The sequence below is a fragment of the Pseudomonas rustica genome (genome assembly GCF_018336155.1).
Taxonomy (GTDB): Bacteria; Pseudomonadota; Gammaproteobacteria; order Pseudomonadales; family Pseudomonadaceae; genus Aquipseudomonas; species Aquipseudomonas rustica.
The window spans coordinates 57,672-288,357 of sequence record NZ_JAGYHF010000005.1; the positions used below are offsets into that span (position 1 = coordinate 57,672).

The following is a 230,686-nucleotide window of genomic DNA, read 5'->3' on the forward strand; positions in this document are numbered from 1 at the left end:
AAGCTGCTGGATCTGCTGACCCCCGGTAACGCCAATGCCAGTGAGCAATTGAAGGATCACATCAATAAGGTCGGGCTGGGCAATCCGAATGTGCAGGCAACGGTAGACGGCGACAAAGTCACCGTGACCGGTGAGGTAGCGAGCCAGGAAGAGAAAGAAAAAATCCTGCTGGCTGTTGGCAACATTGCCGGTGTTGGCAGTGTTGATGATCAGATCACCGTGAGCGGCCCGGTTGTGACGGCTGCGCAGTTTGTTGTGGTCAAGTCGGGCGACACCCTCAGCGCGATTTCACTGCGCGTGTACGGTGATGCCAACAAGTATCAAAAGATTTTCGATGCCAACAAACCGATGCTCAAGGATGTGAACAAAATCTATCCGGGTCAGACACTGCGTATTCCTGAGTAATCCGCAAACCCTGTAGGAGCTGCCGCAGGCCGCGATCTTTTGATCTTGTTTTTTAACAAATCAAAGTCAAAAGATCGCAGCCTGCGGCAGCTCCTACAGTGGGGTCACAGGCCTGAGATGAGGTCGCGGTAGTCTTCGACTGCCGCGAATTCGGCCGTGTCCTTCGGGCCTTTGCGGCTGTCGGGTTGTTTGACTGCCAGCAAGTGCGCCACCCCAAAATCCCGCGCACTGCGCAGAATCGGCAAGGTGTCGTCGATGAACAGACTGCGTGCCGGATCAAAACCGATATCTGCCTGCAACGCGTCCCAGAACTGCGGGTTTTCCTTGGGGAAACCGTAATCATGCGAGCTGATCAGCCGCTCGAAGTACGGCGCCAGTTCAATCCGTTCCAGCTTCAGCGACAATGAGTCACGGTGGGCGTTGGTGATCATGATCACCCGTTTACCGGCGCGTTTTATTGCTTCCAGAAAAGTATCCGCATCAGGACGCAAAGCGATCAGGTGCGCGGTTTCCTGTTTCAACTCACGCACTGACAGCTTCAGTTCGCTGCTCCAGAAATCCAGGCAATACCACTGCAACTGACCGGCATGGCGTTCGAACAGTGGCTGCAATTCCATCTCGGCCATTGCGCGGCTGACCCCGTGCAGTTCGGCGTAGCGCTGGGGCAGGTGTTCCAGCCAGAAATGGTTGTCGAAGTGCAGATCCAGCAGCGTGCCGTCCATGTCCAGCAGGACGGTATCGATGTCGGACCAGGGTAAAGAGGGCATGGCAACGTCTCGAAACGGTAGAAAGATATCCGACGTAAACAATCGGGAAAGCCGCGTTATAGTAGCGCGTTCACGCCAAGGAGCTTTGCATGCGCCAGAAACCTACCGTACTCGCCCGCGAGATCGTCGCCACCAGTCGTCTGTTTTGCGTCGAAGAACTCAAGCTGCGTTTTTCCAATGGCGTGGAGCGCACCTACGAGCGGCTGGTCGGCAAGGGCGCCGGCTATGGCGCGGTAATGATCGTGGCAATGCTCGATGCCGAGCACGCGGTGCTGATCGAGGAATACTGCGGCGGAACTGACGAGTACGAATTGTCGCTGCCCAAAGGTTTGATCGAGCCGGGCGAAGACGTACTGGCGGCGGCTGAACGTGAGCTCAAGGAAGAAGCCGGGTTTGGCGCGCGGCAACTGGAACATCTGACCGAGCTGTCGCTGTCGCCCGGTTACATGAGCCAGAAGATTCAGGTGGTGCTGGCCACCGATCTCTACGAAGAGCGGCTGGAGGGCGACGAGCCCGAGCCGATGCGGGTCGACAAGGTCAATCTGCGTGATCTGTCGGCGCTGGCGCAAAATCCGCAATTCTCCGAAGGCCGCGCATTGGCGGCGCTGTATCTGACCCGTGACTTGCTGACGCAGCGTGGGTTCTTTCAGTCGTGAGTGACCTGTCGATGAATTTCCCCCATCCGTTGATGGCGCCAGTGGTTGAACTGGCATTGCAGGCCGGCGAAGCGATTTTGCCGTTCTGGCGCGCAGGCGTTGAAGTCACCGCCAAGGCCGATGATTCACCGGTGACGGCGGCGGATCTGGCGGCGCACCATTTGATTCTGGCCGGGCTGACCGCGCTGGATCCGAGTATTCCGGTGCTGTCTGAAGAAGACGCGAACATTCCTCAAAACGTACGTGCCGGATGGACGCGCTGGTGGTTGGTGGATCCGCTGGATGGCACCAAAGAATTTATCAGCGGCAGTGAAGAATTTACCGTGAACATTGCGCTGATCGAGAACGGTCGGGTGGTGTTTGGCGTGGTGTCGATGCCGACCAATGGTCGCTTTTACGTCGGTGGCGCGGGGCTTGGCGCGTGGCGTTGCGACAAGGGCGGCGCACCGGTTTCGATTCAGGTGCGGGATGTGCCCGAGCCGGGTGAAGCGTTTACGGTGGTGGCAAGTCGTCGGCATTCCAGTCCTGAGCAGGAGCGTTTGCTGGCGGGCTTGAGCGCCAGCCTCGGTGAACTGCAGTTGGCGAACATCGGCAGCTCGCTGAAGTTTTGCCTGCTGGCGGAAGGGGCTGCCGATTGCTATCCGCGACTGGCGCCGACTTCGCAGTGGGACACGGCGGCGGCGCAGGGTGTGCTGGAAGGGGCGGGGGGCGAGGTACTGGATTTACGCGGTGAGGCGTTTTGTTATCCGGCGCGGGAATCGCTGTTGAACGAATTCTTTTTAGCGCTGCCGGCGAAGGCTGCATGGCGGGCGAGGTTGTTGGAGTTGGCGCGGGGTTAAGTGAGCTGATCCAGAATCCCCCTCACCCCAACCCTCTCCCCCAGGAGAGGGAGCCGATCTTTATGCAGTTCAAACCTGAGTTCGACTCGATATCTCAGGTCGACGGATTCCGCTACAACGCCTCGGTCAGTCCCCTCTCCTTCAGGAGAGGGAGCTGATATTTATGCAGTTCAAAACCTGAGTTCGACTCGATATCTCAGGTCGATGCAAATCGAGAGAACAACCCGGTCAGTCCCCTCTCCCCCCGGGAGAGGGTTAGGGTGAGGGGCTTTTGATCGTCAGCGGTGCAACACGTATTGCCCACTAAACGTCACCGCATCGACTTCACTCCCGACATTGACGATCCGCGTCTGCAACACCAACCGCGCCCGCCCATACCGCTGATACATCGCCAAAAACTTCTTCCACGCCCGCTCATCAGGCGTCGGGCAAATCACCGTGGCATCCCCCGTCACCGGCAGCGGATAACTGATCTGCCCTTCCTGAATCACGATGTGCCCATCGGTGATCCCTTCTTCTTTCAAACGTAAATGCAACCAGCCCCAGCCGGCCAGCACCGCGCCGCAGTAGAGACTGCCGCCGAACATGGTGCTCTTGTGGTTGACGTTGGGATCGAGCGGCAAATACAAGCTCAATTGCTGCTCGCGCCAGTCGAGCACCCGCAGGCCCATGTCGCGGGTCAGCGGAATGTCGTGATGAAGCACCGACTCCAGATAACGACTGTCTGTGCTCATTCGTTTTCATCCCCGTGACTGCTGTCGCCGAAGTTCAGACCGTGCTTGCGCAGTTTGTCGTGCAAGGTCTTGCGCGGAACGCCCAGTGCTTCGGCGAGGCTGCGCACCGAGCTGTGCGAGCGCGCCAGTTCGGCAGCAATCAGCGATTTTTCGAAGTGTTCCACTTGTTCGCTTAGCCCGCCTTCGACAACTGCAACAGTCACACCGTCGACACCTTCAACAGCACTGTTATCCAGCGCCAGTTCCAGACCGAGGGCAAAGCGTTCTGCGGCGTTCTGCAATTCGCGCACGTTGCCAGGCCAGGTGTGGCGCAGCAGCAAGGCGCGCTGCGCCGGTTGCAGTTCGTGAGGTGGCAAACCGTGGCGGGCACTGGCTTCGTCGGCGTAATGCTGGAACAGCATCAGCGCATCTTCGCCACGTTCGCGCAGCGGCGGAATGCGCAGCGGCGCGACGTTGAGGCGGTAGTACAAGTCGGCGCGGAAACGCCCCTGATCAGCGGCCTGACGCAAGTCTTCCTTGGTCGCGGCGATGACGCGGATGTCCAGCGGGATCAACTGATTGCCACCGAGTCGCTCGACCACACGCTCCTGGAGCATGCGCAGCAATTTCACCTGCACGTCCATGCTCATGCTTTCGATTTCATCGAGAAACAGCGTGCCACCATTGGCGAATTCGAACTTGCCGATTCGGCGTTTCTGCGCGCCAGTGAAGGCGCCCGGTTCGTGGCCGAACAGTTCGCTTTCGACCACGGACTCGGCCAATGCGCCGGCGTTGATCGCCACAAACGGCCCGTTGCGTCGGCTCGACAGATCATGCAGCGCGCGGGCGACGACCTCTTTGCCAGCGCCAGTTTCACCGAGGATCAGCACGTCAGCCTTGGTCGCCGCCAGTGCGCCAATTTGCTCACGCAGGCGCAGCATCGGCGCCGATTGGCCGACCAGTCGCGCGCTCAATTCATTGCGATCACTGAGGGCCAGACGCAGGCTGCGGTTATCCAGCACCAGTCGGCGCAGGGCCAGCGCGCGGCGCACGCTGTCGAGCAGCGCATCACTGGCGAAGGGTTTTTCGAGAAAGTCATAAGCGCCGGCGCGCATCGCTTGCACCGCCAGCGGCACATCGCCGTGGCCGGTGATCAGCAGCACTGGCAATTCCGGATCCTGAGCGTGCAGTTCGCTGAGCAGTTCCAGCCCGTCCATGCCCGGCATGCGAATGTCGCTGACCACCACGCCGGGCCAGTCACGCTCAAGTTGTGCGGCGAGGCCTTTGGCTTCGGACAGCGGTAGGATTTTCAGGCCGGCCAGATCCAGAGTCTGGCCGAGGGCCTGACGCAGGTGCGGATCGTCGTCGATCAACACCACCTGAATGCGATTGTCGATGGTCATGCACTTCGATCCTCGGACGGTTGCAGGCTGACCCCGGGCGCACCGGCGCGCAGCCGCAGGGTGATCAAGGCGCCGCCTTGCTTGTGGTTGGCGAACGACAGTTCACCGCCGAAGGCGCGCATCAGGGTTTCGCAAATGGCCAAACCCAGACCAAGCCCCTGCGTGCGGGTCTTGGTGGTATAGAACGGCTCGCTGGCGCGGCCGAGGGCTTCCATGCAAAAGCCCGGGCCGTTGTCGCGAATGTACAGATTGACGCCCTCGGCGGTGGATTCGGCACTCAGCCACAATTTGCGCGGCGGGCCTTTTTCGGTGAGCGCATCGAGGGCGTTTGCCAGCAGATTGCCGAGCACTTGACGCAGTCGCGTTTCCCCAGCCTCGACCCATAACGTGGCGGCGGGCAAATCACGGATCAGCTCGACTTCCATGCTGCGCCGACGTTTGGCCAGCAGTGCCAGCGCATCGTCCAGTGCCGGTTGCAGGGCGACGCTTTCCGGAGCATGACGATCGCGGCGGGCGAAGGCGCGCAGGTGGGCGATGATCGAAGCCATGCGTCCGGTCAGTTCGCTGATCAATTTGAGGTTGCCGCGCGCGTCGTCGGTGCGCTGATGATCGAGCAGCACTTCGGCGTTTTCCGCGTAGCTGCGGATCGCCGCCAGCGGCTGATTGAGTTCGTGACTGATGCTCGCCGACATCGTCCCCAGCGCCGACAGTTTGCCGGCCTGCACCAGATCGTCCTGGGCGCGCACCAGTTCCTGCTGTGCCTGCTCGCGTTCCAGCACTTCCTGTTTCAGGCGCCGGTTGAGGCCTTCGAGGTCGCTGGTACGTTCGGCAACACGACCTTCGAGTTCGCGGCGCGCCTTGGCTTCGAAAGCGATGCGCTCCAGATAATGACGGCGACGCTGCATCATCAAACCGAGCAGCAACATCACCACCAGCAACGTGGCGCCACCGATGGCTACGACCGTGCGCACCGGGCGATCGATCAACGTGCGTGGCGCGAGAATGCTGACACTCCAGCCGGTTTCGGCGATGTCGTGGGTCTGGATCAGCCAGGCAGTGGGGCTGAGGTTCAGCGGTCGAGGCTCGCGGGTTGGATAAGGCTGGATCGCTGTGATCGCAGAGCGTTCGGCTTCGCTCAACTCGCGGGTCGAGCGGAAACGCCATTCCGGGCGCGAGGTGAGAATGACCACGCCGTTGTGGTCAGTCACCAGCAGTTGTTCCGGGGTTTTGCCCCAAAGACTTTCGGTGTGATCGAGATCGACCTTGATCACCAGCACGCCGATGATTTTTTCGCCGTTGCGCACGGCGGCGGCGAAGAAATAGCCGCGTTTGGCTGACGTGGTACCGAGTCCGAAAAAGCGCCCGAGACGCCCGGCCATCGCTTCACTGAAATACGGACGGAAGGAGAAATTACGGCCGACGAAGCTATCGTGTTTGTCCCAGTTGGAGGCCGCCAGCGTCTGCCCGCCGGTGTCCATAAGGTACATGACCTCGGCGCCGGTTTGCGCGGCGATATTTTTCAGCAGGCGATTGGCGTTGCCTTGGGTGACACTGTCATCTGGCGCGCCGAGTACAGAGCGCAGGGCCGGCAGGTCGCCGAGAATTTGTGGCAACACTTCGTAACGGTGCAGCGTGCCCAGCAGGTTAGCGACGTAGAGGTCGAGGGTCTGGCGATTCTGGCCGGCCAGTTCGCTACGGTAATACCGCTCGGCGAGATGTTCCAGCGGCCACAACAGCGGCGCCAGACACAGCGCCAGCAACGCAAGGCTGCGCCAGCGGGGTCTGCGGGGAAGGGTTGGTTTCATGCCGAATGCGCCTGTGGGGAACAGGCGCATTATGCCTAGGCTCAGGCGAAGACGTCAGCGTCCTTGAGCAACGCGGCAGCCTGATCCTTGGCTGAAAGTTTCGGCGCTTCGTCCAGTTGCCAGTCGATGCCCAGATCCGGGTCATCCCAGCGAATGCTGCGCTCGGCCGACGGCGTGTAGTAGTCGGTGGTCTTGTAGAGGAATTCTGCGAACTCGCTCAGTACTACGAAACCATGGGCGAAACCCTCTGGTACCCACAGTTGACGGTGGTTGTCGGCAGACAGACGCACCGCTACCCACTTGCCAAAATTTGGCGAGCTACGGCGAATGTCCACAGCCACGTCCAGCACTTCACCGACGGTGACGCGAACCAGTTTGCCCTGGGTGTTTTCCAGTTGGTAATGCAGACCCCGAAGTACGCCTTTCTGCGAGCGCGAGTGGTTATCCTGGACAAATTGTGTGTCCAGACCGGTTGCGTCCTGGAACGCCTTCGCATTGAAGCTCTCGTAGAAGAAGCCGCGCTCGTCACCAAAAACCTTGGGTTCGATGATCAGAACACCGGGCAGATCGGTGGTGATGACATTCATGTGAATTTTCCAGTGATGGGTGTGAATGGTCGACATTCTTGCGCAAAGTGCCCGACGGCGCGAGTGCTGGCATGTAAATACTGAGCACGTTGTAACAACTGGAAAGGCTTGCGCATCCTCTGCAGCAATGGCGATATAGGCGCCTAATAAAATTTCAGGGGTTTTTTGCATGCCACTTGCCACGTTGTTTCACCGCGCCAGTTTGCCCAGCCCTCAGGTTTCTGAGGCGCAAGCCCTGCAATGGCTCGCGGAACATTACGGGATCAGTGGCCGGTTAAAAGCCTTGGGCAGCCAGCAGGATCTCAACTTCCGGGTCGACAGTGAGCGCGGCCGGTTTGTGTTGAAAATCTGCCGTGGCGACTATTCGCTGGTGGAGTTGCAAGCCCAGCACGCCGGCCTCAAGTACCTCGCCGAACATTCCGCAGTCAGGGTGCCCAGCGTTATCGTCGCCAACAATGGCCAGGATTTGTTGACCTTGGAATCCGCTGGCGAATCGGTGCACGTGCGCTTGCTCGATTACATCGAAGGCCAGCCGCTGACCGATCTCGACCATTTGGGCAAAGAAGTCGTGGCCGGGTTTGGTCGGCTTTGCGGTGAGATGGATCTGGCGCTGGCAGGCTTTGATCATCCGGGCCTTGAGCGCACGTTGCAGTGGGATGCGCGCCACGCCAGCGCGTTGATCAGCCATTTGCTGCCGGTGATCAAGGATCAGCGTCAGCGCGCATTGATCGCCGACGCTGCCGAACAAGCCGAGCGCCGCTTGCAGCCGCTGCTCGAGAAGCTGCCGGTGCAGGCGATTCACATGGACATCACCGACGACAACGCGGTGTGGCAGCGCGATGCGCAGCGCCATTGGCAATTGCAGGGCGTCATCGATTTCGGCGACCTGGTGCGCACCTGGCGCATCACCGATTTGTCGGTGACCTGCGCTGCATTGCTGCATCACGCCGGCGGCGATCCGTTTGTGATTTTGCCGGCGGTGCAGGCCTATCACGCGGTCAATCCGTTGCAACACGAAGAGTTGCAGGCGCTGTGGCCGTTGATCGTCGCGCGGGCCGCGGTGCTGGTGTTGAGTGGCGAGCAGCAGGTCAGTATTGATCCGGCCAACACCTACAGCCGCGACAACCTCACCCACGAATGGGAAATTTTCCGCGTGGCGACCGCGGTGCCGCTGGCGTTGATGGAAGCGGCGATCTTGACGGCGGTTGGTCATTCCTTACCGGCGATCAATAGCGAAGGTTTTGCGCCGTTGTTGCCGAGCCTGGTCGGGCGCGAATTTGCCTTGATCGATCTTGGCGTCTTGAGCGCGCATTTCGAGGCGGGCAACTGGGAGCAGGAAGGTATCGATCAGCGCCTGCTGACCGAAGCCGCTGCGGCGCATGGTTTGGCGGCGAGCCGTTATGGTCAGTACCGTTTGTCGCGCACGCGCCCTGACAGCGCCGATGAACCAGACACCTTCCCGCTGCACGTCGAATTGCGCGTGCCCATCGGTACCACCGTCGAAGCACCGTTTGCCGGCGTGCTGCATCAAGCGGCGGACGGCGCGTTGCGCCTCGATGGCCCGCAACTCAGCGTACGTCTTTGGGGCGTGACGCCTTCGGTGCACAGCGGCGCGGCGCTGGTCAAAGGTCAGGTGCTGGGCTCGATCAGCGGCCCGTTATTGGTTCAGCTTTGCCGTGGCGCGCAGCTGGAAGCGCCGCTGTTCTGCACGCCAACCCACGCGGCGGCTTGGCAAGCATTGTGTCCGTCGCCAGCCGCGCTGTTGGGGCTGGCCTGCGATGCCGAGCCGGAGCTGGATGGCAAAACCCTGCTTGAACGCCGCGATGCCAGTTTCGCCCGCACGCAAAAACATTATTACGTCGACCCGCCGCGCATCGAACGTGGCTGGCGCAATCACCTGATCGACATGCAGGGCCGCTCCTATCTGGACATGCTCAACAACGTCGCGGTGCTCGGTCACGGTCATCCGCGCATGGCCGCTGTGGCTGCGCGTCAGTGGTCGCTGCTCAATACCAACTCGCGTTTCAACTATGCGGCAGTCGCCGAGTTTTCCGAGCGCTTGCTGAAGCTGGCACCGGAAGGCATGGATCGGGTATTCCTGGTCAACAGCGGCAGTGAGGCCAATGACCTGGCGATCCGTCTGGCATGGGCCTACAGCGGCGGTCGCGACATGATCAGCGTGCTGGAGGCTTATCACGGCTGGACAGTCGGCGCCGACGCGGTGTCGACGTCGATTGCCGACAACCCGAAAGCCCTGGAAAGCCGCCCGGACTGGGTGCATCCGGTGCCTGCGCCAAACATGTATCGCGGTGAGTTCCGTGGCATCGATTCGGCACCGGATTACGTGCGCAGCGTTGAGCATCACCTGGAAAAACTCGCCGAGCAGAAGCGCCAATTGGCCGGGTTTATCTGCGAACCGGTGTACGGCAATGCCGGCGGCATCTCGCTGCCACCGGGTTATCTGAAACAGGTTTATGCCTTGGTGCGCGCGCAGGGCGGGGTGTGCATCGCCGACGAAGTGCAGGTCGGTTATGGGCGTATGGGTAAATTTTTCTGGGGCGTTGAAGAGCAGAGCGTGGTGCCGGACATCATCACCATGGCCAAAGGCATGGGCAACGGCCAGCCACTCGGTGCGGTGATTACTCGCCGGGAGATTGCCGAGGCGCTGGAGGCCGAAGGTTATTTCTTCTCGTCGGCGGGCGGCAGTCCGGTCAGTTGCCAGATCGGCATGGCGGTGCTCGATGTCATGGAAGAAGAAAAACTCTGGGAAAACGCGCAGGTGGTCGGTGGCCACTTCAAGGCACGGCTTGAAGCGTTGATCGATAAACATCCGCTGGTGGGCGCGGTGCACGGTTCCGGGTTCTATCTGGGGCTTGAGCTGATCCGTAACCGCGAGACGCTGGAAGCGGCGACCGAAGAGACCGCGCTGCTGTGTGATCGCCTGCGTGAGCTGGGGATTTTCATGCAGCCGACCGGGGATGATCTGAATATTCTCAAGATCAAACCACCGATGGTGACGTCGCGCCAGAGTGTGGATTTCTTTGTCGACATGCTGGATCGGGTGCTCACCGAAGGTCTGTAAACGCTGCAATTCCCCTGTGGGAGCGGGCTTGTTCGCGAAAGCTTTTGATCAATCAACATTGTTGTTGAATGAGAAACCGCTTTCGCGAGCAAGCCCGCTCCCACATTTGTTTTTAGGGTGTTAGTTCGATTTGTATCGGTATTTAATACGTTGAATTAGACGAAATGCATTTTAGTAGCTTCTAAAGCCGATATTTATCGGCTATAAAGTCGCCATTGCTCCGGCATGGCGTCTCGCTGTCCGGTGCGCGCGTTTTCTTTTCGGTCGAATGGTCGACCGTCAAAGCACTTGCCCGGAGATGATTCATGAGCCGTATCGTTACCGTTGCCGCCACTCAAATGGCCTGTTCGTGGGATCTGGAAGCCAACCTCGAAATCGCTGAAAGGCTGGTACGCGAAGCCGCCGCCAAAGGCGCGCAGATCATCCTGATTCAGGAGCTGTTCGAGGCGCCGTACTTCTGCCAGAAGCCGAACCCGGACTACCTGCAACTGGCGACGACGGTGGAAGAAAACGTCGCGATCAAACATTTCCAGAAAATCGCCAAAGAACTGCAAGTGGTGCTGCCGATCAGCTTCTACGAGCTGGCCGGCCGCGCGCGTTTCAATAGCATCGCGATCATCGACGCCGACGGCAGCAACCTCGGGATTTATCGTAAAAGCCACATCCCGGACGGCCCGGGCTATCACGAGAAGTATTACTTCAACCCAGGCGACACTGGTTTCAAAGTGTGGAATACGCGTTACGCGAAAATCGGCGTGGGCATCTGCTGGGATCAGTGGTTTCCGGAAGCGGCGCGCAGCATGGCGCTGCAAGGTGCGGAAATTCTGTTTTACCCAACCGCGATCGGCAGCGAGCCGCACGACAACACCATCTCGTCGCGCGACCACTGGCAGCGTGTGCAGCAGGGCCATGCCGGCGCTAACTTGATGCCGCTGATCGCCAGCAACCGCATCGGCAACGAAGAACAGGACGGCTACGACATCACGTTCTACGGTTCTTCGTTCATCGCCAACCAGTTCGGCGAAAAAGTGCAGGAGCTGAATAAAACCGAAGAAGGTATTCTTGTGCACACTTTCAACCTCGACGAGCTCGAACACATTCGCAGCGCGTGGGGTTCATTCCGTGACCGCCGTCCGAACCTGTACGGTGCGTTGAAAACCCTCGACGGTTCCCTGGAGTCCTGATCCCGATGACCACATTGAAAAGTACCCCGCGCGCCGACGGCTTTCACATGCCGGCCGAGTGGGCGCCGCAAACGCAGACCTGGATGATCTGGCCCGAGCGCCCGGACAACTGGCGTCTGGGCGGCAAACCGGCGCAAGCCGCACACGCAGCGGTGGCCAAAGCCATCGCGCGTTTCGAACCGGTGACTGTTGCCGTTTCCGCCGGCCAATACGAAAACGCCCGCGCCCGCCTGGACGTGCCGAATATCCGCGTGGTCGAGATGTCCAGCGATGACGCCTGGGTACGCGACAGCGGCCCGACCTTCGTCATCAATAACAACGGCGAAGTACGCGGTGTGAACTGGGACTTCAACGCTTGGGGCGGTTTCGATGGCGGTCTGTATTCGCCGTGGAATCGCGACTCGCAGGTCGGCGGCAAGATCCTCGAGATCGAACGCAGCCCACGCTATCGCACTGAAGGTTTTGTGCTCGAAGGCGGTTCGATTCACGTCGACGGCGAAGGCACGCTGATCACCACCGAAGAATGCCTGCTGAACCGCAATCGCAACCCGCATCTGGGTCGCGAAGAAATCGAAGCGGTGCTCAGCGCCAATCTGGCTGTGGATAAAATCATCTGGCTGCCGGACGGTTTGTTCAACGACGAAACCGACGGCCATGTGGATAACTTCTGCTGCTACGTGCGTCCGGGCGAAGTGCTGCTGGCGTGGACTGATGATCCACAGGATCCGAACTACCCGCGCTGCCAGGCAGCGATGAAAGTTCTGCAAAGCAGCACTGACGCCAAGGGTCGCCCATTCACGGTGCACAAAATGCCGATTCCGGGCCCGCTGTACGCGACCGAAGAAGAGTGCGCCGGTGTCGACCCGGTCGACGGCACGCAGGAGCGTAATCCGTCGGTGCGTCTGGCCGGTTCTTACGTGAACTTCCTGATCGTCAACGGCGGCATCATCGCGCCGAGCTTCGACGACCCGATGGACGCGCCTGCTCTGGAAATCCTGCAGAACCTGTTCCCGCAGCACGAAGTGGTGATGGTGCCGGGCCGCGAACTGTTACTGGGCGGCGGCAATATCCACTGCCTTACCCAACAGCAACCCGCGCCGCACAAAGAGTGAGTTGAGTCGTAACAGCTTGAGTTGATTACCAAATCAGCCGGGCAATGATTAGCTCGCTATGTATGAACAGAGGCCCGCAGCCCGAAAGGACGGCGGGCTTTTTTGTATCCACTTGTCGACAAATGCGAAATATTGGCATAGCTCTTGTATTCCTCCGAGGGCACTAGGGAGGGGGAAAAGAACGTCAATCGTTCTGTCATAAACCTTGGATAACGTAGCCGCTCACGAACGGGGAGAGAGCGCTGAAATGAACGCCGAAGTGAACGTAATCAGCGAGCGGACTTTGCATCCCATGGCCGTTAATGGCGAATCGCTCCACCGCGTTGCGCACTGGTTGAAATCCAATGGAACGCGTCAGATCAGGGTTCCTGATCCGCGCCGGATGATGATCGAGCGCTACCCCGCTGACCTGTTCAGCGAGGCCGAACTGGAAGCGTTGTGGGATGTGCTGGAAGGATAAGAAGAACAACAGGGATGGGTGAAAGCGCTGCCGGGATGGCGGCGCTTTTTTTTGGGAAGTTTAAAGCAGGAAGGAGTGAATCAGCTGCGCTAATACTCCTCAATTTCGAAAGATTGAACTAATTGTCTCTGCCTTTCATGTTTATTTCTCGGGTGGTGTGAGTACATATATTGTCCCGAGATCTGGAAGCCATTCATCCTCGTTTGGATGGCTCGCTTGAGCTTGTATGTAGGTAGGGCCCAGTTGGATGTCCTCAAGCCGTAGAGAAAAGGTTCTATAGTTTGACCCCGGCGGAACTAAATACGCCGCCTCTACCGCATAATCGACACCATTACGTTTCATACGTATGTGGAATCTATCTCCGTCTTCATAGTCATTGCCGAAACCACTTACCGTCACGGGATAGGCACAAATCTCACCATCTACGGGTGAGAACCAACCGCCATATTCATTTTCTTTATTCAACGTTTTTGGCATGAGGTCACCGCTCCAGGACTTTTAGAAACTCGTCTGGTTTCTACTGCGAACAGGGTTCATTCGGCACCTGTAAAATCTGACAGTCCCGACGAGCGGTAGTGCGCTTGAATGTAATTCAGACGCACTCAGAAAACCAATCAGGCTTTATCTCTCGTCCGTCTAGTTGTGAGCCTGAAGGGCTTACGCGCAGTCAGAACGAATAAGTCCCCGTCATCACCACACTTCGCGGCGCCCCCGGCTGGATCTGCGCAGCACTGGTCGCCGACGAGTAATACTCGCGATCAGTAATATTGTTCAACGCCCCACGCAAATCCCAATCCTTCATCCGATAACCCACCAGCGCATCCCAGCGGCCATACCCCGGCAGCACGGTCGTATTGAGGTTATCGGCATAGCGCTGGCCAACCAGCGTCAGTCCCGTTTCGCCATACCAGCCCATCTCCGGTTTCCAGGTCAGGAACAGGCTGCCGTTGTGCTTGGCGACGTTGTTGATGCGTTTGCCTTCCAGGCCATTGTTGTCCTTCTCGATCGTCGCATCCTGCACACCAACGCCGCCACGCACGTACCAGTTACCGGCGATTTTGCCGGTGCCGGTCAGTTCAATCCCGCGTGAACGTTGCACGCCGGTGAGCACGGTCACGGTCGGATCGTTTGGATCTGCGGTGCGGCGGTTGTAGAGCTCAAGGTCGTAGATCGCCAGCGTGGTGCTCAGGCGATCATCGAGCCAGTCGCTCTTCACGCCGATTTCTTTCTGCTTGGTCAGCTCTGGACTCAGATCGTTGGAGTTGCCCGCTGCGCCCGGGGTGATGCCGATCAGCCCGCCGCCCACTGGCGAGAAAGTTTTAGTCCATGAGGCGTAGAACGAGTGATTGTGCAGCGGCGTCCAGACCAGGCCCACGCGCGGGCTGGTGCTGTGGCTGTCGCGATCTTCGCTGATGTTTTTCAACTGGTTCGTCGACTCGATGTCGAAGGTGTCGTAACGCAAACCGGCGAGCACCTGCCATTGATCGTTCAGGCGCAATTGATCCTGCACGTACAGGGCGCGGCTTTCGACTTCGGTGTGAGTGTCGCTGGATACCTGCATGCGCCCGGTGTGGCGCAAATCGCGATTGGGGTTGTACAGATCCAGCGCGGGCACTGGCGAGCTGCCGGGGCCCGTGGTCGCCGCGTTGTACAGCTTCGGGTCGCGGCGTTGACTGCCGATCTCGATCCCGGTCAGCAGACGATGCTCCAGACCAAAGGTATCGAAGCCACCTTCCAGCTCAATGTTGTTGTAAATGTTGCGGGTGGTCAGATCCTGCTGCCAGTGCTGACGCGTGACCTTGTTGGTCGCCGGGACATAACCGGTGAGGTAGGTGTTGTCGAAATCACTGTCGAGTTTGAACACGCCGAGGGTCTGGCGCAGTTGCCAGTTTTCGTTGATTTCGTAAGTGAGCTTCGAGCGCAACGACTGGGTTTTATCGTCGATGAAATCGTGATCGTTGCCATAAGTGGTGTCGCGCCCGACATCGGCCGGACGACCATTAACCCCCGGAATGCCGCGATCCGGCGTGCGGTTGTAGCGGCTGTATTCGTACTGCACCAACCAATTCAGATCCGGGCTCAGTTGCCAGCTCATCGACGGCGCGAACAACTGGCGATTGCCACTGACACCATCACGGAAGCTGTTTTCATCCATGTTGCCCATGTTCAGGCGCAGGCTGATGTTTTCGCTCGGATCGGTGCTGAGGTCGGCGTACAGACTGCGCAAATCTTCGCTGCTGCCTTGGGCTTCAATCGTCGAGCGACGGCCGAATTCCGGCATCTTGCTCACGCGGTTGACGATGCCGCCCTGGCTACCACGGCCATACAACACAGCGGCCGGGCCCTTGAGCACTTCGACGCGTTCGATGTTGTGCATGTCGCGCTTGTACTGGCTGTCGTCGCGGATGCCGTCCAGATAAAAGTCGTTGCTCGCATCGAAACCCCGGATGCGCAGGCTGTCGAAACGCGTGTCGGCGCCGCTGCTGACGTTGGGGATACCGCTCAACGCATCGCCAATGTCGTTGGTGCCGTAGTTCGCCACATTGGCGGTCTTGATTGAATCGATGGCCTGCGGTACGTAGCGCACCGGCGTCGAGGTGCGAGTCGCGGTGTTGCTGACCCTTACGCGCGGATCATCGTCTTCGGCTTCGGCAGCGCTGATCGATGTTTCAGGCAGTGTTGTAGGAGCAGCGTAGGAAAAACCGGCAGACAGCAGGGCAGAAAGGCCAAAGCTGTAGGACGTCAGGCGAAAAGGGGCAGGCATTGAAGAAAACATCCGTAGGATTTTTAGGCTGTAGCGTGTAGGGCGCGGATGATAATGCTTGCTATTTACTTTCGTTAATTATTCCTGAGAAGTTCCGCTGCTGGATTGTTTCGGATTGTGTCTCAGCCCGTACAACCCGCTCGGTCAGCGAAATAAACCAACTCGTGAGGGCAATCATGGACGCGATAAACCGCTGAAAAATCTTCCTCTGCACAACGTCAAAATCACTGGTTGTCACCGATTCCTTGCAACCCGCTATCGCAAAAATTACGTTTCTTAGACGAATTTCGCCTATTTAAAGACGATTCTTGAAATTGACACATTGTTCCGGGCGCGGCTACGATTCGGCCCAACGCCTGTGGCCAACCGCCATGACTCAAAATAATAAGAAGGCCCGCCACGACTTGGTCGTGGGCGGGTCTTTTTGTTTCGGGATGAAAAAAGAGTGCAAAAGCGCCGTTTCAGCCGTTCGACACAGCGCGTTTCAACCCGTAATAAGGAAAATAAAATGTTGAACAAGCGAATCAGCCTGATCGCTCTGGGGATGTTGAGCGCCACACAGGCCATGGCTAACGACCAGGCCGAGTCCAAGGGTTTTCAAGAAGACAGCAGCCTCAAAGTGCTGCTGCGCAACGCTTACATCAATCGTGACTACAAAGACGGTAACGACGACAAATCCGAATGGGGCCAAGCGGCCATCGGTACGTTCTCGTCCGGCTTCACCCAAGGCACCATCGGTGTCGGCGTCGACGCTTTTGGTCTGTACGCACTGAACCTGGAACGCAGCGAAGATCGCAGCGGCGCCGGCGGTATCGACTTCTTCAAGAAGGGCGCCAGCGGCGCTCCGGCCGACGACCTGTCCAAGGGCGGCGCAGCGGTCAAATTCCGTCTGTCCAGCACCACCCTGACGTACGGTGACCAGATGCCGGCCCTGCCGGTGCTGAACTACGACAACTCGCGTCTGCTGCCGGAAAGCTACACCGGTACTTTGATCACTTCCAAAGAGATCAAAGGCCTGGAGCTGAACGCCGGTCGTTTCACCGCCGAATCGCGCAAGAGCGCTGAAGGCCGTGACAGCGGTGGTCTGAAATCGATCAACGTATTGGGCGGTAGCTACCAGTTCACCGAACAGTTCAAGGCGGCGCTGTACGCTTCCGACGTCGAAGACGTGCTGAAGAAGCAATACGTGAACGCCAACTACGTGTTCCCGATCGACAAGGATCAATCGCTGACCCTCGATTTCAACGGCTACCGCACCAAGCTGGACAATTCCTACGTCCGCGAAAGCGGTGCAACCGGCGACGACAACAAGATCTGGAGCCTGGCCGCGACTTTCGTCACCGGCCCGCACTCGTTCACCGTGGCGCACCAGCGTTCCACTGGCGACAGCAACCTGGGCTACGCCTACGGCGGCTATCAGAAAGATCAGGGTCGTGTCGGCGACGGTGGCAACACCATCTACCTGGCCAACTCCTACTGGTCTGACTTCAACGCTGAAGACGAACGCAGCTGGCAGTTGGGCTACGGCCTCGACTTCAGCGCTTTCGGCGTGCCGGGTCTGAGCTACAACGTTGCTTACGTACGTGGCGACAACATCACTACGTCCACCAGCGAAGGCGGCACCGAGCGCGAGATCTTCAACCAGTTCAAGTACGTCGTGCAAAGTGGCCCGGCCAAAGACCTGAGCGTGAAACTGCGCAGCTCGATCCTGCGCGTGTCGCAGAAGTCCAGCGAGTACAACGTCAGCGGCAACGAGCTGCGTGTGTTCGTGGATTACCCGATCAACATCTTCTGATGATCGTTTAAGTGTAAAAACTTGAAAAAAGCCCCGATTCGGTCGGGGTTTTTTTTCGACGGTTTTTCGATGAAAACCAGAAAAAAACCATGTTTTTGTCATGTAAAAGTAGTTTTTAAGTCGCTGCAAACTTCGTTTCAAACAGGGCTTTAAATGCCTGAAATTCTTTCTCATGGACGCAAATTCTCCACCTAATAGATTAGGCCGCTCAACGCAGTGGAGAATTGGGTAATGATCGTTTTGAACAGAGAAGTGGGCGAATCGCTACGGCGCGACAAATTTGTCAACGTCCAGGGTGGTGACTTCAATCTCTACGGTCATTTTGCCGACTTCGTCAGACTGACCAAAAGTTGGGAAAACATGGAGCCTGACAGCTACTACGGTCAGGCCGAAGCCGGCATGCGTTACCGTCGTTACAGCGACTTCGAGTACAACCCGAAAACCCGCGAGCTGACGCAACTTGAGCATCGCGCGTACGTGCAGTCGAAAGAGAACAACGCTTACGTCGGCGGCCTGGTACGACACTTCCAGGACTTCTCCGATGAAGTGATTTCGTCGCCAGTGATGCGCAGCCTGATCGACACCGATTTTGAAGTGTACAAAAGTGTGTTGCCGGAAGAGCTGCACGATGAAATCTGGCAGTGCCAGATCCATCAGATCCGTATCGAGATCAAACCTGGCAAACAACTGGAAATTACTCCGGAAGGGATTCACTGCGACGGTTACCCGTTCAGCGGTGTGCACTTCTGGGGCCGCAACAACGTCGAGGGTGCCGAGAGTCGTCTGTACGACATCCACGAGCATCCACTGGCGTCGACCACTTACAAGGAAATTCTCGACACCACTTACTTCCTCGACCGCGACATGCGCCACTACGTGACGCCTGCGCGCAACACGCACACCCATGCCATGGCATATCGGCAGATTCTGGCGATTTCTTTCTCGCGGCCCGGGACCGCTTTCGACATTGTTCGCTAATCAGATCACCCCAATCGATGGCGTCGAGTGCTCGACGCCTGTGGTGCTGCGACGCGCCACGGCCAAGGATGCGCAGCGCATGGAGCGCTTCTTCCGCCAGTTCGACGAAGTGTCTTTCTGCGAATGGCAGGACGCCAAGTGCCTGCGCGGCGTGCTGATTCAGAAAACCACCACGTCGTATCTCGCCTTCGACGTCGCCGGCGAAATCGTCGGCGCGGTGCTTGGCGGCATGCTCGGCAGTCGCGGCACGATCAATCATCTGGCCGTCAGCCCGCGCTATCGCAGCCAGGGTGTCGGTCAGCGTCTGGTTGAAGCGGCGTCGTCCGACATGAAGCGTGTCGGCGTGTTGCGGATGTTTCTGTTCGTCGACGATGCTAACCTCGCGGGCAAGCGTTTTTGGACTGCCCAGGGTTTTTGCGAGCCCCACGGCGAACGGACATTTGAGAGGGATCTATGAATGAACGGTCCGGCAGTGCGCCGCTGATGGTCACCCATCAGCCATCGCGCACATTTGCCGAAGCCAGCCCGGTCGTCGCCGGCTACTTCACGGTGTCGTTTGTGTTCGGGCTGATGGCCGTCAACGCCGGGTTGCCGATGTGGCTGCCGGTGGCGATGTGCCTGTTCGTCTACGCCGGCGCTTCGCAATTCGCCGCGCTGGCTCTGATCTCCAGCGGCGCGTCGCTGACCACCATTGTGCTGACTACTTTTTTGATCAACGCGCGACACATGTTGATGTCGGTGTACATGGCCAAAGCCCTGCGCGCGCTCGGTTTGAGCCGCATGGAGCGTTGGGCTTACGCCGGCGGCCTGACTGATGAATCCTTCGCCTTCCACAGTGTGAAACTCGGCACCGGCGCGCCGGTTAACGTGCGCTATCTGATCGGCTTCAACCTGTTCTGCCACACCTCGTGGGTGCTCGGCGGATTGCTCGGCGCAGTTTGCGCACAGTACGCGGCACACCTGATCAAATATCAGCTCGACTACGCACTGACGGCGATGATGCTCTACGTGCTGGTGTCGCTGTGCAACACGCGCAACAAACTCATCGCCGCCGCGGCAGCGGTGATCTGCATGGGCGCCCTGAGCCTGGTCGGCAGCTCGCCGTTTAATGTGTTTATCGCCACGTTTGTGGGCTGCGGAGTGGGTGTATGCCTGACCAAACGTTCCTGATTCTGGTCGTTGTGCTGATGATGGCCGTGACCTTTCTGCCACGCGCCTTGCCACTGCAAATCAATACCGAGCACTGGCCGCCGTTTGTTGCGCGGGCGCTGGAATACCTGCCGGTGGCGATCGTCGCTGCGATCAGCCTGACTCCCTTGTTGATCAAGGATCAGCACATACAGCTCGACCGCCCGGAATTCTATGCCGCGATTCCGACGTTGTTATGTGCGTATTTCAGCAAAAACCTCTTTCTCAGTGTGGCGGTTGGGACGGCTGCGTACATTGCGCTCGGCTCGTTCATGTAACGGCAGATCGACGACATCGCTGAGCGCTTGGCGCGACAACTCGGAGTTGTTCACCGCCAGGCGCACTTCGAGGAAGTCCTCGAAACCCGGGAAAATCGTCAGGCCGTTTTTCTGCGCAGCCTCACGCGAGACCATGCCGACCGCGTCCATCTGCGTGATCAACGACAACGTCAGCGTCTCGCTGCATGAATAGACCATGCGCTGACCGTTCTCGTGATTGCCCAGCCCGGCGTCGAGAAAACGCAAAAAGCTGTGGGAATACGGACAATCTTCTGCAGGACGTACCTGAAACTTGTTGCCCAGCAACGTCAGCGGATCGTTCTCCTGCCCGCAATGCGCGCCGACCACCTGCACCTGCACTTCGGGCAAGACAATGCTCGGCAAACCCGGACGCTGCGGGCCGATCAGCACCGCGAGGTCAAAGTCTTCGTTCTTCAACTTGCTGAGATTTTCCATCGACTCGGCGTAGCTGAATTCCATCTGATAATCGGGAAACACCTCGATCAGGCGCCCGATCATTCGCCGGTTGAAGTCAGTCGACAACGTGTTGTTCAACGCCACCTTCAACGTCCGCTGGCCCGGCACCTTCAGCGCCTCGACCTTTTCTTCCATCTGTCGCGTGGCAATCAGCACTTTGTCCATATACGGCGTCAGCTCAGTGCCTTGCGGCGTCAGCGTCAGCCCTTTGTTGGAACGACGAAACAAGCGGAAACCGAACTGCTCTTCGACCTTGTTCAACTGCGCGGCCAACGCCTGCACAGTCAGGCACGAATGCTCGGCTGCGGCCGACAACGAGCCGGTCTGCACGATGCGCATCAGATTGCGTAAGGTTCTGCTATCCATGGGTAATGCCCTCTAAAGTGGGCTGGGTATTGTTGTTTACGAGACTGCCGGTTCGGCGGCCATATGCTGGGTATATTCCTGTACCTGAGCATAGTTGTCGCGGGTTTAGTAGCGAATTGATGTCCCCGCCGATGGCTGGAGGCTGACACAGGATCGGGGTTTTTGGGGGAAGGGGGGTGATGGGGGTCAAAAAAAGTGCCCGGATCGAAAGATCCGGGCACTTTTTTTCGTTTGGAATCTAAGAGCTGTGGCGATTTTTCCCACCTTCGCTCGGCAGCAATCCTTCCCGATACCAGAAGCGTCCGATTGCAAATGAGGATGTGGCTGATTTACCCCACCGCCAAAAACCAGCGAAATATGGACTTGTTACTTTGAGGATTTTGTTAAGGCCGAATCCATTGCAGTTAAGGATATTTCCGCCTAGCCAAGGCGCGACTGGGTGAGTACCAATGAATTTGCCAGGAAAGCGCGCTACTCCCAATCAAACCAATTGGATAGCCCTTGGCTTACCGGACATACGCGATATCGAAGTGAGGTTATTGAATTCGAATGCTCGAGAAATTCCTGGTGCGACAAGTTGGAATTGGCTTGGGAGCAGGTTGCGTTGGGGTTTGGGTTGTCGGAAGGCAAGAGTTACTTCGTGATACAAACGCCTTACGTCGCGGTCACTGTCAGACGCGAATACCTACTACATATCGTCGAAAAAAGGCCCAATGCGCGAGAGCGCTTCACCGAGTTTGCATTGGATACCATTCAGAATCCCTTGGAAATCTGGCAAATTTCCTACGATGACGGTTCGATGCGACTGGCGTTCATCGGTGCGTACGACACGAAATATCAGATGCTTGTGGTGATCCACGCTGACTATGGACACGCTCTCTGGAATTTCATGAACTGCGACAAGAAAGCGTTGAATAAGCATCGCCATGGAATACTGGTGTATCAGCGTTTCCAAACCGCCAAACAAAAAAAGCAGCCTGAAGAGGCTGCTTTTTCTGAAGTAGGTGCTTGATATTGTGCTCCCTCAAGCAGGGGAGAAGAGGTCTCACCCGAGCGCTGATATTCAGGTCATCAACGGGGTTCCTAACGCCGACTATTGCCACCTGAAGGCAGTCGGTTTCGCGCTCTTGGGGCCGATTCTCTGTCAGGCGTATTGGCAAGTCAAACGAAAAATAGGCAGTAGGAGTCCGCATATGAAGCGCTTTATTTGTTTGGTTCATATGTGTACTAATCTTGATGTATCACATAACGAGTTGGTAACGATCTGATGCCTACTTCACCTCCAGCCCTCACTCCAAGCGAACAACTCGACGCCCCCGAAGCTGGCCGCGTCGCGCTGAAGTTCTTCTTCAACCTCATGGAGCGTTGGGGCTGCAGCGCCGAGCAGCAACGCACATTGCTGGGCGGCGTCGGCAACACCACGTTCTATAAATACAAACACCTGCCGAACATACGCCTGCCCAACGACACCCTTGAGCGTATCTCCTACCTGATGGGCATTCACAAGGCGCTGAGCATCATCTTCAGCAACAGCCGCGACCGCGCCTACACGTGGGTCAGCAGCCCAAACACGGCGTCGCCGTTCAATGGGCAAACGGCGCTGGATTACATGCTCGCCGGACGCGTGGTCGACATCGCCGATGTGCGCCGCTACCTCGATGGGGTGCGCGGTTGAAGGTGCCAGAGTTAGTGGATGTGGCGTGGCCGCGAGCCTATCGGATCGTTAACAGCAGCTTCCCGCCGATTGCGCTGTTTGAAGATGTGCTCGATCCCGAAGACCTGGAAATCGCCTACGCGATTGAGGCGCTGACCAATGATCGATTGATAGAGCAGGCCGGCGTTCTCGCCCGAGTGCGTCCCGAAGATCGACTCTCCGGCCCCGGATCGACTCCGGTGATGGCTGCGTTTACTCATATCGGCAAACGTAGCCGTTTCTGCGACGGCACCTTCGGCGTTTACTACGCCGCAAGCAGTCAGGCGGCTGCCATCGCAGAGACCTGTTATCACCAGGAGCGATTTCTGGCAGCGACTCAGGAAGCGGATCTTGAGTTGACCATGCGCACTTACGTCAATCGGGTGGTTAAACCGTTACACGACATTCGTCACGATCATCCCGAATTGCACAATCCGGATCCTGAGGCTTATGGGCCGTCTCAGGTTTTCGCCCGGCAACTGCGCGAAACCGAGTCATGGGGACTGCTCTATAACAGCGTTCGATCGCCGGGCCATGAATGCGTCGCCGCGTTTCGGCCGCCAGCGCTATCGATTCCGAAGCAGGGCAAACATTTACGCTATGTGTGGAGTGTGAGTCAGCAGAAGATTTCGTTTGTGTTTGAAATCAGTCAGGTCTGAAACGCAAAAAGCCCTCGCATCAGCGAGGACTTCACGTGGCTGATTTACATCAACGGCTTGTCCGGCAGCGCATCCATTACTTTCACAACATCATCGATCAGCGCCTTGCTCAATTCCTGCAAATATTGCGAGGCATAGGCGTGATGATCAGCATTGCGCCCGACTGAGGAGTCCGCAGTGAGCAGTCGTGAAATGTGCAGCAAGTGTGAGACGTGGGAAAGGGCGGTGATCACCGGCACACCGCGATTGGCAAAACGAGGAGATCAGCGATGGTCGATGAACTGGAGCAATTCCAGCAGGGCTTACTGGAGTCTGTACGTCAGATGAAGGCCGGTGAGGCCGCGCGCGTTACGTTGATGCCATTCTCTGTGGCGGAGGAACAAAGCGTCGAGGCATCAAGCGATATTGGATCGGAAAGCCTGATTTCCATTGAACCCGCCAGTTCAGGGCAACGAGAAATGCTGCTCATCCGATTACATCTTTTTATGGGTACGCCATAATTATTGCCAGTTCATAATTTGGCATAAAGACGGAAATTTGAGCTGAAGCAGAAACGCTGCCAAAAATATAAACACCCCAGAAACAACAAAGCCCCTGCATTTCTGCAGGGGCTTTGTTTTGTATGGTGCCGGCACCAGGAGTCGAACCCGGGACCTACTGATTACAAGTCAGTTGCTCTACCAACTGAGCTATACCGGCGTGTGGGCGACGATTATAGCGACTGGATAATTTCTGTAAACCCCTGAATTCAGACTATTTTTGCATCTCTGAAAATCAGGCCCTGCGCAGTACATTTCGCAGCGCTTGCACCGTCCGCCCGATGCGACTGTTTGGCCGGGCGAATGGCTGCGCTTCTGCGTGTTCGGCGCGGTGAAGGGCGGTCGCGAGGTGGTGTTGGGCGTCGCGTTCGCCAGGCTCAGACGTTAATTATCGAGGAGCCCATTTTCAGTCTTGGGCGTGGGTGATAAGGCCGCTGAGCTTTGCTTTTTTTCGGCGGTTATGTCGTTTTGATTGGCGGCTTATGCACAACCGAGCACCGTGAAGACGTGCTTAGGCCGGTTTTTGTGGACGCGTTCTCATTTTGCTCGCAAATCCCTGTTTTATTGGTTTTTTCTTTATGTGAACAAAAAATGACCAGAGCTGTTTCAGCACCGAAACAGGCGTGGATATTGGATCCGAGTAAAATCCATCAACAGAGTTATCCACAGGCTGGCGGTGGTTTATTCGCGTTCGGCCAACAACAGGAAATTGCGCGGAGTCAGCGCTGATTCGCAGAAGGTGCCGAGGCGTACGGCGTATCCCTGTTCGGTGAGGAAAAGTGCCCGATCGAGGTTCAGCCAAAGCTCCAGTGGTCGTCGGAATAATCCGCGCAGCAGTTCCAGATTGCGTACTTCGGCCAATCGTTGCCATCCCGCCGCTTCCAGTGCGGCCCAATCTGGCGTGCCGACTGTGGATAACTCTTTGAGATCGGCCAGATCACGACAGTAATCGGCGAACGGTTTGTCCAGCCAAGCGCTGGGCAGGGAGGGCGTTGGCAAGTATTCGTCGACGCCGCGCACTTGCCGTTGCAGCAGGTCGAAAGCAAGGCGTCGGGCCATCGAGGTGTCACGCTGACGTCGGACGCGTGCACCAGCGGTGACGGTTTCACTCATCGGCAGAGCGAGATCTTCCAACGAGAGTTGTAGGAACGATGTTAATCCGGCGTAGGACAAGGCCTCATGTTCGCTTGTGCAAATGCGGTTGTAGCAGCACGGCGCGATCGCCATTTGCTGGCAACCTGCGGCACTGGCCAGTTGCATCAATCGCACATGCAGGTCACCGCAGGCGTGAAGGGCGACGGGCGTGTGATTCGCGCTCAATACAGCAGAGGCGTTCGCCGCCAGTACATCCTGTTCCACATGCAAAGCGTGCAAGTGATGACGCTGACTTAACGCCTGACCGCTGGCGACCAATAAAGGATCGTATTCAACGCAAGTCAGTTGCTGCCCCGCGCCCAACAAGCGTCGCCCCAAATGCCCCTTGCCAGAGCACCAGTCCAGCCAATGCATCGGCTGCGAGGCAAAAGCCAAACGGCTGGTAAACGCCTCGATCTGCTGCCACTTGCGCCCCGGTACATCGACATTCAACCGATGCCCCGCAGCTTCCAGCGCATGTCCCGGCAACTCGCCAACCACGCTCAACTCAGCCGACAACGCCGCCAATGAAGCAAACGGCTCCGGCGCATCAGCAAGATCAGCAGGGTGGTTATGAGCGTTTTCCGCCTCTTCCAGCGACCGTCCGCGTAGCCACGAGGACAATTCCGGGTAGGACGCTTCCCAAGCAAGCGAAAGATGGGTGAACGGTCGAGGTTTCCACAGCGCCTGATGCTCAATCAAAAAAGCATCCAGCGCCGTGAAGCGGGCGAGTAAGTCCTCGCCCGTCAGCACGTAGGAAGAATCAACGCCCTTGGCAGGCATCGACGCGCAGCCAGCGCTCCAGCAGCTTGAAGCCGCGCACCAGCACGTAAGCCATCAGCAGATAGAACACGCCCGCCGCGAAAAAGATTTCCACCGGCAGATAGGTGCGCGCAATGATCGTGCGCGCCATGCCGGTCAGTTCCAGCAAGGTCACGGTACTGGCCAGCGCACTGGCCTTGAGCATCAGGATCACTTCGTTGCTGTAGGCCGGCAGGCCGATGCGCGCCGCGCGCGGAAGGATGATGTAGAACATCGCTTTCGGCTTGGACATGCCCAAGGCCCGCGCCGCTTCGATCTCGCCCGGCGGAATCGCCTGAATCGCCCCGCGCAGAATCTCGGCGATGTACGCCGCCGTGTGCAGGGTCATGGTCACCGTGGCGCACCAGAACGGATCGCGCAGGTACGGCCACAACGCACTTGCACGCACCGCGTCGAACTGCGCCAAACCGTAATAAACCAGAAACAGCTGAACCAAAAGTGGCGTGCCACGGAAAAAGAAGATGTAGGCGTAAGGCAACGAGCGCACGTACCAGAGCTTGGAGGAGCGGGCGATGCCTAGCGGAATCGCCAGCAGCAAACCGGCGATGACAGCGATGGCCACCAGTTCCAGAGTCAGGGTCGCGCCCTGCGCCAGTTTCGGCAGCCACTTGATGATGACTTCCCAGTTCATTTAAGCGCTCCTCGCAAAGCCGCGAGCGGCGCGTTTTTCCAGGAAGTGCATGCCGGTCATCGCCAGCACGGTCAGGCCCAGGTACATGATCGCGGCGACCATATAGAAGGTGAACGGTTGTTTCGACACGGTCACGCCAATTTGCGCGTGACGCATGATTTCTTCCAGGCCGATCACCGAGACCAACGCGGTGTCTTTCATCAGGATCATGAACAGATTGCCCAGACCGGGCAGGGCGATGCGCCACATCTGCGGCATGATCAGACGGGTGAAGATCCGCCATTTCGACAGGCCCAGGGCCTGGCCGGCCTCACGGTGGCCTTTGGGAATGGCGAGGATTGCACCACGGAACACTTCCGTGGCGTAAGCGCCGAAGCACAGGCCGAGGGCGATCACGCCAGCGGCGAAGGCGTTGAGTTGCAGGTCGGGGTTGCCGAAGAACTCACCGAGGGCGCGCATCAGGTTGACCGTACCGAAGTAGATCAACAGTACCCAGAGCAATTCCGGGACGCCACGCACGAGGGTCGAATAAGTGCCGCCAAGCCATTGCAGCGGCTTGTACGGGGAAGTCTTGGCCAAGGCGCCGAGCAGACCGAGCACCAGTCCCAGGCACAGGGCCGTGAGGGCCAGTTGGACGGTCATCAGCGCGCCGGCAGCGAGGGCCGGGCCGAATCCGTAGAGGTCGATAATCATGGAATTCTGTTCAAATTGCGGCAGGCAAAGTCGGGAGCCAGCGCCGTTGCATCACGGCGCCAGTCCCACAGGTCAGGATCAGTAGATGCTGAACGGGAAGTACTTGTCGTTGATCTTCTTGTAGGTACCGTCGGCGACGATTTCCTTCAGGGCAGCGTTCAACTTCTCACGCAGTGGATCGCCTTTACGTACAGCGATGCCGATCTTGTCGCTTTCTACGACCGGGTCACCTTTGAACTCGTAGTTCTTGCCCGCGTCGCTTTTCAGCCAGTCATAGTTGGCGTACTTGTCGGCGAGGATCGCGTCGACACGACCAGAGGTCAGGTCGAGGTAGGCGTTTTCCTGGGTGTCGTAGAGGCTGACTTTGATGTCATCGGCGTAGGTGTCTTCCAGCCAGGTACCGGCCAGGGTTGCACGCTGAGTACCGATGGTCTTGCCCTTGAGCGAGTCCTTGTCGGTTTTGAAGTCGACGTTTTTCGGTGCGATGAACTGCAGCTTGTTCGAGTAGTACGGGTCGGTGAAATCGACCGCGCCTTTGCGCTCTTCGGTGATCGACAGCGAGGAGATCAGGAAGTCGAACTTCTTCGCGTTCAGGGCCGGAATGATGCCGTCCCAGTCGGACGTGACCACGCTGCATTCGACTTTCATCTTCGCGCACAGGGCGTCGCCGATGTCTTTGTCGAAGCCGACCACGTTGCCGCTGGCGTCTTTGTTGTTGAACGGCGGGTAAGCCGCTTCGATGCCCATCTTCAGGGTTTCAGCCATGGCACCGGCGCTGAACGCGAGGGTGACGGCGGCGGCCAGGAAGACCTTTTTATAGTTCTGCATGCATGTTGCTCCGTTAGCGGTTGCTGGACATGAATTGTTTGCAGCGCGCCGAAAGCGGGTTTTCGAACACCTGCTGTGGCGATCCTTGCTCTTCTATAAGGCCTTGGTGAAGGAACACCACTTCGCTGGAGACCTGACGGGCGAAGCCCATTTCGTGGGTCACGAGCAGCATGGTGCGGCCTTCTTCGGCCAATGCGCGGATGACACTAAGTACTTCCTGAACCATTTCCGGGTCAAGCGCCGAGGTGGGCTCGTCGAACAGGATCACCTTCGGTTGCATCGCCAGCGTGCGGGCAATCGCCGCGCGTTGTTGCTGACCGCCGGACAATTGCGCCGGGTACGCGTGGCGCTTGTCGGAGATGCCGACCTTGGCCAGCAGCGCTTCGGCGACTTCGATCGCTTCAGCTTTGCTCTGACCGAGCACGCGACGCGGGGCCTCGATGATGTTGTCGAGGATGCTCATGTGCGGCCACAGATTAAAGTTTTGAAACACAAAACCAATCTCGGAGCGCAGGCGATTGATCTGTTTGCCGTCGGCGGCAACCAGTTCGCCATTCTTGGCAGCCTTGAGCTTGAGTTCTTCACCGGCCACCAGAATCTGGCCCTGGTGCGGGTTTTCGAGCAGGTTGATGCAACGCAGGAACGTGGACTTGCCGGAACCGGAGGAACCGAGGATCGAGATCACATCGCCGTCGCGGGCGGTCAGCGAGATGCCTTTGAGCACCTCAAGCTGTCCGTAGCGTTTGTGCAAGTTGCGGATTTCAAGCGCGGGCGTGGCCTCAGCCATGTGCGTTCCTCATATATGTTGCGCTCCAGCTGTTGGGTGGCCTTCCTGGCGAGGCGGCCAAGCTAGCATAGCGTTTCAATGGCAGCCAACAGCGCTACGAGCGGTTAACGGGTGGCATGTGGCAGGTTGTCGCATCGGCACAGCAGACTGTCGCCCCATCAACAACCGAACGGGTGTTTGATCGTGCAAACCCGTGGGTGTCGCGTAAAAAAAGGCGCGATGTTGCCAGCTTTGGCGGGGTGTTGGAAGCGCTATCCGGCCGAACGTTCCTGATTCGCCCTTTTATTGTGCATCCCACACTTTTTCAGTGTGTTTCTGGTGCGCTGATTCGTCTTGAAAGTGAGTCGCAGGGTAACGTTCTGGCGAATAGCCATTAATCTCAATGAGTTGCGATGAATGTCCGGTCGCACGCAAAGCCGCGATCCAGAAGACTTTGAAACATTTTGGCGCATTTATTGCGTGCAGAATCCGGAACGCCCTGTTGGTTTCTTTTTACGAGAAAGATCACGCCAGACAGGACGGACTGAATCGCTTTCCTCGCAAAGGTAGTTTCGATGAGCAGTACCCCAAGCTCCAATGGCCTCGAACAGGGGCTCAAACCGCGTCATGTGACCATGTTGTCGATCGCCGGTGTGATCGGCGCCGGTCTGTTCGTTGGCTCCGGCCACGCCATCGCTGCTGCCGGCCCTGCTGTGCTGCTGGCTTATGCCGCCGCCGGTACCCTGGTGGTGTTGGTGATGCGCATGCTCGGCGAAATGGCTGTTGCCTCGCCGGACACCGGTTCGTTCTCGACGTACGCCGACCGTGCCATCGGACACTGGGCCGGTTTCACCATCGGCTGGCTGTACTGGTGGTTCTGGGTATTGGTGATTCCACTGGAAGCCAACGCCGCCGCGACCATCCTCCACGCTTGGTTCCCGGGCGTAGGCATTTGGGCTTTCGCGCTGATCATCACCATGCTGCTGACCGTCACCAACCTGTTCAGCGTGAAGAACTACGGTGAATTCGAATTCTGGTTTGCCCTGATCAAAGTGCTGGCGATCATCGGCTTCATCGCCCTCGGTCTTGCAGCGATCTTCGGCTACCTGCCGAACAGCCAGGTCAGCGGTGTGTCGCACCTGTTCGACAGCGGCGGCTTCCTGCCAAACGGCATGGGCGCGGTACTGGGTGCAATCCTGACTACCATGTTCTCCTTCATGGGTACCGAAATCGTGACCATCGCGGCCGCGGAATCGAAGAACCCAGGCAAGCAAATCTCCAAGGCCACCAATTCGGTGATCTGGCGGATCGGCTTGTTCTACCTCGTGTCGATCTTCATCGTTGTGGCCCTGGTACCTTGGAACGATCCTACGCTGGCCAACCTCGGCTCCTACCAGACCGTGCTTGAGCGCATGGGCATTCCTAACGCGAAAATGATCGTCGACATCGTCGTTCTGGTCGCAGTGACCAGCTGCCTGAACTCGGCGCTGTACACCTCGTCGCGCATGCTCTTCTCCCTCGGCAAGCGTGGCGATGCCCCGGCCATGTCGACCCGCACCAACAAAAGCGGCACGCCTTACTGGGCGGTGATGCTGTCCACCGGCGCAGCGTTCCTCTGCACTTTCGCCAACTACGTGGCCCCGGCCGCGGTGTTCGAATTCCTGCTGGCCAGCTCCGGCGCGATCGCACTGTTGGTGTACCTGGTAATCGCCTTCTCGCAACTGCGTATGCGCAAGCAGCGCATGGCACGCGGCGAGAAAATCGTCTTCAGCATGTGGCTGTTCCCGGGCCTGACCTACGCGGTGATCATCTTCATCGTCGCGGCCCTGACGATCATGCTGTTCCAGGAAGCGCATCGCGTGGAAATCCTCGCGACTGGTTTGCTGAGCCTGATGGTGGTGGCTGCCGGTTTGTTGGTGGCACGCCGTCGAAAGCTGGAAAAACGTGGTGCGGTGGTGTTGAACTGATCCGTAACGCGTAATGCAAAACGGCCGCTGTCAGAGATGACTAGCGGCCGTTTTTGTTTTTGAGCGATGTTTATTCGCTCTTGTCTTCCTGTGCTTCCACCGACCTGCCATAAGCATCCAGCGCAATCCCGAAATCGGTGATGAACTGTGGCTCGCTCAGCCAGGCCTGTGCTTCTTCGATCGTTACGCCTTCGGCCCACATGCGGTAGTCGATCAGCATGTCGGCGGCCAGGTGGGTGGCGGCCATGCCTTCGTTGTCGGCGTTTTCCATGTCCAGCAGTTCAGGATGATCAACGATGACGAACGCCAGTTCGCGCAGCAGGGTCAGCAGCATTTCGTTGCGGCTGATGGCTTCGGCGTCGCGCATTTTGCTGAACATCGCCAGGACGTATTCCGGCACCGGCTCGGCGAGGTGGTCGAGGTCTTCGTCCTGCTCCAGCGGCTTGCGGCCGACCATACGGATTTGCTTGGCTTTGGCCTTGGCGCGTTTGGCGCGTTTCTGTTGCTTGTTCAGGGATGCCATGGGAGCTCAGTTCTTCTGTTGGGTGTTTGCGGCGATCGCGTCGGACGCCGCCACATAGTCGGCCTGGAAGGCCGGTGATTCGATCCATGCCAGCGCGCCGGCCTCGTCGGTTTCCTGCGACCACTGGCGATACTCGATCAGCGCGGCGAGGATGAAGTCCATCGCGCCTTCTTCGCCTTCCTGCTCGTAAACCAGTTCCAGCAGCGGGTCTTCGAGGAACGCGGTGCAAAGGGCTTGCTGGCTGATCTTCTCGGCGTCGATCATTTTCTTGAACAGCTCGGTCAGATCCACCGATTCGAAGTCGATGCGGTCGTCGTTCGGATCCAGCTCGACCGGCGCTTCAGCGCGTTTGGTGCGGTTCTGCTTGGCCTTGGCTTTGGCCCGGGTGGCGCGTTTTTGCTGCTTGTTGGCGGAGGCCATGATGTGTTCCGTCGTGCGTTGAGAGGGCTCAGCTGCGCGGGACTTGCCGCCCCGGTGTGTCGGGGGCCAGTGCGCCGGTGTGCAGCCAGGTCAGAGCGATGGGCCATAGTGTGGCTTGGTATGCGCTGCGAAAAAAGGCGAAATGTCCGACTTGTTGTTCGCCTATGTCCTGCGGTTCGATGCGCAGGTGGGTTTTTGAAGCGTTGCTGAAGTAGTCGAGCAGGCGTTCGATGGCCGCAATCGTGCCGTAGGGATCGTCGCTGATGCTGATGGCCAGCGTCTGCGCGCGGACATTGGCGAAGGGCAGGGTGCCGGTTTTTTTCATCAGTGCGCGACCGCTCGGGCGCCCTTCAAGACGCGCGGCAGGCGTGCTCCAGTCGCGTACAACGCCTGTCGGCGTGTCCTCCAGCCAGCCGAGGCGTTTGCCGGGGAAGTAGCCGCAGAGCAGGGTCATCAACGGCATCAGCAGATGCCATTTGCCAAACATGCGCCAGCGATGCTCGGGCGCGTAATCTCGCCAGTAGGCGAACTGCGCGCCGACAGTGACCAACCGTCGGATAACTCGCCCGGACTCGGCCAAGCCCGCCGCGCAACCGCCAAAACTGTGCCCGACCACGTCAATCGGCTGACCGGGAAACTCACGTTGCGCACGCTTGAGCATCGCCTCGAAATCCAGCGCGCCCCAATCAGTCCACGAAGCGTTCAGGCCTTTGATCGAAGCCTGTCGCGATTCGCCGATGCCGCGGTAGTCGTAGGTGATGACGTCGAAGCCATTGGCGAACAGATAGGCGGCGAATCGCGAGTAGTGGCCGCAGCGCACGGAGGTGGCGGCGTTGATGATGACCACCGGGCGCTGGGCATCGGGGGATGTGTGACGCCAGGTGAAACCGCCCAGCACATAGCCGTCGGTAGCCGATTCTTTGAAAGGCTCGCCTTGAGCAGTATTCAAAATCGGCGACCTTGACTGCACATCCTGCGTTGCGGGCATGTCCTGACAGCTCATGACTCTCGACCTTGACGGGTAAGCTGCCAACGATAGTCTCCGCGCCGCCCGGGAACAATCCGTAGGGTTTATTCAGTGGATTGAGTCAGCATGCGTTCTTCGATCAAGGCCTGTTCGCGATTGAGTTCTGCGCGCAACTCTTCTTCACTCGGCAATATCGTTTTGTAGCTGCTGGCGAACAGTTGTTCGTTGCCTTTGAGCATTGAATAGCGCGCCACCGAATCGTTGCTTTCGGCAGACAAAATTATCCCGACTGTCGGCTTGTCGCCCTCGCTGCGCATCAGCTCGTCATACATGCGCACATACATGTCCATCTGCCCGACATCGCGGGCGCTGAGCTTGCCGCGTTTGAGATCGATGATCACAAAGCATTTGAGCAGGTAGTTGTAGAACACCAGATCGATGTACAGATCGACGCCGTCGGTACTGATGCGTTGCTGGCGAGCAACGAAGGAAAAGCCTTTGCCCAGTTCGAGCAGAAAGCCCTGCAGGTGATCGATGAGGGCTTGTTCGAGACTGCTTTCCCTGACCTTGCCGGCTGACGGCAGGCCGAGAAACTCGAGCATGACCGGATCGCGAATGAACTCACGCGGATTGCATTTCATCGCTTCGATGTTGGTGGTGGCTTCTTCGATCACGTCGGCTTTGTCTCGACTCATGAGGAGCCGCTCGTAGTAGAGGGTGAGAATCTGGCGATCGAGGGCGCGGCTTGACCAGTTCAGATTGGCGCACTCGTCCATGTACCAATGCCGCGCTTTTTCATTGTTCACCCCCAGAAGCCGTCGATAGTGGGTCCAGCTCAATTCGTGACGCAGTGCGTCACGAATTGGAAACGCCTGATAAAAGAGGCGCATATAGCGCAGATTTGATGCGTCAAACCCCTTCCCGAACTGCGCCGTCAGATCCTTCGCCAGCAGAGCCAGCAGTTGCTTTCCATAGCCCGCACGCTGGGCGCCCTGTTGCTCAAACTCGACGATATGCCGGCCGATCTGCCAGCAGGTCTGCACTTGAATCGTATCAACCGCTCGCAGCACTTTTTGCCGTGCCTGACGAATCAACTCGCCAAGCTCCCCCAGCAATGAATCGATTTTCGGGTCTTGCGTGTCAGCAGGTTTTAACTGGCTCATCGGGTCTTTCGCTTCATTGTGAACAGACGCAAAAGCATGCCCGGCGTCGCCGTTTGAGTATGTCGGGAGAGACGGTGAAATCCGCAGGAAGAGGCGATTGGTCATGCAGGACACTGCCGGGGAAAAGGACGTTGGCGGGCAGGGTCTGTAGTCCATTTCTTACGAGCGCCAAGTGCTACCGGTATTTACGCCGGGCCCTGCTCGCAGGTTTGCCGATACGCGTCAGTCGATGCCACGCCACCCCTGCGATCAGCAGCAATCCGCCAAAAAATCCTTCAAAAACGATATGAAACCAGTACGCGCCCGGTTGCCCGGCAAGGGTGTAGACCTTGGCCGGCCCGCCGCGAGTGGCGGTGGTGATGGTGTCGTGAATCAAGCCGTCGATGACCGAGTAGCACAGCAGCGCGCCGGTGCTGATCAGAAACACGCTGATCATGATCGCCAGTCCTCTCGACACCAGGCTTTCCCGAGGTGGCGGCGGATGGGGCAGGGGGATGCGAGTGCGTTTCTGGTTCATCGCGGGGATGACCCTCTTCCGTAAGGGCGGATCTCTGAGGATGGGATCGCGGGTTTTCATGGTTGCGGCGTGATGCTGCTCAAAACGAGGCCACTGCCTGCGAGAGCACAACGCGCAATGGGTTGCTTTCAACACTCAGCAGTTTGATGGCCAAGGCGCAGCAAACCACGATCAGCATCGGTTTAATCAGTCGCGGCCCGACTCGAACAGCGGCACGCGCGCCTAACTGAGCGCCGAAAAACGCCGCCAGTGCCATGGCAATTGCGACTGGCCAGATGATCACGCCTTTGGTGATGAACACCGCCAGCGAACCCAGATTGCAGGATGCGTTGGCGAGCTTGGTAAAACTCATGGCGCGCATCATGCCCAAGCCGCACAGAAGGACAAATCCTACGATAAAGAAAGAACCCACGCCCGGCCCGAATATACCGTCGTAAAAGCCCAGGATGGGCGCAACGGTAAATGAAAACAGCAGAATTCCTATTCGCTTGCGTCGATCTTCATTCGCCAGTTTTGGCGACAGCGCAAAATAGATGGCCACCAGAATCAACATGATCGGCACGCAGGCTTCGAGGTAGCGCTTGTCGATTGAGCTGACCAGCAGCGCACCGCTGGCGCCGCCAATGAAGCCACAGATCATCAGATAGCGACCTTCCCGCCATTCGATCAAGCCTTTGCGGGCAAAGGTTGCCGTGGCCGAGATCGTGGCTGATGCCGCCTGAAACTTGTTCGTGGCAATGGCGCTGATCGGATCCACCCCCGCTAGAAATAAAGCCGGCAGGGTGATCAAGCCGCCGCCCCCAGCGATCGCATCAAAAAAACCGGCGCAGAACGCGACGAGCGCGAGCATGCCGATGATGTCCCAAGACATTGTGTTCCCTCGTTGTCAGGTTACTTCCGTGTTGTAAGTCTGGTGTAGAGCGATGCGGTAACTCTTCCTCGCATTGTGCCAAAACCGAAGCGTCGTGTATGTCGTCCATTTCCGCTGTGGCCTACGGAGCATTCAGACAGGTTTGAGAGACTACAGGGATGTGCGACTCCGGGCCTTGTAGGCTTATTCGTCTGATCGCGATCTGATGCTTGTTGGGAGGGGTAGATAGAGGGGGAGGGAAACGTTGTCCGGCGATTCCGTCGATATGAAACCGTGCCTTACCAAATCGCAGACATAAAAAAACCCTGAATCTTGCGATTCAGGGTTTTCGGTATTTGGTGCCCAGAGACGGAATCGAACCGCCGACACGGGGATTTTCAATCCCCTGCTCTACCGACTGAGCTATCTGGGCAACGGGGCGCATTAAAAGGGTTTTTCGGATTTACGTCAACGACTTTTTTAAAATTTCTTAAATTAATTCCGTCGCTTACGATCCGACCCCCGATTTCCGGGGTTTACTCTGCAGGCGGAACGTAGCCTTCGGCTTGAGCGTATTCCTCGCCGGAGAAGTACTTGTCCATTTCGCCCTGAAGATATTTGCGGTCTTCGGCGTTCATCATGTTCAAGCGCTTTTCATTGATCAGCAGGGTCTGGTGTTTCTGCCAGTCGGCCCAAGCCTTGGCCGAGACGTGGTCAAAAATATCCTGACCTTTTGCGCCCGGGAAAGGGGCGCGTTCCAGGGCGGGCAGTTGTTCTTTGTATTTACGGCACATTACGGTGCGGGTCATGGCGACTCTCCTGCATTCAAGACGGCGGCCGCGCGTTCGAGCAAGGTTTTGACCGGGGCGGCGAGGCCCAGGCGCGGCGGGGTGGCGAGGTTATACCAGAGCCAGTCGGCCTCGGCCACGTGATGGGCGGCCTCCTGTACCTGAACCAGCCAGGGTTCGATGGACAGTTGGAAATGGCTGAACGTGTGGACAAGGCTCGGCAGCGCCTGCTGTTCGCCCATGGTCAGTGCGTGCTGGTCGGCGAGGTGTTGCAGGTCGTCGAGGTCGTCGAGTTCCGGCAGGCTCCACAAACCGCCCCACAAACCGCTCGAGGGGCGACGGTAAAGCAGAATCGCACCGTCGCCGTTGGCGAGCATCGGCATCAGCGTGCGCTTCTGCGGGATGGCTTTGCGCGGCTTGGGAATCGGGTAGCGGGTTTCGAGGCCGAGCATGTGCGCTTCACAACCACGCTCCAGCGGACACAGCAGGCAACTCGGCTTGCTGCGCGTGCAGAGCGTGGCGCCGAGATCCATCATCGCCTGGGTGTAGGCGTTGACCCGATCATGCGGCGTAAAGCGCTCAGCGTTGGCCCAGAGCTGTTTGGCCACCTTCGGCTCGCCGGGATAACCCTCTTGCGCAGTAAAGCGCGCCAGCACGCGTTTGACGTTGCCGTCGAGGATCGGCGCGCGCAGGCCCATGCTGATGCTCGCGATGGCGCCAGCAGTGGACAGGCCGATGCCCGGCAAATCCGTAAGCTTTTCGACGTCACGCGGAAACTCGCCACCGTACTGGCTGACGACGATCTTCGCGGTCTTCTGCAAATTGCGCGCGCGGGTGTAGTAACCCAGGCCAGTCCACAAGTGCAGCACCTCGTCTTCCGGCGCTTCTGCCAGCGCTTCGACCGTCGGCAGCGCAGCCATGAAACGGTCGAAGTAATTGAGCACGGTGCTGACCTGAGTCTGCTGCAGCATGATCTCCGACACCCACACCCGATACGGATTGATGTCTTGCTGCCAGGGCAAATCGTGGCGGCCGTGGCGGTCGAACCAATCCAGCACCGCCGTGGAAAACTGCTCCGCTCTCATCGCTTGAACAGCCCCTTCAGTGCGTTTTTCAATTCCGGGCTGACCTTGTCACCGAGTTTTTCATCGATCTTGTCGCTGAGCTTGTCGCCAGCCAGTTTGGTCGCGACCTGACCGAGTCGATCGTTGTCGACGCGGCAGGCTTTCGCGCCCAGCTCCAGCGGGCCACGGCAGCGCAACGGCCACTCGATGCCGACGAATTTTTCGCCGACCTGACAGGCTGGATCCGGCATCGCACTGGTGTCACCTTCGACGATGATGCCGACGCGGTAATCCATGCCGAGCACGCGCAAATCGATGTCGCCGTCACCGTTGACGGTCATGCCGGGGATGCGCACTTTCAGATCAGGGTTGCTGGCGATGCCGTTGCGGAAGGTCAGGTTGCCCTTGAGTTCCTGGAACGGCGTGTCTTTGCCGCGTGGCTCGCCGCTGAGGGTTTTGCGGTTGAGTGTGGCGATGCCTTTGCACAGTTGCTGTTCAAGGTTGGCGTTGAGCAGCACGCCGTTATTGATCACGAAACTGGCGTTGCCATTGAGGCTTTCGATCAGCGCTTGCTGGCTGTTGCCGTTGCCGGTGACGTTACTGGTGAGCGTCACCAGACCTTGCACCGGCGGATTCTTGCCTTGGCTTTCGAGGATTTTATCGACCGGCACGCGATTGAGCTTGGTCTGCAAATTCAGCACGGGCGCGGTTTGGCGGACATCAAGGGTGCCATTGGCGGCGAAGTTGCCGTTGTACAAATCGCCGCTCAGGTTGGTCAGGGTCAGCAGGCCGCCCTGGCCGGTGGCTTTCAGTGCGGCGTTCTGGATCGGCAATTTGTCGAGGGTCAGTTGGCCGAAAGTCAGATCGGCGTCCACATCGAGCTTGGCCAGACGTTCCACCGGCAGCAGGCGATCGGTGCTCCACGCGGTTTTGGTCGGCTTGTCCGGCAGCGGCGTACTGCCGGCGCCGGCCATGGCATCGGCTTCGGTGCTGGCGACTTCGGCCTGACGCACTTGCGTGGCGTTCGCAGCTTTTTCCGATTTCGGCGGCAGGTAGCGGTCGACGTTGAAGGTGTCAGCCTTGAGGATCGCGCGCAGCGATTGCTTGGCGAAATCCTCGACGGCGATGCGGCCGCTGAAACTGCTGTCGTCGACTTTCAGGTTGATGTTGTCGAACGCGACGCTGGTTGGCGTGGCGGCAATGCGGCTGACCAGTTCGACTTTGCTCAGGCTGCCGGCGGCCATCGCCGGAAGTGTCTGGCCGATGCTGTCGACGAATTTCGCCAGATCGAATTGAGCGATGGAGAGGCCGCCAGTGATCTGCGGGGTTTTGTCGAGATCGTTGGCTTTCAGTTCGCCCAAGGCGCGCAATTGGTTGGCGGAGATCTTGATCCCCGTCCATTCGGCGACGTTCGCGGCTTTATCCAGCGAAACCTGGCCTTGAGCCGAGAAGGTCATAGCCTTGCCTTGCAGCGGATCGCCAGTCAGTTCGCCGGACAATTTCATGTCTTCGAACCTGTAGCGTTGCAGCGCGCGCTCGATGCGCAATTCGCCGTTCAGCTCGGTGCGCACCCGCAGCATCGGCTGGTTGGTGCTGAGGAAAGCGGTGGCCTTCAACGGAATATTGGTCGAATCGTGAACCGCGCCGGTGCTCAACTGGATGCTTTCGGCGCTGAACTGCTTGCCGGTCTTCTCGTCGTTGTATTCAACGCGGGCGTTGTTGACGGTCAGGCTGTCGATGTCGAGGCGGATTGGTTGCGGTGGTTTTTCCGGTGTTGCCGGAGTTTCGCTGGCCGGTTGATTGGCTGCGACAGGCGGCGTTGCACCGGCAGGCTGCGGCAGCTTGCCAATGTCTTCCCAGTTGCCATGACCGTCCTTGTCGCGGTTCAGGCGCAGGTTCAGGCCTTCGACGCGCACGTCGCTCATCTGCACTTCACGGCGCAGCAGCGGCAGCACACGCACGGACAGGCCGAGCATCTGCAAGTCGGCAAACGGTTCGGCCGGTTTGATCAGGGTGGCGACGCTGGCCTCGTGCAATTCCAGGCCGAGCCACGGGAACAGGCTCCAGCCGATATCGCCATTGAGCGTCAGCTCGATGTGGGCCTTGTCGCGGGCTATCTGGCGGATCTCGTCTTTATAGTCGTTGGGATCGAAGAGGTGGGTCAGGGCAAAGCCTGCCGCCACGATGATCAGCAACAGCCCGAGAAGTACCAGACCCAGGATTTTGCCGAACGCTTTCATGGGCGAGTCCTTGTAATTAGTCGAATTCGTAATTTAGCCGGGGAGTATAGCGCTGCAAATGCCCGGTTCGGTGTGGCGTCATGTTGCCAGTACCGCTAATGACGCGTGCAACTTAGCCGCGATGGCCAGAGCTTCAGGATGTCCGGCAGGTGCCAGCAGGCGCAGTTCGGCCCCCGCTTGCGACGCCATTTTCCGGACTTGGTTCACCCGTCGTTCAGCAAAAATTGCCCCGTGTAGGAGCTGCGGAACGCTGCGATCTTTTGATGTTTTTCATAAACAGGATCAAAAGATCGCAGCCTTCGGCAGCTCCTACACAGGTGTAGAGATCAGATGACATGAAAAAGGTGATATCAGTTTGGTTTTTCTGTCACCTGCAAATGGTAACCTTCGCCCCGTTCGTCCGTCCCTCTGCGACTTAACGTCGCGCCTTCAAGGAGCTTCACCCAAAAAACGGTCATGCCTGCGTGCATAAGGCCGAGGGTGAACAGTGGCTGGCGAACCATACTAATAATTGGGGGATACACAATGAGCACGAGCATTACGGCGGACGGCCTCAGCGCCGCCCAGCCTGCGTTCCTCTCCAAGGAGCGCATCATCGCCAAGCCCGGTTTCAACCGCTGGCTGGTTCCACCGGCCGCGTTGGCCATCCACTTGTGCATCGGCATGGCCTACGGTTTCTCGGTGTTCTGGTTGCCGCTGTCCAAGGCGCTGGGCGTCACCGCGCCAGTGACTTGCGCGCCGGACATGAGCTTCATCGCACAAGTATTTTCCTCGCAATGCGACTGGCCGATCTCGATGCTCGGCTGGATCTACACGCTGTTCTTCATCTTCCTCGGTTGCTCGGCAGCGATCTGGGGTGGCTGGCTGGAGCACGCAGGGCCGCGTAAGGCTGGCGTGGTGTCGGCACTGTGCTGGTGCGGCGGTCTGCTGATCTCGGCGCTGGGTATTTATACCCACCAGATCTGGCTGATGTGGATTGGCTCGGGCGTGATCGGCGGTATCGGTCTCGGTCTGGGCTACATCTCGCCGGTCTCGACCCTGATCAAGTGGTTCCCGGACAAGCGCGGCATGGCGACCGGCATGGCAATCATGGGCTTCGGTGGCGGCGCGATGGTCGGTGCACCGTTGGCGACGGCGCTGATGAGCCACTTCGGCTCGGCTGAAGGCGTTGGCGTCTGGCAGAGCTTCGTGGCCATGGCCGCGATCTACTTCGTGTTCATGATCGGTGGCGCTCTGTCGTACCGCGTTCCGCCAACAGGCTGGAAACCTGAAGGCTGGACCGCGCCGGCGAAGAAAGCCGCGAACGCGATGATCACCAATCGTCACGTGCACGTGAATGTGGCGTGGAAAACCCCGCAATTCCGTCTGGTCTGGCTGGTGCTGTGCCTGAACGTTTCTGCCGGTATCGGCATCCTCGGCATGGCGTCGCCACTGTTGCAGGAAGTGTTCGGCGGCAAGCTGCTGGGCGTTGATGTGCCGTTTGGTCAGCTCGATGCCGGTCAGTTGGCTTCGATCGCTGCGATCGCTGCGGGCTTCACCGGTTTGCTGAGCCTGTTCAACATCGGTGGTCGTTTCTTCTGGGCTTCGTTCTCGGACTACCTGGGCCGCAAAAACACCTACTTCGTGTTCTTCGCCCTGGGTTTTGCCCTGTACGCGCTGATTCCGAACATGGGCCATTTGGGCAACGTTGCGCTGTTCGTGGCGGCGTTCTGCATCATTCTGTCGATGTACGGCGGTGGTTTTGCCACTGTTCCGGCGTATCTGGCTGACTTGTTCGGTACGCAAATGGTTGGCGCGATCCACGGTCGTCTGCTGACTGCCTGGGCGGCGGCTGGTGTGCTCGGCCCGGTGCTGGTGAACTACCTGCGTGAATATCAGCTGAGCATCGGCGTTGAACGCGCTGCCGCTTACGACATCACTTTGTACATCCTCGCCGGCCTGCTGGTGTTGGGCTTCCTGTGCAACATGCTGGTTCGTCCGGTGGCCGACAAGTACTTCATGACCGACGCTGAACTGGCCGCCGAACAGGCGCTGGGTCACGACAAAGGTGCTGATGCCAGCACGGTTCTGGAGTGGAAAGCCGCGTCGGGCAGCAAGCCGCTGGCGATTGCTGCGTGGTTGGCCGTGGGTATTCCGTTGGCGTGGGGTGTGTGGGTGACCCTGCAGAAAACGGCGGTACTGTTTCACTAAGGTCGCCTGTACCTGATCGTTCCCACGCTCTGCGTGGGAATGCCTCCCGTGACGCTCTGCGTCACATTCGAAGCGGACGCAGAGCGTCCCGGGCTGCACTCCCACGCAGAGCGTGGGAGCGATCATTGCCCTTTATGGCTTGTATGGACATGTCTACCCGCGACAGCCGGGCGTTCTATCCGTCAGCCATATCACCTCTCGTGTTTCTGTTTGCGCCCCGCGTGCCTATAATGGCTGCCTTTTTCGCCCAATGATTTTGCGGAGCTGGTGATGGCCGAACGTAAGGCTTCTGTCGAGCGCGACACTCTGGAAACCCAGATCAAAGCCTCGATCAACCTTGATGGCACCGGAAAGGCCCGATTCGATATCGGTGTTCCTTTTCTTGAGCACATGCTGGATCAGATCGCCCGTCACGGGTTGATCGACCTGGATATTGAATGCAAGGGCGATCTGCATATCGACGACCACCATACGGTGGAAGACGTCGGTATCACCCTCGGCCAGGCATTTGCCAAAGCCATCGGCGATAAAAAAGGCATCCGTCGCTACGGTCATGCTTACGTGCCGCTCGATGAAGCGCTGTCACGTGTGGTGATCGACTTCTCCGGTCGTCCAGGCCTGCAGATGCACGTGCCGTACACCCGCGCCACCGTCGGTGGTTTCGACGTTGACCTGTTCCAGGAATTCTTCCAGGGCTTCGTCAACCATGCGTTGGTCAGCATGCACATCGACAACCTGCGTGGCACCAACACCCACCACCAGATCGAAACCGTGTTCAAGGCTTTCGGCCGCGCGCTGCGCATGGCCGTCGAGCTGGATGAGCGCATGGCCGGGCAAATGCCATCGACCAAAGGCGTTCTGTAATGCAGACGGTTGCAGTTATCGATTACGGCATGGGCAACCTGCACTCGGTGGCCAAAGCCCTCGAGCACGTCGGCGCCGGCAAGGTGCTGATCACCAGCGATGCGGCGGTGATTCGTGAAGCTGACCGCGTGGTGTTCCCCGGTGTTGGCGCGATTCGCGATTGCATGGCGGAGATCCGTCGCCTCGGTTTCGACTCGTTGGTGCGCGAAGTCAGCCAGGATCGTCCGTTCCTCGGCATCTGTGTCGGCATGCAAGCCTTGCTCGACACCAGTGAAGAGAACGATGGCGTTGACTGCATCGGCCTGTTTCCGGGCGCAGTGAAGTTCTTCGGCAAAGACCTGCATGAAGACGGCGAGCATCTGAAAGTCCCGCACATGGGCTGGAACGAAGTGCAGCAGAAGGTCAGCCACCCGCTGTGGCATGACATTCCGGACATGGCGCGTTTCTACTTCGTGCACAGCTACTACATCGCTGCCGCCAATGCGCGGCAAGTGGTTGGTGGCGGCCATTACGGTGTCGATTTCGCTGCGGCGCTGGCCGATGGTTCGCGCTTCGCCGTGCAGTTCCACCCGGAGAAAAGCCATACCCATGGCCTGCAGTTGCTGCAGAACTTCGCGGCGTGGGACGGTCGCTGGTAAATGGCTGCCAAGAAAACCAAACCGCCGATTCTGACCCTCACTCCCGAACAGGAGAACGAGGCCAATCGCAAGATTCAGCGGTTCATGGAAGACCGTTTCGAACTCGATCTGGGATCGTTCGAAGCGGGGGAAATTCTTGAGCTGTTTACCCGCGAAATTGCTCCGCACTATTACAACAGGGCGATTTTCGATGTGCAGACCCACCTCAAAGAGCGGTTTGAAAGCATCGAAAGCGACCTGTGGGCGCTCGAGAAAAACTGATTTCCGAGCCAAGCTGAACATTCAAATTTGAAGGTTTGCCAGATGCTGATTATTCCCGCTATCGATCTTAAAGACGGTGCCTGCGTACGTCTGCGCCAGGGCCGCATGGAAGATTCCACAGTGTTCTCCGATGACCCGGTGAGCATGGCTGCCAAGTGGGTGGAGGGCGGTTGCCGCCGTCTGCATCTGGTCGATCTGAACGGCGCGTTTGAAGGCCAGCCGGTCAACGGCGAAGTGGTTACCGCGATCGCCAAGCGTTACCCGACTCTGCCGATCCAGATCGGTGGCGGCATCCGTTCGCTGGAAACCATCGAGCACTACGTCAAGGCTGGCGTGAGCTACGTGATCATCGGCACCAAAGCCGTGAAAGATCCGGCGTTCGTTGCTGAAGCCTGCCGCGCGTTCCCGGGCAAGATCATCGTTGGTCTGGACGCCAAAGACGGCTTCGTCGCCACTGATGGCTGGGCTGAAATCAGCACCGTGCAGGTCATCGATCTGGCCAAGCAGTTTGAAGCCGATGGCGTCTCTTCGATCGTTTATACCGACATCGCCAAAGACGGCATGATGCAGGGCTGCAACGTACCGTTCACCGCTGCGCTGGCTGCCGCTACCAAGATCCCGGTGATCGCGTCCGGTGGCATCCACAATCTCGGTGACATCAAATCGCTGCTCGACGCCAAGGCGCCGGGCATCATCGGCGCCATCACCGGCCGCGCGATCTACGAAGGCACCCTCGACGTCGCAGAAGCGCAAGCTTTTTGCGATTCGTATAAAGGCTGAGGACTGACCATGGCTCTGGCCAAACGCATCATCCCTTGCCTGGACGTGGACAACGGCCGGGTCGTCAAAGGTGTGAAGTTCGAGAACATCCGCGACGCCGGTGACCCGGTAGAAATCGCCCGTCGCTATGACGAGCAGGGTGCCGACGAGATTACCTTTCTCGACATCACCGCCAGCGTCGATGGTCGCGACACCACGCTGCATACCGTCGAGCGCATGGCCAGCCAGGTTTTCATCCCGCTGACCGTCGGCGGTGGTGTGCGTACCGTGCAGGACATTCGTAATCTGCTGAATGCCGGTGCGGACAAGGTGTCGATCAACACCGCTGCCGTGTTCAATCCGGAATTCGTTGGCGAAGCCGCGCAGCATTTCGGCTCGCAGTGCATCGTCGTTGCCATCGACGCCAAGAAGGTTTCCGGCCCGGGTGAAACCCCGCGCTGGGAGATCTTCACCCACGGCGGGCGCAAGCCAACCGGCCTCGACGCGGTCGAGTGGGCGAAGAAAATGGAAGGCCTCGGTGCCGGCGAAATCCTGCTGACCAGCATGGATCAGGACGGCATGAAAAACGGTTTCGATCTCGGCGTGACCCGCGCGATCAGCGATGCGCTGGGCATTCCCGTGATCGCTTCCGGCGGTGTCGGCAACTTGCAGCACTTGGCTGACGGCATTCTCGAAGGCCACGCCAGCGCTGTGTTGGCGGCGAGTATTTTCCACTTCGGCGAATACACCGTGCAGGAAGCCAAGGCCTACATGGCTAAACGCGGCATCACGATGCGTTAAGCGTCAAAATCGATACAGGCCAGTGGACACCATGGCGCACCCAAGGCACTCTTGGGCACGCCATGGATTTCGGTAGCCCAACATGATCAAACGCCTGCTTCTAGTTCTCGCCAGCGCCTCTCTGTTGCTCATCAACACTGCCCGCGCCGAAACCAGTCCCGACACCGATCTGGTGCTCCTTACCGAAAACTTCCCGCCGTACAACATGGCGAAGAACGGCAAAAATTTCGCCCAAGGCGAAAACATCAACGGCATCGCCACCGACATCGTTCGGGAAATGTTCCAGCGTGCCGGCGTTACTTACAGCCTGACCCTGCGCTTTCCTTGGGAGCGCGTGTACAAACTCGCCCTGGAAAATCCTGGTTACGGCGCCTTCGTGATGGCGCGCCTGCCGGATCGCGAAAAACTCTTCAAATGGGTCGGCCCGATCGGCCCGGATGACTGGATCCTGTTGGCCAAGGCCGACAGCAAGATCACCCTCGAAACCCTTGAGGACGCGCGCAAATACAAGATTGGCGCGTACAAGGGCGATGCGATTGCCGAGACACTGACCAAGCAAGGCTTGAAGCCGGTGGTGGTGTTGCGCGATCAGGACAACGCCAAGAAGCTGGTCAACGGGCAGATTGATTTGTGGGCGACGGGTGATCCGGCGGGGCGCTATCTGGCGCGACAGGATGGGGTGACGGGGCTGAAGACGGTGCTGCGCTTCAACAGCGCTGAGCTGTATCTGGCGCTGAATAAAGATGTGCCGGAAGAAACCGTGAAGAAGCTCCAGGCCGCGCTGGACCAGATGCGCAAGGATGGTGTGGTGGACGAGATTATGGGGCGGTATTTGTAGCGCTTATCAGATCGCTACCCCCTCACCCCAACCCTCTCCCCCAAGGGGGCGAGGGGGAAAGGGAGCTGATCTATGTACTTTCAAAACCTGAGTTCGACTCGGTATTGCAAGTCGGTGCAGCTGTCCCAATCAACTCGGTCAGCTCCCTCTCCCTCCGGGAGAGGGCTGGGGTGAGGGGCTTCTAAAGTCAGCGGTACACGCCATCCTTGCCGTGTGCTGCAGTCGCCTTGTTACTGCGCACACTGATCATCTGCCGGATATCAATCCACTCAATCCCCTGAGCCTTCAGCTTCGGCAATTCCCGCTCCAGCACCGCCAGTGTCTGCGGGTAAGGATGCCCGATCATCACCGCCGAACCCTGCTTTTGCGCCAGGCTGATCGCCGTCTGCAACTGCGTGTAAATTGCCGCTTCCGTGCGCTCATCATCAAGAAACACATCCCGCGAAACGCTCGCCAGATCGATCTTCTGCGCCTGCTGTGCGGCGACGGTTTGCGCACTGGTGCGGCTGTCGACGAAGAACTTGTGCCGGCGCTGCAACTCGCCCATCAACCACGCCATCGCCACTGGTTGCGCAGTCATGCGGCTGCCCATGTGGTTATTGATGCCGGCGGTGTACGGCACCATTTTGAACGCGGCGTTCAGGCGTTTTTCCAGTTCTTCGATAGGCAGATCGGGATGCCAGGCGTAAGGCCCGGTGGCCGGATCCATTGGCATGTGCAGGATGACGATTTTGCCGGCGCGATGAGCCTCGCGGGCAAATTCGGTGGCGTGCGGGGTGTCGGGCATGATCGCCGTGGTCACCGGGCCGGGCAGGGCCAGCACGCGGCGATCCCGGGGCAGGTTTTGCCCCAGGTCATCGATGATCAGACTCAGGTAGGCCTTGTGAGGCTTTGGGCTGACGGGCTCTGCATGAGCAGCACCCGCCAGACAGCACAACAGAACGAAGACGAAACGCAAAGACATCCTCAACGGCCGGACGTAATGCTCAGCCCTTTGAGCAGGCTCAGGGCCTGGGCCAATTGGTAATCGTCATCCTGTGGCATGGCTTTAGGCTTGGCGCCCGAACCGGTTGGTTTGTCGGCGCCGCCGTTGCCGTTGCTCAAGTGACCTTGCAGGTCGGCTTCTTTGAAGTAATCGCCCTCCGCCTCGTTGGTGATCTTCGCTTTGCGCACTTCGATGTCCGGGACGATGCCCTGCGCCTGAATCGAGCGGCCGTTCGGCGTGAAGTACAGCGCGGTGGTGATTTTCAGCGCGCGGTCGTTGTTCAGCGGCAGCACGGTTTGTACCGAGCCCTTGCCGAAACTGGTGGTGCCCATGACCACGGCGCGTTTTTGATCCTGCAAGGCACCGGCGACGATTTCCGACGCCGAGGCGCTACCACCGTTGATCAACACCACCATTGGCACCGCTTCGCTCTCGTCTTTGCCGGTGGCGGAGAAGCGCAGTTCGGAGTTGGCGATGCGGCCCTTGGTGTAAACGATCAGGCCTTTGGTGATGAAGTGGTCGACCACTTCCACCGCTGCCTGCAACACGCCACCCGGGTTGTTACGCAGGTCGAGAATGATGCCGTTGAGCTTCTTGCCGTTGTCCTTGCGCAACTTGGCCAGAGCCTTGGAGACCTCTTCGCCGGTCTTGACCTGGAACTGGGTGATGCGGATGTACGCATAGCCGGTTTCCAGCAGTTGCGCCTTGACGCTCTTCACCTGAATCACTGCGCGCGCCAGGGTTACGTCGAACGGCGTGCCGCCATCGCGCACCAGGGTCAGGGTGATTTTCTGGCCGATCTTGCCGCGCATTTTGTCGACGGCTTCGGTCATGGTCTGGCCGCGAGTCGGCTGGCCGTTGATCTTGACGATGAAGTCACCGGCCTGGATACCGGCCTTCGATGCCGGGGTGTCGTCGATTGGCGAGACGACTTTGATGAAGCCGTCTTCAGCGCCGACTTCGATACCCAGCCCGCCGAACTCTCCGCTGGTGCTTTCCTGCAGTTCGGTAAAGTCCTCTGGGCCGAGGTAGGCCGAGTGCGGATCAAGGTTGCTGAGCATGCCCTTGATCGCGTTTTCCAGCAGGGTCTTGTCGTCCACCGGCTCGACGTAAGCGGCTTTGATCCGATCCATGACCTCGGCAAAGGTGCGCAACTCTTCCAGCGGCAACGGCGCCTTGGAGGTCGCGGCTGTGCCTGCCGGAGCGACGGCCGGAGCCGGTTGAGCGGCGAACGCCAGAGGCGCGCCGATCACCAGGGCGATCGTCAGGGCCAGCGAGGTAAGACGGGACAAATGCAGCATGTCGAACGAACTCCTAATGTAGGTGACTCAACGCCTATCCTTGCGCGCGGCACCATTGCGCCGGATCACTCGGGTGACCCTGCTGACGAATTGCGAAATACAGCGCTGATGTGTCCTGACCGCCACTGTTACCGACAGTGGCAATCGACTCACCGGCTTTGACCACATCACCCGCTGACTTGAGCAGCGTCTGGTTGTGACCGTAAAGACTCAAAAAACCGTTGCCGTGATCGAGGATCACCAGCAGCCCGGCGCCACGCAACCAGTCGGCGAACACCACGCGACCGCCGTGCACGGCATGCACCTGGCTGCCGGCGGCGGCGCTGATCATCACGCCATCCCACTTGGTACGGGCGTCGTCGCCACGGCTTTCACCGAAGCGCGCCAGTAGTCGACCATCAACCGGCCAAGGAAGTTTTCCCCGGGTTGCAGCAAAAGCGCCACCAAAGGTCTCGCCGCTGCTGGAAACCAGCGCGCCGGGCGTCGATTTGGCGGGTTTTCGTGGGGCGTCGGTGTTTTCCGCCTGCGCCTCACGCAAGCGCTTTTTTTCCGCTTCCTGCTGGGCGATCAGCGCTTTCTGCCGCGCTTCTTCTGCCTCACGGGCCTGACGGGCCAGGGTTTCTTCAATGGTTTTAAGGACTTTAGACAGGTCTGCCTGATCCTGCTCGCGTGCGGCGAGTTTCTGATCGCGGGCCTTTACGTCGTCATTGAGCTTGGCGAGCACCTGCTGACGTTCCTTGCGGACTTTTTCCAGTTCGTCGCGCTGGGTGTCGAGGCTGCTTTTCTGCACCAGCAATTGCGCCTGTTGCGCGGCGATGTCCTGTTCGACATTGGCCAGTTGGCGCAGGGTTTCGTTGAAGTTCTTCAACTGCTCCAGGCGGGCCTGGCTCAGGTAATCGTAATAGGTGAGGGTGCGGGCGAATTTCTCGGGATTCTGCTGGTTGAGCAGCAGCTTGAGGTACTCCTGCCGACCGTTCTGATAAGCCGCACGGGCCTGAATGGCGATCAGTCGCTGCTGTTCAGTGCGCGCGCTTTGGAGTTTTTTTTTCTCTGCATCGAGTCGCTGCAGCTCGGATTCGCTTTTCTGCAGTTCTTTCTGCAGCGCATCGACCTGCTTCTGCAGCTTGCCCAGCTCGGTTTCCGTGCCCTTGAGCTCTTTCTGCACGCCGGATTTTTCTTCCTGAACTTTGCCCAGCAGCTTTTTCAGCTCGGCAATGTCCTGACGCGTGGCGTCCAACTGCTGTTGGGTTTGCGCGCGCTCGTCAGCGAAGGCCGGTTGGAGCAGGCATGTCAGAGCAAGGGCGATCAGGACGCGAAGCATAGGGGCGGGCGGCACCAGGGTAAGGGACGGCCTAGTATGCCCGCCCGAGGCTGCAAAAAAAACGCCCAATTGGGGCTGTGTGATAACTGGCCTGAAAAACACTGCAAACCAATGTAGGAGTGAGCCTGCTCGCGATGGCTTACTGACATTCAACAGAGTAGTTGACTGTCAGATGGCTATCGCGAGCAGGCTCACTCCTACAGGGTTTTGCGGTGTTCTGGTGATCTGGATCAAACCAGAATGGAGGTACCGGTCATCTCCGCCGGTTTTTCCAGACCCAGCAGCTTCAGCATGGTCGGTGCCACATCCGCCAGCACGCCGCCTTCACGCACTTTCAGATCACGCTTGCCGACATAAATGAACGGCACTGGCTCGGTGGTGTGCGCGGTGTGCGCCTGGTGGGTTTCTTCATCGGCCATTTTTTCAACGTTGCCGTGGTCAGCCGTGATCAGCGCTTCACCGCCAACCTTTTCCAGTGCTTCAACGATGCGGCCGACGCAAGTATCCAGGCATTCAACCGCTTTCACCGCCGCGTCGAACACACCGCTGTGGCCGACCATGTCGCCGTTGGCGTAGTTGACCACGATCACATCGAAACGCTGGTTTTCGATGGCTTCAACGATGCGGTCGGTGACCTCCGGCGCGCTCATTTCCGGCTGCAAGTCGTAAGTGGCGACTTTCGGCGACGGGATCAGAATGCGCTCTTCGCCCGGGAACGGCTCTTCACGACCACCGGAGAAGAAAAAGGTCACGTGCGCGTATTTCTCGGTTTCAGCGATACGCAGCTGGGTTTTGCCATTCTTCGCCAAGTAATCGCCCAGCACGTTTTCCAGGCTGCCCGCGGCGAATGCCGACGGTGCCGGGATGCTTGCCGCGTATTGGGTCAGCATGACGAACCCGGCCAGTTTTGGCTGGCGTGCGCGCTCGAAATCCTTGAAATCGTCTTCGACGAATACGCGAGTCAACTCGCGGGCGCGGTCGGCGCGAAAGTTCATGAACACCACAGCGTCGCCGTCTTCGACTTTCACCGGCTCACCGATGGTCGTGGCTTTGACGAATTCGTCGCTCTCGCCGCGAGCGTAAGCCGCGTCGAGGCCTTCCTGCGCGGTGGCGGCGTTGAATTCGCTGTTGCCGTCGACGATCAGGTTGTAGGCCTGAGCGACGCGATCCCAGCGGTTGTCACGATCCATTGCGAAGTAACGGCCGATAATGCTGGCGATGCGGCCCTTGCCCAGTGCCTGGAAGGTTGCATCGAGCAATTCGATCGACGAGGCAGCGCTTTTCGGCGGCGTATCGCGGCCATCAAGGAAAGCGTGCAGGTAGATTTTTTCAGCGCCGCGCTTGAAGGCCAGTTCGGCCATGGCGATCAGGTGATCCTGGTGGCTGTGCACGCCGCCATCGGAGAGCAGACCCATGAAGTGCACGGCTTTACCGGCGGCCACGGCCTTATCCACAGCGGCGCAGATGGTCGGGTTCTCGAAGAATTCGCCGTCGCGGATCGACTTGGTTACCCGCGTGAAGTCCTGATACACCACGCGGCCGGCGCCGAGGTTCATGTGGCCGACTTCGGAGTTGCCCATCTGGCCGTCCGGCAGACCGACGTCCATGCCGCTGCCCGAGATCAAGCCGTTTGGCACGGTGGCCCACAGGCGATCAAGGACGGGCTTCTTCGCCGCAAAAACGGCGTTGGATTCGGGGCTTTCGCTGTGACCGAAGCCGTCGAGAATCATCAGGACCAAAGGTTTAGGCGTGGTAGTCATGGAATCCACTCGTGGCTAATAAAGAAGAGGGCGATGGAAAAGGGAGTTGGAGTTTAAAGCTAAGTTCCGACCGCGTCACCGCCGGACGGGGTTTGGCCGACCATAGTGGCTGTGTATACTGGCCGACATTTTAACGCCCTGGAACCTCCTTCGATGGTTGCTCACCTGATTGAATTTGCCACTAACCACTACATTCTTGTCGGTATCTTCGTCGTACTGCTGGCTCTGCTGCTGGCGCACACGATGCAGGGCGGCGGTAAAAGCCTGAGCACCGGCGAACTGACTGCGCTGGTCAATAAAGACGCAGGCGTGGTGGTGGACATCCGTCCGGCCAAGGATTTCGCTGCCGGCCACATCGTTGGCGCGATCAACATTCCCCAGGACAAACTGGCTGCGCGCACCGCCGAGCTGGAAAAGCACAAGGCCAAGACCATCATTCTGGTCGACGCCCTGGGCCAGACCGCCGGCACCCACGCCCGCGAGCTGATGAAATCCGGCTTCACCGCCGCCAAGCTGTCCGGCGGGATCTCCAGCTGGAAAGGCGACAACCTGCCGCTGGTGAAATAAATGAGCGAAGTCATCGTCTACTCCAGCGACTACTGCCCTTATTGCTCCCGAGCCAAGTATCTGCTCGAGAACAAAGGCGTGGCCTTCAAAGAGATCAAGGTCGATGGCAAGCCGCAGGTGCGCGCCGAAATGGCCCAGAAAGCGGGGCGCACGTCCGTTCCGCAGATCTGGATCGGCAGCAAGCACATCGGTGGTTGTGATGATTTATTTGCCCTGGAGCGCGCCGGCAAACTCGACGCGCTGCTCAAGGCCTGAACGGCTGCACCCACGTACAGCACTCCCTAAAAGACCCAAGATCAGAAAGGATCTGAGATGACTGACCAACAGAACACTGCAGCCAGCGAAGAAGAAACCGCACCGCAATTCTCCTTGCAGCGCATCTATGTACGCGACCTGTCCTTCGAAGCCCCGAAAAGCCCGGCGATCTTCCGCCAGCAGTGGGATCCGGCGGTCGGTCTGGATCTGAACACTCGTCAGAAAGCGCTGGAAGGTGATTTCTACGAAGTCGTGCTGACCCTGTCCGTCACCGTGAAAAACGGTGAAGAAGTTGCTTTCATCGCTGAAGTGCAACAGGCCGGTATCTTCCTGATCAAGAACCTCGACGCGGCTTCGATGAGCCACACCCTGGGTGCGTTCTGCCCGAACATCCTGTTCCCGTACGCCCGCGAAACCCTGGACAGCCTGGTCACCCGTGGTTCGTTCCCGGCGCTGATGCTGGCTCCGGTGAACTTCGACGCCCTGTACGCGCAAGAACTTCAGCGCATGCAGGAAAGCGACGAGACGCCAACCGTTCAGTAAACGGTCCGGGCTACAAAGAAAAAAGCGCCGTAACAGGCGCTTTTTTCTTGGCTGATCGTTCCTACGCTCCGCGTGGGAATGCCTCTGGGGACGCTCCGCGTCCAGTGACGCGGAGCGTCACGGGCTGCATTCCCACGCAGAGCGTGGGAACGATCAGGTGTAGTGTTATTTAAAGTCGTTCTGGCGCCAGGCTTCGTACACGGCGACCGCTACGGTGTTGGACAGGTTCAGGCTACGGCAGCCTTCACGCATCGGCAGACGCAGGCGCTGATCGGGCCCAAGGGCGTCGAGCACTTCCGGCGGCAAGCCACGACTTTCCGGGCCGAAGATGAACGCATCACCCGGGACAAACGCCGCATCATGAAACGGCCGCGAGCCCTTGGTTGTGAACGCATACACCCGAGGGTTGCCGATGCTTTCCAGGCAACTGGCGAGGTCGGCATGGCGCTGCAGCGTGGCATATTCGTGGTAGTCGAGACCGGCACGGCGCAAGCGCTTGTCGTCCATCTCGAAGCCCAGCGGTTCGATCAAATGCAGGTGGCAGCCGCTGTTGGCGCACAGCCTGATAACGTTGCCGGTATTCGGCGGAATTTCTGGTTGAAAAAGGATGACGTGAAACATGCACGGCTCCGAAGGTAAAGATGACGCGCATTCTACGCCGCAAGCAGACCGGCGTTCGAAACTATTCCCGCGAGTAATCGGTTCGCTGGCGATTGTCGGCATGATGATCGGCTTGATGATCGGCCGTCTGACCACGCCGGATCCCAGTGTGCTACAGCAAGTCGAAGTGACTGACGGCGGTTTGGTGGTGTGGTTCAACAACGAGCCGAAGCTGCACGGTGAGATCATCGATGGCACCGTGGCCCTGCTGTTTCAGGCCGAGGGCCGGGCGCAGAAAGGTCAGCTCAAGCTCAACGGCAAAGACGTGAACTGGCGGACGCGAGCGAGTGACGGAGGGTTGTTGCTGACGGTGCTGGCGGCGCGGCCGCTGCAGGGAGACTGGGCCGGCAGCAAGGTCGATGACCGCTGGCGGCTGGAGATCCATCTCCGCGAGTAATAAAAGCGGGAATCCCTGACCTGCCTGTATCAGGGTTCCCAAAACGGGGTGGACTTCGCGTATCGCGTCGGTCCGGTATAAAGAGGGAACCCCCGGCCTGCCTGTACCAAGGATCCCAAAAGGGTGGGCGCATCGCGTGGCGATCTGCGCCCGGTGTAAAGAGGGGAATCCCCGGCCTGCCTGTACCAAGGTCCCCGAAACGGGTGGTGAAACGAATCACCTGTAAGAGGTATTGCAGGGCGCGTGCCAGGTTTTAATTTGTTGAAACAAAAAAGCTGAGCAGAAACGCGAAAGCCCCGGGATTCGGGGCTTTCGTGTTTTTTGAAGGCTGAGCTTTTAAGGTTTTGAGGTGGTCTTTCGAAAGACTGGCAGTGCCCGATCAAGGGTCATCGTGCATCCATGCGGTGCACGGTGGCCCTAAAAGCTTCGCGAGCAGGCTCACTCCTACAGGGGAGCGCATTCCAACTGTAGGAGTGAGCCTGCTCGCGATTGGTCTGACGTTCAGCGAAGAACTTGGGGTTTAACCCTCATCCCCCTCATCCTCATCCGCCCCATCAACCTTCATCCCCAATTCCTTGATCTTGCGCGTCAGGGTGTTACGCCCCCAACCCAGCAACACCGCCGCATCACGGCGACGTCCGGCCGTGTGCTTCAACGCGGTCTCGATCATGATCCGTTCAAACGCCGGAACCGCACTGTCGAGCAAACTCGACTGACCACGCGCCAACGCCTGATCGGCCCACTGACGCAGCGCCTGTTCCCAATTGGTCACCGGCGCCGAGTCCTGCGGCAGGTTCAGCAGTTCCGGCGGCAGGTCGCTGATGTGCACTTCGCGTCCGGACGCCATCACCGTGATCCAGCGGCAGGTGTTCTCCAACTGACGCACGTTGCCGCCCCACGGCAGGTTTTTCAGGTATTCCTCGGTCTCGCTTTTCAGCAGCTTCGGCTCGACCGCCAGTTCTTGCGCGGCGCGGCTGAGGAAGTGTTTGGCCAGGGTCGGAATGTCTTCACGACGATCCGACAGGCGCGGGATGTGGATGCGGATCACGTTGAGGCGATGGAACAAGTCCTCACGGAATTTGCCAGCGTGCACCAGGGTTTCCAGATTCTGGTGCGTCGCGGCGATGATGCGCACATCGACCTTGACCGGCACATGGCCGCCAACGCGATAGAACTCGCCATCGGCCAGAACCCGCAGCAAACGGGTTTGCGTATCCGCCGGCATGTCGCCGATTTCATCGAGGAACAGCGTGCCGCCGTCAGCCTGTTCAAAGCGGCCGCGACGCAAATTCGCCGCACCGGTGAAGGCGCCTTTCTCATGGCCGAACAGCTCGGATTCCATCAGATCCTTGGGAATCGCCGCCATGTTCAGCGCGATAAATGGCGAAGCCGCGCGTGGGCTGTGGCGGTGCAGGGCGTGGGCGACCAGTTCTTTACCGGTGCCGGATTCGCCGTTGATCAGCACGGTGATGTTGGAGTGGCTTAAGCGCCCGATGGCGCGAAACACTTCCTGCATCGCTGGCGCTTCGCCGATGATTTCCGGGGTGCGGGTCAGCGCCGGTACGACTTCCAGGCCTTGCTGTTCTTGCGCGTGCTGGTTGGCACGTTTGACCAGCGACACCGCTTCATCAACGTCGAACGGCTTCGGCAGGTACTCGAACGCGCCGCCCTGATACGAGGCGACAGCGCTGTCCAGATCGGAGTGAGCGGTCATGATGATGACCGGCAACCGTGGGTGCTGCTCGCGAATCCGCGCCAACAGATCCAGACCGCTGGCCCCCGGCATACGGATGTCGGAAATGATCACGTCAGGCTGCTGACGGGCCAGCCGACTCATCACGCCATCGGCGCTGTCGAAGCTCTGGGTGGTCATGCCTTCTTGCTGCAAGGCCTTTTCCAGAACCCAACGGATAGAACGGTCGTCATCGACGATCCACACGGTTTCACTACGGCTCATGTCGATGTGGCTCCTTGTTCCAGTGGCAGAAAGATCGAGAAGGTGGTGTGGCCTGGATGGCTATCACACTCGATCAGGCCCTGGTGCTGGCTGATGATGTTCTGGGTAATGGCCAGGCCGAGTCCGGTACCGTCCGGGCGTCCGCTGACCATGGGAAAGAAAATGGTTTCTTGAAGTTCCGCGGGGATCCCCGGGCCGTTGTCGATGATCTCGATCTTGGTCACCAGACGATGGCGGACGTGGCCGATGGTGAACTGGCGCATGGCGCGGGTGCGCAGGCTGATGCGGCCCAGACGCAGCTCGTTCTGGCTGCTGATCGCCTGCATCGCGTTGCGCACGATGTTCAATACCGCCTGAATCATTTGTTCGCGGTCGATCAACACGTCGGGAATGCTTGGGTCGTAATCGCGCACCAAGGTGATGCAGCCCTGACTTTCCGCTTCGACCAGATGGCAGACGCGTTCCAGCACTTCGTGAATGTTGCACATCGCCAGCGACGGCAACTTGTTCGAGCCGAGCATGCGGTCGACCAGATTGCGCAGGCGATCGGCCTCTTCAATGATCACGTTGGTGTAATCGCGCAGGCTTTCTTCGGGCAGTTCGCGGGCGAGCAACTGCGCAGCGCCACGGATGCCGCCCAGCGGATTCTTGATTTCGTGGGCGAGGCCGCGTACCAGCATTTTGCTGGTTTCCTGTTTGGAAATTTGCGCCTCTTCCTTGGTGATCCGCAGCAGGCGATCACGCGGATGCACTTCCAGCAGGAGCATGGTCGCGCCGTTACTGAGGATCGGCGTCACCGCGTAATCCACGGTCAAGGTCTGGCCGGTGAGGGCAGTGAGCATCGCTTCGCGCTTGGTAAACGGGTGCGCCTGCTCTACCGCTTGGCGCAACGAATTCAGCGCTTCGGTGGATTCTGTGAACAGCTCGCTGATGAATTGCCCATGGCTACGCTGCCCGCTGATGGCGAGCAGCATCTCCGCCGCCGGGTTCATGTACTCGAGGCGCAATTCGGCGTCGAGCAGGATGGTGGCGGTGGTCAGGTTGTCGAGCAGCAAACGGTGGATTGCGTCGCTAATGGTCATCGGAGCCTCTTTTGGGGGCGGAGCGTGCGCAACAAGCAAGCGTCGGTATCGGCAAAATGCAAAAAACAAACCAAGGCTCTGAAAAGAAGCGCTTAACCCCTGAAACAGGCGTTTGACGCTCGTTTACGTGGCACTGGGCCAGCTCTCGCGGGTAGTTTCGAACCAAAATGGGTTGGAATGTGAGTACGGTGCAGGCTATTGCACCAATATAGTGCGCAAAGCTGAACGGCGTTAGAAGAAACGCAGGAAGGGGTTTTTCGGCTCGGGCGGTTTGTCTTTCAAGGGGCATTCCGGACGTACGCCGTAGTCGTCGGCGACGCAGGGTTTGACCTGGCGCTTCTGCGCGAGGGAAATGCGCAACATGTGGAAAGGCTGGTTGGCGGTGCGTTCAACGGTGCGGCCCTCCAAATCGAGAATTTCAACCGAGAGATTGTGGCTGCCGCGATCAATGTTGTTCAGCGGGAACACAGGGCTCAGGCCGGGTTCGCCGGTGGCCTGGCCGTCCAGTAATAGGCGATAGCGGTGACCACGTTGCAGACCGGGTTCGCTGGTGACGCTGACGATGATTTCGCCGGCGCTGCTGCGAATCGTCGCATCGGGTTCGGGCACCAGAATGCGCAGCATGTCGTAGTGGAAGGGTGGTTGTTCCGGGGATTTTTTTGCGGTGGTGATCGGTGCGGCAGCGGTTGGATTGGCGGACATGCGATTGCTGGTCGCGATCGGTACGCGCTTGGCGTTGCTGCGCGGTTGATCGGTGTAGACGCGGTTACCTTGCGAATCAATGTAAGTGAACACCTCGGCTGAGGCCTGCAGTGCCACCAGCGCCATCGCGACGATCAGCCACGCGCGGATCATGGTATGTGCACCCGTTGTACGCTGAGGGCGACGGGCGGGCTCTGTTGAATGATCGTCTGACCGTCGATGACCTGCACGGCGAGGCGATGCTCGCCGCGATCGACGTTGACCAATTGCAGGATCGGCACATTGCTTGGCTGGCCGTAGGGTTCGTCATCGAGTACCAGCCTTAATTGATGCGGCGGTTGCAGGCGTGGCTTGATCAGCACGTTGACGGTGAAGGTGCCGTTGTTCGCGCGCAGGGCTTCTTCGGTGGGCAGCCCGGCGAGTTCGAGGATGTCGTAGGCGTTGCGCTGAGGTTCACGGTTGTCGCTGACGGGCGCAGGGGGTGCGCTCGGCGCTTGCGGCTCGACGCGATTGAGCGGCGGCAACTCCACGGGCTGCGCCTGTACGCCGTCCGGCGAGTGATCGCTGTAGACGGTGTTGCCGTTGGCATCGGTGTACTTGTAGATCTGCGCGGCGGCGGGCAGGGCGATCAACAATAGAATGTAGAGAAAGGTGCGACCCATGAAATCGACCGGGATTGAAAGCGATGGGGTGCAGCATAGGTCAGGGTGGGCGAGAGGCCCAAGCTGTTAACAATTGGAATTGAAAAGCAAAGTCAAAAGATCGCAGCCTTCGGCAGCTCCTACAGGGATCGATGTAGGAGCTGCCGAAGGCTGCGATCTTTTGATCTGCAATAAAAAGGCCTCCCGAAGGAGGCCTCTTTTACTCACGCCACGGAACGCGGCGCTACCGGATCAGCAGCTGTAGTACAGCTCATATTCCAGTGGGTGTACGAAGGTACGAACCTTGATTTCTTCTTCCGATTTCAGCGCGATGTAAGCGTCGATGAAGTCGTCGGAGAATACGCCGCCCTTGGTCAGGAACGCGCGGCCCTTGTCCAGCTCTTCCAGGGCTTCTTTCAGGCTGCCGCAAACTTGTGGGATCTCTTTCGCCTCTTCAGGCGGCAGGTCGTACAGGTTTTTGTCAGCAGCGTCGCCAGGGTGGATCTTGTTCTGGATACCGTCCAGACCAGCCATCAGCAGTGCTGCGAAGGCCAGGTACGGGTTGGCAGCCGGATCCGGGAAGCGGGCTTCGATACGGCGGGCTTTCGGGCTCGACACGTAAGGAATACGGATCGAAGCGGAACGGTTGCGAGCCGAGTAGGCCAGCATGACCGGAGCTTCGAAGCCTGGTACCAGACGCTTGTACGAGTTGGTCGCCGGGTTGGTGAAGCCGTTCAGGGCCTTACCGTGTTTGATGATGCCGCCGATGAAGTACAGAGCGGTATCGGACAGGCCGGCATAGCCTTCACCTGCGAAGGTGTTTTTGCCGTCTTTCCAGATCGACATGTGTACGTGCATGCCCGAACCGTTGTCGCCGTACAGTGGCTTCGGCATGAAGGTCGCGGTGCGGCCGTAAGCGTCAGCAACGTTGTGTACAACGTACTTCAGGGTTTGGGTTTCGTCGGCTTTCTTCACCAGGGTGTTGAACTTGACGCCGATTTCGTTCTGGCCGGCAGTCGCCACTTCGTGGTGGTGAACTTCAACGGTCAGGCCCATTTCTTCCAGTGCGTTGCACATGGAGGTACGGATTTCGTGGTCGTGGTCGAACGGTGGAACCGGGAAGTAGCCGCCTTTGACGCCTGGACGGTGACCCTTGTTGCCGCCTTCGATGTCCTGGTCGGACATCCACGAACCTTGCTCGGAGTAGATCTTGAACATCGAGCCGGAGATGTCCGACTTGAATTTCACCGAGTCAAAGATGAAGAATTCTGGCTCTGGACCGGCGAATACGGTGTCACCGATACCGGTGGCTTTCAGGTGTTCTTCGGCGCGCTTGGCGATCGCACGTGGGTCGCGGTCGTAGCCTTGCATGCTCGAAGGTTCGATGATGTCGCACACCAGGATCAGGGTGGCGTCTTCGGTGAACGGGTCGAGAACGGCAGTTTCGTCAACCGGCATCAGGATCATGTCGGAGGCTTCGATGCCTTTCCAGCCAGCGATGGAGGAGCCGTCGAACATTTTGCCGACTTCGAAGAAGTCGTCGTCCAAAGCATCGCGAGCCGGCATGGTCACGTGGTGCTGAGTACCTTTGGTGTCCGTGAAGCGCAGATCAATCCACTTGACGTCATGATCTTTGATGAGTTGAACCGTCTTCGACATATGTCCTCCGGGTGGCTTCGGGCTTGGTAGTGGATGCCCTTAAATGTGGGTGATGCCGGCGCGAATACTCTGCCAAGGCAACCTGCCTCACAAGGGAGCAAATTGCATGCCAGTGCCCCAGCATGGGTTTTTTGCCCCAAATTCACGCTTATTAAGGTGCAAAGCGTCTTAATGCTGCAAATCTCGCCCCCTAATGTAGCGTCCCCAATCGAAAATGACCCGTTTTGGTGCAGACAAAACCTTCTGCACATTAACTGGTTAAACCTTGAGCAATTTCCGCTATAATCCGCGCCCCCCTTTTTCGGCTGGCCGTTCGCGCGCTGTTTTCATGAAACTAATCGTAAAAGTCTTCCCCGAGATCACCATCAAAAGCCGACCTGTCCGGACGAAATTCATCCGCCAGTTGGCCAAGAACATCCGCACCGTGCTCCGCGACCTGGACCCGGCCGTGGTGGTGAACGGTGTGTGGGACAATCTCGAGCTGGAAACCCGCATTACCGACGCCAAAGCCTTGAAAGAGATGGGTGAGCGCCTGACCTGCATGCCGGGCATCGCGCACTTTCTGCAGATCGACGAGTACCCGCTGGGCGACTTCGACGACATCACCGAGAAGTGCAAAGAGCACTACGGCGATGCGCTGGCCGGGAAGATCTTTTCGGTGCGTTGCAAGCGTGCCGGCAAGCACGCGTTCAGCTCGATGGACGTGGAAAAATACGTCGGCAGCAAGCTGCGTCGCGAGTGCGGCGCTGCCGGGATTGACCTGAAATCGCCGGAAATCGAAGTCCGTATCGAAGTTCGCGACAAACGGTTGTTTGTGATTCACAGCCAGCACAACGGCATCGGCGGTTACCCGCTCGGCGCCCTTGAGCAGACGCTGGTATTGATGTCCGGCGGCTTTGACTCGACCGTTGCGGCCTACCAGATCATTCGTCGCGGCCTGATGACCCACTTCTGTTTCTTCAATCTGGGCGGTCGCGCCCATGAATTGGGCGTTATGGAAGTCGCGCATTTCATCTGGAAGAAGTACGGCAGCTCGCAACGCGTGCTATTTGTCAGTGTTCCGTTCGAAGAAGTTCTCGGCGAAATTCTCGGCAAAGTCGATAACAGTCATATGGGCGTCGTATTGAAGCGTATGATGTTGCGCGCGGCGTCCAACATCGCCGACCGCCTGCAGATCGAAGCGCTGGTCACCGGCGAAGCGATTTCCCAGGTGTCGAGCCAGACGTTGCCGAACCTGTCGGTGATCGACTGTGTGACCGACAAGCTTGTCCTGCGCCCGCTGATCGTGGCGCACAAGCAGGACATCATCGACACGGCCAATGAAATCGGCACCGCCGATTTCGCCCGGCACATGCCGGAATACTGCGGGGTCATTTCGGTCAACCCGAAGACCGCCGCCAAACGCGGTCGCGTTGAGCACGAAGAGAAAGAATTCGACATGGCGGTGCTCGAGCGTGCGCTCGAAAACGCCAAACTGGTGCCGATCGATCGCGTGATCGACGAATTGGGCCAGGACGTACAGATTGAAGAAGTCAGCGAAGCACTGGCCGGCCAGATCGTGATCGACATCCGTCACCCGGATGCCGCCGAGGATGAGCCGCTGGAACTCGCTGGCGTAGAAGTACAGACGATGCCGTTCTACGCAGTGAACGCTCGTTTCAAGGAGCTGGATCCGACTCGCCAGTACCTGCTGTATTGCGACAAAGGCGTGATGAGTCGCCTGCATGCTCACCATTTGCTCAGTGAGGGGCATGCCAATGTGCGCGTTTATCGACCGAGCTAAGTGCCCGGGGCTGTTTGCCTGTGGCCTGCGTCACCGGCCCCCCGACACCGCCGTCAAGCTGTAACGGCCATGCCGGACACTACTGCTAATCGCTGCCAAGACTTGTCAGCAAACCGAATCCTCTGATCGAGATACACAAGTGATCGAAAATCTACGTAACATCGCCATCATTGCCCACGTTGACCATGGTAAAACCACCCTGGTAGACAAACTCCTGCGTCAATCCGGCACTCTGGAGCGCAACGAGCTCAACGACGAGCGCGTGATGGACTCCAACGACCAGGAAAAAGAGCGCGGTATTACCATTCTGGCGAAAAACACCGCCATCAACTGGAACGGCTACCACATCAACATCGTGGACACCCCGGGCCACGCCGACTTCGGCGGCGAAGTTGAACGCGTAATGTCGATGGTTGACTCCGTTCTGCTGCTGGTTGACGCTCAAGACGGCCCTATGCCGCAAACCCGTTTCGTGACCAAGAAGGCTTTCGAAGCCGGCCTGCGTCCAATCGTGGTCATCAACAAGGTTGACCGTCCAGGCGCGCGTCCGGACTGGGTTCTGGATCAGATCTTCGACCTGTTCGACAACCTCGGTGCTTCCGAAGAACAACTGGACTTCCAGGTTGTTTACGCCTCGGCCCTGAACGGCATTGCCGGTCTGGATCACACCGACATGGCTGAAGACATGACCCCGCTGTACCAAGCGGTTGTCGATCACGTTCCGGCCCCTAAAGTCGACCGTGAAGGCGCGTTCCAGATGCAGATCTCCGCACTGGACTACAACAGCTTCCTGGGTGTTATCGGCGTTGGCCGTATCGCTCGTGGTCGCGTCAAGCCGAACACCCCGGTTGTGGCTATCGGTGCCGACGGCAAGCGTCGCAACGGTCGTATCCTGAAGCTGATGGGTCACCACGGTCTGCACCGTATCGACGTTGAAGAAGCTGCAGCAGGCGACATCGTTTGCATCAGCGGTATGGAATCGCTGTTCATCTCCGACACCCTGTGCGACCCGCTGACTGTTGAGGCGATGAAGCCTCTGACCGTTGACGAGCCAACCGTTTCGATGACCTTCCAGGTAAACGACTCGCCATTCTGCGGTAAAGAAGGCAAGTTCGTGACCTCCCGTAACATCAAGGATCGTCTGGACAAAGAGCTGCTGTACAACGTTGCACTGCGCGTTGAAGAAGGCGACTCGGCTGACAAGTTCAAGGTTTCCGGCCGTGGTGAGCTGCACCTCTCGGTACTGATCGAAACCATGCGTCGCGAAGGCTTCGAGCTGGCCCTGGGCCGTCCGGAAGTGATCATTCGTGAAGTGAACGGCGTTAAACAAGAACCGTTCGAAAACGTAACCATCGACATCCCTGAAGATTCGCAGGGCAAGGTCATGGAAGAGATGGGTCTGCGTAAAGGCGACCTGACCAACATGGTTCCGGATGGTAAGGGCCGTGTTCGTCTGGAATACAACATCCCTGCTCGCGGTCTGATCGGTTTCCGTAACCAGTTCCTGACCCTGACCAACGGTGCTGGCATCCTGACCTCGATCTTCGATCGTTACGACACCGTCAAGTCGGGCCACATGTCCGGCCGTCAGAACGGCGTTCTGGTTTCGGTTGAAACCGGTAAGGCACTGACCTACTCGCTGGAAACCCTGCAGGCTCGTGGCAAGCTGTTCGTAGAACACGGTCAAGAGATCTACAACGGTCAAATCGTTGGTCAGAACAGCCGTGACAACGACCTGGGCGTTAACCCTACCAAGGGCAAGAAGCTCGACAACATGCGTGCTTCGGGTAAAGACGAAACCATCGCTCTGGTTCCACCAGTGAAGTTCACTCTGGAACAGGCTCTGGAATACATCCAGGAAGACGAGCTGTGCGAAGTTACTCCTAAGTCCATCCGTCTTCGCAAGAAGATCCTGGACGAAAGCGAGCGTACCCGCGCTGCCAAGAAAGCCAAGAACTGAGTCATTAGTTCAGGCTGAATGAAAACGCCCCCGGTCGCGAGACCGGGGGCGTTTTTGTTTGTCCGGGATTTGTGTGGTGTTTTTGCTGGCCTCTTCGCGAGCAAGCCCGCTCCCACAGTGGATCTCTGGTGTACACAAAATGAGTGTTCACTGAAGATCTAGTGTGGGAGCGGGCTTGCTCGCGAAGGCGGCCGATAGCCGCCGAAAATCTCAGGTCAGATCAGAACTTCTCGATCGCGCGGAAATTCTGCTCGCGCACCACTTCCTTCGGCTTGTACGCGCAATACCCCGGCCGTGGCCCGATCTTCGGGTGATTGCGGCAGGTATCCGGACGCTTGTCATAAATGGTGCACAGGCGGCTCTTACGATCCAGGTAGTAGCAATCGTTGTTGCTCATGCGCTGCAGGGTGAAGATGCCGGACTTCTGATTGAAGCGTTCAACCAGGCCTTCCTTCTGTAAACGCTTGGCGATGTTCTTCGGCGGGTCACCGAGTTCGAACTCGTCGACCACACCGATGCGCACCAGATCCTTGATTTTCACCTCAACCGGCAGCGTGCAGCAGCTGGATATGCAAGAACCGCACATCGGGGCTGAATATTTTGCCCACGTATCGAGACGATCGATCTCGGCGGCGGCAATCAGGTTGGGCTTCATCATCGGGAGTTACCAGGCGTGTGTGCATCAGGGCGCGCGATCATACCGGGACTGGTGGATTTTTGAACAACCTTTCGCCAGATTTTTTCTCGATGCAGGCACATTGCCGGACAATTCGGCACGGCCCCTGCATTCATTAGCCCAGCCGCCAGGGTTATGCCGGGCCATCTCACCGTCTCAGGAAATACTGCCGAACCAGAGCCCTCACCGTCGGTCAGACCGTCTAGGCTCAGACAATTCCCGCTCGCTCGAGGTCCCATTGATGACTCAAGAACCACTAGTTCGCGAAGCAGAGGTGGCCGCATTCCGCGATGCCGTCCTGACCAAACTCACCTACGCGGTGGGCAAAGACCCTGATCACGCCTTCGACCATGACTGGTTCGAAGCCATCGCTTTGGCTGCGCGCGATCACATGGTCGAGCACTGGATGGATCACACCCGGCAGATCTACCGCAAAGGCCAGAAGCGGGTGTATTACCTCTCGCTGGAGTTCCTCATCGGCCGTTTGCTCTACGACAGCCTGAGCAACCTTGGCCTGCTCGACGTCGCCCGTGAAGCGTTGACCGAACTCGGTGTCGATCTGGAACGCATTCGCTTGCTGGAGCCCGACGCGGCGCTCGGCAACGGCGGCCTCGGTCGTCTGGCAGCGTGCTTTATGGAAAGCATGTCGACCCTCGGCATCGCCGGCCACGGTTACGGCATTCGTTATGAACACGGTTTGTTCCGTCAGGCTATCGTCGATGGCTGGCAACAGGAGCAGACCGAACACTGGCTGGATTTCGGCAACCCGTGGGAGTTTGAGCGGCCAGAGGTCGTCTACTCCATCGGCTTCGGCGGTAGTGTCGAAACCGTCACCGACGCTTCCGGCAAATCCAAACAAGTCTGGTCGCCGGCAGAAACTGTCCGCGCGATCGCTTACGACACGCCGGTGGTCGGCTGGCGCGGGGCAAGCGTTAATACGCTGCGTCTGTGGCGTGCCCGCGCCATGGAAGATTTGCACCTGGAGCGCTTCAACGCCGGTGACCACTTGGGCGCCGTCGCCGAGGTTGCCCGCGCCGAAAGTATCTCGCGCGTGCTCTACCCGGCAGACAGCACCGAAGCAGGGCAAGAGCTGCGCCTGCGTCAGGAATACTTCTTCGTCGCCGCCTCGTTGCAGGATCTGCTGCGTCGCCATCGCAACATGCACACCTCGGTGCTGACCCTGGGCGATCACGCGGCGATCCAGCTCAACGACACCCACCCTTCGATTGCCGTCGCCGAACTGATGCGACAACTGGTCGACGTCTACGACGTGGCGTGGGACGCGGCGTGGCAAGTGACGGTCGATACGCTGTCGTACACCAACCACACGTTGTTGCCGGAAGCGCTGGAAACCTGGCCGGTGGGCCTGATGGAACGCATGCTGCCACGGCACATGCAGATCATTTACCTGATCAACGCCCAGCACATCGATTCGCTGCGGGCCAAAGGCATTCACGATTTCGACGTGCTCCGCGCCGTGTCGCTGATCGAAGAAGACAACGGTCGCCGCGTGCGCATGGGCAACCTCGCGTTCCTCGGTTCGCACAGCGTCAACGGTGTATCCGGATTGCACACGCAGCTGATGCGTAAAACCGTGTTCGCCGAACTGCACAAGCTCTACCCGGAGCGGATCAACAACAAAACCAACGGCATTACTTTCCGTCGCTGGCTGTATCAGGCCAACTCGGAACTGACTTCGATGCTGGTCGACGCATTGGGCCCGGATCTGCTGGATAACGCGGAAGAGCGCTTGCTCGATCTTGAACCGTTCGCCGAGAAGCCTGCGTTCCGCAAAGCCTTCGCCGAACAGCGCCTGCACAGCAAAAAAGCGCTGGCTTATCTGATTCATGAACGCTTGGGCATTGCCGTCAATCCGGCGGCGATGTTCGACGTGCAGGTCAAACGGATCCACGAATACAAACGCCAGTTGCTCAACCTGCTGCACACCGTAGCGTTGTATCAGGCGATTCGCGCCGAGCCGGAAGTCGACTGGGTGCCACGGGTGAAAATCTTCGCCGGTAAAGCGGCGGCGAGTTATCACCAGGCCAAACTGATCATCAAACTGACCAACGACATTGCGCGGGTGGTGAATAACGATCCGACGGTGCGTGGCCTGCTGAAAGTGGTGTTCCTGCCCAACTACAACGTCAGTCTGGCGGAGAGCATTATTCCGGCGGCGGACTTGTCCGAGCAGATTTCCACTGCCGGTTTCGAGGCGTCGGGTACCAGCAACATGAAGTTCGGCCTCAACGGCGCGCTGACCATCGGCACGCTGGACGGCGCCAACGTGGAAATGTGCGAGCGCATCGGGGCCGAGCACATGTTTATCTTTGGTCTCAGCGCGCAGCAGGTGGAAGCGCGTAAACAGAACCACGAGTTCAGCGCCTTGCCGGACATCGCCGCGTCGCATCGTCTGAACGATGTGCTGCAAGCGATCCGCAGTGGGGTGTTCTCGCCGGACGATACTTCGCGCTACACCGGGTTGATCGACTCGCTGGTGGATTACGACCGCTTCCTGGTCTGCGCCGATTTCGACTCGTACTGGGAAGCGCAGAAACGCGTCGAAGCGCATTGGCACGACAGCAACAACTGGTGGCGCTCGGCGGTGCTCAACACGGCGCGGATGGGCTGGTTCTCGTCAGACCGGACGATTCGTGAGTACGCCACGGAGATCTGGAAAGCACTGGAGTAACTTTGCGCTCGGCTCGATATAATCGCGCGCCAGAAAAGATCGCAGCCTGCGGCAGCTCCTACACAGGTGTTCGCATAACCCTGTAGGAGCTGCCGCAGGCTGCGATCTTTTTGGGTCAGGCTGCGCTAATCTTCCCGGATTGGCCTTCGCGCTTAGGGATATCGACCATGCAATGGATGTTCATGTTGATCGGGCTGGTGCTCGGCTGGCTGCTCGACGAGTCGTTCAGTGATGCGCTGTTGGGCGCGTTGCTGGGGCTGGTGATCGGGCAGACGCTGCGCATCGCGCGGCTTGGCTCGCAAGCGGCAGAGCAACAGCAGCAACTTGAACAGGCGAAGGTCGCGTTGCAGGGCGTCGAGCAGCGGCTGTTTCTGCTGGAAGGCGCGCCGGTTCGTGCCGCACCATCACCGAGTGCAGCACCGGTTGCCGAGCTAGTCGCAGACCCCATCAAAACCGTCGAAGAAGCCCCAGCCCCTGAATTGGTCTGGGAGCTGCCACCCGAACTCGAACCGATTTCCGCCGTCGCCAGCGAAACCAGCCAACCGCTGCCTGCCGATGTCTGGAATCTCGACGCCGTTACTCCCGAACCACAAAAACCCGCCGAACCCCGTGGCCCGAACCTCATCGAGCGCGGCATCAGTGCCGCGCGCAATTGGCTGTTCGGCGGCAACACCGTGCTGCGCGTCGGCGTGGTGTTGTTGTTTTTCGGTCTGGCGTTCCTGCTGCGTTACGCCACCGAAGGCATGGTCGTGCCGATCGAGTTGCGTTACGCCGGTGTCGCAGCCGCCGCGCTGGGCTTGCTCGCGCTGGGCTGGTGGCTACGCAATCGCAACAGTAATTACGCATTGATGCTGCAAGGCACCGGGATCGCGGTGTTGTACCTGACGGTATTTGCGGCGATGCGTCTGCATCCGCTGCTCGATCCTTCTGCCGCGCTGGGCTTGCTGGTCGCGGTCACGGTGTTCTCGGCGATTCTGGCGATCACCCAGGATGCGCTGGGCCTGGCTGCCGCAGCCGCGTTGGGCGGTTTCGCCGCGCCGATCCTGACCTCGACCGGCGCCGGTAACCACGTCGCGCTGTTCAGTTATTTCGCGTTGCTCAACGCCGGCATTCTCGCCATCGCCTGGTTCAAGGCCTGGCGCCTGCTCAACCTGATCGGCTTCGTCGGCACCTTCGGCATCGGTTTCGCCTGGGGCCTGCGTTCGTATGCGCCGGAGCTGTTGTGGAGCACCGAGCCGTTTCTGATTCTGTTCTTCCTGATGTACCTCGGCATCGGCCTGTTGTTTGCCCGACGCAAATTGCTCGACGTGCCCGATGCCCCGGCGGACGGCGACCGTGATGCCTTGCTGCACTGGTCGGCGCGCAAGGGCGACTACGTCGACGGGACGATGCTGTTCGGCCCGCCGATCATTGGTTTCGGATTGCAGTTCGCGTTGGTGCAGCATCTGGAATTCGCCGCCGCGTTCAGCGCGCTGGCGCTCGGCATGATTTACATGGCGCTGGCCAAGGTGTTGATGGGTGGCCGCGCGGCGTTGCTGGGCGAAACCTGTCTGGCGCTCGGGGTGATTTTCGCCAGTCTGGCGATTCCGCTGGGGCTGGATGCTCGCTGGACCTCGGCGGCGTGGGCCGTGGAGGGGGCGGGGATTTTCTGGCTCGGTCTGCGTCAGCATCGACCGTTTGCGCGGGCGTTCGCGTTGCTGCTGCAACTGGGCTCGGCGTTGGCGTTTCTCAGTCAGTTGCGGGTTGGCGAAAGCAGCCTGCTCGACGGTGCTCCGCTCGGCGCGTTGATGCTCGGCAGCGCTTTGCTGTTCAGCTTTTATCAACTGCGCAAGGCCTCGGCGGAGCAGACTTCGCCATGGGAGCGCCAAGGCCTGCCAGTGCTGGCCTGTCTGGGCCTGACCTTCCTCTACCTGCTGGCGCCGCTGTTTTTCTTCACGCAGGGCTCGGCGATCAGTTGGGCGCTGGCCGGGTTGGTGACGTTGTTCGTCGGCCTGCGGATTCAGTCGCGCACGTTCCTGTTCACCGCGTTTGCCGTGCAATTGCTCGGCGGCGCTTTGTTCCTCTTGCGTCTGCAAGGCGCGGGCGAGGATTCAGCGGCGGTGTTCAGCGCCGGTTGGAGCGGTTTGCTCAGTGCTTCGCTGATTGGTCTGGCGTTGATCGCCGGCATGCTGTTGGCGGCTCGCGATGAAATGGTGCGCAGCGATGTACGCCTGCTGCGCGGTTTGTCGGTGGTGTTGCTGGCCGGTCTGGTGCTGATCAATCTGGCGGTGCTGTTCGTGCTGCCGTGGCAGACCGCGAGCGCGGTGTGGGCCGCGAGTGGTTTGTTGATTATCTGGCTGAGCCTGTACCTCAAGCAGCGCGTGAGTTTTGTTTTTGGACTGCTGTTGCAAGTGATCGGTGGCGCGGCGTTTCTGTTCGCTGGCCCCGAACTGCTCGGGCCGCTGTCCAGCGAAGGACTGAAACCGCTGGCCCACGGCGGATTCTGGACGCCGCTGGTGCTGGGGCTGGCCGCGATGATCGGTGCGTGGCGCCTGCAACTGGGCAATCACGCTTCGGCATTCGATGCGTTGAGTTTGCAGCGTTTGTCCGAAGTTTTGCTGGTGTGGGGCGCGGGTTGGTGGGCGCTGGCGTGGGTCAGTGAAGTGCTGCGTTTTGCTACGCCGAATCTGCAAGGCACGTTGCTGCTGTTGGTTGCAGCGGTGAGCGTGGCGTTGTGGACGGTGTTGTCGCTGCGCCTGAAATGGCCGGCGCTGGGTTTGCTTTGCACCTTGCTGATTCCGGCGGCGGGGCTGGTGTTGCTCGCTGCCTGGCATTCGCGTTATCACCCGGCGGCCGATTTCGGTTGGCTGGCGTGGGCAGCGGTGTTCGCCGTGCATTTCTTCAGTCTGCGCCGCTTGGCGCCGATGTTGCCGGCGCGCGCTTTGAGCACCGCGCATGTGCTCGGCTGCTGGCTATTGATCGGCGTGCTGGCGCTGGAATTGCGCTACGGCCTGCTGTTGTTGTCCGAGCAATACAACGCCTGGCGCTGGTTGGGCTGGGCGATTCTGCCGAGCCTGTATTTGCTGATGGCGGCGGCGCCGCGCGCCTGGCCGTGGCCGGTCGCAGCGTTTGCCCGCGAGTACCGCTTTTACGCCGCTGCGCCGTTGGCGGTGCTGATGCTCGCGTGGTTCTGGCTGGCGAATGGCGTCAGCGATGGCAATGCCGAACCGTTGCCGTACGTGCCGCTGCTCAACCCCTTAGAGTTGGGTTTGTTGTTCGCGCTGTTCGGCGTTTATGTGTGGTCGCGCAGTGCGGTTTCGCAGCTGTCGATTCGTCAGGACTACGCCGAATACGCGACGCAATTGATCGCCGGGGTTTCGCTGTTCGCCTTCTGCACGGCGTTGGTCACCCGCGCCGCGCACCATTGGGCGGGGATTCCGTTTGAGCTGGATACGCTGCTCGCTTCGATGCTGGTGCAGGCGGGCTTGTCCATCGTCTGGACGCTGATGGCGCTGGGGCTGATGATCGGCGGGCATCTGCGTCATCGTCGCGAAGTGTGGCTGATCGGCGCGGCGTTGATTGCGCTGGTCGTGGCCAAACTGATTTTTGTCGAATTGAGCAACCGTGGCGGCCTCGCCCGGATCGTCTCGTTTATCGGCGTGGGCGTGTTGCTGCTGGTGGTCGGCTATTTCGCGCCGCTGCCGCCCAAACGCGTCGATGCTGACCCGGCGGCGGACAAACCGGCCCCGGACACCGAAGGAGTTTCATCTTGAGTCGCATGCTGAATCTGGGTTGGTTGGCGTTGGGCGTGGTGATGGCTGCCGGCGCCCAGGAAAAACCGGCGGACTTCGCCACGCAAGTGCCGCTGTCGGTCAGCGGCGACGGGCCGTGGTATCGCCTCGAACTGCCGCTGAATGTGCAATTGCAGGCGCGCCAGACCGATCTCAGTGACCTGCGCGTGTTCAACGCCGCCGGCGAAGCGCAGGCGTACGCCTTGGCGCGCGAATCGGCACAGACCCGCGATGACGGTCAGTTGCACGAGGTGAAGTGGTTCCCGCTGTACAACGCCGCCGATTCGAATGAACACGTGCCGAACGTGCGCGTGCAGTCGACCACCAACGGCACGCTGGTCGAAGTGCAGCCGTCGAGTCAGTTGGAGGCGGGCGAGGAAGTGCTGCGCGGTTGGCTGCTCGATGCCAGCGCGATCAAGGCGCCGTTGCAGCAGTTGATCCTCGACTGGACCAGCGAGCGCGATGGCTTTCAGCGTTTCAGCATCGAAGCCAGTGATGACTTGCAGCACTGGCAGGCGTGGGGCGAGGGGCAGGTCGCGCGCCTGACGTTTTCCGATGAGCGCATCGAGCAGCATGAAGTGACGCTGCCGGGGCAATCCGCGCGCTATTTGCGCCTGTTGTGGGATTCGCCGAGTTCGGCGCCGACCATCACCTCGGCACAGTTGAAAAGCAGCGATCCGCGCAACGTTCCGCTGCCGTTGGTCTGGTCGCAAGCGTTGTCTGGCAGCAGCACCAAGGCTGGCGAGTACAGCTGGCAGTTGCCCATGGGGCTGAACGTCGAGCGCGTGCAGGTCGAGCTGAAACAACCGAACAGTCTGGCGCCGGTGACACTGGCCGGGCGCCGCGAAAGCAGCTTGCCGTGGCAGGAACTGAGCAACGGTTTGCTGTATCGCCTGACGCAGAATGGCCAGGACGTGGTGCAGAACGAATTGCAGCTCTACGGGCAAACCGTGCAGCAGTTGAAGTTGACGGTGGATGAGCGCGGCGGTGGTTTGGGTGAGCAGGCGCCGAGTTTGAAATATGCGGTGCGCGCGACCCAGGTGATTTTCCTTGCGCGCGGCGAGGGGCCGTACAGTCTGGCGGTGGGCAATGCGACGGTGAAAACGGCGAATCTGCCGTTGGCGACGCTGATTCCGGATTTCAAACCGGAGAAGTTGGTGGGGCTGGGTAAGGCTGTGGTTGGGGGGGAAGTGGTGGCGACGCAGACTTCGACGGCCACGACGGCGGCTGTGGCGGAGACCAATTGGAAGAAGATTGGGTTGTGGGCGGTGTTGTTGCTGAGTGTGGTGTTTTTGGGGGCGATGGCGTTTAGTTTGTTGCGTAAACCGCCAACCAGCAACTGAGAATGGCTGGCGCTGCGCGCCATTCGCGAGCAAGCCCGCTCCCACACTGGATTTGTGAACGACGCAGATCCAATGTGGGAGCGGGCTTGCTCGCGAAAGCGGTCTCTCAATCAATACATACCCCAAACCGCTCAGCCTTCGTCGGATTTCGGACTACGCTAAATCCGCTACCTGAACTCTCCACCGACAATCACGTCTCATGCAGGCAATTACACCCCAACGCACGTTACCGGGCGTCTTCGCTCGCTACGGTTTCAGACTCCCTGTAAACTGCGCGGGTTTTTAGCCCCCCATTCCACCGGAGCCGTCCATGTCCCGCGTTACCCTGAGTCGCTATTTGATTGAGCAGACCCGCAGCAATAACACTCCTGCCGATCTGCGTTTCCTGATCGAAGTGGTCGCGCGTGCTTGCAAAGAAATCAGCCACGCCGTGTCCAAAGGCGCCCTGGGTGGTGTTCTGGGCAGCATGGGCACTGAAAACGTCCAAGGCGAAGTGCAGAAGAAACTCGACGTGATCTCCAACGAGATCCTGCTCGAAGCCAACGAATGGGGCGGTCACCTGGCCGGCATGGCGTCCGAAGAAATGGACAATGCCTATCAGATCCCGGGCAAATACCCGAAAGGCGCGTACCTGCTGGTATTCGACCCACTGGACGGCTCGTCGAACATCGACATCAACGCCCCGGTCGGCACCATCTTCTCCGTACTGCGTTGCCCGAACGAATACCTGAGCCAGAACGAGCCGCTGAACGAGAAAGCGTTCCTGCAGCCAGGCACTCAGCAAGTTGCCGCCGGTTACGCAATCTACGGCCCGCAAACCATGCTGGTGCTGACCCTCGGCGACGGCGTTAAAGGCTTCACCCTGGATCGCGAAATGGGCAGCTTCGTGCTGACTCACGAAGACATCACCATTCCTGAATCGACCCAGGAATTCGCCATTAACATGTCCAACCAGCGTCACTGGGAAGCCCCGGTACAACGTTACGTTGGCGAGTTGCTGGCCGGTGAAGAAGGTCCGCTGAAAAAGAACTACAACATGCGTTGGGTCGCGGCGATGGTTGCCGACGTACACCGCATTCTGACCCGTGGCGGTCTGTTCATGTACCCGCGCGACAGCCGTGAGCCATCCAAACCAGGCAAACTGCGTCTGATGTACGAAGCCAACCCGATGTCGTTCCTGGTGGAACAAGCGGGCGGCGCGTCCACCGACGGTCACCAGCGCATCCTCGACATCCAGCCTGAAGGCCTGCACCAGCGCGTAGCGGTGTTCCTCGGCTCGAAAGAAGAAGTCGCACGCGCGACGGCCTACCACAAGGAATAAACCATGACCGCGCCCTGGCAGCCGTTGCTCGATTGGTGGTTCGGACATGCCGAATCCCCGGACGACATTTCGGCTGACAAGGGCAAGTTATGGTTCGGTAAGCGAGACAGCCAAGACCTCGAAGCGCAGACGCGTTTCGGGGTCTTTGTCGATCAGGCCCTGGCTGGCGAATTGACCGAGTGGACGCAACGTCCCGAAGGTTGGCTGGCGCTGGTGTTACTGCTCGATCAACTGCCGCGAATGATCTTTCGCGACACCCCCAAAGCATTTTCCGGTGATCTGCGCGCGCAGAAACTCGTCGCCCAAGGCATTGCCGCGGATTTTGATCGGCAGTTGAAACCGATCCAGCGAGTGTTCATTTATCTGGTGTTCGAACACTGCGAAAACCTCGCGGTGCAGAACGAAGCCGTTTCCAGGTTTATCGAACTGGTGGCTGAACAGCCGGAAGGTGAACGGGCGGTGTTTGCCGATAACCTGGATTATGCCGAACGGCATCAGAAAGTGATCGCGCGGTTTGGCCGGTTTCCGCATCGCAATGCGGTGTTGGGGCGGGAGTCTACGGTGGAGGAGTTGGTGTTTCTTTCCGAACCTGGGTCAAGGTTCTAAGGGCTTGCCCTCACCCTAGCCCTCTCCCGGAGGGAGAGGGGACTGACCGAGGTGTCTGGGCTTGATACATCGACCTGAGATATCGAGTCGAACTCAGGTTTGAACAGCGCGAAGATCTGCTCCCTTTCCCCCTCGCCCCCCCTGGGGGAGAGGGCTGGGGTGAGGGGGTAAAGCCCTTGATCTTAAATGCGGAAACTACCCACCAATTGCTTCAACCGCGCCGCCTGCTGCTCCAGATCCGAGCAAACCCGCAACGTCGCCTGCAGGTTCTCCACACCTTCCTGATTCAGCGTGTTGATCTCGTTGATATCGACATTGATCGACTCGACCACAGCGGTCTGCTCTTCAGTCGCGGTCGCCACCGACTGGTTCATCCCGTCGATCTCACCGATACGCTGAGTCACGCTGCCCAAGCGCTCACCAGCCTGATTGGCGATGCCGACGCTGCTTTCGCTCTCGCGCTGGCTCTCGGTCATGATGCTGACCGCCTGACGTGCGCCGACCTGCAGTTCTTCGATCATCTTCTGCACTTGCTGCGCCGAGTCCTGAGTGCGGTGCGCCAGATTGCGCACTTCATCCGCAACCACGGCGAAACCACGCCCGGCTTCACCGGCACGCGCTGCTTCGATCGCGGCGTTGAGCGCGAGCAAGTTGGTTTGCTGCGAGATGCTGGTGATCACTTCGAGGATCTGGCCGATGTTCACCGTGTTGGCGTTCAGCGTTTCGATGTTGCCGCAGGAGTCGCTGATCTTCGCCGACAGCTGTTGCATGGCCGAAATGGTTTTATCCACCACCTGCTGACCGTCCACCGCGAGGCTGCGCGCATCGCTGGAATGCTGCGAGGCGAGGGCGGCGTTCTGGGCGATTTCCTGCGCGGCGGCGCCGAGCTGATTGATCGCGGCGGCGACGCTGTTGGTGCGGGTGGCTTGCTGATCCGAGTTGTACATCGACGAGTTCGACGCCGCGACCACGCGCAGGGCGACTTCGTTGACCTGGCCGGTGGCCGAGGACACTTCGCGGATCGAGGTGTGGATGCGCTCAACAAAACGGTTGAACGAAGTGCCCAGCGCGCCGAATTCATCGTTGCCGTGGATCACCAGACGTTTGGTCAGATCGCCTTCACCTTCGGCGATGTCATGCATGGCGCGACCCATGGTCAGCAGCGGCTGCATCAACACGCGGATGAGCATGCCGAGCAGGGCGATGATGATCACTACGGCGATGACCATGGCGATCAGTGCCGAGGTGCGGAATTCGCTGAGCATGGCGAACGCGGTTTCTTTATCGAGCACCAGCGCCACGTACCAGTCGGCAGATGGCACACCGTTGACGTGGGTGAAAGAGATCAACTGCGTCTTGCCGTCGAACTCGACTTCCTTCAGGCCCGGAGTGACTTTCGGCGCACCGTTCGGGTAGGCCTCGGCGAGGGTCTTGAGCACCAGTTTGCTGTCCGGGTGAATCAGGATCTTGCCGTCGGCACTGACGATGAACGCGTGACCGTGACCGCCGAAGTTCAGCGAGTTGATGATCGCGCTGACGCTGGTCAGGTCGATGTCGGCACCGGCGACGCCGAGCATCTGGCCCTGACGCTGCACCGGGGTGGCGACGGTGATCACCAGTTTGCCCGAGGAGGCGGCGATGTACGGTTCGGTGACGATAGTCTGCTGCGCGCTGTTCGCCGCTTTATACCAGCCGCGTGCGCGCGGGTCGTAATCCGGCGCGCGGTTGCCGGCCGGCACGGAGAACATCACGCCGTCGGCACCACCGAAGTAGCTGAGCTGGAAATTACCGGTGTAGGCGGGCAGGTCGATGATGCGTTTGAGGCTGGCCGGAGCATTGCCGTCGACTACCACTTGCTGCGACAGCGATTGCAGCAATTGAATGCGACTCTCCAGCCAGGTCTGGATGTTGCTGGTGGTCAGGCTGCCCAGTTCCTGCATCGACGCTTCGGTGCTGGTGCTCAGCGCTTCGCGCTGTCGATAGTCGTTGAAGAAAATGAAACAGGCGAACGCAACGGCCACCACGAGGGCGGCAGCCAACAAAATCTTGTGGCTGAATTTCATGTTTCTGGTCATCGAATGAGCTACCGCGAAGGGGCTGATCAAGAAAGGGCGGCAATTTGCCACACAGGGAGGCTTTGCGCTGCTCTTGTTTCGACCGGGCCGCGCCAAAGATTAGGCCTTTTATGCGAATTGCGACGAAATGCTCAAAAGCGCGACAAAGTGTCTGATTTATCGGCAAAAGCCAGACGAGCGGAGCAATAAATAGGCGCCTCGGGAGGGAACCAGACACCACTTTTCTCTTCTAAGCTTCTGGTTGGCCCCATGCCATCCCCCTTCCGTTCCAGGAGTTACACCATGTCGCTGCGATCTATCGCCCTTTTGTCGTTCTGCGTGCTGTTGGCCGCCTGCGGCAAGATCAATCAGGAAAACTACTCGAAGCTCTCGGCCGGCATGGCCAAGACCGAAGTTGAGACCTTGTTGGGCAAACCGACTGATTGCTCGGGCGCGCTCGGCATGTCCAGTTGCACCTGGGGCGACAAAAACAGCTTTATCAGCGTGCAGTACGCCGGTGACAAAGTGCTGATGTTTTCCGGCCAAGGCCTGAAGTAAACCGGGGCCTCGCGCCCACGGAGAAGAAAAATGAAGCGGTTATTGCTTGTCCTTTTTGCCGGCCTGGTACTGGCCGGCTGCGCCACTTCCGGCGTAGATCCGTTGGCGCCGAAGACCGTCAACAGCGTCAATCTCAAGCGTTACCAAGGGACCTGGTATGAGCTGGCGCGTTTGCCGATGTACTTCCAGCGCGACTGCGCGCAATCCGAAGCGCATTACACCCTCAAGCCTGACGGCAACGTCGCGGTGCTCAATCGCTGCCTGACCCCGCAATGGCAGTGGGAAGAAGTGAAGGGCACGGCTTATCCACAAGTGCCGGGCAAGACCGACAAATTGTGGGTCGAGTTCGATACCTGGTTCTCGCGTCTGATACCGGGTGTGGCGAAAGGCGAATACTGGGTGCTGTACGTCAGCGATGACTACAAGACCGCCATCGTCGGCGACCCGAGTCGCAAGTACATGTGGCTGCTGTCGCGCACGCCGACCGTCAACGGTGTGGTGCGTGAAGAACTGCTGAGCAAGGCGCGTCAGCAGGGCTATGACACCACGCGATTGATCTGGCGAGCGTCGGATCGGCAGATGGCCAAGACCTCGAATTAAGCATCGCCACAGATCAAATGTGGGAGCGGGCTTGCTCGCGAAAGCGGTGTATCAGTCAACATTTCAGTCGACTGATACGACCTCTTCGCGAGCAAGCCCGCTCCCACATTTTTTGTTTTGTGTCAGCCCAAAAGGTCGCGCAAGACTTGGGTGAACGCGCGGGCGCTGTCCTCTTCCCCGGCATGCCGGCCATCACGCACAACCCACTGGCCATTGACCAACACATCGCGCACCTGACGATCCCCTCCGGCAAACAACCAGCGATTCAAAATCCCGTCTCCGTTCGCCGTCGCCAGATAAGGATCGTTGCCATCGAGCACAATCCAGTCCGCCCGTTTGCCAACCTCCAGCGCACCAATCGGCTGCCCCAGCGCTTGCGCGCCGCCATCCAGCGCCGCGTCATACAACGTGCGCCCGACCATCGGCTGATCCGCGCCATACAAACGGTTACGCCGCTGATCACGCAGACGCTGGCCGTATTCCAGCCAACGCAATTCTTCCACCACACTCAGCGAGACATGGCTGTCGGAACCGATGCCCATGCGCCCGCCCTGCGCGAGGAAATCCACCGCCGGGAAAATTCCGTCGCCCAGGTTGGCTTCAGTGGTCAGGCACAGCCCGGCGATGGCGCGACTCTTGGCCATCAGCGTGACCTCTTCCGGATTGGCGTGAGTGGCATGCACCAGACACCAGCGCTGATCAACTTCGGCATTCTCGTACAGCCATTGCAGCGGACGCCGACCGCTCCAGCTCAGGCAGTCGTCGACTTCTTTCTGCTGTTCGGCGATGTGGATATGAATCGGGCATTGCTTGTCGCTGGCCGCCAACACTTCGCTCATCTGCTGCGGCGTCACCGCGCGCAACGAGTGGAAGCACAGCCCCAGCGATTGCGATTTTTGCTGCGCCAGTAACGGCTGCAAACGCGACTGCAGATTCAGGTAATTTTCGGTGCTGTTGATAAAACGGCGCTGGCCATCGTTAGGCGTTTGCCCGCCGAAACCGGAGTGGCTGTAGAGTACCGGGAGCAAGGTCAGACCGATGCCGCTTTCACTCGCCGCCTGACTGATACGCAACGCCAGTTCAGCCGGATCGGCGTACGGCTGACCATTGCTGTCGTGGTGCACATAGTGGAATTCGGCGACCGAGGTGTAACCGGCCTTGAGCATTTCGATGTACAGCTGGCGGGCGATCACACCGAGCTGATCCGGGCTGATTTTTCCGACGAGGCGATACATCAGATCGCGCCACGTCCAGAAACTGTCGTTCGGGTTGCCGGCCACTTCGGCCAGTCCGGCCATCGCACGCTGGAAGGCGTGGGAGTGCAGATTGGGCATCCCCGGCAGCAACGGCCCGCTCAGTCGTTCGGCGCCATCTGCGGTGGAATCGGCCTGGATTTGGGTCAGCAAGCCCTCGGCGCTGACCTCAAGACGTACATTGTTGGCCCATCCGTTAGGCAGCAGCGCGCGTTCGGCAAAGAAGGCGGACATGGTTCAGCACCCCATCGTGTGTTATTTGTATATACATATACAGACGTTTGCCTGCCCGGTAAACTCCGGCAAGCTAGCCACTCTCATCCAATGAACAGGGATCAACCGTGCCGACTCCGCCTCCAGTCTCCCCGTTGGCCGCGAACATGGGCGACAGTCCGGCGCCCTTGTACGCCCGCGTCAAACAGATGATCACCCAGCAAATCGACAGCGGAAACTGGCCGCCGCACTACCGCGTGCCGTCCGAAAGCGAGCTGGTCAATCAACTTGGTTTCAGCCGCATGACCATCAACCGCGCCCTGCGCGAGATGACCGCCGACGGTCTGTTGGTGCGCATGCAAGGCGTCGGCACCTTCGTTGCTGAACCGAAGAGCCAGTCCGCGCTGTTCGAAGTGCACAACATCGCCGACGAAATCGCTTCCCGTGGCCATCGCCACACCTGCCAGGTGATCACCCTCGAAGAAGAGGCCGCCGGTTCCGAACGCGCGCTGGCGCTGGACATGCGCGAAGGGCAGAAGGTTTTCCACTCGCTGATCGTGCATTACGAAAACGACATTCCGGTGCAAATCGAAGACCGTTTCGTCAACGCGCTGGTCGCGCCGGAATACCTCAAGCAGGACTTCACCCTGCAAACGCCTTACGCCTATCTCAACCAGGTCGCGCCGCTGACCGAAGGCGAGCATGTGGTTGAAGCGATTCTGGCCGAGCCGTCCGAATGCAAATTGCTGCAGATTGAAAAGGGTGAGCCTTGCTTGCTGATCCGTCGCCGCACGTGGTCGGGGCGTCAGCCGGTGACGGCGGCGCGATTGATTCACCCGGGTTCTCGTCATCGTCTGGAAGGTCGGTTTCATAAATAGAGAGCATAAATGAGTGAAGTGAAGGTTTTACGCGCGGAAGGCTACCCGCGCATGCCGTGGAAAAACGGCGGCGGCAGCACTGAGGAAATAACCCGTGATGCCGGTGCCGGGCTGGACGGTTTCGGCTGGCGCCTGTCGATTGCCGACATCGCCGAGTCCGGCGGTTTTTCCTCCTTCGCCGGTTACCAACGAGTGATCACCGTGTTGCAAGGTGACGGCATGGTTCTGTGCGTCGATGGCGACGATACGCGGCCGCTGTTACCGCTCGACCCGTTTGCCTTCAGCGGTGAAAGCCAGGTTTCCTGCACGCTGCTCGGCGGTGCGATTCGCGACTTCAACCTGATCTACGCGCCGCAGCGGTACAGCGCGCGGTTGCAGTGGCTGGACGGTGAACAGCGGTTGTTCAGTTCGGCGGGGACGGTGCTGGTGTTCAGTGTCAGTGAGTTGCTGGAAGTGCAGGTTGGTCATTCCGCATCGCAACTCGGTCGACATGATTGCCTGCAACTGGACGGTAACGCCGGACTGGTTGAAGTCACCACCAATGCCGCTTGCTGTGTCATTGAGCTGACGGCGCGCTGATTCAAAAATCTTAAAAGATCGCAGCCTTCGGCAGCTCCTACAGGGTGTACCTCAATCCCACTGTAGGAGCTGCCGAAGGCTGCGATCTTTTGCTTTGGGATGTTCCCAACCCACGCACCAACTTGTTACCGAACGCCCCAGCGTGGCGCAAAACCTCGCTTTCGTAACAATCCCCAACCCCCTCCATCAATACCCTCGAAAATTTTCATCCACGGCAGAACCCTTGATTCAGGCGCCCTCCAGCCGTGTCCGCGTTTTTTCTTGAACAGCCCTCCAACAAGTTGGCCGCTTGATTGCATATGCTTGTATGTACAAGTAAAGACGTATGCGTATGAGTCGTTCGAGACTCTCCGCAGCGTCCACTGATTCGCTTGTCGCGCAGCGAAGCGCACAGGCTGCTTGCCCACTGCCAGGGTTGGTTTGAATTGATCGCTGAGGAGTCTCTTTCGTGACTGATAACAAAATGACTAAGTTTCGCGACGTCGAAATCCGTGCCGCCCGCGGCAACAAGCTGACCGCCAAGAGCTGGCTGACCGAAGCGCCGCTACGCATGCTGATGAACAACCTCGACCCGGAAGTCGCCGAGAACCCGAAAGAGCTAGTGGTTTACGGTGGTATCGGTCGCGCCGCGCGTAACTGGGAGTGCTACGACAAAATCGTCGAAAGCCTGACCAACCTGAACGACGACGAAACCCTGCTGGTGCAATCCGGCAAGCCGGTCGGCGTATTCAAGACCCACAGCAACGCCCCGCGCGTATTGATCGCCAACTCCAACCTTGTCCCGCACTGGGCGAGCTGGGAGCACTTCAACGAACTCGACGCCAAAGGCCTGGCCATGTATGGCCAGATGACCGCCGGCAGCTGGATCTACATCGGCAGCCAGGGCATCGTTCAAGGCACCTACGAAACCTTCGTTGAAGCCGGTCGCCAGCACTACAACGACAACCTCACCGGTAAGTGGGTGTTGACCGCTGGCCTCGGTGGCATGGGCGGCGCGCAACCTCTGGCCGCAACCCTGGCCGGCGCTTGCTCGCTGAACATCGAATGCCAACAAGTGAGCATCGATTTCCGCCTGAAAAGCCGCTACGTCGACGAGCAAGCCAAAGACCTCGACGACGCCCTCGCGCGCATCGACAAATACACCAAAGAAGGCAAAGCGATCTCCATCGCGCTGCTGGGTAACGCCGCAGAAATTCTGCCGGAACTGGTCAAGCGCGGCGTGCGCCCGGACATGGTCACCGACCAGACCAGTGCCCACGACCCGCTCAACGGTTACCTGCCTGCCGGCTGGACTTGGGACGAATACCGCGCCCGCGCCAAGACCGAGCCGGCCGCTGTGATCAAAGCCGCCAAGCAGTCGATGGCCGTGCACGTTAAAGCGATGCTGGAATTCCAGAAACAAGGCATTCCGACCTTCGACTACGGCAACAACATCCGTCAGATGGCACAGGAAGAGGGCGTCGAAAACGCATTCGACTTCCCGGGCTTCGTACCGGCTTACATCCGTCCGCTGTTCTGCCGTGGCATCGGCCCGTTCCGTTGGGCGGCACTGTCGGGCGATCCGCAAGACATCTACAAAACCGACGCCAAGGTCAAAGAGCTGATCCCCGACGACGCGCACCTGCACAACTGGCTGGACATGGCCCGCGAGCGCATCAGCTTCCAGGGTCTGCCGGCACGTATCTGCTGGGTCGGCCTGGGCCTGCGCGCCAAGCTCGGTCTGGCCTTCAACGAGATGGTGCGCAGCGGTGAGCTGTCGGCGCCGATCGTGATCGGTCGCGACCACCTCGACTCTGGCTCGGTGGCTAGCCCTAACCGTGAAACCGAATCGATGCAGGACGGCTCCGACGCCGTGTCCGACTGGCCACTGCTCAACGCTCTGCTGAATACCGCGAGCGGCGCGACCTGGGTTTCCCTGCACCACGGCGGCGGCGTTGGTATGGGTTTCTCGCAGCACTCGGGCATGGTGATTGTTTGCGACGGTACGGACGAGGCGGCCGAGCGCATTGCGCGCGTCCTGCACAACGACCCGGCCACTGGCGTTATGCGTCACGCCGATGCCGGTTACCAGATCGCCATCGACTGCGCCAAGGAACAGGGCCTGAACTTGCCGATGATCACCGGTAAATAAATGCAAAAGCCCTGTAGGAGCTGCCGCAGGCTGCGATCTTTTGATGTTGGTTTTTCAAGATCAAAAGATCGCAGCCTGCGGCAGCTCCTACAGAGAATCTAACAATCCACAGAGGTTGAATCATGGCTGTCAACACCGATCGTGCAAGCAACAAACCGTTGATCGAAAGGCGTTCGATCGACTACATCCCGGAAGCGGAAAGACACGGTCGTCTGTTCAGCCAATTCACCCTGTGGATGGGTGCCAACCTGCAAATCACCGCAATCGTCACCGGGGCCTTGGCCGTGGTGTTGGGCGGTGATGTGTTCTGGTCGCTGATCGGTCTGTTGATCGGTCAATTGCTCGGCGGTGGCGTGATGGCGCTGCATGCCGCGCAAGGGCCGAAACTCGGTTTGCCGCAGATGATCTCCAGCCGCGTGCAGTTCGGCGTGTATGGTGCGGCGATCCCGATCGTGCTGGTGTGCCTGATGTACCTGGGTTTCACCGCGACCGGCACCGTGCTTTCCGGTCAGGCGCTGGGTCAGTTGTTTAATGTCAGCGACAGCGTCGGCATCCTGATTTTCGCCAGCGTGATCGTGGTGGTCACGGTGCTCGGTTATCGGGTGATCCACTGGATCGGCCGTGTCGCCAGTGTGATTGGCGTGATTGCCTTCGTGTTTTTGTTCTGGCGTCTGATGAGCCAGACCGACGTCGGCGCACTCCTGCAAATCCGTCATTTCAGCTGGAGCAGCTTCCTGCTCGCGGTGTCGCTCGCGGCCTCCTGGCAGATCGCGTTCGGCCCTTACGTGGCTGACTATTCCCGTTACCTGCCGAGCAACACCTCGGCGGTGAAAACCTTCTTCGCCGCCGGTGCCGGTTCAGTGGTCGGCGCGCAAGTGGCGATGATCCTCGGCGTGTTCGCGGCGGCTTCGGCCAACGGCCAGTTCGCCGGTCACGAAGTTGCCTACATCGTCGGTCTGGGCGGCACCGGAGCCACCGCTGCGCTGCTGTACTTCAGCATCGCATTCGGCAAGGTGACCATCTCGACGCTGAACTCCTACGGCAGCTTCATGTGCATCGCGACCATCATCAGTGGTTTCAAAGGCCACCTGACGGTTACGCGGATGCAGCGTCTGGTGTTCGTACTGGTGATCGTCGGCGCAGCGACCCTGATCGCGCTGCTCGGCCAGCACTCGTTCCTCGGTGCGTTCAAGTCTTTCATCCTGTTCCTGCTCGCGTTCTTCACTCCGTGGAGTGCGATCAACCTGGTCGACTACTACTGCATCACCCGTGAGCGTTATGACGTGCCGGCGCTGGCCGATCCGAACGGTCGCTACGGTCGCTGGAACCTGCTCGGCATCAGCGTCTACGTGTTCGGTGTGCTGGTGCAGTTGCCGTTCATCTCCACCAAGTTCTACACCGGCCCGCTGGTGGCGGCCCTCGGTGATGTGGATATTTCCTGGATCATCGGTCTGGTGCTGCCGGCCGTCGTCTACTACGTGTGCGCGAAAAAATGGCACAGCGCGGTACCCGATCAACTGATTCTGCCGGTCGAGCAGAACAGCGTTGTACAACCTAAAACAAGCGGGGCCGGTCGCGCTGCGGCGCAGGCCTGATTGGACGTGGACAGGGCTGGATGCCTCTTGACTGCCGTAAGCCAATTCATGATTAGGAGCGTCACAACAATGAAATCGAACAAGACCCTGCTGACCACATTGCTGTCCATGGGCCTGCTGGCCAGTGCCGGTGCGACGCAAGCCGCCGGCTGGTGCGAATCGGGCAAACCGGTGAAGTTTGCCGGCCTGAACTGGGAAAGCGGCATGCTGCTGACCGACGTCCTGCAAGTGGTGCTGGAGAAAGGTTACGACTGCAAGGTCGACAGCCTGCCGGGCAATTCCATCACCATGGAAAACGCCCTGAGCAGCAACGATATTCAAGTGTTCGCCGAAGAGTGGGTCGGCCGCAGCGAGGTCTGGAACAAGGCCGAGAAGGCCGGCAAGGTCGTCGGTGTCGGCGCACCTGTGGTGGGCGCTGTGGAAGGCTGGTACGTGCCGCGCTACGTGATCGAAGGCGACGCCAAGCGCAAGCTGGAACCGAAAGCCCCGGACTTGAAAAACATCGCCGATCTGGGCAAATACGCCGCCGTGTTCAAGGATCAGGAAGAGCCGTCCAAGGGCCGTTTCTACAACTGCCCGGCCGGCTGGACTTGTGAACTCGACAACAGCGAAATGCTGAAAAGCTACGGCCTCGAAAACAGCTACACCAACTTCCGCCCAGGCACTGGCCCGGCGCTGGATGCGGCAGTGCTGTCGAGCTACAAGCGTGGCGAGCCGATCTTGTTCTACTACTGGTCGCCAACCCCGCTGATGGGCCAGGTTGACCTGGTCAAACTCGAAGAAAAACCCGGCGTCGACAAGTCCGTGAGCATCAAGGTCGGCCTGTCCAAGACCTTCCACGACGAAGCCCCGGAACTGGTCGCCGTGCTGGAAAAGGTCAACCTGCCGATCGACCTGCTGAACCAGAACCTGGGCCGCATGGCCAAGGAACGTATCGAGTCGCCAAAACTGGCGAAAATCTTCCTCAAGGAACATCCTGAAGTCTGGCATGCGTGGGTCAGTGACGACGCAGCCAAGAAAATCGACGCGGCGCTGTAGGTCGATACCTCCCGGCTAACCGCGAGGCAGGCCGGGAGATATGCCGTAAACGCTTGATTGAGATTTCTGATTGAGAGCCGCTTATGTTTCCCGAGAGCTTTACCTTTTCCATCGCCGACTGGGTCAACGGTTGGGTCGATTCGCTGGTCACCAACTACGGCGATGTGTTCCGCCACATCTCCGACACCCTGCTGTGGGCCATCGTCAACCTTGAAGGCATGCTGCGCGCAGCGCCGTGGTGGCTGATGCTGGCGATCGTCGGTGTGATCGCCTGGCACGCCACGCGCAAAGTGGTGACCACTGCGGTCATCGTCGGTTTGTTGTTCCTCGTCGGCGCGGTCGGCCTGTGGGACAAACTCATGCAAACACTGGCGCTGATGATGGTCGCGACGATCATTTCGGTGCTGATCGGCATCCCGCTGGGGATCCTTTCTGCGCGCAGCAATCGCCTGCGCTCGGTGCTGATGCCGCTGCTCGACATCATGCAAACCATGCCAAGTTTCGTCTACCTGATTCCGGTGCTGATGCTGTTCGGCCTGGGCAAGGTGCCGGCGATTTTCGCTACCGTTATCTATGCTGCGCCACCGCTGATTCGCCTGACTGATCTGGGCATTCGTCAGGTTGACGGCGAAGTGATGGAAGCGATCAACGCGTTCGGCGCCAACCGCTGGCAGCAACTGTTCGGCGTGCAACTGCCGCTGGCCCTGCCGAGCATCATGGCCGGGATCAACCAGACCACCATGATGGCCCTGTCGATGGTGGTGATCGCCTCGATGATCGGCGCCCGTGGTCTGGGTGAAGATGTGTTGGTGGGGATTCAGACCCTCAACGTCGGACGAGGTCTTGAGGCCGGTCTGGCGATCGTGATTCTCGCAGTGGTCATCGACCGCATTACTCAGGCGTACGGTCGGCCACGGCATGAGGTGAGCAAATGAGCAACGCAACCGTGAGCAAGATCGAAGTCAAAAACGTCTTCAAGATTTTCGGCAACCGCGCCAAGGATGCGCTGGCCATGGTCGGTCAGGGCAAGACCAAGGATCAGGTGTTGAGCGAAACCGGTTGCGTGGTCGGCGTTAACGACCTGTCGCTGAGCATCGGCACCGGCGAGATCTTCGTGATCATGGGCCTCTCGGGTTCGGGCAAGTCGACACTGGTGCGCCACTTCAACCGGCTGATCGACCCAACCAGCGGCGCGATCCTTGTCGACGGCGTCGACATCCTGCAATACGACATGGAAGCCCTGCGCGAATTTCGCCGGCACAAGATCAGCATGGTGTTCCAGAGCTTCGGCCTGCTGCCGCACAAAACCGTACTCGACAACGTCGCCTACGGCTTGAAAGTGCGCGGCGAGAGCAAGCAAATGTGCGCAGAACGCGCGCTGCACTGGATCAACACCGTGGGCCTGAAGGGCTACGAAAACAAATACCCGCACCAGCTCTCCGGCGGCATGCGTCAGCGTGTTGGTCTGGCCCGGGCCTTGGCGGCAGACACCGACATCATCCTGATGGACGAAGCGTTCAGTGCCCTGGACCCGCTGATCCGCGCCGAGATGCAGGATCAGTTGCTGGAGCTGCAGAAGACGTTGCACAAGACCATCGTGTTTATCACCCACGACCTTGATGAGGCGGTGCGCATTGGTAACCGCATTGCGATTCTCAAGGATGGGCGGTTGATTCAGGTCGGCACGCCACGCGAGATTCTGCATTCGCCGGCGGATGAGTACGTTGACCGATTCGTTCAGCGGCGTGCGGCAGTAGTCTGACGCTCGTTCCCACGCTCTGCGTGGGAATGCATCCCGTGACGCTCCGCGTCACACTGCACAGAGCAGAAATCGGGACGCGGAGCGTCCCAGGCGGCATTCCCACGCAGAGCGTGGGAACGATCTAGCTCAAGAGGTTTTAGATGTCCCAGGCTGAAAAAATCGTTATCACCGGCGCTCCTCTGCGTTGGCAGGACGTGGTTGCTGTCGCCCGTCACGGCGCTCAACTGGAGCTGTCGAGCGACACCTGGGCGCGCATCGAAAATGCCCAGGCCATCGTCCAGCGCATCGTCGCCAGCGGCGAGCGGGCCTATGGCGTCAACACCGGTCTGGGCGGTTTGTCCAACGTTTCCCTGAAAGACCAACAACTCAGCCAGCTCTCGCGCAACACTTTGCTCAGCCACGCTTGCGGCGTCGGCCCGGTACTCGCCGACGAGCAGACCCGCGCGATCATCTGTGCCGCCATTCACAACTACAGCCACGGCAAATCCGGCCTGCATCGCCGGGTCGTCGAAGGGCTGCTGGCGCTGCTCAATCGTGGCATCACCCCGCAAGTGCCGTCGCAAGGTTCAGTCGGCTATCTGACGCACATGGCGCACATCGGCATCACGCTGCTCGGCGTCGGCAACGTCAGCTATCGCGGGCAGATTATCTCCGCACAACAAGCGTTGGCCGAAGAAGGTCTGCAACCGGTGCAACTCGGGGCGAAAGACGGTTTGTGCCTGGTCAACGGCACGCCGTGCATGACCGGGCTCAGCTGTCTGGCGATTGCCGATGCCACGCGGCTGGTGCAATGGGCCGACGTCATCGGTGCGATGAGTTTCGAAGCGCAGCGCGGTCAGATCGACGCCTTCGATGCCGAGATCATCGCGCTGAAACCGCATCCGGGCATGCAGCAGGTCGGCATCAATTTGCGCGCGTTGCTCGATGGCAGCGAAGTGATTGCGTCGAGCAAAGGCATTCGTACGCAGGATGCGCTGAGCATTCGTTCTATCCCGCAAGTACACGGCGCGGCGCGTGATCAACTCGACCATGCGATCAAGCAGATCGAAGCCGAACTCAACGGCTGCACCGACAACCCGCTGTTGCTGGGCACGCCGGATAATTTCCGGGTGATGTCGCAAGCCAATCCGCACGGCCAATCGGTAGCGATGGCGGCGGATTTGCTGGCGATTGCCATGGCTGAAATCGGCTCGATCGCCGAGCGTCGCCTCGATCGTCTGGTCAACCCGCACGTCAGCGGTTTGCCGGCATTTCTGGTGGCCAATCCGGGGGTGAACTCGGGGATGATGATCGTCCAATACGTCGCCGCGTCGCTGTGTGCGGAAAACCGCCAATTGGCGCAACCGGCGGTGCTCGACAACTACATCACTTCCGGTTTGCAGGAAGACCATCTGAGCATGGGCACCAACGCCGCGCTGAAGCTGCATCGCGCGCTGGAAAACTGCACGCAGATACTCGCCATCGAATATCTGCTGGCGGCGCAGGCGTTTGAATTCCTCAAGGTACAACGCTTCGGCGCCGGCACTGACCGCGCGTGGCGACTGCTGCGCGAAACGGTTCCGGCCTACGATCAGGATCGCTGGCTGGCGCCGGATATTGCCGCCGCCGCGAGCGTGTTGAAAAAACCGAATCTGCTGCACAACGTTCTATCGAATTTGCATTGAAAAACTACCCTGCCAGCGTGCCAAGGCGCCGGATGCCCACAAGGCTGAAAGCGACGGATAACGGAATGCTCCGGAGCGAATGGCAAGTTAATAACAAACTCTCAAAAGGAGCATTTAAATGACTGCGCTGAACCTGATTCCCGGCCAACTGAGCCTGGCCCAACTGCGTGACGTCTACCAGAACCCGGTCAAGCTGACGCTCGACAACAGCGCCTCGGCGCAGATCGAAGCCAGCGTCGCTTGCGTCGAGCAGATCCTCGCCGAGAACCGCACTGCCTACGGCATCAACACCGGTTTCGGCCTGCTGGCCTCGACGCGCATCGCCAGCGAAGACCTGGAAAACCTGCAGCGCTCGCTGGTGTTGTCCCACGCCGCCGGTGTTGGCGTGCCGATCAGCGATGAGCTGGTGCGTCTGGTCATGGTGCTCAAGGTCAACAGCCTCAGCCGTGGTTTCTCCGGTATTCGCCGCGTGGTGATCGATGCGCTGATCGCGTTGATCAATGCCGAGGTTTATCCGCACATTCCGTTGAAAGGTTCGGTGGGTGCGTCGGGCGATCTGGCGCCGTTGGCGCACATGTCGCTGGTGCTGCTGGGCGAGGGCAAGGCACGCTACAAAGGCGAGTGGATGGAAGCGGTTGAAGCGCTGAAAGTCGCGGGTCTGACGCCGCTGACGTTGGCAGCGAAAGAAGGTCTGGCGCTGCTCAACGGTACTCAGGTTTCCACCGCGTTCGCGCTGCGTGGGTTGTTTGAAGGTGAAGATTTGTTTGCCGGCGCGTTGGCGCTGGGCGGTCTGACGGTTGAAGCGGTTTTGGGTTCGCGTTCGCCGTTCGATGCACGCATTCATGCGGCGCGTGGCCAGAAAGGTCAGATCGATGCGGCTGCGGCTTATCGTGATCTGCTCGGTGAGCGCAGTGAAGTCTCCGATTCGCATCAGAATTGCGAAAAGGTTCAGGATCCGTACTCGCTGCGCTGCCAGCCGCAAGTCATGGGCGCCTGCCTGACCCAGTTCCGTCAGGCCGCTGAAGTGCTGGCGGTTGAGGCCAACGCGGTTTCCGATAACCCGTTGGTGTTTGCCGCTGAAGGCGACGTGATCTCTGGCGGTAACTTCCACGCCGAACCGGTGGCCATGGCCGCTGACAACATGGCATTGGCCATTGCCGAAATCGGCTCGCTGAGCGAACGCCGCATCTCGCTGATGATGGACAAGCACATGTCGCAACTGCCGCCGTTCCTGGTGGCCAATGGCGGCGTGAACTCCGGATTCATGATTGCGCAGGTGACCGCAGCGGCGCTGGCCAGCGAGAACAAAGCGTTGTCGCATCCGCATTCGGTGGACAGTCTGCCGACCTCGGCTAACCAGGAAGACCACGTTTCCATGGCGCCGGCGGCGGGCAAGCGTTTGTGGGAAATGGCCGAAAACACCCGGGGGATTCTCGCGGTGGAATGGCTGGCGGCGGTGCAGGGGCTGGATCTGCGTAACGGTCTGAAGACCTCGGCGAAGCTGGAACAGGCGCGAGCGATTCTGCGTAAGGAAGTGCCGTTTTACGAGAAAGACCGGTTCTTCGCGCCAGATATCAATGCGGCGACTGAGTTGTTGGCTTCGCGCTGCCTGACCGAGCTGGTTCCGGCGAAGCTGCTGCCTAGTTTGTAATTGGATTTTCAGGGGGAGCTTCGTCGTTGCTGAAATCGCCCCCCCTCACCCCAGCCCTCTCCCCCAAGGGGGAGAGGGGGAAGGGAGCCGACCTTCATCGTTTTCAGAACCTGAGTTCGGCTCAGAACTTTCAGGTCGGTGTACCTCGACAGAACAACCCGGTCAGTCCCCTCTCCCTCCGGGAGAGGGCTAGGGTGAGGGGCTTTTAGAGGCCACCCACCAAACCAACCCCAACGGAGGCCAACAGTGAAAACCCTCTGGCAACACTGCCACGTCGCAACCATGGCGCAAGGCGTCTACTCGATCATCGAGGATGCGGCCATCGTGACGTCCGGTGCGCACATCGAGTGGATCGGCCCGCGCAATCAACTGCCGTCCGGCGAATACCCGGCGGTCAATGATCTGCAAGGCGCGTGGGTCACCCCCGGCCTGATCGACTGCCACACCCACACGGTGTTCGGCGGCAACCGCAGCGGCGAATTTGAAAAGCGTCTGCAAGGCGTCAGCTATGCCGAGATCGCGGCGTCCGGCGGCGGCATCGCCAGCACCGTGCGCGCTACGCGTGAAGCGACGGAAGACGAGCTGTTCGCCAGCGCCGCCAAACGCCTGAAAAGCCTGATGCGCGACGGCGTGACCACGGTCGAAATGAAATCCGGCTACGGCCTCGATCTGGTCAACGAACGCAAAATCCTCCGGGTCATCCGTCGCCTCGAAAAACAGCTGCCGATCAGCGTGCGCAGCACTTGTCTGGCCGCCCACGCACTGCCGCCGGAGTACAAGGATCGCGCGGACGATTACATCGATCTGGTCTGCAACGAAATGCTCCCCGCGCTCGCCGCCGAAGGTCTGGTCGATGCCGTGGATGCGTTCTGCGAATACCTGGCCTTCTCGCCGGAGCAGGTCGAGCGCGTGTTTATCGCCGCGCAACAACTCGGTCTGCCGGTGAAGCTGCACGCCGAACAATTGTCCTCGCTGCACGGCTCCAGCCTCGCCGCGCGCTACAAGGCGTTGTCTGCCGATCATCTGGAGTTCATGGACGAGGCCGACGCCATCGCCATGGCCGAAGCCGATACCGTCGCCGTGCTGCTGCCGGGCGCGTTCTACTTTCTGCGCGAAACCCAGTTGCCGCCAATGGACGCCCTGCGCAAGCACAAGGTGAAAATCGCCATTGCCAGCGACCTCAACCCCGGCACTTCGCCGGCGCTGTCGTTGCGGCTGATGCTGAACATGGCCTGCACCTGTTTCCGCATGACCCCGGAAGAGGCCCTGGCCGGTGCGACGATTCATGCCGCGCAAGCACTGGGCATGGCCGACACTCACGGTTCGCTGGAAGTCGGCAAGGTTGCGGATTTCGTCGCCTGGCACATCGATCGTCCGGCGGATCTGGCCTATTGGCTCGGTGGTGATCTGGACAAACGCGTCGTCCGTCACGGCGTCGAATCAAGTCTGTAGGAGAGCGGTTGTGGATAAGGTTCTGAACTTCAAACAAGGTCGCGTGCCGTTGCTGATCAGCATGCCTCACGCTGGCGTGCGCCTGACGCCGGCGGTGGAAGCCGGGTTGATCCCTGACGCGAAAAGCCTGCCGGACACTGACTGGCACATTCCGCAGCTGTACGACTTTGCCGAAGAGCTGGGCGCGAGCACGTTGGCGGCTGAGTATTCACGATTCGTCATCGATCTGAATCGACCGTCCGACGATAAGCCGCTATACGCCGGGGCGACCACCGGGCTGTACCCGGCGACGTTGTTCGATGGCATTCCATTGTTTCGCGAAGGGCACGAGCCGTCGAAGGAGGAACGCGCGACGTATCTGGAGCAGATCTGGACGCCGTATCACCGCACCCTGCAAGAAGAGTTGGCGCGATTGAAGGCCGAGTTCGGCTACGCGTTGCTGTTCGATGCGCACTCGATCCGTTCGATCATCCCGCACCTGTTCGACGGCAAGCTGCCGGACTTCAACCTCGGCACCTTCAACGGCGCCAGTTGTGATCCGCAACTGGCCAGTCAGCTCGAAGCAATCTGCGCCGGCCACAGCCACTACAGCCATGTGCTCAACGGCCGCTTCAAGGGCGGTCACATCACCCGGCATTACGGCACCCCGGCCGAGAACATCCACGCGGTGCAACTGGAGTTGTGCCAGAGCACCTACATGGAAGAGTTCGAACCGTTCCGCTACCGCGCCGACCTGGCCGAGCCGACGCAAGTCGTGCTCAAGGAACTGCTACAAGGCTATCTAGCCTGGGCAAAGTCTCACTACACCGGCTGATCCACCCTTGTAGGAGCTGCCGAAGGCTGCGATCTTTTGATCGTTCCCACGCTCCGCGTGGGAATGCCTCTTGGGACGCTCCGCGTCCAGTGACGCGGAGCGTCACGGGCTGCATTCCCACGCAGAGCGTGGGAACGATCAACGATCAGGCTCCGGAGCATGCTCATTGACGTAAATCGGGTTTATGATGCCCAACGGCAGAATAATAGAAGTCCCCCCAGGGATGACCTCGACCCCTTACGGAGCGCGCAATGCAGACTTTGTTTCCGCAGATCAAACCTCACGCCCGGCACGATCTGGCTGTCGATGACACCCACACGCTGTACGTCGACGAAAGCGGTTCACCCGAGGGTTTGCCGGTTGTGTTCATTCACGGTGGCCCCGGCGCCGGTTGCGACGCGCAGAGCCGGCGCTATTTCGATCCGAATCTGTATCGCATTGTCACTTTCGATCAGCGCGGTTGCGGTCGCTCCACGCCGCACGCCAGTCTGGAAAACAACACCACCTGGGATCTGGTCGCCGACCTTGAGCGCATCCGTAAACACCTGGGCATCGAAAAATGGGTGCTGTTCGGTGGCTCGTGGGGTTCGACGCTGGCGCTGGCCTACGCGCAAACTCACCCGGAACGTGTTCATGGTCTGATCCTGCGTGGGATCTTTCTCTGCCGTCCGCAGGAAATCGAGTGGTTCTATCAGGCCGGTGCCAGCCGTCTGTTCCCCGATTACTGGCAGGACTACATCGCGCCGATCCCGCTGGACGAGCGCGACGATCTGCTCAGCGCTTTCCACAAACGCCTGATCGGCAACGACCAGATTGCGCAGATGCACGCGGCCAAAGCCTGGTCGACGTGGGAAGGGCGCACCGCGACCCTGCGGCCGAACCCGCTGGTGGTCGATCGTTTCTCCGAGCCGCAGCGCGCGCTGTCGATTGCACGGATCGAATGCCACTATTTCACCAACAACGCGTTCCTTGAACCGAACCAGTTGATTCGCGACATGGGCAAGATCGCGCATTTGCCGGGCGTGATCATTCACGGTCGTTATGACGTGATCTGCCCGCTCGACAATGCCTGGGAACTGCATCAAGCCTGGCCGAACAGTGAATTGCAGGTGATCCGCGACGCCGGCCACGCCGCCTCCGAACCGGGCATCACCGATGCACTGGTGCGCGCGGCCGGCAACATGGCGCGACGCCTGCTCGACCTGCCGCCCGAAGAAGCATGAAGGGCCTTTTGCAGCGCGTCAGTAACGCGCGGGTCGAAGTGGCAGGCGAGGTGGTAGGCGCGGTCGATCAAGGTTTGCTGGTGCTGGTGGCGGTCGAACCCGACGACACGCGTGCCAGCGCCGACAAACTTCTGCATAAGCTGCTTAACTATCGGGTATTCAGCGACGCCGAGGGCAAGATGAACTTGTCCCTGGCGGATGTTGGCGGCGGGTTGCTGCTGGTCTCTCAGTTCACCCTCGCAGCCGACACCAGGAGCGGGTTGCGCCCGGGTTTTTCCAGCGCAGCACCTCCGGCCCTGGGCGAGGAATTGTTCGACTATCTATTAGGCAAAGCGAAACAGATGCATGGCACTGTGGCATCAGGTAGATTCGGCGCGGATATGCAGGTGCACCTGGTCAATGATGGCCCGGTAACCTTCCTGTTACAGACCTGAAAGCGCTTGAAACATCTTTTTAAGGGCGTTTCGACTGAAAACAGGCATTTTTCGCGATAAATACTTGGTTACCCCCGATGCTTTGTCATGCGGGCTACTAGATAATCGCGCGCTACGGGGATCAGCGTTCGTTGGTCCGTTTTGACTTAGGTAGAGACTTGTCCGGAGCCGATTGGGGAATCATTTTGCCCCAGCGGAGTCGGAACAATGCTCGCCAACTTGGCAAGAGTGTTCTGGAAGGTCGGTTTTTCACTGCCGAAAACCCTACAGGCACTTCATCTGGCCGTTGGTTTATTGATCTGTTTTCGGCGAGGGTTGCTCGTGATTGTTAGTCCCTGTAATGCAGCAAAATTGTCTGCCAAACGCATGCGAAGTGCTCTGGTAGCGGGCTCGGCGCTCCTGTGCCTGCTCAGCGCCGGTCAGCTTTGGGCGTTCAATCTTGACGATGTATCGGCCAAGGCAAAAGAGCTGGCCGGGCAGAAGTTCGAAGCCCCGCGCAGCAACCTGCCGAACGAGTTCCGCGACATGAAGTTCGCGGACTATCAAAAAATTCGCTTCCTCACCGAAAAGGCTGAGTGGGCTGATCAGAAGACCCCGTTCAAGTTGTCCTTCTATCACCAGGGCATGCACTTCGACACGCCGGTCAAAATCAACGAAATCACGGCGAACACCGTCGAAGAGATCAAATACGATCCGACCCGCTTCGATTTCGGCGACCTGAAATTCGATCCTAAGGCCACTGAACAACTGGGTTATGCCGGTTTCCGTGTGCTGTACCCGATCAACAAGGCTGACAAGCAAGACGAAATCATGACCATGCTTGGCGCGAGCTACTTCCGCGTCGTCGGCAAGGGTCATACCTACGGTCTGTCGGCCCGTGGTCTGGCGATCGATACCGCATTGCCGTCTGGTGAAGAATTCCCGCGTTTCCGCGAGTTCTGGATTCAGCAGCCGAAGCCGGGCGACAAGCATCTGGTGATCTTCGCCTTGCTCGATTCGCCACGCGCCACCGGTGCCTACCGTCTGATCCTGCGTCCGGGCAGCGACACCATTGTCGACGTCAAAGCGCAGATGTTCCTGCGTGACAAGGTCGGCAAACTGGGCATCGCACCGCTGACCAGCATGTTCCTGTTCGGCGCCAACCAGCCGTCGAAAGTCCTCAACTATCGTCGTGAACTGCACGACTCCAGCGGTCTGTCGATCCATGCCGGCAACGGCGAGTGGATCTGGCGTCCGCTGAACAACCCTAAACACCTGGCCGTGAGCAACTTCAGCGTCGAAAACCTGCGTGGTTTCGGTCTGCTGCAGCGTGGTCGCGACTTCAGCCACTACGAAGACCTCGACGATCGCTACGACAAGCGTCCAAGCGCCTGGATCGAGCCGAAGGGTGACTGGGGCAAAGGTACCGTTGATCTGGTAGAAATTCCGACCGCCGACGAAACCAACGACAACATCGTTGCGTTCTGGAGCCCGGAAAAAATGCCGGAGCCGGGCCAGCCGCTGGACTTCGCTTACCGCATGCACTGGACGATGGACGAAGCGGCGATTCACGCGCCGGACAGCGCCTGGGTTTCGCAGACTCTGCGTTCGACCGGTGACGTCAAGCAATCGAACCTGATCCGTCAGCCGGATGGCAGCGTTGCTTATCTGGTCGATTTCGAAGGTCCATCGCTGGCGGCCCTGGCCCCGGACGCTGACGTTCGCAGTCAGGTCAGCGTCGGCGACAACGCCGAACTGGTCGAGAACAGCGTGCGCTACAACCCGGAAACCAAGGGCTGGCGCTTGACCCTGCGGATGAAAATCAAAGACGCAGGCAAGTCGACCGAGATGCGTGCCGCACTGGTTCAGCCGGTGGTAACGGCTGATCTGGCCAAGTCGTCGGTACCGGCGTCCAACTCGTCCGTGGCCAAGGCCGACAAGGTTGCCGCCAAGCAACAAGAGAAAGAAGACAAGGAAGCCAAGGCAGCCGAGGCCAAACAGGCTCAACAGGCCGATGCCAAGCCCGCTGCAGATGCCAAGGACAAGGCCAACAAAGACGCCAAGCAGCCTGTAGCTGCGGACGCGGCCCCAGCCACACCGGAATCGGCGCCGACTGAAGAAGTCATCACCGAGACCTGGAGCTATCAGTTGCCTGCCGATGAGTAACTCTCAAGTACAGCCAGAGACTCTGTCCGAGTATCTGGCGCATCTGCCGATGACCGACGAGCAGCGCGCGGAACTCGCGGGCTGCCAGTCGTTCAGCGAGTTGCATGAACGCCTGTCGTCCTCGACGTTCGACGCCCCTGCCGAAGCCGCCCAGGCTTCGGTGGGCAAGCGCCTGACGCTGAGCACGGCTGAAGAACTGGAAGAAGCGGAAATGCTGGTGCTCGACGCCAGCGGTCGGGTCAGCCTCAAGGCGACCCCGCCGATCCGCCGCACCAAGGTGGTTCCGGAGCCGTGGCGCACCAATATTCTGGTGCGTGGCTGGCGCCGTCTGACCGGTCGCACCAACCCGCCACAGCCGCCGAAGGACGAAAACGTTCTGCCGGCGGCGCGCTGGCGCACCGTTGGTTCGATCCGTCGCTATATTCTGCTGGTGCTGATGCTCGGCCAGACCATCGTCGCTGGCTGGTACATGAAAGGCATCATGCCGTACCAGGGCTGGTCGTTCGTCGATCTCGACGAAGTCCTGCACCAGCCGCTGCTGCAAACCGCCACGCAAGTGCTGCCGTATGCGCTGCAAACCAGCATCCTGATTCTCTTCGGGATTCTGTTCTGCTGGGTGTCGGCCGGTTTCTGGACGGCGCTGATGGGCTTCCTCGAGTTGCTCACCGGTCACGATAAATACCGTATCTCCGGCAAAAGCGCCGGCAACGAGCCGATTGCCAAAGACGCGCGTACCGCGCTGGTAATGCCGATCTGCAACGAAGACGTACCGCGCGTATTCGCCGGTCTGCGCGCTACGTTCGAATCGGTCGCGGCTACCGGTGATCTGGATCGCTTCGACTTCTTCGTCCTCAGCGACAGTAACGACACCGATATCTGTGTTGCCGAGCAACAGGCCTGGCTGGACGTCTGCCGCGAGGCCAAAGGCTTCGGCAAGATCTTCTACCGTCGTCGTCGCCGTCGGGTGAAGCGCAAGAGCGGCAACCTCGACGACTTCTGCCGTCGTTGGGGCGGTGACTACAAGTACATGGTTGTGCTCGACGCCGACTCGGTCATGAGCGGCGAGTGCCTGACCAGTCTGGTGCGCTTGATGGAAGCCACGCCGGATGCCGGGATCATCCAGACCGCGCCGCGTGCGTCGGGCATGGACACCCTGTATGCGCGCATGCAGCAGTTCGCGACCCGTGTGTACGGCCCGCTGTTTACCGCTGGTCTGCACTTCTGGCAGTTGGGTGAATCCCACTACTGGGGTCACAACGCGATCATCCGCATGAAGCCGTTTATCGACCACTGCGCCTTGGCGCCGTTGCCAGGTAAAGGGGCGTTCTCCGGTGCGATCCTGTCTCACGACTTCGTTGAAGCGGCGCTGATGCGCCGTGCCGGTTGGGGCGTGTGGATTGCCTACGACTTGCCGGGCAGCTACGAAGAACTGCCGCCGAACCTGCTCGACGAACTCAAGCGTGACCGTCGCTGGTGCCACGGCAACCTGATGAACTTCCGTCTGTTCCTGGTCAAAGGCATGCACCCGGTGCACCGCGCGGTGTTCCTCACCGGCGTGATGTCGTACCTGTCGGCGCCGTTGTGGTTCTTCTTCCTCGTGTTGTCGACCGCGCTGTTGGCGGTGAACACGCTGATGGAACCGCAGTACTTCCTCGAACCGCGTCAGCTCTATCCGCTGTGGCCACAATGGCACCCGGACAAGGCGATTGCGCTGTTCTCGACGACCATCGTGCTGCTGTTCCTGCCGAAACTGTTGAGCATCATCCTGATCTGGGCCAAAGGCGCGAAAGAGTTCGGCGGCAAGTTCAAGGTGACCCTGTCAATGCTGCTGGAGATGCTGTTCTCCATGCTGCTGGCGCCGGTGCGGATGATTTTCCACACGCGTTTCGTACTGGCCGCGTTCCTCGGCTGGGCCGCGACCTGGAATTCGCCGCAACGTGACGACGACTCGACACCTTGGAGCGAGGCGGTCAAACGCCACGGCCCGCAAACCCTGCTGGGCTTCTTCTGGGCGCTGCTGGTGGTCTGGTTGAACCCGAGCTTCCTCTGGTGGCTGGTGCCAATCGTCGGTTCGCTGATGCTGTCGATCCCGGTGTCGGTGATTTCCAGCCGTGTCGGTCTGGGCCTGAAATCCCGTGACGAGAGCCTGTTCCTCATCCCTGAGGAATACAATCCGCCACAGGCGCTGCTGGCGACCGATCAGTACACCCACGAAAACCGTTACCACGCGCTCAACGACGGCTTTGTCCGTGCGGTGGTCGATCCTCAGCAGAACGCTTTGGCGTGCTCGCTGGCGACTTCCCGTCACGGTCAGGCCGAGCCGATCGAATGGCTGCGTCAGGAACGTGTGCGTCACGCGCTGAAGGTCGGCCCTGCGGGGTTGAACAACCATGATCGTCTGCAATTGCTGAGCGATCCTGTTGCCTTGGCGCGTTTGCATGAGCAGGTCTGGGCGGAAGGTCACGCTGAGTGGCTGGACGCATGGCGCGCTTCGGTGAAAGCCGATCCGCATGCGCCGTTGCTGCCGTTGCAACCGGTGGGCTTGCAGGCGCAACCGGCCTGATGAAGAAACCCCGCGATGTTGCGGGGTTTTTTTTGGCCTGCTGAAAAGCCCCTCACCCTAGCCCTCTCCCGGAGGGAGAGGGGACTGACCGAGTTGGATGTTCGAGATACGCCGACCTGATCTTTCTGCGTTGAATTCATAATCGACTCGATCTTTCAGGTCGGCGTATAGCTTGAGACACCTCGGTCGGCCCCCTCTCCCTCCGGGAGAGGGCTGGGGTGAGGGGACTGATTGGAAGATGCTTCAGAAGTACGCCGACCGATCTTGCTGTGCTGAATCCATAATCGACTCGATTTTTCAGGTCGGCGTATAGCTCGAGACACCTCGGTCGGCTCCCTCTCCCTCCGGGAGAGGGCTGGGGTGAGGGGGAGCGATCTTGATTGTTAAACAAATCGTCCATTAAACCTTGTGCAAAAAAACGAGTGCGTTAGCATCCGTCCCCGAATTGGCGCGCCCGGGCTTTTTTGCCTGTTTCTGTCGGTTTTTCGCGCCGCACACGCAATGGTTTTGGGGACTTGAAGATGAAGAAGTATCTGTCGATGCTGCTGGTCGGCGTCACGGCACTGGTTGCAGTCAATGCGGCGCAGGCTGGCGCAATCGATGACGCGGTCAAGCGCGGCACGTTGAAAGTCGGTATGGATCCGACCTACATGCCGTTCGAAATGACCAACAAGCGCGGCGAAATCATCGGCTTCGAAGTCGACATTCTCAAAGCCATGTCCAAAGCCATGGGCGTCAAACTGGAACTGGTTTCGACCGGCTACGACGGCATCATCCCGGCGCTGATGACCGACAAGTTCGACATGATCGGCAGCGGCATGACCCTGACCCAGGAACGCAACCTGCGCCTGAACTTCAGCGAACCGTTCATCGTCGTCGGCCAGACCCTGCTGATCCGCAAAGAGCTGGAAGGCACCATCAAGTCGTATAAAGACCTGAACACCGCCGACTATCGCATCACCTCCAAGCTCGGCACCACCGGCGAAATGGTCGCCAAGAAGCTCATCTCCAAGGCCAAGTACCACGGCTACGACAACGAGCAGGAAGCCGTGCTCGATGTGGTCAACGGCAAGGCTGACGCCTTTATCTACGACGCGCCGTACAACGTCGTTGCGGTGACCAAGGTCGGCGCCGGCAAACTGGTGTTCCTCGACAAGCCGTTCACCTACGAGCCATTGGCGTTTGGTCTGAAGAAGGGCGATTACGACAGCCTCAACTTCATCAACAACTTCCTGCACCAGATCCACGAAGACGGCACCTACGATCGCATCCATGACAAGTGGTTCAAGAGCACCGAGTGGCTCAAGGACATGGAATAACGCGCATCCGCTGATCGTTCCCACGCTCTGCGTGGGAACGCATCCTGTGACGCTCCGCGTCACGATCAGGCAGGGACGCAGAGCGTCCCGAGCGGCATTCCCACGCAGAGCGTGGGAACGATCATCCGAGAACCTGCAATGAAACAGAAAAAAGCCCAATGGCCTTGGCACGTCCTCACCGTGCTGGTGCTGGTCGGCCTGGCCGGCGCGTTGTATTACGCGACGTCGCTGATGTCCTACGAATGGCGCTGGAACCGTGTGCCGCAGTACTTCGCCTATCAGGCTGAAGAAACCCAGCGCGCCGCTGACATTTCCACGGTCACCGAACTCGTGCGCAAGGGCAGCAGCGCGCAGGTCACCCTGCGCAACGACGCTGGTGACGAGCAGCACCTGACTGTCGACGAGAACAGCCTGCAATTCGCTCAGGGCGACGATGTGGCCGAAGGCGACGTCGTGGGTGTCACTCGCCATTGGGCGGCAGGGCCGCTGTTGTGGGGCCTGTGGACGACGCTTTGGCTGTCGGTAGTGTCCGGGATTCTCGGGTTGCTCATTGGTCTGGTCACCGGCCTGTGCCGGCTGTCGAACAACCCGACCTTGCGCGACCTCTCGACCATCTACGTCGAACTGGTGCGCGGCACGCCGCTGTTGGTGCAGATCTTCATTTTCTACTTCTTCATCGGCACGGTGATGAACCTGTCCCGCGAGTTCGCCGGGATCGCTGCGCTGTCGCTGTTCACCGGCGCCTATGTGGCCGAGATCATCCGTTCCGGTGTGCAATCGATCGCCCGTGGCCAGAACGAAGCGGCACGCTCGCTTGGTCTGAGTGCCGGTCAGTCGATGCGCCATGTGGTGTTGCCGCAAGCGCTGAAACGCGTACTGCCACCGCTGGCCGGGCAGTTCATCAGTCTGGTCAAAGACACCTCGCTGGTGTCGGTGATCGCCATCACCGAGCTGCTGAAAAGCGGCCGTGAAGTCATCACCACCTCGTTCTCGCCGTTCGAAATTCTGTTCTGCGTCGCCGGCCTGTACCTGTTGATCAACCTGCCGCTGTCGAAAATCGCCAGCCGGCTTGAGCGGAGGCTCGCGCAAAGTGATTGAAGTCCGCGAACTGGTAAAAGTCTTCGACACCCGTGGGCAAGTGGTGCGCGCGGTGGATAACGTCAGCACCACGGTCGCCAAGGGCGAAGTGCTGGTGGTGATCGGCCCGTCGGGGTCCGGCAAGTCGACCTTCCTGCGCTGCCTCAATGGCCTGGAGGAGTTCGACTCGGGCTCGGTGAGCATCGACGGCCTGCAACTGGCCGACCCGAAAACCGACGTCAACGCCTACCGCCGCGAAGTCGGCATGGTCTTTCAGCACTTCAATCTGTTCCCGCACATGACCGTGCTGGAAAACCTCTGTCTGGCGCAGAAAGTCGTGCGCAAGCGCGGCAAGAAAGAGCGCGAAGCCAAGGCGATGGAGTTGCTGCAAAAGGTCGGAATTGCACAGAAGGCCAACGAGTTTCCGTCACGCCTGTCCGGCGGTCAGCAACAGCGCGTAGCAATTGCCCGGGCGCTGGCGATGGAACCGAAGGTGATGTTGTTCGATGAACCGACGTCGGCGCTTGATCCGGAAATGGTTGGCGAAGTGCTGGATGTGATGAAGAACCTGGCCGTGGAAGGCATGACCATGGTCTGCGTGACCCACGAGATGGGTTTTGCTCGGGAAGTGGCGGACCGGGTGTTGTTCTTCGATCATGGCAAATTGCTGGAAGATGCTGCGCCGGCGGAGTTCTTTGATGCGCCGAAGGATCCGCGCGCCCAGGCCTTCCTGCGTCAGGTCTTGTAGTAACTGATCGTTCCCACGCTCCGCGTGGGAATGCCGCCCGGGACGCTCCGCGTTCCTTTCATGCATGACGCGGAGCGTCACAGGATGCATTCCCACGCAGAGCGTGGGAACGATCTGTGGGGCTTATACCTTGAAGCGCCCCACCAGCATCTGCAGATGCGTCCCCAACCGCGCCAGCTCAACGCTGGACGCCGCGGTCTCTTCACTCGCCGCCGACGTCTGATCCGATACGTCCCGCACATTCAGTACGCTACGGTTGATCTCTTCCGCCACCGCGCTCTGCTGCTCGGCAGCCGCCGCAATCTGCTGGTTCATCGCCTGAATCGCCGACACCGTGCGGGTAATGCTTTCCAGCGAACCACCGGCACGACGGGTCAGCTCGACGCTGCTGTCGGTCAATGTGCGGCTGTTGTCCATGATCGTCGCCACTTGCTGGGTACCGTTTTGCAGGCCGACGATCAGCTCTTCGATCTCTTCGGTGGACTTCTGCGTGCGCTGCGCGAGACTGCGCACTTCATCGGCAACCACGGCAAAACCACGTCCAGCCTCACCGGCACGTGCCGCTTCGATGGCTGCGTTGAGGGCCAGCAGGTTGGTTTGCTGGGCCACGGATTTGATCACGTCGAGGACGCTGCCAATCTTGTCGCTTTCGCGCTTGAGCTCGCCCATGGCTTCGGTGGAGTGACCGACTTCAACCGCCAGACGCTCGATTTGTGCGATGGCTTCGCCGACGACTTTGTCGCCTTCGCGGGCCTGTTGGTCAGCGGCGACGGCGGCTTCGGAGGCTTCCTCGGCATTGCGCGCGACTTCCTGCACGGTGGCGGCCATTTCGTTCATGGCGGTGGCGACCTGATCGGTCTCGATCTTCTGATTGTTGACCCCGGCGCTGGTCTGCTCGGTCACCGCCGAGAGTTCTTCAGCAGCGCTGGCGATCTGGGTGACGCCGTCGCTGATCCCGCCGATCAGCTCGCGCAGGCCTTGGGTCATGCTCTGCATCGAGCGTTGCAGTTGGCCGAGTTCGTCGCGGCGCTGCGAAACCAGGTTGTGGGTCAGGTCGCCCGCGGCCACGCGCTCGGCGACTTTCAGGGTCTGGTTCAGCGGGATGATGATCTGGCGGGTGATCGCCCACGCGGCCAGCAAGCCGAACGCGATGGCGAGCAGGGTGGCGATGATCAGCATGTTTTTCGCGTGTGCGGCGTCGGTGTCACGCACCACGGTCTGGGAAATGGTCAGTTTTTTACTGGCATCGAGGAGGATATCGCCCTGGGCTGCCATGCGAGCAACGGCGCTCCCGCTGGCGGTTTGCGCGTCGCGGAACTGGCCGACGGCGGCGCGATAGGCTTTCATCGACTCGGCGGCTTGCTGCAGGTTGGCAGTGAACTGTTCCGGCAGTTTCGACGGCAGGCTCTCAAGGGATTTCAAAGCATTTTCGATGGCGTCGAGCGCGGGTTGCTCGGCCTCGGCCTTGCCGCTGTAGGTGTAACCGCGCACTTGATAGCGCGCCTGTTGCAGCAGCTTGCTCAGATCAACCACGCTGTTGAATTGCGCGACGCTGTCACCTTGCAGCAGGCCCTTTTCAACTTCCGAGACTTTGGCCACGGCGTTGTCGGCATTGGCGCCGAGTTTGCTGCGCGCGTCTTCGCGGTGCGTGGTCGCCTGGATCATGTCGGCGAAAGCACGTTTGTACTCGGCGACGGCAGCCAGTTGCTGGTCGACCATGGCGATGTCGGCCGGTTGTTCGATCAGCGTACGCGCGGTTTGCAGGCCGCTGTCGAGTTTGCCGAGCATGTCGTTGACCGCGCCCGGGCCTTGTTCGCCACGGCGTGAATCGTAGTCGACGCGGGCCAGACGCAAGTCTTTGCTGTACTCATTGAGGCTGGAAATAAACCCGAGCTTGTCGCCCCGGCTGATGATGCCGCTCATGCCGGACCAGCCGGTGAAGGTGATCAACAGCGTCAGCAAAAGCACCAGACCGAAGCCGATACCCAGCTTGCGTTTGACGCTGACATTCCCAAGATTCTCGGCTAACCAACGGTACATGCGACAACTCCCCGACCACAAATTGGACTTATGGGGAGCGTATCGGCCGGGTGATGGCAATCTGTAACACCATTTGTCCGGGAAGGCCCTGCGCTCTGGATCTGCTCACCTGCCGATTGCCGACCTGCTGATCCGCTGATCCGCTGATCTGTAGGAGCTGTCGAGTGAAACGAGGCTGCGATCTTTTGATCTTGCTTATAAAAAAACAACATCAAAAGATCGCAGCCTTCGGCAGCTCCTACACGGGGCGCGGTGTTCGTTTAGAACAGGCGGGCAAGGAGGGCGGTGACGGCGGTTTCTACGCGCAGGATGCGCTCGCCCAGTTGCACCGGTTGCAGGCCGGACTTGGCCAGCAGGTCGATCTCGTAGGGAATCCAGCCGCCTTCAGGGCCGATGGCGAGGGTGACTGGTTCGCTGAGGGCGCGCGGGCACGGCGGATAGTTGCCGGGATGACCGACCAGACCGAGCGTGCCCTCAGTAATGGCGGGCAGGCGATCTTCAACGAACGGCTTGAAGCGTTTCTCGATGACGATCTCCGGCAATACCGTATCGCGCGCCTGTTCGAGGCCGAGGATCAGTTGTTCACGGATAGCCGCCGGCTCAAGAAACGGCGTCTGCCAGAAGCTCTTCTCGACCCTATAGCTGTTGACCAGAATCACCTTCGCCACGCCCATGGTCGCCACGGTCTGAAACACCCGGCGGAGCATTTTCGGACGCGGCAGCGCCAGCACGAGGGTTAGCGGCAATTTCGCCGGTGGCGGCTGATCGAGGGTGACGCGCAGTTCGGCTTCATCCGCTTCCAGTCGCAGCAATTCAGCCGAGCCCATCAACCCGTCAATGCGCCCGACGCGCAGGCTGTCACCGACTTCCGAACGGTGAACTTCCTGCATGTGCGTCAGGCGTCGATCACGCAGCACCACACGCTCGGCCGCAATGAAATCGGCTTCTTCGAGCAACAGCAGGTTCATGCCTGGGTCGCTGGCGGCTGGTCGTTGTGGTCGTCGGCCGGGGTTTCTTCCGGGCGTTCGCGCTTGCTGATCAAACCACCGAACAGGATGCCGATTTCGAACAGCATCCACATCGGCACGGCCAGCAGGGTCTGCGAGAAGATGTCCGGTGGCGTCAGGATCATGCCGACCACGAAGCAGCCGATGATCACGTACGGGCGGATTTTCTTCAGGTATTTGACGTCGACCACGCCGATCCACACCAGCAGCACCACGGCCACCGGAATCTCGAATGCCACGCCGAAGGCGAAGAACAGCGTCATGACGAAATCGAGGTAACTGGCGATGTCGGTCATCATTTCCACGCCTGCCGGAGTGGCGGCGGCGAAGAACTTGAAGATCAGCGGGAACACGAAGTAATAGGCGAACGCCATGCCGGTGTAGAACAGCAGGATGCTCGACACCAGCAACGGCACCGCGATGCGCTTCTCATGCTTGTACAGGCCCGGCGCGATAAAGCCCCAGATCTGATGCAGGATCACTGGGATCGCGAGGAACAGCGAGACCATCATCGTCAGTTTCAGCGGCGTCAGGAACGGCGACGACACGTCAGTGGCGATCATCGTCGCGCCGACCGGCAGGTACTGGCGCAGCGGCGTCGAGACGAAGGTGTAGATCTGCTGGGTGAAGGCGAACAGCCCGGCGAAGATGATGAAGATCGCCGCCACACAACGCAGCAGGCGGGTGCGCAACTCGGTGAGGTGCGAAACCAGCGGCATGTGCTGGTCGTTTTCGGGGAGATCGCTCATGGGGCTCGCGGCGGCAGAGTAGGGTCGTGAGGCGCTGGTGTGATCGGCGCGGCGGTTGGAGCTACGTGTTCGACCGAAGTTTCTGCGGCAACGGGCACGGGTTCTGTCGGCGCCACAACGGCGGCGGGCACAGGTGTCGGAGCAGGCGCAGTCGGCGCATGAATTGTCTGCTGACCCACATGCTCAACCGACGTCGGCTCTTGCTGAACCGGGTTGAAAATCTTCCGCGCCTCTTGCTCCAGCGACAGAATATGCTCGTTGTGCAGTTGCCGACGGATCTCGTCGGCACCGATTTCACGTTCAACTTCCTGTTTGATCGCGTTGAAGCTGCGCTTCAGCCGTCCGACCCACAGGCCAGCGGTGCGCGCAGCGCCCGGCAGACGCTCGGGGCCCAGCACCAGCAGGGCGACGAGGCCGACGAGCAGCAGTTCAGAGAAGCTGATACCAAACATTAGTCAGTGCTCACACGTCTTTGCGGATCGGCTCTTCGACTTTCTGCGCCTGCACGTCAATGGTGTGCGGCGGGTTGGCCTGAGCGGTGGCTTGCGGCTGTACCGGTGGTACCGGTTGCGCAGGCGTCACGGTTGGATCAGCGGCAGGTTTTTCGTCGTCGTTCATGGCTTTGCGGAAGCCTTTGATCGACTCGCCAACGTCGGTGCCGAGGTTTTTCAGTTTCTTGGTGCCGAACACCAACACCACGACTACCAGAATGACGATCCAGTGTTTCCAGTCAAAAATGCCCATGTTGCTGTTCCTCTCAAAAAATTGTTCAGGCGGACGGACGCGAGGCTTTCTCGACGTGTCCGGACAGACCGAAGCGACGATCCAGTTCATCGAGCACAGCCTGCGGATGCTGCCCCAGTTGGGCGAGCATGACCATGCTGTGGAACCACAGGTCGGCGGTCTCGTAGATCACATCGCTGCAGTCGCCGCTGATGGCGGCGTCTTTGGCGGCAATAATGGTTTCGACCGACTCTTCGCCGACTTTCTCCAGAATTTTGTTCAAACCCTTGTGATACAGACTAGCTACATATGAGCTGTCGGCAGCTGCGCCTTTGCGCTCTTCGAGCACTTCGGCCAGGCGGGTCAGGGTGTCACTCATGTTTGTGTCCTGCGGAATAGATGGCGTGCGGGTCTTTGAGAACCGGATCGACGGTTTTCCAGTCGCCGTTTTCGAAGACACGATAAAAACAGCTTTGACGGCCGGTATGGCAAGCGATGTCGCCGATCTGTTCAACCATCAGGATGATCACGTCGGCGTCACAGTCCAGACGCATTTCATGCAGGGTCTGCACATGACCGGACTCTTCGCCCTTGCGCCACAGCTTGCCACGGGAGCGTGACCAGTAGATGGCACGGTGTTCCGCAGCGGTCAGTTCGAGCGCTTCGCGGTTCATCCAGGCCATCATCAATACACGTCCGGTCTTGTGATCCTGGGCAATCGCCGGCACCAGGCCATCAGCGTCCCATTTGATCTCGTCCAGCCAGTTTTTCATCTTCAATTCCTGACAGAAGCAGCTTCGAGTTGCGAGCTTCACGCTGCAAGTAAAAGCAGTTGCGGTGTGCTTGTAGCTTCAAGCTTGCAGCTTATAACTTGCAGCTGATTCGTGCTATCGGCGAACGACCAGATACAAGCCGACTGCCACCATGATTCCGGCTGGCCAGTGCCCCAATTCGTTTAGCGGGCCACCGATGGCGAGGATCACCCCGCCGGCCAGATGCGCGCAACCGAGCAGGCGCAGGAGCCAGTCGTCCTTGCGTTTATGCCACGGCGGCGGCGGGTCGTAGGCGTGCGGCTGGGACATGCGTTCGAGCAGATCGCGGGCCATATTCGCCAGATGCGGCAACTGTTCGAACTGGCTCTGCACGTTGCCGAGCAAGGCTTTCGGGCTGACGCGCTCGCGCATCCAGCGCTCGAGGAATGGCTGCGCGGTGTTCCACAGATCCAGATCCGGATACAGCTGACGGCCGAGGCCTTCGATGTTCAGCAGGGTCTTTTGCAGGAGCACGAGTTGCGGCTGCACTTCCATGTTGAAACGGCGTGCGGTCTGGAACAGGCGCATCAGCACCTGGCCAAATGAAATATCTTTTAACGGTTTTTCGAAGATCGGTTCGCACACGGTACGGATTGCCGCTTCGAATTCGTTGAGTTTGGTTTCTGCCGGCACCCAGCCCGAATCGATGTGCAATTGCGCCACACGCCGGTAGTCACGCTTGAAGAAAGCGAACAGGTTGCGCGCCAGATAATCCTGGTCTTCCGGGGTCAGGCTGCCGACGATGCCGCAGTCGATCGCGATGTATTGCGGGCTCCACGGATTGACGGTGCTGACGAAGATGTTGCCCGGGTGCATGTCGGCGTGGAAGAAACTGTCGCGGAACACTTGGGTGAAGAAGATCTCCACGCCGCGTTCGGCGAGCATTTTCATGTCGGTGCGTTGATCGGCGAGGGTCGCCAGATCCGTCACCTGAATGCCGTAGATGCGCTCCATCACCAGCACTTTCGGCCGGCACCAGTCCCAATAGACTTGCGGCACGTATAGCAGCGGCGAACCTTCGAAGTTGCGCTTTAATTGGCTGGCGTTGGCCGCCTCGCGCAGCAGGTCGAGTTCGTCATAAATGGTTTTTTCGTAGTCCTGCACCACGTCGACCGGGTGCAGCAGACGCGCGTCGGCCGAGAGCTTTTCAGCGGCGCGGGCGAGGATGAACAGCCACGCCAGATCCTGCGCAATGATCGGTCTCAGGCCCGGGCGGATCACTTTAACCACCACTTCTTCGCCGGTTTTCAACTGCGCGGCATGCACCTGCGCCACCGAGGCCGAGGCCAGCGGTTCGACGTCGAAACGGCTGAACACGTCGCTGATTTTCTTGCCGAGCTGTTCTTCGATCAGCTTGATCGACAGCTGCGAATCGAACGGCGGCACGCGATCCTGCAAGCGCATCAGCTCATCGGCGATGTCTTCCGGCAGCAGGTCGCGGCGGGTCGAGAGAATCTGCCCGAACTTGATGAAAATCGGCCCGAGATCCTGCAACGCCAGACGCAAACGCGCGCCCCGGCTCAGATCCAGCGGCTTGCGCGGGAACCAGCGCCACGGCAGCACATAGCGCAGCGCGAGGAGGAACCAGGGCAGCGGCAGATCGAACAGCAGGTCATCGAGACGGTAGCGGATCACGACGCGCTGGATGCGCAACAGACGGCGGACGGCAAGCAGCTTCATGCGTTATCGCTTGGGTCGAGGGATCGGGAAAGGCGCTCGAAGCGCGCCTCGAGACGTTCCAGATCAAGTTTGATCCGGTCCAGTTCACTGAACCGCGCTTCGGCTTCGCGCTGCCCGACGAGGGTGCGCGATTCTTCAGCGAGGTATTCGGCGAGGTTCTGGTTGAGGCTGGCAAATCCTTGTTGATACCAGCGCGCGCGGCTGCGCAAGTGACCGCCAATCAATTGCGTGGCGACCGGGCCGAGCCAGCGCGAGAGTTCGTACTCCCAGTCCAGCTCAAGGTCTTGCAGCACGCCGGCCAGCTCCAGCAGCACGCCGCTGTCGCCATCGAGTTCGACTTCCGGGGCGTGCAGCACCGCGGTCTTGTCTTTGCTCACGGCCAGTTTGATCAGGCTCGAAGCCGGCGCACGCAGGGTGCAGTCGACACCGGTTTCCCAGTGCGAGGCCAGCATCAGACCTTCGTCGCTCGGCAAAATGAACAGTTGCAGCGCCGGGCTGCGGCAGTCGACGGCAATCACTTTGCCGGTCAAATGCGCCAGCCGCGGCAGCGCCGTGCTGTCGAGACGCAGCACCCGGTTGAGGCCGAGTTCAACGCTGGCGAGCAGCCCGGTAAGTAACATCAGGGCTTGATGCCACGGTGCAGGGCGACGATGCCTGCGGTCATGTTGTGATAGGTCACGCGGTCGAAACCGGCGTCGACCATCATCGACTTCAGGGTTTCCTGATTCGGGTGCATGCGGATCGATTCGGCCAGGTAGCGATAGCTTTCCGAGTCGTTGGTGATCAGCTTGCCCATCAGCGGCATGAAGGCGAACGAGTAGGCGTCGTAGGCTTTCGACATCAGCGCGTTGGTCGGCTTGGAGAATTCCAGCACCAACAGGCGACCGCCAGGCTTGAGCACGCGCAGCATCGAACGCAGCGCGTCTTCTTTGTGCGTCACGTTGCGCAGGCCGAAGGCGATGGTCACGCAGTCGAAATGGTTGTCCGGGAACGGCAGCTTTTCCGCGTCCGCCTGAACAAATTCGACGTTGCCGGCGACACCCAGATCCAGCAGGCGGTCACGACCGACCTTGAGCATGGATTCGTTGATGTCAGCCAAAACGACCTGACCGGTCGGGCCGACCAGGTGCGAGAATTTTTTGGTCAGGTCACCGGTACCGCCGGCGATGTCCAGCACGCGGTTACCGCTGCGCACGCCCGACAGTTCGATCGCGAAACGCTTCCACAAACGGTGCATGCCGCCCGACAGAAGGTCGTTCATCAGGTCGTACTTGGCGGCTACCGAGTGGAAAACCTCAGCGACTTTTTCCGCTTTCTGGCTTTCCGGAACGTTTTTGAAGCCGAAGTGAGTGGTGGGTTCGGCATCGCTGCCTTTGCGCTGATCAGTCATATCGCTGTCACCAAAAGAGAATGCGCGACATTCTAATCCCCAAGCCATGCTTTGTCTTGGAATGGCTAAAGGTAAGATGGGCAACCTTCGGGACGATTTGCCGCAGCGGCGGTCAAGATTTACCGACACACATTTTTCGCCCCATTCAAAAAGCAGGAGTCAATCAATGGCCAAAATCACTGTTGAGCGTGCCCACAACCTGGGTAAGGAAGCCGCCCGCGAGAAGGCCGACAAGCTGGCGCAAAAACTCTCCGATCAATATGGCCTGGAGCCGCAATGGTCGGGCGACACCCTGAACCTCAAACGCTCAGGCGTGAAAGGCGCGGTGCATGTGGCGGACGATTCGATCAAGGTCGACGTCGAGCTGGGCCTGATGATGTCGGCCATGAGCGGCATGATCAAAGCCGAAATCGAAAAAGCCCTCGATAAAGCGCTGGTCTGAACATCAAAAGATCGCAGCCTTCGTTCAGGCAACACCGATTTATGTCAGTTGTTAGGGTGCCGTTTCTAATTTTTCTACCTACTTTGTGCCTGAGCCCGACACTTTCGCGGGCAGTTCCTCAAACCTTCTGCGCGTGAGGTGCACCATGGCCAAAGTAATTTTGAAGAAAAAAATCGACGCTTCGACAACCGCTCTGAGCGACGTCAAATCCTATGCCCGCAAGATCTGGCTGGCAGGCCTGGGTGCCTACGCCAAGGTCGGCCAAGAGGGCAGCGACTACTTTCAAGAGCTGATCAAAGCTGGTCAAGCTGTTGAAAAGAAAGGCAAAAAAGCCGTCACCGAAAAACTCGAAGCGGCCAACGCCGAGATCGATGAAGCGAAGGGCGAAGTGAGTTCTTTCAAAGGTCGCGTCGAAGTTCAGCTCGACAAGGTCGAGAAGGCGTTCGACTCCCGTGTCGCAAGCGCCTTGAATCGTATCGGCATTCCGTCTAAACATGACGTTGAGACACTCTCTGCTAAGCTCGATGAGCTGACGGCATTGCTCGAACGCGTCGCGCGTAAATCTTAAGGAGAACGGGATGGCTGGTAAAAAGAACACCGATAAAGAAGGCAGCTCGTGGATCGGGAAAGTCGAAGACTACTCCCGCAAAATCTGGCTGGCTGGTTTAGGCGTGTACTCGAAGATCGACACTGACGGCAGCAAGCTCTTCGATACATTGGTCAAAGACGGCGAGAAAGCCGAGAAGCTCACCAAGTCTGCAGTCGGCAAAAAAGTCGATGCCGCCAAGGATTCCGCTTCGTCGGCCAAGTCGCGCATCAGCGGCGTGAAAGATCGCGCACTGGGCAAGTGGGACGAGCTGGAAGGGGCTTTCGACAAGCGCCTGAACAGCGCGATTTCGCGCCTGGGCGTACCGAGCCGCAATGAAGTCAAAGCGCTCAACAGCAAGGTCGACACACTGACCAAGCAGATCGAAAAACTCACCGGTCTGAAAGCTCAGCCTGTGGCGGCGAAAACGGCTGCGGCAAAACCTGCTGCTAAAACGGCAGCGGCCAAACCTGCTGCTAAAACCGCGGCCAAGCCACTGGTAAAAGCCGCGGCTAAACCTGCAGCAAAAGCAGCGGCCAAGCCGGCAGCGAAAGCTAAGGCCGCCGCTAAACCGGCTGCAAAAACTGCCGCCGCCAAGCCTGCCGCTAAAGCAGCTGCCAAACCGGTTGCCGCTAAGGCCGCTGCGAAACCAGCCGCTAAACCTGCGACAAAAGCAGCAGCCAAACCGGCCGCCAAGCCAGCAGCGAAAACCGCTGCCGCTAAACCGGCTGCCAAGCCTGCGGCCAAACCGGCAGCAGCGAAAAAACCCGCAGTGAAAAAACCGGCCGCGCCGAAAGCCGCAGCGCCGAAGCCAGCAGCACCTGCTGCAGCCAAACCTGCCACCCCGGCAGCTCCGGTAAGCGCGTCGAACTCCGCCGCCGCACCGACTCCAGTGGCAAACCCGACTGCCGCATCGACCCCGTCGACGCCAACCAGTCAGTCCTGATTTTTTCAGGGCAAAACAAAACGCCCGGCCTGTGAAGGTCGGGCGTTTTTGTTTGTGGCGTTTTTGAAGCTGACCCTCACCCCAGCCCTCTCCCGGAGGGAGAGGGGGCCGACCGAGGTGTCTCAAGCTATACGCCGACCTGAAAGACCTTATCGATTATGGATTCGGCAAAACAGCCGCAGGTCGGCGTACATCTCAAACATCCCCCAATCAGTCCCCTCTCCCTCCGGGAGAGGGCTAGGGTGAGGGGCTTTTGATTTCAGTCATGATCTTCAAGGTATTGCAGGGCCATACGTTCGGTGGCGACCTTCACCGGCGGCAGCAGGTGCGGTGCCACCAACATCATGATCTGGTACACGACCAACCGCACCTCACCCTCACGATCCAGAATCCGCTGATAATCCAGCGAAAACAGCAGCGTCATGGTGATCTGCTCCACCAACTGCCCCAACGCCTGGGTATCACTGACCAACTGCCCCGCCGCCTTCAACCGCGCCAGCAACGAAGCCAGCGTGCGCTTCAGCGCGTTGAGCAGATGACGTATCCCCTTGGCCAGTTTCGGCAACCGGCCCGCCAGGTTCGACAAGTCCTGAAACAGGAACCGATACTGCGCCAACCGCTCCACAATCAAATGCAAAAACAGCCAGTAATCCTCCGGTGCCAGTTCCACATCCGATGGAGGATCAAGCAGCGGCGCCAGTTCATTCTGGAAGCGTTCGAACAGCCCGAGAATCAGCGGTTCCTTGCCGTGGAAGTGGTAGTAGAGGTTGCCCGGACTGATGCCCATTTCGTTGGCAACTTCCATGGTGGAGACGTTCGGCTCGCCCTTTTCGTTGAACAGTTGCAAAGCACATTCGAGAATCCGGTCGCGGGTTTTCATCCAGTCTTCTTAGAAAAGTTCGGTTAAGCGTCAGCGCACGCGCACGTAGGTACCGGGCGCTGCCTCCATCGGTGGATAGTTCGGGTTGCCGAGGGTGAACGAGGTTTCGTGCTGGGCGCCGGAGCGTTGCTGTATCCATTCCAGCCACTGCGGCCACCAGCTGCCGTCGACGTGTTTGGCGTCGTAGTACCAGGCGCGCGGGTCGCTGCTCATCTTGGCGTTCTCGACGTACGCGGCTTTCGGGTTGCTCGGCGGGTTGAGAATGCTCTGCACATGGCCGCTGTTGGACAGCACAAAGCGTCGGTCACCACCGAGCAGCAAGGTCGAGCGATACACCGCATCCCACGGCGTGATGTGGTCGTTCATGCCGGCGACGCTGAAGCTGTCGACGGTGACTTTCTGTAAGTCGATCGGCGTGCCGCACACCTCAAGTCCACCCGGGTGGGTCAACGGGTTGTGCTTGAAGAAGTCCAGCAAGTCACCGTGAAACGCGGCGGGCAGGCGGGTGTTGTCGTTGTTCCAGTAGAGAATGTCGAAGGCCGGCGGCTCTTTGCCCAACAGGTAGTTGTTGACGAAGTAGCTCCAGATCAAATCGTTGGGGCGCATCCACGCGAAGACCTTGGCCATGTCGCGGCCATCAAGCACGCCCTTTTGATACGAGCGACGCTTGGCCGCTTCGAGGGTCTGTTCATCGGCAAACAGCGTGGCCGAGGTCTCGATTTCGCTGTCGAGCAGGCTGACCAGATAGGTCGCACTGGAGACCCGGCGCAGCTGCCGCTTGGCCTGCAAATGTCCTTGCAGGGCGGCGATGGTCAGCCCGCCAGCGCAAGCGCCCATCAGATTGACTTCGCGGGCGCCGGTGATCGCCCGGCAAATATTCATCGCCTCTTCCACGGCTTCGACGTAGGTCGACAGGCCCCATTCGCGATGGCGCACGTCAGGGTTGCGCCAACTGATCATGAACGTCTGCAAACCGTTTTTCAGCGCGTACTGGACGAAGCTGTTCTGCGGGCTCAGGTCGAAAATGTAGTACTTGTTGATCTGCGGCGGCACCACCAATAGCGGCTTGGCGTACTGCTTTTCGCTCATCGGTTTGTACTGGATCAGCTCAAGCATCTCGTTGCGAAACACCACCGAGCCGGTAGTGGTCGCGACGGTTTTGCCGACTTCAAAAGCTTGCTTGGTCACTTGCCGTGGCAAGCCGTCGTTGTGCAATAAGTCATCGAACAAATGACTGAGGCCGCGCACCAGACTGTGGCCGCCGGAGTTGAACAGCTCCTTCACTGCCAGCGGATTGAGCAAAGTGTTGGACGGCGCCACCGCGTCGTTGAGCAGGGTGAAGGCGAAGTGCGCGCGGGCGCGGTCTTCCGGGTTCATGTCGCTTTCGTCGATCCAGCTTTTGACCTGTTTCTGCCAGGCCAGATACGCCTGCAGGCTACGGCGGTAAAACGGGTTGAGGCTCCACGCCGGGTCAGCGAAACGGCTGTCGTTCGGATTGGTCGGGTGCAGGGTTTCACCGAGCAGGACGCGGCCCAACTGGCCGCCGAGCTTCAAGGCGTGTTTCGCGCTGTGCACCGGGTTACGCAAACCGTGGGCGGCCACGCTGCGCAGGGTCGAGAGCAAGTCGCGACCGCGCAATCCGGTGATCGCACTCTGTGCGTTGATGAACACGGCGGGGCTGGGCACCACGCCCGTCGCTGGTTTGTCGCGCATGACTCAACACTCCTTCGTCTTCAGGCCAAAAACACACTCACCGAACCAGAACACCATAGACGCTGTTACGGGTTGCTGCTTGCGTGGCGTCCTGCCACGAATTGCGGGTAAAGCCCTGCATAAAGCCTGCCGCTGACCTTAGCCGCCGAGCGGTGTCGGGTGCGGGTGCATCACGGCGCGCTGACGCTCCTCCTGGAGGAATTTCATGATGATCGGCGCCACGGCTTCGGCGCGGGTGATCAGGAACAGGTGGCCGTCATCGATGATGTGCAGCTGCGCGTTGGGAATGCGCCAGGCGAGCATGCGCATGTTGATCAGCGGGATCAGCGGATCGTCGTCGCCGGCCAGCACCAGCGTCGGCTGATGGATCTTGTGCAGCCAGTGAATGCTCGTCCAGCCGAGGCCGGCGAACAGTTGCCAGTAATAACCGAGCTTGCCCGCCGAACGCACTTTCGCCGCGTGGCTGGCGGCCAGGGTCGGGTCGCGGCGGAACGAGCCGCCATAGATCAGCGGTGCGATGCGGATCACGTGCGAGGGCTGAATGTAGCGCCGTGGGCTGGCCATCATCCACAGCACTTTCGGTTTGCCCGGCACCATCACCGCACCGGCAGCGGTCGCCGCCAGCACCAGTTTCTTGCAGCGCTCGGGGTAGTCGTAGGCGAATTGCTGCGCGAGCGCACCGCCCCACGACACGCCGATGACGTTGACCTGCCCGTAGTCGAGGTAATCGAGCATCCGCGCCGTCAGTTTGGCCAGACCGGGAAAACGGTACGGCCGATTAGGCGTCGAAGAGCCGCCGACACCGGGGACGTCGAAAGCGATCACTTCCAGATCCGGATCCAGCGCCGCGACAAACGGAAACACCAGCTCCAGGTTGGCGCCGATGCCGTTGAAAATCAGCAAGGGCGTCAAGTGAGGCTTGCCGGGGCGTACCGCCGTGCGGAGGGTCTGCCCATCCAGATCGACGGTACGGAATATGAACGGTTGCGGCATGCGTCAGGCCCTGTGGATTTCAAGTACACCCGTTCTCCTCTGTCGGCGTGAACCCTGTGGCGAAGGGATTTATCCCCGATCGGCTGCGCAGCAGTCGCAAAATCATCACGCGCGGTTTTTCAGAACTACCGCGTCAGCTGGTTTTGGGGCCGCTTCGCAGCCCATCGGGGATAAATCCCCTCACCACAGTTTCACCCCACAGTTCGGGGAAACGAGGTGTGTCAGTTACCGCTCGTGTACGTATGTGCCCGGCGAAGCTTCGCCCGCCGGATGTGCCTTGTTGCCCAGTTTCAGCGGGGCCTTTTTCAGGTTGCCCGAGCGCTCGGCCTGCCAGGCCTGCCAGTGCAGCCACCAGGAATCGGTATGCTTGGTCGAGTTCTCTTGCCAGTCATCGGCATTCGCGGCCATTTCTTCGCCGGTCATGTAGCGCGATTTCGGGTTGCCCGGCGGATTGAGGATGCTCTGGATGTGCCCGCTGCTCGACAGCACGAACTCCACCTTGCCACCGAACAACTGCGCCGACTTGTAGCAGGACTTCCACGGTGTGATGTGGTCGTTGGTGCCGGCCAGCGAGAAGATATCGGCGGTGACCTGCTTGAGGTCGATCGGCGTGCCGCACACTTCCAGTGCATTCGGGCGGATCAGTGGGTTGTTTTTGAACATCTCGATCAGGTCGCCGTGGAACGCCGCCGGCAACCGTGTGGTGTCGTTGTTCCAGAACAGGATGTCGAACACCGGTGGCTCGTTGCCGAGCAGGTAGTTGTTGACCCAGTAGTTCCAGATCAGGTCGTTCGGGCGCATCCACGCAAAGACCTTGGCCATGTCTTTACCTTCGAGCACGCCGGCCTGATACGAATGACGCTTGGCGGTCTCCAGGGTCTGCTCGTCGACAAACAGGGCGACGTCGCTGTCCAGCGTCGTGTCGAGCACGCTCACCAGCAGCGTAAGGGAGTTGACCTTCTTCTCGCCGATCGCCGCGTAGTGGCCGAGCAGGGCGGTGCAGGTGATGCCGCCGGAACAGGCGCCAAGCATGTTGATGTCTTTGCTGCCGGTAATTGCGGTGACCACGTCGACCGCTTCTTTCAGTGCATCGATGTACGTCGACAGGCCCCACTCGCGCTGCGCCTTGGTCGGGTTGCGCCAGCTGACGATAAACGTCTGCACGTTATTGCGCAGGCAGAACCGCGCCAGGCTCTTGTCCGGGCTGAGGTCGAATACGTAGAACTTGTTGATCTGTGGCGGCACCACCAGCAATGGACGCTCGTGGACTTGCTCGGTGATCGGCTTGTACTGGATCAGCTCCAGTACGTCGTTGCGAAACACCACCGCGCCTTCGGTCACGCCGAGGCTCTTGCCGACTTCGAATGCGCCCATGTTGACCTGGCTCGGCATGCCGCCGTTGTGTACCAGATCCTTGGCCAGATGCGAGAGGCCGTCGAGCAGGCTCTTGCCACCGGTTTCGAAGAAACGTTTGACCGCTGCGGGGTTGGCCGCCGAGTTAGTCGGGGCCATGGCTTCGGTCATCAGGTTGATGACGAAGTGGCCGCGCGCGATGTCTTTCGGTGAGAGGCTGCTGTCATCAATCCAGGAGTGGAGTTCCTTGCGCCACGCCAGATAGGTTTGCAGATAACGTTTGTAGAGCGGGTTCTGGCTCCACGCAGGATCGGCGAAGCGACGGTCATCGCCGGCCGGTTGCAGTTCGGATTTGCCGAACAACACGTTCTTCAGCTCAAGGCCGAAATGGGTGACGTGCTTGACGCTATGGATCGGTTGTTTGATGGCCTGTTTCAGCACCATACGAGCAGAGGCGAGCAGATCCTTTCCACGTAGCCCAACGACAGGATTAAGCCCCAAGGTGTTTTCCGAGGCTTGGTACTTCAAGTCATCGTTATTCTTGTTACTCATCTACGACGCTCCATTGTCCTGAGACGAGTACCCGGTTTTCTGCTGTGCAGTTCCACAGCCAATGCCAGGTACTACTGCTCGGGTGACCGTTAATTCTGCATAGCTGTTTTACAGTCGTAGTGCACTGCAGGGAACTTGCCAGCTCCATTGGTTACCCGAGTTTAATTTTTTTCGCAAGCGGGCCGATCCTCGGCCTCACAGCGGAGCATTCAAACAGATGAAGTTAGAAAATGCCCTCTAAAGAGCGCGAGGCTCGGACTAGAGCATCAGCTTGACGATCGACTCGTCGGGATCGCGGGTTTTTCCGGCAGCTTTGAGCTCGGCGAGATAATCGGCCCAGAGTGCGTCAAATCGTCGCCCCAGCTCGTAGAGGTATTCCCAGGTGAACAGACCACTGTCGTGACCGTCGTCGAAGGTCAGTTTCAGTGCGTACTGACCGGCCGGTTCTACTTTGCTCAGACCGACGTGAATCTTGCCGAATTGCAGAATCGGATTGCCGTGGCCTTGAACCTCGGCGGAGGGAGAATGCACGCGCAGAAATTCGGCGGGCAGGGTGTACTCCTCGCCGGACGCGTATTTGAGCGTCAGGGTTTTCGAGGCTTTGTGCAGTTTGATGTCGGTGGGGATAATAGTCATTGCAGGTCATCCGACTAGAGGAACACCCTGTAGGAGCTGCCGAAGGCTGCGATCTGTTGATCTTGTCTGTTAAAAATCAAAATCAAAAGATCGCAGCCTGCGGCAGCTCCTACAGGGAAGGTGACCTACAGGATATAACGGGACAGGTCTTCGTTCTCCGCCAATTCGCCGAGGTGGCTGTTGACGTATTCGGCGTCGATCAGAATCGGCTTCTCATCGTGGGTGCTGGCCATATCGCCGGCGCTGAACGACACCTCTTCGAGCAGACGCTCAAGCAGGGTGTGCAGGCGACGGGCACCGATGTTCTCGGTTTTCTCGTTGACCTGCCAGGCGATCTCGGCGATGCGCTTGATGCCTTCCGGCTGGAACTGAATGTTCAAACCTTCGGTTTTCAGCAGTGCGCAGTATTGCTCGGTGAGCGAGGCGTGCGGTTCGCTGAGGATGCGTTCGAAGTCCGACGGGCTCAGTGCTTTCAGTTCAACGCGGATCGGCAGGCGACCTTGCAGCTCAGGCACCAGATCGCTCGGCTTGCTCAGGTGGAACGCACCGGACGCGATGAACAGGATGTGGTCGGTTTTGACCATGCCCAGTTTGGTGTTGACGGTGCAGCCTTCGATCAGCGGCAGCAAGTCGCGCTGCACGCCTTCACGGGAGACATCGGCGCCGCCGACATTGCCACGCTTGGCGACTTTGTCGATTTCGTCGATGAACACGATGCCGTGCTGTTCAACCGCTTCCAGCGCTTTGGCTTTCAGCTCTTCTTCGTTGACCAGACGCCCGGCTTCTTCGTCACGCACCAGCTTCAGCGCTTCTTTGACCTTGAGCTTGCGCGACTTCTTCTTGCCCTTGCCCATGTTGGCGAACAACGACTGCAACTGGTTGGTCATTTCTTCCATGCCCGGTGGCGCGGAGATATCGACGCCGGCCACTTCGGCGACTTCGATTTCGATCTCCTTGTCATCCAGCTGACCTTCGCGCAGACGCTTGCGGAACAGCTGACGGGTGTTGGAATCGGAACTTGGCGCTTCTTCATTGCTGAAGCCCATGCGTGCCGGCGGCAGCAGCGCGTCGAGGATACGATCCTCGGCAGCGTCTTCGGCGCGGTGGCGCACGCGGGTCATTTCCTGCTCACGGAGCAACTTGAGCGCCGCGTCGGCCAGATCACGGATGATCGATTCGACGTCACGGCCGACGTAGCCGACTTCGGTGAACTTGGTCGCTTCGACTTTGATGAACGGCGCGTTGGCGAGTTTCGCCAGACGACGGGCGATCTCGGTTTTACCGACACCGGTCGGGCCGATCATCAGGATGTTCTTCGGGGTCACTTCAACGCGCAGCTCTTCAGGCAGCTGCATGCGGCGCCAGCGGTTGCGCAGGGCAATCGCGACGGCGCGTTTGGCATCGTCCTGGCCGATGATGTGACGGTTGAGTTCGTGGACGATTTCGCGGGGAGTCATGGACATAGTAGTTGACGGTCCTCAAGCAAAAACAAGCCGTGGCACTGGGCCGCGTCAGGCTTATTCAGCGAGATCCTGCTCCTCAATGGTCTGAGTGTGGTTGGTGAATACACAGATGTCGCCGGCGATACCGAGGGCGGTTTCGACGATTTCGCGAGCCGACAGGTCGGTCTTTTTCAGCAGGGCGCTGGCCGCAGCCTGTGCGTAGCCGCCGCCGGAACCCATGGCGATCAGGCCGTCTTCGGGTTCGACCACGTCACCGTTGCCGGTGATGATCAGGGAAGCGTCTTTGTTGGCAACCGCGAGCATCGCTTCGAGGCGGCTCAGGGAGCGGTCGGTGCGCCATTCTTTGGCAAGTTCGACCGCAGCGCGCACCAGATGGCCCTGATGTTTTTCAAGCTGGCCTTCGAAGCGTTCGAAGAGGGTAAAGGCGTCGGCGGTGGCACCGGCAAATCCGGCGATGACCTGGCCGTGGTACAGGCGACGAACTTTTTTCGCGTTGCCTTTCATCACGGTATTGCCGAGAGAAACCTGGCCGTCGCCGCCCATGACGACTTTGCCGTGACGGCGGACTGAAACGATGGTGGTCAAGGGAAGAGTCTCCACACAGCGGGGCGAAAGTGCCTTATGCCCATTCATATGGGGGTGCTGGAGAGGATTTCAACCTTAGTGCCGGAGAAGGGACGAGCGGTGACCAACTGTAGGAGCTGCCGAAGGCTGCGATCTTTTGATCCTGATCTGAAAGCAAAATCAAAAGATCGCAGCCTGCGGCAGCTCCTACAGGGGGGTTGCGTCGCCTGTGGGAGCGGTTTTCTACGGAGGGTCAGCGGCTTTGGCGTTGTTGTAACAACAGGTTGCTAAAACCGCTGCCCGCCAGTTGTTTCTGCGCTGTGGTCAGTTGTTCGCGGTTGCTGAACGGGCCGACCAGCACGCGGTACCAGGTTTCATCTTTCACCGTGCCCGATTCAACCGCGACCGCCTGGCCGAGCAGAATGATCTGCGCACGCACTTTGTCCGCGTCCGCCTCTTTGCGGAACGAACCGGCCTGGAGGAAGAACTTGGTCACGGGCGCCGCTTTCACCGGTGGCGCCGGTGGCGGGGTGATCCCGGCCAGCGCCGCCTGAGCACGCGCAGTGTCGATTTTCGCCGCTTCCGCCGGGGTCACCGGAGTGGTCGGCACTTGTGGCGTCGGCAGGGTTTTCTCCGGCACGGCGTCGGGCGGCACGATCACTTCCGATTCCGGCAGCAGGGTGTAGAAGTCGTACTTCGGTTTCACAGGCTGGGTCGGGCTCGGCGGGGTCTTGTTGGCCTCGGCGATCTTCGACGCTTTCTGCTGTTGGGCTTGCTCGACTTTCTCACGCTTGACCGTGTCGCTGCCCTTGCCCGGCTCCAGCTTCATCAGAAACACGATGAACGCGCCGACCGTCAGGCCGATGGCCATCCACAGCCAACCCGGAATCGGTTGCTTCGCAGGAGCTTGGTAACGGCTGGCGCCACGCTTGGGTGCAGGTTTTTTCTTGGCAGCCAACTTACATACGCTCCAGAGTTTCCAGACCCAACAGCTCCAGGCCTTGCTTGAGGGTGCGACCGGTCAGCGCGGCCAGACGCAGACGGCTCTGCATCTGGGCCGGCGTTTCGGCGGCGAGGATCGGGCAGTTCTCGTAGAAGCTGGAGAACAGACCGGCAACGTCATACAGATAAGTGCAGAGAATGTGCGGCGTGCCTTTGTCGGACACGTTGTTCAGCACTTCGCCGAACTGCGCCAGTTTCGCCGCCAGCTCTTGTTCGTGCTCGGCTTCGAGAACGATCTGGCCGTCGACTTCGCTGAAGTCCTTGCCCAGCTTGCGGAACACACCGGCGACGCGGGTGTAAGCGTAAAGCAGGTACGGCGCGGTGTTGCCTTCGAAGTTCAGCATCAGGTCGAAGTTGAAGCTGTAGTCGCTGGTGCGGTGCTTCGACAGGTCGGCGTATTTCACCGCGCCGATGCCGACGACTTTGGCGATGTTGCGCAGTTCGTCTTCGGCCAGTGTCGGGTTCTTCTCTTTAACCAGGTTGTAGGCACGTTCCTGCGCTTCGGTCAGCAGGTCGATCAGCTTCACGGTGCCGCCGTCACGGGTCTTGAACGGACGGCCATCGGCGCCGTTCATGGTGCCGAAGCCCATGTGTTCCATCTCCATCGGATGGGTTACAAAACCGGCCTTGCGCGCCACGGCGAACACTTGCTGGAAGTGCAGGGCCTGACGCTGATCGACGAAGTACAGCGCGCGATCGGCTTTCAGTTTGCCGCTGCGGTAGCGCACGGCCGCCAAGTCAGTGGTGGCATACAGGTAACCGCCGTCAGCCTTGACGATGATCACCGGCAGCGGGTCGCCATCGGCATTTTTGAATTCGTCGAGGAACACGCACTGGGCGCCGTTGCTCTCGACCAGCATGCCAGCGGCTTTCAGGTCGTTGACCACGTTGATCAGGTCGTCGTTGTAGGCGCTTTCGCCCATCACGTCGGCCATGGTCAGTTTGACGTTGAGCAGTTCGTAGATTTTCTGGCAGTGCGACAGCGAGATGTCCTTGAACTTCGTCCACAGCGCCAGGCAATCAGCATCGCCGGCCTGCAGCTTGACCACCAGGCCACGGGCGCGGTCGGCGAATTCTTCGGATTCATCGAAACGTTGTTTGGCGGCGCGGTAGAAGTTTTCCAGATCCGACAGCTCGTCGCTGGTGATCGGGTTTTCCTGCAGATACGCCATCAGCATGCCGAACTGGGTGCCCCAGTCGCCGACGTGGTTCTGACGGATCACTTCATCGCCGAGGAATTCGAGGACGCGGGCCACGCCGTCGCCAATGATGGTCGAACGCAAGTGGCCGACGTGCATCTCTTTGGCCAGATTCGGTGCCGACAGGTCGACCACGGTGCGCTGCGCCGGGCCGGCCTTGCGCACGCCAACATGGGCATCAGCCAAGGCAGCGTCGAGACGCGAGGCCAAAGCCTGAGTGTTCTGGAAGAAGTTGATGAAGCCCGGGCCAGCGATTTCGGCTTTGGTGACGTTTTCGTCAGCCGGCAGCGCGGCGATGATTTTTTCCGCCAGATCGCGCGGCTTCATGCCCGCAGGCTTGGCCAGCATCATCGCGATGTTGCTGGCGAAATCGCCGTGGGTTTTGTCACGGGCGTTCTCCACCTGAATCGCCGGCGACAGGCCTTCAGGCAACACACCTTCGTTGACGAGTTGGGTGAGGGCTTGTTGGATCAGCTGGCGAATGGTGTCTTTCATGGTCTTCTCTTTCGACCGCAAGCGCGGCGGCGCATCGATGCGCGGGTGGAAAAACTGGGCATTATCCGTTGCGAAGACGGGCTTGCCAACCTTAGCAGGCAGGATGTGGATATGTGGTGACATTAAAAGCAAAAGATCGCAGCCTGCGGCAGCTCCTACACGGGGATCTGGGTTTTCCTGTAGGAGCTGCCGAAGGCTGCGATCTTTTGATCTTCAATACAAATCGACGGGATCGACATCCAAGGACCAACGCACCGCCCGCCCGCTCGGCATCTGCTCCAGCGCCAACAGCCAACTGGTCAACAATCGGTGCAATGGCGCCCGCGCCGACGCCTGCAACAACAGCTGCGCACGATAACGCCCGGCCCGTCGCTCCATCGGCGCCGGCACCGGCCCGAGCAGTTCAATCCCGCTCAGATTCTGCTCCGCCAGCAAGCGCTCCGCCTCGCTGCACGCCTCATCGAGAAACCCTTCCGCCTGCCCCGGTTTGTGTGCCTCAGCGCGCAACAGCGCCAGATGCGCAAATGGCGGCAGCCCGGCCGCACGACGTTCGCTCAAAGCCTGCTCGGCAAAGGCGAAATAACCCTGCTCGGTGAGTTGCACCAATAAAGGATGGTCGGCCAGATGCGTCTGAATGATCACCTTGCCCGGCTCTTCCGCTCGCCCGGCGCGCCCGGCCACTTGAACAATCAACTGCGCCATGCGCTCGCTGGCGCGGAAGTCGCCGGAGAACAGCCCGCCGTCGGCATCCAGAATCGACACCAGCGTCACCCGTGGAAAGTGGTGACCCTTGGCGAGCATCTGTGTGCCGACCAGAATGCACGGCTGGCCCTTCTGAATCGTCGCGAACAGCTGATTCATCGCGTCCTTGCGCGAGGTGCTGTCGCGGTCGACGCGCAGCACCGGATAGTCGGGAAACAGAATCGCCAGCCGTTCCTCGGCGCGCTCGGTGCCGGCGCCCACCGGACGCAAATCGACCTTGTTGCACTTCGGACACTGGCGCGGCGTGCGCTCGACGTAGCCGCAATGGTGGCAGCGCAACTCGCCATAACGCTGATGCACGGTCATCCGTGCATCACAACGCGAACACTCGGACATCCAGCCGCAATCGTGGCACAGCAGCGTCGGCGCAAAGCCGCGACGGTTGAGGAACACCAGCACCTGCTGGCCGTTGGCGAGGGTCTGGCCGATGGCTTGTTGCATCGGCCCGGAAATCCCGCTGTCGAGTGGACGGCTTTTTACATCCAAGCGTAGGAAACGTGGCTGCTTGGCGCCACCGGCACGCTCATTCAGGCGTAGGAGGCCGTAACGTCCGGTGTAGGCGTTGTGCAGACTTTCCAGCGAAGGCGTGGCGGAGCCGAGCACGATCGGGATGTTTTCCTGCCGCGCACGCACCAGCGCCAGATCGCGGGCGTGGTAGCGCAAACCTTCCTGCTGTTTATAGGAGCCGTCATGTTCTTCATCAATGATGATCAGGCCGGGATTTTTCATCGGCGTGAACAGCGCCGAACGGGTGCCGATAATAATGTCGGCCTCGCCATCACGGGCGGCGAGCCAGGCTTCGAGGCGCTCGCGATCATTGACCGCCGAGTGCAACAGGGCGATGCGCGCGTTGAAGCGTTGCTCGAAGCGCGCCAGGGTCTGCGGGCCGAGGTTGATCTCCGGGATCAGCACCAGTGCCTGCTTGCCGGCTTCGAGGGTTTCGCGGATCAACTGTAAATAGACTTCGGTCTTGCCGCTGCCGGTGACGCCGGCCAGCAGGAAGGCGTGATAACTGTCGAAACCGGCGCGAATCGCTTCGTACGCGGCGCGTTGCTCGCTGTTCAGCGGCAGCTCCGGTTGCGCCAGCCAATGTTCATGGCGCAAGCCCGGTGCATGGCGGCGGATCTCGACTTGCACCAGACCTTTGGCCAGCAGCAGGTCGAGGCTGTCTTTGCTCAGCATCAGTTTGCTCAGCAACTGATGCGCGACGCCGTGCGGGTGCTGGGCCAATGTGGCGAGCGCCTCACGCTGACGCGGCGCGCGGGCGATACGCGGATCATCAAGGCTGGCACCGGGGGCGGCTGACCAGAAACGTTCCTGACGCGCCTCGGCCAGTTCGCCCTGACGCAACAGCACCGGCAGCGCCCAGCTCAAGGTGTCGCCGAGGCTGTGCTGATAATACTGCGACGTCCACAGGCACAGCTTGAACAGCGCTGGCGGTAGCGGCGGCGTCGTGTCGAGCAGGGCCAGCGCCGGTTTGAGTTTCTCCACCGGCACTTCGCTGGTGTCGGTGACTTCGACCAGAATCCCGATCATTTCGCGTCGACCGAACGGCACGCGCAAACGCATGCCCGGCTGCAATTGCTCGCGCAGCACGCCGGCCGGCGCTCGATAATCGAACAGGCGGCGCAGGGGCGAAGGCAAAGCGAGGCGCAGAATGGCGTCGGGCACGCGGGGGGATCTCTATCAACACAAAAAGAAGGCTGAGCGCAGATCAATTGTGGGAGCGGGCTTGCTCGCGAATGCGGCGTGTCAGGCGCTAAATCATTGACTGGCACAACGCATTCGCGAGCAAGCCCGCTCCCACAGGGGAATGCGTTCAAGGTCGGGAGCCTAGCAGACGGTCGGTCTCGGTGACAGCTTGCGTGATTTAAAAGGTCTGGTAGAATCCGCGGCCTAATTACGTGCGGTATTCAACAATAGTGTTGGATGGCGGCACGCAGCCTGAGGAAGACATCATGAAAGCTGATATTCATCCAACATACGAAGTCACCGCAGTTACCTGCAGCTGTGGCAACAAGTTCGAAACTCGTTCGAACCTGGCCAAGCCTCTGGCGATCGACGTTTGCAACGAATGCCACCCGTTCTACACCGGTAAGCAAAAGACTCTGGACACTGGCGGCCGCGTTCAGCGCTTCGCAGACCGTTTCGGTGCTTTCGGCAAGAAGCCTGCTGCTGCAGAGTAAAGTTGAAAGGCCCGATGGGCTTTTCCTCATTGCTGAAAAAGGCGTCCCTTGTGGGCGCCTTTTTTGTGTCTGCGATTTGGCTGTCCGCCGCGCAGGCGTTCTGCCCCACCCCCGTAGGGCTGACCCGCGTCACGGTGCAGCACGTGGTCGATGGCGACACCGTGCGCCTGAGCGACGGGCGCAGTGTGCGGATGATCGGCCTCAATACACCTGAGCTGGGAAAGCAGGGCCGCAGTGACGAGCCGTTCGCGGTGGCGGCGCGCAAACGTCTGGAATCATTAGTGGCCGACAGCAATGGCCAGCTCGGTTTGCGCCTCGGCAAGCAGGCGAAAGACCACTACGGCCGCACGCTCGCACACCTCTACAGCGCCAGCGGCGCCAATCTTGAAGCGCAGATGCTCGCCGATGGCCTCGGCTTTCAGGTCGCGGTCGCGCCGAATATCGATTTAGTCACGTGTCAGCAAGCCGCCGAGCGCAGTGCGCGACAGGCTGGCCGGGGTCTCTGGCGGCAGTCGCCGGTGCTGAAAGCGGCGCAGATCCAGCGTTCAGGTTTCGCCGTGGTCAGTGGCCGTGTGAGCAAGGTTCAGCGCAATCGTGGCGGAACCTGGATCGAGTTGCAGGGTGCGCTTGTATTGCGCGTTGCCCCCAATCTGGTCGGACAATTCGACAATGCTCGGTTGCAGGCGTTGAAGGGCAAGCAGATCGAGGCGCGCGGCTGGATTGTTGATCGATCACGGCGCGGCGGCTTGAAACAAGATCAGCCACGTTGGCTACTTCCGCTGACAGATCCTGCAATGTTGCAAAGCGCTCGCTGAAATAAAATTGTAGACATTTTTTCTGTCGATTGTGAACAGTCCAGCCCTTGTGCGCCGTGGCTCTTGGCCCAAAGTCGTAGGGCAGGGCGCTTGACAGGGGTGACCGCTCAGTCTTGTGGGGACTTTGCGAGGCGCGTATCCTCGCTGACCAGTCTGTCCAACAGTAAAAAGCGGAATGCCAAAATGTCTGATCTGAAAACTGCCGCTCTCGAATATCATGCCAATCCTCGTCCAGGGAAGCTGAGTGTCGAGCTCACCAAGGCCACTGCTACCGCTCGCGACTTGTCGCTGGCTTATAGCCCCGGCGTAGCTGAACCAGTGCGTGAGATCGCTCGCGATCCTGAACTGGCCTACAAATACACCGGCAAGGGCAACCTGGTTGCAGTCATTTCCGATGGCACCGCGATTCTCGGCCTGGGTAACCTCGGCCCGTTGGCGTCCAAGCCAGTGATGGAAGGTAAAGGCGTGCTGTTCAAGCGCTTCGCCGGCATCGACGTATTCGACATCGAAGTCGACTCCGAAAGCCCGCAAGCCTTCATCGACACCGTAAAACGCATCTCCATCACTTTCGGTGGCATCAACCTGGAAGACATCAAGGCACCAGAGTGCTTTGAGATCGAACGTGCTCTGATTGAGCAGTGCGACATTCCGGTATTCCACGATGACCAGCACGGCACCGCGATCGTGACCGCTGCCGGCATGATCAACGCCCTGGAAATCGCTGGTAAAACTCTGGCTGATGCCAAGATCGTTTGCCTGGGCGCCGGCGCTGCCGCCATCTCCTGCATGAAGTTGCTGGTGAGCATGGGCGCTCGCATTGAAAACATCTTCATGGTTGACCGTACCGGCGTGATCCACTCCGGCCGTGACGACCTGAACCAGTACAAAGCGGTATTCGCTCACGCCACCGAGAAGCGCAGCCTGGCTGACGCTCTGCAAGGCGCTGACGTGTTCGTTGGCCTGTCCGGCCCGAACCTGCTGAGCCCTGAAGGCCTGCTGTCGATGGCGGCCAACCCGATCGTGTTCGCGTGCTCGAACCCGGATCCGGAAATCTCCCCGGAACTGGCACACGCCACCCGTAACGACGTGATCATGGCCACCGGCCGTTCGGACTACCCGAACCAGGTCAACAACGTTTTGGGCTTCCCGTTCATCTTCCGTGGTGCCCTGGACGTTCGCGCCAAGCGCATCAACGAAGAAATGAAAGTGGCTGCGGCCAACGCCCTGCGTGAACTGGCCAAACTGCCAGTGCCACAGGACGTGTGCGATGCCTACGGCGGTGCTCCGCTGGAATTCGGTCGTGAGTACATCATTCCGAAGCCAATGGACAAGCGCCTGATCACCCTGATCTCCGACGCTGTGGCCAAGGCTGCTATCGAGACTGGTGTGGCAACCCTGCCGTATCCGAAGAACTACCCGCTGAAAAGCGTGGATGACGTGTTCAACGGCTAAGCCGTTGTAACGCTTCAACCGAAAGCCCCGGCTCGTGAGAGTCGGGGCTTTTTATTGTCTGGAGATCAAGGGCTCCCTCACCCTAGCCCTCTCCCGGAGGGAGAGGGGACCGATTGGGGGATGCTGGGGAGTGACGCCGACATGAAAGTGTTGTGTTGAATCCATAGGCGCTGATGCACTTTCAGGTCGGTGTATCTCGTGAATTTTCCACGGTCAGTCCCCTCTCCCTCCGGGAGAGGGCTAGGGTGAGGGGCTCTTGATCTTCAGGCAATAAAAAGCCCCGCACTTCAACCGAAGGCGGGGCTTTTCAGTAGCTGCGGATCAGAACAAGTCGATCGGTGCCTGTTCATCTGCCGGCAGCGGGCTGCCCGGCACGGCGCCGTTACCCAGCTCATTCACCGACGGCGGCGTATCCTCAGCCTTGAACAGCTCGAAGTACGCCCCCGGCGTGCTCGGCGACGCCGCACGGCCACTCACTGGATCCACGCGCAGGCTCAACAAACCTTCCGGCTCGGGCTGCACGTGCGGTGGCTTGTCCTTCAGCGCCGCCGACATGTAGTTCATCCAGATTGGCAGTGCCACCGTGCCACCGAACTCGCGACGACCAAGGCTTTCCGGCTGGTCGAAGCCCGTCCAGACCGTGGTCACGTAATCGGCGTTGTACCCGGAGAACCACGCATCCTTAGATTCGTTGGTGGTACCGGTTTTGCCGGCGATGTCGCTACGACCCATGGCCAGCGCGCGACGGCCGGTGCCGAGCTTGATTACGTCCTGCAACATGCTGTTGAGGATGTACGTGGTGCGGCCATCAACGATGCGCTCGGCGACGGCAGGCGTTTGCGGTGCCGCCGCAGTGCCCGGTGCTTCACCCGGCGTAGCGTTGACCGTGATCGCGTCAGTGTGCGGAGCGGCAATGCCGTCCGTTGCCGCAGCGCCCTGCGGCACGGTCGGCGGGTTGGCGACGAACAGCGTGTCGCCGTTACGGCTTTCGATCTTGTCGATCACATAAGGCGTGATCTTGTAGCCACCGTTGGCGAACGTGCTCCAACCGGTCGCGATCTCCATTGGCGTCAGCGTCGCAGTACCCAGTGCCAGCGACAGGTTCGGCGGCAGATCCTGCTTGTTGAAGCCGAAGCGCGTGATGTAATCGATGGTCTTGCTCACGCCCATCGCTTGCAGCAAACGGATCGACACCAGGTTGCGCGATTTGTACAAACCTTCACGCAAGCGGATCGGGCCGAGGAAGGTGTTGGTGTCGTTCTTCGGACGCCAGACCTTGTCCAGGTACTCGTCGACAAACACGATCGGCGCGTCGTTGACCAGCGTCGCGGCGGTGTAGCCGCTGTCCAGCGCAGCGCTGTATACGAACGGCTTGAAGCTCGAACCCGGCTGACGCTTGGCCTGCATGGCGCGGTTGTAGTTGCTCTGCTCGAAAGCGAAACCACCGACCAGCGAGCGGATTGCGCCGTTCTGCGGATCCAGCGAGACCAGCGCGCCTTGCGCCTGCGGGATCTGGCTGAATTTCAGCGAATTGTCTTTCTGACGCTGCACACGAACCAGATCGCCAACCTGCGCAACATCCGACGGCTGACGCGGATTCGGGCCCATGCTGTTGGTATTGAGGAACGGCCGCGCCCATTTCATGGTGTCCCAGGCCACGTGTTCTTCACCGGTGCGGGTCAGCACTTGCAGGCCGTTCTTGTCGACTTGCGTGACGATCGCCGGTTCGAGGCTGCTGATGGTGCGTTGTTTGGTCAGCTCGCTGGCCCAGGCTTCGCGGGTCTTGCCCGGCAGGCGCGACTCGGGGCCACGGTAGCCGTGACGCTGGTCGTAGGTCATCAAACCTTCGTGCAGCGCAGTGTTGGCCATTTCCTGCAGATTACTCGGTACCGTGGTAGTGACGCGGAAACCTTCGGTATAGGCGTCGCTGCCATAACGGCCGACCATTTCGGCACGGGCCATTTCGGCGATGTACGGTGCGTTCACTTCCGGGGTCGGCACGTGATAACTGGCGTTCAGCGGCTCGTTGATCGCAGCGGTGTAATCCGCCTCGGTGATCTTGCCGAGCTTGTACATGCGCCCGAGGATCCAGTCGCGGCGTTCTTTACTGCGCGTCGGGTTGGCCAGCGGGTTGAAGCGCGACGGGGCTTTCGGCAGGCCGGCGATCATCGCCATCTGCGCCAGGCTGATGTCGCGGATCGACTTGCCGTAATACACCTGCGCCGCCGCCTCGATGCCGTAGGCGCGGTTACCCAGATAGATCTTGTTCACGTACAGCTCAAGGATTTCGTCCTTGGTCAGCTGTCGCTCGATCTGCAGGGCCAGGAGGATTTCAGTGGTTTTGCGCGAGAAGCTGCGTTCGCTGGTCAGGAAGAAGTTCTTCGCCACCTGCATGGTGATGGTGCTGCCGCCGGACTGAATGTGGCCGCTTTTGACCAATTGCGTCGCGGCGCGCATCAGGCTGCTCGGATCGACGCCATAGTGATTGGCGAAATTGTCGTCTTCAGCACTTAGTAACGCATTAATGAAATTGGGGGGAATGTCGGCGAAACGGATCGGAGTCCGGCGCATTTCGCCAAATTCTGCGATCAACTTGTTGTCGCTGCTGTAGACCCGCAATGGAATCTGCAACTGAATGCTTCTCAGGGCCTCCACAGAAGGCAAACCCGGACTAAGGTAAAGATAGGCGCCGCTGAGACCTAAAAGCAGTCCGCAGAAAACGGCGACGATGGACCAACCGAAAAATTTCAGCAGACGAATCAAGGCGTTTGGACATCCAGGGCAAAGAATGAATTTGGCGACGGGGTTCCGGCTACACACAGAACGCCCGCGCAGGCAGTAAAAAGCGGAAAAAATCGCTGGGCATTATAAGCACTTTTCCGCCGGAGGCGTCATTGACGCTTCTGTCAAGGTGGGGTCAGGGAACGCAATGCGTATTACAGAGTCCGTAACTCACGGAAAGTCATAGGGAATTGGTAGTGCTAGGACTCTTCAATAAAAAGACCCATACGTTACTGGGGATCGACATCAGCTCCACCTCGGTAAAGCTGCTGGAGCTGAGCCGTCAGGGCGATCGCTACCGGGTCGAGGCGTACGCGGTAGAGCCGTTGCCGGCGAATGCCGTGGTCGAAAAAAACATCGCCGAACTCGAAGGCGTGGGCCAAGCCCTCAGTCGGGTACTGGTCAAGGCGCGCACCGGGCTCAAGAGCGTGGCGGTGGCGGTGGCCGGATCAGCGGTAATCACTAAAGTCATCGAAATGGACGCCGGACTTTCCGACGACGAACTGGAAAACCAGCTCAAAATCGAAGCCGACCAATACATTCCCTATCCCTTGGATGAAGTCGCCATCGATTTCGAAGTCCAGGGCGTTTCGCCGCGCAATCCAGAACGGGTCAACGTGTTGCTGGCCGCCTGTCGCAAGGAAAACGTCGAAGTCCGCGAAGCAGCGCTGGCCCTCGCCGGGCTCACCGCGCGGGTGGTGGACGTCGAGGCCTACGCGCTGGAGCGCTCGTTCGGCCTGCTCTCCAAGCAACTCGCCGCCTCGCAAGAGCGCCTCACCGTGGCAGTGGTCGACATCGGCGCGACCATGACCACCCTCAGCGTTCTGCACAACGGCAAAATCATTTATACCCGCGAGCAACTGTTCGGCGGCCGCCAGCTGACCGAAGAAATCCAGCGCCGTTACGGCCTGACCGTCGAACAGGCGGGACTAGCGAAAAAGCAGGGCGGCTTGCCCGACGATTACGTCAGCGAAGTCCTGCAACCGTTTCGCGAAGCGCTGGTGCAGCAAGTTTCGCGCTCGCTGCAGTTTTTCTTCGCCTCCGGGCAGTACAACGCCGTCGATCACATTCTGCTGGCCGGCGGCACGGCGTCGGTGCCGGGGCTCGATCGCCTGATCGAACAGCGCCTGAATACGCCGACGCAAGTGGCCAATCCGTTTTCCGATATGTCCCTGAGCAGCAAGGTCAACGCTGGCGCCCTGGCCAGTGATGCGCCGGCCCTGATGATTGCCTGCGGGCTCGCGCTCAGGAGTTTCGACTGATGGCGCGGATCAACCTTTTACCGTGGCGCGAGGAGCGCCGTGAAGAGCGGCGCAAACGCTTCCTGCTGGCGCTGACCGGCGTCATCGTCGGTTCGGTGGGCGCGGTGTTTATCGCTGATCAGGTGATCAGCGCGGCGATCGATCGACAAGTGGCGCGCAACGATTACATCGGCAAACAAATTGCCGTGGTCGACGAACGGATCAAGCAGATCAGTGAACTCAAGGCCCATCGCCAGCAACTGGTCGAACGCATGCGCATCATCCAGGACTTGCAGGGCAACCGGCAGGTCAGCGGGCGGATCTTCGATCAACTGGCGCGGACACTGCCCGACGGCGTGTATTTCACCCAAGTGAAAATGCTCGGCAAAACCCTGTCCATCAGTGGCGCGGCGGAGTCGAACAACCGTGTCTCCGAGTTGATGCGCAATCTTGACGCCTCCGACTGGTTCGATGCGCCGAGCCTTAATGAAGTCAAAGCGACGTCCGCCGATCAGGTGGAACAGGCCAACGTTTTTCAGTTGACCGTTCGTCAGACGCAGCCGAAGACGACGGAGGACGAGCCATGAAGCCGTCCGAATGGCTGGAGAGCCTGCGCAACATCGACTTCAACGATCTCGACACCAGCAACATTGGTTCATGGCCGGCAGCGGTAAAAGCCATGGCCGGCGCATTGCTGATGATTCTGGTGCTCGCGCTGGGCTACAACTTTTTCATCAGCGACATGCAAGACCAACTCGAACTCAAGCGCGAAGAAGAAGCCACGCTCAAGGAGCAGTTCGCCAGCAAGGCGCACGTCTCGGCCAATCTAGAGCTGTACACCCAACAGATGAAGGAGATGGAAAACTCGTTCGGCGTGCTGTTGCGGCAGTTGCCCAGCGACACCGAAGTGCCGGGCCTGCTCGAAGACATCACCCGCACCGGTCTGGGCAGCGGTCTGGAATTTGAAGAGATCAAATTGCTGCCGGAGGTCACCCAGCAGTTCTACATCGAACTGCCGATCCAGATCACCGTGACTGGCGCCTATCACGATCTCGCGACTTTCGTCAGCGGCGTCGCCGGGTTGCCGCGCATCGTCACCCTGCATGATTTCGAACTGGCGCCAGCCAATCCCGAAGGCGGGACGAAGCTGCGCATGAACATCCTCGCCAAGACGTACCGCTATAACGACAAGGGGCTGCAAAAATGAGCCCGCCACGCTATTTGGCCCTGTCGATGGCACTGCTCGCGCTCTATGGTTGTGGTGGCGGCAATGACTTCAGCGACCTTGATGCCTACATGAATGAAGTGCGACTGCGCCCGCCGGGCAAAATTGAACCAACCCCGACATTTCGGTCTTACCCCACATTCACTTACAGCGCCGCCAACCTGCGCAGCCCGTTCTCGCGTCAGGTGCGCGTCGATCTGGCCGGGCAAAAACATGGTTCGCGCAACGTCAAACCCGACCCCAATCGGGTCAAGCAATACCTCGAAGGTTTCAACATCGAGCAGTTTGAAATGGTCGGCACGATCTCCAACGCCGGCGGCTCTTTCGCGCTGTTGCGCGGAGCCGGCGGCGTGCACCGGATGAAGGTCGGCGACTACCTGGGGCGCAATGACGGACGCATCGTCTCGATCAGCGCGACCCAGGTCGATGTGGTCGAGATCGTTCCCGACGGCGAAGGGGCCTGGCTGGAACGTCCGCGCACCATTCCTTTGAAAGAGCACTCATAGTGGAAGTCGAACAATGAACAGGATTTTCTCCACCCTCGGTTTTTCGCTATGGATAGCGTTGTTGTCACCGATGGTTATTGCGGCCAATCTGAAGACGCTGGACGTGGCGGCCTTGCCGGGTGATCGCGTCGAGCTGAAGCTGTCGTTCGACGGCCCGCCACCGCAGCCGAAGGGCTATACCACTGAATCGCCGGCGCGGATTGCTCTGGACTTGCCCGGGGTTGCCAGCCAATTGGCCAGCAAGAGTCTCGATCTAGGCAGCGGTAATGCGCGCACGGCGACGGTGGTTGAGGCCAAGGATCGCACGCGACTGATCGTCAGCCTGACGCAACTGGCGCCGTATGACACGCGGGTCGAGGGCAATAATTTGTTCGTGGTGGTGGGGCAAGGTGCCCCGGCCGCAGCACCGCGTCCCGTTGCCGCGCCGCGCATTACGCCTGTTGCTGTACCGATAAAACCTTATGTCGCAAAAACCAAAGCCATTCGCGGCGTCGACTTTCAACGTGGTACGGCGGGCGAAGGCAATGTGGTCATCGACCTGTCCGACCCGACCATCGCCCCGGATATTCAGGAGCATGACGGCAAAATCATCCTCAGCTTCGCCCGCACGCAGTTGCCGGAAAAGCTTCGCGTACGCCTCGACGTCAAGGATTTCGCCACCCCGGTGCAGTTCGTCAATTCCAGCGTCAGCGGTGATCGCGCGATCATCACCGTCGAGCCCGGCGGCACTTACGACTATTCAACTTTCCAGACCGATAACAAACTGACCGTCAGCGTCCGGCCGATGACCGTCGACGACCTGCAAAAACGCAATGCTGATCGCCAGGCTTACGTCGGTGAAAAGCTCTCGCTGAATTTCCAGGACATCGATGTGCGCTCGGTGCTGCAACTGATCGCCGATTTCACCAACCTCAATCTGGTCGCCAGTGACACGGTGCAGGGCGGCATTACCTTGCGCCTGCAAAACGTGCCGTGGGATCAGGCGCTGGATCTGGTGCTGAAAACCAAAGGGCTGGATAAACGCAAAATCGGCAACGTGCTGCTGGTCGCGCCCGCCGATGAAATTGCCGCCCGGGAACGCCAGGAACTGGAGTCGCAGAAGCAGATCGCCGAACTGGCGCCGCTGCGTCGTGAATTGCTGCAAGTGAATTACGCCAAGGCAGCAGACATCGCCAAGCTGTTCCAGTCGGTGACCAGCGCCGAGGCGAAAATCGATGAGCGTGGTTCGATTACCGTCGATGAGCGCACCAACAACATCATCGCCTACCAGACCCAGGATCGCCTCGACGAGCTGCGACGGATCGTGGCGCAACTGGATATTCCGGTGCGTCAGGTGATGATCGAAGCCCGAATCGTTGAGGCCAACGTCGATTACGACAAAAGCCTCGGCGTGCGCTGGGGCGGCTCAATCCAGAACAAGGGCAACTGGAACGCCTCCGGGGTCAATGGCTCATCGACCACCATTGGTACGCCGGGCAGCACCAGTACCAACTCGCCGTTCGTCGATATGGGCACGGTCGGCAACACCTCTGGGATTGGCATCGCCTTTATTACTGACAACGTGTTGCTCGATCTCGAACTGACGGCGATGGAAAAGACCGGCAACGGTGAAATCGTTTCGCAACCGAAGGTTGTTACCTCCGACAAGGAAACCGCGAAGATCCTCAAGGGCACCGAGATTCCGTATCAGGAAGCCAGCTCCAGCGGCGCGACTTCGGTGTCGTTCAAAGAGGCGTCTTTGTCGCTGGAAGTGACGCCGCAGATCACCCCCGATAACCGCATCATCATGGAGGTCAAGGTCACCAAGGATGAGCCGGATTACCTGAACAAAGTGCAGGATGTGCCGCCGATCAAGAAAAACGAGGTCAACGCCAAGGTGCTGGTCAATGACGGCGAAACCATCGTGATTGGTGGTGTTTTCTCAAATACTCAAAGCAAGGTCGTAGATAAGGTGCCATTTCTTGGCGATGTGCCGTATCTTGGCCGCCTTTTCCGGCGTGATGTGGTTTCGGAGAAAAAATCCGAGCTGCTGGTATTTCTCACTCCGCGTATCATGAATAACCAGGCGATTGCTGTGAGTCGTTGATTCTGTGCGAAATTTGATTCTTGTAGGACCGATGGGCGCTGGTAAAAGCACCATCGGCCGGTTGCTGGCCAAAGAGCTGCGCCTGCCGTTCAAAGATTCCGACAAGGAAATTGAACTGCGCACGGGCGCCAATATCCCGTGGATCTTCGATAAGGAAGGCGAGCCCGGCTTTCGTGACCGTGAGCAGGCGATGATCGCCGAGCTGTGCGAGTTCGATGGCGTGGTGCTGGCGACCGGCGGCGGCGCGGTGATGCGTGATGCCAATCGCAAGGCTCTGCATGAGGGCGGGCGCGTGGTCTATTTGCACGCCTCCGTCGAACAGCAGGTCGGCCGCACCTCGCGCGACCGCAATCGGCCGTTGCTGCGCACCGCCAATCCCGAGAAAACCCTGCGTGATTTGCTGGCGATCCGTGATCCGCTGTATCGGGAAATCGCCGATCTGGTGGTGGAAACCGACGAACGGCCGCCGCGCATGGTAGTGCTCGACATTCTCGAGCGTCTGGCGCAGCTTCCTCCCCGTTAAAGCATCGCTCGAAATGCGCTATCCTCGGCGTCCTGTCACAACCCGTCGCGGTTGTGGCGGCTGGCGGGCGAGCGGCGTCATACCCGCTATAGGCCGCAGATAACCAATAATTCAGGGCAGGATGCCTGCTTCCATCTTCACTGTGGGGACACATGCAGACACTCAAGGTCGATCTAGGCGAGCGCAGCTACCCGATTCATATTGGCGAAGGTTTGTTGGATCAGCCCGAGTTGCTGGCGCCGCATATCCATGGGCGGCAGGTGGCAATCATCTCCAACGAGACCGTTGCGCCGCTCTATCTCGAACGTCTGACCCGCAGCCTCGCGCAGTTCTCGGTGATCTCCGTGGTGCTGCCGGACGGCGAAGCCTTCAAGAACTGGGAAACCCTGCAACTGATCTTCGACGGTCTGCTGACCGCGCGTCATGACCGCCGCACCACCGTGATCGCCCTCGGCGGCGGTGTGATCGGCGACATGGCCGGTTTCGCCGCCGCCTGCTATCAGCGCGGCGTCGACTTCATTCAGATCCCGACGACGTTGCTGTCCCAGGTCGATTCGTCGGTGGGCGGCAAAACCGGTATCAACCATCCGCTGGGCAAGAACATGGTCGGCGCGTTCTATCAGCCGAACGTGGTGCTGATCGATACCGCCTCGCTGAAAACCCTGCCCGAGCGTGAACTGTCCGCCGGTCTGGCAGAGGTCATCAAGTACGGTCTGATCTGCGACGAGCCGTTCCTCGGCTGGCTCGAAGACAACGTCGACGCCCTGCGTGCGCTGGATCAAAAAGCCCTGACTTACGCCATCGAGCGTTCCTGCGCGGCCAAGGCTGCGGTGGTCGGCGCCGATGAGAAAGAAACCGGCGTGCGCGCCACCCTCAATCTCGGCCACACCTTCGGTCACGCCATCGAGACCCACATGGGCTATGGTGTCTGGTTGCATGGTGAGGCCGTCGCGGCTGGCACGGTGATGGCGCTGGAAATGTCCGCGCGTCTGGGCTGGATCAGCGAAGCGGAACGTGATCGCGGCATTCGTCTGTTCCAGCGCGCCGGTCTGCCGGTGGTGCCGCCGACAGAAATGACTGAAGCCGATTTTCTTGAACACATGGCAATCGACAAAAAAGTGATCGACGGTCGTCTGCGCCTGGTGCTGCTGCGCCGGATGGGCGAAGCGGTAGTGACCGCCGATTATCCGAAAGAGGTTCTACAGGCCACGCTGGGAGCGGATTACCGCGCCCTGGCTCAGCTTAAAGGTTGAAAAGATTCCAATGACTAGTTTGCATGCCGACGAGGCGTTCCTCGGCCATTTCCAGTTAAGCCACGACCCCTTCGCGCCACGAGTGCCGGGTTTTAAATTCTTCCCGGCCCAGCGCAAACCAGTGTTGGGTCAGTTGCATCATCTGGCGCGTTACAGTCAGTTGTTGCTGGTCGTCACTGGCCCGCAAGGCAGCGGCAAGACCTTGCTACGTCAGGCACTGGTCGCCAGCACCAATAAGCAATCGGTACAGAGCGTGGTGGTTTCCGCCCGTGGCGCCGGTGATGCGGCCGGTGTGCTGCGTCAGGTTGCCCAGGCGCTGAACGTCGCTCAGGCCGAAGTTGGCGCGATTCTGGATCAGGTGGTGCAACTCGCGCTGACGGGGCAGGAAGTCTATCTGCTGGTGGATGACGCCGAGCAGCTCGACGAATCTGCCCTCGAAGCGCTGATGGCGCTGGGTGCCGGCGCACCGGAAGGTCGCCCGCACGTATTCCTGTTTGGTGAGTCGTCGCTGATCGCGCAACTCGAGGCTTTGCACCTTGAGGAAGAGCGTTTCCACGTCATCGAATTGCAGCCGTACACCGAAGAAGAGACCCGCGAGTATCTCGACCAACGGCTCGAAGGTGCAGGCCGTGGTGTCGAACTTTTCACCGCGGATCAGATCTCTGATATTCACGAAAGCGCCGAGGGTTGGCCAGGCAACATCAACCAGGTCGCTCGCGATGCACTGATCGAAGTCATGATTGCCAGCCGCTCTGCGGTCAAGCGTCCAAGTATGGGGTTCAACATGCCGAAGAAACACGTATTGGCGATTTCTGCCGTCGTTGTGGTTGCGGTCGCCGCCGCCTGGCTGATGCCGGGTCGCAACAAGACACCTACCACCGGCGCTCCTGCCAATGAACAGGCGCAGTTGCCTTTGGGTCAGGGCGGGGCGAACGGGGCTAATCCTTCCGTCGAATTCGCTGGCAACACCCAACCGATGCCGCTGCCGCTGGTCGGCAACTCGCAACCGGTCATGCGTGGCCCGTTGGCTGAAGCCGCCGGTGGCATCACCGAAGGCGACGACGGCGTGCCGGTCGAAGGTTCCAGCGCCACACCGCCGACCGTCACCACTTCCGCACCTCCGGCAGGCGTTCCGGCTGGCCCTGCGCCAACACCGGCTCCAGCCCCGGCCGCGAAGCCGACGCCAGCGCCAACCCAAATTGCTACCGCCAAGCCTGCTCCGGCAGCGCCTGCAGCGAAACCGGCTCCAGCGCCGGCCAAGCCAGCCGCTGCTGCCAAGCCTGCCGAGAAGCCGGTCACCGTGGCCAAAGCCGCCGGTGGCAGCTGGTACGCCGGTCAGCCGACCGGTAACTACGTGGTGCAGATCCTCGGCACCAGCTCGGAAACTGCCGCGCAAAACTTCGTCAAGGAGCAGGGCGGCGAGTACCGTTATTTCAAGAAAGTCCTCAACGGCAAGCCGCTTTACGTGATCACTTATGGCAACTTCGCCAATCGTGATGCGGCCGTTTCTGCCATCAAGGCCTTGCCAGCGAAGGTTCAGGCTGGTAAACCTTGGCCTCGCACTGTCGCCAGCGTCCAACAAGAACTGGCAACAACTCGCTGAAGATTCGGCGGTCTTACCCAGGCCGCCTCTCCAAGCACCTCAAAATTTCTGCAAGTGCGCGCTTCCTTCCAGGTCGCGTGCCTTGTGGTGTCTGCGTCATAGTAGTCTTTGAGTCGTTGCAGTCAGAATTAAAAAAGTTTTGACTAGCACAGCAGATCGCTTTAAACCTTTCACAAATGCGACATGAATTTGCGACATTTCGTCGTCAAATTTGTGAGCCTCTGTGTCGCTGTGTACAATGACCACCCTTTTGCCCCCGCTAAGCCGGCGTACGTTCGGCGCGGATCGCAAGTGGTTGAATTGAAAAGAAATTTGCCTCGACAAGAGGCAGCCTGGTGAGAAAGTGTCTATGAAAGCAGGTCTGTACCAACCAGATGAATTCAAGGATAACTGCGGTTTCGGCCTGATAGCCCATATGCAGGGCGAGCCCAGTCATACCCTTTTGCAAACGGCCATCGAGGCCCTGACCTGCATGACCCACCGCGGTGGGATTAATGCCGACGGCAAGACCGGTGACGGTTGCGGTCTGCTGATTCAGAAGCCTGACGCGTTCCTGCGAGCCATTGCCCAGGAAACCTTCAGCGTCGAGCTGCCCAAGCAATATGCGGTGGGCATGGTCTTCTTCAACCAGGATCCGGCCAAGGCCGAAGCCGCTCGCGAAAACATGAACCGCGAGATCCTCGCTGAAGGCCTGCAGTTGATCGGCTGGCGCAAAGTGCCCATCGACACCAGCGTTCTCGGCCGCCTGGCCCTTGAGCGCCTGCCGCAAATCGAGCAGGTGTACATCGGCGGCGAAGGCCTGAGCGATCAGGACATGGCCGTGAAGCTGTTCAGTGCGCGTCGTCGTTCGTCGGTGTCCAACGCCGTCGACTCCGACCACTACATCTGCAGCTTTTCGCACAAAACCATCATCTATAAAGGCCTGATGATGCCGGCCGATCTGGCCGCGTTTTATCCAGACCTGAGTGACGAGCGCCTGCAAACCGCGATCTGCGTTTTCCACCAGCGCTTCTCCACCAACACCCTGCCGAAATGGCCGCTGGCTCAGCCATTCCGCTTCCTTGCCCACAACGGCGAGATCAACACCATCACCGGTAACCGCAACTGGGCGCAGGCCCGGCGCACCAAGTTCACCAACGATCTGATGGATCTGGAAGAACTCGGCCCGCTGGTTAACCGTGTCGGTTCCGACTCTTCCAGCATGGACAACATGCTCGAACTGATGGTCACCGGTGGCATCGACCTGTTCCGTGGCGTGCGAATGATTATTCCGCCGGCGTGGCAGAACGTTGAAACCATGGATCCGGATCTGCGTGCGTTCTACGAGTACAACTCGATGCACATGGAGCCGTGGGACGGCCCGGCCGGCGTGGTAATGACCGACGGTCGTTACGCGGTGTGCCTGCTCGACCGTAACGGTCTGCGCCCGGCGCGTTGGGTCACCACCACCAACGGTTTCATCACTCTCGCGTCGGAAATCGGCGTGTGGGACTACAAGCCGGAAGACGTGATTGCCAAAGGTCGTGTCGGCCCTGGCCAGATCTTCGCCGTGGACACCGAAACCGGGCAGATCCTCGACACCGACGCGATCGATAACCGTCTGAAGTCCCGTCATCCGTACAAGCAATGGCTGCGCAAGAACGCTCTGCGCATCCAGGCGACCATGGAAGACAACGATCACGGTTCGGCGTTTTACGACGTCGATCAGCTCAAGCAATACATGAAGATGTATCAGGTCACGTTCGAAGAGCGCGATCAGGTCCTGCGTCCGCTCGGCGAGCAAGGCTACGAAGCCGTGGGCTCGATGGGCGACGACACGCCGATGGCAGTGCTCTCGCAGCGCGTGCGCACGCCGTACGACTATTTCCGTCAGCAGTTCGCGCAGGTTACCAACCCGCCGATCGACCCGCTGCGTGAAGCGATCGTGATGTCGCTGGAAATCTGCCTCGGTGCCGAGCGCAACATTTTCCAGGAGTCGCCGGAACACGCCTCGCGCGTGATCCTCAGCTCGCCAGTGATCTCGCCGGCCAAGTGGCGCTCGTTGATGAACCTCGACCGTCCGGGTTTCGAACGGGCGATCATCGACCTCAACTACGACGAAAGCGTTGGCCTCGAAGCGGCGATCCGCAACGTTGCCGATCAGGCTGAAGAAGCCGTGCGCGCCGGTCGTACCCAGATCGTCCTGAGCGACCGCCATATCGCCCCGGGCAAGCTGCCGATCCATGCTTCGCTGGCGACCGGTGCGGTGCACCACCGCCTGACCGAAAAAGGCCTGCGTTGCGATTCCAACATCCTTGTTGAAACCGCGACCGCGCGTGACCCGCATCACTTTGCGGTGCTGATCGGTTTCGGCGCCTCGGCGGTCTATCCGTTCCTCGCGTACGAAGTGCTGGGCGACCTGATCCGTACCGGTGAAGTGCTGGGCGACCTCTATGAGGTGTTCAAGAACTACCGCAAAGGCATCACCAAAGGTCTGCTGAAGATCCTCTCGAAGATGGGTATCTCGACCATCGCCTCCTATCGCGGAGCACAATTGTTCGAAGCGATCGGCCTGTCCGAAGAAGTTTGCGACCTGAGCTTCCGTGGCGTGCCGAGCCGCATCAAAGGTGCGCGTTTCGTCGACATCGAAGCCGAGCAGAAAGCACTCGCTACTGAAGCCTGGAGTCCGCGCAAGCCGATCCAGCAGGGCGGTCTGCTGAAGTTCGTCCACGGTGGCGAATATCACGCCTACAACCCGGACGTGGTCAACACTCTGCAAGCCGCTGTGCAGCAGGGCGACTACGCCAAGTTCAAGGAATACACCTCGCTGGTGGACAACCGTCCGGTGTCGATGATTCGCGACCTGTTCAAGGTCAAGACTCTCGACAAGCCGCTGGACATCAGTGAAATCGAACCGCTGGAATCGGTGCTCAAGCGCTTCGACTCCGCCGGTATCTCGCTGGGCGCCTTGTCGCCGGAAGCTCACGAAGCCTTGGCCGAAGCCATGAACCGCCTCGGTGCGCGTTCCAACTCCGGCGAAGGTGGTGAAGATCCGGCGCGTTACGGCACCATCAAGAGCTCGAAAATCAAGCAGGTTGCGACTGGCCGTTTCGGCGTGACCCCGGAATACCTGGTCAACGCCGAAGTGCTGCAGATCAAGGTCGCGCAAGGCGCCAAGCCGGGCGAGGGCGGGCAACTGCCGGGCGGTAAAGTGAACGGTTTGATCGCCAAGCTGCGTTACGCAGTGCCGGGCGTGACCCTGATTTCGCCGCCGCCGCACCACGACATCTACTCGATCGAAGACTTGTCGCAGCTGATTTTCGACCTCAAGCAAGTCAACCCGAAGGCACTGGTTTCGGTCAAACTGGTAGCGGAAGCAGGCGTCGGCACCATCGCCGCCGGTGTGGCCAAGGCCTATGCGGACTTGATCACCATCTCCGGCTACGACGGCGGCACCGGTGCTTCGCCGCTGACCTCGATCAAATACGCCGGCGCACCGTGGGAACTCGGCCTCGCCGAAACCCACCAGACTCTGCGCGGCAACGACCTGCGCGGCAAAGTCCGGGTGCAGACCGACGGTGGCCTGAAAACCGGCCTCGACGTGATCAAGGCTGCAATCCTCGGCGCTGAAAGCTTCGGCTTCGGTACTGCGCCAATGATCGCGCTGGGCTGCAAATACCTGCGTATCTGCCACCTGAACAACTGCGCCACCGGCGTTGCGACGCAGAACGAGAAGCTGCGCAAGGATCACTACATTGGCACCGTCGACATGGTGGTGAATTTCTTCACCTACGTCGCCGAAGAAACCCGTGAGTGGCTGGCCAAGCTCGGCGTGCGCTCCCTCGAAGAGCTGATCGGTCGTACCGATCTGCTGGAAATCCTCGAAGGCCAGACCGCCAAGCAGAACCACCTGGACCTGACGCCGCTGTTGGGCAGCGATCACATCCCGGCGGACAAGCCACAGTTCTGCGGCGTTGAGCGCAACCCGCCGTTCGACAAAGGCCTGCTGGCCGAGAAAATGGTCGAGATGGCCTCGTCGGCGATCAACGACATGAGCGGCGCCGAATTCGACCTGGATATCTGCAACTGCGACCGTTCGATCGGCGCGCGGATCTCCGGCGAAATCGCGCGCAAGCACGGCAACCAGGGCATGGCGAAAGCGCCGATCACCTTCCGCTTCAAAGGCACTGCCGGTCAGAGCTTCGGTGTGTGGAACGCCGGCGGTCTGAACATGTACCTCGAAGGCGATGCCAACGACTACGTCGGCAAAGGCATGACCGGTGGCAAACTGACCATCGTGCCGCCGAAGGGCAGCGTTTATAAGACTCAGGACAGTGCCATCATCGGCAACACCTGCCTGTACGGCGCGACGGGCGGCAAGCTGTTCGCCGCCGGCACCGCAGGCGAGCGTTTCGCCGTGCGTAACTCCGGTGCCCACACGGTTGTGGAAGGCACTGGCGATCACTGCTGTGAGTACATGACCGGTGGTTTTGTCTGCGTTCTGGGCAAGACCGGTTACAACTTCGGCTCTGGCATGACCGGTGGTTTCGCCTACGTGCTCGATCAGGACAACGCCTTCGTTGACCGGGTCAACCACGAACTGGTGGAAATCCAGCGGATCAGCGGCGAGGCGATGGAAGCCTATCGCAGCCACCTGCAAAACGTGCTGAACGAGTACGTCGCGGAAACCGACAGCGAGTGGGGTCGTGAACTCGCCGAAAACCTCGATGACTATCTGCGCCGTTTCTGGCTGGTCAAGCCTAAGGCTGCCAACCTGAAATCGTTGCTTTCCAGCACTCGTGCCAACCCGCAGTGATATGCGCCTGAAGAGTTTGATGAGGTTTTAACAATGGCTGAACGTCTGAATAACGACTTCCAGTTCATCGATGTCGGGCGCAAAGATCCGAAGAAGAAACTGTTGCGTCAACGCAAGAAAGAGTTCGTCGAAATCTACGAACCGTTCAAACCCCAGCAGTCGGCCGATCAGGCCCACCGCTGCCTGGGTTGCGGCAACCCGTATTGCGAATGGAAGTGCCCGGTGCACAACTTCATTCCGAACTGGCTGAAGCTGGTGGCGGAGGGCAACATCCTTCAGGCCGCCGAGCTGTCGCACCAGACCAATACCCTGCCGGAAGTCTGCGGCCGCGTGTGTCCGCAGGATCGTCTGTGCGAGGGCGCCTGCACCCTTAACGACGGCTTCGGTGCGGTGACCATCGGTTCGGTCGAGAAGTACATCACCGATACCGCGTTCGCCATGGGCTGGCGCCCGGACATGTCCAAGGTCAAACCGACCGGCAAACGTGTCGCGATCATCGGTGCAGGCCCGGCGGGTCTGGGTTGTGCCGACGTGCTGGTACGCGGTGGCGTGACTCCGGTGGTGTTCGACAAGAACCCGGAAATCGGTGGTTTGCTGACCTTCGGCATCCCCGAGTTCAAGCTGGAAAAGACCGTGCTGAGCAATCGTCGCGAAGTCTTCACCGGCATGGGCATCGAGTTCCGTCTGAATACCGAAGTCGGCAAAGACGTGACCATGGAACAACTGCTCGCCGAATACGATGCGGTGTTCATGGGCATGGGCACCTACACCTACATGAAGGGCGGTTTTGCCGGTGAGGATCTGCCGGGCGTTTATGACGCGCTGGACTTCCTGATCGCCAACGTCAACCGCAACCTGGGCTTTGAAAAGTCGCCGGAAGATTTCGTCGACATGAAGGGCAAAAAGGTCGTGGTACTCGGCGGCGGCGACACGGCGATGGACTGCAACCGCACGTCGATCCGTCAGGGCGCCAAATCGGTGACCTGCGCTTATCGTCGTGACGAAGCGAACATACCCGGCTCGCGCAAAGAGGTGAAGAACGCCAAGGAAGAAGGCGTGAAGTTCCTCTACAACCGTCAGCCGATCGCTATCGTTGGTGAAGACAAGGTCGAAGGCGTCAAAGTGGTCGAGACCCGTCTCGGCGAACCGGACGCCCGTGGCCGTCGCAGCCCTGAGCCGATTCCGGGCTCCGAAGAGATCATCCCGGCCGACGCCGTGGTCATCGCGTTCGGTTTCCGCCCGAGCCCGGCGCCGTGGTTCGAACAGTTCGAAATCCAGACCGACAGCCAGGGCCGCGTCGTTGCGCCTGAGCAAGGTCAGTACAAGCACCAGACCAGCAACCCGAAAATCTTTGCCGGTGGCGACATGGTGCGCGGTTCCGACCTGGTGGTAACGGCGATCTTCGAAGGCCGCAACGCCGCCGAAGGGATCCTTGATTACCTGGGTGTCTAAACACGTCCGCGAGCAAACCGTGCTCCCCTGTAGGAGCCGAGCTTGCTCGCGAAAGCGGTGTGTCAGTCGAAATATGCGTTGACTGACACGCCCTCTTCGCGAGCAAGCTCGGCTCCTACAAGGGCTTAGGGGTGGTGCAAAATCTGTATTCCAAGGCAATAAATTGACCCGATAGACAAAAGGCTGACCTGCATCCGTGCCTTTTGCGTCGCGCTCTGAGAAAATGTCCGCACTTTTTTTCCGGATGCCGACATGACTGCCCTGAAGAACGACCGTTTCCTCCGCGCCCTGCTCAAGCAACCCGTAGACGTCACCCCTGTGTGGATGATGCGTCAGGCCGGTCGCTACTTGCCGGAATACCGCGCCAGCCGCGCCCAGGCCGGTGATTTCATGAGCCTGTGCATGAATCCGGAATTCGCCTGCGAAGTCACCATGCAACCGCTCGACCGCTATCCACAACTGGACGCGGCGATCCTGTTTTCCGACATCCTCACCATCCCCGATGCCATGGGCCAAGGCCTGTACTTCGAGACCGGTGAAGGTCCGCGCTTCAAAAAAGTCGTCAGCACCCTCGCCGACATCGAAGCGCTGCCGATCCCTGATCCGCACAAAGACCTCGGCTACGTCATGGACGCAGTCAGCACCATCCGTCGCGAATTGAACGGCCGTGTGCCGCTGATCGGTTTCTCCGGCAGCCCTTGGACACTGGCGACCTACATGGTTGAAGGCGGCTCGTCGAAAGACTTCCGCAAGACCAAAGCGATGCTCTACGACAACCCGCAAGCCATGCACCTGCTGCTGGATAAACTGGCGCAGTCGGTGACCTCGTACCTCAACGGCCAGATCATGGCCGGCGCGCAAGCGGTGCAGATCTTCGATACCTGGGGCGGTAACCTGTCGGCGGCGGCGTATCAGGAATTCTCGCTGGCCTACATGAAGAAAATCGTCAGCGGTCTGATCCGCGAAAACGACGGTCGCAAAGTGCCAGTGATCCTCTTCACCAAAAACGGCGGCCTGTGGCTGGAAAGCATTGCTGACGCTGGCGCCGATGCACTGGGCCTGGACTGGACGTGCGACATCGGCAACGCCCGCGCCCGCGTTGGCGACAAGGTTGCGCTGCAAGGCAACATGGATCCGACCGTGCTTTACGCAAAACCGGAAGCGATCCGCACCGAAGTCGGACGTATTCTGGCCAGCTACGGCAAGGGCAGCGGTCACGTGTTCAACCTTGGCCATGGCATCACCCCGGAAGTCGATCCGGAACACGCGGGCGCTTTCCTGCGTGCGGTGCATGAGTTGTCGGCGCAGTACCACGAATAACGCTGCAACGTCTGTACAAAAAAACCTGTCCCGTGTCATGCGGGGCAGGTTTTTTTATGCCGTTTAAAAACGTTTAGATGAATAGTTTCTTGTTGTAAGAATTCTTTCCTTAGTTGTCGGATTAGTTTCCGTGGCGACTATTCCTGCTACACCCGGTGATTACTCCTACATAGAAGTTTTCCCTATCCACGTAAGGTTTCAGGCGTGTGTTCGGCATGGCGTCGAGCACCGTATTAGAGCCTGGCGCGATGCCAAGCTCGCTTATTTGATATGAGCCTGGAATAACAATGAAAAAACCAATTTTTAAAAGGAGTGCGTTGGCAACGTGCACTTCTTCGTTGATTTTACTGTCGGCCATGCTGGGTTCTTCCGGGGCTGCGGCCCATGGTTATGTGGAGTTTCCGCCCTCGCGCGCGCTGCTCTGCCAGAAGGGTGTGAACACCGGTTGCGGTGGTGCTTCGAATGAACCGCAAAGTGTCGGTGAAACCTTCAAGGGCTTCCCTGCCGGCGTCGGCGGCGCGGAAGGGCAAGGCCCGATCGACGGCAAAATTGCCAGTGGCGGTCACGAGTTGTTTTCTGCCGTGGACGTGCAGTCCGCCACACGCTGGCAGCTCACCGACATCAATGAACGTACTCTGGATTTTCAGTGGCATTACAAGGCGCCACACCCGGTTGAATACCACCAATATTTCATTACCCGTAATGGCTGGAACCCGAATGAGTCGCTGAAGCGAGCTTCTTTCGAGAGCACGCCTTTTTGCGAGGTCGCGGGTGATTTTCAGATGCCGGTTCCCGGCACCCAGCACCGCTGCAGCATCCCCGAGGACAAAAACGGTCACCACGTGATTCTTGCGATCTGGGCCGTGGGCGATACCAAAATGGCGTTCCACAGCGTCGCTGACGTGAATATCGTGGCTGAAGCCGTTCTACCGGGCGGTTGGTCTGCTGTCGGCGCCATCGCACCATCGACTCCGCTGCTGACCGGCGACAAGGTCAAGGCACGCGCCTTCACCGCGACGGGCGAAAGTGCTTACTACAGCGTCGAAATCTCGATCGACAACGCCGAAGACGCCGAGCCGCAAAACTGGTCGTTCAAACTCGCCGAGCAGATCAACCAGTCGCAGACCCTGATCCGCGCCGGCGTTCGTGATGAAAACGGCAACATCGAAGCGATTCGCGGCAGCAACACGCTGTACGCAAAAAAAGACAGCGGCGTCGTTCGCTACGAAGTGCAACTGCTGATGAAAGAAGACGCCGGCGCGCGTTTGTCGGTGGCCTCGCAACAAGCCGAATACGTGCTCGACAAAGGTAAAACCAAAGTCGATTTCAGCCTGATGTCCAACCGCAAAATGAACGTCGAAGCCAACCTGTTCAACGAGCAGAACAAGCTGGTCGGCACCACCACCGCGCAAGCGGACAGCGGTGCAACCTGGCTGGCCATGGACATCCGCAGCAACCCCGGCCCGCACACGCTGACCCTGGTTGGCACCACGCTGGATGGCCGCACCACCCGTCAAGACACCCAGCCTGTCAACGTCACCGGTGAAGGCGCCGGCGCCGATTACGACTTCCTGTTCCCGGAAGGTCTCAGCGACTACACCGCCGGCACCAAGGTGCTGCAGCCGAAAACCAACGAGGTCTTCGAGTGCAAGCCGTTCCCGGCGTCCGGCTATTGCAAGCAGTACAAGCCTGAGGCGAACGGTTTCGAACCGGGCGTCGGCGAGCACTCGCATGCGGCGTGGAACAAGCTCTAAGGCTCGTCCCGTGTAATTGCGTCAGACGACCACCGAGGTCGTCTGACCGCTGATGATTTTCAGGGGCGATTCGAATGACGCTTTCAATTTATTCCAAGCAACAAATGCTGCTGCACTGGGTGTCGGCGGCGGTGATTCTGTGGACGCTGGTCACCGGGTTTTATGTGGCCAACGTCAATGTGGCCAATGACACCAAACAGTGGGTGGCCGGGGTCAATGTGTCGCTGACCACGCTGTTCATCCCTGTGTTTTGCTGGCGGCTGGTGGTGTTTGTCAGCCACCTGCGACATGAGCGCATGGCGCAGTTTTCCTCGGCAAAAATGCTCGCGATGTTTGTCCATCGGCTGATCTATTTGCTGGTGGCAGTGGTGCTGGTGAGCGGGGTGCTGATGATGGATCGACCGATCCCTGTGTTCGGCCTGTTCGAATTCCCTCAGCCGCTGAACGATGTAGCGCTGACGGACGGCTTTTTCGTGCTGCACATCTGGGCCTGCACCGCGTTGGCAGTGCTGGTAGCGATGCACATTGGCGCGGTGATTCTGCACGAGCTGCGCGGTTACCGCGTGCTGCGACGCATGTCGTGGCGCTCGCGCGTTCGCCAGGCCTGTGGGCGTATCGGATGAACCGCCGGTGAGATTTTTTTTGCTGTTGGGACTGTGGGCGCTGCCGTTCGCCTGTGCAGCGTTTCTCGCTTGGCAGGAGTGGGCGTTTCGCAGTGCGCAACGTCTTCCCGCGCCGGTCGCTGTGCCTATGCCCACGGCACCTGCACCTTTGAACACCGCCGCAGTGGCAACGGTGTTCGGGCTCGCCGCGCCCAGCGCACTTCGACCAAGCGCCGAATCGCTGACTCTGCAAGCGACGTTCGCCGTCGACAGTGGCCTGTCGAAAGCCCTGATAAGCGCTGCCCAAGGTGCGCGGTTATATCGGGTTGGCGACGACTTGCCGGGCGGCAGCGTATTGCGTCGAGTTGAGGCACAACACGTGGTGCTGTGGAACAAGGGGCGGGAGGAATCATTGCCTCTCGCGCCCTCTGCCAGCGCATTCCTCAAGCGCTCGCCCGCGTCCGTCGATGCACCCGCCGCTGACATTTCCGCACGTTTTCTACGCCCGCTGAACGGGCAGTCAGAGTGATCTCATTGATGAACAACTTGAACGGCGCGCAGGCTCTGCGCACCTTGTTGGTTTGCGCCGTGCTGGCGACGCCGCTCCTCAATCGCCCGGTGCACGCCGAAGAACAACGCTGGCAGTTGGCGATGAATCAGGCCGAACTGCGCGACATCGTCGAAGAGATCTCGGCGATCCTCGGCACCACCGTGGTGCTCGACCCGCGTGTGTCGGGACGCGTCACCGTCATGTCCCGTCAGGCGCTGGATCGCGAAGGCGTGCGGCGCTTGTTTTACTCGGTGCTCGATGCGCACAACTTCACGGTGATCGATGAGGGCGACCGCATCCTCATCACTCCGGTGGCAGACGTGAAAACCCGCGCCGGTCAATCGGCCAGCGAGCGCGCCACCCCCGCGCAATTCATCACCCAGGTCATCGAACTGAACACCAGCAGCGCTGCCGATCTGTCTGCGCTGATTCGCCCGTTGGTGTCGGCCAACGGCTACCTCGGCCCGTCCGTTTCGGCCAATGCCTTGGTGATCACCGATACCGGTGCCAACGTCAAACGCATCGCCCAGGTGGTGCGCCAACTCGACGGCGGTCAGCAAGATCAGCACGCTGTGGTAGCGCTGCGTTTTGCCCAGGCCAGCGACGTCGCCACGGTGATCGAATCCTCGCTGGGCAAGCGCAATGCCGACTCGCTGATTCAAGTGCTGGCCGACGTCAGAACCAATCGCTTGATCGTCATCGGCCCGCTCGCCGTGCGCCAGCGTTTGACCGAGCTGATTCGCCAACTCGACGTGCCGGCCACCGCCAGCCTCGACACCGCGCGGGTCATCCGTTTGCGCCACAGTGATGCCAAGCAACTCGCGCAGGTGCTGGAAAGCATGGGCCAGAATCGCAAACAACCCACAGCTGGCAGCGGCAAAGAAGCGTCCGCCGCGACGCCGTTCATGCTCAAGGCCGACGAAAGTCAGAATGCGCTGGTGCTGATCGCCGATCCGGCTCAGGTCAGAACCATCGAGAACATCGTCCGTGAGCTCGATCAGCCCCGCGCGCAAGTGCTGATCCACGCCGCCATTGTCGAAATCTCCGGCGACATCGCCGATGCCGTGGGCGTGCAGTGGGGCTTGAGTACGGGCGACGCGAAGGGCTTTATCAACTTTCCCGGCACCGACATTCCCATCGTCGGCGGCCTGAAGTTCGACGAGAAAAAATCGGCGCCCGACGGCGCGATTCTGCAGTTGGGCGGCGACCGTTTCGGCGCGTTGATTTCGGCGCTGGCGAGCAATACGCGGAGCAATCTGCTGTCCACGCCGAGCCTGCTGACCCTGGACAATCAGCAAGCGGAAATCATCGTCGGGCAGAACGTGCCGTTCAAGACCGGCTCCTACTCGACCAACAGCAGCGGGGCGGATAACCCGTTCACCACGGTCGAACGCAAAGACGTCGGCATCAGCCTGAAGATCAAACCCTACATCAACGAAGGCTCGACCCTGCGTCTGGAAGTCGAGCAGGAAGTCTCGGACATCGCGCCTTCAGTGTCGGGCATCGATTCCTCGGATCTGATCACCAACAAGCGCGCGCTGAAAAGCACGATTCTCGCCGACGATGGCGAAATCATTGTGATCGGCGGATTGATCCGCGACAGCGTGCGCACGCAGAAAAGCGGTGTGCCGTTGCTGCGCGATATTCCCTATGTTGGCGCGCTGTTTCGCTGGAGCCGCGACACCCAGACCAAAAGCAATCTGATGGTGTTCCTGCGCCCGACCATCGTGCGCAGCCGCGAAGATCTCTCGGGGATCAGTCAGCAGCGTTACGACACCTTGCGTGACCTCAGTCAGCCCAAGGCCGGGGAGAGCAACTCGCTGTTGCTGCCGGCCGAGGCGCGGCATTTGTTTGAGCCCGCGACGGTGGCGCCATGAGTGCTCCACTGGAAATCCTGCCGTTCGGTTTCGCCCGGCGGTTTGGCGTGCTGCTGGACGCTGCGGGCTCCCGCCTGCTCATTCGTGCCGACACGTCGCTGACCGCGCTGGCCGAAGTGCGTCGCTTATGTGCTCGCGAACTGTCAATCGAGGTGCTTGAGCCAGAGCCTTTTGCCGCGCGTCTGGCCGCCACCTATCGCGAAGGCCAGAGCGCCGCGCAACAGGTCGCGCAAGGGCTGGACGATGAACTGGATCTGCTCAGCCTCGCCGAGCAGGTGCCGCAAACCGCCGACCTGCTCGAGCAACAGGGCGATGCGCCGGTGATCCGCCTGATCAACGCGCTGCTGAGCGAAGCGGTGCGCGCGCAGGCCTCGGATGTTCATCTGGAAACCTTCGAGCAATACCTGTCGGTGCGCATGCGCGTCGACGGTCAGTTGCGCGAGATGCTCAGGCCCAAACGCGAACTGGCGACGTTGCTGGTGTCGCGGATCAAGGTCATGGCGCGGCTCGACATCGCCGAAAAACGTGTGCCGCAGGACGGCCGGATAGCTTTGCGTCTGGCCGGGCACGAAGTCGATGTGCGCGTCTCGACACTGCCGTCGGCGCATGGCGAGCGGGTGGTGCTGCGCTTGCTCGACAAGCAGGCCGGACGTCTGGAACTGCAACGTCTGGGCATGCCGGACGACACCCTCGCCAGCCTGCAAAACCTGCTCGCCAAACCTCACGGGATTTTACTGGTGACCGGACCGACCGGATCGGGCAAAACCACCAGTTTGTATGCGGCGTTGAGCAGCCTGAACGATCCGTCGCGCAACATTCTTACGGTCGAGGATCCGATCGAATATCACCTGCCGGGGATCGGCCAAATGCCGGTCAATGCGAAAGTCGAGATGACTTTCGCGCGGGGCTTGCGCGCCATTCTGCGGCAGGATCCGGACGTGGTGATGGTCGGTGAAATCCGTGATCGAGAGACCGCGCAAATTGCTGTGCAGGCTTCGTTGACCGGGCATCTGGTGCTGTCGACGTTGCACACCAACAGCGCGGTCGGCGCGGTGACGCGGCTGGTCGACATGGGCGTGGATGCGTACTTGCTGGCCTCGTCGTTGGTTGGTGTGCTTGCGCAACGCTTGTTGCGCACGTTGTGTGTGCATTGCAAGGCGCCGTACTTCGCTGATGACGAGACTCGCCTGCGTCTGGATTTGCAACCCACGCAGACCGTGGCGTTGTTTCGGCCGCAGGGCTGTGAGCATTGCCAGCACGGTTATCGCGGACGCATTGGCATCTATGAATTGATCAGCATCACCGAACCGGTGGCAGCGCTGATTCATCGAGGTGCCAGCGAGCGCGAACTGATCGACGCCACGCGCAAGGATTCGCGCAGTCTGTTTGAGGCCGGTCGGCAACGCGTGCTCGACGGCGTCACCAGCGTCGATGAGTGGCTGCGCGTGACGCAGGAGAACTGAGCGATGCCGACCTTCGATTACCGCGCCGAAAACGCTCAGGGCCATCGCTGCCGAGGCCGGCTCGAAGCCGAAAATCCAAGGCACGCGCGGCAGCTGTTGCGAGAGCGGGGACTGTGGCCGTTTCAACTCAAAGAGCTGCGCGGTGAACAGGGTGCGAGGCGTGCCGGTCGCTTGAGCGCTGCCGATCTGGCGTTGCTGACGTTGCAGCTGTCGACGCTGGTGCAGGCCGGTTTGCCGCTGGAAGAAGCGCTGGAAGTGGTCGCCCGACAAACCAGCAAACGGCGCGTTGCCGGGTTGTTGTGGGCGGTGCGTGGCCGAGTCATGGAAGGCCATGCGCTGGCCGTCGCGTTAAGCAAGTTTCCTGCGGCGTTTCCCGAATTGTTCCGCGCCACGGTGGCGGCGGGTGAGCGCTCGGGCCATCTCGGTCATGTGCTGGAGCAACTGGCCGCTTACACCCAGGCGCGGCAGGCGTCGCGACAAAAGATTCAGATGGCGCTGATCTATCCGTCGATTCTGATGTTCGCCAGCGTGGCAATCGTTGGTTTTCTGCTCGGCTACGTGGTGCCGGACGTGGTGAAAATTTTCGTCGACAGCGGCCAGCCGTTGCCGTTACTGACCCGCGCATTGATCAGCCTCAGCGACGGTGTACGTCAGTTCGGTCTGGTGTTTCTTGGCGGCGCGCTGGCGCTGTTTAGTGGCTGGCGCTGGAGTTTGCGGCAGCCGCTCTGGCGGCTGCGCTGGCATGCGCTGGCATTGAATATTCCGCTGATCGGCGTGTTACTGCGCGCCATGGAAGCGGCGCGATTCGCCAGCACTCTGGCGATCCTCGGCAAGAGCGCCGTGCCCTTGGTCGATGCGCTGGAAATCGCCGCCGCCGTCATCGGCAACCAAACCATCCGCGCACGCATGAGTGAGGTCGCCCGCTCGGTGCGCGAAGGCTCGACGCTGACCCGCAGCCTGGAACGCAGTGGCGATATCCCGCCGATGATGCTGCACATGATCGCCAGCGGTGAACGCGCCGGCGAGCTCGACGCCATGCTCGCCCGCGCCGCCGAACAACAGGAAGCCAGCCTCGCTGCGCGCATCGCCTTGATGGTGAGTTTGTTCGAGCCGGCGATGCTGCTGGTGATGGGCGCGGTGGTGTTGCTGATCGTCCTCGCCATCCTCCTTCCGATCCTCAGTCTCAACCAATTGGTGAATTGATCCATGGCTCTTTTGCACAGAAAAACAGCGACCGCGCAGCGCGGTTTCACCCTGATCGAAATCATGGTCGTGGTGGTGATCATCGGCATCCTCGGCGCGATTGTTGTGCCGCAATTCATGAGCCGACCGGATCAGGCGAAAACCACCGCGGCGAAGATCGACATTCAGGCGATCGCCACGGCGCTGGAGATATATCGCCTCGACAACGCGCGGTATCCGACCACGCAGCAGGGGCTGGAAGCGTTGGTGAAACGCCCGAGCGGCACCCCGGCGGCGCGCAACTGGAATCCTGCCGGTTATTTGAAAAGTCTGGCGCGCGATCCGTGGGGCACGCCGTATCAATACCTCATTCCCGGCACGCGTGCGGTGGGTGGCGGTTATGACTTGTATTCGCTGGGTTCCGATGGCGTCAGCGGCGGTGACGGCCACGCTGCCGATATCGGCAACTGGGCCATCGATTGATGCGCCAGCGCTGCCGGGGTTTCACCTTGCTGGAGTTGATGGTGGTCATGGTGCTGATCGGCGTGCTGCTGGGTTTGGTCAGCCTGGTGGGCGGCAGCAATCCGGCGCAAGTGGCCCGGCAGGAGGCGAGTCGGATTGCGCGGGTGATCGAGCAGTTTCGCGAACGGGCGGTGCTGGAAGGGCGGGAGTTTGGTGTGGGGGTTAGCCAGGAGGGTTATCGCGTTCTGCAGCTTGGCGAGCGGGGTTGGTCGCCTTTAATGGCTTTGCAAACATGGCCGCCGGAGCTGCAGCCGCGACTTGCTGTGGAGGGCCTGCCGGTACGCTTGGCGAGCAGCGCAGAAATGCCGCAATTGTTGATTCTGAGCAGCGATGAAATCAGCGCGTTTACTTTGCAGTTGGCAAGCCGCGAGCGAGTTTGGGCGGGTCTGTCTTCGGACGGTTTGAGCGAGGTCTCGCTTGATGAGTGACCGACCGCTGATCAAGCGCATGCGAGGTTTCACGCTGCTGGAAGTCATGGTCGCGCTGACGGTTTTCGCCGTACTCGCAGCAGCGATTCTTTCGGCAAGTCGTTACGTGGTGCAGCAGAGTGGTGCGGCTGAGCAACGGTTGTTTGCCGCGTGGTTGGCGGATAACCATTTGAACGAACTGCGCCTGCAACGCACGTGGGTCGCCGGACAACAGCAGCAGATCGTGCACATGGATCGCCGCGAATGGCGGCTACGTCAGCATCTGCGCGAGGTCGATGTATCGGGGCTGTTCACGGTGGAGCTGGAAGTCAGTCTCGCCGACAGCAATCAACCGTTGTATCGCACGACTGCGCGGTTGCAGGGCCGCCATGAATAGCCAGCGTGGTTTCACCTTGCTGGAACTGGTGATCGCGATGGCGATTTTCGCCGTGCTCGGTCTCGCCAGTTGGCGCCTGTTCGACAGCGTGGTGCGCGTGCAACAGGCGACGGCGAGTCATGAGCGCGCTTTCAGAAGTCTGCAACGCGCGGTGGCGGTGATCGAGCGCGATCTGCTGCACATCACCGAACAGCCGGTGGTGTTGAATGCCGGGCAACTGAGCGTGCAACGCAGTAACTGGCGCAATCCGCTGGATCAACCGCGCAGCGAACGTCAGGAGCTGACGTATCGCTTGCTCGGCGACGTGTTGTGGCGCGAGAGCCGTGCCGAGGGCTCGCTGACGATGCAGCGGCAGAAGTTGCTGGAGGAAGTCGTGGATCTGCGCTGGCGGCTGCTTGATGATTCTGCGATGGAGTTTCAGCTCTCGACCCGACGCTATGAGGGCATTCGCCGGGTGCTGCTGTTGCCGGGAGCCTTGCCATGAAACACCGGCAACGGGGGTTGGCGTTGATCAGTGTGATGCTGGTGTTGAGCCTCGCTTTGCTGATCACCAGCGGCCTATTGCGCAGTCATCGACTGGCCTTGCAGAGCAGCGCGCAACAGCTGCAAACCCTGCATTTGCGTCAGTTGGCGGTGAGCGGAGAAATCTGGGCGCTACGGCGTTTGCACAAGGCTTTTGTTGAACAGCAGAACCACGTCGAGATGCTCCGCGACTGGCCGCAAATCACTCCTGAACTGAGCAGCGAAGACGCGAAAGTCGAGGTGCAGATCGAAGACCTGTCAGCGCGTTTCAATCTCAATGCATTGCTGCATCAGGGGCAGATTGATGCGGTGACGCTTGAGCGCTGGGCGCGATTGCTCGAATTGCTGGAGTTGCCCGCGCTGCGACCTGATCAGGTCGGATTGTTATCCGAGGTGAGCCAATTACGTTTGCTGCCGGGTTTCGACGCGCCAACGTTGTGGCGCCTTGAACCTTGGGTAGCGCTGCTGCCCACGGATGCGACGCTGAATATCAATTCGGCACCGGCATTGTTGCTGCGGGTACTTGAAATTGAACCGGACATAGCTGACGCCCTCGTTCGTCAGCGTCCGACAACCTCATGGCACAGCGTTCAAGCCTTCAGCGCCGACCCATTAATCGCTGATGCTGGAATCAATACCCATGGACTCGGCGTCGACAGTCGCTGGCATCGCATCAGCGTGCGCGTGGTGCAAGACCAGCATGTGTTGACGCTGAGCACTGACGTCGAGTTCGTCGTAAAAACCGCCCAGCTGAAAGTCCTGCAACGTCGTTTACTTCCCTCCCGCGGCCTCGAGATAACGCAATGAAAAACTGGCTTTACCTGACCGCCGAAGGGCTTGTAGACCTGTCGACTGACTGGCCGTGTTGCCTGTGGTCGCACACCGGCCAACGCCAATCGATGCCGCTGCATCAAGCCGCACAAGTACTGCGCGGACAAAAAATCGACCTGCTGCTGCCCATCGAATCCTGCAGTTGGCTGCGTAGCGAACCTTGGCCCGGGCGCCGTGCGCCCGCCGCGCAGGCGCTGGCATTTGCTGTGGAGGAACAGCTTGGCGAAGCGCTCGACACTGTGCATTTGAGCGTTGGCAAAGCGGACGCCGAGCGACGTTATCCGCTGATGGTCATCGCTCGTGAGCGCCTGGCCGCGGTGTTGCCACTGCTCGCCGAAAGTGGTTTGCAAGTGCGCTCGGTGTTCATCGATGCCGACTTGTTGCCCACGGATCAGCCGATCGGCATCCGCTGGTTCGGACGCTGGTTGCTGGGCGGGGCATTGCCGGCGCGGCTTGCAGTGACGGAGGAAGGTTTGGTCGCGCTGAACGGCGTGTTGCCCGAGGACATGGTTTGGGTCGATGAGCCGGATGAACAGGCATTGCTGGCAGAAGGTTTTCGACAAGCGATCAATCTGCGTCATGGTGAGTTTGCGCCACGGCATTCGTCGTTGCCGTGGCGTTCGCTGGCGGCGGTGCTGCTGACCTTTTTGTTGCTGGGCGTAGGCGCCAGCGAAACGCGGTTCCGTTTCCTTGACGGCGAAACCCGGCGTCTCGCCGAGCACAATGCACAGCGCTTCAAAACGCTGTATCCACAGCACGGGCAAATCGTCGATCTGACCGCGCAGATGCGGGCGATTCAGGGTTTGCCAGCGCAGTCTCGCGACACTCAGGTTGCGGCGCTGGTCAGGTTGATCGAGCAGGTGATTGGCGCGAGTCAGGTCGAGGTCAAACGCATCGATTTTGCCGAGGTCGATGGCTGGAAAGTGCAATTGACGGCCAACAGTTTTGCCGAGCTTGAGCAGTTGCGTGAACGCGGGCGTCAGCAAGGTCTGGCGATCAAGATTGATGGCGCGAGCAAGATGGGCGATCGGGTGACGGCGACACTGACGTGGGAGGCGGGCGTATGAAGTCTGATGATTACGTTCAGCGTTGGCGGCGTTTGTCGCGCCGTGAGCGTGGGTTGATCCTGCTGCTGATGGCGGGGTTGCTGGGTGGTGCGGTGTTTACCTGGATCTGGCAACCAAGCGTGCAACGGCTGGAAGCGCTCGAGCGGCAATATCGTCAGCAACAGGCTTTTGCAATTCAATTGGATCGCGCCCAACCACCAAGCAGTTCGGCGTTCGACGCGACTCAGCCGTTGTCGTTAAGGATCAGCGAAAGCCTCAACTCGACCGGGCTTGAGGTGCAGCAAATGGACAGCGATAACGAGCAGATCCGTCTGACCCTTAGCGGCCCGCCCGAGCCATTGTTGCTCTGGCTGGACAGGCTTGAACGTGACGGCGTGGTGCTGCAATCGCTGAGCCTGGAGCCGCGCGACAATCTGCTGGAAGCGCGGCTACAGCTCAGATAGTCGCGCCAGTCAGGGGCGGCAGTTTCGCCAGTTTCAATGCCACCAACAGCGCGATCAGCAACAACGCGCCGATGAACAACCCGATGCCGTTCCAGCCGCCAAGGTGCCAGAACACGCCGCCCGCAGTACCTGCGATGCTCGAGCCGGCGTAGTAGCTGAACAGGTACAGCGACGACGCCTGGCCTTTGGCTTTGAGCGCGCGGCGGCCGATCCAGCTGCTGGCCACCGAGTGCGCGCCGAAGAAACCGAAAGTGAAAATCAGCATGCCGACAATCACCAGCGGCAACGGCGTGAACAGGGTCAACGCGAGGCCGACGAACATCAGCGCAATGGTCGCCCAGAGCACTTTGCGACGGCCAAGTTTGTCGGCCAGCGAACCGATTTTCGCCGAGCTGTAAATGCCCGACAGGTACACCACCGAGAGCAAACCCACAAAGACTTGATCAAGGTTGTACGGCGCCGCCAGCAAGCGATAACCGATGTAGTTGAACAGCGTGACAAACGCACCCATCAACACGAACGCTTCGAGAAACAGCAGCGGCAAACCGGCATCACGAAAATGCATGGTGAAGCCGTCGAGCAGACTGCGCGGGTGCAGCGAACGTGAACGGAAATTGCGCGACTCCGGAAGAATCTTCCAGAACACCGCTGCGGCAATCATCGCCAGACCGCCGATCACCAGCATCGCCGTGTGCCAGCTGACAAAGTCGATCAACACGCCGGTGATCAAGCGCCCGCTCATCCCGCCAATCGCGTTGCCGCCGATGTACAAACCCATCGCCAGGCCGATGTGCTGAGGGTGAATTTCTTCACTCAGATAAGTCATCGCCACCGCCGCCAGGCCACTCAGCGACAGGCCGATCAGTGCACGCATGATCAGCACGCCTTCCCAACTCGGCATCATTGCACTGGCCATGGTGCAAATCGCTGCGGCGAAAAGCGCAGTCACCATCACCGGTTTGCGCCCGACCCGATCAGAAATCGGCCCGGTGATCAGCAGACCAATAGCGAGCATGCCGGTGGCGACCGAGAGGATCAGACTGCTCTGCGCGGCGTTGATCGAATATTGGTGGGACAGCAGCGGCATCATCGGCTGCACGCAATACAACAGCGCAAAGGTCGCGAAGCCGCCGCTGAACAGCGCCAGCACCGTGCGCATGAACATCGGCGTGCCTTTTTCGATGTAGATCTCTTGCAGCTCGGCGACGACATCGTCGGCTGCAGCAGGCGGAACTTCATGGGCAAGGGGCGCGACAGCAGTTTTCACTTCAGACCTCGGAGGGCACAGCCAGGCAGGCAATGAAAAAATCATATAGCTGGCTAATGTTTCTATCCAATATATTGTTCGACCTGTTTGATAGCTTTTACGACCTAATGGGGTTTTCATGGAATTGCGTCATCTGCGCTACTTCATCGCCGTCGCCGAAGAACTGCATTTCGGCCGCGCTGCACAGGTGTTGGGCATCTCGCAGCCGCCGCTGAGCCAGCAGATTCAGGCGCTGGAACAGGAAGTCGGCGCGCGGCTGTTCGAACGTACCAATCGTCGGGTCGAACTGAGCGAGGCCGGGAGATTGTTTCTCGAAGAGGCGCGGCTGGTGCTGGCGCAGGTCGATAAGGCAGCGGATGTTGCCCGACGTGCACAACTCGGTGAACTGGGCGAATTGAAGATTGGCTTCACCTCGTCGGCACCGTTCAACTCGACGATTCCGCAGGCGATATTTTCCTTTCGGCAACGTTTTCCGGCAGTGCACCTGAACCTGCGCGAGATGAGCAGCACGATGGTTGCCGATGCGTTGGTCGATGAGTCGATTGAAGTCGGCATCATGCGCCCGCTCGGATTGCCGGACTCGCTGAGCGTGGTCGAGTTGATGCGCGAACCGTTGGTCGCGGTGCTCAGCTCGAAACATCCGCTGGCGCAGGGCTCGGAGGAGGGTTTGTTTTTGGCCGCATTGGCGCATGAGCCATTTGTGTTCTTTCCGCGCAGTTACGGCAGTGGTCTATATGCGCAGTTATTGAGCCTGGCGCGTGACGCGGGGTTCAGCCCGCATTTTGCGCAAGAGGCGGGTGAGGCGATGACCATCATCGGCCTGGTGGCGGCGGGGTTGGGCGTGTCGGTGATGCCGGCGTCGTACCAGCGCATGCGCATTGACGGCGTGGTCTATCGGCCGTTGCTCGATCCGGAAGCGGTGACGGCGGTGTGGCTGGTACAGCGCAAGGATCAGAAGTCGCCGATGGCCAAGGCGTTTGTTGAACTGCTGACGCGTAAGGTTGAGTCCGCTTAAAAGATCGCAGCCTTCGGCAGCTCCTACCTCGATTTATGTAGGAGCTGCCGAAGGCTGCGATCTTTTGATCTTGCCGTTAAGGCAACCGCACCAAATCCCCTTTCAACGCCACCCGTGTCACAAAAATCCCCGCCCGACACTCATAAGTATTCAAATCCTTGCGCACATGCTGGTCGTAATAACTGACGATATTGGTCACCGCATTCGCCCCGACCCGCTTGGCATCGGCCTGCAGCTTGATCAGATTCGACTGCAACACCCACTCGCAGGAATCGTGATCACTCTTGTTGAAACCGTTGGTGCTCAAATCACTGACCACACCCCGGCGCAGCAACTGCTGAGTGCCCTGCGGCCCATTACCGACCAGATAAAACTTCACACTGCCATCCAGCCGCCCGGCGCGAATCGCGTCCGAAAGCACGGTTTCGAATGGCATGTACATGAGGTTGGTGGCATGGCTGGCGCTGGGCAGCAGGCCAAAAAGCGCGGCGGCGATCATGGCTTTCACTTGCATGGTCATCTCCTTGACGATGAAAGAGAACCGCGAGTGCTCGACCGACCGGGCCCGCCGTTCCGACAGGCGCGATGCGAAGGCCTGCGAGAACGAGTGTAGATGCTGAAAGAAATATTTGTGGTTAGGGGACAAGCTGGTGCGTGATTCCTGGACTACAGAGAGTCAGTGTTTTGCCTACAGAAATTCAGGAAACAGCTGTCTTGAGCTAATAGCTGAGCGCCGCTAGTTTGTCAGGTGTCAGTAATCATCCAAAAGTAGCCATGACTGAAGAATTCAAAAATTGGGACTCTGCCGATTATTTGCTGACGGATGAGGACTTTGAGGCTTATCTGGAAGTCTGTTTGGAAGAGGCCGGCGGCGATGCTGCGATTATTGTTAAAGCGTATGAAACGATTGAGCGCGCGCGTCGAAGACTTCAGCCACTAAGTGTTCCCTTTGGGGCTTGTGAGACTCTGAGGAATTCTGGTCAACCAGCCATCTCAGAGCCAGACAGGGAGTCGACCTGTTTGTGAAAGTGCACCCCTGTGGCGAGGGGATTTATCCCCGATGGACTGCGAAGCAGTCCCCAGAACTGGGGCCGCTACGCGACCCATCGGGGCGGTGCGACGTTTCGCTAAATCCCCTCGCCACAGGATTGCATTCATTCAGCCACCCAGCCGTTCAACCACTGAGCCACTCAGTCAGTCGACGTGAGCAAGGTCACCCCTCAACGCCACGCTCGACACCACCATCCCCGCTCGGCACTGAAACTTCTCGGTGTCTTTGTACAGATCCCGCTGATCCACGCTGGCGATGTTGATCACCGCGTTGGCGTCGGCTTTTTTCGCGGCGTTCTGCAGGGTGGCCAGTGCCGATTGCAGGGCCCAGAAGCAGGCGTCTTCGTCGGATTTGTTTGAGCCGTTGGTTTTGCGGCTGCTGCTCACGGTGTCGAGTGTGCGTACTTGCTTGGGCAGGGTTTCGCCGGCCAGGTAGAACTTCACGCTGCCGTCGAGCAGGCCGGCGTCGGTGGCGCGTTTGACGCCTTCACGGAAGCTCAGGTAGGTCGGTTCGTCAGCGCCTTGTTTGATAATGCCAAGGTTGTTAACCGCTTCGATGTCCGGGTTGATCGACAGCTCTTTGAGCACGTTGTCGCGCAGCCGGTTGACCCAGCGGTTGTAGTTGCCGTGGATCTTGCCTTCCTTGGCGTCGAGGCCGTAGCTGCTGCGGTAGTCGATTTCGAACGAGGTCGGGGTAAACGGGATATCGACTTCGGCGTGATGGCGACCGCGTACGGTGATCGCCGCTTTGATCATGCCCGGGCGCACCGATTGTACCACCCACTGACGATCGTTCAGCGCGGTGACGATGGCGCGGCTCATCTGTTGCTGGGTGAAACCGAGGTTCGGCGAAAACTCTTCTTTAGCGTTGTACACCGGTTTGCTGGTGCAACCGCCGAGCACAAAGGCCAGGGCCAGCAGTGCGGCGATGCGGTGAAACTGAGTCATTCCTTCTACTCCAAACGTATTGCGGTCAGTGCCAGCGGCGGAAAATCAACGAGGTGTTGACGCCACCAAAAGCGAAATTGTTGTTCATCACGAACTCGTGGTGCATCTGGCGGAATTCGCCGCGCAGGTAATCGAGCTTGCCGCAGTGCGGATCGACCTCGTCGAGGTTGAGCGTGTGCACGTACTTGTCGCGGTTGAGCATTTCGATGCTGAACCACGACTCCAGCGCCCCGCAGGCCCCCAGCGTGTGGCCGAGGAAACTTTTCTGCGAGCTGATCGGCATGCGTTCGCCGAACAAACTGCTGGTGGCTATTGTTTCGGCAATGTCGCCCTGTTCTGTAGCCGTGCCGTGACCATTTACATAACCGATGGCGTCCGGTGTCAGCCCGGCGTCTTCCAGCGCCAGCTCCATGGCGCGGCGCATGGTCACTTGCTCGGGGCGGGTGGTGTGCTGGCCGTCGGCGTTGCTGCCGAAACCGACGATCTCGGCGTGGATGTGCGCACCGCGTGCGAGGGCGTGTTCCAGCTCCTCGAGTACCAGCATGCCGCCGCCTTCACCGATCACCAGACCGTCGCGGCCCTTGTCATACGGGCGCGGACTGGTCTGCGGTGCATCGTTTTTCAGGCTGGTGGCGTAGAGCGCATCGAAGACCATCGCTTCGGTCGGGCAAAGTTCTTCGGCACCGCCGGCAAGCATCAGCGGCAAACGGCCAAACTTGATCGCCTCGTAGGCATAACCGATGCCCTGGCTACCGCTGGTGCAGGCGCTGGACGTCGGGATCAAGCGCCCGGTGAGGCCGAAGAAGATGCTGATATTCGCGGCGGTGGTGTGCGGCATCATCCGCACGTAGGAGTTGGCATTGAGGCCTTCGGCGACCGAGTTGAGCAGCATGTTGCCGAACGCTTTGATCTCGTCGGTGCTGCCGGTCGACGAGCCGCAAGCGACGCCCATCCGGCCGTCCTTGATCATCGCGTCGCCGAGCAAGCCAGCATCGGCCAAGGCTTTTTCCGCCGCGCCGACCGCCAGTCGCGAAACCCGGCCCATGCTGCGCAGCTGCTTGCGCGTCCAGTGCGCCGGCACGACGAAATCATCGATTGGCCCGGCCAGACGCGTGTTGAGTTCGCTGAAGCGATCCCACTCGTCCATCCGGCGAATGCCGCTGCGGTTGGCCGCGAAATTACCGGCGATGGTCTGCCAGTCGCTGCCCAGCGAAGTGATGCCGGCCATGCCGGTGACGACGACGCGCTTCATCAGCACAAGCCTCCGTTGACCGCCAAGACCTGGCGGGTGATGTACGAGGCTTCCGCCGACATCAGGAAATTCACCGCACTGGCCACCTCTTCAGGGGTGCCCATGCGTTGCGCGGGGATCATTTTCATCAGTTCTTCCAGCGGCACGTTTTCGTCGAGCATCGCCGTATCGATCAGGCCCGGCGCGACGCAGTTAACGGTGATTTTGCGCTTGCCCAGCTCAATCGCCAACGCCTTTGCTGCGCCGATCACGCCAGCCTTGGAAGCGCTGTAATTGACCTGGCCACGGTTGCCGATCAGCCCCGACACCGAGGTGATGCAGACAATGCGACCGGCGGCGCGGCGGCGGATCATCGGCATCATCACCGGGTGCAGAACGTTGTAGAAACCGTCGAGGTTGGTGCGCAATACCACGTCCCAATCGTCGTCGCTCAGCGCCGGAAACGCGCCGTCGCGGGTCAGGCCGGCATTCAGCACCACGCCGTAATAGGCACCGTGGGTTTCGACGTCGGCTTCGAGAATGGCTTTGCAGGTTTCGCGGTCGGCGACGTCGAATTGCAGGATGCGCGCGGTGCGCCCCAGCGCTTCGATTTCAGCCTGAACGCCTTGCGCCTCGGTCACGCCGCTGCGGCAATGCAAGACGATGTCGTGCCCGGCCTGCGCGAGGCGCAAGGCGATGGCGCGGCCGATGCCACGGCTGGAGCCGGTGACCAGTACGAATTCAGTCATCGTTCGACTCCTTTGTCTGTTGCAGATATTGAGTGGCTTCGGGCGGGCGGAACACGTTGAGCCGGGCGCTGGCATGAATGCCGTCGCCGTGGATATGGCATTCGAAGACGCCCATACCGTTGTCATCTTCCAGCGAGCGCAGGCCATGAATGGTCAGCTCGGTACCGGCAGGGAACGCCTCGACATTGCACTCGAATTTGCGTGTGCCGAGCAGAAAACCCAGCTCCACCGGATTACCTTTTTGTCGCGCGTGGCAACCGGCAAACGCGGCGACGCTTTGCGCCATCAGTTCGACGCCGACCCACGCCGGCAGGCTGCCGTCGGGCAGGTTGAACAGGCCTTCGGACTTGACCGTGAGGCGGGTGTAAATCTGCTCATCGTCGAAGCGCTCGATGCTGTCGATCAGAATCATGTCGCCGGCATGGGGCAGCAGTTCGGCGAGCGGCCAGTCGGTCATGGGGCGTCTCCGAGAATCAGGCTGACGTTGTTGCCGCCGAAGGCAAACGAGTTGCTCATCAGGTAGCGGGGAGCAGTGGACGTCAGGCGTTCGCTGGCGGTCACCCACTTCAGCGCTGGCAGCGCGGGATCGGCCTGGCCGTCCCAGACGTGCGGCGGCAACGCGTGATCCGGGTTGTCGGCGCTCAGGCTCAGCCAGCAAAACGCCGCTTCCAGCGCACCGGCCGCGCCGAGGGTGTGGCCGGTCATCGGTTTGGTCGACGAACAGGCGACGCCTTCGGGAAAAAGCGTGGCGACGGCCAGACTTTCCATGGCGTCGTTGTGTTGGGTGGCGGTGCCGTGCAGGTTCAGATAGCTGATTTGCGAGGTTTGCAGATGCGCGCGGTTCAGGGCTTTGTGCATCGCTTGCAGGGCGCCGCGACCGCTCGGCTCCGGCGCGGAAATATGGTGCGCATCCGAGCTGGCGCCGGCGCCGAGCAGGGCAATGGTCGGGCCGTCGAGAGCTTGTTTGCTCATCACGAACAACACGGCTGCCTCGCCGATATTGATGCCGTTGCGGTTGGCCGAGAACGGATTGCAGCGTTCGTCCGACACCGCTTCCAGCGACGAAAAACCGTTGAGTGTCAGCTTGCACAAACTGTCGACGCCGCCGCACAACACCGCGTCGCACAAACCCAGATCGAGCAGGCGCTGGGCACTCATCAAGGCGCGAGCGCTGGAGGTGCAAGCGGTGGAGATCACGTAGGCCGGGCCGCTCAGTTGCAGCCAGTCGGCGAGGAAATTCGCTGGTGCGCCAAGTTCCTGCTGACGGTAATCGTATTCGGCCGGGAACTGCTGCTCGCGAATGTAGTGCGCCAGGCCACGGCTGGCCTCGTCGATGCCCGAGGTGCTGGTGCCGAGCACCACACCGATGCGGTCGCGGCCGTAAGTCTGGATCGCTTGATCGATGTCATCGCGAATCTGCAGTGTCGCTTCCAGCAACAACTGATTGTTGCGGCTGCTTTGATCGGCGAGTGCTGGCGGGATCGGCGCCAATTCACCGTGTACAGCGGCCACCGGCAATTCACGCTCCGCCACCCAGCCGGATTCGCGGCGCATACCCGAGCAGTCGCCGGCGAACAGGTTGCGCGCGACTTCGGCCTTGTCGCGGCCCAGCGCGCAAATCACGCCGAGGGCATTCAGGTAAGCGGTCATGGCGTCGAGTCACCGAGCGGAGAAACGCGATAGTGCGGGCCTTGGGGCAGGTTCAATTCGAAGCTCAACGGTTGTGAATAACGGATGTCCCAGCGCGCTGGCAGGGATCGTTGCCCGGTCTGCTGTTGGGCAGAGGGGTAATTGCGCAGCAGCTCGGCGGACGGGGTCAGGGCGAACAATAGCGCGGCGAACAGCTCGCGGGCCTCCGGGTTCGGCGGCAGCAGACCATCGGCCTGCCAGCGACCGTCGATCAATTGCTGGCGCGCCTGAGGAATACCCAGCGGATCCATCATCGACCAACGAATACCCGGGCCTTCGCGCTGGATCACCAGCAGCCAGTCCTGGCGTTGCCCGGCTTGCTGACGTTCGATGTGCAGTTGCAACGGCAGCGGCAACGTCGGGTTGCCCGCCGGCAGCGGCGCATGGCTGGCGCAACCGCTCAACAGAAATATTGCGCCGACCATCACCATCCGCATCACTGCGATCACTGTGGGAGCGAGCCTGCTCGCGAAAGCGGTCATACATTCAAAATAAAGGTTAGCTGACCCACCGCTATCGCGAGCAGGCTCACTCCTACAGGTAATGGGGTACATCAGGAAGCCTCTGGCAATGGCTTACGCGCGACACAGTTCACCAGCGTTTCCTCTCGCTGCCCGAACGGTTTCGGTTTGAGCACCCCAAACCGCTCCAGCAAGCCAAAATCTTTCGACCGGCTCCACCACAAATACGGGTACGACACATTGCGCTCGGCAAACTCAAACCCTTGCCCGCGAATCATCTCTAAATACTGCGCTGCACTCTTCTGCACGTGCATCGGATGGCGGAACAACCAGCGAATCACCCAGGTATCAATGTAAGCCTCGGTGGATTCGGCAAACAGCAGATAACCGCCCGGTTTCAGCACCCGGTAAAACTCCGCCAGCGCTTTTTCCTGTTCAACCAGATGATGAAAGGTCTGATGACAGAACAGCAGATCAACACTCGCGTCCGGCACATTCAGCGTCGCGCAATCGCTGCCGATCAGCTCAACATCGAGGCCCAGACGCGCCGCCTCTTCGCCGCTCAACTCCAGGCTGTGCGGATCGGCGTCAACACCGATCAAACGCTGCGGGGCGAAGGTCTGGCGCAGGTGGCCGAACGACTTGCCCTGACCGCAACCGGCGTCGAGCAGCACCGGATGCTCCGGCAGCGCTTCGCTGAACAGTCCGCGCAAATCATTGATCGCCACGCGCAACACATGGTGCTGCCAGGTGTGGCTGCGCAGGAACCAGAAACCGAAGCGGGTTTCCTCGACGTAGCTGTCGCTCAAGTAATTCATGTGGCGTCCTTTGCACAGAGTTCGGAAATCATCTTCAAGCGGCGGCGGGCTTCGCTGACGAACGGGTTGCGTTCGTCCCAGGCGTAACCGGCGAGGATCGAGCTGATCATGCGGCGGATGTCGGCCTGGCTGTCTTCATAAAAAATCACGTCCTGAAAGGTGCCGGCGTACCAGCCCTCGACGTAGCAGCGGAACGTGTCGACGCCGCGTTTCAGCGGTTCGGCGAACTCGCGTTGCCAGTCGACCGCCTCGCCTTGCAACTGACGGTGCAGCACGGCGGCGGCCATGCTCGCCGAACGCATGGCGATGGTCACGCCGGATGAGAACACCGGGTCGAGAAATTCGGCGGCGTTGCCGAGCAAGGAAAAACCCGGCCCGTGCAGGGTTTTCACGTTCGCCGCGTAGCCGCCGAGGGTGCGCGCCGGGGTGTCCCACACCGCGTTGTTCAGCACGCCGGCAAGGCTCGGGGTTTCAGCGATGAAGCTGCGCAGGCAGGCGTCGAGATCGCTGTCACGGCCCTTGAAGTGTTCTTCGGCCGCGACCACGCCCACCGAGCAGCGGCCGTTGCTGAACGGGATCGTCCAGAACCAGACATCGCGATGTTCGGGATGGGTGGTGACGAGGATTTTTTCGCGGTCGAAGGCCGGGTTGTCGATGTGATCTTCAACGTGGGTGAACACCGCTTGGCGCACCGGAAAATTCGACGGTGCTTCCAGATCCAGCAGTCGCGATAGCACACGGCCATAGCCGCTGGCATCTAGGACGAAATCCGCTTCGACGCGGTATTCACTGCCGTCCTCGCGACGCACGTCGAGCTGCGGTTTCGTCCGGTCGAAATCGACACTGACGATGGCATCGCCGTAACGGATTTCCACACCTTGCAGCGCGGCTTGGTCGGCCAGCAACTTGTCGAAGTCGGCGCGCTGCACCTGGAACGTGGTGGGCTTGCCGTCGGTAAAGGTGTCGCCGAAATCGAAGGCACTGTAGCGCTCGCCCCAGGCGAAAGCAGCACCGTTTTTGCGCTGGAATCCGGCGGCATTCACCGCGTCGAGCATGCCCGCTTCTTCGACAAAATCGAGGCAGTGGCACAGCAGGCTTTCGCCGATGGAGAAGCGCGGAAAGTGCTGGCGTTCGATCACCAGCACATCGTGGCCCTGGCGTTTGAGCAGGGCAGCAGCGATGGCGCCGGACGGGCCGGCGCCGATGATCACGACCTGACGGGATTCCATTTCAACGATTGGCACGTGAACTCCGGGGCAGGTGGTTTTTGATGTCCAGCGGTGCACGGTGCAGGCCGATCAGCGCCGGCAGCAGCGTCGCCATCAGCCCCATCAGCATCAGCGCGAAGTACAACGCCGGAGTGATGAGCTGTTGTTGCAGGAGCAAGTTGAGAAAAACGATTTCGCTCAGGCCACGAATGTTCAGCAGTACGCTTTCACGCCAGCGGCTGGCGCCTTCAAACGAGGCGCCTGCCCAGCCGAGGCCGAGCCAGTTGCCGAGCAGTTTACTGGCAATCGGCAACAGCAACAGCGCCGCCCATTGCAGCGGGCCGAGGCTGGCGAGGGCGCTGTGCACGTCGATCTGCACAATGCCAAAGGTGAGGATCAGCGGGATCGCGATCCACGTCTGCAAACGGTTCATCCAGCGCGCCGGCAACGGCAGCACCAACGGGATCTTCAGCGCGGCCATGCACAGCAAATAACCGATGCCGAAAATCAGCGCGTTGAGCTTGTAATGCTCGGCCATCACCAGCAGGGCGAAGAAACCGAGGCTGTAGGTCAACGGACGACGCACACCGAACAGGCGCAGCATCAACGGCACACAAGCAAGCCCCAGCGGCAGCAACAGGCTGCTCAAGTGCAGGCTGCCTTGAGCGAGGCCGAACAGCGTCCAGCAAGTCAGATCGATGAGGATCGCGGTTTGCACCAGACGCCGGGTGGCGGCGGGCGGGTAATCGATATGGCGCAAGTACAGGTACAGCACCGGAATCGCAGTAATTGCGAACACCAGGCCGATCACCAGCGAGTTGAGCCACGGTTGCGCCGGCAACAACCAATAAGCCGCCGCCAGTCCGCAGACGAATGGCACGAGAAAACTCGGCAGGGCGATTTTCACGCTCTGCCGATCCAGTTTCAGATCGATCACATCACTGAGGATGTGCCCGAGCAGCAAGGCAAAACTCAGGCTGTAGAGGTTTTTCAGCCACTCCGGCGCGATCAGTTCCGCACCGCTCAATTGCCAGCCCGGTTCGATCCAGAAGTACATCAGCAGCGGCAGGCCGAAGCTCGCCAGCAGCAACTGGCTGACAATCGGGATCAGGCCGAAATATCGACCGACACGGGTGGCCGCGGCGAACAGCGCCAAGGCCAGCAGCCAAAAGCCGGCGACCATCACGCTGCCGACTCCGCGACCGTTGCCGTGTGGGCGTGACGCCCGGCCCACGGTGCAAGCATGAAACTGAAGGCCAGCCCAAGGCTTACCGACAAACCGAAATTGCTCACCGCCGGTGTGCTGGAAACCGCGAGCAAACCGAACGACAGCCACGTCGTCAGCGCTGCCAGCAAGGTGCCGAGCAGGCTCACTGCGGCGCCGCCAACCTGTTCACGCATAAGGATCGCGTAGTCGACGCTGATCGCCGTCACCAGCAGCAGGCCGAACAGGCTGAACAGGGTCAGCGGCTGACCGAGCCAGCCAAGACTGGCCAGACTGCACAGCGCCGCGAGCAAGGGCAGGGCGACGATGCGCAGCGCACCGCCGAGGCCGAACGGCAGCATCAGCACCAGCACGATCAATGCGCAGGAGGCGAGTTTCAGCTCCGCAGCGCTGATCTGCGTGGCGGCGAAAACGTCGTTTAATTCACCGAGGCGATCGACCAGTTGCACCCCCGGCAGATCCAGCGCCTGCACGCGCAACAGTGCCGGATTGTTCAGGCCTTGCAGGCTGGTCATCGCCGCCACGCCGTCTTCGGTCGGGCCGAGCCAGAGCGTGCGATAAGGTTCGCCGAGCGGGCCGGCGAGGGCGGTGTCGATATCTTCCGCTGGCACGGTTTGCAGCTGTTGCAGCTCGCTTTGCAGTGCGGCGAGCGGCACGCCGAGTTCGAGCAGCGGCTGCCAGTATTGCGGCAGTTGGTTCAGCGCCTGGCGGACTTTTTCTTGCTCGCTCGGCGGGCTGACCAGTTGATCGAGGGCCAGATAGCCTTGCAGCTTGTCGAGGTTGACCAGTTGCTCGAGACGCTCGCTCAACGCTGCCTGACGCTCGAGCAATTGCTGCTGATCGGCGGCGCGTACGAGGAAAAACTGGCTGGTCGGCTGATAACCGGTGATGCGCGCGATGGTCTGCGCCTCATCGGTCAGACGCTGCGGCGCGCCGACCCATTGGCGAATGTCGTTCTTGCTTTGCAGCTGCACCAGACCGCCAACACAGAAGGCGATCAACAGCGCCAACAGCACTGGCGTGCGCACGCGTTCGAGGAGTTTTTCCCGCAGCGTGATCAAGCGCTCGGCAAGCGTCAGCGGCCATTGCGCCGGACGCAATTCGAGGTTGTTGAGCAGCGCCGGCAGCAGGCACACCGCTGACAGATAAGCGCCGAGCAACCCGGCGGCAGAGAACACGGCGATTTGCGTCAGCGCCGGGAACGGTGTCCACGCCAGCGCCAGATAACCGATGGCACTGGTGATCAGGCTCAAGGTCAGCCCGGACAGGGTCAGGCGCAAGGCCGGCCAACTGCGCCACGGCTTCAGGCTCCAGCTCTTCGACAGGTAGTGCAGCGGATAATCCACCGCCACGCCGATCAGACTGGAGCCGAGCACCAGCGTCATCACGTGCATATGGCCGAACAGTGCCACGCACGCGACAGCCCCGAAAAGCATGCCGACCAACACTGGCACAAATGCCAGCAGCACACGCCAGCGCCGAAACGCCAGCAGCAGCAATAGCAGAATGCCGACCGTTGCCCCGCCGCCAACCCAAGTCATTTCGCGCGTCGCTTGTTGCTGACCGTTGGCCGCGTAAAGCAGACCGCTGGCCGCCAGCAATTGCACGTCATTTGTCGCCGCTTGTTCACGGCTGTGCTGCAGCAGATCCGCGACTTTCAGCGGCAGGTTCATGTCGAAAGCGTCGCCAGTGGTGCGCGCGCGCAGCAGCACCCAGCTCTTGCCGTCGGCATCGGCAATCAACGCGCCGCTGCCGATGTCGAGTTGCACCGAACCGTGTTGCGGCTGGCTGTTCTGGATACGCCCGGTCAGGCCCAGCCAATCGTCCGGACTCGGCACCAGGCTGAAACCGCTGAACGGATCGAACAGCGCCTGCACTCGCTGATGAATAAACACATCGGGATGTTCGGTGAGCAGTTGCTGATCGTCCGCCGAGAGCATCGCCAGGCGTCCTTGCAACAACTGCGTGCGCAGCGCCGGCAGATCCGCTTGCAGGTTCCACTGCACTTTCTCGAACAGACCGCTGGCCTGCCATTGCTCGCCGAGCCTCTGCGCCATGTTGACCGCTTGCTGGCGATCGGCGTGGCCGACCAGCACCAGCATTTCGCGATTCAACGGCTCCTGCATACGCTGTTCGGCGCGCAGTTCGAGGGCGTCCGGGTTAGTGCCGGGCACCAGTTCCATCAGGTTCGCCGACAGCGGCGCACCGTCGCGCCACTGCCAACCGGCCAGCGCAACGACTGCCAGCAGCAGTAACAGAAACAGCCAGGGCAGCCTGCGTTCACTCGGCAAAGTCATGTTGCTCCGTGTCGCTCAGCGGTTGGGCGGCGCTGCTGTCCTGCATGCGCAGCACGGTGCTGTCGCCCTGGGTTTCCAGCAGTTCGATGGTTTGCACCAAGGCGCCACCGTCGATGTTGATCTGTTTGAACACTTGCTTGAGCAGCAGCGAACGCGGGGTCAGCGACAGTTTCCACTGTTGCGCATCGCCGCTCAGGGCCAGTTCGAAATCCCGTTGCAGGCCGCTGCTGTCACCTTGCAGCACCGCGAGAAACAGCCGGTTCTGATCGGCCCCGGCGCTCTTGTTTGGCAGCATTTGCCAGCCATTGTCGTCGCGGCGGGCGATGCCGTTGGCGGTGATGCGGTAGTCCTGCTGCAGCGGGGTTTTTAGTAGCCAGAGCAGGCCGTGATTTTTCGCCAGCACAAAACTGCCCTTGCTGATCAGCGGTTGCGGCAGGGCGCGCAGGTGTTTTTCCTGAATGAACTGGCCATGGATCACGTCCGGTTTCGCCAGTTGTTCGCTGAGTTGTTGCAGGTCGAAGGCGTTGGCCAGCGCTGACATGGTCAGCAGCGCCACTACGCTCAGGCTTTTCACAAAAACATTCATCGCAGCATCCTTTCCACGGCGTCGGTGAAGACTCTCGGTGAAGCCAGCTGCATTTCGCGGCTGCTGACTTCGACGGCGACCTGCACCGAGCTGGCGCGAGTCAGGCGTTCGCCGCTGTGCAGGTCGGTGATCAGGTAATTGATCTTCAGACGGTTTTCCCATTCGACCAGACTGGCGCGCACATTCAGGCGCTGCCCAAACACCGCGCCACGCACGTAGCGCAGTTGCAGGTCGATGATCGGCCAGGCGAAACCGGACTCGACCATGTGCGTGTAGTTGTGGCCGATTTTGTCCAGTAGCGCGCAGCGCGCCACTTCCAGATACTTGACGTAATGGCCGTGCCAAACCACGTGCATGGTGTCGACGTCAAAAAACGGCACAAGGATTTCGGTGTCCGCGTGAAGCACTCCGGCGCTACGCATGCAGCCTCCAGTGTTGTGCGGCGATGCGTTGCAGGCACAGGCGCAGTTCGCCTTCCAGCGCACGATCCTCAATGACCGGCGGGAAGTCTTTGGCCAACTCTTCGTGCATTGCCGCCAGCGACGGTGGCAGCGGTCGTGCGTCTTCGGCCTGAGCGCGCAACCACACGCCTTGATTGGCGGCGAGCAGAGTGGCGGCGGCGACTTGTTCGGTCAGCTCCAGCACGCGAATCGCATCGCGGGCGGCGATGGTGCCCATGCTCACTTTGTCTTGGTTGTGGCACTCGGTGGAGCGCGAGAACACGCTGGCCGGCATGGTGTTTTTCAGCGCTTCGGCGGTCCAGGCGCTGGTGCCGATCTGCACAGCCTTGAAGCCATGGTTGAGCATCGCGCGATCCGCCGGCGCGCCGGACAGGTTGCTCGGCAAACCATGGTTGTAGCGTTCGTCGACCAGCAGCGCGAGTTGCCGGTCGAGCAGGTCGGCGACGTTGGCCACGAGGTTTTTCAGGCTGTCCATTGCGAACGCAATGTGACCGCCGTAGAAGTGCCCGCCGTGCAAAACGCGCTCGGCTTCGGCGTCGATGATCGGGTTGTCGTTAGCGCTGTTCAGTTCGATTTCAATGAACGATCGCAACCAGTTCAGGCTGTCGGCCAACACGCCGAGCACGTGCGGGGCGCAGCGCAGCGAGTAGCGATCCTGCAAGCGATGCAGTGGCGCCGTCGGTGCGTCGATCGCCAGATCCTTGCGCAGCCACGCGGCAACCTGCATTTGTCCCGGATGCGGTTTGGCGGCGAACAGACGTTCGTCGAAATGCTCCGGATTGCCTTGCAGCGCGACGACGTTGAGCGCGGTGATCCGTGTGGCCAGTTGCAGCAGATAATCGGCGCGGGCGAAGGCGAGGCAGGCGAGGCCGGTCATCACGGCGGTGCCGTTCATCAGCGCCAAGGCTTCTTTCGGGCGCAGCACCAAAGGTGTCCAGCCGAGTTCGCGATGCACATCGGCAGCCTGACGGCGTTCGCCACGGAACATCACTTCACGCTCGCCGGAAAGTGTCGCGGCAACGTAGGACAGAGGGGTCAGATCGCCGCTGGCGCCGACCGAACCTTCTTCAGGAATCAGCGGCAGGATGTCGTATTCGAGGAACGCGTGCAGACGCTCGAGCAGTTCCACGCGCACCCCGGAAACGCCGTGGCACAACGACTGCAAACGCGCCGCCAACACCGCGCGGGTTGCTTGCGCGTCGAGCAGTTTGCCGAGGCCGCAACCGTGGAACGTGTAGAGATGACGCGGCAACGCTTCTACGTGATGCAGCGGCACCGCGACCACGCAGGAATCACCGTAGCCGGTGGTCACGCCGTAAATCACTCCTTCCTTGTCCAGCAGCGAATCGAGGAACCGCGCGCCTTTGGCGATGCGCTCGCGATACTCAGGGTCGCTCTGCAACTGCACGGGCGCCTGACGATTGGCCAGGGCCAGCACGTCTTCGATGCGCAAAGGGCGTTCGCCGAAGGTTACCGGCTCATGGGTTGGCGTCGTCATCGGTCTTCCAGAAAGGGTAAAAGTTGAACCATTGGCGCGGTGCTTCGAGGCAATAGTGACTCAGGCGCTGGGCATAGCGGGTGGCCCACTGATGAATGACCTGCTCGCGCTCGCTGCGCTTCCACGTTACCGCGTCGGCGAACGGTTCGAGGGTCAGGCGATAGTGACCGTCCGCTTGTTTCAGGCACATCAGCAGATTGACCGGGCATTTCAGCAGGCCGGCCAGCAGCCACGGACCTTGCGGAAACGGCGCCGGGTGACCGAGAAAATCGACGGTCACACTGCGTCCGCCGTGCAGCGGCACGCGGTCGCCGGCAATCGCCAGCCACTCGCCGCGCTCAAGACGTTCGTGCAGTTGCAGCATGATCACCGGGTCGAGTTCGCTGACCTGAATCAGGCGCAGATTGGTCGCTCCAGCCTCGCCCAGCAAACGGTTGAATTGCTCGGCGTGCTTGGTGTGCACCAGCACGTTCATGGTGACTTTTTCGCCGATCTCCGCCAGTGCGCGGCAGACTTCGAGATTGCCCAGATGCGCGCCGACCAGCAGTTGCCCGCGTGTGCCGCGCAACTGATTACGCAGCAGCGCCGGGTCGATGATTTCGATCTGTTCAATGCTGAGCTTGCCGTTCCACACGTCGAGTTTGTCGAGCATGGAGTCGGCGAACGCCATGAACTGACTGAACACGCGCCAGTGGCTTGGGCGCAAGTCATCGCGCTGGCTCCACTCGGCCAGACGTTGCTGGAATTGCCAGGCACTGCGCCGCGCGGTGCGACCGAACAGGAAAAAGTACAAAACGATGCCGTAGAGCAACGGGCTGAGCAGGCGTCGACCGAGGACTTTGGCGGCGAACGCGGTGAATTTCATCAGCAGGAAGCTGCCGCGTTCTTCGCGGTCGGCCCAGTGCTTCTTGTCGGTTTCGCCGGTCATGCGCGCCACCGTCGCCAGAGGATCACCGGGAAACGCAGCAACATGCCGAAGAACAGCCGTGTGTGCATGCTCGAAATCAGCGCGTTGTCGTGGAGCAGGCGGAAGTGCGACACGCCGTCGAGCGGGTAATGCACGCTGGTTTGCAGCCAGCGCATCGGCTGATTACGCCACGCCAGGCGGACGAGAATATCCGAGTCGAAATCCATGCGTTTGCCGACTTTTCTTGAGTCGATCACCGCCAGCGTCGGGGTCAGCGGATAGACGCGAAAGCCGCACATCGAGTCGCGGATTTGCAGCGACAGCGTATTGATCCACACCATGACGTGGGTCAGGTAGCGCGCGTACAACCGGCCCTTGGGCACGCTTTCGTCGAACAGCGGATAGCCGCAGATCATGGCGTTGGGATGTGCGCGGGATTCTTCAACGAAGCGGGCGACGTCGTGCAAGTCGTGCTGGCCATCGGCGTCGACCTGCAAGGCATGGGTGAAACCCAGCAGCGCGGCTTCACGCAGACCGGTCATCACCGCACCGCCCTTGCCTTGGTTGGCGGTCAGGCGCACCAGATGCACGTTGTCGCGTTCGGCCAGAGCATCGAGGACTTTTGCGCAGGAGGGCTTGCTGGCGTCGTCGACCAGAATGCATGGTAGATCTTGCGCGAGCAGAGCATCGACCACGGTGCCTATCGCAGATTCGTGGTTATAAACCGGGATCACGGCGCAAGGGTTATGCATAACAGTTCTCCATTGGAAAACCGCGATCCCTGTAGGAGCGAGCCTGCTCGCGATTGAGTGCGCAGCACTCACCAAGGTCAATCATGCTCTACACCCAAAAGAATCCGCCCACTGGAGCAGGTGGCGGTGTCATTGCGATAAGCGAAATACAACTTGCTGCGCTCCGGATCAAAACGCAGGTGCAGCTGAATTTCATCCCCCGGCCGCACCAGTTGCTGAAACTTCAGCACTTCCATCCCGGCAAATGGCCCGTTCAGATTCAGCAATTGCCGCCCAAGGTTCAGCGCCCATTCCACCTGCACCACGCCCGGCAACACCGGTGCCTTGGGGAAGTGGCCGCTGAAATAAGCCAGATCCGGCGGCACGCTCAGTTGCAAACTCCATTCACCCTCAATCTCGACCTGCGACAGCACTTCCGGCGCTTTCGGACGCGGCGCCATCAACAGTGCTTCAACCTCGGCCTGGGGCAGTTTGCCCTGGCTGTTCAACGGCAATTGCCGCACCAACCGCCAGCGCCGCGGCAGGGCCAGAGCTTCACAGTGTTGGCGCAAATGCTGGCGCAAAGTTTCGGTGAGGCTGCGGCGGCCATGTTCACGCAACGCAAACAACCCCGAATCGCTGAGCACCAGCAGGGCCCCAAGGGACGCGCGGTTTTCCTGCACCACGCCAAGCCGCGCTTCGGCAACCCAGTCGTGAGCGACCAAGGCCTGTTCCAGCATCGGCAGAGAGATGCGTTTTTCTTCGAGTTTAACGATGCGATCCAGCCGTCCCAACAACTCGAAACGACCATCGGCAGCAATGCGCGCCGCGTCGGCGGTGTGTTCGACATGGCCGGCAGGCAGATAAGGCGAAGCGATCAACAGCGCGCCCTCGCTGTCTTGACTCAATTGGACACCGGCGAACGGTTGCCACAGTTGTTCACCCTGACGCCAGGCAATGCCGCCGGTTTCCGAGCTGCCGAGGATTTCCGTCGGCCATTGCTGCAAGCGTTGTTGCAGACTTTGCGCAGCCTCAAACGGCAACGCTCCACCGGAGGAAAACACTCGGCGCACGGCACTGAGCGCTGGCCAATCAAGGTTGTCGCCCATGCGCTTGAGCAGCGCCGGGCTCGCGACCCAGGCGAAGGTCGGATGTTCGCGGCTGGCGCGCTGCATGTCTTCCGGGAAGGCCAGTTGCTTGCGCACAAACGGGCGCCCGGCGCACAGCGGCCACAACACGCGAAACAGCAAACCATAGATGTGTTGAGTGGCGACGCTGCCGATGATGCAGGCTTCAGCAAGATCCACGCCCCACAGTTGCTCCAGCGCTTCAACTTCATTGGCCAGTTGGCGCAGGGTTTTGTCGATACGCTTGGGTTCGCCGCTGGAGCCGGAGGTGCACAGGCTCAGCTGACAATGATCGAGATCCAGCGCCGCAGCGGGCAATGCCGGCTGCTGAAAGTCAGTCAGGTGCGCGTCTTCGGCGTGATCGGTCAGCCACAGATCGACTTCGCTCGACCAGCGCTGGCGAGTTTGCGGTTGCAAGTCCGACGGCAACAACACGCTGACGCCGGCGCGCCACGCTCCGAGCAGGGCGATGGCGAGATCGGCGGCATCCTCCAGATGCACGGCGAGGCGCTTCACGCCCTGCGCTTGCAGGCCGGCGGCAACGCTCAGCGCCTGTTCGCACAGTTGCGCGTGATCGAGTGCCGGCGCAGCGCAAATCGCCCGCGCCGGCAGGGCCTTGAGCAACAACTGCTCAAGTTTTATCCAGTTCATGTACGGCCTCTTACCCGTTGTCGTATCAGCCATTCAATGGCAAACATCAGGCCGATCAATCCGTAGGAGATCAGGCCGGTGTACAACATCCACCAATTCAGCGGCGCCCACAGGGTCAGGAGGGCGGCGCACAAACCGTTGCAAAAGAAAAACACGCTCCAGGCCACGGTGACCTTGCGTGTGTAGCGAATTGCGATGTCCGGCAGCTCTGGCTCACGCAACCGCGCCAGTCGCTCGACCATCGGCGGCCCGTATTTCAGGCTCAGGCTGAACAGCACCAGCATGAAACCGCTGATCAGCACCGGGTACCAGCGCAGCAACAGCGGGCTGTCGAACAGCGCCAGCAACAGGCAGAACACGATCGCCACGCAAGCCATCCACAGGCTGCCGGGTTTGCGCTCGCCGGTCAGGGCGCGCGCGAGCCACAAGCCGCCCAGCAGCAGACCGAACTGCCACGGGGCGAAGTGCTCCATGCCGAAATACACCGCAAAGGGGTACAGCAGACCGGCCAGCAGCAGGCCCAGGCCGATCAATCGGCTCATGCGGCCGGTTGAACCAGACGGTAAACCGCCTCGACCACGTCACCGACGGTGCGCACGGTCTTGAATTCTTCGGCGGCGATTTTCTTGCCGGTCTGGCGCTTGATGTGATCGATCAGATCGACCGCGTCGATGCTGTCGATTTCCAGATCCTGATACAGATTGGAATCCAGGCTCACGCGGGCCGGATCCAGTTCGAACAGCTCGACCAAGGCATCGCGCAGGGTGTTGAAAATGTCGTCACGAGTTTGCATGGTCCGGTCTCAAGCTGCCTGTTTTGCCGTGACGAAGGCCGCAAGGCTCGCCACGTTGGTGAAATGGTTGCGGGTGTCTTTGGCGTCGGCGTCGATTTTGATGCCGTACTTTTTCTGGATCGCCAGACCCAATTCCAGCGCGTCGACGGAATCCAGGCCCAGGCCTTCACCGAACAGCGTTTGTTCGTCACCGATGTCGTCGGCGCTGATGTCTTCGAGGCCGAGGGCGTCGATGATCAGCAGTTTGATGTCACGCACCAGGCTAGGGGTGTTCAGTTCGCTCATCTTCGGCGAGCTCCTTGATAAAGTAAGAATGCAAATAATCGTTGAGCTTGCGCGAGGCTTGCGGGGCGGGCCCCTGCGCGGCGAAGGTCTGTGGATCTATATCGGCCCCGACCCGAAAACTGAAGTGCACACGACGGCGCGGGATGCGATACCACGGCTCGGCTTTGGTCAGGGTGGTCGGGTTGACCTTGATGATCACGGGTGTGAGGATTTTCGCCCCGCGCAGGGCAATGGCTGCGGCGCCCCGATGAAAGGCAGGCGGCTGGCCCGGCTGAGTGCGGGTGCCTTCGGGGAAAATGATCAGGCTCTGGCCGCTTTGCAATGATTCTGCGGCGGCGTCGAGCATGTCCATGCTGCCGTCATTACTGATGTATTCGGTACGGCGCAGCGGGCCACGGGTGAAGGGGTTTTCCCACAGGCTTTTCTTCACCACGCAATTGGCCTGGCGCACCAGGCCGATCAGAAACACCACGTCGATCAGCGACGGATGGTTGGCGATGATCATTTGCCCCGGTCGGCCGAGGCGTTCGGCGCCTTGAATGTCGTAGGTCAGCACGCCGGTGCGGGCCATGAACTGCACAAAAAACCAGAACAGGCGACTGACCATCTGTCGCGCACGCTGGCGATGAACCAGCGCGTCGCCGGGCAGGCAGCCGAGAATCGGGAATACCACCAGACGCAGGCACAGCCCGCCGAGCCCGAACAGGGCGAAGCTTGCGGCGGTGGCCAGCAACCGCCAGTAATAGGCGTCGCGGTTTTTCTCGGTCACGGGTTGCGTTGCCAGGTCCATACACGATTTTTCCAGGCATGTTGGCAAAGGGTTTGCTGGCCGAGCAGGGTACGCAACAGATTGAGCGCGTGGGGCCAGTCCGATTTGGACAGTGCTTGCGGGGTGCTGTTCAGGGTCAGCCGCCAGTCGGTACCGGGGGTGAGCAGCAGGCCGAGCGCGTAAGGGAACGGCACGTCATCAATCCACTGCGAATAGGCTTGCGGCGGTTGTTCCTCGGTGATCACCAGCAACACGGCCGGGGCGCCTTCATTCAGTAGTGCCGCCGCTTCGAGCATGCCGTGTTCGAGACCGTCGCCCGCTGCGGCGAGGGCGGTCATTTCGCTGGTTTCGCCGCGCATGATCGACCACAGACCGATGATCGCGTTATGCACTGACAGGCTGAACTGGGTGGGGGATAGCGGCTGGTCGGTGGCCAGATCGCTGAGAATTTCGTACGTGCGCGGGGTTTCGCCGTGGCGCGAGACAAACACCAGCGGCAGGTTTTCCCGCCCGTCGGCGAGTGGCCAGCCAACGCTGAACGCCATCCGCGCCAGTCGACTGAGACGGCGCCGCTGCATGGCCGGTAAAAACGACACATCGGGCGCGGCATCACTGCTCTGAATCACGACCGGTTGTCGGCTCCAGGCTTGCCAGGCGTCCACGCTGTCGAGCCCGGGAGCCCACGCGCGCCATTGGGCGATGTTGAAGTTGATCACGGACATTCATCCCGCCCCTGCGGGCTTTTGTTGACGCATTTAGCCACTAAAGCCGCAGCGGACTTGGCGTGGCGCTTGGCGCCGGGTGGCGCGCATTATCCCGGTGCGACGGGCGTGTAGCAAATGCTGGTTACATTTTGCGCAATGAAATGTACTGGCTGGTTCGCGGTAAAACTGTCATTTGGCCATTATCCAGATTGGCGCGGGCCTGTCTGTCGGGGATCTCGTCAATCGTCGGCAGTTTTTACTGAGACTGCAGACGGAAGTTTGCACCTGACTGTGTAGTCCATGTCCGATGAGGTAGCGAAGCGAGGCCGCGCGCATCTACACTCGGTCATTCTTTGATACACGGAGGTTTTGTCATGCGGCGCGTGGTGTTCAATCAGAAAGGTGGTGTAGGCAAATCCAGCATTGCCTGCAATCTGGCGGCGGTCAGTGCCAGCGAGGGTTATCGCACGTTGTTGGTGGATCTCGATGCCCAGGCCAACTCCACTCAGTATCTGACCGGGCTTACCGGCGACGACATCCCGATGGGCATTGCCGATTTCTTCAAGCAGACGCTGTCTTCCGGGCCGTTCTCGAAGAAAAACCAGGCGGATATCTACGAAACCCCGTTCGACAACCTGCACATCATCACCGCCACCGCCGAACTGGCCGATTTGCAGCCCAAACTTGAAGCCAAGCACAAGATCAACAAGCTGCGTAAGTTGCTTGATGAGCTGTCCGAGGATTACGACCGGATCTACCTCGATACGCCGCCGGCGCTGAATTTTTACGCGGTATCAGCGCTGATTGCCGCTGATCGTGTGCTGATTCCCTTCGATTGCGACAGTTTCTCGCGTCAGGCCTTGTATGGGCTGATCGCGGAAATCGAAGAGTTGAAAGAGGATCACAACGAAGGTCTGGAAGTTGAAGGCATCGTGGTCAACCAGTTCCAGGCCCGGGCCAGCCTGCCGCAGCAGATTCTCGATGAATTGATTGCCGAAGGGTTGCCGGTGCTGCCGGTGTACCTGACCAGCTCGGTGCGCATGCGCGAATCCCATCAGGCCAGCACGCCGCTGATCCACCTCGATCCGCGACACAAACTGACCCAGCAATTCGTCGAACTGCACAACCTGATCGAAGGCCACTGATCCCCAGAACCACACAAATCCCCTGTGGGAGCGGGCTTGCTCGCGAAAGCGTCAGTTCTGTCGACATCTCCGTTGACTGATCCACCGCTTTCGCGAGCAAGCCCGCTCCCACATGGGGTTCAGTGGTGGGTCAGATGCCTTGGCTACGCAGCCACGCCAGCAACTGCGGCAACGGCAACGCGCCACTCTGTCGCGCCAGCTCTTTGCCGTTCTTGAACAGAATCAAACTCGGAATCGAGCGAATCCCCAACTGCGCCGACAACTGCTGATTCGCCTCGCTATCCAGCTTGGCCAACCGACACTTGCCCGCCAACTGCACCGCCGCCTGCTCGAACACCGGCGCAAACGACTTGCACGGCCCACACCACTCCGCCCAGACATCCACCAGTAGCGGCAGATCACCCTTGATCTGACTGGCGTAATCGCCTTGCTTGAGTTCGAAGGGTTTGCTCAATAGCACCGGGGATTTGCAGCGACCGCATTTCGGTTGATCGGTGAGGCGCTCGGACGGGATGCGGTTGAGGCCTTTGCAGGCGGGGCAGGGGATGAGGAGTGGGTTGGTCATGATGGGTTCTCTAAGAGGCTGTCTATAGAGCTGATTTGGAGTCGATCTGCCAATTTATCAATGTCTCAACTGCTCACAGTTTTCTCAAAGCATTCCGGGATCGATGGCTAGTCTGAAGACCAATTCAGCGTTTTACGCTTTGTCGTGAGGAGATCGCTTTGTCTTTATCTGCGTGCTACTTTTGTTGCACTAACCGAGAGTTCGATGATCTCTCTGCATCAAATCGGAGCGACATAATGTCCGTAACTTCCAAAATTCGCCGCCAAGGTGGCGCTGCCATCATTACAATTCCGCCGACGCTGTTGAAGCTATTGCATTTGGAGGTGGGGGCACAGCTTGAACTCAACGTCGTTGACGGTGAATTGATTGCCCGTCCCGCTGCGCCTCCTGCTCGTAAGCGTTATAGCTTGTCCGAGTTACTCGAAGGCGCAGAGGAATTGCAGAAACTGAACGTCCAGACTGCTGAAGCTCTTGATGGTGGCCCTGTTGGCCGGGAGCTGGGTTGATGGTGCGCAGACAGCCTCCACAGCGGGGTGACGTCTACTGGATTGATCCAAATCCCGTCGCAGGGCGGGAAATGAAGGACAGGCATCGCTTTGTGGTGATTACGCCCAGAGAAATCAACGCATTGGGTGTAAGCATGACGGTGCCTGTTACTAGTGGTGGGAATTTCAGCCGGAATTTGGGTTTGGCAGTGGCCATTACTGGCCACGAAACCAATGGTGTAGCGGTGTGTAATCAGGTTCGGAGTTTTGACATCGAACAACGGGTGCGAGACGGCACGGCCAAATTCATTGAGCGACTGGATGACGTGACAATGTCTGACATTGTCGACCGTGTGATCAGTGCAATCGATCCGCTAAGCTGAAACGCCTCACGAAGAACAACTAATCTCCAAATGCTTCCCCCACTCCGGAGGCCGCTCGGCATAACCTTCCATCCCCGGCTGTTCTTCAAACGGTTTGCTCAGCACCGCGTGCAGCCGGCGTACCTCTGAGTAATCCCCTTGCTCCGCCGCGTCGATAGCTTTTTGCGCCAAATAATTACGCAGGATGTACAGCGGGTTAACCGCATGCATCCGCGCGCGGCGCTGTTCTTGATCAGGAACGCCATCGCGGGCAACCCGGGCGATGTAGCGTTCGCCCCAGGCGTCGAAGCTTTTGATGTCAACGAAGTCGTCGCGCAACTGAGCGACTGCCTGCTGAGGTGAGTCCTCGCCAAGTCGACGGAAGAACAGCGTGTAGTCGACGCCGCTGTTTTGCATCAGTTGCAGCAGATCTTCGAGCAGTTTCTGGTCGTCGTCTTCTGCGCTGGTGAAGCCGAAGCGGCGGCGCATCAGGTCGAGGTAATGCGCCTGAAACAGTGGCAGGTACAAGCCGAGGGTTTCGCGCAGGGCTTCGACGCTGATGAATGGCGTCAACGCCTGGGCCAGTGCGCTGAGGTTCCACTGGCCGACCGGCACTTGATTGCTGAACGAGTAGCGGCCCTGATCATCCGAGTGGTTGCAGATGAAGTTGGCGTCGAAGTCGTCGAGGAAGGCGAACGGGCCGAAGTCGAAGGTGATGCCGAGGATCGACATGTTATCGGTGTTCATTACCCCGTGGCAGAAGCCGTAGGCTTGCCATTTGGCGATCAGTTCGGCGTTGCGCTCGACGATCTCGCGGAACATCGCCAGATACGGTTCCGGCTGTTCCAGGCATTCCGGGAAATGCATGGCCAGCACGTGCTCGCCGAGTGCTTTCTGCTGTTCGGGGCGTTTGGTGTAATAGAAATATTCGAAGTGGCCGAAGCGGATATGGCTCGGCGCCAGACGCAGCACCATCGCCGCGCGTTCCTGTTTTTCGCGCCAGACCGGGGTGTCGGAGCCGATCACGCAGGCTGCGCGCGAGGATGGAATATTCAGCCCGAACAGCGCTTCGGAGGCGAGGAACTCGCGGATCGACGAGCGCAGCACCGCGCGACCATCGCCCATACGCGAAAACGGCGTCTGACCAGCGCCCTTGAGGTGCAAGTCCCAATGCTCGCCCGCTGCGTTGTAGACCTCGCCCAGCAGCAGTCCGCGACCATCGCCCAGTTGCGGCGTGTAGCCGCCGAATTGATGCCCGGAATAGACCATCGCGCGCGGCTCGGCGTCGGCCCACAGCTTGTGGCCGCCAAACAGTTCGGCAAATTCCTCGGTTTCAACGGTGTCTGGATCGAGATCCAGCAACGCCAGCGCCGCCGGGCTGGCAACGACCAGACGCGGATTGTCGATCGGCTCGGGCAGCACGTGGGCGGAAAACGCGTCACCGAGGCGGGCGAAGCGATTGTCGAAGGTCAGTTCGTCGAGGGCTTTCAAGGGCCTGCTCCAGCAGAATGTCCGAGCATTCTGCTGGGAATAGACCGGTTAGTCGAGTTTGGCCGGCGGCGGCTCTTGCAGCGGTTTCTGATCGTCGGCGACCGGCACGATGGTTTTCGTCTCCGGCTCGATCGGCACCATCTTGTATTCCTGACCGTGCAGATTCTTCAGGTACACCTCCATCTGCCGGAACGAGATGTTGATGTGCTGCTTCTTGAACTCGCGGTTGATGAAGCGGTTGACCTCATCGAGCACCGGGTTACGGTCACCGAGGTCACGCACGTGCATGCGCAACTCATGGTCGAGGGTGCTTTCGCCGAAGTTGAGGAAGTACACGTGCGGCTCGGGTTCTTTCAGCACGCGCGGATTCTCGCGGGCAGCCTTGAGCAGCAATTCCTTGACCAGATCCAGATCGGAGCCGTAATCGACGCCGAGCTTCAGCGTGACGCGGGTGATGGTGTCGGTCAGCGACCAGTTGATCAGTTGCCCGGTGATGAACGTCTTGTTCGGGACAATGATGTCCTTGCGGTCGAAGTCGGTGATGGTCGTGGCGCGGATGCGGATCTTGCTCACCGTGCCCGACAGGTTGCCGATGGTGATGGTGTCACCGATCCGCACCGGGCGTTCGAAGAGGATCATGATGCCGGAGATGAAGTTCGCGAAGATCTCCTGCATACCGAAACCGAGACCGACCGACAGTGCCGCCACCAGCCATTGCAACTTGTCCCAACTGACGCCGAGGGTCGACAGCGTCGAAACAAAACCGACACCGGCGATCACGTAGGACAGCAGCGTCGTGGTCGCGTAGGCGCTGCCCTGCGCCAGATTGAGCTTGGACAGCACGAACACTTCAAGCAAGCCCGGCAAGTTGCGCGCGAGGGCGAAGGTAATACCGATGATGATCAACGCGCCGAGCATGTCGCCGATGCTGATTGGTACCATGCTCATGTTGGCGCCGGTGCCGCTGGTGTATTCGTAGAGGGTGATGTTGTCGAGGTACGAGAACACCGAAATCAGATCCGACCAGACCCAGTACAGCGCCGCGATAAAGCCGCCGAGCAGGGCCAGACGGATCAGGCGCAGGGATTGTTCGTTGACCTTTTCGATGTCCAGGGTTGGCTCTTCGATCACCGCTTCGCCGTCGCCAGCCTCTTTCGCTGCCTGCCGTTTGGCCAGCGCACGCTGGTAGGCCAGGCGCCGTGCGGCAACGCTCAGGCCGCGAACGAAAGTGGCTTCGATCACCAGCCAGAACATCAGCAGGTACAGGGTGTTGATCAAGCGGTCGCTGAGTTTCAGCGCGGTGTAGTAGTAGCCGAAGCACACCGCGACGAACAGGGCGATCGGCAGCACCGTGAACATCACGCCGACGGCTTTGCGGAACAGCGAAGTGTTTTCGTGGGCCGGGCTGCTGATCAGCAGGCGGCTGAGCAGCCACGCCATCAAGGCGTAGCAGGTCAGTACCACCGGCATGCCGAGCACGTCGTCGGCGAGTGCCGCCGGTTGCAGTTCGGCAACAGCGACAATCGTTACCAATGCCATGACCACCAGACCGAGCCGGCGGATCCAGCCACGCAGGAATTCAACCTGCGGTTTCTCCCAACGGAAATGCAGCTCGGCCACGCCGGCTGGCGCGAGAATCCGGTATGCGGTGTAAAACACCAGCCACGCCTGCGCCATTTGCAGCAGCGCCGCGCCCATGTTGGCGTTCTGTCCGCGTGCGTCGATCTGCAAGGCCAGACCGCACAGGGCCAGCGCCAGTGCCACCGGCATCGCCAACAGAATGTTGATCAGAATCGCCTGCGGCGTGTGCCATTGACTGTCGCGCTTGAAGTGACCGATGTCCTGGTGAACCTTGTTCAGGCGCCCGTAGAGACTTTTGCGGCGCCACAACAAGGCACCGATCAGCAGCGCCAACGGCAGGAACAGCAGTGGTCGCTGGGTCAGACCATCAGTCAATTCGCTGAGGCTTGAAGCCCACGGCAGAGTGTCGACCTGACGCTTGAGGCGCTCCGGCACGCTGCGCATCCACTCCAGATCCAGCGGCTTGTTGCTCGGAATCCAGAACATCTGCTCATCAAGGGTCGCGCGCAGGCTTTGCGCGGTGCTCAGCAGTTGTTTCTGGTTGAGTTGCAGGGTGATCGATTCGTTGAGCACCGCGCTCAATTCGCGGTTCAGCCGCTCCAGCAGGTCGGCGCGGGTGTTGGCCAGATCCAGCAGGCTTTTGCGCAGTTGCGGGGTGACTTGTTCCGGCGGCTGGGTGGCGAGCAGGTTGTCGACGTAGGTGGTTGGACTGCTGAGCAGTTCGCGCTGCTGGCTGACTTCAAACTGATACAGACGAATGTCAGCGATCTGATCGGCCAGGTCGCGGTCGACCTTCAGGCGCGGCAGGGCTTGCTTCTGTTTATAGAGAATCTTCGACAGCAGCAGGCTGCCCTTGAGCACGTTGATCTGCTCGTCGAGGGCGGAATCGCTTTGGGTCAGGCTGTCGAGTTGTTGTTTGGTCTGCAGGTTCTGCTGGGTGACTTCGTTGAGGCGGTCAGTGCTTTTCAGCAGGTAGTCGGAGAGCTTGAGGTTGGCCGTGCTTTCGCTGGCGAGCAGGCTGCTGCCGCCGGCCTTCTGCGCTTCGATCGATTGCTGGGTCACGGTTTCCTGCGACTGCGCCAGACGCTTCTGGTTGATCAGGGTCTGCAGCTCCTGAATCTCGCGGTCGAGGCGGTCGGATTTTTCCGAGAGCAAGTCATGTTGAGCGTTGCCGAGATCCTGCAACTGGCTGTTGCCGGCCAGCTCCTGACGGCGCAACGGGATCAGCGCGTTCAGCGCCGCCAGTTCAGCGTTGAGTTGATCACGCTGCTCGGCGCTGACGGATTTGCCCGCGTCCTTGCCGGACTTGAGGATGTTGTTGATCTGCTGAATGCGCGTCTGGCTGGCGGAGATTTCCGCCTGAGCGCGCTCCGGGCGCGTCTGCGCGGTGATGATCAGGCTGTTGGCGTCGGCCAAGGCTTTTTGCAGGTCACTTTGCTGCGTGGAGCGGTCGGTGAGGATCTGCTCCAGTTGCGTGATCGATTCGCGGGGGAAGCGCTGCGCCACCGGCACCACGGTCGTGGCTTTGAGGCGCGTCAGTTCGCGAGCGTTTTCGATGGTCTGCTTGGGTGCGGTCGCCAGTTGCTGCTTGAGGTCGATCAGTTTCTGCTCGTAATCACGCTGATTGTTCAGCTGATTGAGCGTGTTCTGCAGGACGGTTTGCAGGGTCTTTTTGTCGGCATCCGGCAGTTTGCTGTCGGCAAGTTTATCCAGGCTGGCCTGGACGGCATCGCTGGACGGTGGTTCGGCGGCGTACAGCGGGCCGACAGTAAGACTCAGGCCCAGCAGGGCCGCGGCGAAAAAGGAGCGCAGGGTAGGCATAGAGACCGGTCAAGCAAGTGATAGTGGACGCAGTTTAGAGGAAGAGTCCGGGGCCCGGGCGACTTCCTTCGGGGAATCTGACGCCCACTTTGCCGATCTTGTTCCCGTCCATGACCGCAACCGTCCAGTGGGTGTTGTTCCACTCGACCTGGTCGCCAACGATCGGTGCACCGCCGACTTTCTGCGCGATGAAGGCGCCCAGGGTCATGTCCGGATCGATGCCCTCGGCGGGCAGGCCATACAGCGCTGCAACCGCTTTAAGCTGGGCGTCTCCTTCGAGCACAAAGTCGCCGAAGAAACGCAAATCGAGGCCGCGTTGTGGCGCCTGGCTGAACAGTTTTCCGAGGGCCGGCAAGTTGTGTTCGTGGCCGATAACACACAGCAAATCATCGACTTCCAGCACCGTACTACCCGACGGATGGAGCAGTTGCTGGCCACGAAACAGGGCAGCGATGCGGGTTCCTTCGGGCATTTTCAGCTCGCGCAGGGGTGAACCGATGCACCATTTCTCCGCGCCGAGCTTATAAACGAACAGCTCCCACTCGCTGGTGACATGGACTTCCAGCGCCGCCCGGGAAATCGGCGCAGGCTCCGGCGGCACCGTCACCTTCAACAATTTGGCGACCCAAGGAAGGCTTGTGCCCTGCACCAACAGCGACACCAGCACGATAAAGAAGGCGAGGTTGAAGTACAGCTGCGCATTCGGCAGCCCGGCCATCAGCGGGAACACCGCCAAAATGATCGGTACTGCGCCACGCAGGCCGACCCAGGAAATAAAGGCTTTTTCACGGCCATGGAAGGCCTTGAACGGCAGCAGACCGACCATCACCGACAGCGGTCGCGCGAACAGAATCATCCATAGAGCCAGACCGAGGGCGGGCAGGGCGATCGGCAGCAAATCATGCGGCGTCACCAGCAGCCCCAGCACAAGGAACATGCCGATCTGCGCCAGCCACGCCATGCCGTCGAGCATGTGCAAAATGCCGTGGCGGCTGCGCACCGGGCGGTTGCCGATCACCAGACCGCACAGATACACCGCGAGGAAACCGCTGCCGTGCAAGGCGTTGGTCAGGGCGAACACCACCAGACCACCAGCGATCACCAGAATCGGATAGAGACCGGCTGCCAGGTTGATGCGGTTGACCAGTTGCAGCATCAGCCAGCCACCACCGAGACCGATCACGCCACCGATGCCGAACTCGCGGATCAGGTGGGTCAGCAGGCTCCAGTGCAGGCCGGTCTGGCCGCTGGCGAGCATGTCGATCAGGGTCACGGTGAGAAACACCGCCATCGGGTCGTTGCTGCCGGATTCGATTTCCAGGCTGGCCGTAACCCGTTCGTTCAGTCCTTTGCCGCCGAGCAAGGAGAACACCGCTGCGGCGTCCGTCGAGCCGACGATGGCGCCGATGAGCAGGCCTTGGATCAGGTTCAGGTCGAACAGCCATGCGGCGGCCATGCCGGTCAGCCCGGTGGTGATCAACACCCCGACCGTCGCCAGCGATAACGCCGGCCACAACGCCACGCGGAAACTCGAGACCCGTGTGCGCAAGCCGCCGTCGAGGAGGATCACCGCCAGTGCGAGGTTGCCGACCAGATAGGCCGTTGGGTAGTTATCGAAAATAATCCCGCCGCCATCAACCCCGGCGGCCATGCCGACTGCGAGGATAATGACCAGAATCGGGATGCCGAGACGGGAGGAGAGTGAGCTGACGAGAATGCTTGCACCTACCAGCAACGCGCCGATCAAGAACAGGCTGTTGATGGTCGTCGCATTCAAAGGCAGTACTCCAGAAGCGTAAAGACGGGCACAAACTGACCATGCAGTCTGCGTGCCAGCGATTCTAACCTGTTGAAATGTGATGCTGTCAAAAAGCTTTTTTCAAGATCAAAGGATCGCAGCCTGCGGCAGCTCCTACAGGGTGCACATCAATACCGTGTAGGAGCTGCCGCAGGCTGCGATCTTTTGCTTTTTCAGAGGCTAAACCGCCCAACCATGTTGTTCAGATCCAGCGCCAGCCGCGACAGCTCATTACTCGCCGCACTCGTCTGATTGGCCCCGGTCGCTGATTGCACCGACAAATCCCGAATATTCACCAGATTACGATCCACCTCGCGCGCCACCTGCGCCTGCTCTTCCGCCGCGCTGGCGATCACCAGGTTGCGCTCGTTAATTTCAACAATGGCAGTGTTGATCGTATCCAGCGACATCCCCGCGCCGCGAGCAATGTTCAGCGTCGACTCCGCGCGTTCGGTGCTGTTGCGCATCGAATCCACCGCGTGTTCGGTGCCGCTCTGAATGCTGCCGATCATCCGCTCGATTTCGCTCGTCGACTGCTGCGTGCGATGCGCCAAGGCGCGCACTTCATCCGCCACCACCGCAAAACCACGACCGGCTTCACCGGCGCGCGCCGCTTCAATCGCCGCGTTCAGCGCCAGCAGGTTGGTCTGATCCGCCAGACCACGAATCACATCCAGCACCTTGCCGATGTCTCGGGATTCATTGGCCAGATCACCGATCAACGATGCTGTGCTCTGCACATCGGCGCTCATGCGTTCGATGGCGCTGACGGTTTCCTGCACCAGATCACGGCCATCACCGGCCGAGGTCGTGGCGTTCTTCGAGGCTTCCGAGGTGCTCACCGCGTTGCGCGCAACTTCTTCCACGGCGCTGGTCATTTCGTTGACCGCGGTGGCCGCTTGTTCGATTTCGTTGTTCTGCTGCACCAGGCCGCGTGCGCTTTCGTCGGTGACGCTGTTGAGTTCTTCCGCTGCCGACGCCAGTTGCGTGGCCGACCCGGAAATCCGCTGCAAAGTGTCACGCAGCTTCGATTGCATCTTCGCCATCGCTGCCAGCAAGCGCCCGGCTTCGTCGCTGCCATCGACCTGAATCGGCTGCGTCAGGTTGCCTTCAGCGATGGTTTCCGCCGCTTCCAGTGCCTTGGCGATTGGCTTGGTAATGCTGGCGGTCAGCAACCAGGCGAACAACAACGTCAGCCCAGTCGCAATCACCAGCAGGGTGACAACCAGGTCGAACGCCGAAGAATATTGATCCGCCGCTTGCTGATTGGTGTCGACGGTTTGCCGGGTATTGATCTCCAGCAAACGGTTGAGCACGGTGTTGACCGCTTCGGAGTTGGTCAGCAAGTCGGTGTTGAGCAGGTTGCGCAGTTCATCCACCTGATTGTTGCGCGACAGGGTTCTCATCCGGTCTTCGATCTGGCGGTACTGGCTCAGCAACTGCACGTATTGATCGTACGCCGCACGTTCGTCGGGGCTGCTGATAAACGGCTCGTAATCGTTCTGCGCCTTGCGGATCTGCTGGTTGCGCATGTCCAGCAAGTCCATGGTTTTCTGCTGCACGTCCGGTTCGCGGTTGACCAGCAAACGGTACGACAACACGCGCAGACGCAGTGTCAGTTGGGTGAATTCGTCGAGGCTCTTGATGCTCGGCACGCTGCTGTTGGTGATGTCTTCGGTGGCGCCGCGAATTTTGCTCATCTGATTGAGCGCGAATACGCCGAGGATCAACATCAATGCGCCAATCAGGGCGAAACCGGTGAACGCCCGTGGGGCGATGTTCATATTGCGAAGGGACATGGAGGGTACCGAGAAGGGCCGCATCCATGCGGGCTAAAACTGCTGAATGGATGACTTATCGGTCATGCGACTAAAGTCTTGAGGGGCTGCGCGTATTTGTCGCAGAGGGCGCTCGGCGACGAAGTGCAGGAACAAGATCGGCAAATCACAGTCTTTAAAGCTCGCGGGAACGCTCGCCCGCCAGGAAAATCAAGGCCTTGCGCCGGTTTAACCCTGGCATCCGTGGTGACTTTTCTTTATCGTACGCGCCCTTTGAAAATGCCTGGAAGATCAAAATGTTGGAAGCATCCCTCAGCCAATTGGAACAGCTCGTCAGCGACCTGGTGCAGCAGAACCAGACCCTCGCGCAAACCAATCAGAACCTGTCCACCGAACTGGCTCAGGCCAAGGATGAAAACGAAAGCCTGCAACTGAGCCTGATGGAACAGGAAGAAAAGCACGGCACCACCGCCGCCCGCATTCAGGCGCTGGTTGATCGCGTCAACGCCGGTCCCGTCAGCGCATGAACCACGGCACAGCAGGGGTAAAAGTCATCTCCATTCTCGGGGAGGACTATTCGATCAAGGCACCGGCCGGGGAAGAACAGACCCTGCTGGACGCAGCATTGATGCTAAAAGCCGCTTTGGCCGACACCAAACGCAAATACCCGACGCTGATCGGTGATCGCTTGCTGGTGCTGGCCGCGATGAATCTGTGCTCGCAGCAGATCGACATGAAGAAGCAGCATCAGGAAGAACTCGACCGTTACCAAGAGCAAGTCAGCGCCACGGTCGACACCATCGCCAAGACCATCAATCAGGGTTGACGGCGTTGCGCACAACCAAAGAATAGATTGTCGATCGGGTTGTATACAATCGGCACGGCTGTTGCATTGCTTCCGCCACTTATTCTTTGGGGGTGCTCCATGCAGTTGTGGCGACGCAGTATCCAATGGCAACTGATCCTCAGCATGGGCACCGCTCTGCTGGTCAGTATCCTGATCGTGGTTGGCATTTATACCCTGGTGGTCAACCGTCTCGCCCAGAGCTATCTGGTCGAACAAGCCTTGCCGTCGAGCATCGAAGCGACGCGCAACGACATCGAACGCATCCTCGTCCAGCCCCTTACCGCCGCCAAAGACATCGCCAGCAACACCATGGTGCGTGACTGGTTGGCGTCTGGCGAAGACAGCAGCAAAACGGCGGGCTTCGCGCAGTATCTGGAAGGCATCCGCGCCGAACACAAGGCTTTTACGGCTTTGATCATTGGCACCGAATCCAATCATTACATCACCGAAAAAGGCCTGGATCGCACCCTCAGTCGAACCAAGCCGGCCGATGCCTGGTTCTATTCCTTCCTCGACAGCAACCAGTCGCGCACCCTCAATATCGACAACGATGGCGCCACCGGAGAATTGGCGCTGTTTATCGATTTGAAGGTGGAGCAGGCCGGCAAAGTGGTCGGTGTGGCCGGTCTCGGGCTGAGCATGAAAGAGCTGTCGGAGCTTATTCACAACTTCAGCTTCGGCGAGCGCGGCAAGGTCTATCTCGTGCGTTCCGACGGTTTGATTCAGGTGCATCCTGAAGCGCAGTTCAGTGGCAAACGCACGCTTACGGAGCAGATTGGTGCTGCGGCGGCGCAAGCGGTCATGGGTCAAAAAATTGCCACGAACAGTAGCTTCCAGCGCGATGGCGAAGACTATCTGGCCTTCAGCCTGCCGTTGCGCGATCTGGGCTGGACGCTGGTGGCCGAAGTGCCGCAATCGCAAATCTACGCCGAAGCGCGCAAAGCGATGTGGATGAGTGGCGGCATCGGTCTGGCTGTAGCGCTGGTGTGCCTGGCCTTGGTGGTGTGGCTGGCGCGCGGGCTGGTGCGACCGATTCGTCAGGTAACAGCGGCGCTGGTAGCAATCGGTAGCGGCGGGGGAGATTTGACCCATCGGTTAGATTCCAGCCGTGCTGATGAGCTGGGTGATCTGGCGCGCGGCTTCAACCGCTTCCTCGACAGTCAGCGCGGCATGATCGCGGAAGTGCTGACCACCAGCGAGCGTCTGCGTACGGCAGTGGGGCAAGTGGCGAAGGTGGTCGAAAACACTGCCGAGCGCTCCGGCCGGCAGCAGGAAATGACCGACATGGTTGCCACCGCGGTTCACGAGATGGGCCTGACGGTTCAGGAAATTGCGCAGAACGCCGGCAACGCGGCGCTCGCATCGCAGACTGCGCGGGATGAAGCGATGCAGGCGCGGGAAGATGTTGGCGGGTCGATCCGGCATATCGAAAGCATGTCGGACGAAATTGGTCTGGCGGCGGGCGCAGTGGGTGAACTGGCGCATCAAGTGGCATCGATTGACTCGGTGTTGGCGGTGATTCGCGGGGTGTCTGAGCAGACGAATTTGCTGGCGCTCAATGCGGCGATTGAAGCGGCGCGTGCCGGGGATATGGGGCGTGGGTTTGCCGTTGTTGCTGATGAAGTGCGCACGTTGGCGCGGCGGACTCAGGCCTCCACTGACGAGATTCAGCAAATGATCGGCAGCCTCAAGCAGGGTGCGGAAAACGCTGTGTCGTCCATGCGTACAGGGCAAGCGGCGACGGGTACCGGGGTTGAGTCGAGTCAGCGTACGGGCGCTTCTTTGACCGCGATTACCGGGCAGGTCGAGCGCATCAGCGACATGAACCATCAGGTGGCGACGGCGACCGAGGAGCAGTCGGCGGTGACGGAGGAGATCAACCGCAACGTGCAGGGGATTTCCGATCTGGCGCGGGCGACGGCGGGGGAGGTTCGCGCTTGTCGTGAGGATTGTCAGATGTTGCAGAAACTGGCGGATGATTTGGCGCGGCAGATGGGTGGGTTCAGGTTGAGTTGAGTGTTGAGCCAGAAAAGCCCCTCACCCTAGCCCTCTCCCGGAGGGAGAGGGGACTGACCGGGTGGTTTTGCGTCATGCGCCGACCTGAAAGACCGAGTCGAATATGGATTCGGCAAGGCAATTTCAGGTCGATGTACGTCTTAAATATCCCCCTTTCGGCCCCCTCTCCCTCCGGGAGAGGGCTGGGGTGAGGGTAAGTTTTTAAAACCACGCATCCTGCATCGCCAGGCACGTATCATCCCGCGCCTCCAGCAACGCCAATTCATGGTGGCAACCCGGCACTTCCCACGTCAGAAAATACCGCGCCGCCTGTAACTTGCCTTTATAGAAGTCAGCATCGGCCGCATTGCCCTTGGCCAAGCCTTCCTCCGCACGAATTGCCTGTTCCAGCCAGCGCCAGCCAATTACCGCGTGCCCAAATACCTTCAGGTACAGCGCCGAGTTCGCCAGGCTGCTGTTGACCTTGCCCTGCGCCAGATCCGTCAGCAAACCAATGGTCACGGTTTGCAGGCGTGCCACCAGTTTTTCCAGTGGCTCACGCAGTGCGGTCAGCGAATCGTGCGCAGTCGAGCGTTCGGCAGTATTGGCAATCAGGCGAATCAGCTGCTTCAGCCCCGCGCCGCCGTTCTGCGCCAACTTACGCCCAAGCAAGTCCAGCGACTGAATGCCGTGAGTGCCTTCATGGATTGGGTTCAGACGGTTGTCGCGGTAGTACTGCTCGACTGGATACTCACGGGTATAACCGTGACCGCCAAGAATCTGGATCGCCAGTTCGTTGGCTTTCAGGCAGAACTCCGATGGCCAGGATTTGACGATTGGCGTTAGTAGATCCAGCAATTCCTGCGCTTGTTTACGCTCGGTTTCGCTTTCAAGCGTCGTGGTGTCATCGAACAGGCGAGCGGCGTACAAGCCGAGGTCAAATGCCCCTTCGACGTAGGATTTTTGCGTCAGCAGCATGCGTCTTACGTCGGCGTGCTGAATGATCGCCACCGGCGCGGTCGTCGGATCCTTGCTGTCCGGCACTCGACCTTGCGGACGTTCGCGGGCGTACTCTAGCGAGTACAAATAACCGGCGTAGCCGAGCATCACTGCGCCCATGCCGACGCCGATCCGCGCCTCGTTCATCATCTGGAACATGTAGCTCAAACCGCGATGTGGTTCGCCAACCAGATAGCCGACACACTCGCCGTTATCGCCGAAGTTCAGTGCGGTGGAGGTGGTGCCGCGCCAGCCCATTTTGTGGAATAACCCGGCCAGCAGCACGTCGTTGCGTGGGCCGAGGCTGCCGTCATCGTTGACCAGAAACTTTGGCACGATGAACAGCGAAATGCCTTTCACCCCCGGCGGCGCGTCCGGCAGTTTGGCCAGCACCATGTGTACGATGTTTTCCGAGAGCGGGTGATCGCCGCCGGAAATGAAAATCTTGTTGCCCTTGAGTCGATAGGTGCCGTCAGACGCCGGCTCGGCGCGTGTACGAATATCCGACAACGATGAGCCGGCGTGCGGCTCAGTCAGGGCCATAGTGCCGAAGAAGCGGCCGTCGATCATCGGTTGCAGGAAGCGCTGCTTTTGCTCTTCAGTGCCGAAGCTTTCGATCAGGTTCGCCGCGCCCATGGTCAGGAACGGGTACGAGGTCGAAGCAGCGTTGGCCGACTGGAAATGCGCGAAGCAGGCTTGCGACAGCAATGTAGGAAGTTGCATGCCGCCGGCGTCGAAACTTCTCGCGGCGTTGAGGAATCCGGCTTCAAGGAAGGCATCCACCGCCGGTTTTACCTCGGGAATCAAAATCGCCTTGCCGTCCTCGTAGCGCGGCTCGTTTTCGTCGCCCTTGCGGTTGTGCGGCGCGAAGTACTTCTCGGCGATATTGCGCGCGGTGCCGATGGCGGCATCGAAGGTCTCGCGGTTGTGCTCGGCAAAGCGCTCACGCCGGGTCAGGCCCTCGGCATCGAGGACTTCATACAGCTCGAAAGCCAGATTGCGGGAACTGAGCAGCGTCTCGGACATGGCGGCCTACCTGAAATTGGGGTTGGGCCGAGTCTAAGGCGGGGGAATAGAGGCTGGATAGGAAGATTGATCGCGGTGATGTTAGAGCCGAGCACCAACTTAACAAACACCCCATAACACTGTGGGAGCGAGCTTGCTCGCGAAGAGGGCGGCACATTCAACAGATGAGTTGACTGGCAAACCGCTTTCGCGAGCAAGCTCGCTCCCACAGGGATTGTTGCTATGCCGGGCACCAATGCAGGTGCCCGGTTTTTCGGTGTTAGCCGATAGTCATCAAGCTGGCATTACCACCCGCCGCCGCAGTGTTAACACTCAACGCGCGCTCAATCACCAGACGCTCCAGTGCAATGTTGGTCTCGCCCTGGGACAAGCCCTGAACCCCAACGATCGCGCCGGCACGCTTGGCAATCTGCTGGCAAACGCCGCGCAACTGGTCGGAATGGCCGTGATGCAGAACCGCATCAAACACCACTTCGTCTTTATTCCAGTCGGCAACCAGCTTGATCCGCGCCTGAATTTCCTTCGGCAGACGTGCGAACAATGCCTTGCTGATGTCGGACTCCGGCCACACTGCCGAACCGCCTACCGCCAGCACCGCCGCCAGTTGCGTCAGCAGATCACCTTCAACCTCGGCCAGGCACAACACGTGCTCGCGCGGCAGAATGGCGTAGCTGTTTTTCTCACCGGTCGGGCCGGCCAGTACGCGGGTGATGCCGCTCTGCGATTGCGCCGCGTACTGCACGCACAGGGTGCTCAGGTCGGCGTACTTGTTGCTTTCAGCCCAGGCTTTCAGGGCGTTCAGCGGTTTGCTCATGGCGTCGCGCAAACGAACGTCCGGGGCGATAACCGCATCACCGCGAGCGAAGGATTGTTCGATAGCGTCCGTAGGACGTGTCGCCAGCAAACGGTACAGGTACAGCGGGCCGCCGGCTTTCGGGCCAGTACCCGACAGGCCTTCGCCGCCGAATGGCTGCACGCCGACCACGGCACCGACGATGTTGCGGTTAACGTAGACGTTACCGGCGTTGACGTTGTCGATCACCTTGGCGATGGTCTCGTCGATCCGGGTGTGCACGCCCAGCGTCAGGCCATAACCGGAAGCGTTGATCTGAGCGATCAGTTGATCGATCTCTTTACGCTTGTAGCGCACCACGTGCAGCACCGGGCCGAAGATCTCGCGTTGCAGCTCGTCGAAGCTTTCCAGTTCGATCAGGGTCGGCATGACGAAGGTGCCGCGTTTGACCTCTTCGGTGTCGGCGATCGCCACTTGGTAAACATTGCGACCTTTGTCGCGCATGCCCTGGATGTGCTTGTCGATGCCAGCCTTGGCTTCGGCGTCGATCACCGGGCCGATGTCCACGGACAGGCGCTCCGGGTTGCCGAGACGGCTTTCCGCCATGGCACCTTTGAGCATTTCGATGACACGATCCGCGGAATCTTCCTGCAAGCACAGTACCCGCAGCGCCGAGCAACGCTGGCCAGCGCTGTCGAACGCCGACGACACCACGTCGATCACGACTTGTTCGGTCAGTGCCGAGGAGTCGACGATCATCGCGTTCTGCCCGCCGGTTTCGGCGATCAGCGGAATCGGGCGGCCCTGGCTGTCGAGACGGCCAGCGATGTTGCGTTGCAGCAGACGTGCGACTTCGGTGGAACCGGTGAACATCACGCCTTTAACGCGCTCATCGCCAACCAGACCGGCGCCGACGGTTTCACCGCGCCCCGGCAGCAATTGCAGCACGCCTTCCGGGATGCCGGCTTCGAGCAGCAAGCGCACGGCTTGAGCCGCGACCAACGGGGTTTGTTCAGCCGGTTTGGCCAATACCGGGTTACCGGCAGCCAATGCCGCAGCCACTTGGCCGCTGAAGATTGCCAGCGGGAAGTTCCACGGGCTGATGCACACGACTGGGCCCAATGGACGGTGGGCGTCGTTGCTGAAATCGTTGCGCGCTTGCACCGCGTAATAACGCAGGAAGTCGACGGCTTCGCGGACTTCGGCGATGGCGTTGGCGAAGGTCTTGCCGGCTTCGCGAGCCAACAGGCCCATCAGCGGCTGGATCTCGCCTTCCATCAAGTCAGCGGCGCGCTCCAGAATCGCCGCACGTTCGGCCGGCGGAGTGGCCTGCCAGATCGGCGCTGCGTTCAGCGCGCATTGAATCGCGTTGTCGACGTCTTCGACGGTGGCTTCCTGAACGTGACCGACCACATCGCGGTGATCCGCCGGGTTCAGCACGGCTGCCGGGGTTTCAGTGCTGGAAGCGCAACCGAGCATCGGCGCAGCTTTCCAGTCGGTGTGGGCAGTGGCGAGCAGGGCGCAGGACAGCGAAGCCAGACGATGTTCGTTGGCCATGTCGATGCCGCTGGAGTTGGCGCGCTCGGCACCGTACAGATCGCGCGGCAGTGGAATGCGCGGGTGCGGCAGGCCGAAACCACCTTCCACGGTCGCCATCTGCTCGATCTGCGCAACCGGATCGGCCACCAATTCCTGAATCGAAATCGACTGATCGGCGATGCGGTTGACGAACGAGGTGTTCGCGCCGTTTTCCAGCAAGCGACGTACGAGGTACGCCAGCAATGTTTCGTGAGTACCGACCGGTGCGTACACGCGGCACGGACGGTTCAGCTTGCCGTCGGAAACTTTACCTACAACCTGCTCGTAGAGCGGTTCGCCCATGCCGTGCAGGCACTGGAATTCGTACTGGCCGGGGTAATAGTTCTGACCGGCAATGTGGTAAATCGCCGACAGGGTATGGGCGTTGTGCGTGGCGAACTGCGGGTAGATGACTTCCGGCACCGACAGCAGTTTGCGTGCGCAAGCGATGTAGGAAACGTCGGTGTACACCTTGCGGGTGTAGACCGGATAGCCTTCCAGGCCTTCGACCTGAGCACGTTTGATTTCGCTGTCCCAGTACGCGCCTTTCACCAGACGGATCATCAGGCGATGACGGCTGCGACGGGCCAGATCGATCACGTAGTCGATCACGTATGGGCAACGTTTCTGATAAGCCTGAATGACGAAACCAATGCCGTTCCAGCCAGTCAGTTGCGGCTCGAAGCACAGGCGCTCTAGCAGATCCAGCGACAGTTCGAGACGGTCGGCTTCTTCGGCGTCGATGTTCAGGCCGATGTCGTATTGCTTGGCCAGCAGGGTCAGCGACAGCAGGCGCGGGTACAACTCGTCCATCACACGCTCGTACTGCGCACGGCTGTAACGCGGGTGCAATGCCGACAGCTTGATGGAGATGCCCGGGCCTTCATAAATCCCACGACCGTGGGACGCTTTGCCGATCGAGTGAATGGCTTGTTCGTACGACGCCAGGTACTTCTGCGCGTCGTGTTCGGTCAGCGCCGCTTCACCGAGCATGTCGTAGGAATAACGGAAGCCCTTGGCTTCGAACTTGCTCGCATTGGCCAGCGCTTCGGCGATGGTTTCGCCGGTGACGAACTGCTCGCCCATCAGGCGCATGGCCATGTCGACGCCCTTGCGGATCATCGGTTCGCCGCTCTTGCCGATGATGCGGCTCAGCGACGAGGTCAGGCCGGCTTCGTTGTGCGTCGAGACCAGTTTGCCGGTCAGCAGCAGACCCCAGGTGGCGGCGTTGACGAACAGCGACGGGCTGTTGCCCAAATGCGGGTGCCAGTTGCCGGTGCTGATCTTGTCGCGGATCAGCGCATCACGAGTGCCCTTGTCCGGGATACGCAGCAGCGCTTCGGCCAGGCACATCAGTGCCACGCCTTCCTGGGACGACAAGGAAAATTCCTGCAGCAGACCTTGAACAATGCCTGCACGACCGCCGGCACTTTTCTGGTTACGCAGTTTTTCCGCGATGGAGGCGGCGAGTTTGTTGGTGGCTTCAGCCATGGCGACCGGCAGGCGAGCCTGCTCGATCAGCATCGGCACGACTTCCGGCTCAGGGCGACGGTAAGCGGCAGTGATCGAAGCGCGCAGAACGGACTGCGGCAGGATGCTTTCAGCGAATTCAAGGAAGCACTGGTGAGCGTGATCGTTGTGGACTTCGCCCGCCTCATCGGCGTCCTTGGCGGTCAAACCGTTCAGCTCGGTCAGGGTTGCACCACCCTCGAGTTTCTCCAGGTAATTGAAAATTGCCTGCTTGATCAGCCAGTGCGGTGTGCGATCAATCGAGGTCGCGGCAGCCTTCAGGCGCTCGCGGGTCGGGTCATCGAGTTTGACCCCAAGGGTGGTGGTAGCCATATTTTTATCCTCATGGTTGCCACAGTTGCGTGGCATCAGCTGGCCGCAAGATTAGCCGTGCGCTGAAAGAGGTGCAACCGGGTGCAACCCTTTTTTTGCCGGAATAATAAGCAGCTCGTCAGGAATTATTTTCTGGTACGAAAGTACTGCTCCTGCTTGGTGCTTTTGCTTCTAGCAAATGGCCATGACTGCCACAAAAGGGAGCAAAAACGCGGTGATTGTCGATAAAACCGACTAGGTGCAACTTATTCTCACGAAACTGGTTGCACCTCTTTTGCTTTGTTGCATAGGATTCGCGCCCAAGGTGCAACCGGGAAAATAATCCGGTGTATCGGCTGATGGCTTTCCTGGGGAAACATCAGTCCTAAATGCGCGGGATCCCGAATCGTCTGCCAAACGTCGTCGTTTGCGCGCGGTTCATCACCGCCGCTACATAAAAACAAAGCCAGGGCGTAACTTAATGAGCGTTAGCAATCCAACCTTGATCACGTTCGTGATCTACATCGCAGCAATGGTGCTGATCGGCTTGATGGCCTATCGCTCCACCAACAACCTTTCTGACTATATTCTGGGCGGCCGCAGCCTGGGCAGCGTCGTCACCGCGCTATCCGCCGGTGCGTCCGACATGAGTGGCTGGTTGTTGATGGGCCTGCCAGGCGCCATCTACATGTCCGGTTTGTCCGAAAGCTGGATCGCCATCGGCCTGATCGTCGGTGCTTACCTGAACTGGCTGTTCGTTGCCGGCCGTCTGCGTGTGCAGACCGAGCACAACGGCGACGCCCTGACCCTGCCGGACTACTTCGCCAGCCGTTTCGAAGACAAAAGCGGTCTGCTGCGGATTATCTCGGCGATCGTGATTCTGGTGTTCTTCACCATCTATTGCGCTTCCGGCATCGTTGCCGGCGCCCGTCTGTTCGAAAGCACCTTCGGCATGTCCTACGAGACGGCGCTGTGGGCCGGTGCTGCGGCGACGATTGCCTACACCTTTATCGGCGGTTTCCTCGCGGTAAGCTGGACTGACACGGTTCAGGCGACCCTGATGATTTTCGCGCTGATCCTCACGCCGATCATCGTGCTGCTGGCCACTGGCGGCGTCGACACCACGTTCCTGGCCATCGAAGCGCAAGATCCAAGCAACTTCGACATGCTCAAAGGCACCACTTTCATCGGCATCATCTCGCTGATGGGCTGGGGTCTGGGCTACTTCGGCCAGCCGCACATCCTCGCGCGTTTCATGGCGGCGGATTCGGTGAAATCGATCGCCAAGGCGCGTCGCATTTCCATGACCTGGATGATCCTGTGCCTGGGCGGCACCGTGGCCGTCGGCTTCTTCGGTATCGCGTACTTCTCGGCGCACCCGGAACTGGCCGGTCCCGTCACCGAGAACCACGAGCGTGTGTTCATCGAACTGGCGAAAATCCTCTTCAACCCATGGATTGCCGGTGTACTGCTGTCGGCCATTCTGGCTGCGGTGATGAGCACCCTGAGCTGCCAGTTGCTGGTGTGCTCGAGCGCCCTGACCGAAGACTTCTACAAAACCTTCCTGCGTAAATCGGCCTCGCAGTTGGAGCTGGTCTGGGTCGGTCGCGCCATGGTTTTGCTGGTTGCGTTGATCGCCATCGCACTGGCGGCCAACCCGGATAACCGCGTACTGGGCCTGGTGTCCTACGCTTGGGCCGGTTTCGGTGCTGCGTTCGGTCCGGTTGTGCTGATCTCGGTGATCTGGAAAGACATGACCCGCAACGGCGCACTGGCCGGTATCGTGGTTGGTGCCGTCACCGTGGTGGTCTGGAAGCATTTCGAACTGCTGGGTCTGTACGAAATCATCCCTGGCTTCATCTTCGCCAGCCTGGCGATCTACTTTGTCAGCAAGGCGGGCGAACCGACTCGCGGCATGGTTGAGCGTTTCGAGGCAGCGGAAAAAGATTTCAATCTGAACAAGTAAAACGCTGAGCTACGGCTCACATGAAAACGGCCCGTTTCCTACAGGAAACGGGCCGTTTTTTATTGCCTGTAATTTTTCATTCACCGCAGTCCCTGTAGGAGTGAGCCTGCTCGCGATAGCGGTCTGACATTCAACATTGATGTCATATGACACAACGCCATCGCGAGCAGGCTCACTCCTACAGGGATCTGCTGTGGGGTTTGAGGGATTTGTCTGTAGTCGTTTGCGCCAATTTTCTGAGGTTTTTTCGACAACAGAAGTAGGGCAAATCTGATTTTTCCGTCCCCCACTCAACACCCCTTGCCCCTCATGCAGAATCGCCCGCCCTCACTCTGCAGAGACACATCGGATGTTCGCGCCTGCCAATCAACCGCGTTTCACGTTGACCCTCGAAGGCGCCCAAATTGACCTCAAAGTCCTTGAGTTCACGGGCAAGGAAGCCATCAGCCAACCCTTTCGTTTCGAGCTGGAACTGGTCAGTGAACGACCCGATCTGGATCTCGAAAGCCTGTTGCACTGTCAGGCGTTTCTCAGCTTTGACGCTGACGGTTCCGGCGTTCACGGTCAGATTTATCAGGTCGGGCAGGGCGATTCCGGGAAACGTCTGACGCGCTATCACCTCAGCCTGGTCCCGCGTCTGACGTACCTCGGGCACCGCATCAATCAGCGTATTTTTCAGCATCTCAGCGTTCCGCAAATCGTTGAGCAAATCCTCAAGGATCACTCGATCCTGCGCGATGCCTTCGAATTTCGCCTCGGCAGCGATTACCCGGTGCGTGAATATTGCGTGCAGTACGGGGAGAGTGATCTGGCGTTCATCCAGCGTCTGTGTGCGGAAGTCGGCATCCATTATCACTTTCAGCACAGCCTCGAAGGGCACTTGCTGGTATTCGGCGACGACCAGACCGTGTTCCCCAAGCTCTCCGAGCCGACCTTGTATCTGCCGGGCAGCGGCATGCTCGGTGCGGCGCCGGCGATCAAGCGCTTCAACGTTCGTGTGGAAACCCGTACCAGCGTGGTCACCCGGCGCGACTACGACTTCGTAAAACCGCGCCTGCAACTGGAAAGCCGTATCGACAGTGAGCAGCGCCCGGTGCTGGAGGACTATCACTTTCCCGGCCAATTCAAAGATCGTGAAACCGGCAAGCACCTCGCCCAGCGCGCACTTGAACGGCATGTCGCCGATTACCGCCAGGCCGAGGGCCTTAGCGACGAATCCTCCTTGGTGTGCGGACATTTCCTGCAACTGGCCGACCATCCGCGCCAAGACTGGAATGACCTGTGGTTGCTGACTGCCATCGAGCACCATGGGCGACAGCCGCAAGTGCTGGAAGAAACGGCGACCAGCGATGGGGAAGGTTTCCAGGGTTACCGTAATACCTTTCTCGCCACGCCGTGGGACGTGTTCTTTCGTCCGGCGCTGGGCTCGGAAAAACCGCGCATGCTCGGTTATCAACCGGCCGTCGTCACCGGCCCGAAAGACATGGAAATCCATTGCGACGAGTACGGTCGGGTCAAGGTGCAACTGGCCTGGGATCGTGATGGTGAGTTGAACGAGCATTCCAGTTGCTGGCTGCGTGTCGCCAGCGGCTGGGCCCACGACGCTTATGGCAGCGTGCTGATTCCGCGAGTCGGCATGGAAGTGCTGGTCGGTTTCATCGACGCCGATGCCGACAAACCGCTGGTCATGGGCTGCCTGCCAAATGCTGCGACGCCAGTGCCGCTGAATCTGCCCGCCGACAAAACCCGCAGCATTTTCCGCAGCCAGAGCAGTCCCGGCGGTGGCGGCTACAACGAAGTGCGCATCGAGGATCGCAAAGGCGCCGAGGAAATCTACCTGCGCGCCCAGCGCAACTGGACGCAGCACGTGCTGCACGATCAACAAGTGCAAGTGGATAACCAGCGCAACATCGTCGTCACCGGCCTTGCTCGCCATGAGTTGAAAGCCGATGAGCAGCGCATCACCCACGGACAGCGCCAGATCGAGGTGAAGCAGGATGATCACCTGACCGTGATCGGTGATCAGCATGTTCGCGTGAGCAGTCAGGCGCTTAACGCCAGTGCGCAAATCCATATCAGCGCTGGCCAGCAAGTGGTCATTGATGGCGGCGCGAGTGCAACGATTCAGGCGGGCGGGCAGTGGATCAACATCGGCCCCGGCGGGATTTTCAGCAGCGTGCCGATTGTCGTGGGTGGCGCGCCGATGGCGGCGCTGAATGCAGCACCGGTCGTGCCGGGACTGCCGGAGAAACTGGCCGCAGCGTCGGCGGCGATGCTCACGGCGGCGCAAATCATGAGCCTGAAAGGTGATGCGCCGTTCTGCGAAGAGTGCGAGCGGTGTAAGGATGGCATCTGCCCGACACCGAGCGGGTTGACCCAATCCCCAAAGTCCTCAGCCCGGCCGGCGCCTTCCAGCGTTGAGCCGGGCTTTCATATTGTTGAACAGGGAATGTCTCGGTCTGCACTGGAATCGACACTGTTCCCGCAGCCGGATCCGGCCGTGCTGGAGAAATTCCGCAGTCTGAATCCGCAGCTCAGCCAATACGCCAAACCTGGGCAACTGATCGTTCTGAGCGATCCGCGTAATACGCAATGCACTCGGGAAGAGGCGTTATTGATGGAGGCGGCGCAGAAAGTTGATGCGGCGTTGGCGCCAATGAGTGACTCGGAGGCCGAGTTTATGGCTCGGCATCATGGGGAGATTGAGTCGTTTTTATCGCAGGGTTCGACAAGCGTGGGGATTGGGGCAGCGATGTTCAGTAATCACCTGAAAAGTCTCGCCAGCACGTTGAGTGAGTTGGAGTCACTGCATAAGGAAACCTTCGATAAACACGGCAAGCTTAAAGGTGCTGATTTCTTTGCCAAGCGAACACAGTTGATGACGCAACTGGATAACAGCCTCAGTCCCTTGATGCGAAAAATGGCTGGTTTTCCCGATCACCCCAACCTTAGGAAAGCGCTGGGCATTTCCAGTCGCAGCCTTGTCCATCACTGGAGCAAGGTGGGCAGTTCAGCCGGAATTCCGGGGTATGCGACGCATATTGAGGGGGTTAGCAAGGCTGCCAAAGTGATGAAATTGGGTGGTTGGATTGGGGTCGGTCTAGGGGGCGCAGCTTCGACGCTGAAAGTAAGTGAAGTATGTCGAACTGGACGTGAAGAGGCGTGTAAGAAAGTTAGGATGACTGAAAGTGGAAAGTTTATCGGGGTTGTGGTGGGTGGTACTTACGGTCCGGCGATAGCTACTCCAATTTGCGCTGCAATCAGTGTGACAGGGTACGGAGCCATTGCCTGCGCTCTTGTACTTTCAGGCGTAGGAACATTGGGTGGCGGATTGCTGGGGGAGGCCTTGGGAGAGGGCGCTGGAGAAGTTGTGTATGAATGGGTTGAGGGAAGATGAGCGCAAAGGATGTTTATTTTGTATTTGTGATTTTTGATCTATTGCTTGGGTTGGCCTTACTGTTTGCTCAATTGTATTTTTCGCACTTTAAGCTGGACATGCTTATTGGGTTGTTGAGTAATTCTTATGGTGTAAAGATTCGTCATCCTTTTATGAAGATGGGTTTCGGTGGCAGGATGTTTTTAACGATGAACCTTAGCTGGATGCTTTTTAGACACAAAGTGTCTATCAGGAATGGGGAACTGGATCCGCAAGATTACGAGAATGTTCCATCAGCGCTAAGAGTCTATTCTCAGGGCATGCAACTTTTTGGGTTTGTAATGGGTGTGCTGATGATTATTCTTTTCATAGTTGGAAAATTCAGTGGGTGGTTAAAGTAAATCTTCCCCATAACTGGTGGGTGGAGAGGTTGGTGCCATATTCGGGTGCTATCCATTCGGGGAGTGGGGCGAGCAAGGGGCAGATGTTGTCTATGAAATCCAGAAATGAGATCTGATATTGAAATACTCTTCCTGTTGAGTGGTTTGGTATTGATTGCACTTATTTTTCTGTCGTCCTTGATTTTGCTGTTTGTCGCTTATTTTTTTGCGCGGGATATCTTTGAGTATTTGAGCAATTCGCCGGCTGTTATTTCTAGAAGGCGCACCTTGGGATGGGAGCCGATTGGCCGATTTCTATTTATTAATAGTGTGGGCACGCTCATGATCTTCTCGCGTAAATCCATACGAAATGGTGAGCTGGACGCCAAGGATTACGAAGCCTTGCCGGTAGGCTTGCGGCGGATAATTTTATTTTCCAATTGGATGATGTTGGTGTTAAGCACCATTGCAATAATCGGTGCGGTGTTGGGAAAGGTTAATGGTTGGCTGAGTTAACCATTTTTCGATGATCAATCTGTTTTTGCCATTCAGGTTGTTTCTTTACGCTGGTTTGTAACTCAGCCATTTGTTTTTGTAGACAACAGCATTCTTGATATTGTCGAGAGCTGCATAGGACCTTGAATGAATAAACTGATTCCCCAGCATTGGTTACAGCGTCAGCCGCTAATGGCCGATGAACAACTGTTTGCAGTTCTCAGCAGCATCAGCGATGGCGAGCCGTTCAAGGTCTGGAGCGGGTCAACTACCGCACAAGCGCCAAGTCCGATTTGGGCGGACACTATTTACGCTGAGTGGGATACGGTGATGCCATATGTGGGAATTGTCGCTGCGGACAGTGAGTTTCTGGATTGGGTGGCGACTACTGAGTCTCTTGATTGGGGCTGGCTGGCGGTTTCTTCGGCGAGCCTTGAAGTGGTGGTCGAGCATTTTCGCAGCTTGACTCAGGTACTGATGCCGGACGGGAAAACGGTGTTTTTTCGATTCTGGGATGGACGTTTTCTGTTGCCGATTCTGCAGTCTGATGCAGTAGATTCGGTGCAGCTGTTGCCGGTTATCTCGCGCGGTTTGATCAATGGTCAGGCAATTGATATCGGTGGCGTGGCGCAGGTTTCTGGACGAGTTTTTCCTTGGTGGAAGGTGCCGGATTCGGTGTTGGTTTCGACGGGTGACGAAGTCCGGGTCAGCAATACTCTGCAGTGGCTGAGCGAGGAACATCCGCCAATTTTCGAAGCGTTTCCCGAGCCGGTTTTGCGTTGCAAGGTCAGGCAGTTTTTTCAGGTTTCGGTGTCGGAAGATTCGTCGCAGTTAGCGTTGTTGGCCTATTTGCGGGACGAAGATAAGTAAGATTTCCGGGCGAAGGTGTCGGACTTTTCCTTCGAGTTGCGGCGGTTTCCATGAACTGGTGGGCGGTGGGCTGCAGGGATAGTCTTTTGGCTGTCACCGCAAATTCGGTGGCAGGGCGTGGAAGCCCTTTTATCGTTAGGCGCATGAAGCAACACCAGGCAGGCATTCTTTGCTCTCTGTTTTTATGGTGGCTGTGCGCGGGGCGCTTTCGAGTGCGCCGGGTGCCTAACGTCCCGGTCTTCCACACCTGCGTACAGCCGCCACCTATTGCGTGGAAGTAAAAGTGGCGGCTCCAGTTCATACGTTAGGAGTCAGTCCATTGAAAAATTTAAAACCCGATCCACCCTACAAAAAAATCACTCCCCATCCCGACAACCGCTTCATGGCCCTGACCAGCAACTGCAGCGATATGCCCACGCTGTTCATCGACACTCATGCGCCGCTCGACATCCTCATGGACGCCGCCAACTACCGCCTCCGCGCCGTGGCTCAAGTGCTGGAAAACATGTGCATGCGCGGCTCGATCGAGTGCGACTCCGTCATCCTCAGCGATTTCGCCCAACTCTGCGTGATCCCCTTGCGCGACGGTTGTGATGTGCTTGATGTCATCGGCAGGCGCCTGCGCAGCATGCCTTAACGCCGGTGTTGTGACAGATCCTTCCTGCCTTGGTATATGGAAGGATCACTAACCACCTGTGAGAATTTTAATTCTGTAGGTACTGATCCTGTGACTTGATAAAAGCGTCGAACGCAGGAGAGTTGTAAATTTCGAGGCAAGAATAGAACACGATATTTTTGCCCGACTGTTTGCTGATTGAAGATGTCTTCGTGTACGCCTCTGTCACGAATTTTTCGGTTTCGAGGTAGGGGTCGTGGGTGACTTCCAGTGTGTCCTCATTCTGTAATATAGCGTGTTCCCCTTTGCCCATAACTGAGTAAGCGCCAATCGCAAGTCCGAGGTCTGACTTGATGTCTGATGCACTCTTGAATTGATTCGATATGCAGTTAGCTAGGCCGTAATTCTTCAGTGAGGTTCTTGCACTATTGAGATCTGCTTCACTTGAAATGGCGTTAGCGGACAGGCCAAGAATGCCTATTGCGATAAGCAGCTGGAATTTCATCCCTTTAACTCCCAGAAATTGATTTTTTCCAGCTTTACGTCTGGCCTATCGTAAGTGTGACTGTCTGAGCGGTGGTAGTCACTGTTATCGCCGGTCGCGCTACCGTTCCACAAAGTCGCATGACCCGTCGCATCGCTCCAGCCATTGATCTCCATGATAATCACGCCTTTCTTACCATTGATGTAATTTGCCTCGCTCATTTTCAACTCACGATCCGGAGCACCCCAATTATGTTTCAGGAAAGCCAGAAAATCTGCAACTTTCATGATATAGGGGAGTTGATCCGCACCAGCAAGACGATAGATGGATTTGCTTGGAATGATCGTTCCTTTCGGTATTTTGTATCCACCATAGTTGAACCCTCTACTTATCCTCAGAGCGCATGCGTTTGCGTAAGCATCAGGTTTTTCTGCTCTGGCAGCTTCGACATTGCCTCCTACGAGCGCGTACACATCAATCGAGCTTTTAAGACCAACTTCTGCGTAGGCTATCCACAAGGTGCTGAATTTTGGCCTTTTTACGAGGATGTTGGAGGTGACTCCACCGGCACTGATATTGAGCTGAGCCATTAAATTTCTCCCTCCATATCAAAGGCTTCAGCCTCAAAAGCGTTTGGAATGATCGCTATACCTTTCGGGCCCACGGTGCCAGACAGCGCTTTTTCGGTTGCACCGCTGATCGTCACGGTAACGGTCTCGCCGGGTGAATAGCCGGAAGTTTTCACATGAATATTCAAGTCGGTATAAAAGCGCGACACCGAATCCACCGGAGTTTGGTTGGCTCCATATGAAAACGTTATGCGTTGAATACTTTTCGGTTTGGGGACCAAAGGAATGATGGGAGAGAAGCTTGCAGCGCTATGTTCGCCTCCACCAAAGACGGAGGATTGAGCAAAGAGAACAGTGTTGGATTTCGGCGGACAGCCACACGCTACATAATCACCCTCAAGCGCAACCAGTCCTGCAGGCAGAGTGATAGTTCGCGGGCCTACCGCGACAATCGGGCCTTTACCCGGAGGGCATACGGGACAGCTGGCCATATGGCCGAGAGATGAAGTGCTCACCGCGTAATCAATGTTGATTCCGATGTTTCCTTCCAGAACCGCGCCCCCGGTTGATGTAGGGGCGCCGATACCGATCACCTTTCTTCCCATGTAAATTTCCCTCTTTACAGGTTTTAAGTGATACGGATATTCGCATTCCCTTCGCTTGTGCGACGACGGTTATGCTGCCGCAAAATGTTTCTTGATGTTGCTCGGGCTTTACGAGACATCGCCTTTAACCACCATCTGCGCGCCGTGATTCAGGTGCTGGAAAACATGTGCATGCGCGGCTCGATCGAGTGCGACTCCGTCATCCTCAGCGATTTCGCCATGCTGTGTGTGATTCCGCTACGTGATGGCTGTGATGTGCTGGATGTCATCGGTAAGCGGTTGAGTGCGGAGTCTTCAAATCAAAGCCCCTCACCCTAGCCCTCTCCCAGAGGGAGAGGGGACTGACCGAGTCGGCTGGGTGATCTACGCCGACTTGCGCCTTCAGCGGCGATTTGGCTTGGCCAAGCCTGGATACGGGTTGTTCTTTCAGGGGACTGACCGAGTCGGCCGGGCGATGTACTCCGACTTGCGACTTCAGCGATGAACCTGGCTTGGCCAAGCCTGAGATCACGCTGATTTTTCAGGTCGACATAAGCCGCAAGATCACCTCAATCAGTCCCCTCTACCTCTGGGAGAGGGCTAGGGTGAGGGCGCGCATTTGTCCGCTCAGCCGCCAACCCCTGACTTGCCGCGCGGTAAAAGGTAAACTTTGCGCCCTTCGCAGGAGCAGCCATGAATTATCGTCACGCCTTCCATGCCGGCAATCACGCCGATGTGTTCAAACACCTGACCTTGACCCGCCTCATCGCCCTGATGTCGCGCAAGGAGCAGCCGTTTGCCTATCTCGACAGCCACGCCGGCATCGGTCTGTATGACTTGCAGGGCGATCAGGCGAATCGCACCGGCGAGTACCTGGAAGGCATCGCGCGCTTGTGGGATCAGCCGGATCTGCCAGCGCTGACTGCCGACTACATGAAAGTGCTGCACGAGATGAATCCGGATGGCCAGTTGCGCTACTACCCGGGGTCGCCGGAGCTGGCGCGGCGTCTGACGCGGCCGCAGGATCGGGTGATGCTCAACGAGAAGCACCCGGAGGACGGCGTGCTGCTCAAGGACAACATGGCCGGTGATCGTCGGGTGAAAGTACACCTCGGCGAGGGTTGGCATGTGGCGCGGGCGATGTTGCCGGTGCAGGAAAAGCGCGCGGTGATGCTGATCGATCCGCCGTTCGAACAGCTTGATGAGATGCAACGTTGCGCGGCGTCGTTGAAAGAGGCCATTGGCCGCATGCGCCAAACGGTGGCGGCTATCTGGTATCCGGTGAAAGACCCGCGTGCGCTGCGTCGTTTCTATCAGGATCTGGCCGGGAGCGGCGCGCCGAAGCTGTTGCGTGTGGAGTTGCTGGTGCATCCGCTGGATACGCCGAACAGTCTGAACGGCTCCGGAATGGCGATTGCCAATCCGCCGTGGGGGCTGGAGGAAGAGTTGCGTGAGTTGCTGCCGTGGTTGTCGAAGAAACTGGGGCAGACTCAGGGTGGCTGGCAGATGGATTGGTTGATTGCTGAGAGCTGATCCGTTGGTTTGATGGTGTCTGAGCGGACGCCTTCGCGAGCAAGCCCGCTCCCACATTTGGAACGCATTTCAAATGTGGGAGCGGGCTTGCTCGCGAAGCTTCTAAGCTTTAATTACCCGCCAGACTCGGTGGCATGCACACGCCGGTGCCGCCAATCCCGCAATAACCTTCAGGATTCTTCGCCAGATACTGCTGGTGATACGTCTCGGCGAAGTACACGGTCGGCGCCTGTTCGATCTCGGTGCTGATTTCACCCAGGCCAGCCTTCGACAATTCAGCCTGATACACCGCTTTGCTCTTCAGCGCCGCGTCCAGATGCTCAGGTGAAGTCGCGTAGATCACCGAGCGGTACTGCGTGCCGATGTCGTTGCCCTGACGCATGCCTTGCGTCGGGTTGTGCAGTTCCCAGAACATCGCCAGCAGCTCTTCGTAGCTGACTTTATCCTTGTCGAACACCACCAGCACTACTTCGGAGTGGCCGGTCAGGCCTGAGCAGACTTCTTCGTAGGTCGGGTTTGGCGTGAAGCCGCCAGCGTAACCGACGACCGTGCTAACCACGCCTTCGCGCTGCCAGAAGCGGCGCTCGGCGCCCCAGAAGCAACCCAGACCGAAAATCGCAAAATCGACGTCCTGGAAAAACGGGCCGAGCAGCGGGGTGTCTTCAAACACGAAGTGTTTTTCAGGCAGGGTCATCGCGGTTTCGCGGCCGGGCAGAGCTTGTTCTTTGGTTGGAAGCACGTTTTTGTTCACCAGAATTTCCGAGCGCAGAACCATGATCAGTCCTCTCAGTCAGGTTGGATGTAAAAAGTCAGACCGCCAGTGTGCCCAATGATGCCCGACTTCGCACTATCAAAACTGTGGGAGCGGGCTTGCTCGCGAAAGCGGTGTGTCAGGCTGGAGAAATATTGACTGATGCACCGCATTCGCGAGCAAGCCCGCTCCCACAGGGGGAATTCATCCATAGAGAGAGCGGCGGGGGGTTAGAGGGCGAGCGGGCCGCGTGGGTAGCGCTTGAGCGCCTGAATCAGCTCGCCGCCGGGGATCGGCCGGTCGAACAGGTAACCCTGGCCGACGTCGCAGCGATGGCGACGGAGGAACGCCAGTTGCTCGGCGGTCTCGATGCCTTCCGCCACAACCTTGAGCTTGAGGTTGTGCGCCATGGCGATCACCGCTGAGGTGATTTCCATGTCGTCCTGGTTGTCGGGGATTTCGTGGATAAAGCTGCGATCGATCTTGATGATGTCGATCGGGAATTTCTTCAAATAGCTCAGCGACGAATAACCGGTACCGAAGTCGTCCATGGCCAAGGTCAGGCCCAGACGCTTGAGCTGATCAAGCTGCAAGTGCGTGTCTTCAGTGGCTTCCAGCAGCAAACCTTCGGTCAGTTCCAGTTCGAGCAGATGGGCCGGCAGCGCTTCTTCCTTGAGGATGTTGGCGATGGAGGCGACCAGATCCGGGTCGGAAAACTGTTTCGGCGAGAGGTTGATCGCCACTTGCAGATTGCCCATGCCGGCAGCGGTCAGCGCTTTACTCATGCGGCAAGCCTGACGCGCGATCCACTTGCCGATCGGAATGATCAACCCGGTTTCTTCGGCAACGCTGATGAACTGATCCGGGCGAATCATCCCGCGTTCCGGGTGATTCCAGCGCAGCAGTGCTTCCATGCCCAGCAAGCGACCGCTGCGCAGGCACAACTTGGGCTGGTAGAACACGTCCAGCTCATTCTGGGTCAGGGCGCGGCGCAGGTTGTTCTCGACGAACAGTTTGTAACTGGCCTCGGCGTTCAGCGCTTCGGTGAAGACTTGCACCTGGTGTTTGCCGTTGGCCTTAGCCTTATGCAGTGCCAGACCGGCGTTACGCATCAGGGTTTGCGGGTCGCGACCGTGCAGCGGTGCACAGGCCAGACCGACCGAGCCGGTGACACTGATCAACTGGTTGTCGACGAACATCGGTTTATCCAGCGTCGCCAACAATTGGTTGGCGATCTGCTGACCGGTCGCCAAATCGGTGTCGTCGAGCAGCACGGCAAATTCATTACTGGCGAATCGCGCGAGGCTGCCACTCGGGCTGAGGCTGTTGCGCAGACGCCGGGCCAGACTGATCAGCAGTTTGTCGCCGGTCTGGTGGCCGAGGCTGTCGTTGATGCGCTTGAAGTTGTCGATGTCGACCAGCAACAGGCTGATCGGGGTATCGCTATCCCGGGCGAAGCGTTCGTCCAGATTGCGGATAAACGCCGGGCGGTTACCGAGGTTGGTCAGGTTGTCGGTGTAGGCCAGGCGCTCGATGCGCTGTTGCGCGAGCTTGGTCTGGGTAATGTCTTCGTAGATGCCGATGTAATGCGTCAGCTCACGGTTGTCGCCGTAGACCTTGGAGATCGACAACTGGCCCCAGTACGGTTCGAGGTTTTTCCGGCGGCTCTTGAATTCGCCCTGCCAACTGTTGCTCTTGGCCAGTGCGGAAGGTGCATCGAACAGCAGCTCGCTAAGGTTTTCCAGCGCCGGCAACTCGGACAGTCGCTGGCCGTGGACTTCCTCGGTGGTGTACTGGGTGATCGCGGTGAAGCTCGGGTTGACGTACTCGACCACGCCGTCGCAATTGACCAGCAAAAACGCGTTGGCGCTTTGCTCGACCGCACGCTGAAACAGGTGCAGGGCGCTGGTGGCGGTGCGGCGGTTGTGGTTGTTGATGACTTGCGCGAACTGGTCGGCCAACTCGCCGGCGAAGGCGATCTCGTCGGACTGCCAGGCGCGAGTGACGCCGGTCTGTTCCAGACACAACACGCCGACGACCTGACCATCGACACGAATGCTGGCATCGAGCATCGCGTTGACGTCGCGCGGGCGCAGGGCTTCGGCCATTTCGCGGGTGCGCGGATCACGCATCGCGTTGTGCGCGTCGATGGCGCGGCTGCTCTGCAACGCTTCCATGTAATCGGGGAAGGTGCTGACGTCGATCACGTCCGGCAGGATGTATTCCTGCGTCGTGCGGTGGTACGCCGAGATCGGCACCAGTTGCTGGCCTTCGAGGTTCCACAGGCTGGCGCAGTCGATTTCATAGATATCGCAGGCGCAGCGGGTGATCAGTTCGGCGGCTTCCTGCAACGAGTTGTGCGTGCTGTAGCGCTGACGGGCAAGCAGCAAAATCAAATCCTGCTGGGCGCGGACACGCTCCAGATGCAGCAGTTGTTCCTGCTGCGCGCGCTGATTGAGTTCGAGGGCGATTTGCAGGCGCGAATTTTGGGTTTCGAGATCGACCGAGGGTTGCAGCGGCGCATCGTCGAAGACGTCATCGACCGCCAGCAAATAGCCGCGCAGCAGGTGACGATTGTGTTGTTTGTAGGCTTCGCCCAGTTCAAGAATATTCAGCGCGCCGGCCGGGGTGTGCAGCGTGTAACGCACCAGATAATGCGGGCTGGCGCCGAGTTGTTGCTGGATCGCGTCGTGCAGTTGATAGCGCGCTTCCGGCTCCATCAGGCTGGCGTAAGGCGAGCCGACCAGAGCGCACAGCTCGACAGCAGGCTGGCCGAACTGGCGTTCGCAATTCGGATCGAGAAAGAGCATCGCCCAACTGGCTTCATTCAAGCGCTCGAAACGCAGCATGCCGAGCCGCGAGGGCACAGGCAACTGCGTCACTACCTCGGCCACCATACGGCTGGCGGCATCGGGTTGGCTCTTCATGAAGGGAACTCGCTTGGAAATATGCTGAACGCGCCGGGCTCTCGCCCTCTTAAACGTTGCCTGCGGCAAGGTTGCATCATTGCAGCACTGACTGACAAGAGTGATGAAGGCCAAGTGCTATAAGAATATGTCGGCTGGAGTGAACATTTCTCCAGCGTCTATTTGAAAACAGCAAAAGATCGCAGCCAGCGCCCACGTTTGAAGAGAAATGCGATCCCTGTAGGAGCTGCCGAAGGCTGCGATCTTTTAAGGTTTAGCGCAGATCTATTGCAATCGACTGCAACGGCTTCCCATCGCGATCATGGTAATTCACCACAATCCGCTCAGCCTCGACCACCATGTGCGCAAAGTTGTCCTGACTGATCACCTCGCTGGTCAACTCATGCACATAATCCCCCACCGCCGTGCGCACCAGCGGCTGATCCAGAATGAACGTGGATGCCTTGGCATACGGCAGCAGTTTGCTGTTGCACAGCGGCGATGACACCACGGTGTGCACTTCGAATTCAGGATCTTCACTGTGCGTCAGACGCGCAGTCATCGAGCCATGCACGTCGCCGGAAATGAAGATCACATTGCTGATCCGCCGGGTACGAATGGTTTCCAGCAGACGTAAACGCTGCTCCGGAAAAGCCTTCCAGGCATCATCACCAAGGCTTTTGCCGTCCGGGTAGAACATCACGCTGGTGACCACGAATTTGACCCGCGCCGTGCTGTTGATCAGCCAGTCCAGCAGCGCTTGCTCCTGTTCGTCGTCGAGGATGCGTCGATCATCGGCCGACAAGTTGCGTCGGGTGCGGCTATCGGTGACAAACCATTCGAGATCGCCGTCGCTGAATTGATACCAGTAATGCTGGATAGATGAATGATCAACTTGGCCTTTAGTTGCCAAAGAACAGGCCGGGCTATGGCTGGCTTGATACAGTTCATAGGCTTTGGTGGCGTTGTTATATAACGCGTCGTCACCTGCTTCGGCATTCGCCGGCCAGTTGTCCTCGATTTCATGGTCATCAAGAATCATATACGTCGAAGTTTCCGACATTAAACGCTTTATGTTGGGTTGCGAAAACGCTGCGCGGTATTTTGCGAGAATATCTTTGTATTCGTGATCAGGCGCAATCAAGTTGAGATCGTCGACATAGATCTGATCGCCGGTCATCAACATTGCACTGATGGGTGGTTGTATTCCCTCAATCAATTGACGGATTGAAGCAAAGATCCGGTCACCGAACTGCGGCAGCACCGCAACACCCGCCGTCATGCGCAGGTAACGGCACGAACCAACGATGTAGGCGCGCGGCTGCAATGGTTCGCCGGAGCGGGTGCGAAAACGGTGAGTCTCGCGCGGCCACTGCAGCGGCAGTTCGGCGACACTGTCGACGGTGTGTACCGGACTCATCGGGCTGAACCAGCCGGTTTGATATTCGTACTCGGTGTTTTCAAGTAAGTTGTGAAGTGCGATCACATTGGACATGTCGCGAGATTCGTCGAGTTTGGCAAAAATGCCTTTAGTCCATTGTTGCGTGTCGCTGGCCCGATAACGAATGCCGGCGAACACCTGAAGATCTTTTTGAAACTCGCCGCGAATAAATATCCGCGCCTGGTTAGTTGTAACGTGGCCAATGATCGGGCCGATAGTCGGTTTTAACATGTTCGAATCCATTCGAATGAGTGTCAGATAAAACTAAAAGGTATTTTGACTGTGCTGTGCCAAGACTAGTTGGCGTTTGGATAAAAAGATCGGCACTAAGTTGACTCGGGCTGTAGCCGATGTCAGCGCAATGTGTGGGAAAAGTATAAGAGACGAATTTCAGGCAAAAAAAAGCCCCGTCAAACTGACGGGGTTGAGGTACGAGCGTGTGGCGCTCGAAAACGTGAAACACAAGCGGCCCTCCATTGCTGGAGGGCCACTTGGGATTACAGCAGGATGGTGCGGATGTCCGCCAGCAGGCTGCCCAGACGCTGGGTGAAGCGTGCGGCAGCGGCGCCGTTGATCACACGGTGATCGTAGGACAACGACAGCGGCAGCATCAGTTTCGGCTGGAAGGCTTTGCCGTCCCAGACTGGCTGGATGGTTGCCTTGGAAACACCGAGGATCGCCACTTCCGGCGCGTTGACGATCGGCGTGAAGCCGGTGCCGCCAATGTGGCCGAGGCTGGAAATGGTGAAGCAGGCGCCTTGCATGTCGTCAGCGGTGAGCTTCTTGTCGCGGGCCTTGGCGGCCAGCGCAGCGGCTTCGGCTGCCAGTTGCAACAGGCTCTTCTGGTCGACGTTCTTGATGACCGGTACCAGCAGGCCATCCGGAGTGTCGACGGCGAAGCCGATGTTGATGTACTTCTTGCGGATGATCGCTTTGCCGCTTGGCGCCAGCGAACTGTTGAAGTCCGGCAGCTCCTTGAGCATGTGCGCGCACGACTTGAGCAGCAGCGGCAGGATGGTCAGCTTGACGCCGGCCTTCTCTGCAACGGCTTTCTGCGCCACGCGGAACGCTTCCAGCTCGGTGATATCAGCCGAATCGAACTGAGTCACGTGCGGGATGTTCAGCCAGCTGCGGTGCAGGCTCGACGCGCCGATTTGCATCAGGCGAGTCATCGGCACTTCTTCGATTTCGCCGAAACGGCTGAAGTCGACGACCGGAATCGGCGGGATGCCCGCGCCACCGGTTGCGCCAGCAGCAGCGGCCGGTGCTTCCTTGGCCTTCTGCATCATCGCTTTGACGTAAACCTGCACGTCTTCTTTCAGAATACGACCGTGCGGGCCGCTGGCGCCGACAGCGTTCAGCTCGACGCCGAACTCACGGGCCAGTTGACGCACGGCTGGGCCGGCGTGAACTTTCGCGCCCGGCTTGGCCGGGGCGGCGGCTGGAGCGGCAGCAGGTGCAGGCGCAGCGGCAGACGGAGCAGCAGCGGCAGGAGCACTTGGAGCAGCGGCGGCAGCTGGCGCCGGGGCAGCAGCAGGGGCCGCGGCTTTGACTTTCAGCTTCAGAATCAGGTCGCCGGTACCGACTTCGTCATCCAGCTTGATGGAAACGCTTTCCACCACGCCAGCGGCAGGCGATGGAATTTCCATGCTCGCCTTGTCGGATTCCAGGGTGATCAGCGACTGGTCGGCTTCAACGGTATCGCCAGCCTTGACCAACACTTCGATGATCTTGGCTTTGCCAGCCGAGCCGATGTCCGGAACGTGGATGTCCTGAACGCTGTCAGCAACCGGAGCGGCTGGCGCGGCTGCCGGAGCAGGCGCAGCGGCAGCGGCCGGAGCAGCAGCCTGAGCCGGAGCGGCCGCAGCAGGGGCCGCAGCACCCGCCACTTCCAGATCCAGAATCAGGTCGCCAGTGCCGACTTCGTCGTTGAGCTTGACGCTGATGGCCTTGACCACGCCAGCGGCAGGCGACGGGATTTCCATGCTCGCCTTGTCGGATTCCAGCGTGATCAGCGATTGATCAGCTTCGACGGTGTCGCCGACCTTGACCTGAATCTCGATGATCTGTGCCTTGCCCGAAGAACCGATGTCCGGCACGTGCACTTGCTGAACCGAAGCGGCAGCAGGGGCAGCGGCTGGCGCGGCAGCAGCAGGAGCGGCGGCCGGTTTTTCTTCAGCCTTTTTAGCCGGTGCAGCAGCCGGAGCAGGGGCCGCTTCAGCGGCGCCCTCGACTTCCAGCTCAAGCAGTTCGTCGCCTTCTTTCAGACGGTCGCCCAGCTTCACTTTCAGGCTTTTGATGACGCCGGCTTTCGGGGCCGGCACTTCCATGCTGGCCTTGTCCGATTCCAGGGTCAGGATGCTCTGGTCGGCTTCGATACGGTCGCCGACCTTCACAAACAGTTCAATTACTTCACCTTCACCGCTGCCGATGTCAGGTACGCGAATGAGTTCGCTCACAAAATGTCTCCTCAGCAGTCCAGTGGGTTGCGTTTTTCCGGGTCGATGCCGAACTTGGTGATGGCTTCAGCCACAACCTTAGGTTCGATATCACCACGGTCAGCCAGTGCTTCCAGGGCTGCCAACACCACGAAATGACGGTCAACTTCGAAGAAATGACGCAGTTTCTTGCGGCTGTCGCTGCGGCCGAAACCATCGGTGCCGAGGACTTTGAATTCCTTGGACGGGACCCACTGACGGATCTGCTCGGCGAACAGCTTCATGTAGTCGGTAGAGGCGATGACCGGACCTTTACGGCCGTTCAGGCACTCTTCGACGTAGCTCAGCTTAGGCTTCTGGCCCGGCTTCAGACGGTTGCTGCGCTCGACAGCGAGGCCGTCGCGACGCAGTTCGTTGAAGCTGGTAACGCTCCACACGTCAGCGCCAACGTTGAACTCTTCACGCAGAATCTTCGCCGCTTCACGGACTTCACGCAGGATGGTGCCGGAGCCCATCAGCTGTACGTGGTGCGCCGCATCGCGGGTGTCTTCTTCGAGCAGGTACATGCCTTTCTTGATGCCTTCTTCGGCACCGGCCGGCATGGCTGGCTGCTGGTACGACTCGTTCATCACGGTGATGTAATAGAAGATGTCCTGTTGCTCTTCGGTCATCTTCTTCATGCCGTCCTGAATGATCACCGCCAGCTCGTAGCCGTAGGTTGGATCGTAGGTGCGGCAGTTCGGGATGGTTGCAGCCAGCAGGTGGCTGTGACCGTCTTCGTGTTGCAGACCTTCACCGTTCAGGGTGGTACGGCCGGCGGTGCCGCCGATCAGGAAGCCACGGGTACGGCTGTCGCCAGCGGCCCAGGCCAGGTCACCGATACGCTGGAAGCCGAACATCGAGTAGAAGATGTAGAACGGCAGCATCGGCTGGTTGTGGCTGGAGTACGAAGTACCGGCGGCGATGAACGAGCTCATGGCGCCTGCTTCGTTGATGCCTTCTTCAAGGATCTGACCTTTCTGGTCTTCCTTGTAGAACATCACCTGGTCTTTATCGACTGGCTCGTAGAGCTGGCCGACGGACGAGTAGATGCCGAGCTGACGGAACATGCCTTCCATACCGAAAGTACGGGCTTCGTCCGGAATGATCGGAACGATGCGCGGGCCGATTTCCTTGTCCTTGACCAGTTGCGCGAGGATCCGCACGAAGGCCATGGTGGTGGAAATTTCACGGTCGCCGGAACCGTCAAGGATGGCCTTGAGGGTGTCCAGATCCGGCGTCGGCACGCTGAAGCTTTGTGCGCGGCGCTGTGGCACGAAACCGCCCAGTGCAGTGCGACGCTCGCTGAGGTAGCGGGCTTCGGCGCTGTTTGGCTCTGGCTTGAAGAACGGCAGGTTCTCCAGCTCTTCGTCCTTGACCGGGATGTCGAAACGATCGCGGAACAACTTCAGGCTGTCGACGTCGACTTTCTTGGTGTTGTGCGCAGTGTTTTTCGCTTCGCCGGCACCGGTGCCATAACCTTTGATGGTCTTGGCGAGGATGACGGTTGGTTGTTCTTTGTGGTTGACCGCTTCGTGGTACGCCGCATAGACCTTGTACGGGTCGTGGCCGCCACGGTTGAGTTTCCAGATCTCGTCGTCGGACAGATCAGCAACCATCGCCTTGAGTTCTGGCGTGTTGAAGAAGTGCTCGCGAACGAACGCGCCGTCTTTGGCTTTGTAGTTCTGGTACTCGCCGTCGATGACTTCGTCCATGCGACGTTGCAGGATGCCGTCGACGTCTTTGGCCAGCAGCGGGTCCCAGAAACGGCCCCAGATGACTTTGGTCACGTTCCACTGAGCACCGCGGAACACGCCTTCGAGTTCCTGGATGATCTTGCCGTTGCCGCGAACCGGGCCGTCGAGGCGCTGCAGGTTGCAATTGATGACGAAGATCAGGTTGTCCAGCTTCTCGCGGCCGGCCAGGGAGATCGCGCCCAGGGATTCCGGCTCGTCGCACTCGCCGTCGCCCAGGAAGCACCAGACTTTCTGTTTGCCCGGCTGGATGAAACCGCGGTGTTCCAGGTACTTCATGAAACGTGCCTGGTAGATCGCTTGAATCGGACCCAGACCCATCGATACGGTCGGGAACTGCCAGAAGTCAGGCATCAGCCAAGGGTGCGGGTAGGACGACAGGCCCTGACCGTCGACTTCCTGGCGGAAGTTGTTCATCTGGTCTTCGGTGATGCGGCCTTCCATGAACGCACGGGCGTAAACGCCTGGCGAAGTGTGGCCCTGGAAGTAGATCAGGTCGCCGCCGTGTTCGTCGGTCGGGGCCTGGAAGAAGTAGTTGAAGCCGATGTCATACAGGGTCGCACTGGAAGCGAAGCTGGAGATGTGACCACCGAGGTCGGAATCTTTCAGGTTCGTACGCATTACCATGGCCATCGCGTTCCAGCGTACCAGCGAGCGAATGCGGCGTTCCATGAACAGGTCGCCAGGCATGCGTGCTTCGTGGGTTACCGGGATGGTGTTGCGGTAAGGCGTGGTGATGGCGTAAGGGAGCTGCGAACCGCTGCGGGTTGCCAGTTCACCCATACGGGTCATCAGATAGTGAGCACGGTCTTCGCCTTCTTTGTCGAGAACCGATTCCAGGGCGTCCAGCCATTCCTGGGTTTCGACGGGATCGAGGTCTTGCATGGCTTGCTCCAGGGCGGAAAGGCTTCCAGAATCGGTTGCCTGAGTTTGCGACTGGCCTTGTGGGCAGACGATTTAAAATTCTTGGATTGCCGACAGGTTGTTCCGGCGGCGTGTAGTTTTACTACAAATCTTTGAGCATTTCAGCCTTTCGGATGTATAGACGAGTAGTAAAACTACAGATGAAAGGCTTGTGGCCTCTGACTGCGTTGTGAGAATAATCGTTAAGGTTGGTCGATTACCATCCGTAAAAGGTGAAACTTTGATGCTGGATGCTAAAGAAGAAGAAATTTCAGCTATTTCTAACTTTTGTTCGACAGTCCTTCAGGTAGCGGGTTTTCACCATTCACTACAAGCGGCTGATTACACGCCGATCAAGGATAGACCATGACCCTGCCCGTGTTTGCCGAACTGCCTGCCATCCTCCTGCCGTTGGTCACTCGATCCGAACAGTCGTTCCGTACGGCCGTCGCCGAACTGGAAGACGATCACGGCTTCTCGACCTGGACGCCAGAACGCTGGGCGCAATTCGCCCGCGTCACCGCTGCCAGCGAGTTCGTCATTGAACAGAGCATTCGTGACCCTTTGATGTTGCTCGCGCTGGTGCAGTCTGGCGAACTCGACCGGCCGTTCGCACCGGGTGAATTGTGTGCGCAGATTTCCGCTGCGGTGAACGCGGCACAGACCGAAGACGAACTCGGTCGCGCCCTGCGTCGCCAACGGGCGCGCCATCAAGTACGGATCATCTGGCGTGACCTTACCCGTCAGGCTGATCTGGTGCAGACCTGCCGCGATCTCTCGGACATGGCCGACGCCACCATCGATCAAGCCTATCAATGGTTGTACAGCCGCCATTGCGAACAATTCGGCACGCCGACCGGCCGCCGCAGCGGTGAGCCGCAGCCCATGGTCATCCTTGGCATGGGCAAGCTCGGCGCGGTCGAGCTGAATTTGTCTTCCGACATCGATTTGATTTTTGCCTACCCCGAGGGCGGCGAAACGGTGGGCGTGAAACGCTCGCTGGATAATCAGGAGTTTTTCATTCGTCTCGGCCAGCGCCTGATCAAGGCGCTGGATCCGATGACCGTCGACGGCTTTGTGTTCCGCGTCGACATGCGCCTGCGCCCGTACGGTTCGTCCGGCGCGCTGGTGCTGAGCTTCAATGCGCTGGAACAGTATTACCAGGATCAGGGCCGCGACTGGGAACGCTACGCGATGATCAAGGCGCGGGTGGTGGCCGGCGATCAGGTCGCCGGTGCGCAGTTGCTCGACATGCTGCGGCCATTTGTTTATCGGCGTTACCTGGACTTCTCGGCGATCGAAGCGCTGCGCACCATGAAGCAGCTCATCCAGCAGGAAGTGCGGCGCAAGGGCATGGCCGACAACATAAAGCTGGGTTCCGGCGGGATTCGTGAGGTCGAGTTTATTGCTCAGGCCTTTCAGTTGATCCACGGCGGCCGCGACCTGAGCCTGCAACAGCGTCCTCTATTAAAGGTGTTGAGCACGCTGGAAGGGCAGGGCTATCTGCCGCCAGCGGTGATCAGCGAGTTGCGTGAAGGTTACGAATTTCTGCGTTACACCGAGCATGCGATTCAAGCGATTGCCGACCGTCAGACGCAGATGCTGCCGGACGGCGCGCAGGATCAGGCGCGCATTGCTTTCATGCTCGGCTTTACCGATTGGGACGCTTTCCACGAGAAGCTGATGTTCTGGCGCGGCCGCGTCGCCTGGCACTTTGCGCAGGTGATTGCCGATCCCGACGAGGAAGAAGGCACCGAAAGCGAAGTGGTGGTCGGCGGTGAATGGTTGCCGTTGTGGGAAGAGGAGCAGGACGAAGAGGCGGCTTGCCGACAGCTGGAAGAGGGCGGTTTCGCTGATGCCAGCAAAGCCCTGAAGGCACTGGCCGGTTTGCGCGGCAGCCCGCAATTGCGCGCGATGCAGCGATTGGGGCGTGAGCGCCTTGATGCGTTTATTCCGCGCCTGTTGGCGCAAGCGGTTGAGCATGCCAACCCCGATCTGGTGCTTGAGCGCGTATTGCCGCTGGTGGAAGCGGTCGCTCGGCGTTCGGCTTATTTAGTCTTGCTCACGGAAAACCCCGGTGCGCTGCGGCGCTTGCTGACGTTGTGCGCGGCGAGCCCGTGGATTGCTGAGCAGATCACTCGCTTCCCGCTGCTGATGGATGAATTGCTCAACGAAGGGCGTTTGTTCAAGCCGCCCCTGGCGCCGGAATTGGCCGCCGAGTTGCGCGAGCGGCTGACGCGAATCCCCGAAGACGACCTCGAACAACAAATGGAAGCCCTGCGTCATTTCAAATTGGCGCACCGCTTGCGCGTCGCCGCCTCGGAAATCGCCGGCAGCCTGCCGTTGATGAAGGTCAGCGATTACCTGACCTGGCTCGCTGAGGCGATTCTGGAGCAAGTGCTGGCCCTGGCCTGGCGCCAGACCGTGGCCAAACACGGCACGCCGCTGCGCACCGACGGCACCTTGTGCGATTCCGGCTTCATCATTGTCGGTTACGGGAAAGTCGGCGGGCTGGAACTGGGGCATGGTTCCGATCTGGATCTGGTGTTTATCCACGACGGTGATCCACAGGTGGAAACCGACGGCGCCAAGCCGATTGATGGCGCGCAGTTCTTTACCCGACTGGGGCAGCGGATCATTCACTTGCTGACGGCGCAGACCAACTCTGGCCAGTTGTATGAAGTGGATATGCGTCTGCGGCCGTCCGGTGCGTCCGGGCTGTTGGTGAGTTCGCTCGGCGCGTTTGCTCGTTATCAAGAAAATGAAGCGTGGACGTGGGAGCATCAGGCCCTGGTGCGGGCGCGGGTACTGGTCGGCAGTCAGGATGTTGGCAAAGCGTTCGAGAAGGTTCGCGCGCAAGTTTTGGGCAAAGCGCGGGATCTGGCCAAGTTGCAACAGGAAGTCAGCGAGATGCGCGCGAAGATGCGCGACAACCTCGGCACCAAGAGCACCGCGGCCGGCACCGCGGCGAATGCCTTCGACGCTACGGCGCCGTTCGACCTCAAGCAGGACGCCGGAGGTATCGTCGATATTGAATTTATGGTGCAATACGCGGCCCTGGCGTGGTCGCACAACCACCCGCCATTGCTGCGCTGGACCGATAACATCCGTATCACGGAAGAGCTGGAACACGAAGGGCTGATGCCCGCCGAAGACGCCAGCCTGTTGCGCGAGGCCTACAAAGCCTACCGCTCCGCCGCCCACCGGCAGGCCTTGCAGAAGGACCCGGGGGTGATTGCAGGCGACCAGTTTGTTGAAGAACGGCGACAGGTGTTGCGGATCTGGAAAGAGATGGGGCTAAGCTGAAAACAGTTTATGCAGCACCCAATACCCTGTGGGAGCGAGCTTGCTCGCGAAGACGGAGTGTCAGGCAGCATTGATTTCGGATGTACCGGCCCCTTCGCGAGCAAGCCCGCTCCCACAGTGATCTGCGCTAAAACGCAGATATGTGAACAGATGCAAAACCCTGTGGGAGCGAGCTTGCTCGCGAAGACGGAGTGTCAGGCAACATTGATTTCGGATGTACCGGCCCCTTCGCGAGCGAGCTCGCTCCCACAGTGATCTGCGCTAAAACGCAGATATGTGAACAGATGCAAAACCCTGTGGGAGCGAGCTTGCTCGCGAAGACGGAGTGTCAGGCAACATTGATTTCGGATGTACCGGCCCCTTCGCGAGCAAGCCCGCTCCCACAGTGATCTGCGCTAAAACGCAGATATGTGAACAGATGCAAAACCCTGTGGGAGCGGGCTTGCTCGCGAAGGCGGAGTGTCAGGCAACATTGATTTCGGATGTGCCGGCCTCTTCGCGAGCGGGCTCACTCCTACAATAGATCTGCGGTAAATCGCAGATGTTGGAACGGATGCAAAACCCTGTGGGAGCTGGCTTGCCAGCGATAGCGGAGTATCAGACGACAATAATGTTGAATGTGAAGACCCCATCGCGAGCAGGCTCGCTCCCACAGTAGATCTACAGTGTTTGTAGAATTCTCGAGGCGGGGAGGCGTAAATGCCTCCCCGGTTCGTTTTTGGAAACCACATGAATATTCTGATCGTTGGGCCCAGTTGGGTCGGTGACATGGTGATGGCGCAGACACTCTTTCAGTGTCTCAAGCAGCGCCACCCGCAATGCGAAATCGACGTGCTGGCCCCCGAGTGGAGCCGGCCGATCCTTGAGCGCATGCCCGAAGTGCGCAAGGCCTTGAGCTTCCCGCTCGGCCACGGCGCGCTGGAACTGGCGACGCGTCGGCGCATCGGCAAATCCCTGCGCGGTCAGTACGATCAAGCGATCCTGCTGCCCAACTCGCTGAAATCGGCGCTGGTGCCGTTCTTCGCCGGCATCCCGAAACGCACCGGCTGGCGTGGCGAATTCCGTTACGGCCTGCTCAACGACGTGCGCACCCTCGACAAAGAACGCTATCCGCTGATGATCGAGCGTTTCATGGCCTTGGCCTATGAGCCGAACGCCGAGCTGCCGAAACCCTATCCACGTCCAAGCCTGCAAATCGACCCGGTCACCCGCGAAGCGGCGCTGGCCAAGTTCGGCCTGAGCCTCGATCGCCCGGTATTGGCCCTGTGCCCCGGCGCCGAGTTCGGCGAGTCCAAACGCTGGCCGTCCGAGCATTACGCCAAAGTCGCCGAAGCGCGTATCCGCGAAGGCTGGCAAGTGTGGCTGTTCGGCTCGAAAAACGATCACGCGGTCGGCGAAGACATTCGCGCCCGATTGATCCCGGGCCTGCGCGAAGAATCGGTCAACCTCAGTGGCGGCACCTCGCTGGCCGAAGCCATCGACCTAATGTCCTGCGCCGACTCGGTGGTCTCCAATGACTCCGGCCTGATGCACGTCGCCGCCGCCCTGAATCGTCCATTGGTCGCGGTCTACGGCTCAACCTCGCCGGGCTTCACCCCGCCGTTGGCCGAGCACGTCGAAGTGGTTCGCCTTGGTCTCGATTGCAGCCCATGCTTCGACCGTACCTGCCGCTTCGGCCATTACAACTGCCTGCGCCAGCTGATGCCGGACGCGGTCAACGATGCCTTGCAGAAATTGCAGGGCTCCGTGGTCGAGGTTCATTAAGTTGCGGGTACTGTTGATCAAGACTTCATCGCTGGGCGACGTGATTCATGCGTTGCCGGCGCTGACCGACGCCGCCAGGGCGATCCCCGGGATCAAATTCGACTGGGTCGTTGAAGAAGGTTTTGCCGAGATCCCGACCTGGCACCCGGCCGTCGACAAAGTGATTCCGGTGGCGATCCGCCGCTGGCGCAAAAACCTCTGGAAAACCATCACCAGCGGCGAGTGGAAACGCTTCAAACAAAGCGTGCGCACGAACAAATACGACTTGGTGATCGACGCTCAAGGCCTGCTGAAAAGCGCCTGGCTGACCCGTTACGTCAAAGCGCCGGTGGCCGGACTCGACAAAGGTTCGGCCCGTGAGCCGATGGCCGCGCGTTTTTACGATCGCAAACTGGCCGTGGCCCGTGGCCAACACGCCGTCGAACGCGTGCGCCAACTGTTCGCCATTGCCCTTGGTTATGACCTGCCAAAAGGCCTGGGCGACTACGGCCTCAACGTCGAACGTCTGGTCGAACTGCCACGCAAAAACGCCTTCGTAGTGTTCCTGCACGGCACCACGTGGGACACCAAACACTGGCCGGAAAGCTATTGGCGCGAATTGACTGAACGCGTCGGTTACCTCGGCGTCGGCGTCAAGCTGCCGTGGGGCAACCCGCAGGAAAAGGCTCGCGCCGAACGCATCGCCGCCGGTTTCAAACATGCCGAAGTGCTGCCGAAACTCAATCTGGCCGGCGTCGGCAAAGTCCTCGCCGGCGCGCAAGCCTGCGTGGCGGTGGACACCGGCCTCGGCCATTTGGCAGCGGCACTGGACGTGCCGACCATTTCGCTGTTCGGCCCGACCAACCCGGGCCTGACCGGCGCTTACGGCAAACTGCAGATTCACCTGGCCAGCGACTTCCCGTGCGCGCCGTGCCTGCAAAAGAAATGTACCTATCAACCGACCGCGCAGGATGCCCGTCAGTTTGACCTGAAGCGTGAACAGCCTCTGTGCTTTACGCGTCTGAACCCCGAGCGTGTCGCCAGCCGACTGAGCACGTTGTTAATGGCTGAGGAGCTGCGCTGATGCAATTGGCATTCGTCCTGTACAAATATTTCCCGTTCGGTGGCTTGCAGCGCGACTTCATGCGCATCGCCCTCGAATGCCAGAAACGCGGGCATCAGATCCGCGTCTACACGCTGATCTGGGAAGGCGACGTGCCGCCCGGTTTTGAAGTGCTGGTGGCCCCGGTCAAAGCCTTCTTCAATCATCGTCGCAACGAAAAACTCAGCGCATGGATGGCAGCGGATCTGGCCAAGCGCCCGGTTGATCGCCTGATTGGCTTCAACAAGATGCCGGGGCTGGACGTCTATTACGCCGCCGACGGCTGCTTCGAAGACAAGGCGCAGAACCTGCGCAATTCGCTGTACCGCCGCTGGGGCCGCTATCGCCACTTCGCCGAATACGAGCGCGCGGTGTTCGCCAAAGATGCGAAGACCGAAGTGCTGATGATTTCCGAAGTGCAGCAGCCGCTGTTCATCAAGCATTACGACACGCCGCTTGAGCGCTTCCACTTGCTGCCACCGGGCATCGCTCAGGATCGTCGCCGTCCAGCGGATGCTGACGAAATCCGCGCCGGTTTCCGCGCCGAATTCAATCTGAAGGATGACGAACTGCTGCTGGTGCAGATCGGTTCGGGCTTCAAAACCAAAGGCGTCGATCGCAGCCTGAAAGCACTCGCGGCATTGCCCGCCGAACTGAAGAAGCGCACGCGGCTGTTTGTAATCGGCCAGGATGACCCCAAATTATTCCAGATGCAGAGCGCGACGTTGGGTCTGGGCGATAACGTCACGTTCCTCAAAGGGCGCAGCGATATCCCGCGTTTCCTGCTCGGCGCCGACCTGTTGATTCACCCGGCGTACAACGAAAACACCGGTACTGTGTTGCTTGAAGCGTTGGTCGCCGGGTTGCCGGTGCTGGTCAGCGCGGTCTGCGGTTACGCCCATTACATCGCCGAGGCCGACGCCGGGCGAGTGCTGGACGAACCGTTCGATCAGGCGCAGCTGACGCAATACCTGACTGAAATGTTGCATGACGACGCTGCACGCGCGGCCTGGAGCCGCAATGGTCTGGCCTTCGCGGAGACGGCCGACCTCTACAGCATGCCGCAACACGCGGCCGATGTGATTCTGGCGGAGCACGCTTAATGAAGTTGATGCTGGCTGAACCGTTCAAAAGCCTTTGGGCCGGACGCGACCCGTTCGCCGAAGTCGAAGGCTTGCAGGGCGAGGTATACCGCGAGCTGGAAGCACGCCGGACACTGCGCACGGAAGTCGACGGTAACGGATTTTTCGTCAAGATCCACCGTGGCATCGGCTGGGGCGAAATCTTCAAAAACCTGCTGACCGCCAAGCTGCCGGTACTCGGCGCGGGTCAGGAATGGAAGGCCATCCAGCGTCTGCAGGAAGTCGGCGTGCCGACCATGACCGCCGTCGCGTACGGCGAGAAGGGCAGCAACCCGGCGGATCAGCACTCGTTTATCGTCACCGAAGAACTGGCGCCGACCGTCAGCCTGGAAGACTTCAGCATTGACTGGATCAAGCAGCCGCCGGAGCCAACGCTCAAGCGCGCGCTGATCGCCGAAGTCGCGCGCATGACCGGCATGATGCACCGCGCCGGCGTCAACCATCGCGACTGCTACATCTGCCACTTCCTGCTGCACACCGATAAACCGGTGACGGCAGAAGATTTCAAGCTTTCGGTGATCGACCTGCACCGTGCCCAGACCCGCGCGAAAATCACCCAGCGCTGGCGCAACAAGGATCTGGCCGCGCTGTACTTTTCCGCGCTGGACATCGGCCTGACCCGCCGCGACAAGCTGCGTTTCCTCAAGGGCTATTTCCAGCAACCGCTGCGGCAGATTCTCGCCGAAGAAGCGCCGTTGCTGAGCTGGCTCGAAGGCAAGGCCAACAAGCTCTATGCGCGTAAACAGCGCTACGGAGATGCGCTCTGATGGCGGGTTGGATTCTGGAACCGCAATACAGTGAACTCGCCGAAGATTTTGGCAGCCTCGAAGCGGTGTTCGCCCTGCAAGGCGAACGGCTGACTCGCGATCCGCTGTCGGAAGTCGTCCGGGTCGAGCGCAACGGCGTCAACTATTACGTCAAACGCTACGTCGGCGCCGGTAAAGGCTTGCGCCGTTACCTCGGCAAGCCGCGCGTGAAGATGGAATGGCAGAACCTCAAGCGCTTCGCCAAGTGGGGCATTCCCACCGCCGAAGTGGTGGCCTGGGGTCTGGAGCGACGTGGCGCGGCGTACGACCGTGGCGCGATGATCACCCGCGAACTGCCGCGCACCGAGGATCTCTCGGCGCTGGCTGAGCGCAACGATCCGAAACTCAAGGATCGCGCCTGGGTCGATGGTGTCAGCCGGCAACTGGCCGCTTACACGCGGACCATGCACGATCACCGCTTCACCCATAACGATCTGAAGTGGCGCAACTTGCTGATCGACGATCAGGATCGACTGTTCCTGATCGACTGCCCGAACGGCGATTTCTGGCGCGGTTTCTGGCTCAAGTACCGCATCACCAAGGATCTGGCCTGCCTCGACAAGGTTGCCAAATATCACCTGTCGAACACCCAGCGCCTGCGCTTTTATCTGCAATACCGTGGGCGTGATCGCCTGAATGCCGCTGACAAGAAGCGCATTCGCCACGTGGTGAGATTTTTCGAGGGACGCGAATGACTGATTTTCTGGCCGCTGAAGACCGTGCGCTGCTCGAGCGCCATGGCCTCGGCACCTTCGACGCGCTCTGGGCCAAACAGCTTGAAGCAGTGGACGAGCCGAACACCGACGGTGGCGGCTGGAGCAGCGTGTTTCGCCTGGAGCTGGAGGGGCACGCCTACTACCTCAAGCGCCAGAGCAACTA

The 230,686-nt window shown here is 59.6% G+C and carries 203 protein-coding genes, 2 tRNA genes and 7 pseudogenes (2 of these 212 only partly in view); 110 read left to right on the plus strand and 102 right to left on the minus strand.

The features are described 5' to 3' along the window. Positions 1–405: the 3' portion of a peptidoglycan-binding protein LysM gene (gene lysM, locus KFS80_RS10560; RefSeq protein ID WP_053116544.1), read on the plus strand. 36 nt of this gene lie to the left of the window's left edge; the window shows 405 of its 441 coding nt (coding positions 37–441); the start codon falls outside the window, past its left edge; the stop codon is at positions 403–405. 104 nt (positions 406–509) lie between these two features. Here lysM and yrfG read toward each other — a convergent pair whose 3' ends face one another. Continuing rightward, the gene (yrfG, locus tag KFS80_RS10565; protein ID WP_212544767.1) at positions 510–1,172 is read right to left on the minus strand and encodes a GMP/IMP nucleotidase; all 663 of its coding nucleotides are present in this window, start codon (positions 1,170–1,172) and stop codon (positions 510–512) included. Positions 1,173–1,261: 89 nt separating this feature from the next. On the opposite strand from yrfG, the gene nudE reads away from it, so the two are divergent. Both nudE and cysQ read left to right on the plus strand, forming a co-directional pair. Continuing rightward, a complete protein-coding gene (gene nudE / locus KFS80_RS10570) occupies positions 1,262–1,828 on the plus strand; it encodes an ADP compounds hydrolase NudE (protein ID WP_053116546.1) in 567 nt (188 codons plus the stop codon). 11 nt (positions 1,829–1,839) lie between these two features. Continuing rightward, positions 1,840–2,667, plus strand: a complete 828-nt coding sequence (gene cysQ, locus KFS80_RS10575) for a 3'(2'),5'-bisphosphate nucleotidase CysQ (RefSeq protein ID WP_212544768.1) — start codon at positions 1,840–1,842, stop codon at positions 2,665–2,667. Positions 2,668–2,945: 278 nt separating this feature from the next. On the opposite strand, the gene KFS80_RS10580 is transcribed toward cysQ, so the two are convergent. Genes KFS80_RS10580 through rfbC form a run of 4 tightly spaced genes read right to left on the minus strand, consistent with a single transcriptional unit; the run spans position 2,946 to position 7,175 of the window. Further along, positions 2,946–3,401, minus strand: coding sequence for a YiiD C-terminal domain-containing protein (locus KFS80_RS10580; RefSeq protein ID WP_212544769.1), 456 nt, complete (start codon positions 3,399–3,401; stop codon positions 2,946–2,948). Continuing rightward, positions 3,398–4,783: a sigma-54-dependent transcriptional regulator gene (locus tag KFS80_RS10585; RefSeq protein ID WP_212544770.1), complete on the minus strand. Its 1,386-nt coding sequence runs from the start codon at positions 4,781–4,783 to the stop codon at positions 3,398–3,400. Before KFS80_RS10585 ends, KFS80_RS10580 begins: the two co-directional genes overlap by 4 nt. After that, a complete protein-coding gene (locus tag KFS80_RS10590; protein ID WP_212544771.1) occupies positions 4,780–6,588 on the minus strand; it encodes a sensor histidine kinase in 1,809 nt (602 codons plus the stop codon). The genes KFS80_RS10585 and KFS80_RS10590 overlap by 4 nt, the downstream gene beginning before the upstream one ends. A 41-nt stretch (positions 6,589–6,629) precedes the next feature. Beyond that, the gene (rfbC, locus tag KFS80_RS10595; protein WP_212544772.1) at positions 6,630–7,175 is read right to left on the minus strand and encodes a dTDP-4-dehydrorhamnose 3,5-epimerase; all 546 of its coding nucleotides are present in this window, start codon (positions 7,173–7,175) and stop codon (positions 6,630–6,632) included. Positions 7,176–7,344: 169 nt separating this feature from the next. Here rfbC and KFS80_RS10600 point away from each other — a divergent pair, with 169 nt between their 5' ends. The 4 genes from KFS80_RS10600 to KFS80_RS10615 all read left to right on the plus strand — a co-directional run bounded on the left by KFS80_RS10600 (position 7,345) and on the right by KFS80_RS10615 (position 13,013). Beyond that, positions 7,345–10,257 carry an aminotransferase gene (locus KFS80_RS10600; protein ID WP_212544773.1) on the plus strand — a complete coding sequence of 971 codons (2,913 nt, stop codon included), beginning with the start codon at positions 7,345–7,347 and terminating at the stop codon, positions 10,255–10,257. A 305-nt stretch (positions 10,258–10,562) separates the two neighbouring features. Beyond that, positions 10,563–11,441: an N-carbamoylputrescine amidase gene (gene aguB, locus KFS80_RS10605; protein WP_212544774.1), complete on the plus strand. Its 879-nt coding sequence runs from the start codon at positions 10,563–10,565 to the stop codon at positions 11,439–11,441. Between the two features lie 5 nt (positions 11,442–11,446). Then, on the plus strand, positions 11,447–12,553 hold the full coding sequence (gene aguA, locus KFS80_RS10610) for an agmatine deiminase (protein ID WP_212544775.1): 1,107 nt from the start codon (positions 11,447–11,449) through the stop codon (positions 12,551–12,553). A 247-nt stretch (positions 12,554–12,800) separates the two neighbouring features. Beyond that, positions 12,801–13,013: a hypothetical protein gene (locus KFS80_RS10615; protein ID WP_159812025.1), complete on the plus strand. Its 213-nt coding sequence runs from the start codon at positions 12,801–12,803 to the stop codon at positions 13,011–13,013. Positions 13,014–13,154: 141 nt separating this feature from the next. Here KFS80_RS10615 and KFS80_RS10620 read toward each other — a convergent pair whose 3' ends face one another. Together KFS80_RS10620 and KFS80_RS10625 are read right to left on the minus strand one after the other, a co-directional pair. Beyond that, complete coding sequence (locus KFS80_RS10620) at positions 13,155–13,490, minus strand: hypothetical protein (RefSeq protein ID WP_159812026.1); 336 nt, start codon at positions 13,488–13,490, stop codon at positions 13,155–13,157. A gap of 190 nt (positions 13,491–13,680) precedes the next feature. Next, on the minus strand, positions 13,681–15,777 hold the full coding sequence (locus KFS80_RS10625; RefSeq protein ID WP_212544776.1) for a TonB-dependent receptor: 2,097 nt from the start codon (positions 15,775–15,777) through the stop codon (positions 13,681–13,683). A gap of 508 nt (positions 15,778–16,285) precedes the next feature. On the opposite strand from KFS80_RS10625, the gene KFS80_RS10630 reads away from it, so the two are divergent. From KFS80_RS10630 to KFS80_RS10650, 5 genes are all read left to right on the plus strand, one after another. Further along, positions 16,286–17,572: an OprD family porin gene (locus KFS80_RS10630; RefSeq protein ID WP_053116556.1), complete on the plus strand. Its 1,287-nt coding sequence runs from the start codon at positions 16,286–16,288 to the stop codon at positions 17,570–17,572. Between the two features lie 231 nt (positions 17,573–17,803). Next, positions 17,804–18,550, plus strand: coding sequence for a 2OG-Fe dioxygenase family protein (locus KFS80_RS10635; protein WP_212544777.1), 747 nt, complete (start codon positions 17,804–17,806; stop codon positions 18,548–18,550). Positions 18,551–18,629: 79 nt separating this feature from the next. Further along, positions 18,630–19,007 carry a GNAT family N-acetyltransferase gene (locus KFS80_RS10640; protein WP_053116558.1) on the plus strand — a complete coding sequence of 126 codons (378 nt, stop codon included), beginning with the start codon at positions 18,630–18,632 and terminating at the stop codon, positions 19,005–19,007. Continuing rightward, positions 19,004–19,720, plus strand: coding sequence for an AzlC family ABC transporter permease (locus tag KFS80_RS10645; RefSeq protein WP_053116559.1), 717 nt, complete (start codon positions 19,004–19,006; stop codon positions 19,718–19,720). The genes KFS80_RS10640 and KFS80_RS10645 overlap by 4 nt, the downstream gene beginning before the upstream one ends. After that, positions 19,699–20,016 carry an AzlD domain-containing protein gene (locus KFS80_RS10650; protein ID WP_053116560.1) on the plus strand — a complete coding sequence of 106 codons (318 nt, stop codon included), beginning with the start codon at positions 19,699–19,701 and terminating at the stop codon, positions 20,014–20,016. The genes KFS80_RS10645 and KFS80_RS10650 overlap by 22 nt, the downstream gene beginning before the upstream one ends. On the opposite strand, the gene KFS80_RS10655 is transcribed toward KFS80_RS10650, so the two are convergent. Further along, positions 19,933–20,859, minus strand: coding sequence for a LysR family transcriptional regulator (locus tag KFS80_RS10655; protein WP_053116561.1), 927 nt, complete (start codon positions 20,857–20,859; stop codon positions 19,933–19,935). The two genes, KFS80_RS10650 and KFS80_RS10655, sit on opposite strands and share 84 nt — an antisense overlap. A 439-nt stretch (positions 20,860–21,298) precedes the next feature. On the opposite strand from KFS80_RS10655, the gene KFS80_RS10660 reads away from it, so the two are divergent. From KFS80_RS10660 to KFS80_RS10670, 3 genes are all read left to right on the plus strand, one after another. Further along, a complete protein-coding gene (locus tag KFS80_RS10660) occupies positions 21,299–21,871 on the plus strand; it encodes a PBECR2 nuclease fold domain-containing protein (RefSeq protein WP_338109594.1) in 573 nt (190 codons plus the stop codon). Positions 21,872–22,126: 255 nt separating this feature from the next. Next, on the plus strand, positions 22,127–22,534 hold the full coding sequence (locus KFS80_RS10665) for an MbcA/ParS/Xre antitoxin family protein (RefSeq protein ID WP_212544778.1): 408 nt from the start codon (positions 22,127–22,129) through the stop codon (positions 22,532–22,534). Beyond that, positions 22,531–23,211 (plus strand): RES family NAD+ phosphorylase, encoded by a 681-nt coding sequence (locus tag KFS80_RS10670; protein ID WP_212544779.1) that lies wholly within the window; start codon positions 22,531–22,533, stop codon positions 23,209–23,211. The genes KFS80_RS10665 and KFS80_RS10670 overlap by 4 nt, the downstream gene beginning before the upstream one ends. Positions 23,212–23,255: 44 nt before the next feature. On the opposite strand, the pseudogene KFS80_RS10675 reads toward KFS80_RS10670, so the two are convergent. Beyond that, a pseudogene (locus tag KFS80_RS10675) lies at positions 23,256–23,459 on the minus strand (DUF3077 domain-containing protein); the annotation flags it as partial. Positions 23,460–23,480: 21 nt separating this feature from the next. On the opposite strand from KFS80_RS10675, the gene KFS80_RS26935 reads away from it, so the two are divergent. Next, complete coding sequence (locus KFS80_RS26935; protein ID WP_246541805.1) at positions 23,481–23,711, plus strand: hypothetical protein; 231 nt, start codon at positions 23,481–23,483, stop codon at positions 23,709–23,711. A 123-nt stretch (positions 23,712–23,834) separates the two neighbouring features. On the opposite strand, the gene KFS80_RS10685 is transcribed toward KFS80_RS26935, so the two are convergent. The 6 genes from KFS80_RS10685 to KFS80_RS10710 all read right to left on the minus strand — a co-directional run bounded on the left by KFS80_RS10685 (position 23,835) and on the right by KFS80_RS10710 (position 28,645). After that, positions 23,835–23,910: transfer RNA gene (locus tag KFS80_RS10685), tRNA-Thr, on the minus strand. 521 nt (positions 23,911–24,431) lie between these two features. Next, complete coding sequence (locus tag KFS80_RS10690) at positions 24,432–25,667, minus strand: methyltransferase (RefSeq protein WP_212544781.1); 1,236 nt, start codon at positions 25,665–25,667, stop codon at positions 24,432–24,434. Beyond that, positions 25,648–26,337 (minus strand): ABC transporter permease, encoded by a 690-nt coding sequence (locus KFS80_RS10695; RefSeq protein ID WP_159815479.1) that lies wholly within the window; start codon positions 26,335–26,337, stop codon positions 25,648–25,650. Before KFS80_RS10695 ends, KFS80_RS10690 begins: the two co-directional genes overlap by 20 nt. Then, the gene (locus tag KFS80_RS10700) at positions 26,338–27,030 is read right to left on the minus strand and encodes an ABC transporter permease (protein WP_007909165.1); all 693 of its coding nucleotides are present in this window, start codon (positions 27,028–27,030) and stop codon (positions 26,338–26,340) included. Positions 27,031–27,108: 78 nt separating this feature from the next. Next, positions 27,109–27,858 carry an ABC transporter substrate-binding protein gene (locus KFS80_RS10705; RefSeq protein ID WP_053116574.1) on the minus strand — a complete coding sequence of 250 codons (750 nt, stop codon included), beginning with the start codon at positions 27,856–27,858 and terminating at the stop codon, positions 27,109–27,111. 13 nt (positions 27,859–27,871) lie between these two features. Then, positions 27,872–28,645 carry an ABC transporter ATP-binding protein gene (locus KFS80_RS10710; protein WP_053116575.1) on the minus strand — a complete coding sequence of 258 codons (774 nt, stop codon included), beginning with the start codon at positions 28,643–28,645 and terminating at the stop codon, positions 27,872–27,874. A 116-nt stretch (positions 28,646–28,761) separates the two neighbouring features. Between KFS80_RS10710 and KFS80_RS10715 the strand changes: the two genes are divergently transcribed. Continuing rightward, positions 28,762–29,022 carry a hypothetical protein gene (locus KFS80_RS10715; protein WP_212544782.1) on the plus strand — a complete coding sequence of 87 codons (261 nt, stop codon included), beginning with the start codon at positions 28,762–28,764 and terminating at the stop codon, positions 29,020–29,022. A 177-nt stretch (positions 29,023–29,199) separates the two neighbouring features. After that, entirely contained in the window at positions 29,200–30,591 is a 1,392-nt protein-coding gene (gene gabP, locus KFS80_RS10720) for a GABA permease (protein ID WP_212544783.1), read from the plus strand. Positions 30,592–30,661: 70 nt separating this feature from the next. Here gabP and KFS80_RS10725 read toward each other — a convergent pair whose 3' ends face one another. The 11 genes and pseudogenes from KFS80_RS10725 to KFS80_RS26940 form a co-directional block, all read right to left on the minus strand. Beyond that, on the minus strand, positions 30,662–31,114 hold the full coding sequence (locus KFS80_RS10725; RefSeq protein ID WP_212544784.1) for a hypothetical protein: 453 nt from the start codon (positions 31,112–31,114) through the stop codon (positions 30,662–30,664). 6 nt (positions 31,115–31,120) lie between these two features. Beyond that, positions 31,121–31,534 (minus strand): hypothetical protein, encoded by a 414-nt coding sequence (locus KFS80_RS10730; protein WP_053116577.1) that lies wholly within the window; start codon positions 31,532–31,534, stop codon positions 31,121–31,123. A gap of 28 nt (positions 31,535–31,562) precedes the next feature. Beyond that, a complete protein-coding gene (locus KFS80_RS10735; protein WP_212544785.1) occupies positions 31,563–32,537 on the minus strand; it encodes an alpha/beta hydrolase family protein in 975 nt (324 codons plus the stop codon). 68 nt (positions 32,538–32,605) lie between these two features. Continuing rightward, a complete protein-coding gene (locus KFS80_RS10740) occupies positions 32,606–33,664 on the minus strand; it encodes a PDDEXK nuclease domain-containing protein (RefSeq protein ID WP_212544786.1) in 1,059 nt (352 codons plus the stop codon). Between the two features lie 175 nt (positions 33,665–33,839). Next, on the minus strand, positions 33,840–34,181 hold the full coding sequence (locus KFS80_RS10745) for a hypothetical protein (RefSeq protein ID WP_212544787.1): 342 nt from the start codon (positions 34,179–34,181) through the stop codon (positions 33,840–33,842). Between the two features lie 79 nt (positions 34,182–34,260). After that, positions 34,261–35,052 (minus strand): TSUP family transporter, encoded by a 792-nt coding sequence (locus tag KFS80_RS10750; protein WP_212544788.1) that lies wholly within the window; start codon positions 35,050–35,052, stop codon positions 34,261–34,263. 336 nt (positions 35,053–35,388) lie between these two features. Further along, positions 35,389–35,464: transfer RNA gene (locus KFS80_RS10755), tRNA-Phe, on the minus strand. 103 nt (positions 35,465–35,567) lie between these two features. Continuing rightward, positions 35,568–35,840, minus strand: coding sequence for an oxidative damage protection protein (locus tag KFS80_RS10760; protein ID WP_008080549.1), 273 nt, complete (start codon positions 35,838–35,840; stop codon positions 35,568–35,570). Beyond that, positions 35,837–36,904 carry an A/G-specific adenine glycosylase gene (gene mutY, locus KFS80_RS10765; RefSeq protein WP_053116584.1) on the minus strand — a complete coding sequence of 356 codons (1,068 nt, stop codon included), beginning with the start codon at positions 36,902–36,904 and terminating at the stop codon, positions 35,837–35,839. Before mutY ends, KFS80_RS10760 begins: the two co-directional genes overlap by 4 nt. Beyond that, positions 36,901–39,123 (minus strand): AsmA family protein, encoded by a 2,223-nt coding sequence (locus KFS80_RS10770; protein WP_212544789.1) that lies wholly within the window; start codon positions 39,121–39,123, stop codon positions 36,901–36,903. Before KFS80_RS10770 ends, mutY begins: the two co-directional genes overlap by 4 nt. A gap of 78 nt (positions 39,124–39,201) precedes the next feature. After that, positions 39,202–39,342, minus strand: a pseudogene (locus KFS80_RS26940) (aspartate 1-decarboxylase autocleavage activator PanM); the annotation flags it as partial. Between the two features lie 306 nt (positions 39,343–39,648). Here KFS80_RS26940 and KFS80_RS10775 point away from each other — a divergent pair. The 7 genes from KFS80_RS10775 to KFS80_RS10805 all read left to right on the plus strand — a co-directional run bounded on the left by KFS80_RS10775 (position 39,649) and on the right by KFS80_RS10805 (position 45,474). Beyond that, the gene (locus tag KFS80_RS10775) at positions 39,649–41,313 is read left to right on the plus strand and encodes an OFA family MFS transporter (protein ID WP_212544790.1); all 1,665 of its coding nucleotides are present in this window, start codon (positions 39,649–39,651) and stop codon (positions 41,311–41,313) included. A gap of 270 nt (positions 41,314–41,583) precedes the next feature. After that, positions 41,584–42,177: an imidazoleglycerol-phosphate dehydratase HisB gene (gene hisB / locus KFS80_RS10780; protein ID WP_042557195.1), complete on the plus strand. Its 594-nt coding sequence runs from the start codon at positions 41,584–41,586 to the stop codon at positions 42,175–42,177. Beyond that, positions 42,177–42,815 (plus strand): imidazole glycerol phosphate synthase subunit HisH, encoded by a 639-nt coding sequence (gene hisH / locus KFS80_RS10785; protein WP_102899557.1) that lies wholly within the window; start codon positions 42,177–42,179, stop codon positions 42,813–42,815. The genes hisB and hisH overlap by 1 nt, the downstream gene beginning before the upstream one ends. Beyond that, the gene (locus KFS80_RS10790; RefSeq protein WP_053116588.1) at positions 42,816–43,076 is read left to right on the plus strand and encodes a DUF2164 domain-containing protein; all 261 of its coding nucleotides are present in this window, start codon (positions 42,816–42,818) and stop codon (positions 43,074–43,076) included. A 42-nt stretch (positions 43,077–43,118) separates the two neighbouring features. Next, positions 43,119–43,856: a 1-(5-phosphoribosyl)-5-[(5-phosphoribosylamino)methylideneamino]imidazole-4-carboxamide isomerase gene (gene hisA / locus KFS80_RS10795; RefSeq protein WP_007909210.1), complete on the plus strand. Its 738-nt coding sequence runs from the start codon at positions 43,119–43,121 to the stop codon at positions 43,854–43,856. A 9-nt stretch (positions 43,857–43,865) separates the two neighbouring features. After that, positions 43,866–44,636 carry an imidazole glycerol phosphate synthase subunit HisF gene (gene hisF / locus KFS80_RS10800; protein WP_053116590.1) on the plus strand — a complete coding sequence of 257 codons (771 nt, stop codon included), beginning with the start codon at positions 43,866–43,868 and terminating at the stop codon, positions 44,634–44,636. Between the two features lie 82 nt (positions 44,637–44,718). Next, positions 44,719–45,474, plus strand: a complete 756-nt coding sequence (locus KFS80_RS10805) for a substrate-binding periplasmic protein (RefSeq protein WP_212544791.1) — start codon at positions 44,719–44,721, stop codon at positions 45,472–45,474. Between the two features lie 187 nt (positions 45,475–45,661). On the opposite strand, the gene KFS80_RS10810 is transcribed toward KFS80_RS10805, so the two are convergent. The 4 genes from KFS80_RS10810 to gpmI form a co-directional block, all read right to left on the minus strand. Continuing rightward, a complete protein-coding gene (locus tag KFS80_RS10810; protein WP_212544792.1) occupies positions 45,662–46,438 on the minus strand; it encodes a divergent polysaccharide deacetylase family protein in 777 nt (258 codons plus the stop codon). Between the two features lie 2 nt (positions 46,439–46,440). Continuing rightward, on the minus strand, positions 46,441–47,760 hold the full coding sequence (locus KFS80_RS10815; RefSeq protein WP_212544793.1) for a S41 family peptidase: 1,320 nt from the start codon (positions 47,758–47,760) through the stop codon (positions 46,441–46,443). Between the two features lie 34 nt (positions 47,761–47,794). Beyond that, a complete protein-coding gene (locus KFS80_RS10820) occupies positions 47,795–49,081 on the minus strand; it encodes a murein hydrolase activator EnvC family protein (RefSeq protein ID WP_212544794.1) in 1,287 nt (428 codons plus the stop codon). 230 nt (positions 49,082–49,311) lie between these two features. After that, positions 49,312–50,841, minus strand: a complete 1,530-nt coding sequence (gene gpmI / locus KFS80_RS10825) for a 2,3-bisphosphoglycerate-independent phosphoglycerate mutase (protein ID WP_053116595.1) — start codon at positions 50,839–50,841, stop codon at positions 49,312–49,314. Positions 50,842–50,994: 153 nt separating this feature from the next. On the opposite strand from gpmI, the gene KFS80_RS10830 reads away from it, so the two are divergent. From KFS80_RS10830 to secB, 3 genes are read left to right on the plus strand one after another with little or no spacing between them, the layout of a single operon-like run. Beyond that, on the plus strand, positions 50,995–51,408 hold the full coding sequence (locus KFS80_RS10830; protein WP_008080560.1) for a rhodanese-like domain-containing protein: 414 nt from the start codon (positions 50,995–50,997) through the stop codon (positions 51,406–51,408). Next, on the plus strand, positions 51,409–51,663 hold the full coding sequence (gene grxC / locus KFS80_RS10835; RefSeq protein ID WP_007909231.1) for a glutaredoxin 3: 255 nt from the start codon (positions 51,409–51,411) through the stop codon (positions 51,661–51,663). A gap of 57 nt (positions 51,664–51,720) precedes the next feature. Then, positions 51,721–52,206 carry a protein-export chaperone SecB gene (gene secB, locus KFS80_RS10840; protein WP_212544795.1) on the plus strand — a complete coding sequence of 162 codons (486 nt, stop codon included), beginning with the start codon at positions 51,721–51,723 and terminating at the stop codon, positions 52,204–52,206. A gap of 165 nt (positions 52,207–52,371) precedes the next feature. Here secB and KFS80_RS10845 read toward each other — a convergent pair whose 3' ends face one another. After that, complete coding sequence (locus tag KFS80_RS10845; protein WP_053116597.1) at positions 52,372–52,827, minus strand: tRNA (cytidine(34)-2'-O)-methyltransferase; 456 nt, start codon at positions 52,825–52,827, stop codon at positions 52,372–52,374. Here KFS80_RS10845 and KFS80_RS10850 point away from each other — a divergent pair. Continuing rightward, entirely contained in the window at positions 52,826–53,263 is a 438-nt protein-coding gene (locus KFS80_RS10850) for a hypothetical protein (protein ID WP_053116598.1), read from the plus strand. The genes KFS80_RS10845 and KFS80_RS10850 overlap by 2 nt on opposite strands. Positions 53,264–53,783: 520 nt before the next feature. Here the strand turns inward: KFS80_RS10850 and ntrC are convergent. The 5 genes from ntrC to glnA all read right to left on the minus strand — a co-directional run bounded on the left by ntrC (position 53,784) and on the right by glnA (position 59,304). After that, positions 53,784–55,220: a nitrogen regulation protein NR(I) gene (gene ntrC, locus KFS80_RS10855; RefSeq protein ID WP_053116599.1), complete on the minus strand. Its 1,437-nt coding sequence runs from the start codon at positions 55,218–55,220 to the stop codon at positions 53,784–53,786. Further along, positions 55,217–56,302, minus strand: coding sequence for a nitrogen regulation protein NR(II) (gene glnL, locus KFS80_RS10860; RefSeq protein WP_053116600.1), 1,086 nt, complete (start codon positions 56,300–56,302; stop codon positions 55,217–55,219). Before glnL ends, ntrC begins: the two co-directional genes overlap by 4 nt. A 231-nt stretch (positions 56,303–56,533) precedes the next feature. Continuing rightward, positions 56,534–57,157: a DUF4124 domain-containing protein gene (locus tag KFS80_RS10865; protein WP_212544796.1), complete on the minus strand. Its 624-nt coding sequence runs from the start codon at positions 57,155–57,157 to the stop codon at positions 56,534–56,536. Further along, a complete protein-coding gene (locus KFS80_RS10870; RefSeq protein ID WP_212544797.1) occupies positions 57,154–57,666 on the minus strand; it encodes a DUF4124 domain-containing protein in 513 nt (170 codons plus the stop codon). The genes KFS80_RS10865 and KFS80_RS10870 overlap by 4 nt, the downstream gene beginning before the upstream one ends. 231 nt (positions 57,667–57,897) lie before the next feature. Then, positions 57,898–59,304, minus strand: a complete 1,407-nt coding sequence (gene glnA, locus KFS80_RS10875) for a type I glutamate--ammonia ligase (RefSeq protein WP_008080570.1) — start codon at positions 59,302–59,304, stop codon at positions 57,898–57,900. A 328-nt stretch (positions 59,305–59,632) separates the two neighbouring features. Between glnA and thiI the strand changes: the two genes are divergently transcribed. After that, positions 59,633–61,087 carry a tRNA uracil 4-sulfurtransferase ThiI gene (gene thiI / locus KFS80_RS10880; protein ID WP_159815527.1) on the plus strand — a complete coding sequence of 485 codons (1,455 nt, stop codon included), beginning with the start codon at positions 59,633–59,635 and terminating at the stop codon, positions 61,085–61,087. Between the two features lie 139 nt (positions 61,088–61,226). Next, on the plus strand, positions 61,227–63,047 hold the full coding sequence (gene typA / locus KFS80_RS10885) for a translational GTPase TypA (protein ID WP_053116604.1): 1,821 nt from the start codon (positions 61,227–61,229) through the stop codon (positions 63,045–63,047). Between the two features lie 220 nt (positions 63,048–63,267). Here typA and KFS80_RS10890 read toward each other — a convergent pair whose 3' ends face one another. Continuing rightward, a complete protein-coding gene (locus KFS80_RS10890) occupies positions 63,268–63,705 on the minus strand; it encodes a YkgJ family cysteine cluster protein (RefSeq protein ID WP_008080573.1) in 438 nt (145 codons plus the stop codon). 259 nt (positions 63,706–63,964) lie between these two features. Here KFS80_RS10890 and KFS80_RS10895 point away from each other — a divergent pair, with 259 nt between their 5' ends. From KFS80_RS10895 to KFS80_RS10915, 5 genes are all read left to right on the plus strand, one after another. Next, positions 63,965–66,415 carry a glycogen/starch/alpha-glucan phosphorylase gene (locus tag KFS80_RS10895; protein ID WP_212544798.1) on the plus strand — a complete coding sequence of 817 codons (2,451 nt, stop codon included), beginning with the start codon at positions 63,965–63,967 and terminating at the stop codon, positions 66,413–66,415. Positions 66,416–66,582: 167 nt separating this feature from the next. Further along, the gene (locus KFS80_RS10900) at positions 66,583–70,167 is read left to right on the plus strand and encodes a DUF2339 domain-containing protein (protein WP_212544799.1); all 3,585 of its coding nucleotides are present in this window, start codon (positions 66,583–66,585) and stop codon (positions 70,165–70,167) included. Continuing rightward, complete coding sequence (locus tag KFS80_RS10905) at positions 70,164–71,528, plus strand: DUF3999 domain-containing protein (RefSeq protein ID WP_212544800.1); 1,365 nt, start codon at positions 70,164–70,166, stop codon at positions 71,526–71,528. The genes KFS80_RS10900 and KFS80_RS10905 overlap by 4 nt, the downstream gene beginning before the upstream one ends. A 310-nt stretch (positions 71,529–71,838) precedes the next feature. Further along, positions 71,839–72,849 carry a class 1 fructose-bisphosphatase gene (locus KFS80_RS10910; protein WP_007909265.1) on the plus strand — a complete coding sequence of 337 codons (1,011 nt, stop codon included), beginning with the start codon at positions 71,839–71,841 and terminating at the stop codon, positions 72,847–72,849. Positions 72,850–72,852: 3 nt separating this feature from the next. Then, entirely contained in the window at positions 72,853–73,455 is a 603-nt protein-coding gene (locus KFS80_RS10915) for a DUF924 family protein (RefSeq protein WP_212544801.1), read from the plus strand. A gap of 182 nt (positions 73,456–73,637) precedes the next feature. Here KFS80_RS10915 and KFS80_RS27285 read toward each other — a convergent pair whose 3' ends face one another. Together KFS80_RS27285 and KFS80_RS27290 are read right to left on the minus strand one after the other, a co-directional pair. Continuing rightward, the gene (locus KFS80_RS27285) at positions 73,638–74,402 is read right to left on the minus strand and encodes a methyl-accepting chemotaxis protein (protein ID WP_420851038.1); all 765 of its coding nucleotides are present in this window, start codon (positions 74,400–74,402) and stop codon (positions 73,638–73,640) included. A 93-nt stretch (positions 74,403–74,495) separates the two neighbouring features. Beyond that, positions 74,496–75,530 (minus strand): annotated as a pseudogene (locus KFS80_RS27290) (HAMP domain-containing protein); the annotation flags it as partial. 282 nt (positions 75,531–75,812) lie between these two features. Between KFS80_RS27290 and KFS80_RS10925 the strand changes: the two are divergent. Together KFS80_RS10925 and KFS80_RS10930 are read left to right on the plus strand one after the other, a co-directional pair. Beyond that, the gene (locus KFS80_RS10925; RefSeq protein WP_053116610.1) at positions 75,813–76,067 is read left to right on the plus strand and encodes a hypothetical protein; all 255 of its coding nucleotides are present in this window, start codon (positions 75,813–75,815) and stop codon (positions 76,065–76,067) included. A 30-nt stretch (positions 76,068–76,097) separates the two neighbouring features. Continuing rightward, the gene (locus KFS80_RS10930; RefSeq protein ID WP_159811596.1) at positions 76,098–76,667 is read left to right on the plus strand and encodes a lipocalin family protein; all 570 of its coding nucleotides are present in this window, start codon (positions 76,098–76,100) and stop codon (positions 76,665–76,667) included. Positions 76,668–76,789: 122 nt separating this feature from the next. Here KFS80_RS10930 and KFS80_RS10935 read toward each other — a convergent pair whose 3' ends face one another. Next, positions 76,790–78,154 (minus strand): formimidoylglutamate deiminase, encoded by a 1,365-nt coding sequence (locus KFS80_RS10935; protein ID WP_212544803.1) that lies wholly within the window; start codon positions 78,152–78,154, stop codon positions 76,790–76,792. 146 nt (positions 78,155–78,300) lie between these two features. Here KFS80_RS10935 and hutC point away from each other — a divergent pair, with 146 nt between their 5' ends. The 18 genes from hutC (at position 78,301) to KFS80_RS11025 (ending at position 101,206) form a co-directional block, all read left to right on the plus strand. Beyond that, positions 78,301–79,011, plus strand: coding sequence for a histidine utilization repressor (gene hutC, locus KFS80_RS10940; protein WP_163013658.1), 711 nt, complete (start codon positions 78,301–78,303; stop codon positions 79,009–79,011). 9 nt (positions 79,012–79,020) lie between these two features. Next, positions 79,021–79,590 (plus strand): HutD/Ves family protein, encoded by a 570-nt coding sequence (locus KFS80_RS10945; protein ID WP_212544804.1) that lies wholly within the window; start codon positions 79,021–79,023, stop codon positions 79,588–79,590. 463 nt (positions 79,591–80,053) lie between these two features. Then, positions 80,054–81,721 carry a urocanate hydratase gene (hutU, locus tag KFS80_RS10950; RefSeq protein ID WP_162130775.1) on the plus strand — a complete coding sequence of 556 codons (1,668 nt, stop codon included), beginning with the start codon at positions 80,054–80,056 and terminating at the stop codon, positions 81,719–81,721. Positions 81,722–81,843: 122 nt separating this feature from the next. Then, complete coding sequence (locus KFS80_RS10955) at positions 81,844–83,316, plus strand: purine-cytosine permease family protein (RefSeq protein ID WP_159811600.1); 1,473 nt, start codon at positions 81,844–81,846, stop codon at positions 83,314–83,316. 69 nt (positions 83,317–83,385) lie between these two features. Then, positions 83,386–84,354 (plus strand): ABC transporter substrate-binding protein, encoded by a 969-nt coding sequence (locus KFS80_RS10960; protein WP_053116616.1) that lies wholly within the window; start codon positions 83,386–83,388, stop codon positions 84,352–84,354. Positions 84,355–84,437: 83 nt separating this feature from the next. Further along, positions 84,438–85,289 carry an ABC transporter permease gene (locus tag KFS80_RS10965; RefSeq protein ID WP_008080600.1) on the plus strand — a complete coding sequence of 284 codons (852 nt, stop codon included), beginning with the start codon at positions 84,438–84,440 and terminating at the stop codon, positions 85,287–85,289. Beyond that, on the plus strand, positions 85,286–86,116 hold the full coding sequence (locus KFS80_RS10970; RefSeq protein WP_053116617.1) for a quaternary amine ABC transporter ATP-binding protein: 831 nt from the start codon (positions 85,286–85,288) through the stop codon (positions 86,114–86,116). The genes KFS80_RS10965 and KFS80_RS10970 overlap by 4 nt, the downstream gene beginning before the upstream one ends. 140 nt (positions 86,117–86,256) lie before the next feature. Then, positions 86,257–87,780 carry a histidine ammonia-lyase gene (gene hutH / locus KFS80_RS10975; protein WP_212544805.1) on the plus strand — a complete coding sequence of 508 codons (1,524 nt, stop codon included), beginning with the start codon at positions 86,257–86,259 and terminating at the stop codon, positions 87,778–87,780. A gap of 118 nt (positions 87,781–87,898) precedes the next feature. Beyond that, positions 87,899–89,431 (plus strand): histidine ammonia-lyase, encoded by a 1,533-nt coding sequence (gene hutH, locus KFS80_RS10980; protein WP_053116619.1) that lies wholly within the window; start codon positions 87,899–87,901, stop codon positions 89,429–89,431. Positions 89,432–89,677: 246 nt separating this feature from the next. Further along, a complete protein-coding gene (hutI, locus tag KFS80_RS10985; protein WP_212544806.1) occupies positions 89,678–90,883 on the plus strand; it encodes an imidazolonepropionase in 1,206 nt (401 codons plus the stop codon). Positions 90,884–90,893: 10 nt separating this feature from the next. Then, positions 90,894–91,697, plus strand: coding sequence for an N-formylglutamate deformylase (gene hutG / locus KFS80_RS10990; protein WP_212544807.1), 804 nt, complete (start codon positions 90,894–90,896; stop codon positions 91,695–91,697). Positions 91,698–91,948: 251 nt separating this feature from the next. Continuing rightward, on the plus strand, positions 91,949–92,920 hold the full coding sequence (pip, locus tag KFS80_RS10995) for a prolyl aminopeptidase (RefSeq protein WP_053116622.1): 972 nt from the start codon (positions 91,949–91,951) through the stop codon (positions 92,918–92,920). After that, complete coding sequence (dtd, locus tag KFS80_RS11000) at positions 92,917–93,354, plus strand: D-aminoacyl-tRNA deacylase (protein WP_212544808.1); 438 nt, start codon at positions 92,917–92,919, stop codon at positions 93,352–93,354. The genes pip and dtd overlap by 4 nt, the downstream gene beginning before the upstream one ends. A gap of 366 nt (positions 93,355–93,720) precedes the next feature. Beyond that, positions 93,721–95,499 (plus strand): glucan biosynthesis protein G, encoded by a 1,779-nt coding sequence (locus KFS80_RS11005; protein WP_178124148.1) that lies wholly within the window; start codon positions 93,721–93,723, stop codon positions 95,497–95,499. Further along, the gene (gene mdoH, locus KFS80_RS11010) at positions 95,492–98,062 is read left to right on the plus strand and encodes a glucans biosynthesis glucosyltransferase MdoH (protein ID WP_212544809.1); all 2,571 of its coding nucleotides are present in this window, start codon (positions 95,492–95,494) and stop codon (positions 98,060–98,062) included. The genes KFS80_RS11005 and mdoH overlap by 8 nt, the downstream gene beginning before the upstream one ends. A gap of 521 nt (positions 98,063–98,583) precedes the next feature. Next, the gene (locus KFS80_RS11015; RefSeq protein ID WP_034152980.1) at positions 98,584–99,381 is read left to right on the plus strand and encodes a transporter substrate-binding domain-containing protein; all 798 of its coding nucleotides are present in this window, start codon (positions 98,584–98,586) and stop codon (positions 99,379–99,381) included. A gap of 138 nt (positions 99,382–99,519) precedes the next feature. Further along, positions 99,520–100,479, plus strand: a complete 960-nt coding sequence (locus tag KFS80_RS11020) for an amino acid ABC transporter permease (protein ID WP_053116625.1) — start codon at positions 99,520–99,522, stop codon at positions 100,477–100,479. Continuing rightward, entirely contained in the window at positions 100,472–101,206 is a 735-nt protein-coding gene (locus tag KFS80_RS11025; RefSeq protein ID WP_064117071.1) for an amino acid ABC transporter ATP-binding protein, read from the plus strand. Before KFS80_RS11020 ends, KFS80_RS11025 begins: the two co-directional genes overlap by 8 nt. Positions 101,207–101,329: 123 nt before the next feature. Here KFS80_RS11025 and KFS80_RS27295 read toward each other — a convergent pair whose 3' ends face one another. The 11 genes and pseudogenes from KFS80_RS27295 to ubiE form a co-directional block, all read right to left on the minus strand. Continuing rightward, positions 101,330–102,202 carry a methyl-accepting chemotaxis protein gene (locus KFS80_RS27295; protein ID WP_371262351.1) on the minus strand — a complete coding sequence of 291 codons (873 nt, stop codon included), beginning with the start codon at positions 102,200–102,202 and terminating at the stop codon, positions 101,330–101,332. Next, positions 102,185–103,246 (minus strand): annotated as a pseudogene (locus tag KFS80_RS27300) (methyl-accepting chemotaxis protein); the annotation flags it as partial. The gene KFS80_RS27295 and the pseudogene KFS80_RS27300, both read right to left, overlap by 18 nt. Before the next feature lie 260 nt (positions 103,247–103,506). Then, on the minus strand, positions 103,507–104,214 hold the full coding sequence (locus KFS80_RS11035; RefSeq protein ID WP_212544811.1) for a 16S rRNA (uracil(1498)-N(3))-methyltransferase: 708 nt from the start codon (positions 104,212–104,214) through the stop codon (positions 103,507–103,509). Further along, entirely contained in the window at positions 104,211–105,002 is a 792-nt protein-coding gene (gene tatC, locus KFS80_RS11040) for a twin-arginine translocase subunit TatC (RefSeq protein WP_008080622.1), read from the minus strand. Before tatC ends, KFS80_RS11035 begins: the two co-directional genes overlap by 4 nt. Then, a complete protein-coding gene (gene tatB / locus KFS80_RS11045; RefSeq protein WP_212544812.1) occupies positions 104,999–105,454 on the minus strand; it encodes a Sec-independent protein translocase protein TatB in 456 nt (151 codons plus the stop codon). The genes tatC and tatB overlap by 4 nt, the downstream gene beginning before the upstream one ends. 10 nt (positions 105,455–105,464) lie before the next feature. Continuing rightward, positions 105,465–105,746, minus strand: coding sequence for a twin-arginine translocase TatA/TatE family subunit (locus KFS80_RS11050; protein ID WP_003220847.1), 282 nt, complete (start codon positions 105,744–105,746; stop codon positions 105,465–105,467). A 25-nt stretch (positions 105,747–105,771) separates the two neighbouring features. Next, on the minus strand, positions 105,772–106,104 hold the full coding sequence (locus KFS80_RS11055; protein WP_007909355.1) for a phosphoribosyl-ATP diphosphatase: 333 nt from the start codon (positions 106,102–106,104) through the stop codon (positions 105,772–105,774). Continuing rightward, positions 106,097–106,498 carry a phosphoribosyl-AMP cyclohydrolase gene (gene hisI / locus KFS80_RS11060; RefSeq protein ID WP_212544813.1) on the minus strand — a complete coding sequence of 134 codons (402 nt, stop codon included), beginning with the start codon at positions 106,496–106,498 and terminating at the stop codon, positions 106,097–106,099. Before hisI ends, KFS80_RS11055 begins: the two co-directional genes overlap by 8 nt. A 114-nt stretch (positions 106,499–106,612) precedes the next feature. Next, positions 106,613–108,217 carry a ubiquinone biosynthesis regulatory protein kinase UbiB gene (ubiB, locus tag KFS80_RS11065; RefSeq protein WP_212544814.1) on the minus strand — a complete coding sequence of 535 codons (1,605 nt, stop codon included), beginning with the start codon at positions 108,215–108,217 and terminating at the stop codon, positions 106,613–106,615. Next, positions 108,214–108,837, minus strand: a complete 624-nt coding sequence (locus KFS80_RS11070; protein WP_064117077.1) for a ubiquinone biosynthesis accessory factor UbiJ — start codon at positions 108,835–108,837, stop codon at positions 108,214–108,216. Before KFS80_RS11070 ends, ubiB begins: the two co-directional genes overlap by 4 nt. Beyond that, positions 108,837–109,607, minus strand: a complete 771-nt coding sequence (gene ubiE, locus KFS80_RS11075; protein ID WP_008080626.1) for a bifunctional demethylmenaquinone methyltransferase/2-methoxy-6-polyprenyl-1,4-benzoquinol methylase UbiE — start codon at positions 109,605–109,607, stop codon at positions 108,837–108,839. Before ubiE ends, KFS80_RS11070 begins: the two co-directional genes overlap by 1 nt. A 166-nt stretch (positions 109,608–109,773) precedes the next feature. On the opposite strand from ubiE, the gene KFS80_RS11080 reads away from it, so the two are divergent. The 3 genes from KFS80_RS11080 to KFS80_RS11090 all read left to right on the plus strand — a co-directional run bounded on the left by KFS80_RS11080 (position 109,774) and on the right by KFS80_RS11090 (position 111,581). Further along, positions 109,774–110,049 carry a polyhydroxyalkanoic acid system family protein gene (locus KFS80_RS11080; RefSeq protein ID WP_038360037.1) on the plus strand — a complete coding sequence of 92 codons (276 nt, stop codon included), beginning with the start codon at positions 109,774–109,776 and terminating at the stop codon, positions 110,047–110,049. Between the two features lie 145 nt (positions 110,050–110,194). Further along, positions 110,195–110,617: a phasin family protein gene (locus tag KFS80_RS11085; protein ID WP_212544815.1), complete on the plus strand. Its 423-nt coding sequence runs from the start codon at positions 110,195–110,197 to the stop codon at positions 110,615–110,617. A 10-nt stretch (positions 110,618–110,627) separates the two neighbouring features. After that, positions 110,628–111,581 carry a phasin family protein gene (locus tag KFS80_RS11090; RefSeq protein ID WP_212544816.1) on the plus strand — a complete coding sequence of 318 codons (954 nt, stop codon included), beginning with the start codon at positions 110,628–110,630 and terminating at the stop codon, positions 111,579–111,581. Positions 111,582–111,840: 259 nt separating this feature from the next. Here KFS80_RS11090 and KFS80_RS11095 read toward each other — a convergent pair whose 3' ends face one another. The 10 genes from KFS80_RS11095 to KFS80_RS11140 all read right to left on the minus strand — a co-directional run bounded on the left by KFS80_RS11095 (position 111,841) and on the right by KFS80_RS11140 (position 124,864). Next, positions 111,841–112,461, minus strand: a complete 621-nt coding sequence (locus tag KFS80_RS11095) for a TetR/AcrR family transcriptional regulator (RefSeq protein ID WP_038360043.1) — start codon at positions 112,459–112,461, stop codon at positions 111,841–111,843. A gap of 30 nt (positions 112,462–112,491) precedes the next feature. Next, positions 112,492–114,174, minus strand: coding sequence for a class II poly(R)-hydroxyalkanoic acid synthase (phaC, locus tag KFS80_RS11100; RefSeq protein WP_053116635.1), 1,683 nt, complete (start codon positions 114,172–114,174; stop codon positions 112,492–112,494). A 138-nt stretch (positions 114,175–114,312) separates the two neighbouring features. Further along, the gene (gene phaZ / locus KFS80_RS11105; RefSeq protein WP_007909378.1) at positions 114,313–115,167 is read right to left on the minus strand and encodes a poly(3-hydroxyalkanoate) depolymerase; all 855 of its coding nucleotides are present in this window, start codon (positions 115,165–115,167) and stop codon (positions 114,313–114,315) included. Between the two features lie 225 nt (positions 115,168–115,392). Then, positions 115,393–117,072 carry a class II poly(R)-hydroxyalkanoic acid synthase gene (gene phaC, locus KFS80_RS11110; RefSeq protein ID WP_212544817.1) on the minus strand — a complete coding sequence of 560 codons (1,680 nt, stop codon included), beginning with the start codon at positions 117,070–117,072 and terminating at the stop codon, positions 115,393–115,395. A 258-nt stretch (positions 117,073–117,330) separates the two neighbouring features. After that, on the minus strand, positions 117,331–117,708 hold the full coding sequence (locus KFS80_RS11115) for a gamma-butyrobetaine hydroxylase family protein (protein ID WP_159811617.1): 378 nt from the start codon (positions 117,706–117,708) through the stop codon (positions 117,331–117,333). Positions 117,709–117,833: 125 nt separating this feature from the next. Beyond that, the gene (hslU, locus tag KFS80_RS11120) at positions 117,834–119,171 is read right to left on the minus strand and encodes an HslU--HslV peptidase ATPase subunit (protein ID WP_053116639.1); all 1,338 of its coding nucleotides are present in this window, start codon (positions 119,169–119,171) and stop codon (positions 117,834–117,836) included. 54 nt (positions 119,172–119,225) lie between these two features. Next, the gene (gene hslV, locus KFS80_RS11125) at positions 119,226–119,756 is read right to left on the minus strand and encodes an ATP-dependent protease subunit HslV (protein WP_016984593.1); all 531 of its coding nucleotides are present in this window, start codon (positions 119,754–119,756) and stop codon (positions 119,226–119,228) included. A 232-nt stretch (positions 119,757–119,988) separates the two neighbouring features. Further along, on the minus strand, positions 119,989–120,693 hold the full coding sequence (locus tag KFS80_RS11130) for an SPOR domain-containing protein (protein WP_159811618.1): 705 nt from the start codon (positions 120,691–120,693) through the stop codon (positions 119,989–119,991). A gap of 1 nt (position 120,694) precedes the next feature. After that, positions 120,695–122,431, minus strand: coding sequence for an arginine--tRNA ligase (gene argS, locus KFS80_RS11135; protein ID WP_212544818.1), 1,737 nt, complete (start codon positions 122,429–122,431; stop codon positions 120,695–120,697). Between the two features lie 213 nt (positions 122,432–122,644). Beyond that, the gene (locus KFS80_RS11140) at positions 122,645–124,864 is read right to left on the minus strand and encodes a primosomal protein N' (protein ID WP_053116642.1); all 2,220 of its coding nucleotides are present in this window, start codon (positions 124,862–124,864) and stop codon (positions 122,645–122,647) included. Positions 124,865–125,151: 287 nt separating this feature from the next. Between KFS80_RS11140 and rpmE the strand changes: the two genes are divergently transcribed. From rpmE to KFS80_RS11155, 3 genes are all read left to right on the plus strand, one after another. Continuing rightward, positions 125,152–125,379: a 50S ribosomal protein L31 gene (gene rpmE / locus KFS80_RS11145; RefSeq protein ID WP_053116643.1), complete on the plus strand. Its 228-nt coding sequence runs from the start codon at positions 125,152–125,154 to the stop codon at positions 125,377–125,379. Positions 125,380–125,393: 14 nt separating this feature from the next. After that, complete coding sequence (locus tag KFS80_RS11150; protein WP_212544819.1) at positions 125,394–126,194, plus strand: thermonuclease family protein; 801 nt, start codon at positions 125,394–125,396, stop codon at positions 126,192–126,194. Between the two features lie 183 nt (positions 126,195–126,377). After that, on the plus strand, positions 126,378–127,646 hold the full coding sequence (locus KFS80_RS11155) for a malic enzyme-like NAD(P)-binding protein (protein WP_212544820.1): 1,269 nt from the start codon (positions 126,378–126,380) through the stop codon (positions 127,644–127,646). Positions 127,647–127,967: 321 nt separating this feature from the next. Here KFS80_RS11155 and KFS80_RS11160 read toward each other — a convergent pair whose 3' ends face one another. Next, positions 127,968–130,406, minus strand: a complete 2,439-nt coding sequence (locus tag KFS80_RS11160; RefSeq protein WP_420851039.1) for a penicillin-binding protein 1A — start codon at positions 130,404–130,406, stop codon at positions 127,968–127,970. A 218-nt stretch (positions 130,407–130,624) separates the two neighbouring features. Between KFS80_RS11160 and KFS80_RS11165 the strand changes: the two genes are divergently transcribed. The 11 genes from KFS80_RS11165 (at position 130,625) to hemE (ending at position 146,431) form a co-directional block, all read left to right on the plus strand. Beyond that, entirely contained in the window at positions 130,625–131,689 is a 1,065-nt protein-coding gene (locus KFS80_RS11165; RefSeq protein ID WP_212544822.1) for a type IV pilus assembly protein PilM, read from the plus strand. Continuing rightward, positions 131,689–132,255: a PilN domain-containing protein gene (locus KFS80_RS11170; protein ID WP_053116648.1), complete on the plus strand. Its 567-nt coding sequence runs from the start codon at positions 131,689–131,691 to the stop codon at positions 132,253–132,255. Before KFS80_RS11165 ends, KFS80_RS11170 begins: the two co-directional genes overlap by 1 nt. Continuing rightward, positions 132,252–132,875, plus strand: a complete 624-nt coding sequence (gene pilO, locus KFS80_RS11175) for a type IV pilus inner membrane component PilO (protein ID WP_212544823.1) — start codon at positions 132,252–132,254, stop codon at positions 132,873–132,875. The genes KFS80_RS11170 and pilO overlap by 4 nt, the downstream gene beginning before the upstream one ends. Next, positions 132,872–133,399 (plus strand): pilus assembly protein PilP, encoded by a 528-nt coding sequence (locus KFS80_RS11180; protein ID WP_212544824.1) that lies wholly within the window; start codon positions 132,872–132,874, stop codon positions 133,397–133,399. Before pilO ends, KFS80_RS11180 begins: the two co-directional genes overlap by 4 nt. A 13-nt stretch (positions 133,400–133,412) precedes the next feature. Beyond that, positions 133,413–135,485, plus strand: a complete 2,073-nt coding sequence (locus tag KFS80_RS11185) for a type IV pilus secretin PilQ (protein ID WP_212544825.1) — start codon at positions 133,413–133,415, stop codon at positions 135,483–135,485. A 4-nt stretch (positions 135,486–135,489) separates the two neighbouring features. Next, complete coding sequence (gene aroK, locus KFS80_RS11190) at positions 135,490–136,008, plus strand: shikimate kinase AroK (protein ID WP_053116652.1); 519 nt, start codon at positions 135,490–135,492, stop codon at positions 136,006–136,008. Positions 136,009–136,160: 152 nt separating this feature from the next. Then, positions 136,161–137,261: a 3-dehydroquinate synthase gene (aroB, locus tag KFS80_RS11195; RefSeq protein WP_053116653.1), complete on the plus strand. Its 1,101-nt coding sequence runs from the start codon at positions 136,161–136,163 to the stop codon at positions 137,259–137,261. A 10-nt stretch (positions 137,262–137,271) separates the two neighbouring features. Further along, a complete protein-coding gene (locus KFS80_RS11200) occupies positions 137,272–138,864 on the plus strand; it encodes an AAA family ATPase (protein ID WP_159811627.1) in 1,593 nt (530 codons plus the stop codon). Positions 138,865–139,213: 349 nt separating this feature from the next. Then, positions 139,214–143,659 (plus strand): glutamate synthase large subunit, encoded by a 4,446-nt coding sequence (gene gltB, locus KFS80_RS11205; RefSeq protein ID WP_212544826.1) that lies wholly within the window; start codon positions 139,214–139,216, stop codon positions 143,657–143,659. Positions 143,660–143,692: 33 nt separating this feature from the next. Continuing rightward, the gene (locus KFS80_RS11210) at positions 143,693–145,111 is read left to right on the plus strand and encodes an FAD-dependent oxidoreductase (RefSeq protein ID WP_212544827.1); all 1,419 of its coding nucleotides are present in this window, start codon (positions 143,693–143,695) and stop codon (positions 145,109–145,111) included. 252 nt (positions 145,112–145,363) lie between these two features. Continuing rightward, positions 145,364–146,431 carry a uroporphyrinogen decarboxylase gene (gene hemE / locus KFS80_RS11215; protein ID WP_053116656.1) on the plus strand — a complete coding sequence of 356 codons (1,068 nt, stop codon included), beginning with the start codon at positions 145,364–145,366 and terminating at the stop codon, positions 146,429–146,431. A gap of 121 nt (positions 146,432–146,552) precedes the next feature. On the opposite strand, the gene KFS80_RS11220 is transcribed toward hemE, so the two are convergent. Continuing rightward, positions 146,553–146,789, minus strand: coding sequence for a hypothetical protein (locus KFS80_RS11220; RefSeq protein ID WP_212544975.1), 237 nt, complete (start codon positions 146,787–146,789; stop codon positions 146,553–146,555). Between KFS80_RS11220 and gbpA the strand changes: the two genes are divergently transcribed. The 13 genes from gbpA (at position 146,719) to gspM (ending at position 158,048) form a co-directional block, all read left to right on the plus strand. After that, complete coding sequence (gene gbpA / locus KFS80_RS11225; protein ID WP_212544828.1) at positions 146,719–148,185, plus strand: N-acetylglucosamine-binding protein GbpA; 1,467 nt, start codon at positions 146,719–146,721, stop codon at positions 148,183–148,185. The two genes, KFS80_RS11220 and gbpA, sit on opposite strands and share 71 nt — an antisense overlap. Before the next feature lie 74 nt (positions 148,186–148,259). After that, entirely contained in the window at positions 148,260–148,808 is a 549-nt protein-coding gene (locus KFS80_RS11230) for a cytochrome b/b6 domain-containing protein (RefSeq protein WP_212544829.1), read from the plus strand. 7 nt (positions 148,809–148,815) lie between these two features. Then, complete coding sequence (locus tag KFS80_RS11235; RefSeq protein WP_338109595.1) at positions 148,816–149,316, plus strand: type II secretion system protein N; 501 nt, start codon at positions 148,816–148,818, stop codon at positions 149,314–149,316. Between the two features lie 8 nt (positions 149,317–149,324). Then, positions 149,325–151,214 (plus strand): type II secretion system secretin GspD, encoded by a 1,890-nt coding sequence (gspD, locus tag KFS80_RS11240; protein WP_212544830.1) that lies wholly within the window; start codon positions 149,325–149,327, stop codon positions 151,212–151,214. Then, a complete protein-coding gene (gspE, locus tag KFS80_RS11245; RefSeq protein WP_212544831.1) occupies positions 151,211–152,677 on the plus strand; it encodes a type II secretion system ATPase GspE in 1,467 nt (488 codons plus the stop codon). Before gspD ends, gspE begins: the two co-directional genes overlap by 4 nt. Positions 152,678–152,680: 3 nt before the next feature. Continuing rightward, entirely contained in the window at positions 152,681–153,880 is a 1,200-nt protein-coding gene (gspF, locus tag KFS80_RS11250; RefSeq protein ID WP_212544832.1) for a type II secretion system inner membrane protein GspF, read from the plus strand. A 3-nt stretch (positions 153,881–153,883) separates the two neighbouring features. Further along, positions 153,884–154,342 carry a type II secretion system major pseudopilin GspG gene (gspG, locus tag KFS80_RS11255; RefSeq protein WP_212544833.1) on the plus strand — a complete coding sequence of 153 codons (459 nt, stop codon included), beginning with the start codon at positions 153,884–153,886 and terminating at the stop codon, positions 154,340–154,342. Then, positions 154,342–154,809: a type II secretion system minor pseudopilin GspH gene (gspH, locus tag KFS80_RS11260; protein ID WP_212544834.1), complete on the plus strand. Its 468-nt coding sequence runs from the start codon at positions 154,342–154,344 to the stop codon at positions 154,807–154,809. The genes gspG and gspH overlap by 1 nt, the downstream gene beginning before the upstream one ends. Then, a complete protein-coding gene (gene gspI / locus KFS80_RS11265; RefSeq protein WP_212544835.1) occupies positions 154,802–155,185 on the plus strand; it encodes a type II secretion system minor pseudopilin GspI in 384 nt (127 codons plus the stop codon). The genes gspH and gspI overlap by 8 nt, the downstream gene beginning before the upstream one ends. Continuing rightward, complete coding sequence (locus tag KFS80_RS11270) at positions 155,178–155,669, plus strand: prepilin-type N-terminal cleavage/methylation domain-containing protein (protein ID WP_212544836.1); 492 nt, start codon at positions 155,178–155,180, stop codon at positions 155,667–155,669. Before gspI ends, KFS80_RS11270 begins: the two co-directional genes overlap by 8 nt. Further along, entirely contained in the window at positions 155,666–156,514 is an 849-nt protein-coding gene (locus KFS80_RS11275) for a type II secretion system minor pseudopilin (protein ID WP_212544837.1), read from the plus strand. The genes KFS80_RS11270 and KFS80_RS11275 overlap by 4 nt, the downstream gene beginning before the upstream one ends. Then, positions 156,511–157,605, plus strand: a complete 1,095-nt coding sequence (gene gspL / locus KFS80_RS11280) for a type II secretion system protein GspL (protein ID WP_212544838.1) — start codon at positions 156,511–156,513, stop codon at positions 157,603–157,605. The genes KFS80_RS11275 and gspL overlap by 4 nt, the downstream gene beginning before the upstream one ends. Then, positions 157,602–158,048 (plus strand): type II secretion system protein GspM, encoded by a 447-nt coding sequence (gene gspM, locus KFS80_RS11285; RefSeq protein WP_212544839.1) that lies wholly within the window; start codon positions 157,602–157,604, stop codon positions 158,046–158,048. The genes gspL and gspM overlap by 4 nt, the downstream gene beginning before the upstream one ends. Here gspM and KFS80_RS11290 read toward each other — a convergent pair. Next, complete coding sequence (locus KFS80_RS11290) at positions 158,041–159,315, minus strand: MFS transporter (RefSeq protein ID WP_212544840.1); 1,275 nt, start codon at positions 159,313–159,315, stop codon at positions 158,041–158,043. The genes gspM and KFS80_RS11290 overlap by 8 nt on opposite strands. A 118-nt stretch (positions 159,316–159,433) precedes the next feature. Between KFS80_RS11290 and KFS80_RS11295 the strand changes: the two genes are divergently transcribed. Next, complete coding sequence (locus KFS80_RS11295) at positions 159,434–160,330, plus strand: LysR family transcriptional regulator (protein ID WP_053116669.1); 897 nt, start codon at positions 159,434–159,436, stop codon at positions 160,328–160,330. Between the two features lie 76 nt (positions 160,331–160,406). Here the strand turns inward: KFS80_RS11295 and KFS80_RS11300 are convergent, their stop codons facing one another. Further along, positions 160,407–160,844 (minus strand): hypothetical protein, encoded by a 438-nt coding sequence (locus tag KFS80_RS11300; RefSeq protein ID WP_053116670.1) that lies wholly within the window; start codon positions 160,842–160,844, stop codon positions 160,407–160,409. Between the two features lie 260 nt (positions 160,845–161,104). On the opposite strand from KFS80_RS11300, the gene KFS80_RS11305 reads away from it, so the two are divergent. Next, positions 161,105–161,356, plus strand: coding sequence for a helix-turn-helix domain-containing transcriptional regulator (locus tag KFS80_RS11305; protein WP_178124146.1), 252 nt, complete (start codon positions 161,105–161,107; stop codon positions 161,354–161,356). Between the two features lie 168 nt (positions 161,357–161,524). On the opposite strand, the gene KFS80_RS11310 is transcribed toward KFS80_RS11305, so the two are convergent. The 21 genes from KFS80_RS11310 to KFS80_RS11410 all read right to left on the minus strand — a co-directional run bounded on the left by KFS80_RS11310 (position 161,525) and on the right by KFS80_RS11410 (position 180,536). After that, positions 161,525–162,328, minus strand: a complete 804-nt coding sequence (locus KFS80_RS11310; RefSeq protein ID WP_212544841.1) for a hypothetical protein — start codon at positions 162,326–162,328, stop codon at positions 161,525–161,527. 25 nt (positions 162,329–162,353) lie between these two features. Continuing rightward, on the minus strand, positions 162,354–163,580 hold the full coding sequence (locus tag KFS80_RS11315) for a beta-ketoacyl-ACP synthase (RefSeq protein ID WP_212544842.1): 1,227 nt from the start codon (positions 163,578–163,580) through the stop codon (positions 162,354–162,356). Next, complete coding sequence (locus tag KFS80_RS11320; RefSeq protein ID WP_212544843.1) at positions 163,580–164,308, minus strand: 3-ketoacyl-ACP reductase FabG2; 729 nt, start codon at positions 164,306–164,308, stop codon at positions 163,580–163,582. Before KFS80_RS11320 ends, KFS80_RS11315 begins: the two co-directional genes overlap by 1 nt. Continuing rightward, on the minus strand, positions 164,301–164,765 hold the full coding sequence (locus tag KFS80_RS11325) for a hotdog family protein (RefSeq protein ID WP_212544844.1): 465 nt from the start codon (positions 164,763–164,765) through the stop codon (positions 164,301–164,303). The genes KFS80_RS11320 and KFS80_RS11325 overlap by 8 nt, the downstream gene beginning before the upstream one ends. Next, a complete protein-coding gene (locus KFS80_RS11330; RefSeq protein WP_212544845.1) occupies positions 164,762–165,958 on the minus strand; it encodes a beta-ketoacyl-[acyl-carrier-protein] synthase family protein in 1,197 nt (398 codons plus the stop codon). Before KFS80_RS11330 ends, KFS80_RS11325 begins: the two co-directional genes overlap by 4 nt. Then, positions 165,955–166,551 (minus strand): hypothetical protein, encoded by a 597-nt coding sequence (locus KFS80_RS11335; RefSeq protein ID WP_218959260.1) that lies wholly within the window; start codon positions 166,549–166,551, stop codon positions 165,955–165,957. Before KFS80_RS11335 ends, KFS80_RS11330 begins: the two co-directional genes overlap by 4 nt. After that, the gene (locus tag KFS80_RS11340; protein ID WP_212544846.1) at positions 166,551–167,276 is read right to left on the minus strand and encodes a class I SAM-dependent methyltransferase; all 726 of its coding nucleotides are present in this window, start codon (positions 167,274–167,276) and stop codon (positions 166,551–166,553) included. The genes KFS80_RS11335 and KFS80_RS11340 overlap by 1 nt, the downstream gene beginning before the upstream one ends. Then, positions 167,273–168,520 (minus strand): NAD(P)/FAD-dependent oxidoreductase, encoded by a 1,248-nt coding sequence (locus KFS80_RS11345; protein WP_212544847.1) that lies wholly within the window; start codon positions 168,518–168,520, stop codon positions 167,273–167,275. Before KFS80_RS11345 ends, KFS80_RS11340 begins: the two co-directional genes overlap by 4 nt. After that, positions 168,507–169,670 (minus strand): cation:proton antiporter, encoded by a 1,164-nt coding sequence (locus tag KFS80_RS11350; RefSeq protein WP_212544848.1) that lies wholly within the window; start codon positions 169,668–169,670, stop codon positions 168,507–168,509. Before KFS80_RS11350 ends, KFS80_RS11345 begins: the two co-directional genes overlap by 14 nt. After that, positions 169,667–172,006 (minus strand): MMPL family transporter, encoded by a 2,340-nt coding sequence (locus KFS80_RS11355; RefSeq protein ID WP_212544849.1) that lies wholly within the window; start codon positions 172,004–172,006, stop codon positions 169,667–169,669. Before KFS80_RS11355 ends, KFS80_RS11350 begins: the two co-directional genes overlap by 4 nt. After that, entirely contained in the window at positions 171,990–172,592 is a 603-nt protein-coding gene (locus KFS80_RS11360; protein ID WP_212544850.1) for an outer membrane lipoprotein carrier protein LolA, read from the minus strand. Before KFS80_RS11360 ends, KFS80_RS11355 begins: the two co-directional genes overlap by 17 nt. Next, positions 172,589–173,014 (minus strand): acyl-CoA thioesterase, encoded by a 426-nt coding sequence (locus KFS80_RS11365; RefSeq protein WP_212544851.1) that lies wholly within the window; start codon positions 173,012–173,014, stop codon positions 172,589–172,591. Before KFS80_RS11365 ends, KFS80_RS11360 begins: the two co-directional genes overlap by 4 nt. Beyond that, complete coding sequence (locus KFS80_RS11370) at positions 173,007–174,551, minus strand: HAL/PAL/TAL family ammonia-lyase (protein WP_212544852.1); 1,545 nt, start codon at positions 174,549–174,551, stop codon at positions 173,007–173,009. Before KFS80_RS11370 ends, KFS80_RS11365 begins: the two co-directional genes overlap by 8 nt. Beyond that, the gene (locus KFS80_RS11375; protein WP_053116682.1) at positions 174,532–175,479 is read right to left on the minus strand and encodes an LpxL/LpxP family acyltransferase; all 948 of its coding nucleotides are present in this window, start codon (positions 175,477–175,479) and stop codon (positions 174,532–174,534) included. The genes KFS80_RS11370 and KFS80_RS11375 overlap by 20 nt, the downstream gene beginning before the upstream one ends. Further along, positions 175,476–176,210: a glycosyltransferase family 2 protein gene (locus KFS80_RS11380; protein ID WP_212544853.1), complete on the minus strand. Its 735-nt coding sequence runs from the start codon at positions 176,208–176,210 to the stop codon at positions 175,476–175,478. Before KFS80_RS11380 ends, KFS80_RS11375 begins: the two co-directional genes overlap by 4 nt. A 77-nt stretch (positions 176,211–176,287) precedes the next feature. Then, positions 176,288–177,967 (minus strand): acyl-CoA synthetase family protein, encoded by a 1,680-nt coding sequence (locus KFS80_RS11385; RefSeq protein ID WP_212544854.1) that lies wholly within the window; start codon positions 177,965–177,967, stop codon positions 176,288–176,290. Next, entirely contained in the window at positions 177,964–178,509 is a 546-nt protein-coding gene (locus KFS80_RS11390; protein ID WP_159811654.1) for a COG4648 family protein, read from the minus strand. The genes KFS80_RS11385 and KFS80_RS11390 overlap by 4 nt, the downstream gene beginning before the upstream one ends. Beyond that, positions 178,506–178,760 carry an acyl carrier protein gene (locus KFS80_RS11395; protein ID WP_053116686.1) on the minus strand — a complete coding sequence of 85 codons (255 nt, stop codon included), beginning with the start codon at positions 178,758–178,760 and terminating at the stop codon, positions 178,506–178,508. Before KFS80_RS11395 ends, KFS80_RS11390 begins: the two co-directional genes overlap by 4 nt. A gap of 9 nt (positions 178,761–178,769) precedes the next feature. After that, entirely contained in the window at positions 178,770–179,045 is a 276-nt protein-coding gene (locus tag KFS80_RS11400) for a phosphopantetheine-binding protein (RefSeq protein ID WP_053116687.1), read from the minus strand. Beyond that, positions 179,023–179,835, minus strand: a complete 813-nt coding sequence (locus KFS80_RS11405) for a lysophospholipid acyltransferase family protein (protein WP_053116688.1) — start codon at positions 179,833–179,835, stop codon at positions 179,023–179,025. The genes KFS80_RS11400 and KFS80_RS11405 overlap by 23 nt, the downstream gene beginning before the upstream one ends. Beyond that, positions 179,811–180,536: a beta-ketoacyl synthase chain length factor gene (locus KFS80_RS11410; protein ID WP_212544855.1), complete on the minus strand. Its 726-nt coding sequence runs from the start codon at positions 180,534–180,536 to the stop codon at positions 179,811–179,813. Before KFS80_RS11410 ends, KFS80_RS11405 begins: the two co-directional genes overlap by 25 nt. A gap of 356 nt (positions 180,537–180,892) precedes the next feature. Here KFS80_RS11410 and KFS80_RS11415 point away from each other — a divergent pair, with 356 nt between their 5' ends. Continuing rightward, positions 180,893–181,663 (plus strand): ParA family protein, encoded by a 771-nt coding sequence (locus tag KFS80_RS11415; protein ID WP_053116690.1) that lies wholly within the window; start codon positions 180,893–180,895, stop codon positions 181,661–181,663. Positions 181,664–181,793: 130 nt separating this feature from the next. Here the strand turns inward: KFS80_RS11415 and trxC are convergent, their stop codons facing one another. Further along, entirely contained in the window at positions 181,794–182,228 is a 435-nt protein-coding gene (gene trxC / locus KFS80_RS11420; RefSeq protein WP_212544856.1) for a thioredoxin TrxC, read from the minus strand. A gap of 236 nt (positions 182,229–182,464) precedes the next feature. On the opposite strand from trxC, the gene mazE reads away from it, so the two are divergent. Both mazE and mazF read left to right on the plus strand, forming a co-directional pair. Continuing rightward, positions 182,465–182,734 carry a type II toxin-antitoxin system antitoxin MazE gene (mazE, locus tag KFS80_RS11425; protein ID WP_159811658.1) on the plus strand — a complete coding sequence of 90 codons (270 nt, stop codon included), beginning with the start codon at positions 182,465–182,467 and terminating at the stop codon, positions 182,732–182,734. Next, positions 182,734–183,096, plus strand: a complete 363-nt coding sequence (gene mazF / locus KFS80_RS11430; RefSeq protein ID WP_159811659.1) for a type II toxin-antitoxin system toxin MazF — start codon at positions 182,734–182,736, stop codon at positions 183,094–183,096. The genes mazE and mazF overlap by 1 nt, the downstream gene beginning before the upstream one ends. Before the next feature lie 6 nt (positions 183,097–183,102). Here mazF and selO read toward each other — a convergent pair whose 3' ends face one another. The 5 genes and pseudogenes from selO to KFS80_RS27310 all read right to left on the minus strand — a co-directional run. Then, entirely contained in the window at positions 183,103–184,566 is a 1,464-nt protein-coding gene (gene selO / locus KFS80_RS11435; RefSeq protein ID WP_212544857.1) for a protein adenylyltransferase SelO, read from the minus strand. A 48-nt stretch (positions 184,567–184,614) separates the two neighbouring features. Continuing rightward, complete coding sequence (gene mscK, locus KFS80_RS11440; protein WP_159811661.1) at positions 184,615–187,968, minus strand: mechanosensitive channel MscK; 3,354 nt, start codon at positions 187,966–187,968, stop codon at positions 184,615–184,617. A gap of 34 nt (positions 187,969–188,002) precedes the next feature. Next, on the minus strand, positions 188,003–189,745 hold the full coding sequence (locus KFS80_RS11445; RefSeq protein WP_053116696.1) for a potassium/proton antiporter: 1,743 nt from the start codon (positions 189,743–189,745) through the stop codon (positions 188,003–188,005). A 194-nt stretch (positions 189,746–189,939) separates the two neighbouring features. Then, positions 189,940–190,812 carry a methyl-accepting chemotaxis protein gene (locus KFS80_RS27305; protein WP_371262353.1) on the minus strand — a complete coding sequence of 291 codons (873 nt, stop codon included), beginning with the start codon at positions 190,810–190,812 and terminating at the stop codon, positions 189,940–189,942. Between the two features lie 30 nt (positions 190,813–190,842). Next, positions 190,843–191,589, minus strand: a pseudogene (locus tag KFS80_RS27310) (MCP four helix bundle domain-containing protein); the annotation flags it as partial. Between the two features lie 251 nt (positions 191,590–191,840). On the opposite strand from KFS80_RS27310, the gene KFS80_RS11455 reads away from it, so the two are divergent. The 3 genes from KFS80_RS11455 to KFS80_RS11465 all read left to right on the plus strand — a co-directional run bounded on the left by KFS80_RS11455 (position 191,841) and on the right by KFS80_RS11465 (position 194,407). Continuing rightward, the gene (locus tag KFS80_RS11455) at positions 191,841–192,071 is read left to right on the plus strand and encodes a hypothetical protein (RefSeq protein WP_159811663.1); all 231 of its coding nucleotides are present in this window, start codon (positions 191,841–191,843) and stop codon (positions 192,069–192,071) included. Next, the gene (locus KFS80_RS11460) at positions 192,068–192,370 is read left to right on the plus strand and encodes a cell division protein ZapA (protein WP_053116699.1); all 303 of its coding nucleotides are present in this window, start codon (positions 192,068–192,070) and stop codon (positions 192,368–192,370) included. Before KFS80_RS11455 ends, KFS80_RS11460 begins: the two co-directional genes overlap by 4 nt. 99 nt (positions 192,371–192,469) lie before the next feature. After that, a complete protein-coding gene (locus KFS80_RS11465) occupies positions 192,470–194,407 on the plus strand; it encodes a methyl-accepting chemotaxis protein (RefSeq protein ID WP_212544859.1) in 1,938 nt (645 codons plus the stop codon). Between the two features lie 201 nt (positions 194,408–194,608). On the opposite strand, the gene KFS80_RS11470 is transcribed toward KFS80_RS11465, so the two are convergent. Both KFS80_RS11470 and putA read right to left on the minus strand, forming a co-directional pair. Continuing rightward, positions 194,609–196,411 carry an acyl-CoA dehydrogenase gene (locus KFS80_RS11470; RefSeq protein ID WP_212544860.1) on the minus strand — a complete coding sequence of 601 codons (1,803 nt, stop codon included), beginning with the start codon at positions 196,409–196,411 and terminating at the stop codon, positions 194,609–194,611. Positions 196,412–196,670: 259 nt separating this feature from the next. After that, positions 196,671–200,624: a trifunctional transcriptional regulator/proline dehydrogenase/L-glutamate gamma-semialdehyde dehydrogenase gene (gene putA / locus KFS80_RS11475; RefSeq protein WP_212544861.1), complete on the minus strand. Its 3,954-nt coding sequence runs from the start codon at positions 200,622–200,624 to the stop codon at positions 196,671–196,673. A gap of 460 nt (positions 200,625–201,084) precedes the next feature. On the opposite strand from putA, the gene putP reads away from it, so the two are divergent. The 6 genes and pseudogenes from putP to KFS80_RS11505 all read left to right on the plus strand — a co-directional run bounded on the left by putP (position 201,085) and on the right by KFS80_RS11505 (position 208,327). Further along, a complete protein-coding gene (gene putP / locus KFS80_RS11480) occupies positions 201,085–202,569 on the plus strand; it encodes a sodium/proline symporter PutP (RefSeq protein WP_212544862.1) in 1,485 nt (494 codons plus the stop codon). 349 nt (positions 202,570–202,918) lie between these two features. Beyond that, positions 202,919–204,925 (plus strand): annotated as a pseudogene (locus tag KFS80_RS11485) (type VI secretion system Vgr family protein); the annotation flags it as partial. Positions 204,926–205,962: 1,037 nt separating this feature from the next. Next, a complete protein-coding gene (locus KFS80_RS11490; RefSeq protein ID WP_212544863.1) occupies positions 205,963–206,346 on the plus strand; it encodes a hypothetical protein in 384 nt (127 codons plus the stop codon). 105 nt (positions 206,347–206,451) lie between these two features. Continuing rightward, positions 206,452–206,841: a hypothetical protein gene (locus KFS80_RS11495; RefSeq protein ID WP_053116705.1), complete on the plus strand. Its 390-nt coding sequence runs from the start codon at positions 206,452–206,454 to the stop codon at positions 206,839–206,841. 126 nt (positions 206,842–206,967) lie between these two features. Beyond that, positions 206,968–207,690, plus strand: coding sequence for a DUF4123 domain-containing protein (locus KFS80_RS11500; RefSeq protein WP_212544864.1), 723 nt, complete (start codon positions 206,968–206,970; stop codon positions 207,688–207,690). A 319-nt stretch (positions 207,691–208,009) separates the two neighbouring features. Beyond that, positions 208,010–208,327, plus strand: coding sequence for a hypothetical protein (locus KFS80_RS11505; RefSeq protein WP_212544865.1), 318 nt, complete (start codon positions 208,010–208,012; stop codon positions 208,325–208,327). 67 nt (positions 208,328–208,394) lie between these two features. Here the strand turns inward: KFS80_RS11505 and KFS80_RS11510 are convergent, their stop codons facing one another. The 3 genes from KFS80_RS11510 to KFS80_RS11520 are packed head-to-tail and all read right to left on the minus strand — an operon-like array spanning position 208,395 to position 209,964. Continuing rightward, entirely contained in the window at positions 208,395–208,811 is a 417-nt protein-coding gene (locus KFS80_RS11510; protein WP_212544866.1) for a hypothetical protein, read from the minus strand. Then, complete coding sequence (locus KFS80_RS11515; protein WP_212544867.1) at positions 208,808–209,380, minus strand: type VI secretion system amidase effector protein Tae4; 573 nt, start codon at positions 209,378–209,380, stop codon at positions 208,808–208,810. Before KFS80_RS11515 ends, KFS80_RS11510 begins: the two co-directional genes overlap by 4 nt. Next, on the minus strand, positions 209,380–209,964 hold the full coding sequence (locus tag KFS80_RS11520) for a PAAR domain-containing protein (protein WP_212544868.1): 585 nt from the start codon (positions 209,962–209,964) through the stop codon (positions 209,380–209,382). Before KFS80_RS11520 ends, KFS80_RS11515 begins: the two co-directional genes overlap by 1 nt. Before the next feature lie 120 nt (positions 209,965–210,084). Between KFS80_RS11520 and KFS80_RS11525 the strand changes: the two are divergent. After that, positions 210,085–210,282 (plus strand): annotated as a pseudogene (locus KFS80_RS11525) (hypothetical protein); the annotation flags it as partial. Between the two features lie 354 nt (positions 210,283–210,636). Beyond that, the gene (locus tag KFS80_RS11530) at positions 210,637–211,476 is read left to right on the plus strand and encodes a 23S rRNA (adenine(2030)-N(6))-methyltransferase RlmJ (RefSeq protein WP_159811674.1); all 840 of its coding nucleotides are present in this window, start codon (positions 210,637–210,639) and stop codon (positions 211,474–211,476) included. A 109-nt stretch (positions 211,477–211,585) separates the two neighbouring features. Here KFS80_RS11530 and msrA read toward each other — a convergent pair whose 3' ends face one another. From msrA to aceE, 5 genes are all read right to left on the minus strand, one after another. Next, positions 211,586–212,251 (minus strand): peptide-methionine (S)-S-oxide reductase MsrA, encoded by a 666-nt coding sequence (msrA, locus tag KFS80_RS11535; protein WP_053116709.1) that lies wholly within the window; start codon positions 212,249–212,251, stop codon positions 211,586–211,588. A gap of 206 nt (positions 212,252–212,457) precedes the next feature. After that, a complete protein-coding gene (locus tag KFS80_RS11540) occupies positions 212,458–215,154 on the minus strand; it encodes a putative bifunctional diguanylate cyclase/phosphodiesterase (RefSeq protein WP_053116710.1) in 2,697 nt (898 codons plus the stop codon). 253 nt (positions 215,155–215,407) lie between these two features. Beyond that, the gene (locus tag KFS80_RS11545; RefSeq protein ID WP_212544869.1) at positions 215,408–216,805 is read right to left on the minus strand and encodes an alkaline phosphatase D family protein; all 1,398 of its coding nucleotides are present in this window, start codon (positions 216,803–216,805) and stop codon (positions 215,408–215,410) included. A 266-nt stretch (positions 216,806–217,071) separates the two neighbouring features. Continuing rightward, positions 217,072–219,033, minus strand: coding sequence for a dihydrolipoyllysine-residue acetyltransferase (gene aceF / locus KFS80_RS11550; protein ID WP_212544870.1), 1,962 nt, complete (start codon positions 219,031–219,033; stop codon positions 217,072–217,074). 11 nt (positions 219,034–219,044) lie between these two features. Further along, complete coding sequence (gene aceE, locus KFS80_RS11555; protein ID WP_008081364.1) at positions 219,045–221,690, minus strand: pyruvate dehydrogenase (acetyl-transferring), homodimeric type; 2,646 nt, start codon at positions 221,688–221,690, stop codon at positions 219,045–219,047. Between the two features lie 262 nt (positions 221,691–221,952). Here aceE and KFS80_RS27090 point away from each other — a divergent pair, with 262 nt between their 5' ends. From KFS80_RS27090 to KFS80_RS11590, 8 genes are all read left to right on the plus strand, one after another. Continuing rightward, positions 221,953–222,078, plus strand: coding sequence for a hypothetical protein (locus KFS80_RS27090; RefSeq protein ID WP_276514720.1), 126 nt, complete (start codon positions 221,953–221,955; stop codon positions 222,076–222,078). Beyond that, a complete protein-coding gene (gene glnE, locus KFS80_RS11560) occupies positions 222,075–225,014 on the plus strand; it encodes a bifunctional [glutamate--ammonia ligase]-adenylyl-L-tyrosine phosphorylase/[glutamate--ammonia-ligase] adenylyltransferase (RefSeq protein WP_212544871.1) in 2,940 nt (979 codons plus the stop codon). Before KFS80_RS27090 ends, glnE begins: the two co-directional genes overlap by 4 nt. 729 nt (positions 225,015–225,743) lie before the next feature. Next, positions 225,744–226,778 (plus strand): lipopolysaccharide heptosyltransferase II, encoded by a 1,035-nt coding sequence (gene waaF, locus KFS80_RS11565; protein ID WP_064387782.1) that lies wholly within the window; start codon positions 225,744–225,746, stop codon positions 226,776–226,778. Position 226,779: 1 nt separating this feature from the next. Beyond that, entirely contained in the window at positions 226,780–227,841 is a 1,062-nt protein-coding gene (gene waaC / locus KFS80_RS11570) for a lipopolysaccharide heptosyltransferase I (protein WP_212544872.1), read from the plus strand. After that, the gene (locus tag KFS80_RS11575) at positions 227,841–228,962 is read left to right on the plus strand and encodes a glycosyltransferase family 4 protein (protein ID WP_194935865.1); all 1,122 of its coding nucleotides are present in this window, start codon (positions 227,841–227,843) and stop codon (positions 228,960–228,962) included. Before waaC ends, KFS80_RS11575 begins: the two co-directional genes overlap by 1 nt. Then, complete coding sequence (gene rfaP, locus KFS80_RS11580; RefSeq protein ID WP_212544873.1) at positions 228,962–229,768, plus strand: lipopolysaccharide core heptose(I) kinase RfaP; 807 nt, start codon at positions 228,962–228,964, stop codon at positions 229,766–229,768. Before KFS80_RS11575 ends, rfaP begins: the two co-directional genes overlap by 1 nt. Further along, a complete protein-coding gene (locus tag KFS80_RS11585; protein ID WP_053116718.1) occupies positions 229,768–230,502 on the plus strand; it encodes a lipopolysaccharide kinase InaA family protein in 735 nt (244 codons plus the stop codon). Before rfaP ends, KFS80_RS11585 begins: the two co-directional genes overlap by 1 nt. Further along, on the plus strand, positions 230,499–230,686 hold the beginning of the coding sequence (locus KFS80_RS11590; protein WP_212544874.1) for a lipopolysaccharide kinase InaA family protein. 565 nt of this gene lie beyond the right edge of the window; only the first 188 of its 753 coding nucleotides appear in the window; the start codon lies at positions 230,499–230,501; its stop codon lies off the right edge, out of view. Before KFS80_RS11585 ends, KFS80_RS11590 begins: the two co-directional genes overlap by 4 nt.

Coding starts and splice junctions, on each gene's coding strand:
- KFS80_RS10585 (WP_212544770.1), bottom strand. CDS start 4,783: ATGACCATCGACAATCGCATTCAGGTGGTGTTGATCGACGACGATCCG.
- glnA (WP_008080570.1), bottom strand. CDS start 59,304: ATGTCGAAGACGGTTCAACTCATCAAAGATCATGACGTCAAGTGGATT.
- KFS80_RS27305 (WP_371262353.1), bottom strand. CDS start 190,812: ATGGCGAAGATGCAATCGAAGCTGCGTGACACTTTGCAGCGGATTTCC.
- KFS80_RS11470 (WP_212544860.1), bottom strand. CDS start 196,411: ATGTCCGAGACGCTGCTCAGTTCCCGCAATCTGGCTTTCGAGCTGTAT.
- KFS80_RS10715 (WP_212544782.1), top strand. CDS start 28,762: ATGTGGCAGGTTGTCGCATCGGCACAGCAGACTGTCGCCCCATCAACA.
- hisB (WP_042557195.1), top strand. CDS start 41,584: ATGGCCGAACGTAAGGCTTCTGTCGAGCGCGACACTCTGGAAACCCAG.
- KFS80_RS11330 (WP_212544845.1), bottom strand. CDS start 165,958: ATGACCGCTTACCTGAATGCCCTCGGCGTGATTTGCGCGCTGGGCCGC.
- KFS80_RS11320 (WP_212544843.1), bottom strand. CDS start 164,308: ATGACTGAATTCGTACTGGTCACCGGCTCCAGCCGTGGCATCGGCCGC.
- KFS80_RS10955 (WP_159811600.1), top strand. CDS start 81,844: ATGGCTGTCAACACCGATCGTGCAAGCAACAAACCGTTGATCGAAAGG.
- secB (WP_212544795.1), top strand. CDS start 51,721: ATGACTGACCAACAGAACACTGCAGCCAGCGAAGAAGAAACCGCACCG.
- gabP (WP_212544783.1), top strand. CDS start 29,200: ATGAGCAGTACCCCAAGCTCCAATGGCCTCGAACAGGGGCTCAAACCG.
- gspD (WP_212544830.1), top strand. CDS start 149,325: ATGAACAACTTGAACGGCGCGCAGGCTCTGCGCACCTTGTTGGTTTGC.
- hisH (WP_102899557.1), top strand. CDS start 42,177: ATGCAGACGGTTGCAGTTATCGATTACGGCATGGGCAACCTGCACTCG.
- KFS80_RS11055 (WP_007909355.1), bottom strand. CDS start 106,104: ATGAGTGACACCCTGACCCGCCTGGCCGAAGTGCTCGAAGAGCGCAAA.
- gspM (WP_212544839.1), top strand. CDS start 157,602: ATGAAGTCTGATGATTACGTTCAGCGTTGGCGGCGTTTGTCGCGCCGT.
- hutH (WP_212544805.1), top strand. CDS start 86,257: ATGTCCCAGGCTGAAAAAATCGTTATCACCGGCGCTCCTCTGCGTTGG.
- KFS80_RS11545 (WP_212544869.1), bottom strand. CDS start 216,805: ATGTTAAAACCGACTATCGGCCCGATCATTGGCCACGTTACAACTAAC.
- mazE (WP_159811658.1), top strand. CDS start 182,465: ATGTCCGTAACTTCCAAAATTCGCCGCCAAGGTGGCGCTGCCATCATT.
- KFS80_RS11375 (WP_053116682.1), bottom strand. CDS start 175,479: ATGACCGGCGAAACCGACAAGAAGCACTGGGCCGACCGCGAAGAACGC.
- KFS80_RS27295 (WP_371262351.1), bottom strand. CDS start 102,202: ATGCAGAGCATGACCCAAGGCCTGCGCGAGCTGATCGGCGGGATCAGC.
- nudE (WP_053116546.1), top strand. CDS start 1,262: ATGCGCCAGAAACCTACCGTACTCGCCCGCGAGATCGTCGCCACCAGT.
- hisI (WP_212544813.1), bottom strand. CDS start 106,498: ATGAAAAACTGGCTGGACGAGATCAAATGGGACGCTGATGGCCTGGTG.
- hemE (WP_053116656.1), top strand. CDS start 145,364: ATGACTGCCCTGAAGAACGACCGTTTCCTCCGCGCCCTGCTCAAGCAA.
- KFS80_RS10760 (WP_008080549.1), bottom strand. CDS start 35,840: ATGACCCGCACCGTAATGTGCCGTAAATACAAAGAACAACTGCCCGCC.
- KFS80_RS11510 (WP_212544866.1), bottom strand. CDS start 208,811: ATGAAATTCCAGCTGCTTATCGCAATAGGCATTCTTGGCCTGTCCGCT.
- ntrC (WP_053116599.1), bottom strand. CDS start 55,220: ATGAGCCGTAGTGAAACCGTGTGGATCGTCGATGACGACCGTTCTATC.
- KFS80_RS11460 (WP_053116699.1), top strand. CDS start 192,068: ATGAACCACGGCACAGCAGGGGTAAAAGTCATCTCCATTCTCGGGGAG.
- KFS80_RS11495 (WP_053116705.1), top strand. CDS start 206,452: ATGAGATCTGATATTGAAATACTCTTCCTGTTGAGTGGTTTGGTATTG.
- KFS80_RS10870 (WP_212544797.1), bottom strand. CDS start 57,666: ATGGGTCGCACCTTTCTCTACATTCTATTGTTGATCGCCCTGCCCGCC.
- KFS80_RS10900 (WP_212544799.1), top strand. CDS start 66,583: ATGCAATGGATGTTCATGTTGATCGGGCTGGTGCTCGGCTGGCTGCTC.
- KFS80_RS10590 (WP_212544771.1), bottom strand. CDS start 6,588: ATGAAACCAACCCTTCCCCGCAGACCCCGCTGGCGCAGCCTTGCGTTG.
- KFS80_RS11400 (WP_053116687.1), bottom strand. CDS start 179,045: ATGAGCGAACTGAACACCCCTAGCCTGGTGCGTGACATCAAACTGCTG.
- ubiE (WP_008080626.1), bottom strand. CDS start 109,607: ATGACTGATCAGCGCAAAGGCAGCGATGCCGAACCCACCACTCACTTC.
- KFS80_RS11360 (WP_212544850.1), bottom strand. CDS start 172,592: ATGAATGTTTTTGTGAAAAGCCTGAGCGTAGTGGCGCTGCTGACCATG.
- KFS80_RS10700 (WP_007909165.1), bottom strand. CDS start 27,030: ATGATTATCGACCTCTACGGATTCGGCCCGGCCCTCGCTGCCGGCGCG.
- KFS80_RS10740 (WP_212544786.1), bottom strand. CDS start 33,664: ATGAGCCAGTTAAAACCTGCTGACACGCAAGACCCGAAAATCGATTCA.
- KFS80_RS11155 (WP_212544820.1), top strand. CDS start 126,378: ATGTCTGATCTGAAAACTGCCGCTCTCGAATATCATGCCAATCCTCGT.
- KFS80_RS11380 (WP_212544853.1), bottom strand. CDS start 176,210: ATGCATAACCCTTGCGCCGTGATCCCGGTTTATAACCACGAATCTGCG.
- KFS80_RS11520 (WP_212544868.1), bottom strand. CDS start 209,964: ATGGGAAGAAAGGTGATCGGTATCGGCGCCCCTACATCAACCGGGGGC.
- aroB (WP_053116653.1), top strand. CDS start 136,161: ATGCAGACACTCAAGGTCGATCTAGGCGAGCGCAGCTACCCGATTCAT.
- KFS80_RS10625 (WP_212544776.1), bottom strand. CDS start 15,777: ATGCCTGCCCCTTTTCGCCTGACGTCCTACAGCTTTGGCCTTTCTGCC.
- KFS80_RS10810 (WP_212544792.1), bottom strand. CDS start 46,438: ATGTCTTTGCGTTTCGTCTTCGTTCTGTTGTGCTGTCTGGCGGGTGCT.
- KFS80_RS10620 (WP_159812026.1), bottom strand. CDS start 13,490: ATGCCAAAAACGTTGAATAAAGAAAATGAATATGGCGGTTGGTTCTCA.
- KFS80_RS11355 (WP_212544849.1), bottom strand. CDS start 172,006: ATGACTTTGCCGAGTGAACGCAGGCTGCCCTGGCTGTTTCTGTTACTG.
- KFS80_RS10600 (WP_212544773.1), top strand. CDS start 7,345: ATGCCACTTGCCACGTTGTTTCACCGCGCCAGTTTGCCCAGCCCTCAG.
- KFS80_RS10615 (WP_159812025.1), top strand. CDS start 12,801: ATGAACGCCGAAGTGAACGTAATCAGCGAGCGGACTTTGCATCCCATG.
- KFS80_RS10915 (WP_212544801.1), top strand. CDS start 72,853: ATGACCGCGCCCTGGCAGCCGTTGCTCGATTGGTGGTTCGGACATGCC.
- glnL (WP_053116600.1), bottom strand. CDS start 56,302: ATGACCATTAGCGACGCAATCCACCGTTTGCTGCTCGACAACCTGACC.
- KFS80_RS11080 (WP_038360037.1), top strand. CDS start 109,774: ATGGCCAAAATCACTGTTGAGCGTGCCCACAACCTGGGTAAGGAAGCC.
- KFS80_RS11530 (WP_159811674.1), top strand. CDS start 210,637: ATGAATTATCGTCACGCCTTCCATGCCGGCAATCACGCCGATGTGTTC.
- KFS80_RS11370 (WP_212544852.1), bottom strand. CDS start 174,551: ATGACGACGCCAACCCATGAGCCGGTAACCTTCGGCGAACGCCCTTTG.
- KFS80_RS10640 (WP_053116558.1), top strand. CDS start 18,630: ATGGAGCGCTTCTTCCGCCAGTTCGACGAAGTGTCTTTCTGCGAATGG.
- KFS80_RS11220 (WP_212544975.1), bottom strand. CDS start 146,789: ATGGCCGACAGTAAAATCAACGAAGAAGTGCACGTTGCCAACGCACTC.
- msrA (WP_053116709.1), bottom strand. CDS start 212,251: ATGGTTCTGCGCTCGGAAATTCTGGTGAACAAAAACGTGCTTCCAACC.
- KFS80_RS11325 (WP_212544844.1), bottom strand. CDS start 164,765: ATGACCGACTGGCCGCTCGCCGAACTGCTGCCCCATGCCGGCGACATG.
- KFS80_RS10820 (WP_212544794.1), bottom strand. CDS start 49,081: ATGCTTCGCGTCCTGATCGCCCTTGCTCTGACATGCCTGCTCCAACCG.
- KFS80_RS11270 (WP_212544836.1), top strand. CDS start 155,178: ATGAATAGCCAGCGTGGTTTCACCTTGCTGGAACTGGTGATCGCGATG.
- KFS80_RS10815 (WP_212544793.1), bottom strand. CDS start 47,760: ATGCTGCATTTGTCCCGTCTTACCTCGCTGGCCCTGACGATCGCCCTG.
- KFS80_RS11170 (WP_053116648.1), top strand. CDS start 131,689: ATGGCGCGGATCAACCTTTTACCGTGGCGCGAGGAGCGCCGTGAAGAG.
- KFS80_RS11300 (WP_053116670.1), bottom strand. CDS start 160,844: ATGCAAGTGAAAGCCATGATCGCCGCCGCGCTTTTTGGCCTGCTGCCC.
- KFS80_RS10750 (WP_212544788.1), bottom strand. CDS start 35,052: ATGTCTTGGGACATCATCGGCATGCTCGCGCTCGTCGCGTTCTGCGCC.
- rpmE (WP_053116643.1), top strand. CDS start 125,152: ATGAAAGCTGATATTCATCCAACATACGAAGTCACCGCAGTTACCTGC.
- pip (WP_053116622.1), top strand. CDS start 91,949: ATGCAGACTTTGTTTCCGCAGATCAAACCTCACGCCCGGCACGATCTG.
- argS (WP_212544818.1), bottom strand. CDS start 122,431: ATGAAAGACACCATTCGCCAGCTGATCCAACAAGCCCTCACCCAACTC.
- KFS80_RS10845 (WP_053116597.1), bottom strand. CDS start 52,827: ATGTTTCACGTCATCCTTTTTCAACCAGAAATTCCGCCGAATACCGGC.
- KFS80_RS10725 (WP_212544784.1), bottom strand. CDS start 31,114: ATGGCATCCCTGAACAAGCAACAGAAACGCGCCAAACGCGCCAAGGCC.
- KFS80_RS10635 (WP_212544777.1), top strand. CDS start 17,804: ATGATCGTTTTGAACAGAGAAGTGGGCGAATCGCTACGGCGCGACAAA.
- KFS80_RS27285 (WP_420851038.1), bottom strand. CDS start 74,402: ATGTACAACTCGGATCAGCAAGCCACCCGCACCAACAGCGTCGCCGCC.
- gspH (WP_212544834.1), top strand. CDS start 154,342: ATGCGCCAGCGCTGCCGGGGTTTCACCTTGCTGGAGTTGATGGTGGTC.
- mutY (WP_053116584.1), bottom strand. CDS start 36,904: ATGAGAGCGGAGCAGTTTTCCACGGCGGTGCTGGATTGGTTCGACCGC.
- KFS80_RS11180 (WP_212544824.1), top strand. CDS start 132,872: ATGAGCCCGCCACGCTATTTGGCCCTGTCGATGGCACTGCTCGCGCTC.
- phaZ (WP_007909378.1), bottom strand. CDS start 115,167: ATGCCGCAACCGTTCATATTCCGTACCGTCGATCTGGATGGGCAGACC.
- cysQ (WP_212544768.1), top strand. CDS start 1,840: ATGAATTTCCCCCATCCGTTGATGGCGCCAGTGGTTGAACTGGCATTG.
- KFS80_RS10965 (WP_008080600.1), top strand. CDS start 84,438: ATGTTTCCCGAGAGCTTTACCTTTTCCATCGCCGACTGGGTCAACGGT.
- KFS80_RS10770 (WP_212544789.1), bottom strand. CDS start 39,123: ATGAAAGCGTTCGGCAAAATCCTGGGTCTGGTACTTCTCGGGCTGTTG.
- KFS80_RS10890 (WP_008080573.1), bottom strand. CDS start 63,705: ATGATGAAGCCCAACCTGATTGCCGCCGCCGAGATCGATCGTCTCGAT.
- KFS80_RS11200 (WP_159811627.1), top strand. CDS start 137,272: ATGACTAGTTTGCATGCCGACGAGGCGTTCCTCGGCCATTTCCAGTTA.
- phaC (WP_212544817.1), bottom strand. CDS start 117,072: ATGAGTAACAAGAATAACGATGACTTGAAGTACCAAGCCTCGGAAAAC.
- putP (WP_212544862.1), top strand. CDS start 201,085: ATGAGCGTTAGCAATCCAACCTTGATCACGTTCGTGATCTACATCGCA.
- KFS80_RS10805 (WP_212544791.1), top strand. CDS start 44,719: ATGATCAAACGCCTGCTTCTAGTTCTCGCCAGCGCCTCTCTGTTGCTC.
- aceE (WP_008081364.1), bottom strand. CDS start 221,690: ATGCAAGACCTCGATCCCGTCGAAACCCAGGAATGGCTGGACGCCCTG.
- KFS80_RS11305 (WP_178124146.1), top strand. CDS start 161,105: ATGACTGAAGAATTCAAAAATTGGGACTCTGCCGATTATTTGCTGACG.
- KFS80_RS11275 (WP_212544837.1), top strand. CDS start 155,666: ATGAAACACCGGCAACGGGGGTTGGCGTTGATCAGTGTGATGCTGGTG.
- KFS80_RS11335 (WP_218959260.1), bottom strand. CDS start 166,551: ATGTACCCCATTACCTGTAGGAGTGAGCCTGCTCGCGATAGCGGTGGG.
- KFS80_RS10865 (WP_212544796.1), bottom strand. CDS start 57,157: ATGATCCGCGCGTGGCTGATCGTCGCGATGGCGCTGGTGGCACTGCAG.
- KFS80_RS11385 (WP_212544854.1), bottom strand. CDS start 177,967: ATGAACTGGATAAAACTTGAGCAGTTGTTGCTCAAGGCCCTGCCGGCG.
- KFS80_RS11310 (WP_212544841.1), bottom strand. CDS start 162,328: ATGACTCAGTTTCACCGCATCGCCGCACTGCTGGCCCTGGCCTTTGTG.
- tatB (WP_212544812.1), bottom strand. CDS start 105,454: ATGTTTGGTATCAGCTTCTCTGAACTGCTGCTCGTCGGCCTCGTCGCC.
- KFS80_RS11295 (WP_053116669.1), top strand. CDS start 159,434: ATGGAATTGCGTCATCTGCGCTACTTCATCGCCGTCGCCGAAGAACTG.
- mscK (WP_159811661.1), bottom strand. CDS start 187,968: ATGCCTACCCTGCGCTCCTTTTTCGCCGCGGCCCTGCTGGGCCTGAGT.
- KFS80_RS10630 (WP_053116556.1), top strand. CDS start 16,286: ATGTTGAACAAGCGAATCAGCCTGATCGCTCTGGGGATGTTGAGCGCC.
- pilO (WP_212544823.1), top strand. CDS start 132,252: ATGAAGCCGTCCGAATGGCTGGAGAGCCTGCGCAACATCGACTTCAAC.
- KFS80_RS11585 (WP_053116718.1), top strand. CDS start 229,768: ATGGCGGGTTGGATTCTGGAACCGCAATACAGTGAACTCGCCGAAGAT.
- KFS80_RS11020 (WP_053116625.1), top strand. CDS start 99,520: ATGAAACAGAAAAAAGCCCAATGGCCTTGGCACGTCCTCACCGTGCTG.
- KFS80_RS11515 (WP_212544867.1), bottom strand. CDS start 209,380: ATGGCTCAGCTCAATATCAGTGCCGGTGGAGTCACCTCCAACATCCTC.
- aguB (WP_212544774.1), top strand. CDS start 10,563: ATGAGCCGTATCGTTACCGTTGCCGCCACTCAAATGGCCTGTTCGTGG.
- KFS80_RS11095 (WP_038360043.1), bottom strand. CDS start 112,461: ATGAAAACCCGCGACCGGATTCTCGAATGTGCTTTGCAACTGTTCAAC.
- KFS80_RS11540 (WP_053116710.1), bottom strand. CDS start 215,154: ATGAAGAGCCAACCCGATGCCGCCAGCCGTATGGTGGCCGAGGTAGTG.
- gspF (WP_212544832.1), top strand. CDS start 152,681: ATGCCGACCTTCGATTACCGCGCCGAAAACGCTCAGGGCCATCGCTGC.
- KFS80_RS10665 (WP_212544778.1), top strand. CDS start 22,127: ATGCCTACTTCACCTCCAGCCCTCACTCCAAGCGAACAACTCGACGCC.
- KFS80_RS11395 (WP_053116686.1), bottom strand. CDS start 178,760: ATGCAAACTCGTGACGACATTTTCAACACCCTGCGCGATGCCTTGGTC.
- tatC (WP_008080622.1), bottom strand. CDS start 105,002: ATGAGCGATCTCCCCGAAAACGACCAGCACATGCCGCTGGTTTCGCAC.
- waaF (WP_064387782.1), top strand. CDS start 225,744: ATGAATATTCTGATCGTTGGGCCCAGTTGGGTCGGTGACATGGTGATG.
- KFS80_RS10935 (WP_212544803.1), bottom strand. CDS start 78,154: ATGTCCGCCTTCTTTGCCGAACGCGCGCTGCTGCCTAACGGATGGGCC.
- KFS80_RS11390 (WP_159811654.1), bottom strand. CDS start 178,509: ATGAGCCGATTGATCGGCCTGGGCCTGCTGCTGGCCGGTCTGCTGTAC.
- aguA (WP_212544775.1), top strand. CDS start 11,447: ATGACCACATTGAAAAGTACCCCGCGCGCCGACGGCTTTCACATGCCG.
- KFS80_RS11015 (WP_034152980.1), top strand. CDS start 98,584: ATGAAGAAGTATCTGTCGATGCTGCTGGTCGGCGTCACGGCACTGGTT.
- gltB (WP_212544826.1), top strand. CDS start 139,214: ATGAAAGCAGGTCTGTACCAACCAGATGAATTCAAGGATAACTGCGGT.
- KFS80_RS11035 (WP_212544811.1), bottom strand. CDS start 104,214: ATGAACCTGCTGTTGCTCGAAGAAGCCGATTTCATTGCGGCCGAGCGT.
- ubiB (WP_212544814.1), bottom strand. CDS start 108,217: ATGAAGCTGCTTGCCGTCCGCCGTCTGTTGCGCATCCAGCGCGTCGTG.
- KFS80_RS10775 (WP_212544790.1), top strand. CDS start 39,649: ATGAGCACGAGCATTACGGCGGACGGCCTCAGCGCCGCCCAGCCTGCG.
- KFS80_RS11455 (WP_159811663.1), top strand. CDS start 191,841: ATGTTGGAAGCATCCCTCAGCCAATTGGAACAGCTCGTCAGCGACCTG.
- gbpA (WP_212544828.1), top strand. CDS start 146,719: ATGAAAAAACCAATTTTTAAAAGGAGTGCGTTGGCAACGTGCACTTCT.
- KFS80_RS11340 (WP_212544846.1), bottom strand. CDS start 167,276: ATGAATTACTTGAGCGACAGCTACGTCGAGGAAACCCGCTTCGGTTTC.
- KFS80_RS27090 (WP_276514720.1), top strand. CDS start 221,953: ATGCTGGATGCTAAAGAAGAAGAAATTTCAGCTATTTCTAACTTTTGT.
- hutH (WP_053116619.1), top strand. CDS start 87,899: ATGACTGCGCTGAACCTGATTCCCGGCCAACTGAGCCTGGCCCAACTG.
- hutC (WP_163013658.1), top strand. CDS start 78,301: ATGGGCGACAGTCCGGCGCCCTTGTACGCCCGCGTCAAACAGATGATC.
- KFS80_RS10695 (WP_159815479.1), bottom strand. CDS start 26,337: ATGAACTGGGAAGTCATCATCAAGTGGCTGCCGAAACTGGCGCAGGGC.
- rfaP (WP_212544873.1), top strand. CDS start 228,962: ATGAAGTTGATGCTGGCTGAACCGTTCAAAAGCCTTTGGGCCGGACGC.
- KFS80_RS11410 (WP_212544855.1), bottom strand. CDS start 180,536: ATGTCCGTGATCAACTTCAACATCGCCCAATGGCGCGCGTGGGCTCCC.
- rfbC (WP_212544772.1), bottom strand. CDS start 7,175: ATGAATGTCATCACCACCGATCTGCCCGGTGTTCTGATCATCGAACCC.
- glnE (WP_212544871.1), top strand. CDS start 222,075: ATGACCCTGCCCGTGTTTGCCGAACTGCCTGCCATCCTCCTGCCGTTG.
- KFS80_RS10930 (WP_159811596.1), top strand. CDS start 76,098: ATGAAGCGGTTATTGCTTGTCCTTTTTGCCGGCCTGGTACTGGCCGGC.
- dtd (WP_212544808.1), top strand. CDS start 92,917: ATGAAGGGCCTTTTGCAGCGCGTCAGTAACGCGCGGGTCGAAGTGGCA.
- KFS80_RS10790 (WP_053116588.1), top strand. CDS start 42,816: ATGGCTGCCAAGAAAACCAAACCGCCGATTCTGACCCTCACTCCCGAA.
- mazF (WP_159811659.1), top strand. CDS start 182,734: ATGGTGCGCAGACAGCCTCCACAGCGGGGTGACGTCTACTGGATTGAT.
- gpmI (WP_053116595.1), bottom strand. CDS start 50,841: ATGACTACCACGCCTAAACCTTTGGTCCTGATGATTCTCGACGGCTTC.
- phaC (WP_053116635.1), bottom strand. CDS start 114,174: ATGCGCGACAAACCAGCGACGGGCGTGGTGCCCAGCCCCGCCGTGTTC.
- KFS80_RS10830 (WP_008080560.1), top strand. CDS start 50,995: ATGGTTGCTCACCTGATTGAATTTGCCACTAACCACTACATTCTTGTC.
- KFS80_RS11500 (WP_212544864.1), top strand. CDS start 206,968: ATGAATAAACTGATTCCCCAGCATTGGTTACAGCGTCAGCCGCTAATG.
- KFS80_RS10745 (WP_212544787.1), bottom strand. CDS start 34,181: ATGAACCAGAAACGCACTCGCATCCCCCTGCCCCATCCGCCGCCACCT.
- hisA (WP_007909210.1), top strand. CDS start 43,119: ATGCTGATTATTCCCGCTATCGATCTTAAAGACGGTGCCTGCGTACGT.
- gspL (WP_212544838.1), top strand. CDS start 156,511: ATGAAAAACTGGCTTTACCTGACCGCCGAAGGGCTTGTAGACCTGTCG.
- putA (WP_212544861.1), bottom strand. CDS start 200,624: ATGGCTACCACCACCCTTGGGGTCAAACTCGATGACCCGACCCGCGAG.
- KFS80_RS26935 (WP_246541805.1), top strand. CDS start 23,481: ATGGTCGATGAACTGGAGCAATTCCAGCAGGGCTTACTGGAGTCTGTA.
- grxC (WP_007909231.1), top strand. CDS start 51,409: ATGAGCGAAGTCATCGTCTACTCCAGCGACTACTGCCCTTATTGCTCC.
- KFS80_RS11005 (WP_178124148.1), top strand. CDS start 93,721: ATGCGAAGTGCTCTGGTAGCGGGCTCGGCGCTCCTGTGCCTGCTCAGC.
- KFS80_RS10655 (WP_053116561.1), bottom strand. CDS start 20,859: ATGGATAGCAGAACCTTACGCAATCTGATGCGCATCGTGCAGACCGGC.
- KFS80_RS10960 (WP_053116616.1), top strand. CDS start 83,386: ATGAAATCGAACAAGACCCTGCTGACCACATTGCTGTCCATGGGCCTG.
- gspI (WP_212544835.1), top strand. CDS start 154,802: ATGAGTGACCGACCGCTGATCAAGCGCATGCGAGGTTTCACGCTGCTG.
- hisF (WP_053116590.1), top strand. CDS start 43,866: ATGGCTCTGGCCAAACGCATCATCCCTTGCCTGGACGTGGACAACGGC.
- KFS80_RS11575 (WP_194935865.1), top strand. CDS start 227,841: ATGCAATTGGCATTCGTCCTGTACAAATATTTCCCGTTCGGTGGCTTG.
- KFS80_RS10735 (WP_212544785.1), bottom strand. CDS start 32,537: ATGAGCTGTCAGGACATGCCCGCAACGCAGGATGTGCAGTCAAGGTCG.
- KFS80_RS11085 (WP_212544815.1), top strand. CDS start 110,195: ATGGCCAAAGTAATTTTGAAGAAAAAAATCGACGCTTCGACAACCGCT.
- KFS80_RS11050 (WP_003220847.1), bottom strand. CDS start 105,746: ATGGGCATTTTTGACTGGAAACACTGGATCGTCATTCTGGTAGTCGTG.
- KFS80_RS11490 (WP_212544863.1), top strand. CDS start 205,963: ATGAGCGCAAAGGATGTTTATTTTGTATTTGTGATTTTTGATCTATTG.
- KFS80_RS10895 (WP_212544798.1), top strand. CDS start 63,965: ATGACTCAAGAACCACTAGTTCGCGAAGCAGAGGTGGCCGCATTCCGC.
- KFS80_RS10850 (WP_053116598.1), top strand. CDS start 52,826: ATGCACGGCTCCGAAGGTAAAGATGACGCGCATTCTACGCCGCAAGCA.
- KFS80_RS10925 (WP_053116610.1), top strand. CDS start 75,813: ATGTCGCTGCGATCTATCGCCCTTTTGTCGTTCTGCGTGCTGTTGGCC.
- KFS80_RS10650 (WP_053116560.1), top strand. CDS start 19,699: ATGCCTGACCAAACGTTCCTGATTCTGGTCGTTGTGCTGATGATGGCC.
- KFS80_RS11090 (WP_212544816.1), top strand. CDS start 110,628: ATGGCTGGTAAAAAGAACACCGATAAAGAAGGCAGCTCGTGGATCGGG.
- yrfG (WP_212544767.1), bottom strand. CDS start 1,172: ATGCCCTCTTTACCCTGGTCCGACATCGATACCGTCCTGCTGGACATG.
- hutU (WP_162130775.1), top strand. CDS start 80,054: ATGACTAAGTTTCGCGACGTCGAAATCCGTGCCGCCCGCGGCAACAAG.
- KFS80_RS10705 (WP_053116574.1), bottom strand. CDS start 27,858: ATGCAGAACTATAAAAAGGTCTTCCTGGCCGCCGCCGTCACCCTCGCG.
- KFS80_RS10690 (WP_212544781.1), bottom strand. CDS start 25,667: ATGCCTGCCAAGGGCGTTGATTCTTCCTACGTGCTGACGGGCGAGGAC.
- gspE (WP_212544831.1), top strand. CDS start 151,211: ATGAGTGCTCCACTGGAAATCCTGCCGTTCGGTTTCGCCCGGCGGTTT.
- KFS80_RS10910 (WP_007909265.1), top strand. CDS start 71,839: ATGTCCCGCGTTACCCTGAGTCGCTATTTGATTGAGCAGACCCGCAGC.
- KFS80_RS11315 (WP_212544842.1), bottom strand. CDS start 163,580: ATGAAGCGCGTCGTCGTCACCGGCATGGCCGGCATCACTTCGCTGGGC.
- KFS80_RS10970 (WP_053116617.1), top strand. CDS start 85,286: ATGAGCAACGCAACCGTGAGCAAGATCGAAGTCAAAAACGTCTTCAAG.
- KFS80_RS11415 (WP_053116690.1), top strand. CDS start 180,893: ATGCGGCGCGTGGTGTTCAATCAGAAAGGTGGTGTAGGCAAATCCAGC.
- KFS80_RS11070 (WP_064117077.1), bottom strand. CDS start 108,837: ATGTTACTTACCGGGCTGCTCGCCAGCGTTGAACTCGGCCTCAACCGG.
- thiI (WP_159815527.1), top strand. CDS start 59,633: ATGAAACTAATCGTAAAAGTCTTCCCCGAGATCACCATCAAAAGCCGA.
- KFS80_RS10580 (WP_212544769.1), bottom strand. CDS start 3,401: ATGAGCACAGACAGTCGTTATCTGGAGTCGGTGCTTCATCACGACATT.
- KFS80_RS11405 (WP_053116688.1), bottom strand. CDS start 179,835: ATGGACCTGGCAACGCAACCCGTGACCGAGAAAAACCGCGACGCCTAT.
- KFS80_RS11115 (WP_159811617.1), bottom strand. CDS start 117,708: ATGACTATTATCCCCACCGACATCAAACTGCACAAAGCCTCGAAAACC.
- trxC (WP_212544856.1), bottom strand. CDS start 182,228: ATGACCAACCCACTCCTCATCCCCTGCCCCGCCTGCAAAGGCCTCAAC.
- mdoH (WP_212544809.1), top strand. CDS start 95,492: ATGAGTAACTCTCAAGTACAGCCAGAGACTCTGTCCGAGTATCTGGCG.
- KFS80_RS11365 (WP_212544851.1), bottom strand. CDS start 173,014: ATGCGTAGCGCCGGAGTGCTTCACGCGGACACCGAAATCCTTGTGCCG.
- KFS80_RS11185 (WP_212544825.1), top strand. CDS start 133,413: ATGAACAGGATTTTCTCCACCCTCGGTTTTTCGCTATGGATAGCGTTG.
- KFS80_RS11230 (WP_212544829.1), top strand. CDS start 148,260: ATGACGCTTTCAATTTATTCCAAGCAACAAATGCTGCTGCACTGGGTG.
- KFS80_RS10945 (WP_212544804.1), top strand. CDS start 79,021: ATGAGTGAAGTGAAGGTTTTACGCGCGGAAGGCTACCCGCGCATGCCG.
- KFS80_RS11465 (WP_212544859.1), top strand. CDS start 192,470: ATGCAGTTGTGGCGACGCAGTATCCAATGGCAACTGATCCTCAGCATG.
- KFS80_RS10710 (WP_053116575.1), bottom strand. CDS start 28,645: ATGGCTGAGGCCACGCCCGCGCTTGAAATCCGCAACTTGCACAAACGC.
- KFS80_RS11210 (WP_212544827.1), top strand. CDS start 143,693: ATGGCTGAACGTCTGAATAACGACTTCCAGTTCATCGATGTCGGGCGC.
- KFS80_RS10645 (WP_053116559.1), top strand. CDS start 19,004: ATGAATGAACGGTCCGGCAGTGCGCCGCTGATGGTCACCCATCAGCCA.
- KFS80_RS11150 (WP_212544819.1), top strand. CDS start 125,394: ATGGGCTTTTCCTCATTGCTGAAAAAGGCGTCCCTTGTGGGCGCCTTT.
- KFS80_RS10730 (WP_053116577.1), bottom strand. CDS start 31,534: ATGGCCTCCGCCAACAAGCAGCAAAAACGCGCCACCCGGGCCAAAGCC.
- hslU (WP_053116639.1), bottom strand. CDS start 119,171: ATGTCCATGACTCCCCGCGAAATCGTCCACGAACTCAACCGTCACATC.
- gspG (WP_212544833.1), top strand. CDS start 153,884: ATGGCTCTTTTGCACAGAAAAACAGCGACCGCGCAGCGCGGTTTCACC.